Annotated in this window: 196 protein-coding genes, 3 tRNA genes, 3 rRNA genes, 1 other RNA gene, 3 pseudogenes and 1 riboswitch (2 of these 207 only partly in view); of the genes and pseudogenes, 76 read left to right on the forward strand and 130 right to left on the reverse strand. The window is 68.5% G+C overall.

Features of this window, described 5'->3' with window-relative positions; translation table 11 throughout:
* The 4 genes from bcsA to K8940_RS16155 form a co-directional block, all read right to left on the reverse strand.
* Positions 1–3,652, reverse strand: partial view of a UDP-forming cellulose synthase catalytic subunit gene (bcsA, locus tag K8940_RS16140; protein ID WP_223391084.1) — the 5' portion only. Its footprint begins 782 nt before the window's first position; the window shows 3,652 of its 4,434 coding nt (coding positions 1–3,652); its start codon is at positions 3,650–3,652; the stop codon falls past the left edge of the window.
* Positions 3,649–4,410 (reverse strand): cellulose synthase operon protein YhjQ/BcsQ, encoded by a 762-nt coding sequence (locus tag K8940_RS16145; protein ID WP_223391085.1) that lies wholly within the window; start codon positions 4,408–4,410, stop codon positions 3,649–3,651. The genes bcsA and K8940_RS16145 overlap by 4 nt, the downstream gene beginning before the upstream one ends.
* Positions 4,411–4,776, reverse strand: coding sequence for a hypothetical protein (locus K8940_RS16150; RefSeq protein WP_223391087.1), 366 nt, complete (start codon positions 4,774–4,776; stop codon positions 4,411–4,413).
* A 630-nt stretch (positions 4,777–5,406) separates the two neighbouring features.
* Positions 5,407–6,510 (reverse strand): calcium-binding protein, encoded by a 1,104-nt coding sequence (locus K8940_RS16155; RefSeq protein WP_223391089.1) that lies wholly within the window; start codon positions 6,508–6,510, stop codon positions 5,407–5,409.
* A gap of 295 nt (positions 6,511–6,805) precedes the next feature.
* On the opposite strand from K8940_RS16155, the gene K8940_RS16160 reads away from it, so the two are divergent.
* The gene (locus tag K8940_RS16160; protein WP_223391091.1) at positions 6,806–7,729 is read left to right on the forward strand and encodes a DUF1080 domain-containing protein; all 924 of its coding nucleotides are present in this window, start codon (positions 6,806–6,808) and stop codon (positions 7,727–7,729) included.
* Here K8940_RS16160 and K8940_RS16165 read toward each other — a convergent pair whose 3' ends face one another.
* The 7 genes from K8940_RS16165 to cyoA form a co-directional block, all read right to left on the reverse strand.
* The gene (locus K8940_RS16165) at positions 7,730–8,263 is read right to left on the reverse strand and encodes a response regulator transcription factor (protein ID WP_223391092.1); all 534 of its coding nucleotides are present in this window, start codon (positions 8,261–8,263) and stop codon (positions 7,730–7,732) included.
* A complete protein-coding gene (locus tag K8940_RS16170) occupies positions 8,253–9,608 on the reverse strand; it encodes an ATP-binding protein (protein WP_223391093.1) in 1,356 nt (451 codons plus the stop codon). Before K8940_RS16170 ends, K8940_RS16165 begins: the two co-directional genes overlap by 11 nt.
* Complete coding sequence (locus K8940_RS16175; protein WP_411675561.1) at positions 9,605–10,345, reverse strand: SURF1 family protein; 741 nt, start codon at positions 10,343–10,345, stop codon at positions 9,605–9,607. Before K8940_RS16175 ends, K8940_RS16170 begins: the two co-directional genes overlap by 4 nt.
* Entirely contained in the window at positions 10,342–10,737 is a 396-nt protein-coding gene (cyoD, locus tag K8940_RS16180) for a cytochrome o ubiquinol oxidase subunit IV (RefSeq protein WP_223391094.1), read from the reverse strand. Before cyoD ends, K8940_RS16175 begins: the two co-directional genes overlap by 4 nt.
* On the reverse strand, positions 10,737–11,309 hold the full coding sequence (cyoC, locus tag K8940_RS16185; protein ID WP_411675604.1) for a cytochrome o ubiquinol oxidase subunit III: 573 nt from the start codon (positions 11,307–11,309) through the stop codon (positions 10,737–10,739). The genes cyoD and cyoC overlap by 1 nt, the downstream gene beginning before the upstream one ends.
* Before the next feature lie 65 nt (positions 11,310–11,374).
* Positions 11,375–13,372 (reverse strand): cytochrome o ubiquinol oxidase subunit I, encoded by a 1,998-nt coding sequence (cyoB, locus tag K8940_RS16190; RefSeq protein ID WP_223391097.1) that lies wholly within the window; start codon positions 13,370–13,372, stop codon positions 11,375–11,377.
* Between the two features lie 20 nt (positions 13,373–13,392).
* A complete protein-coding gene (cyoA, locus tag K8940_RS16195) occupies positions 13,393–14,454 on the reverse strand; it encodes a ubiquinol oxidase subunit II (RefSeq protein WP_223391098.1) in 1,062 nt (353 codons plus the stop codon).
* Positions 14,455–14,672: 218 nt separating this feature from the next.
* On the opposite strand from cyoA, the gene K8940_RS16200 reads away from it, so the two are divergent.
* Together K8940_RS16200 and K8940_RS23870 are read left to right on the forward strand one after the other, a co-directional pair.
* A complete protein-coding gene (locus tag K8940_RS16200) occupies positions 14,673–16,004 on the forward strand; it encodes an MFS transporter (RefSeq protein ID WP_223391099.1) in 1,332 nt (443 codons plus the stop codon).
* A 138-nt stretch (positions 16,005–16,142) separates the two neighbouring features.
* Positions 16,143–17,189 (forward strand): lipase family protein, encoded by a 1,047-nt coding sequence (locus K8940_RS23870; RefSeq protein ID WP_263285778.1) that lies wholly within the window; start codon positions 16,143–16,145, stop codon positions 17,187–17,189.
* Here K8940_RS23870 and K8940_RS16210 read toward each other — a convergent pair.
* The gene (locus K8940_RS16210) at positions 17,140–17,625 is read right to left on the reverse strand and encodes an SRPBCC domain-containing protein (RefSeq protein ID WP_263285779.1); all 486 of its coding nucleotides are present in this window, start codon (positions 17,623–17,625) and stop codon (positions 17,140–17,142) included. The genes K8940_RS23870 and K8940_RS16210 overlap by 50 nt on opposite strands.
* A 47-nt stretch (positions 17,626–17,672) precedes the next feature.
* On the opposite strand from K8940_RS16210, the gene K8940_RS16215 reads away from it, so the two are divergent.
* Complete coding sequence (locus K8940_RS16215; protein WP_223391100.1) at positions 17,673–19,022, forward strand: FAD-binding oxidoreductase; 1,350 nt, start codon at positions 17,673–17,675, stop codon at positions 19,020–19,022.
* Here the strand turns inward: K8940_RS16215 and K8940_RS16220 are convergent.
* The 13 genes from K8940_RS16220 to K8940_RS16280 all read right to left on the reverse strand — a co-directional run bounded on the left by K8940_RS16220 (position 18,934) and on the right by K8940_RS16280 (position 36,045).
* Positions 18,934–19,635: a CDP-alcohol phosphatidyltransferase family protein gene (locus K8940_RS16220; protein ID WP_223391101.1), complete on the reverse strand. Its 702-nt coding sequence runs from the start codon at positions 19,633–19,635 to the stop codon at positions 18,934–18,936. The genes K8940_RS16215 and K8940_RS16220 overlap by 89 nt on opposite strands.
* Complete coding sequence (locus K8940_RS16225) at positions 19,629–20,921, reverse strand: DegT/DnrJ/EryC1/StrS family aminotransferase (RefSeq protein ID WP_223391102.1); 1,293 nt, start codon at positions 20,919–20,921, stop codon at positions 19,629–19,631. The genes K8940_RS16220 and K8940_RS16225 overlap by 7 nt, the downstream gene beginning before the upstream one ends.
* Positions 20,911–21,777, reverse strand: coding sequence for a sulfotransferase family protein (locus tag K8940_RS16230; protein WP_223391103.1), 867 nt, complete (start codon positions 21,775–21,777; stop codon positions 20,911–20,913). The genes K8940_RS16225 and K8940_RS16230 overlap by 11 nt, the downstream gene beginning before the upstream one ends.
* Position 21,778: 1 nt before the next feature.
* Complete coding sequence (locus tag K8940_RS16235; RefSeq protein WP_223391105.1) at positions 21,779–23,347, reverse strand: B12-binding domain-containing radical SAM protein; 1,569 nt, start codon at positions 23,345–23,347, stop codon at positions 21,779–21,781.
* Complete coding sequence (locus tag K8940_RS16240) at positions 23,344–24,162, reverse strand: metallophosphoesterase family protein (RefSeq protein WP_223391107.1); 819 nt, start codon at positions 24,160–24,162, stop codon at positions 23,344–23,346. Before K8940_RS16240 ends, K8940_RS16235 begins: the two co-directional genes overlap by 4 nt.
* A gap of 9 nt (positions 24,163–24,171) precedes the next feature.
* The gene (locus K8940_RS16245; RefSeq protein ID WP_223391109.1) at positions 24,172–25,272 is read right to left on the reverse strand and encodes an inositol-3-phosphate synthase; all 1,101 of its coding nucleotides are present in this window, start codon (positions 25,270–25,272) and stop codon (positions 24,172–24,174) included.
* Positions 25,273–25,435: 163 nt separating this feature from the next.
* A complete protein-coding gene (locus K8940_RS16250) occupies positions 25,436–28,630 on the reverse strand; it encodes an efflux RND transporter permease subunit (RefSeq protein ID WP_223391112.1) in 3,195 nt (1,064 codons plus the stop codon).
* A gap of 2 nt (positions 28,631–28,632) precedes the next feature.
* Positions 28,633–29,781, reverse strand: coding sequence for an efflux RND transporter periplasmic adaptor subunit (locus K8940_RS16255; RefSeq protein WP_223391114.1), 1,149 nt, complete (start codon positions 29,779–29,781; stop codon positions 28,633–28,635).
* Positions 29,778–31,013: a TolC family protein gene (locus tag K8940_RS16260; protein WP_223391116.1), complete on the reverse strand. Its 1,236-nt coding sequence runs from the start codon at positions 31,011–31,013 to the stop codon at positions 29,778–29,780. The genes K8940_RS16255 and K8940_RS16260 overlap by 4 nt, the downstream gene beginning before the upstream one ends.
* A gap of 51 nt (positions 31,014–31,064) precedes the next feature.
* On the reverse strand, positions 31,065–31,355 hold the full coding sequence (locus tag K8940_RS16265) for a hypothetical protein (RefSeq protein ID WP_223391118.1): 291 nt from the start codon (positions 31,353–31,355) through the stop codon (positions 31,065–31,067).
* A gap of 129 nt (positions 31,356–31,484) precedes the next feature.
* Complete coding sequence (locus K8940_RS16270) at positions 31,485–32,522, reverse strand: esterase-like activity of phytase family protein (RefSeq protein WP_223391119.1); 1,038 nt, start codon at positions 32,520–32,522, stop codon at positions 31,485–31,487.
* Between the two features lie 10 nt (positions 32,523–32,532).
* Positions 32,533–33,546: a LacI family DNA-binding transcriptional regulator gene (locus K8940_RS16275; protein WP_223391120.1), complete on the reverse strand. Its 1,014-nt coding sequence runs from the start codon at positions 33,544–33,546 to the stop codon at positions 32,533–32,535.
* 129 nt (positions 33,547–33,675) lie between these two features.
* Complete coding sequence (locus K8940_RS16280; RefSeq protein WP_223391122.1) at positions 33,676–36,045, reverse strand: TonB-dependent receptor; 2,370 nt, start codon at positions 36,043–36,045, stop codon at positions 33,676–33,678.
* A 277-nt stretch (positions 36,046–36,322) separates the two neighbouring features.
* Here K8940_RS16280 and K8940_RS16285 point away from each other — a divergent pair, with 277 nt between their 5' ends.
* From K8940_RS16285 to K8940_RS16295, 3 genes are read left to right on the forward strand one after another with little or no spacing between them, the layout of a single operon-like run.
* The gene (locus K8940_RS16285; RefSeq protein WP_223391124.1) at positions 36,323–37,579 is read left to right on the forward strand and encodes a NupC/NupG family nucleoside CNT transporter; all 1,257 of its coding nucleotides are present in this window, start codon (positions 36,323–36,325) and stop codon (positions 37,577–37,579) included.
* 55 nt (positions 37,580–37,634) lie between these two features.
* Positions 37,635–38,180, forward strand: coding sequence for an RNA polymerase sigma factor (locus K8940_RS16290; protein ID WP_223391126.1), 546 nt, complete (start codon positions 37,635–37,637; stop codon positions 38,178–38,180).
* Positions 38,170–38,751 carry a hypothetical protein gene (locus K8940_RS16295; RefSeq protein ID WP_223391128.1) on the forward strand — a complete coding sequence of 194 codons (582 nt, stop codon included), beginning with the start codon at positions 38,170–38,172 and terminating at the stop codon, positions 38,749–38,751. The genes K8940_RS16290 and K8940_RS16295 overlap by 11 nt, the downstream gene beginning before the upstream one ends.
* Here K8940_RS16295 and K8940_RS16300 read toward each other — a convergent pair.
* Positions 38,748–39,581: a carbohydrate kinase family protein gene (locus tag K8940_RS16300; RefSeq protein WP_223391130.1), complete on the reverse strand. Its 834-nt coding sequence runs from the start codon at positions 39,579–39,581 to the stop codon at positions 38,748–38,750. The two genes, K8940_RS16295 and K8940_RS16300, sit on opposite strands and share 4 nt — an antisense overlap.
* A gap of 83 nt (positions 39,582–39,664) precedes the next feature.
* On the opposite strand from K8940_RS16300, the gene K8940_RS16305 reads away from it, so the two are divergent.
* Both K8940_RS16305 and K8940_RS16310 read left to right on the forward strand, forming a co-directional pair.
* Entirely contained in the window at positions 39,665–40,315 is a 651-nt protein-coding gene (locus tag K8940_RS16305; RefSeq protein ID WP_223391132.1) for a phosphoribosylanthranilate isomerase, read from the forward strand.
* Entirely contained in the window at positions 40,312–41,238 is a 927-nt protein-coding gene (locus K8940_RS16310) for a nucleoside hydrolase (protein WP_223391133.1), read from the forward strand. Before K8940_RS16305 ends, K8940_RS16310 begins: the two co-directional genes overlap by 4 nt.
* Here the strand turns inward: K8940_RS16310 and K8940_RS16315 are convergent.
* The 4 genes from K8940_RS16315 to K8940_RS16330 form a co-directional block, all read right to left on the reverse strand.
* Positions 41,235–44,402 carry an amidohydrolase family protein gene (locus K8940_RS16315; protein WP_223391134.1) on the reverse strand — a complete coding sequence of 1,056 codons (3,168 nt, stop codon included), beginning with the start codon at positions 44,400–44,402 and terminating at the stop codon, positions 41,235–41,237. The genes K8940_RS16310 and K8940_RS16315 overlap by 4 nt on opposite strands.
* A gap of 54 nt (positions 44,403–44,456) precedes the next feature.
* Positions 44,457–47,228, reverse strand: a complete 2,772-nt coding sequence (locus K8940_RS16320; protein WP_223391135.1) for a TonB-dependent receptor — start codon at positions 47,226–47,228, stop codon at positions 44,457–44,459.
* 417 nt (positions 47,229–47,645) lie between these two features.
* Positions 47,646–48,620 carry a FecR family protein gene (locus K8940_RS16325; protein ID WP_223391136.1) on the reverse strand — a complete coding sequence of 325 codons (975 nt, stop codon included), beginning with the start codon at positions 48,618–48,620 and terminating at the stop codon, positions 47,646–47,648.
* Positions 48,589–49,170 (reverse strand): RNA polymerase sigma factor, encoded by a 582-nt coding sequence (locus K8940_RS16330; RefSeq protein ID WP_223391137.1) that lies wholly within the window; start codon positions 49,168–49,170, stop codon positions 48,589–48,591. Before K8940_RS16330 ends, K8940_RS16325 begins: the two co-directional genes overlap by 32 nt.
* Positions 49,171–49,395: 225 nt before the next feature.
* Between K8940_RS16330 and katG the strand changes: the two genes are divergently transcribed.
* On the forward strand, positions 49,396–51,630 hold the full coding sequence (gene katG / locus K8940_RS16335) for a catalase/peroxidase HPI (protein WP_223391138.1): 2,235 nt from the start codon (positions 49,396–49,398) through the stop codon (positions 51,628–51,630).
* Positions 51,631–51,678: 48 nt separating this feature from the next.
* Here the strand turns inward: katG and K8940_RS16340 are convergent, their stop codons facing one another.
* The 10 genes from K8940_RS16340 to K8940_RS16385 form a co-directional block, all read right to left on the reverse strand.
* On the reverse strand, positions 51,679–53,229 hold the full coding sequence (locus K8940_RS16340) for a GH39 family glycosyl hydrolase (protein ID WP_223391139.1): 1,551 nt from the start codon (positions 53,227–53,229) through the stop codon (positions 51,679–51,681).
* Between the two features lie 80 nt (positions 53,230–53,309).
* Complete coding sequence (locus K8940_RS16345) at positions 53,310–55,289, reverse strand: TonB-dependent receptor (RefSeq protein WP_223391140.1); 1,980 nt, start codon at positions 55,287–55,289, stop codon at positions 53,310–53,312.
* A gap of 55 nt (positions 55,290–55,344) precedes the next feature.
* Complete coding sequence (locus tag K8940_RS16350; protein WP_223391141.1) at positions 55,345–56,775, reverse strand: efflux transporter outer membrane subunit; 1,431 nt, start codon at positions 56,773–56,775, stop codon at positions 55,345–55,347.
* Entirely contained in the window at positions 56,772–57,653 is an 882-nt protein-coding gene (locus K8940_RS16355) for an efflux RND transporter periplasmic adaptor subunit (RefSeq protein ID WP_223391142.1), read from the reverse strand. Before K8940_RS16355 ends, K8940_RS16350 begins: the two co-directional genes overlap by 4 nt.
* Positions 57,654–57,661: 8 nt before the next feature.
* Positions 57,662–57,871, reverse strand: coding sequence for a DUF1656 domain-containing protein (locus K8940_RS16360; protein WP_223391143.1), 210 nt, complete (start codon positions 57,869–57,871; stop codon positions 57,662–57,664).
* Positions 57,868–59,886 (reverse strand): FUSC family protein, encoded by a 2,019-nt coding sequence (locus tag K8940_RS16365; RefSeq protein ID WP_223391144.1) that lies wholly within the window; start codon positions 59,884–59,886, stop codon positions 57,868–57,870. The genes K8940_RS16360 and K8940_RS16365 overlap by 4 nt, the downstream gene beginning before the upstream one ends.
* A 4-nt stretch (positions 59,887–59,890) precedes the next feature.
* Positions 59,891–60,355, reverse strand: a complete 465-nt coding sequence (locus K8940_RS16370; RefSeq protein WP_223391145.1) for a MarR family winged helix-turn-helix transcriptional regulator — start codon at positions 60,353–60,355, stop codon at positions 59,891–59,893.
* Positions 60,356–60,446: 91 nt separating this feature from the next.
* Positions 60,447–61,478 (reverse strand): MerR family transcriptional regulator, encoded by a 1,032-nt coding sequence (locus tag K8940_RS16375; RefSeq protein ID WP_223391146.1) that lies wholly within the window; start codon positions 61,476–61,478, stop codon positions 60,447–60,449.
* 94 nt (positions 61,479–61,572) lie between these two features.
* The gene (locus tag K8940_RS16380; protein WP_223391147.1) at positions 61,573–62,436 is read right to left on the reverse strand and encodes a dienelactone hydrolase family protein; all 864 of its coding nucleotides are present in this window, start codon (positions 62,434–62,436) and stop codon (positions 61,573–61,575) included.
* 65 nt (positions 62,437–62,501) lie between these two features.
* Positions 62,502–63,530, reverse strand: coding sequence for a N(4)-(beta-N-acetylglucosaminyl)-L-asparaginase (locus K8940_RS16385; protein ID WP_223391148.1), 1,029 nt, complete (start codon positions 63,528–63,530; stop codon positions 62,502–62,504).
* 57 nt (positions 63,531–63,587) lie between these two features.
* Between K8940_RS16385 and K8940_RS16390 the strand changes: the two genes are divergently transcribed.
* Positions 63,588–64,325, forward strand: coding sequence for a copper homeostasis protein CutC (locus K8940_RS16390; protein WP_223391149.1), 738 nt, complete (start codon positions 63,588–63,590; stop codon positions 64,323–64,325).
* A 4-nt stretch (positions 64,326–64,329) separates the two neighbouring features.
* Here the strand turns inward: K8940_RS16390 and pelA are convergent, their stop codons facing one another.
* The 4 genes from pelA to K8940_RS16410 all read right to left on the reverse strand — a co-directional run bounded on the left by pelA (position 64,330) and on the right by K8940_RS16410 (position 68,348).
* On the reverse strand, positions 64,330–65,637 hold the full coding sequence (gene pelA / locus K8940_RS16395; protein ID WP_223391150.1) for a pectate lyase: 1,308 nt from the start codon (positions 65,635–65,637) through the stop codon (positions 64,330–64,332).
* Between the two features lie 94 nt (positions 65,638–65,731).
* On the reverse strand, positions 65,732–66,895 hold the full coding sequence (locus K8940_RS16400; protein ID WP_223391151.1) for a glutathionylspermidine synthase family protein: 1,164 nt from the start codon (positions 66,893–66,895) through the stop codon (positions 65,732–65,734).
* Entirely contained in the window at positions 66,895–67,653 is a 759-nt protein-coding gene (locus K8940_RS16405) for a PspA/IM30 family protein (protein WP_223391152.1), read from the reverse strand. Before K8940_RS16405 ends, K8940_RS16400 begins: the two co-directional genes overlap by 1 nt.
* A gap of 23 nt (positions 67,654–67,676) precedes the next feature.
* Entirely contained in the window at positions 67,677–68,348 is a 672-nt protein-coding gene (locus K8940_RS16410; RefSeq protein ID WP_223391153.1) for a YjfI family protein, read from the reverse strand.
* Positions 68,349–68,503: 155 nt separating this feature from the next.
* On the opposite strand from K8940_RS16410, the gene K8940_RS16415 reads away from it, so the two are divergent.
* The 4 genes from K8940_RS16415 to K8940_RS16430 all read left to right on the forward strand — a co-directional run bounded on the left by K8940_RS16415 (position 68,504) and on the right by K8940_RS16430 (position 70,879).
* Positions 68,504–69,148, forward strand: a complete 645-nt coding sequence (locus K8940_RS16415) for a YjfK family protein (protein ID WP_223391154.1) — start codon at positions 68,504–68,506, stop codon at positions 69,146–69,148.
* Between the two features lie 16 nt (positions 69,149–69,164).
* Entirely contained in the window at positions 69,165–69,578 is a 414-nt protein-coding gene (locus tag K8940_RS16420; protein ID WP_223391155.1) for a DUF350 domain-containing protein, read from the forward strand.
* 11 nt (positions 69,579–69,589) lie between these two features.
* The gene (locus K8940_RS16425) at positions 69,590–70,237 is read left to right on the forward strand and encodes a DUF1190 domain-containing protein (RefSeq protein ID WP_223391156.1); all 648 of its coding nucleotides are present in this window, start codon (positions 69,590–69,592) and stop codon (positions 70,235–70,237) included.
* A gap of 144 nt (positions 70,238–70,381) precedes the next feature.
* The gene (locus K8940_RS16430; protein ID WP_223391157.1) at positions 70,382–70,879 is read left to right on the forward strand and encodes a hypothetical protein; all 498 of its coding nucleotides are present in this window, start codon (positions 70,382–70,384) and stop codon (positions 70,877–70,879) included.
* Here K8940_RS16430 and K8940_RS16435 read toward each other — a convergent pair.
* The 5 genes from K8940_RS16435 to K8940_RS16455 form a co-directional block, all read right to left on the reverse strand.
* On the reverse strand, positions 70,876–71,355 hold the full coding sequence (locus K8940_RS16435; RefSeq protein WP_223391158.1) for a low molecular weight protein-tyrosine-phosphatase: 480 nt from the start codon (positions 71,353–71,355) through the stop codon (positions 70,876–70,878). The genes K8940_RS16430 and K8940_RS16435 overlap by 4 nt on opposite strands.
* Positions 71,355–74,936 (reverse strand): hydantoinase B/oxoprolinase family protein, encoded by a 3,582-nt coding sequence (locus K8940_RS16440; protein WP_223391159.1) that lies wholly within the window; start codon positions 74,934–74,936, stop codon positions 71,355–71,357. Before K8940_RS16440 ends, K8940_RS16435 begins: the two co-directional genes overlap by 1 nt.
* A 47-nt stretch (positions 74,937–74,983) precedes the next feature.
* On the reverse strand, positions 74,984–75,559 hold the full coding sequence (locus K8940_RS16445) for a TMEM165/GDT1 family protein (RefSeq protein WP_223391160.1): 576 nt from the start codon (positions 75,557–75,559) through the stop codon (positions 74,984–74,986).
* Between the two features lie 57 nt (positions 75,560–75,616).
* A riboswitch (yybP-ykoY riboswitch) is annotated at positions 75,617–75,754 on the reverse strand.
* Positions 75,755–75,800: 46 nt separating this feature from the next.
* Complete coding sequence (locus tag K8940_RS16450) at positions 75,801–76,541, reverse strand: DUF2793 domain-containing protein (RefSeq protein ID WP_223395883.1); 741 nt, start codon at positions 76,539–76,541, stop codon at positions 75,801–75,803.
* Between the two features lie 109 nt (positions 76,542–76,650).
* A complete protein-coding gene (locus tag K8940_RS16455) occupies positions 76,651–77,658 on the reverse strand; it encodes an NAD(P)H-dependent flavin oxidoreductase (protein WP_223391161.1) in 1,008 nt (335 codons plus the stop codon).
* 255 nt (positions 77,659–77,913) lie between these two features.
* Between K8940_RS16455 and K8940_RS16460 the strand changes: the two genes are divergently transcribed.
* Both K8940_RS16460 and scpA read left to right on the forward strand, forming a co-directional pair.
* Positions 77,914–79,305 (forward strand): methylmalonyl-CoA mutase family protein, encoded by a 1,392-nt coding sequence (locus tag K8940_RS16460; RefSeq protein ID WP_223395884.1) that lies wholly within the window; start codon positions 77,914–77,916, stop codon positions 79,303–79,305.
* Between the two features lie 4 nt (positions 79,306–79,309).
* Positions 79,310–81,460 (forward strand): methylmalonyl-CoA mutase, encoded by a 2,151-nt coding sequence (gene scpA / locus K8940_RS16465; RefSeq protein ID WP_223391162.1) that lies wholly within the window; start codon positions 79,310–79,312, stop codon positions 81,458–81,460.
* Here the strand turns inward: scpA and K8940_RS16470 are convergent.
* Positions 81,457–81,918: a DUF4112 domain-containing protein gene (locus K8940_RS16470; RefSeq protein WP_223391163.1), complete on the reverse strand. Its 462-nt coding sequence runs from the start codon at positions 81,916–81,918 to the stop codon at positions 81,457–81,459. The genes scpA and K8940_RS16470 overlap by 4 nt on opposite strands.
* A gap of 144 nt (positions 81,919–82,062) precedes the next feature.
* On the opposite strand from K8940_RS16470, the gene meaB reads away from it, so the two are divergent.
* Positions 82,063–83,043, forward strand: a complete 981-nt coding sequence (gene meaB, locus K8940_RS16475) for a methylmalonyl Co-A mutase-associated GTPase MeaB (RefSeq protein ID WP_223391164.1) — start codon at positions 82,063–82,065, stop codon at positions 83,041–83,043.
* A 203-nt stretch (positions 83,044–83,246) separates the two neighbouring features.
* A complete protein-coding gene (locus K8940_RS16480) occupies positions 83,247–83,597 on the forward strand; it encodes a hypothetical protein (protein WP_223391165.1) in 351 nt (116 codons plus the stop codon).
* 47 nt (positions 83,598–83,644) lie between these two features.
* Here the strand turns inward: K8940_RS16480 and K8940_RS16485 are convergent, their stop codons facing one another.
* From K8940_RS16485 to K8940_RS16510, 6 genes are all read right to left on the reverse strand, one after another.
* A complete protein-coding gene (locus K8940_RS16485; RefSeq protein ID WP_223391166.1) occupies positions 83,645–84,430 on the reverse strand; it encodes a hypothetical protein in 786 nt (261 codons plus the stop codon).
* 137 nt (positions 84,431–84,567) lie between these two features.
* Complete coding sequence (locus K8940_RS16490) at positions 84,568–87,582, reverse strand: TonB-dependent receptor plug domain-containing protein (RefSeq protein ID WP_223391167.1); 3,015 nt, start codon at positions 87,580–87,582, stop codon at positions 84,568–84,570.
* Positions 87,583–87,885: 303 nt separating this feature from the next.
* Complete coding sequence (gene phaH, locus K8940_RS16495; protein WP_223391168.1) at positions 87,886–88,635, reverse strand: phasin PhaH; 750 nt, start codon at positions 88,633–88,635, stop codon at positions 87,886–87,888.
* A gap of 98 nt (positions 88,636–88,733) precedes the next feature.
* Positions 88,734–90,017, reverse strand: a complete 1,284-nt coding sequence (gene chrA / locus K8940_RS16500) for a chromate efflux transporter (RefSeq protein ID WP_223391169.1) — start codon at positions 90,015–90,017, stop codon at positions 88,734–88,736.
* 1 nt (position 90,018) lies between these two features.
* Positions 90,019–90,840, reverse strand: a complete 822-nt coding sequence (gene rlmJ, locus K8940_RS16505) for a 23S rRNA (adenine(2030)-N(6))-methyltransferase RlmJ (RefSeq protein ID WP_223391170.1) — start codon at positions 90,838–90,840, stop codon at positions 90,019–90,021.
* A gap of 9 nt (positions 90,841–90,849) precedes the next feature.
* Entirely contained in the window at positions 90,850–91,833 is a 984-nt protein-coding gene (locus K8940_RS16510) for a helix-turn-helix transcriptional regulator (protein WP_223391171.1), read from the reverse strand.
* Positions 91,834–91,931: 98 nt separating this feature from the next.
* Here K8940_RS16510 and K8940_RS16515 point away from each other — a divergent pair, with 98 nt between their 5' ends.
* Both K8940_RS16515 and K8940_RS16520 read left to right on the forward strand, forming a co-directional pair.
* A complete protein-coding gene (locus K8940_RS16515; protein ID WP_223391172.1) occupies positions 91,932–92,282 on the forward strand; it encodes a hypothetical protein in 351 nt (116 codons plus the stop codon).
* Between the two features lie 327 nt (positions 92,283–92,609).
* The gene (locus K8940_RS16520; protein ID WP_223391173.1) at positions 92,610–95,090 is read left to right on the forward strand and encodes a TonB-dependent receptor plug domain-containing protein; all 2,481 of its coding nucleotides are present in this window, start codon (positions 92,610–92,612) and stop codon (positions 95,088–95,090) included.
* A gap of 71 nt (positions 95,091–95,161) precedes the next feature.
* Here the strand turns inward: K8940_RS16520 and K8940_RS16525 are convergent, their stop codons facing one another.
* A complete protein-coding gene (locus K8940_RS16525; protein WP_411675562.1) occupies positions 95,162–95,707 on the reverse strand; it encodes a GNAT family N-acetyltransferase in 546 nt (181 codons plus the stop codon).
* Positions 95,708–95,977: 270 nt separating this feature from the next.
* Here K8940_RS16525 and K8940_RS16530 point away from each other — a divergent pair, with 270 nt between their 5' ends.
* From K8940_RS16530 to K8940_RS16540, 3 genes are read left to right on the forward strand one after another with little or no spacing between them, the layout of a single operon-like run.
* Positions 95,978–97,576 carry a flavin monoamine oxidase family protein gene (locus K8940_RS16530; RefSeq protein WP_223391174.1) on the forward strand — a complete coding sequence of 533 codons (1,599 nt, stop codon included), beginning with the start codon at positions 95,978–95,980 and terminating at the stop codon, positions 97,574–97,576.
* Between the two features lie 25 nt (positions 97,577–97,601).
* Positions 97,602–97,994 (forward strand): c-type cytochrome, encoded by a 393-nt coding sequence (locus tag K8940_RS16535; protein ID WP_223391175.1) that lies wholly within the window; start codon positions 97,602–97,604, stop codon positions 97,992–97,994.
* A gap of 28 nt (positions 97,995–98,022) precedes the next feature.
* Positions 98,023–98,514: a RidA family protein gene (locus tag K8940_RS16540; RefSeq protein WP_223391176.1), complete on the forward strand. Its 492-nt coding sequence runs from the start codon at positions 98,023–98,025 to the stop codon at positions 98,512–98,514.
* Between the two features lie 165 nt (positions 98,515–98,679).
* Here K8940_RS16540 and K8940_RS16545 read toward each other — a convergent pair whose 3' ends face one another.
* The 6 genes from K8940_RS16545 to K8940_RS16570 all read right to left on the reverse strand — a co-directional run bounded on the left by K8940_RS16545 (position 98,680) and on the right by K8940_RS16570 (position 104,411).
* Positions 98,680–99,063, reverse strand: coding sequence for a Rieske (2Fe-2S) protein (locus K8940_RS16545; RefSeq protein ID WP_223391177.1), 384 nt, complete (start codon positions 99,061–99,063; stop codon positions 98,680–98,682).
* Positions 99,060–100,067, reverse strand: coding sequence for a fumarylacetoacetate hydrolase family protein (locus tag K8940_RS16550; protein WP_223391178.1), 1,008 nt, complete (start codon positions 100,065–100,067; stop codon positions 99,060–99,062). The genes K8940_RS16545 and K8940_RS16550 overlap by 4 nt, the downstream gene beginning before the upstream one ends.
* Positions 100,068–100,108: 41 nt before the next feature.
* Positions 100,109–101,398, reverse strand: a complete 1,290-nt coding sequence (hmgA, locus tag K8940_RS16555) for a homogentisate 1,2-dioxygenase (RefSeq protein ID WP_223391179.1) — start codon at positions 101,396–101,398, stop codon at positions 100,109–100,111.
* 155 nt (positions 101,399–101,553) lie between these two features.
* On the reverse strand, positions 101,554–102,621 hold the full coding sequence (gene hppD, locus K8940_RS16560) for a 4-hydroxyphenylpyruvate dioxygenase (protein ID WP_223391180.1): 1,068 nt from the start codon (positions 102,619–102,621) through the stop codon (positions 101,554–101,556).
* On the reverse strand, positions 102,618–103,808 hold the full coding sequence (locus K8940_RS16565; RefSeq protein ID WP_223391181.1) for an aromatic amino acid transaminase: 1,191 nt from the start codon (positions 103,806–103,808) through the stop codon (positions 102,618–102,620). Before K8940_RS16565 ends, hppD begins: the two co-directional genes overlap by 4 nt.
* 132 nt (positions 103,809–103,940) lie before the next feature.
* Positions 103,941–104,411 (reverse strand): Lrp/AsnC family transcriptional regulator, encoded by a 471-nt coding sequence (locus K8940_RS16570; RefSeq protein ID WP_223391182.1) that lies wholly within the window; start codon positions 104,409–104,411, stop codon positions 103,941–103,943.
* A gap of 135 nt (positions 104,412–104,546) precedes the next feature.
* Between K8940_RS16570 and K8940_RS16575 the strand changes: the two genes are divergently transcribed.
* Genes K8940_RS16575 through K8940_RS16585 form a run of 3 tightly spaced genes read left to right on the forward strand, consistent with a single transcriptional unit; the run spans position 104,547 to position 107,231 of the window.
* Positions 104,547–105,440, forward strand: a complete 894-nt coding sequence (locus K8940_RS16575) for an SPFH domain-containing protein (RefSeq protein ID WP_223391183.1) — start codon at positions 104,547–104,549, stop codon at positions 105,438–105,440.
* A 52-nt stretch (positions 105,441–105,492) separates the two neighbouring features.
* Positions 105,493–106,695 carry a mannosyltransferase family protein gene (locus K8940_RS16580; RefSeq protein WP_223395886.1) on the forward strand — a complete coding sequence of 401 codons (1,203 nt, stop codon included), beginning with the start codon at positions 105,493–105,495 and terminating at the stop codon, positions 106,693–106,695.
* The gene (locus K8940_RS16585; protein WP_223391184.1) at positions 106,692–107,231 is read left to right on the forward strand and encodes a hypothetical protein; all 540 of its coding nucleotides are present in this window, start codon (positions 106,692–106,694) and stop codon (positions 107,229–107,231) included. Before K8940_RS16580 ends, K8940_RS16585 begins: the two co-directional genes overlap by 4 nt.
* 32 nt (positions 107,232–107,263) lie before the next feature.
* Here the strand turns inward: K8940_RS16585 and K8940_RS16590 are convergent, their stop codons facing one another.
* From K8940_RS16590 to K8940_RS16615, 6 genes are all read right to left on the reverse strand, one after another.
* Positions 107,264–109,129, reverse strand: a complete 1,866-nt coding sequence (locus tag K8940_RS16590) for a M61 family metallopeptidase (protein ID WP_223391185.1) — start codon at positions 109,127–109,129, stop codon at positions 107,264–107,266.
* Positions 109,130–109,292: 163 nt separating this feature from the next.
* Positions 109,293–110,852, reverse strand: a complete 1,560-nt coding sequence (gene ftsZ, locus K8940_RS16595) for a cell division protein FtsZ (protein ID WP_223391186.1) — start codon at positions 110,850–110,852, stop codon at positions 109,293–109,295.
* A 34-nt stretch (positions 110,853–110,886) separates the two neighbouring features.
* Entirely contained in the window at positions 110,887–110,952 is a 66-nt protein-coding gene (locus tag K8940_RS16600; protein WP_024265820.1) for a hypothetical protein, read from the reverse strand.
* Between the two features lie 330 nt (positions 110,953–111,282).
* On the reverse strand, positions 111,283–112,608 hold the full coding sequence (ftsA, locus tag K8940_RS16605) for a cell division protein FtsA (protein WP_223395887.1): 1,326 nt from the start codon (positions 112,606–112,608) through the stop codon (positions 111,283–111,285).
* A 25-nt stretch (positions 112,609–112,633) separates the two neighbouring features.
* Entirely contained in the window at positions 112,634–113,542 is a 909-nt protein-coding gene (gene ftsQ, locus K8940_RS16610) for a cell division protein FtsQ (protein ID WP_223391187.1), read from the reverse strand.
* Complete coding sequence (locus tag K8940_RS16615) at positions 113,511–114,482, reverse strand: D-alanine--D-alanine ligase (RefSeq protein ID WP_223391188.1); 972 nt, start codon at positions 114,480–114,482, stop codon at positions 113,511–113,513. The genes ftsQ and K8940_RS16615 overlap by 32 nt, the downstream gene beginning before the upstream one ends.
* A 58-nt stretch (positions 114,483–114,540) precedes the next feature.
* Between K8940_RS16615 and K8940_RS16620 the strand changes: the two are divergent.
* Positions 114,541–114,682: pseudogene (locus K8940_RS16620) on the forward strand (hypothetical protein).
* A 3-nt stretch (positions 114,683–114,685) separates the two neighbouring features.
* On the opposite strand, the gene K8940_RS16625 reads toward K8940_RS16620, so the two are convergent.
* From K8940_RS16625 to murC, 3 genes are all read right to left on the reverse strand, one after another.
* Positions 114,686–116,083 carry a M20/M25/M40 family metallo-hydrolase gene (locus tag K8940_RS16625; protein ID WP_411675563.1) on the reverse strand — a complete coding sequence of 466 codons (1,398 nt, stop codon included), beginning with the start codon at positions 116,081–116,083 and terminating at the stop codon, positions 114,686–114,688.
* Between the two features lie 89 nt (positions 116,084–116,172).
* Positions 116,173–117,075, reverse strand: a complete 903-nt coding sequence (gene murB, locus K8940_RS16630) for a UDP-N-acetylmuramate dehydrogenase (RefSeq protein ID WP_223391190.1) — start codon at positions 117,073–117,075, stop codon at positions 116,173–116,175.
* Positions 117,072–118,490: a UDP-N-acetylmuramate--L-alanine ligase gene (gene murC, locus K8940_RS16635; protein WP_223391191.1), complete on the reverse strand. Its 1,419-nt coding sequence runs from the start codon at positions 118,488–118,490 to the stop codon at positions 117,072–117,074. The genes murB and murC overlap by 4 nt, the downstream gene beginning before the upstream one ends.
* Here murC and K8940_RS16640 point away from each other — a divergent pair.
* Positions 118,489–118,998, forward strand: a complete 510-nt coding sequence (locus K8940_RS16640) for a hypothetical protein (protein ID WP_223391192.1) — start codon at positions 118,489–118,491, stop codon at positions 118,996–118,998. The genes murC and K8940_RS16640 overlap by 2 nt on opposite strands.
* A gap of 58 nt (positions 118,999–119,056) precedes the next feature.
* Here K8940_RS16640 and murG read toward each other — a convergent pair whose 3' ends face one another.
* The 3 genes from murG to K8940_RS16655 form a co-directional block, all read right to left on the reverse strand.
* Positions 119,057–120,142, reverse strand: a complete 1,086-nt coding sequence (gene murG / locus K8940_RS16645) for an undecaprenyldiphospho-muramoylpentapeptide beta-N-acetylglucosaminyltransferase (protein WP_223391193.1) — start codon at positions 120,140–120,142, stop codon at positions 119,057–119,059.
* Between the two features lies 1 nt (position 120,143).
* Positions 120,144–121,316 carry a putative lipid II flippase FtsW gene (ftsW, locus tag K8940_RS16650; RefSeq protein WP_223391194.1) on the reverse strand — a complete coding sequence of 391 codons (1,173 nt, stop codon included), beginning with the start codon at positions 121,314–121,316 and terminating at the stop codon, positions 120,144–120,146.
* A gap of 85 nt (positions 121,317–121,401) precedes the next feature.
* On the reverse strand, positions 121,402–121,677 hold the full coding sequence (locus K8940_RS16655; RefSeq protein WP_223391195.1) for a hypothetical protein: 276 nt from the start codon (positions 121,675–121,677) through the stop codon (positions 121,402–121,404).
* Between the two features lie 256 nt (positions 121,678–121,933).
* Between K8940_RS16655 and K8940_RS16660 the strand changes: the two genes are divergently transcribed.
* From K8940_RS16660 to K8940_RS23875, 3 genes are all read left to right on the forward strand, one after another.
* Complete coding sequence (locus K8940_RS16660) at positions 121,934–122,143, forward strand: cold-shock protein (RefSeq protein ID WP_223391196.1); 210 nt, start codon at positions 121,934–121,936, stop codon at positions 122,141–122,143.
* Between the two features lie 84 nt (positions 122,144–122,227).
* Positions 122,228–122,587 carry a DUF6481 family protein gene (locus tag K8940_RS16665; RefSeq protein WP_223391197.1) on the forward strand — a complete coding sequence of 120 codons (360 nt, stop codon included), beginning with the start codon at positions 122,228–122,230 and terminating at the stop codon, positions 122,585–122,587.
* Positions 122,588–122,719 (forward strand): hypothetical protein, encoded by a 132-nt coding sequence (locus K8940_RS23875; protein WP_263285780.1) that lies wholly within the window; start codon positions 122,588–122,590, stop codon positions 122,717–122,719.
* Here K8940_RS23875 and K8940_RS16670 read toward each other — a convergent pair.
* Positions 122,716–123,147, reverse strand: coding sequence for a thioredoxin domain-containing protein (locus K8940_RS16670; protein WP_223391198.1), 432 nt, complete (start codon positions 123,145–123,147; stop codon positions 122,716–122,718). The two genes, K8940_RS23875 and K8940_RS16670, sit on opposite strands and share 4 nt — an antisense overlap.
* A 122-nt stretch (positions 123,148–123,269) precedes the next feature.
* Here K8940_RS16670 and K8940_RS16675 point away from each other — a divergent pair, with 122 nt between their 5' ends.
* Complete coding sequence (locus K8940_RS16675; RefSeq protein ID WP_223391199.1) at positions 123,270–124,286, forward strand: sensor histidine kinase; 1,017 nt, start codon at positions 123,270–123,272, stop codon at positions 124,284–124,286.
* A 105-nt stretch (positions 124,287–124,391) separates the two neighbouring features.
* A complete protein-coding gene (locus tag K8940_RS16680; RefSeq protein WP_223391200.1) occupies positions 124,392–127,340 on the forward strand; it encodes a prolyl oligopeptidase family serine peptidase in 2,949 nt (982 codons plus the stop codon).
* A 1-nt stretch (position 127,341) separates the two neighbouring features.
* On the opposite strand, the gene murD is transcribed toward K8940_RS16680, so the two are convergent.
* The 12 genes from murD to K8940_RS16740 all read right to left on the reverse strand — a co-directional run bounded on the left by murD (position 127,342) and on the right by K8940_RS16740 (position 139,407).
* On the reverse strand, positions 127,342–128,757 hold the full coding sequence (gene murD / locus K8940_RS16685; protein WP_223391201.1) for a UDP-N-acetylmuramoyl-L-alanine--D-glutamate ligase: 1,416 nt from the start codon (positions 128,755–128,757) through the stop codon (positions 127,342–127,344).
* A gap of 14 nt (positions 128,758–128,771) precedes the next feature.
* Positions 128,772–129,884 carry a phospho-N-acetylmuramoyl-pentapeptide-transferase gene (mraY, locus tag K8940_RS16690; protein ID WP_223391202.1) on the reverse strand — a complete coding sequence of 371 codons (1,113 nt, stop codon included), beginning with the start codon at positions 129,882–129,884 and terminating at the stop codon, positions 128,772–128,774.
* Positions 129,884–131,269: a UDP-N-acetylmuramoyl-tripeptide--D-alanyl-D-alanine ligase gene (locus K8940_RS16695; protein WP_223391203.1), complete on the reverse strand. Its 1,386-nt coding sequence runs from the start codon at positions 131,267–131,269 to the stop codon at positions 129,884–129,886. Before K8940_RS16695 ends, mraY begins: the two co-directional genes overlap by 1 nt.
* Positions 131,262–132,722 carry a UDP-N-acetylmuramoyl-L-alanyl-D-glutamate--2,6-diaminopimelate ligase gene (locus tag K8940_RS16700; RefSeq protein ID WP_223391204.1) on the reverse strand — a complete coding sequence of 487 codons (1,461 nt, stop codon included), beginning with the start codon at positions 132,720–132,722 and terminating at the stop codon, positions 131,262–131,264. The genes K8940_RS16695 and K8940_RS16700 overlap by 8 nt, the downstream gene beginning before the upstream one ends.
* Positions 132,719–134,488 carry a peptidoglycan D,D-transpeptidase FtsI family protein gene (locus K8940_RS16705; RefSeq protein WP_223391205.1) on the reverse strand — a complete coding sequence of 590 codons (1,770 nt, stop codon included), beginning with the start codon at positions 134,486–134,488 and terminating at the stop codon, positions 132,719–132,721. Before K8940_RS16705 ends, K8940_RS16700 begins: the two co-directional genes overlap by 4 nt.
* Positions 134,485–134,949 carry a cell division protein gene (locus K8940_RS16710; RefSeq protein ID WP_223391206.1) on the reverse strand — a complete coding sequence of 155 codons (465 nt, stop codon included), beginning with the start codon at positions 134,947–134,949 and terminating at the stop codon, positions 134,485–134,487. The genes K8940_RS16705 and K8940_RS16710 overlap by 4 nt, the downstream gene beginning before the upstream one ends.
* Positions 134,946–135,881 carry a 16S rRNA (cytosine(1402)-N(4))-methyltransferase RsmH gene (gene rsmH, locus K8940_RS16715; RefSeq protein ID WP_223391207.1) on the reverse strand — a complete coding sequence of 312 codons (936 nt, stop codon included), beginning with the start codon at positions 135,879–135,881 and terminating at the stop codon, positions 134,946–134,948. Before rsmH ends, K8940_RS16710 begins: the two co-directional genes overlap by 4 nt.
* A complete protein-coding gene (locus tag K8940_RS16720; protein ID WP_223391208.1) occupies positions 135,878–136,345 on the reverse strand; it encodes a division/cell wall cluster transcriptional repressor MraZ in 468 nt (155 codons plus the stop codon). Before K8940_RS16720 ends, rsmH begins: the two co-directional genes overlap by 4 nt.
* 284 nt (positions 136,346–136,629) lie before the next feature.
* An RNA gene (gene rnpB / locus K8940_RS16725) (RNase P RNA component class A) lies at positions 136,630–137,010 on the reverse strand.
* Between the two features lie 176 nt (positions 137,011–137,186).
* Positions 137,187–137,789, reverse strand: coding sequence for an FMN-binding negative transcriptional regulator (locus tag K8940_RS16730; protein ID WP_223391209.1), 603 nt, complete (start codon positions 137,787–137,789; stop codon positions 137,187–137,189).
* Positions 137,789–138,517 (reverse strand): N-acetylmuramoyl-L-alanine amidase, encoded by a 729-nt coding sequence (locus K8940_RS16735; protein WP_223391210.1) that lies wholly within the window; start codon positions 138,515–138,517, stop codon positions 137,789–137,791. Before K8940_RS16735 ends, K8940_RS16730 begins: the two co-directional genes overlap by 1 nt.
* Positions 138,514–139,407, reverse strand: a complete 894-nt coding sequence (locus K8940_RS16740; protein WP_223391211.1) for a DMT family transporter — start codon at positions 139,405–139,407, stop codon at positions 138,514–138,516. The genes K8940_RS16735 and K8940_RS16740 overlap by 4 nt, the downstream gene beginning before the upstream one ends.
* Before the next feature lie 118 nt (positions 139,408–139,525).
* Between K8940_RS16740 and K8940_RS16745 the strand changes: the two genes are divergently transcribed.
* Both K8940_RS16745 and K8940_RS16750 read left to right on the forward strand, forming a co-directional pair.
* Complete coding sequence (locus K8940_RS16745; protein ID WP_223391212.1) at positions 139,526–141,013, forward strand: flavin-containing monooxygenase; 1,488 nt, start codon at positions 139,526–139,528, stop codon at positions 141,011–141,013.
* 70 nt (positions 141,014–141,083) lie between these two features.
* On the forward strand, positions 141,084–142,019 hold the full coding sequence (locus tag K8940_RS16750) for an oxygenase MpaB family protein (RefSeq protein WP_223391213.1): 936 nt from the start codon (positions 141,084–141,086) through the stop codon (positions 142,017–142,019).
* 76 nt (positions 142,020–142,095) lie between these two features.
* Here K8940_RS16750 and K8940_RS16755 read toward each other — a convergent pair whose 3' ends face one another.
* Both K8940_RS16755 and K8940_RS16760 read right to left on the reverse strand, forming a co-directional pair.
* A complete protein-coding gene (locus K8940_RS16755) occupies positions 142,096–142,749 on the reverse strand; it encodes a DUF3052 family protein (RefSeq protein ID WP_223391214.1) in 654 nt (217 codons plus the stop codon).
* Between the two features lie 4 nt (positions 142,750–142,753).
* Positions 142,754–143,557: a crotonase/enoyl-CoA hydratase family protein gene (locus tag K8940_RS16760; protein ID WP_223391215.1), complete on the reverse strand. Its 804-nt coding sequence runs from the start codon at positions 143,555–143,557 to the stop codon at positions 142,754–142,756.
* Between the two features lie 183 nt (positions 143,558–143,740).
* Here K8940_RS16760 and K8940_RS16765 point away from each other — a divergent pair, with 183 nt between their 5' ends.
* The gene (locus K8940_RS16765) at positions 143,741–144,103 is read left to right on the forward strand and encodes a response regulator (RefSeq protein ID WP_223391216.1); all 363 of its coding nucleotides are present in this window, start codon (positions 143,741–143,743) and stop codon (positions 144,101–144,103) included.
* A gap of 50 nt (positions 144,104–144,153) precedes the next feature.
* A pseudogene (locus K8940_RS16770) lies at positions 144,154–144,767 on the forward strand (pyridoxamine 5'-phosphate oxidase family protein).
* Between the two features lie 6 nt (positions 144,768–144,773).
* Here the strand turns inward: K8940_RS16770 and K8940_RS16775 are convergent.
* The 3 genes from K8940_RS16775 to K8940_RS16785 all read right to left on the reverse strand — a co-directional run bounded on the left by K8940_RS16775 (position 144,774) and on the right by K8940_RS16785 (position 147,540).
* Positions 144,774–146,309: a cation:proton antiporter gene (locus tag K8940_RS16775; protein WP_223391217.1), complete on the reverse strand. Its 1,536-nt coding sequence runs from the start codon at positions 146,307–146,309 to the stop codon at positions 144,774–144,776.
* A 155-nt stretch (positions 146,310–146,464) separates the two neighbouring features.
* A complete protein-coding gene (gene dksA, locus K8940_RS16780) occupies positions 146,465–146,893 on the reverse strand; it encodes an RNA polymerase-binding protein DksA (protein WP_223391218.1) in 429 nt (142 codons plus the stop codon).
* Positions 146,894–147,105: 212 nt separating this feature from the next.
* Positions 147,106–147,540, reverse strand: coding sequence for a flagellar assembly protein FliX (locus K8940_RS16785; RefSeq protein ID WP_223391219.1), 435 nt, complete (start codon positions 147,538–147,540; stop codon positions 147,106–147,108).
* Positions 147,541–147,771: 231 nt separating this feature from the next.
* Here K8940_RS16785 and K8940_RS16790 point away from each other — a divergent pair, with 231 nt between their 5' ends.
* Genes K8940_RS16790 through K8940_RS16800 form a run of 3 tightly spaced genes read left to right on the forward strand, consistent with a single transcriptional unit; the run spans position 147,772 to position 149,720 of the window.
* Positions 147,772–148,896: a flagellar basal body P-ring protein FlgI gene (locus K8940_RS16790; protein ID WP_223391220.1), complete on the forward strand. Its 1,125-nt coding sequence runs from the start codon at positions 147,772–147,774 to the stop codon at positions 148,894–148,896.
* Positions 148,896–149,264 (forward strand): rod-binding protein, encoded by a 369-nt coding sequence (locus tag K8940_RS16795; protein ID WP_223391221.1) that lies wholly within the window; start codon positions 148,896–148,898, stop codon positions 149,262–149,264. Before K8940_RS16790 ends, K8940_RS16795 begins: the two co-directional genes overlap by 1 nt.
* A 6-nt stretch (positions 149,265–149,270) precedes the next feature.
* A complete protein-coding gene (locus K8940_RS16800; protein ID WP_223391222.1) occupies positions 149,271–149,720 on the forward strand; it encodes a flagellar basal body protein in 450 nt (149 codons plus the stop codon).
* On the opposite strand, the gene K8940_RS16805 is transcribed toward K8940_RS16800, so the two are convergent.
* The 6 genes from K8940_RS16805 to K8940_RS16830 form a co-directional block, all read right to left on the reverse strand.
* Positions 149,717–150,349, reverse strand: a complete 633-nt coding sequence (locus K8940_RS16805; protein ID WP_223395888.1) for a class I SAM-dependent methyltransferase — start codon at positions 150,347–150,349, stop codon at positions 149,717–149,719. The genes K8940_RS16800 and K8940_RS16805 overlap by 4 nt on opposite strands.
* A gap of 52 nt (positions 150,350–150,401) precedes the next feature.
* A complete protein-coding gene (locus tag K8940_RS16810) occupies positions 150,402–151,658 on the reverse strand; it encodes a DUF3422 domain-containing protein (RefSeq protein ID WP_223391223.1) in 1,257 nt (418 codons plus the stop codon).
* Positions 151,659–151,720: 62 nt separating this feature from the next.
* Entirely contained in the window at positions 151,721–153,328 is a 1,608-nt protein-coding gene (locus K8940_RS16815; protein WP_223391224.1) for an ABC-F family ATP-binding cassette domain-containing protein, read from the reverse strand.
* On the reverse strand, positions 153,285–153,398 hold the full coding sequence (locus tag K8940_RS16820; RefSeq protein ID WP_223391225.1) for a hypothetical protein: 114 nt from the start codon (positions 153,396–153,398) through the stop codon (positions 153,285–153,287). Before K8940_RS16820 ends, K8940_RS16815 begins: the two co-directional genes overlap by 44 nt.
* Before the next feature lie 62 nt (positions 153,399–153,460).
* Positions 153,461–153,622, reverse strand: coding sequence for a hypothetical protein (locus K8940_RS16825; RefSeq protein WP_223391226.1), 162 nt, complete (start codon positions 153,620–153,622; stop codon positions 153,461–153,463).
* Positions 153,623–153,736: 114 nt separating this feature from the next.
* Positions 153,737–154,402, reverse strand: a complete 666-nt coding sequence (locus K8940_RS16830) for a hypothetical protein (RefSeq protein ID WP_223391227.1) — start codon at positions 154,400–154,402, stop codon at positions 153,737–153,739.
* Positions 154,403–154,655: 253 nt separating this feature from the next.
* Here K8940_RS16830 and uvrA point away from each other — a divergent pair, with 253 nt between their 5' ends.
* On the forward strand, positions 154,656–157,565 hold the full coding sequence (gene uvrA, locus K8940_RS16835) for an excinuclease ABC subunit UvrA (RefSeq protein WP_223391228.1): 2,910 nt from the start codon (positions 154,656–154,658) through the stop codon (positions 157,563–157,565).
* An 80-nt stretch (positions 157,566–157,645) separates the two neighbouring features.
* Here uvrA and K8940_RS16840 read toward each other — a convergent pair whose 3' ends face one another.
* Positions 157,646–158,557 (reverse strand): hypothetical protein, encoded by a 912-nt coding sequence (locus K8940_RS16840; protein ID WP_223391229.1) that lies wholly within the window; start codon positions 158,555–158,557, stop codon positions 157,646–157,648.
* Between the two features lie 164 nt (positions 158,558–158,721).
* Here K8940_RS16840 and K8940_RS16845 point away from each other — a divergent pair, with 164 nt between their 5' ends.
* On the forward strand, positions 158,722–159,336 hold the full coding sequence (locus tag K8940_RS16845; protein ID WP_223391230.1) for a glutathione S-transferase family protein: 615 nt from the start codon (positions 158,722–158,724) through the stop codon (positions 159,334–159,336).
* 3 nt (positions 159,337–159,339) lie between these two features.
* Here K8940_RS16845 and K8940_RS16850 read toward each other — a convergent pair whose 3' ends face one another.
* The 3 genes from K8940_RS16850 to K8940_RS16860 form a co-directional block, all read right to left on the reverse strand.
* A complete protein-coding gene (locus K8940_RS16850) occupies positions 159,340–160,227 on the reverse strand; it encodes a hypothetical protein (RefSeq protein WP_223391231.1) in 888 nt (295 codons plus the stop codon).
* Positions 160,228–160,989 carry a hypothetical protein gene (locus K8940_RS16855; protein WP_223391232.1) on the reverse strand — a complete coding sequence of 254 codons (762 nt, stop codon included), beginning with the start codon at positions 160,987–160,989 and terminating at the stop codon, positions 160,228–160,230. It abuts the gene before it with no gap.
* 130 nt (positions 160,990–161,119) lie between these two features.
* Entirely contained in the window at positions 161,120–162,064 is a 945-nt protein-coding gene (locus K8940_RS16860; protein ID WP_223391233.1) for a hypothetical protein, read from the reverse strand.
* A 97-nt stretch (positions 162,065–162,161) separates the two neighbouring features.
* On the opposite strand from K8940_RS16860, the gene trmFO reads away from it, so the two are divergent.
* The 8 genes from trmFO to K8940_RS16900 all read left to right on the forward strand — a co-directional run bounded on the left by trmFO (position 162,162) and on the right by K8940_RS16900 (position 173,478).
* On the forward strand, positions 162,162–163,562 hold the full coding sequence (trmFO, locus tag K8940_RS16865; protein ID WP_223391234.1) for a methylenetetrahydrofolate--tRNA-(uracil(54)-C(5))-methyltransferase (FADH(2)-oxidizing) TrmFO: 1,401 nt from the start codon (positions 162,162–162,164) through the stop codon (positions 163,560–163,562).
* 452 nt (positions 163,563–164,014) lie between these two features.
* A complete protein-coding gene (locus K8940_RS16870; RefSeq protein ID WP_223391235.1) occupies positions 164,015–167,422 on the forward strand; it encodes a TonB-dependent receptor in 3,408 nt (1,135 codons plus the stop codon).
* A gap of 280 nt (positions 167,423–167,702) precedes the next feature.
* Positions 167,703–168,968, forward strand: coding sequence for an allantoate amidohydrolase (locus K8940_RS16875; RefSeq protein ID WP_223391236.1), 1,266 nt, complete (start codon positions 167,703–167,705; stop codon positions 168,966–168,968).
* Positions 168,965–170,185, forward strand: coding sequence for a pyridoxal-phosphate-dependent aminotransferase family protein (locus K8940_RS16880; protein WP_223391237.1), 1,221 nt, complete (start codon positions 168,965–168,967; stop codon positions 170,183–170,185). Before K8940_RS16875 ends, K8940_RS16880 begins: the two co-directional genes overlap by 4 nt.
* Positions 170,182–171,096, forward strand: a complete 915-nt coding sequence (gene puuE, locus K8940_RS16885) for an allantoinase PuuE (protein WP_223391238.1) — start codon at positions 170,182–170,184, stop codon at positions 171,094–171,096. The genes K8940_RS16880 and puuE overlap by 4 nt, the downstream gene beginning before the upstream one ends.
* Positions 171,093–171,617 (forward strand): 2-oxo-4-hydroxy-4-carboxy-5-ureidoimidazoline decarboxylase, encoded by a 525-nt coding sequence (gene uraD, locus K8940_RS16890; protein ID WP_223391239.1) that lies wholly within the window; start codon positions 171,093–171,095, stop codon positions 171,615–171,617. The genes puuE and uraD overlap by 4 nt, the downstream gene beginning before the upstream one ends.
* Positions 171,617–172,804: a urate hydroxylase PuuD gene (locus K8940_RS16895; RefSeq protein WP_223391240.1), complete on the forward strand. Its 1,188-nt coding sequence runs from the start codon at positions 171,617–171,619 to the stop codon at positions 172,802–172,804. Before uraD ends, K8940_RS16895 begins: the two co-directional genes overlap by 1 nt.
* Entirely contained in the window at positions 172,801–173,478 is a 678-nt protein-coding gene (locus K8940_RS16900) for a TetR family transcriptional regulator (protein WP_223391241.1), read from the forward strand. Before K8940_RS16895 ends, K8940_RS16900 begins: the two co-directional genes overlap by 4 nt.
* On the opposite strand, the gene K8940_RS16905 is transcribed toward K8940_RS16900, so the two are convergent.
* The 3 genes from K8940_RS16905 to K8940_RS16915 all read right to left on the reverse strand — a co-directional run bounded on the left by K8940_RS16905 (position 173,475) and on the right by K8940_RS16915 (position 176,579).
* Positions 173,475–174,194, reverse strand: coding sequence for a YceI family protein (locus tag K8940_RS16905; protein WP_223391242.1), 720 nt, complete (start codon positions 174,192–174,194; stop codon positions 173,475–173,477). The genes K8940_RS16900 and K8940_RS16905 overlap by 4 nt on opposite strands.
* Before the next feature lie 127 nt (positions 174,195–174,321).
* The gene (locus K8940_RS16910) at positions 174,322–175,506 is read right to left on the reverse strand and encodes a calcium-binding protein (protein WP_223391243.1); all 1,185 of its coding nucleotides are present in this window, start codon (positions 175,504–175,506) and stop codon (positions 174,322–174,324) included.
* 122 nt (positions 175,507–175,628) lie between these two features.
* Entirely contained in the window at positions 175,629–176,579 is a 951-nt protein-coding gene (locus K8940_RS16915; RefSeq protein ID WP_223391244.1) for an acetamidase/formamidase family protein, read from the reverse strand.
* A gap of 221 nt (positions 176,580–176,800) precedes the next feature.
* Here K8940_RS16915 and K8940_RS16920 point away from each other — a divergent pair, with 221 nt between their 5' ends.
* The 4 genes from K8940_RS16920 to K8940_RS16935 are packed head-to-tail and all read left to right on the forward strand — an operon-like array spanning position 176,801 to position 179,818.
* On the forward strand, positions 176,801–177,019 hold the full coding sequence (locus K8940_RS16920; protein WP_223391245.1) for a hypothetical protein: 219 nt from the start codon (positions 176,801–176,803) through the stop codon (positions 177,017–177,019).
* Positions 177,016–178,410: an AtzE family amidohydrolase gene (locus K8940_RS16925; RefSeq protein WP_223391246.1), complete on the forward strand. Its 1,395-nt coding sequence runs from the start codon at positions 177,016–177,018 to the stop codon at positions 178,408–178,410. Before K8940_RS16920 ends, K8940_RS16925 begins: the two co-directional genes overlap by 4 nt.
* The gene (gene hpxZ / locus K8940_RS16930; RefSeq protein WP_223391247.1) at positions 178,407–178,823 is read left to right on the forward strand and encodes an oxalurate catabolism protein HpxZ; all 417 of its coding nucleotides are present in this window, start codon (positions 178,407–178,409) and stop codon (positions 178,821–178,823) included. The genes K8940_RS16925 and hpxZ overlap by 4 nt, the downstream gene beginning before the upstream one ends.
* Positions 178,824–178,834: 11 nt before the next feature.
* Positions 178,835–179,818: a nucleoside hydrolase gene (locus tag K8940_RS16935; RefSeq protein WP_223391248.1), complete on the forward strand. Its 984-nt coding sequence runs from the start codon at positions 178,835–178,837 to the stop codon at positions 179,816–179,818.
* Between the two features lie 27 nt (positions 179,819–179,845).
* Here the strand turns inward: K8940_RS16935 and guaD are convergent, their stop codons facing one another.
* From guaD to uraH, 5 genes are read right to left on the reverse strand one after another with little or no spacing between them, the layout of a single operon-like run.
* Positions 179,846–181,135: a guanine deaminase gene (gene guaD, locus K8940_RS16940; RefSeq protein ID WP_223391249.1), complete on the reverse strand. Its 1,290-nt coding sequence runs from the start codon at positions 181,133–181,135 to the stop codon at positions 179,846–179,848.
* Positions 181,122–182,135 carry a xanthine dehydrogenase accessory protein XdhC gene (xdhC, locus tag K8940_RS16945; protein WP_223391250.1) on the reverse strand — a complete coding sequence of 338 codons (1,014 nt, stop codon included), beginning with the start codon at positions 182,133–182,135 and terminating at the stop codon, positions 181,122–181,124. Before xdhC ends, guaD begins: the two co-directional genes overlap by 14 nt.
* The gene (gene xdhB / locus K8940_RS16950) at positions 182,128–184,473 is read right to left on the reverse strand and encodes a xanthine dehydrogenase molybdopterin binding subunit (protein WP_223391251.1); all 2,346 of its coding nucleotides are present in this window, start codon (positions 184,471–184,473) and stop codon (positions 182,128–182,130) included. The genes xdhC and xdhB overlap by 8 nt, the downstream gene beginning before the upstream one ends.
* A complete protein-coding gene (gene xdhA, locus K8940_RS16955; RefSeq protein WP_223391252.1) occupies positions 184,466–185,923 on the reverse strand; it encodes a xanthine dehydrogenase small subunit in 1,458 nt (485 codons plus the stop codon). The genes xdhB and xdhA overlap by 8 nt, the downstream gene beginning before the upstream one ends.
* Positions 185,923–186,270, reverse strand: a complete 348-nt coding sequence (gene uraH / locus K8940_RS16960) for a hydroxyisourate hydrolase (protein WP_223391253.1) — start codon at positions 186,268–186,270, stop codon at positions 185,923–185,925. Before uraH ends, xdhA begins: the two co-directional genes overlap by 1 nt.
* Positions 186,271–186,597: 327 nt before the next feature.
* Here uraH and K8940_RS16965 point away from each other — a divergent pair, with 327 nt between their 5' ends.
* The gene (locus K8940_RS16965) at positions 186,598–188,883 is read left to right on the forward strand and encodes an NADP-dependent malic enzyme (protein WP_223391254.1); all 2,286 of its coding nucleotides are present in this window, start codon (positions 186,598–186,600) and stop codon (positions 188,881–188,883) included.
* A 258-nt stretch (positions 188,884–189,141) separates the two neighbouring features.
* On the opposite strand, the gene K8940_RS16970 is transcribed toward K8940_RS16965, so the two are convergent.
* The 8 genes and pseudogenes from K8940_RS16970 to K8940_RS17005 form a co-directional block, all read right to left on the reverse strand.
* Entirely contained in the window at positions 189,142–189,336 is a 195-nt protein-coding gene (locus K8940_RS16970) for a cold-shock protein (RefSeq protein WP_035017693.1), read from the reverse strand.
* A gap of 141 nt (positions 189,337–189,477) precedes the next feature.
* Positions 189,478–189,681: pseudogene (locus K8940_RS16975) on the reverse strand (cold-shock protein); the annotation flags it as partial.
* A 247-nt stretch (positions 189,682–189,928) separates the two neighbouring features.
* Positions 189,929–190,005: transfer RNA gene (locus K8940_RS16980), tRNA-Met, on the reverse strand.
* A gap of 59 nt (positions 190,006–190,064) precedes the next feature.
* Positions 190,065–190,179: ribosomal RNA gene (rrf, locus tag K8940_RS16985) — 5S ribosomal RNA — on the reverse strand.
* Between the two features lie 103 nt (positions 190,180–190,282).
* Positions 190,283–193,071 (reverse strand): 23S ribosomal RNA (locus K8940_RS16990).
* 254 nt (positions 193,072–193,325) lie between these two features.
* Positions 193,326–193,401: transfer RNA gene (locus K8940_RS16995), tRNA-Ala, on the reverse strand.
* A 66-nt stretch (positions 193,402–193,467) separates the two neighbouring features.
* Positions 193,468–193,544: transfer RNA gene (locus K8940_RS17000), tRNA-Ile, on the reverse strand.
* Positions 193,545–193,734: 190 nt separating this feature from the next.
* A 16S ribosomal RNA gene (locus K8940_RS17005) occupies positions 193,735–195,220 on the reverse strand.
* The 16S, 23S and 5S rRNA genes sit together here with 3 tRNA genes alongside, the layout of an rRNA operon.
* Positions 195,221–196,132: 912 nt before the next feature.
* Here K8940_RS17005 and K8940_RS17010 point away from each other — a divergent pair.
* On the forward strand, positions 196,133–196,564 hold the full coding sequence (locus K8940_RS17010) for an RrF2 family transcriptional regulator (RefSeq protein ID WP_223391255.1): 432 nt from the start codon (positions 196,133–196,135) through the stop codon (positions 196,562–196,564).
* A gap of 177 nt (positions 196,565–196,741) precedes the next feature.
* Here the strand turns inward: K8940_RS17010 and K8940_RS17015 are convergent, their stop codons facing one another.
* The 3 genes from K8940_RS17015 to K8940_RS17025 all read right to left on the reverse strand — a co-directional run bounded on the left by K8940_RS17015 (position 196,742) and on the right by K8940_RS17025 (position 199,866).
* On the reverse strand, positions 196,742–197,173 hold the full coding sequence (locus K8940_RS17015) for a CBS domain-containing protein (RefSeq protein WP_223391256.1): 432 nt from the start codon (positions 197,171–197,173) through the stop codon (positions 196,742–196,744).
* 54 nt (positions 197,174–197,227) lie between these two features.
* Positions 197,228–197,878 carry a rhomboid family intramembrane serine protease gene (locus tag K8940_RS17020; RefSeq protein WP_223391257.1) on the reverse strand — a complete coding sequence of 217 codons (651 nt, stop codon included), beginning with the start codon at positions 197,876–197,878 and terminating at the stop codon, positions 197,228–197,230.
* Positions 197,879–197,955: 77 nt separating this feature from the next.
* A complete protein-coding gene (locus K8940_RS17025; RefSeq protein ID WP_223391258.1) occupies positions 197,956–199,866 on the reverse strand; it encodes a PAS domain-containing hybrid sensor histidine kinase/response regulator in 1,911 nt (636 codons plus the stop codon).
* 222 nt (positions 199,867–200,088) lie between these two features.
* Between K8940_RS17025 and K8940_RS17030 the strand changes: the two genes are divergently transcribed.
* From K8940_RS17030 to K8940_RS17065, 8 genes are all read left to right on the forward strand, one after another.
* Positions 200,089–201,909 carry an ABC-F family ATP-binding cassette domain-containing protein gene (locus K8940_RS17030; RefSeq protein ID WP_223391259.1) on the forward strand — a complete coding sequence of 607 codons (1,821 nt, stop codon included), beginning with the start codon at positions 200,089–200,091 and terminating at the stop codon, positions 201,907–201,909.
* A gap of 370 nt (positions 201,910–202,279) precedes the next feature.
* On the forward strand, positions 202,280–204,355 hold the full coding sequence (locus tag K8940_RS17035; RefSeq protein WP_223391260.1) for an MASE1 domain-containing protein: 2,076 nt from the start codon (positions 202,280–202,282) through the stop codon (positions 204,353–204,355).
* Positions 204,356–204,408: 53 nt separating this feature from the next.
* Positions 204,409–205,395 (forward strand): ABC transporter substrate-binding protein, encoded by a 987-nt coding sequence (locus tag K8940_RS17040; RefSeq protein WP_223391261.1) that lies wholly within the window; start codon positions 204,409–204,411, stop codon positions 205,393–205,395.
* The gene (locus K8940_RS17045) at positions 205,392–206,141 is read left to right on the forward strand and encodes an ABC transporter ATP-binding protein (RefSeq protein WP_223391262.1); all 750 of its coding nucleotides are present in this window, start codon (positions 205,392–205,394) and stop codon (positions 206,139–206,141) included. Before K8940_RS17040 ends, K8940_RS17045 begins: the two co-directional genes overlap by 4 nt.
* Entirely contained in the window at positions 206,138–206,896 is a 759-nt protein-coding gene (locus K8940_RS17050; RefSeq protein WP_223391263.1) for an ABC transporter permease, read from the forward strand. The genes K8940_RS17045 and K8940_RS17050 overlap by 4 nt, the downstream gene beginning before the upstream one ends.
* Positions 206,897–207,050: 154 nt before the next feature.
* Positions 207,051–208,142, forward strand: a complete 1,092-nt coding sequence (locus K8940_RS17055) for a DUF2336 domain-containing protein (RefSeq protein ID WP_223391264.1) — start codon at positions 207,051–207,053, stop codon at positions 208,140–208,142.
* A 118-nt stretch (positions 208,143–208,260) separates the two neighbouring features.
* A complete protein-coding gene (locus tag K8940_RS17060; protein ID WP_223391265.1) occupies positions 208,261–211,179 on the forward strand; it encodes a M16 family metallopeptidase in 2,919 nt (972 codons plus the stop codon).
* Between the two features lie 164 nt (positions 211,180–211,343).
* Positions 211,344–211,889, forward strand: a complete 546-nt coding sequence (locus tag K8940_RS17065; protein ID WP_223391266.1) for a PAS domain-containing protein — start codon at positions 211,344–211,346, stop codon at positions 211,887–211,889.
* A 10-nt stretch (positions 211,890–211,899) separates the two neighbouring features.
* Here the strand turns inward: K8940_RS17065 and K8940_RS17070 are convergent, their stop codons facing one another.
* From K8940_RS17070 to K8940_RS17080, 3 genes are all read right to left on the reverse strand, one after another.
* Positions 211,900–212,862: an aldo/keto reductase gene (locus K8940_RS17070; RefSeq protein WP_223391267.1), complete on the reverse strand. Its 963-nt coding sequence runs from the start codon at positions 212,860–212,862 to the stop codon at positions 211,900–211,902.
* Positions 212,863–212,872: 10 nt separating this feature from the next.
* Positions 212,873–214,540 carry a choline dehydrogenase gene (locus K8940_RS17075; protein WP_223391268.1) on the reverse strand — a complete coding sequence of 556 codons (1,668 nt, stop codon included), beginning with the start codon at positions 214,538–214,540 and terminating at the stop codon, positions 212,873–212,875.
* A 324-nt stretch (positions 214,541–214,864) separates the two neighbouring features.
* Positions 214,865–215,398, reverse strand: a complete 534-nt coding sequence (locus tag K8940_RS17080) for a gamma carbonic anhydrase family protein (protein ID WP_223391269.1) — start codon at positions 215,396–215,398, stop codon at positions 214,865–214,867.
* A 182-nt stretch (positions 215,399–215,580) separates the two neighbouring features.
* On the opposite strand from K8940_RS17080, the gene K8940_RS17085 reads away from it, so the two are divergent.
* From K8940_RS17085 to K8940_RS17120, 8 genes are all read left to right on the forward strand, one after another.
* The gene (locus K8940_RS17085; protein WP_223395889.1) at positions 215,581–215,739 is read left to right on the forward strand and encodes a hypothetical protein; all 159 of its coding nucleotides are present in this window, start codon (positions 215,581–215,583) and stop codon (positions 215,737–215,739) included.
* On the forward strand, positions 215,727–216,530 hold the full coding sequence (locus K8940_RS17090; protein ID WP_223391270.1) for a PhoH family protein: 804 nt from the start codon (positions 215,727–215,729) through the stop codon (positions 216,528–216,530). The genes K8940_RS17085 and K8940_RS17090 overlap by 13 nt, the downstream gene beginning before the upstream one ends.
* A 141-nt stretch (positions 216,531–216,671) precedes the next feature.
* Entirely contained in the window at positions 216,672–216,986 is a 315-nt protein-coding gene (locus tag K8940_RS17095) for a hypothetical protein (RefSeq protein ID WP_223391271.1), read from the forward strand.
* 36 nt (positions 216,987–217,022) lie between these two features.
* Positions 217,023–217,463, forward strand: coding sequence for a hypothetical protein (locus tag K8940_RS17100; RefSeq protein ID WP_223391272.1), 441 nt, complete (start codon positions 217,023–217,025; stop codon positions 217,461–217,463).
* 19 nt (positions 217,464–217,482) lie between these two features.
* Positions 217,483–217,983 (forward strand): hypothetical protein, encoded by a 501-nt coding sequence (locus tag K8940_RS17105; protein ID WP_223391273.1) that lies wholly within the window; start codon positions 217,483–217,485, stop codon positions 217,981–217,983.
* A gap of 118 nt (positions 217,984–218,101) precedes the next feature.
* Positions 218,102–218,545 carry a hypothetical protein gene (locus K8940_RS17110; protein WP_223391274.1) on the forward strand — a complete coding sequence of 148 codons (444 nt, stop codon included), beginning with the start codon at positions 218,102–218,104 and terminating at the stop codon, positions 218,543–218,545.
* Between the two features lie 90 nt (positions 218,546–218,635).
* Positions 218,636–220,630 carry an OPT family oligopeptide transporter gene (locus K8940_RS17115; RefSeq protein ID WP_223391275.1) on the forward strand — a complete coding sequence of 665 codons (1,995 nt, stop codon included), beginning with the start codon at positions 218,636–218,638 and terminating at the stop codon, positions 220,628–220,630.
* Positions 220,631–220,637: 7 nt separating this feature from the next.
* Positions 220,638–221,285 (forward strand): glutathione S-transferase family protein, encoded by a 648-nt coding sequence (locus tag K8940_RS17120; RefSeq protein WP_223391276.1) that lies wholly within the window; start codon positions 220,638–220,640, stop codon positions 221,283–221,285.
* Here K8940_RS17120 and K8940_RS17125 read toward each other — a convergent pair.
* Positions 221,279–221,968 (reverse strand): GNAT family N-acetyltransferase, encoded by a 690-nt coding sequence (locus tag K8940_RS17125; RefSeq protein ID WP_223391277.1) that lies wholly within the window; start codon positions 221,966–221,968, stop codon positions 221,279–221,281. The genes K8940_RS17120 and K8940_RS17125 overlap by 7 nt on opposite strands.
* 120 nt (positions 221,969–222,088) lie before the next feature.
* Between K8940_RS17125 and K8940_RS17130 the strand changes: the two genes are divergently transcribed.
* Positions 222,089–222,922 (forward strand): hypothetical protein, encoded by an 834-nt coding sequence (locus tag K8940_RS17130; RefSeq protein WP_223391278.1) that lies wholly within the window; start codon positions 222,089–222,091, stop codon positions 222,920–222,922.
* Between the two features lie 6 nt (positions 222,923–222,928).
* Here the strand turns inward: K8940_RS17130 and K8940_RS17135 are convergent, their stop codons facing one another.
* Positions 222,929–223,537, reverse strand: coding sequence for a TetR/AcrR family transcriptional regulator (locus K8940_RS17135; protein WP_223391279.1), 609 nt, complete (start codon positions 223,535–223,537; stop codon positions 222,929–222,931).
* Positions 223,538–223,623: 86 nt separating this feature from the next.
* On the opposite strand from K8940_RS17135, the gene K8940_RS17140 reads away from it, so the two are divergent.
* Positions 223,624–224,907 (forward strand): MFS transporter, encoded by a 1,284-nt coding sequence (locus K8940_RS17140; protein WP_223391280.1) that lies wholly within the window; start codon positions 223,624–223,626, stop codon positions 224,905–224,907.
* Positions 224,908–224,929: 22 nt separating this feature from the next.
* Here the strand turns inward: K8940_RS17140 and K8940_RS17145 are convergent, their stop codons facing one another.
* Positions 224,930–225,136 (reverse strand): DUF3126 family protein, encoded by a 207-nt coding sequence (locus tag K8940_RS17145; protein WP_223391281.1) that lies wholly within the window; start codon positions 225,134–225,136, stop codon positions 224,930–224,932.
* A gap of 14 nt (positions 225,137–225,150) precedes the next feature.
* Positions 225,151–226,119 carry a LysR substrate-binding domain-containing protein gene (locus K8940_RS17150; RefSeq protein ID WP_223391282.1) on the reverse strand — a complete coding sequence of 323 codons (969 nt, stop codon included), beginning with the start codon at positions 226,117–226,119 and terminating at the stop codon, positions 225,151–225,153.
* A 73-nt stretch (positions 226,120–226,192) separates the two neighbouring features.
* Here K8940_RS17150 and K8940_RS17155 point away from each other — a divergent pair, with 73 nt between their 5' ends.
* On the forward strand, positions 226,193–226,372 hold the full coding sequence (locus tag K8940_RS17155) for a hypothetical protein (protein ID WP_223391283.1): 180 nt from the start codon (positions 226,193–226,195) through the stop codon (positions 226,370–226,372).
* A gap of 125 nt (positions 226,373–226,497) precedes the next feature.
* Here the strand turns inward: K8940_RS17155 and K8940_RS17160 are convergent, their stop codons facing one another.
* On the reverse strand, positions 226,498–226,723 hold the final stretch of the coding sequence (locus tag K8940_RS17160) for a glutaminyl-peptide cyclotransferase (protein WP_223391284.1). It continues 557 nt past the right edge of the window; 226 of the gene's 783 nt are visible here — the last part of the coding sequence; its start codon lies off the right edge, out of view; the stop codon is at positions 226,498–226,500.

Genomic DNA, 226,723 nt, shown 5'->3' on the forward strand with positions numbered 1-226,723 from the left:
GCGAGAAGTGGTGCGCGCCCGACAGGTCCAGCGTCGAGTCAGCGTCGATGCCGACGCGGATGCCCGTCGGCAGCTCGCCCTGGCAGGCGCCCTTACGGTTGCTGTGCAGGTCGTAATAGAACTGCAGCTGGTTCTGACCGAAGATGTTGTAGCCGGGGATGTCGACCGAGGCCTTCTGCTGAATGGCCGAGGCGCCGATGAAGTCCCGCACCTTGTCCGACGCCTTCTCGGGGCGCAGCTGGATCGAGCGGATGTACTTGTCGTTGGCCAGCACATCGAGACGCGAGATCGAATAGTCGAGCCAGGACCCGGCCGGATAGCGATAGCCGAAGGTCAGCTTGGCGCCGGCCCGGGGCCAGAAGAACAGGTCGGGCGCGGTGCGGAACTCGGCCGTCAGCAGGCCCGGACGCATGCCGGCGCCTTCCAGATAGGACTGGCCGACGAGGTCGCCCAGGCGGACCGGGCGGCGCGTGTCGACCCAGCGCGGGGCGTCATACGGCAGGCGGCGCGTGATCCCCTGCGGCGTGATCTGGGCGGTCTGGCCCGAGAGGCTCTTGGGCGAGGTCGCCAGCACGCGCGCGGCGGCCAGGACGTCCTGGTCCGAGCCGCCGGTGATGACGAGCAAGGTGGCGTAGGGGTTGCGCGGGTTGCGGATCAGGCTGATGGCGGGACCGCTGGCCTCGGGAACGACCCAGCCGCCGATCTGGCTGCCGGCCCGCGCCAGGACGACGGCGTCGCCGTTGGGCAGGTCGTTGTAGGCCACGGGGAACGAGAAGCCGCGGAAGCTGGCGTTCATGCCGAAATACGACGCGGCGGCGGCGGCGGCGGTGATCAGGTCGTTGGACGGCGCTCCGGCGAACACGAACGGCAGCCGCAGCGAGCGGCCTTCCGTGGCGTCGAAGAACGGCGCGGGCAGTCGCGACAGCGTGTCGCCGGTCGACAGCTGCTGCAGCGTCAGCACCAGGCGGCTGCGGGTGTTGCTGATGTTCGCCCAGAGGGTCGAGTGCAGCGGGTCCTCGCAGTTGCGGGTGTAGTGGCTGATGAACCGGAAGCCGAGGCGGTTCTCGCCCGTGAAGAGGCCCGGATCGATCGGCAGGGTGACGATCACGCCCCCGGCGCCGTCGGGCGTCAGGGGCACCGTGCCGACGACCTCGTCGTTCAGCAGCACCGTCAGGTGACTGAGGTCCGCGAGCAGTTGCGGCGAATAGGCGAAGTTGAGCGTCAGCTGGGCCTGGGTGACAACCTCGTCCTGGCGCAGATTGACCGGAATGCCGGCCTCGCCCGACGATCCGATGAGCCGCAGCGGCCGGGTGACGTTGAGATCCTCGAGCGTCATCGCCACCGTGCGGACGCCGCCGGTGTTCGTGGGCGCGGCCTTCGCCGGCTCGGCGGTCGCCGTTGCGGCGGCGGCCGCGCGGCCGCGCGCCGGCTGGGCATGGCTCTGGTCGGCGCCCAGGAGGCCGAAGCCGAGCGCCAGGGCGATGATCGCCGCGCCCGTCGACGCGCCGGCCCGCTTGTAGGCCACCGAGGCGCGCGGCGTGTCGCGATAGCGCCACCACAGCAGGATGGAGATACTGGCGCGCATCAGGTCCATGAACGACTGCCAGGCCGACCAGGACACCTGGTCGTCAACCAACGGCCACGCATCCGCGCGCCCCATGACGACCCGCACAAGCTGTCGTCGCGACTCCAGCGTCATGTCCGTGAACATAAACCTCAGCCCGCCCTTCCCGCTCCCCATCATCTTGACCGGGAATCCAAATGCCTTTTCCGCCGCGAAGATCTCGACGTGGGTGACCTCGCGCCCCTCGATGAGGTCGTCTTCCAGGGCCGGAACAGCCATGCCGCCCATGGAAACGTTGATGGTCGTGGTCGACATCACGTGACCATCGTCGAAATACAGTCGCGTCGGCAGTTCCACCAACAGGTGCTCGTGCTTGCGGACCTGGCGCGTCTCGCGCCCGACGGCGATCGCCGTGATCAGGATCAGCAGGCTGAAGCTCGACCAGCCGACATTGAGCATCACGGTCGAGAGCTGGGCGTCGAAATATTGCGGCAGCAGGAGCTTGACGATCCCGGACCCGATACCCCCGAACAGCACGCCGGTGGTGACCAGCAGGGGCAGCAGCACCTTGAAGTCGAAATAGCCTTCCTCGAGCAGGCCGCCCTTGTCGGTGACGTTGAACTTGCCGCGCTTGGGGTCGAGAAGCGGCAGGACGGCGGGCCCCACCAAGTGGAACGAGATCAGCGTCTCGTAGACCTCGCCCCAGAAGGCCCGGCGATAGCGCCCCTGGATCCGCTCGTTGACCAGCACGGCCAGCAGGAGGTGCGGCAGGGCATAGGTGACAATCGTGAAGGCGGCGGCGGCGATGATGTTCTGGCCGAAGATCAGATAGGCGATCGGCGAGGTCAGGAACACGATGCGCGGCAGCGGAAACTGGAAGTGCAGCATCGCATTGAGGTAGCAAAGCCGCTGACCGATGCTCAGGCCGCGCCCGAACAGCGGATTGTCGATGCGGAAGATCTGGGTCATGCCGCGCGCCCAGCGGGCTCGCTGGCCGATGTGCAGGGCCAGGCGTTCGGTGGCCAGGCCGGCCGACAGACGGGTGTTCAGATAGGCTGTGTTCCAGCCCATGCGCTGGAGCTTGAGCGCGGTGTGCGCGTCCTCGGTGACCGTCTCGCCGGCGAAACCGTTGGTGCTCTCCAGCGCCTCGCGCCGGATGACGGCGCACGATCCGCAGAAGAAGGTCGCGTTCCAGAAGTCGTTGCCCTTCTGGACCACGCCGTAGAACAGGTCGCCTTCGCCCGGGATGTCCTTGACGGCGCGGATGTTCCGCTGAACCGGATCCGGCGAATAGAAGTAGTGCGGCGTCTGGAGCAGGGCCAGCCGGGGATCGGCCTGGAACCAGCCGACGGTCAGTTGCAGGAACGCCCGCGTGGCCACGTGGTCGGCGTCGAAGATGCACAGCAGCTCGCCGCTGGTCTGCGGGATGGCGTTGTTCAGGTTGCCGGCCTTGGCGTGCTTGTTGTTGTCGCGGGTGATGTACCCGCAGCCCGCCGCACGCGCGAAAGCCTCGAACTCGGGCCGTCGGCCGTCGTCGAGGATGTAGACCTTGAAGCGATCAGGCGGGTAGTCCTGATCCATCGCCGCGAATACCGTGTCCTGCACGATCTCGAGGCTCTCGTTGTAGGTCGGTATGTAGATGTCGACCGTGGGCCAGGTTTCCGGTGGCCCGCTGATCTCTCGGACCTTGCGGTCCAGCGGCCAGACACACTGCATGTAGCCGAGGACCAGGACCAGCCAGGCGTAGAGCTCGGCCAGGTAGAGGCCCGTCCCGAGGAACCCCGCCAGGGGGTTGTCGAAATGCAGGGTCTGGGTCGTGCGCCACCACATGTAGCGCGTCGACAGCGCCGTGGAGATCACCACCAGGCCGATGGTCATCCGCCGACCCTGGCTGAGTTGACCGATAGCGGCGGAGGCGGCGAAGACGCCCAGGCCGAAGATCAGCTGACCGCTGGTGTCCAGCGGCACCGTCACCGCAAGGAGGACCACGGCGGTCGCGAGTCCGAAAATCACGTAACGCGCAGGCGCGGACGCCACGACGCGGCCGAACAGGCCGTCGTCCAAACCCGGAATCCCGGTGAACTTCATGATAGGACGGTCTCGCGCGACGTAAGGCGGTCCAGACGTCCGGCGATGGCCTCGATGTCCACGGCCGAGAGGGTCTGGGCCCCGACCTCCACGATGGACTCGCCGCGCGCGGCCGCTTCGGCCAGCGCCTCGTCGTAGTGGACGACGCCGATGAACCGGTCGGCGGCGTGGGTGGCGATGAACTCGGAGATGTCGCGGCTGAGCCGGCGTCGCGGGTCCACCTGATTGAGCACGCCGAACGTGGTCGGGCTCTCGGAGATGGGCTTGAGCAGCAGGCCGTCGCGATAGGCGGGCGCTAGGGCCATGGAGCCGGCGTCCGCCAGCAGCACGATCAGCTTCAGATCGGCCAGGGCCTCCAGTCGTTGCTGGAGCCGGCCCTCGCCGGGGGTGGTGTCGGCGATGATGATCTCGTCGTCGGAGCGCATCAGGCTGGACAGCGCTTCCGAGAGCGTATCCTCCTCCAGCAGGTCCTTCATGCGCAGGCGTTCGCTCGTCGTGGCCTCGCCATACGGCGCCACTCGGACGCCGCCTCGACCCGCGACGACCGCCGAGGTCCAGGGCAGGCCACGCGCCGTGCAGCGCGCGACGCCGAAGTCGTCCTCATGCTCCGGAGCGAGCAGGAAACGCAGAGCGTTCTGGGAATCGAAATCGACAGCGGTGACTTGGCGGCCGCGTCGACGCAGGGCCACGGCCAGGTTGGCGACAAGAGTCGTCTTCCCAACCCCGCCCTTCGGCGACGACACAACGACCAAGACCATTTAGCGGGCCTTTCGTCCGATCCGCTCGAAGATGGCCGACAGGGCCTGCGGCGCGTCGTCGGCGGTCTTGGCGCTGGCGTACCGCGCGAAGCGAGCGCCGGTGTGGGCCTCCACTTCGCCGACCTCGATCCGCGGACGCCCTTCGGCGTGCAGTCGATCAAAGAGCGAGCTCTCGGCGGCCTGCGGCGTGGGGGCGGCCGCGACCGAAGGCGTGGCGACCGGCGGCGCGGCGACCGGAAGCGGCGTCTCGGTCGCGGCGAGCGCGCTTTGGGCGCGGGCCATCTTCTCGAGCACGGGCCACGTCTGGCCGTCCGAGCGCGGCGCGTCGAACTGCTTGTAGCTGATGGTGGACTTCAACTTATCCATGAGGGCGCTCACGTCACTCACCGGTCTGTTCCTTACATTCCACACGGCGCGAACGATTGCTAGTTAGCAGTGAATTCGCAGCCACAAACTTAGACCACCGAAGACGTAAAGAAATATTCGCTATTTTGTCGCACGCGACGCAATTTTCTGGATAAAACGCCGAACTCAAAACAGATTTCGCCTAACGCCACTAGTTATGGAAGCTTAATACAACCAAAAGTATATTGATTTTTAGCAGTTCCGCCGAGGATCGACCGAACTTCATTTGGCGTTTCGGCAGCGTCCAACAACGTAAATTGCTGTACACTATCGCATGCCGGGAAGGTCAAGGGCTCAAGACCTCCGAACTCTCCAAAAGAACCCAAAGCGGGGAACCCAACCTCGATCGCCACTGCATACCCACGTTCGCTCGTTGGCGAGCGGCGATTTCAGAACAGGTCCTTTACTTCGGATCGTCCGCGTCGGCGTGAGGCCAAGCCCAACACCGGCTTAGGAAATCGTCTTAATACGGAATCGCGAACACCGATCGCTCAAACCGTCGGACGCGTACTTTTGTCGCACAGGTTGGGACATGCACGCGGGAAGGCCCTGAACTCGCCGTTGCTCACGAAAGAGGCAGCAATCTCTCGCCTAGACGATCCCGGTCAGAGGATCGAACGCCGAAACATCACGCAACACGACCGCCAGACCGACTTCATGCACGGCTAGACTGTCGACGAACACGTAGAAGTCGTCGCCGACCTGGACGCCGACATAGCTGAGCGTCGCCTTCGCGGCGAAGGCGGCGTTCGCCGCGGCCAGGGCGCCGTCATACGTCGCCGCGCCCGTCAGGTGCTGATAGTTCAGGGACGTGGCGGGCCCCAGGCCCGTGAAGTCGAGCGAGTCCTCGTCGTCGAAGTCGAGAATCTGGTCGGGCGCGGAAGGCAGGGAGTCCGAAGCGCCGAAGACGAAGACGTCCGCGCCGGTCCCGCCGGTCAGGGTGTCGGTCCCCGTTCCGCCGGTCAGCGTGTCGTCGCCCGACCCGCCGACCAGGATGTCGGCGCCCGCGCCGCCCTGCAGGGTGTCCGCGCCGTCGCCGCCGTTCAGGGTGTCGTTGCCGCGGCCGCCGATCAGCGTGTCCGCGCCCGCGCCGCCGTTCAGAATGTCGTTGCCCGAACCGCCGTCCAGGGTGTCGGCGCCGGCGCCGCCGTTCAGGATGTCGTGGCCTGAACCACCCAGGAGGGTGTCGGCCCCCGCCCCGCCGGTCAGCGTGTCGTCGCCGTCGCCGCCGCTCAGGGCGTCGTCACCGTCGCCGCCGTCCAGGACGTCGTTGCCGCCGCCGCCGTCGAGGGTGTCGTTCCCGGCGCCGCCGACCAGCCGGTCATTGGCGTCGCCGCCGAACAGCGTGTCGTCGCCCGCGCCGCCAAAGGCCGCGATGACATGGGAGGCCGCGGTGGCCGACGGTTCGTAGAAGTCGTCGCCGGCGCCGCCGATGACCAGGTGCGATCCATCCGAGAAAAGGATCCGATCAGCCGTCGCGGCGGCCGGCAAACCGAAGTTCACGCCGGCCTGCGGGAAGATCACCGTGCGCGTCCCTAGCGTCAGCTGATACGAGCCATAGCCGTTGGACTGCGGATAGAAAGCGATCTCGACGTCGGTCGCCGAGCCCGTGGTGAACACCAGGGTGTCGTAGCTCAGGATGTTGAAGCGCTTGGCCTCGGCGGCGGTGATCTTGGAAAAAGTATACGTCGTCATGATCGCACCGCCGAAATTCAAGAGCTTGGATAAAGCAACGGGACTACGTCCCAAAGCGTCAAGTATCGTTATTACCCTAGGTCATCCTCGTCGAGCCTTGATGCTTAACAACCCTTTACAGGTCTAAGCCCTACCCCCGACGACGCCGGGAAAGTCACCCCAAATTGGGTTTCAGCGCCGGCGCGCGCTGGATGGATAAGGGGATTACCATCCTCTTCGTTCCCGACGCTGTGACAAAGCGTCGCCGCTCGACGAACGCGGTTCGCGTCTGGCGGCCTCGCCATCGGGGCTTGCCATGACAGCGCTGCCTTCTAGGGTGCGGTCAAGCCCGACGCAGGGCGCGGGAGGACACATGCTCAAGACCCTGGCCTTCACCTTGACCCTGGCGCTCACCGCGCCCGCCATCGCCCAGCCGCGCCTGACGTTGACCGACATCCCCAAGCCCGCCGGCCCGGCGGTGTCGCTGTTCAACGGCCAGGACCTGAAGGATTGGGACGCCTGGCTGGGCTATGCCGACCCCGCCCTGACCTACAAGCGTCCGGCCATCGCTCCGATCGGGGCCAGCGCCCGAAGCGCCGAGATCTTCAAGGTGGTGGCCGAGGACGGCCGCCCCGCCCTCTACGTCAACGGGAGGATCTGGGGCAGCCTGGTCCACAAGGGCGACTTCAAGAACTACCACCTGCGCCTGCAGTACAAGTGGGGCAAGGGCCGCTGGACGCCGCGCGAGACCCAGGCGCCCAACAACGGCCTGCTCTATCACTCACACGGCGCGCCGGGCGTGGTCTGGGGCACCTGGAGCCAGGCGGTCGAGTTCGAGATCATGACCGGCTCGATCGGCATGGTCGTGCCCGTCGGCGAGGCGATCTCCGTGGTGACCAACGCCGTCGACGACCCGAGCATCATCAAGCCGAACCTGCGCTTCTCGCCCACCGGCCGCGCCGTCACCGCCAAGGGCGGGACCGCCGATTGGAACGTCGAGGCCTACAGCGACGCCGAGAAGCCGGCCGGCCAGTGGAATATCCTGGACCTCTATGTGCTGGGCGATCGGGCCGTGCATGTGGTCAACGGCGTTCCGGTGATGGAGGTCCGCGACCTGAAGGCCGACGGCCAGCCCCTGACGCATGGCGCGATCCAGCTGCAGTCGGAGGGCGCCGAGACCTTCTTCCGCGACATCGTGCTGGAGCCGATCACCGCCCTGCCGAAGGTCGTGGCCAAGTAGTCAGCTGATCCGCCGCTTCTCCAGCTTCCGGGCCAGGGTGCGGCGGTGCATGCCCAGGCGCCGGGCGGTCTCGGAGATGTTGAAGTCGGTCTCGACCAGGGTCTGGTGGATCCGCTCCCACTCCAGGTTCTTGATCGACGTCGCGCGCTCGCCGATGGCGGCGTCGACATCGCCTTCCTCCTTGTGGAAGGCCGCCTCGATGTCGTCGGTGTTGGACGGCTTGGCCAGGTAGTGGCGCGCGCCCAGCTTGATGGCTTCGACGGCCGTGGCGATGCTGGCGAAGCCGGTCAGCACCACGATCAGCATCGCCGGATGCCGCTCGCTGAGCGCCCGCACGCAAGCCAGGCCCGACTCGCCGGCCAGCTTGAGGTCGACCACGGCGTATTTGGGCGCGAAGGTCTCCAGCGCCGCCATCGCCTCGTCCAGGCCGTGGGCGTGCACCACCTCGTAGTCGCGCCGCTCGAAGGAGCGCTTGAGCGTGGCGGCGAACTTCTCGTCGTCCTCGACGATGATCAGCTTGCGATCAGCCTGCACGAGACCCTCCGATCTCAAGCGAGGAGAGCGGCAGGTCCAGCACCACGCGCGCGCCGGCGTCGGCGACGTTCTCGGCGCTGGCGCGACCGCCCAGCTTGCGCAGGACGTTGACCACCAGGAAGAGGCCCAGCCCGCCGCCAGCCCGCCCCTTGGTCGAGTTGTAGGGCTTGCCGAAGTTCTCCAGCGTTTCGTCGGTGAAGCCGGGGCCGTCGTCCTCGACCTCGATCAGCAGCCGGTCCTCGCGCACGCCGGCCCACAGCCGCACACCGCCGGGCGAGGCGTCCAGGGCGTTGTCGAGGACGTTGTGGATCACCTGCTTCAGGGTGGATTCCGCCACGATCGGGGTCGGGGCGATCAGGTCGGTCTCGTAGGCCAGGACCTCGCCGTTGCGGGTGGCGCGCCAGTCGGCCACGACTTCGTCCAGGAAGGCCCGCAGGGTGCTGGCCCGCACCTCGCCGCCGCGCGCCTCGCCGGCCGACTGCAGCACGCCGGTGACGATCGTCTTGCAGCGCTGGACCTCGCCGCGCATGTCCTCCAGTTCCTGAGCCAGGTCCGGTTGGGAGGCGAAGATCGGCATGCGCCGCCAGTCGCCGAGGATCACGTCCAGCGTCGCCAACGGGGTGCCCAGTTCGTGCGCCGCGCCCGAGGCCAAGAGACCCATGCGGACGATGTGGGTTTCCTCGGCCGCGCGCTGGCGCAGCTCGGCCAGGCGGGCGTCGTGGCGGCGCAGGTTGGCGTTGATGCGGTCGACAAAGGTCACCAGCAGCACCGCGTCCAGCACGATGCCGACCAGCATCCCCATCAGGAACATGTCGAAGAAGGCCTGGTCGCTCAGGCCCGTGGCGACGATCGGCCGGTTGAACGCGACCAGCATGACGAAGCAGAAGCTGGTCAGGGCCACGATCGCCCAGGTCGCCCACGCCTCCAGCAGCACCGCACCCAGGATCACGTGCAGCAGGTAGAGGGTCGTGAACGGGTTGGTGGCGCCGCCGCTGAAATAGAGCTGTGCGGTCAGGGCCAGGGTGTCCAAGGCCAGGGCGAAGAAGAGGTCGTAGCGCCCCAGCGGCGTCGCCCGTTTCAGCCGCAGCAGGCTGAACAGGTTCAGGGCGACCAGGGCCAGCAGCACCAGCATCATCGTCGCCAGCGGCAGGCGGAAGCCCAGGCTGAAATGCACCGCCAGGATGGTGACCACCTGGCCCAGCACCGCGATCCAGCGCAGGTGGATCAGCTGCAGCATGTTTTGGCGCGCGATAGCGTCGGCCGGACCGCTGGCGTTGTCCGCCGCCCGGGCGCCCGACAGCCAGCCCGCCACGCCGGAGAAGACCATGCTGGCGGTCGGCGTCATGAAGCTCCTTCCTCACGGCTGCGCCGCGCGTCGCGCGCGACGTAGAGGCCGGCGCCGCTCGTCAGCAGCGCCAGGCCGAACCAGGTCAGGGCGTAGATAAGATGGCTGTTGGGGAAACGCACGACCGTAAGGCCCCCTAGCGGCCAGCCGCCGGGATTGGGCGCGGCGTCGGCGTCCACGAAGTATGGAGCGACATTGGCTAGGCGATGCGCGGCGCCGATGGCCTGGACATCGCGGGAATACCACCGCCCCTGCCCCGGCTGGTTCTGGCGCAGGAAGCCGCCATGGGGCTCGGTCATGCGCAGCAGGCCGACCACCGTGACGGGGCCGGCGGAATCGCCCGCCCGCCTGGAGGCCGCCGCCTTATGTTCGGTCGGGACGAAGCCGCGGTTGACCAGCACGGTGAAGCCGCGATCGGTCCTCAGCGGCGTGAGGACCCAGAAGCCAGGGCCCCTCTCGGTGACCGCCTGGACCAGGGTCTCGGCGTCATGGTCGAAGACACCGGTCAGGCGGACGCGTCGATAGGCATCCTCACGAGAAATTCGCGGCCAGGCCTCGGGCCCTGGGGCGGGCGTCGGCTCGGCGTGGAGGCGTTGCTCGACCCGGGCGATCAGGTCGAGCTTCCAGGCCCGGCGCTGGACCTGCCAGGCGCCAAGCAGGACGAAGACCACGGTGAAGGCGGCGCACAGCCCGATCAGGGCGACCGACCGCGCCCGCCTTCCCCGCACCGCCGTCACGGCATGGTCTGCATGTCGTGCGCGGTCGCCGGCATCATGTGGGCGTTCAGGTTGTGCATCACCCACAGCGAGCCGCTGAGTGTGATCACCACCAGGATCAGGGTGAACATCAGGGCCAGCAGGGTCCATCCGCCTTCCGAACGCGAGTTCATGTGCAGGAAGTAGATCATGTGGACCAGCACCTGGATCACCGCCAGCCCCATCACCGCCACGGCGGTCATCTGGGGCGTCGGCAGGACGTGGCCCATGACCAGCCAGAACGGGATGGCGGTCAGGATCACCGCCAGCACGAAGCCGATCACATAGTCCTTCAGCGAGCCGTGGCCCGCGTCGTGGCCGTGGCCCTCGTGGGCGCCGGGGGCGTGGTGCGTGTCGTGGCCAGCCGCGGTCATCACAGCACTCCCAGCAGATAGACGAACGAGAAGACGCCGATCCAGACGACGTCCAGGAAGTGCCAGAACATCGACAGGCACATCAGGCGGCGCTGCATCTCTGGGCCCAGGCCCCGCTGGCCGACCTGGACCATCAGGGTGATCAGCCAGATGATGCCGAACGTCACGTGCAGGCCGTGGGTGCCGACCAGGGTGAAGAACGACGACAGGAAAGCGCTGCGCTGCGGGCCCGCGCCCTCGTGGATCAGGTGGGCGAACTCGTAGAGCTCCAGCGACAGGAAGCCGAGACCGAACAGGCCGGTGATGGCCAGCCAGATCAGGGTCGGCTGCTTGCGTCCCGCCTGGGCCGCCAGCATGGCGAAGCCGTAGGTGATCGACGAGAACAGCAGCAGGCCCGTATTCACCGCCACCAGCGGCAGATCGAACAGGTCCGCGCCCGACGGACCGGCCGCGTAACTTCTGCCCAGCACGGCGTAGGTGGCGAACAGCACCGCGAAGATCAGGCAGTCGCTCATCAGGTAGATCCAGAACCCCAGCAGGGTCCCGTTCTCCGGATGGTGCTCCTCGGTCATGTGGAAGCGGCTCTTGTCCGCTTCCGCCAAGACGTGGGCATGGGCATGGGCTTGAGAGGCCATGGTCAGGTCAGGCTCCGCAGGGCTTCGGTGCGCGCGTCCTCGACGCGGACGACCTCCTCGGCCGGGATGTAGTAGTCACGCTTGAAGTTGAAGGTGTGAGTGATCGCCGTGGCCACCAGGGCGACGAACGAGACGACCGCCAACCACCAGATGTGCCAGATCAACGCGAAGCCCAGCACCGTGCTGATCCCGGCCAGCACCACGCCAGCGCCGGTATTGGCGGGCATGTGGATCGGGATGAAGCCGGTGGTCGGGCGCTCGTAGCCCCGCGCCTTCATGTCCCACCAGGCGTCCAGCTGGTGGATGACCGGCGTGAAGGCGAAGTTGTAGGCCGGCGGCGGCGACGAGGTCGACCACTCCAGCGTCCGGCCGCCCCAGGGGTCGCCGGTCTCGTCGCGCAGGGCCTCGCGGTTGCGTATGCTGACGACGATCTGGACGATGAAGGCCAGGATGCCGCACAGGATGATCACCGCGCCCACGGCCGCGATCACGAACCAGATCTGCAGGGACGGGTCCTCGAAGTGGTTCATGCGCCGGGTCACGCCCATCAGGCCCAGCACGTACAGCGGGGTGAAGGCGACCCAGAAGCCGACCAGCCAGCACCAGAACGAGACCTTGCCCCAGAACGGATCCAGCTTGAAGCCGAAGGCCTTGGGGAACCAGTAGGTGATGCCGGCGAACATGCCGAACACCACGCCGCCGATGATCACGTTGTGGAAGTGGGCGATCAGGAACAGGCTGTTGTGCAGCACGAAGTCGGCGGGCGGGACGGCCAGCAGCACGCCGGTCATGCCGCCGATCACGAAAGTGACCATGAATCCGACGGTCCACAGCATCGGCACTTCGAACCGGATGCGGCCGCGGTACATCGTGAACAGCCAGTTGAAGATCTTCGCCCCTGTCGGGATCGAGATGATCATCGTCGTGATCCCGAAGAACGAGTTCACGCTCGCGCCCGAGCCCATCGTGAAGAAGTGGTGCAGCCAGACGATGTACGACAGGATGGTGATGACGACGGTCGCGTAGACCATCGAGCTGTAGCCGAACAGGCGCTTGCCGCAGAAGGTCGAGACCACCTCGGAGAACACGCCGAAGGCCGGCAGGATCAGGATGTAGACCTCGGGGTGGCCCCAGATCCAGATCAGGTTCACGTACATCATCGGGTTGCCCCCGAAGTCGTTCGTGAAGAAGTTCGTGTAGAGGTACCGATCGGCGGTCAGCAGGGCCAGGGTGGCGGTCAGGATCGGGAAGGTCGCCATGATCAGGACGTTGGTGCACAGCGACGTCCAGGTGAAGACCGGCATCTTCATCAGGCTCATGCCCGGGGCGCGCATCTTGATGATGGTCACGACCAGGTTGATGCCTGACAGGGTAGTCCCGACCCCGGCGATCTGCAGGGCCCATATGTAGTAGTCGACCCCGACGTCCGGACTGTAGGCCAGGTTCGACAGCGGCGGATAGGCCAGCCAGCCGGTGCGGGCGAACTCGCCGACGAACAGCGACAGCATCACGGTGATCGCGCCGCCCACCGTCATCCAGAAGCTGAAATTGTTCAGGAATGGGAAGGCCACGTCGCGCGCGCCGATCTGCAGCGGCACGGCCAGGTTCATCAGGCCCGTCACCAGCGGCATGGCCACGAAGAAGATCATGATCACGCCGTGGGCGGTGAAGATCTGGTCGTAGTGGTGCGACGGCAGGTAGCCGGCGTTGTCGCCGAAGGCCATCGCCTGCTGAGCCCGCATCATCAGGGCGTCGGCGAAGCCGCGCAGCAGCATGATGATCGCCAGGATGATGTACATCACCCCGATCTTCTTGTGGTCGACGCTGGTCAGCCACTCACGCCAAAGATAGCCCCACAGCCTGTAGCGGGTCAGCAGGAACAGCGTCGCCAGGCCGCCCAGGGCGACCATGACGAAGGTGCCGAGCAGGATCGGCTCGTGCAGCGGAATGGCGTCCCAGGTGAGACGGCCGAAGATGAATTTGACGAGGTCCGGGGACATTCTGGGTCTCTAATCCTGGCTCAGCGCTGGGCGGACTTCGGAGCGCAGAGCGCGGCGACGAACGCGCGCAGACCGCCTTCCTGGCCGCGCCGGACGCGCTTGTCGTATTCGAGGGTGGTGACGTTGTAGACGCCGGCCATGCCGAGACCGCCCTGAGCGTCGATGCGCATCATGTCGTGCTGGCACATCTTGCCCGGCTCGACGCAGCGGTTGACCGCCTTGTCGAACAGGCCCGCGTCGACCGTGGCGAAGCGTTGGACCGGGGCCTTCTCGCTGGGCTTCTCCAGGACCAGGTAGCGGGGGCCGTCCAAGCGGTCGCCGCCCCTGCGGACCTCGGCGGCCCAGCGGTCGAAGTTCGCCTGGCTCATGCCGTGGAACTTGAAGCGCATGTGCGAGAAGCCGGCGCCGCTGTAGTTGGCCGAGAAGCCGTCGAAGGTCCCAGGCTTGTTGATCACCGCGTGCAGCTGGGTGGTCATGCCGGGCATGGCGTAGATCTGGCCGGCCAGAGCGGGCACGTAGAACGAGTTCATCACCGACGAGCTGGTCAGCTGGAAATCGATCGGCGTGTCGACCGGCGCGGCCAGCTCGTTGACCGTGGCGACGCCCAGCTCGGGATAGATGAACAGCCACTTCCAATCGAGGGCCACGACCTGGACCTTCAGCGGCTTGACGTTCTCGGCCGAGCGGCCGGGCGCCAGGCGGTCCAGCGGGCGGTACGGGTCCAGCAGGTGGGTGCTGGTCCAGGTCACCGCGCCCAGGATGGTGATGATCACCAGCGGCGCGGCCCAGATCACGATCTCCAGGCGGGTCGAGTGGTGCCAGTCGGGATCGTACTTGGCCGCCTCGTTCGAGCGCCGGTACTTCCAGGCGAAGAACAGGGTGAGCGCGATCACCGGCACGATGATCAGCAGCATCAGCACGGTCGCGACGATGATCAGGTCGCGTTGCTGCATGGCGATATCGCCGGACGGATTCATCACCACCCAGTCGCAGCCGCTGAGCAGCGGCAGCAAGGGCAGCAGGGCCAGCTTGCCCAGCAAGCTTGGCGATGGACGGGGTGTGAGCCTGGAGATCGGACGCATGCGGCGCCCGATAGGCCGTTCTGCTGCGGTGCGACATTGGACCGTTTGTCCTAGGTCAAGTCGCGCCTTGCCCTTGATCAAGCCGCCGTGAACGGAGCGCAAGCGCCACGAAGGCGTTTGCCAGACGCCGCCCCTTGGCCCCATGCTCGCCTCAAGACCGCCGAATAGGCGGCGCGGCATCGCAAGTTGGGACGGAAACGAGGAATAGGCGTCAGTACATGGCTCAAGAGTTCACTATCCCCACATCGTCAGGTCTGGAGCGCGACGCGCGCAGGATGCACGCCGACCCGCACGGCGTTCGATCGGGCGAGATCGCCCTCGGCGTGGTGATCGGCCGCACCTCGGAATTCTTCGACTTCTTCGTCTACGCCATCGCTTCGGTGCTGGTGTTCCCACAGCTGTTCTTCCCGTTCGTCGATCGCCTGACCGGCGTGATGTTCTCGTTCGCCGTCTTCGCCCTGGCCTTCGTCGCCCGCCCCTTCGGCTCGGCGATCTTCGGCGCGATCGATCGTCGCTTCGGCCGCGGCGCCAAGCTGACGGTGGCGCTGTTCCTGCTGGGCGGCTCGACGGCCTTCATCAGCTTCCTGCCCGGCTACGCGGTGGTCGGCCCGCTGGCGATCTGGGCCCTGGCGGCCTGCCGCATCGGCCAGGGTCTGGCCTTGGCCGGGGCTTGGGACGGCCTGGCCTCGCTGCTGGCGCTGAACGCGCCCGAGAAGAAGCGCGGCTGGTACGCGATGATCCCGCAGCTGGGCGCGCCGTTCGGCTTCATGCTGGCCAGCGGCCTCTTCGCCTATTTCGTCAGCAGCTTGGGCGGCGCAGACTTCCTGGACTGGGGCTGGCGTTACCCGTTCTTCGCCGCCTTCGCGATCAACGTCGTGGCCCTGTTCGCCCGCCTGCGCATCGTCGCCACCGAGGAATACGGCGCCCTGTTCGAGAAGCGCGAGTTGCGCCCCGCCCCGATCGCCTCGCTGCTGCGGGCCGAGGGCGGCAACGTGCTGATCGGCGCCTTCGCCCCGCTGGCGACCTTCGCCATGTTCCACCTGGTCACCGTCTTCCCGCTGTCGTGGGTGATCCTGCATGACCCCGACCAGGCCCTGACCTTCCTGCGGATCGAGCTCTTCGGCGCCCTGGTCGGCGTCGGTGGCATCCTGGCCTCGGGCTGGATCGCCGACCGCATTAACCGCCAGAACCAGCTGGCCCTGTCGGCGCTGCTGATCGGGGGCTTCAGCCTGCTGGCCCCGCGCCTGCTGGACGGCGGCTCGCTGGGCCAGACCCTGTACGTGGTGCTGGGCTTCGCGATCCTGGGCCTGTCGTTCGGCCAGGCGGCCGGTACGGTCAGCTCGCGCTTCTCCAAGCGCTATCGCTACACCGGCGCGGCCTTGACCTCGGACCTCTCGTGGCTGATCGGCGCGGGCTTCGCCCCGCTGGCGGCCCTGGGCCTGGCCACCCTGTGGGGCCTGCCCGCCATCGGCCTCTATCTGGCCTCCGGCGCGATCGCGACCCTGGTCGCCCTGACCATCGACCGCAATCGCCGGCTGGCGCTGAAATAGCGCCGCCACGGCGCGACGCTCCCCTGGCGGAGCGTCGCGCCCGCCAGCGCGTCCGCGCGCTCAGCCACGCCGTCAGACGAGAATAATTGCAAGATTTACTTATAGGTTGTATTCTCCAAAGAAATGAGGGGGATCGCCATGGCGTTGACGCGACGGGCTTTTTCCGCGAGCGCGGTCGCCCTCGGGGGTGCATCCGGTCTTCTCGCCGCGCCGCCGCAGGATCCCTTCATCCTGCGCTACATGCAGCTGTGCCGCGTCTCTCAAGGCCCGCTCGACCGCATCACCCCCGAGCTCGCCGATCCGCGCTTCGTCGGCGTGGGACAGGGCGGGGCCTGGCGGGTCGAGTGGGGGCCGGCCTGGGACTCGGTGCAGGCCAATCTCGCCCTCGTCGCCAGCTATCGCCTCCCCGGCCAAGCCGCGCCCGAGAAGCTGGTCCTGGTGGTGCGCGGCACCGACGTCACGCATGACGCGTGGGGCGACCTCAAGGAGGCCTTCGAGGACCTGCTGGTCCTGAAGCAGAAGCCCCTGCCCTGGGATCCCGCCTCTCCGGCGCGCGTGGCCGGCGGCGCGCTCTTGGGCCTGCGCGTCGTCGACGGGCTGAGCAGCGACGGCGCGGGTCTGCGCGCCTTCCTACGCCAGCGCCTGACCGATTCCGCCACCCGCCCCAAGGAACTGGTGATCACCGGCCACAGCCTGGGCGGATGCCTGGCCACGGTGATGGCGGTGTGGCTGGCCGACGACTTCGCGCGCAACGGCGTCGACACGCCAATCCGCCTGGTCACCTTCGCCGCCCCCACCGCCGGCAACGCCGCCTTCGCGGACCTGGTGACCCAGCGCTTCGCCGACAGCCAGCAGTACTACAACACCTTGGATGTCGTGCCGAACAGCTGGTCGGACCTCCCAGCGGTCAAGACCATCTACCGCCCCTACGGCCTCCACACCCCGGCCGCGGCCAGCCTGGTCATCGACCTGTTCGCCGGCGCCCTGGGCGCGGCGGGGATGGCCTATGTGCAGCCCCCGGCCAATCGGCTGGCCCTGGCGGGCGCGCACCAAGGCGGCCTGGGCTGGTACCAGCAGGTGGGCGCCCAGCATCACGCCCAGGCCTATCTGCGCCTGCTGGGCGACACCTCGGCGGTCATTCCGCCGCTGCGGATCCGGGGGCGTCACGAAGACGCGACGGCGTAGGAGCCTGATCGTGCACGAGCAGCCGCGCGAGATCGGCGTTCATCGCCTCGAAGCCGCGACGCGTCACCGCCAGCCGCAGACGCTGGTGCAGCGGCGTGATCAGGCCCGAGAACTCCTCGCGGTGGATCAGCCGCGTCCCCTCCGCCGTCGCCTCCAGCTCGAAGATGTGCTCGCCGGCGAAGATGGCCGCCGTCCCGATCACCGCCCGCCAAGCGAACACCTTCTCGGGCGTCAGCCGGGTGACGATCGGGTGAAAGGTGCGCGGCGGGCCGCCGGGCGGAGCGACGCTGACGGCCAGGCGCGCGCCCAGTTCGGCCGCGCCCTCGATGCGCCGCACATAGCGGTTCCACGCGCCATAGGCCGGAAAATCCATCAAAGCTCGCCAGACCGCCGAGGGCGGTGCGGCCAGCCTTTGCTCGGTCAAAAGTTCGATCATCGCCGTCCTCCCACGCCCTTCCGTCCAGGCTCATCCGATTGGCGCCCATGAAACACCCGCGCGAGGCGGGCCTTCGCCGCCGATCCTACGCCAGCTGGTCCAAGGTCCTGCCGGGCGCCAGCCTGTGCGCGCCCGACGGCCAGGGCTGGCTGGAAGGCTGCGCGCGCGGCCTGTCCCTGGCGCCGCGCGGCGCGGGCCGCAGCTTCGGCGATGCGGCCTTTGGCGTGCCCGAGGGCCTGACCTGCCAGGCGCCCCGAGGCGGCGCTTTCGACCTCGACACCGGGACCCACCGGCTCTGGATGGACGCCGGCGACAGCGTCGGTTCGGCGCATCGCCGGCTGGAAGGCACGGCCTTCGAGTTCCCGATCTACGGCGGCACCCAATGGGCCAGCGTCGGCGGCGCGGCGGCCGGCGACATCCACGGCAAGAACCATCCCGACGAGGGCTCGTTCGGCCGCCATGTCGAAGCGCTCGACATCGTGCTGGCCTCGGGCGAGACGCTGCGCTGCTCTCGGTCGCTGCATGACGATCTCTTCCACGCCACCCTGGGCGGCATGGGCCTGACCGGCCTGATCACCCGCGTCGCCCTGAAGGTCCGCCCGCGCGCCAGCCCGACCCTGAGGGTGCGCCGTCGCCAGGTCGCGGACCTGGACGCCCTGTGGCCCCTGCTCTGGCCCGACACGCCGCCCGACTACGCGTTCGCGACCTTCTTCGACCTGGCCCAGGCCCGACCCCGCGGGCTGGTGTTCCAGGCCGATCGCACCGCCGAGGCGACGCCGCCGCCGCGCATCGCCCGGCGGATCGATCTGCCCCGCCTGCCGGTGATCACCCCCGGCGCCGTGCGAACCGTCGGCCGGATCGTGCTGAACGCCACCCGCGAGCCGGCGGAGACCCTCGTTCACCGCCGCGACTTCAACTATTCGGGCCTGCACGAGCACCTCTATGGCTGGAACCAGCTGTACGGTCTTCGCGGCATGATCGAGTACCAGTTCGCCGCCTCGCGCGCGGCCTTCCCCGCGCTGGTCGAGCGTTTCGTGGCCCTGGCGCGGGGTCATGACGCCCCCATGCTGGCGGCGGTGATCAAGCCGATGGGCCCGCTGGCCTCGGGCGGCCTGCTGTCGTTTCCCATGGCCGGCGCGACCATCAACTTCCAGACGCCCTGGTCGCCGCGCGCCCTGGCCTGGCTGGACCAGGGCAGCGAGGCGGTGATCGCCGCCGGCGGCCGGGTCAACCTGACCAAGGACTGCTGCCTGCGGCCCGGCCAGATGGCGCGGATGTACCCCGACCTCGACCGCTGGCGGGAGGCGGTCAGGACCTACGACCCGCAAGGCCGCGTGCTCTCGGCGCTCGCACGCCGGCTGGACCTGAAGCCTTGGGCGAGCGCGCCGGCTTCGTAGGGTCGTCGACCCGCTCCAGCCAGTCGACCGCGCGCAGGACGCGCTGGATCACCGAGGCCCAGATCAGCGCCGCCAGCAGGGCCAGGGCCCAATCCAGGACATCCAGTCCGGCCGCCGACCAGTTGGGAAACAGGGCGTAGGCGAAGGCCGAGATCAGCAGCGCCGCGCAGCGCTCGGTGCGCTCCATCAGGTCGGGCCAGGCCTCGTTGCCGATCGGCGCCTCCATCTCGGCCCGCGCCTTGGCGTAGCTGAAGAGGCCCGCGCCCAGCGCGACCACGAAATAGAGCTTCCAGTGACCGGTGGCCGCCGCCAGAGCCAGGCACAGCGCGCCATCGGACACGCGGTCGCACAGCGCATCCAAATAGGCGCCGGTCTTGCTGACCCTGCCGCTCAGCCGCGCCACCGGTCCGTCCAAGGCGTCCAGCAGCAGCGACAACCCCAGCAGCGGCACGAGGACGAGGACGGCCTTGGTCCAGGCGAGCAGGCCGCACAGCGCCAGCGAAATCGCCAGCGCCCCCAGGGTCACGGCGTTGGGCGTCAGGCCCAGGCGGATGAGGCCGCGAGCCGGCGCCGCCACCAGCGGAGCGAAGCTGGACTTGATCTGGGTCAGCATGGCGCGGTCTCCGTGGCGACGGGCTGGGTGCGTCGCGCGTAGCGCTCCATCGCCCGGATGATCCGGTCCAGCCGGCGACCCGTCAGCTGCGGATAGCTGGGCAGGCGAACCAGATGGTCGCTGGCCAACCGCGCGCGTGGACAGGTCGCGGCGAACGAGGCGAATTGCGGCAGGCTGGCGCAGTCGTAGAACTCGTGCGGCTCGACCTCCACGCCCGCCTTCAGCATGGCGCGCGTGAAGCCCTCGGAGTCGTCGACCAGCACGCCGAAGTACGAACCATTGGCGCGGCCGAAGCGGTCCTCGTCGAGAAACTCATAGGGACCCAGATGCGCGGTGGCGGCCTTGATCCGCGCCACCACCGCTCGTCGCGCCTCGACATTGCCGTCCAGCCGCTGGAGCTGGCGCGCGCAGAGGAACGGCATGAACGGCGCGAAGGGCGGCCGCGAGGCCGGGTCGAAGCGGTAGCCCGCCACGTCCTTGGACGGCGAGGCCAGGTCGCGCAGCCAGGGCAGCCCTCGGGCGGCCAGGAACCGGCCTAGGCTGATCAGCGGCCGCAGCGTCCAGCGATAGAGGCTGGGAGTCATGCAGACCGACAGCAGCGCCTTGGCCGGCGTCGAGGCGGCGACCGTCCAGGCGACCTTGGGCTGCGGCGGCGGCGTCCAACCCTCGGCCAGGGTCTCGTCCAGCGCCAGCATGCCGCCGCCGAAGCAGTTGACCAGCTTCTGGGGTCCGAAGCTGAACAGCGCGCCGTCGCCGCGCGCGCCCAGCTGGCCGTGGCGGTCGCGGCTACCGACCGCGTGGGCGCAGTCCTCGAACACCTTGATCCCGCGAGGGCGGCAGATCGCCAGGATGGCGTCGATGTCGGCCGGCGCGCCGAACATGTGGGTGACCAGCACCAGCCGCGTGGTCTCGTTCACCGCCTTGGCCACCTCGGCCGCGTCCAGGCTCAGCGTGGCCAGGTCGATGTCCACGAAGACCGGCCGCAGTCCCCACTGCGCGAGCAGGCGGACGACCACATAGTAGTTGTAGCCGGCGACGATCACCTCGCCGTCGCGCGGGATCTTGGCCGCGTCCAGGAACGCCCACAGCGCGTGGCGCCCGGCCGGCATGCCGAAGACCCGCTTGCCGGGCAGGCGCTCGCCCCACAGCGCCTGCAAGCGCGCGTCGGGGTCGCGAGCCCGCCGCGCCACCTGCGCGAAATCCAGCGGGCGCATGGCCGGCGAGTGCTTGGGCAACAAGCTCAGGGGCGGCAGGCTCAGGGTCATGGGACGCGGCTCAGCGGTCATAGGCGTAGCCGGCCAGATGCGGGTGTCGGCGCGACCGCTGCTCGATGTCGCGAACCAGGGCGCCGGACCAGGACCGGCTGGCGCGCGACTGGCTGGCGGCCGGATAGACCAGGCCGGCGCAGGCCTCGAGATAGGCCTCGTCGACCGGCAGTCCCAGGAACGCGCCCAGTCGCCGGATCTGCGGGCGCGGCGTCGCTACGAGGTCCTCGTGGCGGATGTCCAGCACCTGCTCCGGATAGCGGGCCTTAACCCGCTCGACCCCGGCGCAGAGCCGGAAATAGGTTTCCATGGCTGGCTCCAGGGCGCTCTGGGTCCGGTTGGCCAGGGTGGCGATGTTGTCGAACGGGTTGCGCACCACGTGGATGAAGGCCAGGCGAGGCGCGTGGCGGAACCGGGCGCGGGCCAGCAATTCGGGATCGCGGCTCAGGCGCAGCGTCGCCCACTTGGCCTCCTGGTCGCCGATCACCGTCGGCCGGCCGCTGCGGCCCTGGTGCTGGCCGGGAACGGGATAGGCGTAGGCGGTCAGCTTGCGACCGTCCCGCGCGAACCGCTCGGCGTTGCGGGCGATCATGTGGAACACCGCCTCGGGCGCGACCCCGGCGCTCAGGCGCCCCAGCGCGTCCAGCCGGTGCGAGAACACCGCCGCGGCGTGCGCGTCGAGGATCGAACTCACCACGCTGTGGCCGCTGCGCGGATAGCCGATGAAGTTGCAGAACACCTTCACCTGCGCATAGCGGTCCGGGTCGCGGGCCAGGGCGGCGCGCGCCTGGCGCGCGTCCCACCAGGCCTGCGCGCCCACGCGTCCCCAGAGCCAGACGTTGTTGTCGACGAAGCCGAGGCGCTCGCGCAGGTCCATGTCAGCTGACCATCGCCGGGGCCCTGGCGGGCTGGGGTTGATAGGGCTCCAGCCAGGACGCCGGCGCGCCCGCCGCGTCGGTCACCAGGATGGGATCGAAGTACAGCGCCCGGTCCTCCGGCGTGATGTCCGGCGGAGCGTGGTCGTAGTGGCCGTCCAGCGGCTGCTCGCCGGCGATGTAGTTGAGGCCCAACCCGCCCTTGCGCCTTTTGGCGAGGTTGAACAGTCGGAAATGGGCCTGGAAGTGAACGACGTGGGCCAGGGGCGAGGCGCGGCGCAGGGTCCAGGCGCGACGCAGGAAGTCGAGCAGGTGCCGCGGTCGATTGACCAAGGTGTCGGGCCGCCGGAAGAGCTGGGTCAGGAAGGCCGTCAGGCGATCGTCCGTGTCCTGACAGTCGCCATAGACCACCGTCTGCCCGTCGATGTCGCGCAGGCGCAGGTTGGGCCGCAGCTCGCCCGCCCGCGCCGCCTGCCAGAACAGCTTGGTGCCCACCAGCGGCGAGACGATGGCGATGAAGCTCGGGAACAGCAGGGCGCGGTGGGACAGGATGGTGTCCAACTGGGCGCGCATGGCCTCGACCGAGGTGATCCTGGGGTCGAACAGATAGCCGTAGATCACCACGATCCCCCGGCTCTGGGCGTAGGCGATGTCGTCGACGAAGTTGGTGCTCTTGGACAGGTTCTGGACCTTGTCGTGACGGTGCAGGAAATCGAGGTCCAGCGACTCCAGGCCGGTGAACAGCACCGCGCAGCCGCTCTGGGCCAGCAGGTCGATGATCTTGCGGTTCTTCAGGATGTCCTGGGTGACCAGCGCGCCCCAGCCCTTCAGCCGGCGGTCCTTGGCCAGTTCAGCGCACAGCTCGCGCAGATAGCGCAGGTCGTTGCCGAAGTTGTTGTCGATGAACCAGACGGTCGGAAGCCAGCGCCGCACGGACCAGAAGGGGCTGGCGGCGACGGCGTCGTTGATCGCCTGTGTCACCCGCTCGACCCCGTACTTGGTGTGCCGCGCGCCCTCGGCAGGGATGACGCAGAAGTCGCACTTGAAATTGCAGCCGCGCGAGGCCTCGACCAGATGCGACGCCGGATGGAGGTCGTTCTCGGCCAGCATCTCGTAGCGGATCCGGTAGTCGGTGAGCCGGGTCTGGGGTGAGCGGTAGATCGACTTCAGCGTCCCGGCCTCGAGATCGGCCATGACATCGACGACGGAGTCGACCCCGCCGGCGCAGACCGCGTCGAAGAACCGCGCGGCGAACTCGGGGAACATTGTGCAGAAATAGCCGCCCGCGATCACCTTGGCGCCGCGCCGGCGATAGACGTACGAGAGCTGGCGCTGACGGTCGAAGTCCTTGGCCAGGCCGCTCAGGAAGACGATGTCGGCCGACGGCAGGCGATCAGGAGTGAGCGAGCCGTGCCACATCTCCTGATAGATGCTGATCTCGTAGCGTTCCGGGTCGATCAGCGAGCCGATCTGCAGGCCGGCCGAGGGCTGCAGCAGCGACAGGTCGCGCTTGAAGCTGCGGTCGCCGTGGAAGTGGGCGCAGATGATCAGCACGCGCGGACGGTCGGTCATGCCACAGCCCTTCGCTTCAGGTCCGGCGGCGAGCGCTCGGCCAGGGTCCAGCGCCCGATGGCCTCCTCAGTGAAGCCCCGTCCGTCCCAGTAGCGGGCGGCGATCTCGACACGGGCGTCGTCCAGCCTGAGCAGGTTGTAGCCGTTTGGCCGGTCGCGCAGATGCGGCGAGACCGCCGTCGGCGCCTGGACGACCAGCAGCGGCCGATCCAGCCCCAGCGCGCCGGCAACATCGATCGCATAGGCGCGGTGGATATGGCCGCCCAGCACCATGTCGACTCCGGCGGCCGACAGGCGTCGCAGCCCCTCCTCCCAGCCGTCGACCAACCGGTAGCGCGCATCGTCCGGCGGCGGCTGGAAGGGATGGTGGGCGATCACGATACGGCGCGCTTCCGGCGGCGCGCCCCCCGCCAAGGCGCAGACCTCTTCCAGCAGGTCCGGCGGGATCCGGCCGTCCTTCCAGGTCTTGCCGTGGGCGGTGCAGAGGCCGGCGACCCAGGCTTCGCCGGCCCGGCGTACGGGGACGCGGTCCGGATCGACGTGATGGGCGAAGCGAGCGGTGGGACGCCCCAGACGTTCGAACAGCGGCAGCAGCGGCACGTCATGATTGCCCGGCGTGGCGATCCACGGTCTCGGCAGGCGGCCCAGGAAACGGCGCGCCCGGCGGAACTGCCAATGGAAAGCCCGCTCGGTCAGGTCGCCGCTGACGACGATCAGGTCCGGCCGCAGCGCACGGAGGTCAGCCAACAGGCCCTCGACGACGACGGCGCGCTCACGTCCGAAATGCAGGTCCGAGAGGTGCGCCACCAGGGTCATCGCGCCGGCTCACACGGTCTCGGCCTGGCGCTGGGCCTGGCGGATGAACTCGACGGTCAGGCTCCTGGCCATCTCGTCGTTCATCTGCTGCGGCGGGTGCTTCATGTAGTAGGCGCACGGCGCCTCGAGCGGACCGCCCAGGCCCTGGTCGCGGGCGATGCGGGCCAGGCGGATCAGGTCGATGACCACGCCGGCGCTGTTGGGCGAGTCCTGGACCGACAGCTTCAGGTCCATCTCCAGCGGCACGTCGCCGAAGCCGCGCCCCTCGATGCGGATGAAGCAGATCTTGTTGTCCTTCTGCCAGGGCACGTAGTCCGACGGTCCGATGTGGACGTTGTCGGCGGCGATGTCCTGGGCGATCTGAGAGGTCACCGCGCGGGTCTTGGAGATCTTCTTGGACCTCAGACGCTCGCGGGCCAGCATGTTGAGGAAGTCGGTGTTGCCGCCGGTGTTCAGCTGGTAGGTCCGGTCGATCACCACGCCCCGCTCGCCGAACAGGCGCGAGAGCATGCGGTGGACGATGGTCGCGCCCAGCTGGCTCTTGATGTCGTCGCCCAGGATCGGCAGCCCCGCCGCCTTGAACCGCGCCGCCCAGGCGGGGTCCGAAGCGATGAACACCGGCGCGCAGTTGATGAACGCCACGCCCGCGTCGAGGCAGGCCTGGGCGTAATGGCGCGCGGCGGCTTCGGAGCCGACCGGCAGATAGCTCAGCAGCACCTGGGCCCCGGAGGCCTTCAGCACCTTGGCCACGTCGACCGGCGGCTCGCCCGAAGGCCGGAAGGCCTGGCTGTCGGGATAGTCGGCCATGTGCTCGGCCACGCCGTCCAACAGCGGCGCCATGCTGACCTTGACCGAGGCGCGCGGCAGGTCGGGGCAGAACACCAGGGCGCAGTTGGGCGGGGCGAACACCGCCTCGCGCAGGGGCCGGCCGACCTTGCGCACGTCGATGTCGAACGCGGCCACGATGTCGATGTCCTGCGGCCGCCAGCCGCCGATGTCGGCGTGCATCAGGCCGGCGCAATCCGGCGCGGCGTCACCGCCGTAATAGTGCAATCCCTGGATCAGCGCGCTGGCGCAATTCCCCACCCCCGCGATGGCGATCTTGATCATCTGCCCCTCCCCGCGTCTGGCGTCGCGGCGTCTCGCCACGCTTCGTCAGGGTAGAGAAGAACAGCCCGATACAACCGTCAATTGGATTTTTATAAAATTCTCTAATAGTTTGTATTGGGCCGATGGGCCGGCGCGATGCGCCGGACCTGATCTTTCGCTGTGGCTATTCAACGCTCCTTCGATCGCTTCCGCCGCCCCGTCGCGCCAGCCAGACGAAGAAGGTCGGCAGCACCAGCAGGGTCAGCACGGTCGAGGTCAGCAGGCCGCCGACCACCACCGTCGCCAGGGGTTTCTGGACCTCGGCGCCGGCGCCGATCGCCAGAGCCATGGGGATGAAGCCCAGGATGGCGACCAGCGCCGTGGTCAGCACGGCCCGCAGGCGGCCGACGGTCCCGTCGATCACGGCGGCGGCCACATCGGTCTCGCCGACGATCCGTGACTTGATGCTCTGCATCAGAACGAGGCCGTTCAGCGTGGCGACGCCCGACACCGCGATGAAGCCGACAGCGGCCGAGATCGAGAACGGCATGCCCCGCAGCAGCAGCGCCAACGCGCCGCCGACCAGGGCCAGGGGCACGCAGGCGAAAACCAGCGCCGCCTCGGTCACCGACCCCAGCGCCATGAACAGCAGGACGGCGATGACCAGGAACACCACCGGCACGATCACCGCCAGCCGCGCGCTGGCCCGTTCCAGGTTCTTGAACTGGCCGCCCCACTCCAGCCACGAGCCCGGCGCCGGCCGGACCTCGCGCGCCACGGCGGCCTGCGCCTCGGCGACGAAGCCGCCGAGGTCGCGGCCCCGGACGTTGGCCTGAACCACGATCCGGCGCTTGCCGTTCTCGCGGCTGACTTGGTTGGGTCCCTCGGCGGTGTCGAAGCGGGCGATGCTGGATAGCGGGATGGCCGCCGAGGCGCCGCCGTCGGCGCTTTCGGAGACCACGGGCAACTGGCCCATGGCGGCCGGATCGGCGCGCAGGGCGTCGTCCAGGCGCACCACCACGTCGAAGCGGCGGTCGCCTTCCAGGATATGGCCGGCCTCGCGGCCGCCCAGGCCGATCTCCAGGGCGTCGGCCGCGTCGCTGGCGTGGACGCCGAGGGCGGCGGCGGCCGTGCGGTCGACGCTGGCGGTGATCGTCGGCTGGCCCGAGATCTGTTCGACCTTGACGTCAGCCGCGCCGGGAACCTTGCGCAGCGCAGCCGCGATCTGGTCGGCGGTCCGGCTCATGACCGCGAAGTCGTCGCCATAGACCTTGACCGCCACGCCCGAGCGCACCCCCGCGATCAGCTCGTTGAAGCGCATCTGGATCGGCTGGGTGAACTCGTAGGCGTTGCCGATCAGCTTGCTGAGATCATCCTCCAGGCGCTCGACCAGCTCGGCCTTCGACAGGTTCGGATCGGGCCAGTCCTTGCGGGGCTTCAGGATCACGAAGGTGTCCGAGGCGCTGGGCGGCATCGGGTCCGAGGCGATCTCGGCCGTGCCGGTGCGGGTGAAGACCAGAGCCACCTCGGGCTGGGCCGAGAGCACCTTCTCGACCTCGAACTGCATGGCCTGGCTTTCCTCCAGCGAGATTGAGGGCACACGGCTGGCCTGGACCAGCAGGTCGCCCTCGTCCAGCGTCGGGGCAAATTCCCGGCCCAAGGCGAAGAAGGCGACGACACCGATCACGAGGGCCAGCCCCGCCCCGGCCGCCACCGCCGCCGGCCGGGCGACGGCGGCCCGCAGCAGCGGCTCGAAGCGTGTCCGCACGGCCTTCATGGCGCGGGTCTCGCCGTGGCCTCCATTGGCGTCTTGGGGCTCGCGCACCACCAGGGCGGTGAAGGCCGGAACCAGGGTCAGGGATAGGACGAACGCCCCGGCCAGGGCGAACATCACCGTAGCGGCCATGGGCGTGAACATCTTGCCCTCGACGCCCTCGAAGGCCAGCAGGGGGGCATAGACCAGCAGGATAATCGCCTGGCCGAAGGCGGCGGGGCGGGCCATCTCCTTGGCGGCCTCGGCGGCGATCGACAGGCGCTCGCCGGCGGTAAGGGCGCGGCCCTCGGCCTCGCGGCGTAACGCCAGGCGGCCCAGGGTGTTTTCGATGACCACCACCGCGCCGTCGACGATCAGGCCGAAGTCCAGCGCTCCCAGGCTCATCAGGTTGCCGCTAATGTCGAACCGGCGCATGGCGATGGCCGCGATCAGGAACGACAGCGGGATGACCAGCGCCGTGATCAAGGCGGCGCGGAAGTTCCCCAGGGCGAGGAACAGCACCACGATGACCAGCAGGGCGCCGACCGTCAGGTTGTGCTCGACGGTGCGGATGGTCGCATCGACCAGGCGGGTGCGGTCCAGCACCGGCTTGACCGTCACGTCGGGCGGCAGGCTGGCCCCGATGGTCTTCAGCCGTTCATCGACGCGGGCGGCGACGGTGCGGCTGTTCTCGCCGACCAGCATCAGGGCCGTGCCGATCACCACCTCGCGGCCGTTCTCGCTGGCCGAGCCCAGGCGCGGGGCGCGGCCGATCGCGACCGTGGCGACGTCCGAGACCTTGACGATCGCGCCGGCCCGCCGGCCGATCGGCGTGTCGGCCAGCTCGGCCAGGCTTTTGACCCGGGCGTCGGTGCGGACGATATAGGCCTCGCCGCCGCGCTGGACATAACCCGCCCCGGCGATCCGGTTGGAATGCTCCAGGGCCTCGACCAGCTGCGGCAGGCTGATGCCCCGCGCAGCCAGCTTGGCCGGGTCCGGATGGACGGCGTACTCCTTGACGTAGCCGCCCAACACGTCGACGCCCGCGACGCCGGCGACCGTCTTCAGCTGCGGGGCGACGATCCAGTCCTGCACCGTTCGCAGATAGGTGGCCTTCTCGATGTCGGTGCGCAGGGTCTCGCCTTCGGGCGTGACATAGACCGCGCCGGGACGCGCGGCCGCGCCCTTGAACTCGACGGTCCAGATATAGACCTCGCCCAGACCGGTGACCGGCGGCCCCATGCTGGGCTCCAGCCCGTCGGGCAGCTTGGCGCGCGCGGCCTGCAGCCGCTCGTTGATCAGGGCGCGGGCGAAGTAGAGATCGGTCTTGTCGGTGAAGACGGCGGTGATCTGCGAGAAGCCGTGCCGCGACAGCGAGCGGGTCTCCACCAGCCCCGGCGCGCCGGCCAGGGCCGTCTCCAGCGGGAAGGTGACCTGTCGCTCGACCTCCTCGGGGCCGAGGGCGGGGGCGATGGTGTTGATCTGCACCTGGCGGTTGGTGATGTCGGGCGTGACGTCGATCGGCAGGCGCGACAGTTGCTGCAGGCCGAACGCCAGCAGCGCCACGGCCAGCAGGACGACGATCCAGCGATGGCGGACCGAGAGGTCGATGAGACGGTTCAGCACGGTCAGTCCTCGTGTCCCGCTTCGCCCTTGCCGAGCTCGGCTTTCAGGCGGAAGGCCCCCTTGCCGGCGAGGGTCTCCCCGCCGTTCAGGCCCTTGAGGATCTCGACGGATCCAGCGGCGGTGCGGCCGGTCACCACGGACGTGGCGCGGAAGCCCTTGGGCTCGGCGACGAACACCACCGAGCGGCCTTCCAGGGTCTGGACGGCTTCGGATGGGACGGTCAGGCCGCCCTCCCCCTTGGCCAGGACCACGCGCGCCGAGACGATCGCGCCGATCTGCGGCGCGGGCCCGGTGGGCTTGGCGCGAACGACCGCCGCGCCGGCGCCGAGAGCGCTGGGAGCGACGGCGATGATGCGCGCGCCGGCTTGTCCACCGTCGGGCCGTTGGACCGCGATGAGGTCGCCGACATGGATCGCGTCGGCCGAGGCCGGCGGCGCGTCGAGGACGTACTCGACCTGCGCCTGGTCGGCGATCTCGGCGACAAGGCCGCCCTGGGTCAGGAAGCCGCCGACGCGGGCGTCCATCCTCGTGACGACCCCGGCGATCGGCGCGCGCAGGACCGCGACGCCACCGGCGCTGGGCGCGCCCTGGGCGGCGACCTGGGCGCGGGCGGCGCGCAGCTCGGCCTGGGCCTTGTCGGCGGCGGCCTGGCTGGCTTCCCAGTCCTGACGGGCGACGACCCCGGCCTCGAACAGGCGGCGGTCGCGGGCGGCGGCCGCCCGGGCGGCGCGCGCGCCGGCCTCGGCGGCGTCGACACTGGCCCTGGCGCCCGCCCCTTCGGCGCTGCGCAGGGTGGCGATCGCGCCGCCGGCCGCCACGCGGTCGCCGGCGGCGACATGCACGCGCTCGACCGTCCCCGACACCGGCGCGCCCAGGGCGGCCGAGGCGTTGGCGGCCAGGGCGACGCGGCCGGGCAGGACGAGTTCCGAACCGCCGCCGCGCCCAACCGGAACGGTCAGCACGCCGGCCTTGGCGGCGTCGGCGGCGCCGAGGGCCACGAAGCCCTCCTCGTGCGGCGGCGCTTCCTTCTCGCCGTGGTCGGGGGCCTGCGCCGGAGCCTTGTCGGTCAAGCGGCCGACGCCGTAGCCTAGGCCCAGAGCGGCCGTCAGCGCGGTCGCCGCGCCAGCCAGAATCCATGTGCGATTGGTCATGGGGCGTCCCCGAAAGCGATCTGTCCGTTGGCCTGGGCGAGATCCGCCGAGGCCTTGGCGCGCGCCAGGCGCGCCTCGATGTTGCGTTGGCGGGCGGCGACCAGGTCTCGCCGCGCGGAAAGGAGCTCGATCAGCGGCAGCTTGCCGGCCTCGTAGCCCAGGCGCGCCAGGCGATAGGCCTCGCGCGCGGCGGCCTCGCCCTCCCGGGCGGCGGACGCGGCGCGATCGGCCGCCTTGGCCTCGCCCTCGGCGCTGCGACGGTCGGCGACCGCATCGGCCTGGGCCATGGCTAGGCGCGCTCGCGCGGCGTCGGCGTCGGCTTGAGCCGACCGCACCGCGCCCCGATTGCGGTCGAACAGCGGCAGAGGCAGCGAGACGCCGGCCACGGCGGCCGTGGCGTCGTCGCCGGCCAGCCGGCGAAGGCCGAAGTTGACGGTCACGTCCGGCGCGGCGCGGCGGCGCTCCAAGTCCAGCTTGCGCGCGGCGACCTGCTGTTCGGCCTCCGCGACGGCGACCGTCGGAGCTTGCGCGACGGATCCCGATGCGCGCCACGCCTGGTCCAGCACGCCGGGCGTCACGGCGGTGAAGGTCCGATCGCCGCCGGTCAAGGCCGCCAGGCGGGCCAGGGCCGCGCCCTGCTCGGCCTCGGCGCGCGCGAGCTCGGCCTGCGCCGCCGAGACCGCCGCCCTGGCCTGCAGGGCGCGCAGCTCGGCCTCCTTGCCATTGTCGACCAGCAGTCGCGCGGCGCGGGCGTCGGCCTCGGCCAGGTCGACGCTGTCCTTGGCGACGCTCAGCCGCTCGCCCGCCGCCTCGGCGGCGGCGTAGGCCTCCACCAGGTCGTGGGCGAAGGCGACACGACCCAGGCCGGCGCGGGATCTGGCGGTGTCGACCTCGGCCCGTGCCGTGGCGACGCGCGCGCCGCGCTTGCCGCCCAGTTCCAGGGTTTGCCCGACCGACAACGTGGTCTCGGCGCTCTGGAAGTCACGATAGGGGCCGTCGCCGCCGACGTTCTCGACCTGCAGGCCCAAGATCGGGTTAGGGCGAGCGCGGGCCTGCTGGGCGCGGCCCTCGGCGGCGCGCGTCTCGGCCTCGCCGACGATCAGGCGCGGGGCGGCGGCCTCGCGCAGCAGGGTTTCTAGCGGCGGCGCGGTCTGGGCCGCGGCCGCGCCATACAGCGCGCCGCAGGCGGCGGACGCCAGGGCCGCGCGCAGCGGCCATCGGGTCGATGACATGAAGATTCCTCGCGATGATGGGACGACGGCGCGCGAAAGGCGCGCGGGTCGTCAGGCGCGAGGCGGTCGGTCGATAGCGGAAAGCGGGCGCGAGGCCAGGGCGCGCCCCGGAGCCGGAGCGACCTTGGCCGCCTTGGGGGCCGGCGCGACGACAGCCCCGATGGGCGCGACGAACAGCGAGCCGGCATGGTGACAGTGACCGCCCACGCAGCAGGCCGCCTTGCATGGCGCGCCGTCTTCTCGCTGGTCGGTGTGGACCGTCTGGACGGCGCTGGCGCTCGCCGGCGCGACCGTGTCCTCGATGCAGAGGCAGGCGGCCAAGCCGGTCGTGGGCGCGATCACGAGCAGCGCCAGGACGCAGGCGGCCAGAAGGCCTCCCAGGTTCCGCCAGCATGTCGTCATCCGTCGCATGGCGGCTGTCATAGCCGCGAGCGATCCAGTTGAGAACGCGTTACATAATCACATCGACCGCTAGCGGACTTCGAAGACCACCACCCGCGCGGGCTCGACGGCGTTGAAATTGTCGTCGGCGAACAGCACCAGCGTGCGTCGCCCGGCCAGGTCGCGGCCCCAGGCCATCGCCTCCAGATTGGCCCCCGCGCCGGGCAGGCGATCGAAATTGACCAGCAGGCGCTTGGACAGGACCCGGGGCGCGGGTCCGTCGATCAGGCTGGCGCGCCCGGCGACGTCCTCGCCCCCGCTAACGTCGACCAGATAGAGCCGGCAGTGGAACGCAAAGCGCCCCTGCCCGTCCTCGACGCCCGAGCGCTCCAGCACCAGCAGCCGGCGGTCGTCGACGGTCAGTATCTCGCTGATTCCGTTGTCGCCCCGCCGCGCGGGCGCGGCCTGGATCGGGTCCAGGCGATAGGCGTACTGCGCCGAGACGCGGCCCTGGCGATCCAGCCGGGTGATCCGCGTCAGGCCGCCCTGGGCGATGGTGCTGACCGGCCCATCCGAAACCAGCGGCGCCTCCATCGCCAGCCACAACCCGCGGCCGTCGGGCGAGAAGCTCAAGGCCTCGAAGGTCAGGTTCGGCCGCGCGCCCGTCGGCGTGAAGCGGAAGGCCGGCGGCGTCGGGATGGTCCCTCTCGCCGCGCCGTCGCGCCCCATCCATCGCACAGCCGGATCGAAGCCGCGCGCGACGTCGCCCTCCGTCGCCCAGACGAGGTCGCCGCTCCGGGGATCGATCCGCAAGGCCTCGGCGTCGGGACGCTCGCCCTCGGCCGCCGAGAAGGTCGCCCTGTCCTGGCGACGCAGCGGGACCTGCCCCGTCAGCCGTAGCCCCTTCACGCCCGTGGCGTCGTAGTCCAGCCGGCCGACGAAGAAGCGCGCGAGCGCCTTGTCCGAACGGTCGTCGGAGATCATCAGCCAGTCGCCGGTCCGGCGGTCGTAGTCGACGCCCGAGACGCCGCCGAACGGCGCGCCGTCGACGCTCATGTCCTTGGGCAGGTCGAGCGTCCCGACCAGCTTCAGGGCCAGCGCCAGGCCGAGGGCGGCAGCCCAATTCACCGAAGGACGCTCACTTCAGGACGCGCACGGACTCGCGCTCGACCAGCTCGACATTGAACACCACCCGGCGACGCGGCTCGGCCCGCGCGCCCATGCGGCGGATCAGGGTCTCGACGGCGGCGGCGGCCATGTCCTCGACAGGCATGTCGATGGTCGTGAGAGCCGGCGTGTGCAGTTGAGCCCAGGGGATGTCATCGAAGCCGACCACCGAGACGTCGCGCGGCACGGACAGGCCCATCGACCGAATGTGGCGCATGGCCCCGATGGCGATCAGGTCGGCGCCGGCGATCACCGCCGTGGCGGCGCGGCGCTCCAGGGCCTCAGTGACGGGGGGCTCCAGGTCCAGCGAGAAGGCGTTGTGGACGTGCCAGGTCAGTTTGGCGCGCTCACGGATTGTGGCGATGGCCCCCTCGGCGCGCTGGCGGGCGCTGGAGGCCGCGTGGGGACCAGAGATCACCCCGATGTTCACATGACCCGCCGCGATCAGGTGCTCGGCGGCCAGGCGCCCGCCCTCGGCGTAGTCGGCCTGGATGACGTCATAGCCCGGCAGGTTGCGGTCCAGCACCACGGTCGGCACGCCTTCGATCAGCTTGCCCACCGGGCCGTCGTCGGCGATCGGGAACCAGATCACCCCGTCGACGCCATGGTCGACCAGCAGGCTGACCGCCCGTTGTTCGGCTTCCGCCGAGCCCTCGGTATCGGTCAGGAAGACGCTGTAGCCGTGGGCCCGCGCGGCCTGGATCACTACCTGGGCCAGGCTGGGGAAGAACGGGTTGGTCAGGTCCGGCAGGATCAGGCCGATGGCCCCGGTTTTGCCGGTCTTCATGGCCTTGGCGCTCTGGTTGGGCCGGTAGCCCAGCTCGGCGGCGACCTTCAGGATGTGCTCGCGCGTGGCCTCGCCCACCGAGCCCGCGCCGTTGATCGCGTAGGAGGCGCTGGCCAGCGACACGCCGGCGGCCTTGGCGACCTCCTTCAGGGTCGCCCTGCGGGGCGGATCGGTCGTCGGCGGGTCGGACTTGGCCATGCGGGATTCCGTTGCTCGCCCTGGACGTGAAAGGTTTCACGACGGGCGTCAAGGAAGGGATCGGGGCGGATCCGGAGACCCGCCCCGCGAGAGGCGCCGAACAAGGGGGGACGACGCCCCGCGTCTGGATCAGAACCGCGCGCGCACCGAGACGGTGTAGGTGCGCGGCATGCCGACGAAGTAGCGGTCCAGGGTGCGGTTGTTCGGCGTCGTGGCCGTGTAGCCGAACTCCGGCTGGGTGGCGGTCGAGCCGCTGACCGCGCCGATGTAGTCCTCGTCGAACAGGTTATCGACGTTGAACTGGAACCGCAGGTCCGGAACGCCGGCGCGTTTCAGGTCGTAGGTCGCGGTCAGCCCCACCAGCGTATAGCCGTCAATCATCTCGACGCCGATCTCCTGGAAGGTGGTCGGGGCCACGATGTGGCCGCCCACGCGGTCGCCGACATAGCGGACATTCGCGTCGATCTTCAGGCCCGAGAGGGGCTTCCAGCCGACCTGGCCGAAGAAACTGTTCTTGGGGATGTCGCGCACGCCCGCCCCGCCGATCACCGCGACCGAGGCCAGAGCCTTGCGGGCGTCGCTGCCGACGGCCGGGTTGTCGTGCTTGGCGTCCTGGCGCGAGTACGAACCGTAGAGGTCGACCGACCCGAAGTCGTAGTAGCCGGTCAGCTCCACGCCCTTGGTCTTGATGCCGGCGATGTTGACGGCCTTGGTCGCGACGTTGCCGCGGACGATCTCTTCCGGATCCAGGACGGCCGTCGGGTCGCGTGTCACGATGCCGACGTTGTTCTTAAGGTCCACGTCATAGGCCTGGATCGAGAAGGCTACGTTCGGCTTCACGTAGCGCAGGCCCAGATCGACGTTCTGGGTCTCGACCGGGGTAAGATCCTTGGGGTTGATCACCGCCGTCGAGCCCAGGAAGGCGTCTTCCGGGATGCCGGCGAAGTTCTTGGCGTAGCCGCCGAACAGCTCCCAGGCGTCGGCCAACTGGTAGGTCGCGCCGATCTTCGGATTGATGTCCGAGTGCTGCGAGAACTTGACGTTGGCCTTGTACTCCAGCGGCGACTTGGCGTCGTACTTCACGTCGTACCAGGTCAGGCCCAGGTCGACCTTCAGCTTGTCGTCCAGCAGCCGGAACTCGTCCTGGGCGTACAGCATGGTGGTCTCGACCGAGGCCGAGCGCTCGTATTCGACATAGTTCAGCTTGGAGCGATCATAGGCGATGCTCTGGGCGGAATTGATGATCGGGTAGAAGTTGCGCTTCTCGGTGGAGTCGCCGCCTTCCCACCAGCCGCCGAAGCGCAGGCTGTGACCACCGAACCGGGCCTTCAGCTCGCCGGTCACGCCGTAGCGATCACGGTCGCGGGGCGTCACCCGCATGTCGGCCGGGCCGCCGACCACATTGCTGTTGCGCAGCGTGGTCAGGGTCGGGCGCACCGCCCCGCCATTGGCGTTGTAGCTGGTCACCGCGCGCGGATCGCCGCCAGTCAGGACGCGCTGGCGGTCCTGGTAGCGGAACGACTCGCCTTTGAGGTTCTGGTAGTACGGATTGACGTCGAGGCTCAGCGTATCGCTGAGCACGAAGTGGCTGTTGGCGTAGGTCAGCCAATCCTTGCGCCAGCCGCCCAAGGCCCCGCCGAAGTCGATGTCCTTGGCCGGGACGCCGGTGATGGCGTCCAGCGCCCGGTCGCTGCGCGGCGACGCCTCGAATTCACCCTTGGTGACGATGTTGAAGTCGTTGTCGGTCTGGTCGTTGTACGAGACGCGGGCCTTCACGAACGAGCCGTTGTCGAAGTCCTTCACGACCTTCAGCTCGTAATGGTCGCGCTCGCTGCCCCGGCTTTTGCGACCGGCCCAGATGTCGTTCTCCTGATGCGAGTAGGTGAAGTAGCCCGAGAGGCCCGGCGCGATCTCGCCGCTGTCGATGCGGCCGTAGAGGCGGCGGAAGTCGAACGAGCCGACGCCGGCCTCGACCGTCGCGCCAAAGTCCTTGCGCGGGGCGTCGGTGACGAAGTCGATGAAGCCGCCCAGGGCGAAGCGCGACGGCGCCCCGATGTCGCCGGCGCTCTGGGAGACGGTGATCTTGCCGATATTGCTGCTCTCGATGAACCGTTGCGGCGGCGAGCCGCCGTTGAAGCGGCTGTCGCCGGTCGGGATGCCGTCCAGGGTCAGGCCGATCTGCTCGTCGCCCAGGCCGCGCATATAGATCTCGAACGAGAAGCTGCCGCCGCGCGCATCGCCGGTCGAGACCTGGACACCCGGCACCTTGACCAGGGCCTGGGTGATCTCCGCGCCCAGCGGACGCTCCTGGATGTCCTCGGCGCCGATCGTGAAGGTCGCGCGAGCCAGGCCAGAGCCGAACCGCTCGGCGGTGACCACCACCTCGTCGATGGTGTCGCTGGTCGTCGCTGCAGCCGGCGCCGCAGCCTGTTGCGCCATGGCCGGCGCGGCCATCACCAGGCACAACGCGCTCGAAGCCAGCCAGATGGACGTCTTCATGTTCAAAGCCCCCTCAAGTCCGCCTCGGCGGATGTCGGTACTATTTAGTGAAACGTTTCATATTCAAGTTCAATGACAATTTCATCACAGGCGGCCACGCTCCTTCCGGCGCCCGATCGTGCGTCACCCTTTGCTATTTGGCGAGTTTTCCAAGCAATCGCCCTGCCGGACATGCGTAGGAGACTCCATAGAATCCGGGCGCTCGCCCTCGGATTGCACGCTATTTCCTTGAAACGTTTCACTCTATAGAGTTGGCAAACTGGTGGTCGGAGGGGACATGCCGGACAACGAAACCGCGCGGGCGCTGCTGGGCGTCGTCGTGTTCCTGGGGATCGGCTGGCTGCTGTCGGAGAACCGGCGCGCCCTGCCCAGGCGGCCCGTTCTGGTCGGCCTCGCCTGCCAGGTCGCCCTGGCCCTGCTGCTAACCCAGATCCCGGCCGTGACCGCCGCCTTCGCCGCCGCCACCCACGCGGTCGACGCCTTGCAGGCCGCGTCGAGAGCCGGCTCCAGCTTCATGTTCGGTTATCTGGGCGGCGGCCGCGCGCCGTTCAGCGTCGAGGACCCCGGCGCGGCCTTCATCTTCGCCTTCCAGGCCCTGCCGGCCATCCTGCTGGTCGGGGCGCTGTCGGCCCTGCTGTGGCACTGGAAGGTGCTGATCTGGATCGTCCGGGCGGCGGCCTGGGCGTTCGGCAAGCTGTTCGGCGTCAGCGGCCCGGTCGGGGTCTCGACCTCGGCCTGCGTGTTCCTGGGGATGGTCGAGGCGCCGCTGCTGGTGAAGCCGTTCCTGCCACGCCTGACGCGCGCCGAGATCTTCATCATCATGGTCGACGGCCTGTCGGTGATCGGCGGCTCGATGATGATCGTGCTGGGCTCGCTGATCTCGGCCAAGGTGCCCAACGCCTTCAGCCACCTGCTGATCGCCTCGCTGATCAGCACCCCGATGGCCATCGGCATGGCGAGGTTGATCATTCCCGGTGATGCGTCCTCCACGGCGCATGAGCCGATCGTCCTGGCCAGCCCCTATCGCAGCAGCCTCGAGGCTCTGACCTTCGGCACACTGGACGCGGTGAAGATGGTGCTGAACATCGCCGGCCTGCTGATCGTCTTCGTCGGCCTGATCGCCCTGATCAACATGGGGCTGGGCGCCATTCCGCATGCTGGAGCGCCGCTGACGCTCGGCGCAATCCTGGGCTGGTTGCTCACCCCGATCGTCTGGCTGACCGGCGCGCCACTCTCGGACATGCAGACCGTCGGCGCGATCCTGGGGACCAAGGTCGCCGCCAACGAGGTGGTGGCCTACAGCGACATGATGGCCCTGCCGCCCGGTGCGCTCAGCGACAAGAGCCTGCTGATCCTGACCTACGCCCTGGGCAGCTTTGGCAATGTCGGCAGCGTGGCGATCCTGATCGGCAGCCTCTCGTCCATGGCCCCGGACAAGGTCGGCGAGGTCGTCGAACTGGGCTTCAAGGCTCTGGCGGCGGCGTTCCTGACCACCTGCCTGACCGCGACGATCATGGGCGTGATCGGGGGCTGACGCCGGTTTTCGCCGACCGTTGTAAGACAGCGCCGCGGTCGGCGACTAACTAGGTATGGGCGTACCGATCCCTCCTTCCTCGAAAGCCTCGCAGGACGAGCGCTACGCCCGCGTCGCGGCCGCCTTCGGCCCGGCGCTGGAACGGCTGGCCCGCGCCAGCGAGGCCAACCCGGAACAGCGGCGAGACCTGCTGCAGGAGATCCACCTGGCGCTCTGGCGCAGCTTCGCGCGCTTCGACGACCGCTGCTCGGAGCGGACCTGGATGTATCGGGTGGCCCACAACGTGGCGGCCTCGCACGCCCGCCGCGCGCGGACCGGCAAGCTGCTGACCCTCGATGAGCTCGAGACCGTGGCCGATCCGGGCCAGCCCGATCCCGAGTTGCAGGTCGCCGAGCGCCACGCCGTGGCCCGGCTGACGGCCCTGGTCCGGACCCTGGCCGCGCCCGACCGGCAGATCGTCCTGCTCTATCTCGAAGGCCTGGAAGCCCGGGCCATCGGCGAGATCTGCGGTCTGTCCGCCGGCGCCGTGGCCACCAAGCTCTCGCGCCTCAAGGCGGTTCTCGTCCAACGCATCAACCAGGGAGGTCCCGATGACCGGTGATCCCTCCGACGAGCTTCAGGCCCTGTGGCGGGCCCAACCCACGGAGCACCAGCCCATGACCCTGGCCGAGATCCACCAGCGTGCGCGGAAGATGGAACGCAAGGTCCATCGTCGCAACCTGACCGAATACGTCGCCGGGGTCCTGGTGATCCTGGCCTTCGCGCCGGTGCTGCTGCGAAACGGAAGCTGGATGATGCAGGGCGGCGCGGCGTTGATCATCGTCGCGACGGTGATGGTGCTGGGCCATCTGCACCGGATGGCCTCGGCGCGGGCGGTGCCGGAAGGCGGCGCGCCGATCGTCGATTTCCATCGCCAGGAGCTGGTCCGCCAGCGCGACGCCCTTCGAACGGTCGGTCGCTGGTACCTGGCCCCGTTCCTCCCCGGCCTGGCTCTGGTGATCGCGGGTCGCTGGTTCCAGTCACATGCGCGTGGGCGTCCGATCGAGACCGACCATCTGATCATCCTCGTGGTGGCCGCCGTCATGGCCGTATTCATGGGCTTCGTCTGGGCGCTGAACCAGTGGGGCGCCAAGCGGCTTCAGAAGCGGATCGACGAGCTGGACGGCCGCTAGGCGCGACCAGCGAGCAACCTCCCCGCCGCCGCGATCCCCGCCTTCGCCGCCGCGCGGGGCGAGCCGCCGCCGGCCAAGACCGCGAGGGTCGCGCCGGCGAAGGTGTCGCCCGCGCCGGTGGCGTCGTCGACGGCCAGGGCGGCGACCGGCAGATCGAAGACCTCCCCCGCGGCCTCGACCCGCACGCCGTCCGCGCCGCGCGTCTCGAACAGCAGCTGTCCGGCCGGGGCCGGACCTTCTCGCCCCGCCTCCAGCCAGGCGCGTTCTCCGGCGTTGCAGAACACCACGTCCGCCCGCCGCGCCAGCCGCGCCGCCAGATCCGGCGGGAAGCAGGCCGGGTCGTCCTTGGCTATCCAGGCCAGCCGGGTCGTGGGCGAGACCCCGTCCAGCAGGCGGCGCAGGATCTCGGGAGGCCCGGCGGCGACCGCCAGCCACCCGGCCCCGGCGGCCAGGCGCTTCTGCCCCTCGGTCAGGGCGGCGGGTCCTGGCCGGAGCAGGCAACCATAGGTTCCGTCGGCGTTGTAGATCAGCAGGCAGCGGGTCGAAGGCGCGCCCGCCGTGGTCGCCACCCCCTGCAGGGAGACCTCGGCCACGCGACAGGCCTCGCGATAGGCCTCGCCATCCGCGTCGTCGCCGATCCAGGTCAGGGGCGCGGCCGCGACACCCGCGCGGGCCAGGGCGGCGCTGGCGAACAGCGCCGCACCGCCGGCGCGCGGCCAGGCGTCCTCCGCCCCCTGGCGCATCAGCAGCGTGCCGCGTCCGGTGAAGTCGCCCTCGACCCGCGCCACGTAGTCGATCGTCGCGAAGCCCGCGACCACCACCGCCACCATGCCGAAAACTCCCTCGTTCGCATCGCTTGACTGAAACGTTTCACTTGTTAGTTTGCAAGGACATTTCGCTATCGGATCGCCCAATGCAGCCGCCTTGTTTCATCGCTTTCACCGGCGTCGATCATCCCGACCTCCTGCCGGGCATGCTGAGGCTGTCGGCGCGCTATCCGATCGAGTGGGGCGTGCTGGTCGACCCGGCCCAGGAGGACAAGGCGCCGTTCCCGGACGCCGAGACCCGCGCCGCGCTGCTGGCCGCGCGCGAGCTGCGCTGGGCCGCCCATGTCTGCGGCGCGGCGGCCCGGGCGATCGTCGCCGATCCGATGTCCGCCCCCCTCGCCCCGGCCGGTGTCCAGCGGGTGCAGGTCAATCACGGCTTCCAGGGCAGCGACGCCGCCCAGGTCGCCGCCGCCCGCGACTACGGCCGCCGCCTGGGCGTGCGGACGGTGCTGCAGAGCCAGGGCGACTTTCCCGCCGAGACTGGGGTCGACTGGCTGTTCGACGTCTCGTTCGGCGCGGGCGTCCGCCCCAATCGCTGGCCCGCCCCGCCGGCCGCCGGCGGTCCCTTCGGCGGCTATTCGGGCGGCATCGGTCCCGACACGGTCGGCGACATCCTGGCCCGCATCGCCGCGCCGCAGGGCGCGCTCTACTGGATCGACATGGAGTCCGGGGTCCGCACCGACGGCGCCTTCGATCTCTCCAAGTGCGAGGCGGTCTGCCGCGCGGTCTACGGATGAGCCCTCCGCCTCGGCTGGTGATCCTCGACACCGATCCCGGCGTCGACGACGCCCTGGCCCTGCTCTATCTGCGCGCCCGCTCCGACCTGACGCTGCTGGCGATCACCACGGTGTTCGGCAACGCCGACGTCGGGACCACCACCCGCAACGCGCTCTGGCTGCGCGCGCGCCTTAGCCTGTCGGCGCCCGTCCATCGCGGCGCCGACAGGCCGCTGAGCCGCCCGCGCGGCCGCGCGCCCGTCCATGTGCACGGCGAGAACGGCCTGGGCGACATCAACCTCTCCGACCACAACCTGCCGCCGCCCGACGCCGGCGCGGCGCACGAGCGGATCGTGGACCTGGTCCGCGCCCATCCCGGCGCCGTGACCCTGGTGGCGATCGGACCGCTGACCAACCTGGCCCAAGCCCTGCGCGCGGCGCCAGACATCGCCAGCCTGGTCGCCGGGGTGACGATCATGGGCGGCGCCTTCGGGCGGGGGAACGTCACCCCCTATGCCGAGGCCAACATCCACAACGATCCCGACGCCGCCGCCGAGGTCCTGGCCGCGCCCTGGCCCGTCACCCTGGTTCCACTGGACGCGACCCTGGCCTGCGTCCTGACCGACGCGGCCGCCCACGACCTGGCGAGGGACGGCGGTGACACGGGGCGCTTCGCCCTGGAGGTCACGCGCGGCTACGCGGCCGCCTACGCCCGCCACGAGGGCCTCGAGGGCTGCGTGCTGCACGACGTCGCGGCGCTGGTCAGCCTGACCGCGCCCGAGCTGTTCTCGCCCAGGTTCGCGCCGGTGACCGTGGCCAAGCAGGGCGAGCGCATCGGCCAGACCGCATGGGCGGCCGAAGGTCCCTCGGTGCGGACCCTGCTAAGCGTCGACGGCCCACGCCTGGCGGAGCACTTCCGCCAGGCGATCGTTTCTCCCGGCTAGGCCAAGGCGCTGAAGGTCGGCGTGAAGCCGCACGCCCCGTCGCAGCACGAGGCGCGGGCATGGGCCAGGAAGTCCGGCTCGTGCCACCAGTATTCGGCCGAAGCCTCGCAGACGAAGCGCCGCTTGCCGCCCAGGGCCGCGTGCTGGGCGTGCTCGGCGAACGGGCCGATCAGGTCGGCGACGCTGTAGACCTCGCCGTGCTTGATCACCGTCACGACCTTGGCGGCGTCCTCGACGCGCGCCAGGGGATCGCCGTCGACCAGCACGAGGTCGGCGTAGTTCCCCGTCGTAATCGACCCCAGCGGCTCGTCCAGATATTCGGCCGAGGCGCTGGTGGCGGTGACCAGGGCCTCGTACGGCGTCATGCCGAACCGGGTCATGGCCCGCAGGTTCATGTGCAGGCTGACGGCGTTGAAGTCGATCGGCGAGTCCGTGCCGGTGGTGATACGACCGCCCGCCCGGACGGTGCGCGCCACCTCGGCGACGTTGCGCGACAGCGTGGCCAGGATGGTGGTGCGGTCCGCGGCGGCCATCTGCTTGGCCCGCTCCAGCAGGCGGGCGTACTCCCACGGCGGATACAGCGCCTTGACCCGGGGATCGTCGACCAGCGAGCGGTCGTCGCCCAAGAGGGCCGTCGAGGTGAACAGGGTCGGGGTGCGCGCGGCCTTGCTGGTCACGAAGGCGGCGTTGACGTCCTGGTAGATGTTGCCCAGGGCGCTGACGGTACGGGAATAGCCGGTGCGGCTGGTCGCGCCCAGGTGCTCCATGCCGTCCATGCCCAGCCCCAAGGCCGGGTAGTGGTAGTGCGAGGTCAGCGGCAGGCCCTTGGCGTGAGCCCAGGCGATGACCTCCTTCTGGCGCTCGCCCGACAGGCGGACATAGGTCTTGATCAGGTCGTAGGACAGCGCCTCGGCCCGCTGCAGCTCCAGCGCCATCTGGCCCGGCTCGGTGACCGGCCGCATGAAGTTGTAGAAGATCCGCGAGCCGTCGATCGCCTCGCCGGTGGCGTAGTAACGCGGGCCGACCCGCTTGCCGGACTCGATCGCCTCCTGGTCCTCGACCGTGTGATAGGCCGGGCCGCCAGGCGAGCGGGTAGTGGTCACGCCCAGTGACAGCCAGAGGCGCCCTTCCCGGTCGCCATAGCCATAGCCCTGCATCTGGCGGTGGGTGTGCATGTCGATCAGGCCGGGCATCACCGTGCCGGTCGGCGCGTCGATGACCTTGACGTCGGCCGCAACCTCGCCGCGCGGGGCGACGCCGGCGATGCGACCGTCGGAGATCAGCACGTCGACGTTCTTGCGCAGCTCCGGCGACTTGCCGTCCCACAGGCTGGCGGCGCGGACCACCAGGCGCCCCTTGGGGCGCACATTGGCCCAGGTCAGGCCGTGCGGCACGGTCCTGGGCTTGCCCCCAGCAGCGGCGATCAGCTTCAGCTGGCCGGCCGAGACGTAGATCAGGCTCTTGCCGTCGCCGCTCCAGCTGACGGCGTCAGTGACCTCGTCGTTCAGCGCCTTGGGCGGGCCCAGCAGCTTGCCGGCCTCGTCCACCGGCGAGAGGTGCAGGCGGCTGGCGAAGACATAGGCCAGGGTCTTGCCGTCCGGCGACCAGGCCGGGCCGTCGTCGCCCCGCGTGCCCAGCGAGCGGTCGGGCAGGATCGGGGCGTAGGTCCCCTTCCCGCTCGCCACGTCCACCGTCAGGATCTCGCTCAGGCCCTCGCGGAACCGCGCCGAGTACGGCTTGAAGGCGGCGTAGGCGATGGTCTTGTCGCCCGGTCCCCAGGTCGGCTTGCCGGGCTCCCAGAGGTCGCCATAGACGCGACGGGTCTCGCCGGTCGCGGCGTCGGCGACGAACAGGCCGCCGTTCTGGCTGAGGAAGGCGATCGACTTGCCGTCGCGCGACCAGGCGCTGGACACCGCCGCGCCGTCGAAGTGGGTGAGCTGCCGGCTGGCGCCGGTGGCCACGTCGCGCAGCCAGATGTCCAGCGTGCCGCCCTTGTCGGTCGAATAGGCCAGGGTCTTGCCGTCCGGCGACCAGGCCGGGTCGACCTTGCTGAAGCCATCCTTGATGAGCGGCTTTGCCGGGCCGCCGCCGATGTCGAGCAGGTAGAGGTCGTTCAGCGCCCGAAACACCACCTGGCGGCCGTCCGGCGACAGGGCCGGGCTGCCGATCCCGACGACGGGCCGGGTCTTGGCCGACAGGAAGTCACGGCTCTTCTTGGTATATTTCGGCGAAAGCACGGGGACGGTCGCCGTGAAGGCCACGACCTTGGCCTCGCCGCCGGGCGAGCGCAGCTTGATCTTGCCGTCGGCCGTGTAGGCGAACCCGCCCGACGGCAGCCACGAGACTCGGAACGGGAAGACGTCCTCGCCCCCGACCACCGCGCCGGCGGCGTTGCGCAGCTCGGCCTTGCCGTTCTCGATGGCGGTGAAGATCACGTCCTTGCCGTCCGGCGCGAAGGCCGGGCTGGCTAGCGAGGCGGCGTTGAAGCGGTCGGCCGAGGCCTTGACCTGGGCCACCGTCCGCCGCGTCCCGTCCACGCCCTGGACCTCGATGCGGACCTTGTCGACGGTGAAGGCGATGCTCTTGCCGTCCGGCGCCCACGAGGGTTCGAACTCGTCGCCGGGGCCCGCGCTGAAGGCGGTGATCCCGCCCGTCGCGACGTCCAGCAGGTGCACGCCATAGCGCCCGCCCCGGTCACTGGAGAAGGCGATCGTCTTGCCGTCCGGCGACCAGCGCGGCTCGCGGCAGTCGAACGATCCCTTGGTCAGCTGCTTCAGCCCCTGCCCGTCCGCGCCGATGGTCCAGACGTGGAAGTTGCCGTCGCGATAGGACTGGAAGGCGATGGTCTTGCCGTCCGGCGACCAGTCTGGCTGGGCGATCTCGAAGATCTCATCCGTCAGCCGCTTGGCTGGGCCACCCTCGATCGGGACCAGCCACAGCATGGCGTAGACGTCGAACGCCACGGTCTTCCCGTCGGGGGAGACCGTGGCGCAGATGTTGGTGCCTTCGCTGGCCGTGACGCTTCGCGTGTCGTTGGCTACGGGCTGGTCGGCCGCCGCCGCGCCGGGCGGAATCAGGGCCGCGACGCCCGAGGCGGCGATCGCCCCGCCGCCGATGGAGAAAAGCCGGCGGCGGCTGACGCCGCGCTTGGAACTCTTGGTCATCGTCAACTCGCAAAAAGGGCCGGTCCGGGGGCTGCCGGACCGGCCAGGCCAACCCTAGAACTTCGCCGCGACGCGAGCGTAGTAGAAGCCGCCGCTGATCCCGTACGGCGAGTACTGATTGTAGTAGGCGAAGGCGGGCGTGCCGCGGTTGGCGGCGCGAACGCTGTCGGGATAGGCGTCCAGCAGGTTGTTGGCGCCGACGCTGACCGTGATGCTGTCCGTCGCGGCGTAGCTGAGGTCGAGGTCGACGATCAGCTTGGGCGAGACGGTCTCGTCGTTGGCCGCCAGCGAGGTGCGCTGGATGACCTCGCCGTAGCGGGTCAGGCGCAGGTTGGTGTCGAACTTCCCGAGAGTCCAGTCAGCGCCCAGGATGTATTTGTCCTTGGGCGTGCCGACGGTCAGGTCGCCGATCTTCACGCGATCGATATAGACGATGCCCGCCGCCGCCAGGGCCGCCGGCGGCTGCACGACGCGGGTGAACTTGTTCTTGGTGTGGTTGGCCGAGAACGTCCACCGCACCGAGCCGAAGTCACCGAAGTCCGTGCGGTAGTCGGCCACGAAGTCGATGCCCTGCGTCTTCGTGTCGGCGAAGTTGCCGTAGTAGAAGGCCGCCTGTTGCGGGTTCAGGCCCTGGCTGGCCAGGGCGGTGCTGACCGCCGCGTTCGGGCCCAGCGTGCCGCTCTGCAGGATGCGGTTGTCGATCTTGATCTGGTAGACGTCCAGCGTGACGTGCAGCCGGGGCAGCGGCTCGGCGACGATGCCGACCGAGTAGTTGACCGACTTCTCCGGACGGAGCGGCTTGGCGCCCAGGGCGATGGCGGCCGGGTTGTCCGGCGGCAGCAACTGCACCGGATAGAGCTGGGTCGTCGTGGCCGGCGGCACGATGACGCCAATGGTGCTGGACGAGGCGTAGTGCTGCTGCTGCAGCGACGGCGCCCGGAAGCCCGTGCTGGCCGTGCCGCGGATCGCTAGGTTGGGCAGGATCGCGTAGCGGCTGGACAGCTTGAAGGTCTTGGCGTCGCCGAAGTCCGAATAGTGCTCGAAGCGGCCGGCGACGGCGACTTCCCAGGCCTGGGTCAGCTTCTGCTCGACGTTCAGATAGGCCGAGATGTTGTCACGCGAGAACGATCCGGCCGAGAACGGCGGGAAGCCGGTCACGCCCTGCGAGCCGCCAGCGAAGACGACGCCGGCCTGCGGGCTGCCGGCCGGGGCGACATAGCCGCCATTGATGTACGAGGCCGGCTCGCCCGCGACGATCTCGAACTTATCGTCGCGATATTCCGCGCCCAGCGCCACGAACAGCGGATCGGCGAAGACGCCGGTCGCGACCTCGCGCGTCAGGTCCAGGTTCGAGGTCCATTCCTGGAACTTCAGCGTGCCCAGGTAGAAGTAGCTGGGGCTGGCCGGGCCCAGCGAGGCGTTCAGCGAGTTCTCGTAGTAGTCGACGTCGTCGCGGCTGAAGCTGCTCGACAGGTCCCAGTCGAAGCCCAGCAGTTCCGTGCCCTTGGCGCCGAACGAGACCTGGAAGTCGCGGTCCTTGAGGAACAGGCGCGGGGTGTAGCCGTCAGGATAGACCGCGATGTTGTTGTTGGCGGCGTTCGGGTTGCGGAAGGTCAGCCAGGCGGCGGTGTTGCGGCTGGAGAAGGTGCCGAACGAATAGAGGTCGATCGTGTCGCTCAGCGGCGAGCCGGCGCTGTAGCCCAGCGAGAACAGCTGGACCTGCGGCGAGCCCGGATGGCTGGTGTGGCGGTTGGCCGTGGCCTCGCGCGGATCCAGGGTCGAACCGGCCGTGCCCACCTTGACCGGCTGGCCGGCGGCGTTCAGCGGGAAGTACATCTGAGTGGTGTTGAGCGTCTTGTCGCCCCGATCGGTCGGGTCGGTGACGCGGACGTCAGCCGTCAGGTTCAGATAGCCGGACTCGCCCAGCTTCATGCCGAGATTGCCGGAGAATTGGCCGGTCTCGCCGTCACCCTCGGCGGTCTTGCCGTAGAGCGCGGTCATCGAGCCGCCCTCGGGGCTCTTCTTGAGGATGACGTTGATGACCCCGGCCAGGGCGTCCGAGCCGTACTGGGCCGAGGCGCCATCACGCAGCACTTCGATCCGCTCGATCGCGCTGGAGGGGATCAGATCGAGGTCGGGCGGCGACTGGCCGTTCTGGGTCGTGCCATTGACGAACAGGATGGCGGTGTTGTGCCGGCGCTTGCCGTTGACCAGCACCAGGGTCTGGTCAGCCGACAGGCCGCGCAGCGACACCGTCTTGATCGCGAAGCTGGCGCCCGCGCCGCTGTTGGAGGTGTTGGCCGACGGCACCAGGGTCGAGATCAAGTCGCGCGTCGACTGCTTGCCGCTCTTGGTCAGCTCGGCCGCCGAGATGACGTCGATCGGCGCCATGCTCTCGGTCACCGTGCGCGAGGTCGAGCGCGTGCCGGTGACGATCACTTCCTCGATGATGCTGATCTCGGGCTCGGGCGGCGGAGCCGGCTCCGGAGCCGGGGCCGAGACCGCGCTGGCCGCGCCGGACCAGCCGGTGCGGATCAGGCCCGTACGCGGCGGGGCCAGGATGATCGTCTTGCCGTCGTTGGAGACCACCGTCAGGCCCGTACCGCTCAGCAGCTGCTGCAGGGCGCGATCGACCGGCAGGGCGCCGCTCACCGGCGCGGTGCGCTTGCCCTCGGCCGCGTCGGACTGCACCAGGATCTGCACGCCCGCCTGGCGCGCGAACTGGCGAATGCCCGCCGCCGCCGGCTGGGCCTCGATCTTGAACGTCGCCTGGGCCAGGGCCGCTCCGGCGCTCAGCGCCCACACGGCCGAGGCGGCCAGCAGCATCCCCCGCCTTGCGGAACGGTTCGTCCACACACGCATCGACAATCCCCCATCGTTCCGAGGCCAGCCACACGCGGCCTCCAGACATGACGAAGGGTGGGCGCCGATTTTCCGGGGGCTGGACGCGTCCTTGATCCGATCACGGCCCAACCCGCCCGCTTTTGCGCCAGCTTCGACATCCGGCGCCCGTTTCGCATGCGCGACGACACGACGACCCAGCCCGACGGAAGTCTTTTCCGCCGAGTTCCAACCTTCCAAAACTTTCATGAACACCCCCGATTTTGAAATCGGAGGACAATAGGACGCGCGTCGCGCCCTATACTGAGTCAATATACATGATCAGGAAGTAAGATTTACTCATATCGTCAGGACGAATGAGTTATATTCAATGCAGTTCTAATCAGCGTTTAAAATATATGCTCAGGAAATATGAGCGCGAGCGATGCGGATGGTGCGCGCATCGTCATCGACCACGGCGCCGAGTGTCGCGGCGACAGCGGCTGCGAAACTTTCGGGCTCGTTCGTCTGGAATAAACCAACAAATCGCTCGCGCGCGAGAGCTGGGTCCTCGATCACGATCTGGCGACTATTGTAGCGATTGAACAGCTTGGCGGCCTGCTCCAGGCTTTCGCCGTCCAGGGCGATCTCGCCATTGCGCCAGGCCAGGCTGCGCTCGATCTCCGACGGCGACTCCGCCACGGTCGGCGCGGCCGTGCTGGCCAGGATCACCCGCTCGCCGGCCGCCAGTCGCCGACGCGAGTTCGGATCGCCCTCGACCCAGGTCTCGACCACGCCCTCGGTGACCATCACATCGACGCCGGCGCCGACCTCGTCGCCGCGCCGGACCGAGAAGGCGGTGCCGACCGCGCGCACGCGCACCGGCCCGGCCGCCACTACGAAGGGCCGCTCGGGATCCTTGGCGACCTGGAACCAGGCCTCGCCCTCCTGCAGCACGATCCGCCGCGACTTGGGCTTCATCGTCACGTCCAGGGCGGTCTTGGTGTTGATCGCCACCAGCGAGCCGTCGGCCAGCGGCACCCGGCGGATCTCGCCCAAGCGGGTGTCCAGGCGCTGGGGCCTGAGGGACCAGGCGCCGAACCCGCCGACCAGCGCCGCGGCCACGGCCCCGCCCGCCCCGGCGAGCAAAGCGCGGCGGTTGGGACGCTTGGCGGAGACGGCGGCGACGGGCGGCGTGGCGTTGGCCAGGGCGCGGCCTCGATCCAGGAAGCTGATCGCGGCCTGGGCGCGAAGGAAGGCCCCCGCCCGGCGCGCGTCGCCCCTCAGCCAGGCCTGCAGATCGGGATCGTGCTCGACATCCAGCCCGTGCGCGTCGACGCGGGCGGCCCAGTCGGCCGCCTCCTCGTCAATCTCGCTTGCGGACGGAATGGAGCTCATGGGCCTCGCCGACTGCCGGATGATCTTGCGTCGTCGCTTCCGATAAGGCCCGCAGGATTAAACGCAAGCCCCGGGCCGATTGCATCTCCACGACATTCTCGGTGACCCCCAGCCGCGCGGCGGTCTCCTTCTGCGACAGGCCGTGGATCCGGCGCAGGGTGAAGATCTGTCGACACCGCTCGGGAAGTCCTTCGATCAGCTGCTGCACCCTCCCCAGCTCGCGGCGGCTGGCGACCACCCGTTCGGGAGAGGGCCCCTCATCTACGACGTTCAGGGCGTCGATTTCCGTGACGCAATCGATACGAACGACGCGCGCGCGTCGAATTTTCTCGATCGCGATGTTTCGCGCCGTCCGGAAGAAGTAGGCGCGCCCGTTGACGATGTGGGCGACGCTCTCCAGCGCGGCCAGCCGGCAATAGGTCTCCTGGACCACGTCGTCGATGTCGGCGGGCGGACTGCCGGAGCGTCGCAGCCAGGCGCGAACGTCGGCTTCATGCGGAAGGATCTGGCCGCCGACGAAGGCGACGATCTCGGCGCGATTCTGCTTCAACGGGCCCTCGCGGATGGCGAATGTTGGCGGAACGACGTTCGGGCCGCTTCGTACGACCGCGCAACCTGGCGACAGGCATTTCCGCTCTCGATAGGGGCCAGGCGCCGCCCCACGGGGCAGTTCATGCCCCTCGGTGCCCTGTGGCGCACCGCCCCGGCAATGGCTCCGTCTATCGGAGCGATAGGAACAATCAATTTTACCAGCGTCCCGTTGGGCGCACTGTGCATGACGTCGGGGGTCGGCGCTGGGTGGAAGCCAAAGCGGAGGAAGACGACGATGGATGCGAAAGTCGAAGACAGCGTTCAGGGCCAATGCCCGATGGGGCGCGGTCGCGGCGGCAGAGGCAACCGGGATTGGTGGCCGGACAATCTGCGTCTCGAGGGACTGAACCAGCACTCGCCACGCTCCAATCCGATGGGCGAAGCGTTCGACTACGCCAAGGCCTTCAAGGGCCTGGACCTGAACGCGGTGATCGCCGATCTGCACGCCCTGATGACGGACTCGCAGGACTGGTGGCCGGCCGACTTCGGGCACTATGGCGGTCTTTTCATCCGCCTGGCCTGGCACAGCGCCGGCACCTATCGCATCACCGACGGCCGCGGCGGCGCGGGCGGCGGGCAGCAACGCTTCGCCCCGCTGAACAGCTGGCCGGACAACGCCAACCTGGACAAGGCGCGCCGGCTGCTCTGGCCGATCAAGCAGAAGTACGGGGCCGCGCTCTCTTGGGCCGACCTCTATGTGCTGGTCGGCAACGTCGCCCTGGAATCGATGGGCTTCAAGACGTTCGGCTTCGGCGGCGGCCGGGTCGACCAGTGGGAGCCCGAGGAGCTCTATTGGGGTCCCGAAGGCTCATGGCTGGGCGACGAGCGCTACAGCGGCGAGCGGCAGTTGCACCCGGCGCTGGGCGCGGTGCAGATGGGCCTGATCTACGTCAATCCGGAGGGGCCGAACGGCAATCCCGATCCGAAGGCGGCCGCGCACGACATCCGCTCCACCTTCGCCCGCATGGCGATGAACGACGAGGAGACCGTCGCCCTGATCGCCGGCGGCCACAGCTTCGGCAAGACCCACGGCGCGGGGGATCCCTCGTTCGTCGGGGCCGAGCCCGAGGGCGGTGCGATCGAGGACCAGGGCTTCGGCTGGAAGAGCAAGCACGGCACGGGCATCGGCCCGGACGCCATCACCGGCGGGCCCGAAGTCATCTGGACCCAGACGCCGACCCGCTGGAGCAACCTCTTCTTCGAGAACCTGTTCAACAACGAGTGGGAGCTGACCAAGAGCCCCGCTGGCGTCCAGCAGTGGGAAGCCAAGGGCGCGCCGGCCGATATCCCGGACGCCTACGACCCGGCCAAGAAGCACCGTCCGAAGATGCTGACGACGGACTTGGCCCTGCGGTTCGACCCCGAATACGAGAAGATCTCGCGCCGGTTCCTCGAGCACCCAGACCAGTTCGCCGACGCCTTCGCCCGCGCCTGGTTCAAGCTGACCCACCGCGACATGGGCCCCAAGCCACGTTACCTGGGCCCGCTGGTGCCGGAGGAGACGCTGATCTGGCAGGATCCGATCCCGGCCGTGGACCATCCGCTGGTCGACGCCGCCGACATCAAGGCGCTGAAGGACAAGATCCTGGCGTCGGGTCTGTCGGTCCCGGAGCTGGTGTCGACGGCCTGGGCCTCGGCCTCGACCTATCGCAAGTCGGACAAGCGCGGCGGCGCCAACGGCGCGCGCGTCCGCCTGGCGCCGCAGAAGGACTGGGCGGTCAATGACCCGCCCGTCCTGGCCAAGGTGCTGTCGACGCTGGAAGGCGTCCAGAAGGACTTCAACGGCTCGGCCTCGGGCGGCAAGAAGATCTCGCTGGCCGACCTGATCGTGCTGGCGGGCTCGGCGGCGGTCGAGAAGGCCGCCAAGGACGCCGGAACGCCGATCGAGGTCCCGTTCTCGCCGGGCCGCATGGACGCCTCGGCAGAACAGACCGACGCGGACTCGTTCGCGCCGCTGGAGCCGCTGTCCGACGGCTTCCGCAACTATCGCCGCGAAGGGACCCAGTTCATGGCCCCCGAGGAGGCGCTGATCGACCGGGCCCAGCTCTTGGGCCTGTCGGCGCCGGAGCTGACGGTGCTGGTCGGCGGCCTGCGGGTGCTGGGCGCGAACACGGGCGGCTCCAAGGCCGGGGTCTTCACCGACCGTCCCGGCGTGCTGACGACCGACTTCTTCGTCAACCTGCTCAGCATGGGCACGACCTGGAGCCCGACGGCGGTCAACGCCTTCGCAGGCCATGACCGCAAGAGCAGCCAGCCCCGCTGGACCGCCTCGCGCGTCGACCTGATCTTCGGCTCCCACGCCGAACTGCGGGCCTTCGCCGAGGTCTATGGCTGCGCCGACTCGCAGGGCAAGTTCGTGAAGGACTTCGTGGCGGCCTGGACCAAGGTGATGAACGCCGACCGTCTGGACCTGCACTGACCTTGAAGGGCGGCCGCCTCGGCGGTCGCCCGCTCGTCCCGGCGTCGGCTAGACCGGCTCCAGCTCGATCAGCACGACGTCGTTGGCCCGCATCGGCAGGTCGACAACAGCCTCGCCGCGCACCTTGATGACCTTCTCGATTTCAGATTGGTCTCGGGTCAGGCCCTGGAGCGTCGCTAGCTGCTCCGGCGTCAGGGCCTTGGGCAGGCCCATGTCGATATAGGCGCTGTAGGCGTCGTTGGCGCGATAGCCGGTGCGGCGCGCGCGCAGCCGGTAGGATCCCGACTTCAGCCCCGCCACCTTCAGCTTCAGGGGCTCGACGTCGAAGGTCGGGTGAAGACGCTGGTAGTAGGGCCGGTTGCTGACCTGCTGGTCGGGCTGGCGCCAGGCGTAGGCGAGCACCGCCACCCGGTCGCCGTCGCGCGCGGCGAACACCTGGCCGTCGTCGCTGGCCAGGGCCTGGCCCTTGATGGCGTTCAGGTACTTGTAAGCGAACCAGGCGGGTTTGCGGATTCCCTGCGGGTTCATCAGGCCGAAGCCGCCCTCGAACGGCTTGGTCGGCGGGCCCGGCTCCTCGAACAGGTCGGTATAGGTCCAGTAGCTCATGCCCTGGACCAGGCCCTGGGTCCGTTTCAGCTTCTCGACGATATAGGCGGCGCTGACATAGCTGTCGTGGACGCTGTCGCGTGGCGTGTAGCTGGTGCTCCACTCGGTGAAGTACAGCGGCAGGCCAGGAAACGCCGAGGCCTCGATCTGCTCGCGCACCCGCCGCACGTCGCCGACGATGGCGTCGGGCGACGGCGACAGCTTGGTGTCCTGCACGCCCTTCTCGTCGAGGAAGCCGCCGTCGACGCCATAGGTGTGGGTGGTGACGAAGTCGACGGGCGAGCCGCTGGCCTTCACATGGGCCAGGAACTCCGGAACCCAGGCCGCGCCGGCCGTGGAGGGACCACCTACCCGCAGGGTCGGATCGATCGCCTTGATGGCCCGGGCGGTAACGTCATAGAGCTCGAAATAGGCGGCTTGGTCGGCCTTCTCCCAGAAGCCGTCCAGGTTAGGCTCGTTCCAGACCTCGAAGAACCAGGTCCGCACCTCGGCCTCGCCATAGCGCTGGCGGACATGGCGCACGAAGGCGTCGATCAGGTCGCGCCAGGGGGCGAGCTTGGGATGGGAGGTGTTGCCCTTCCAGTAGAAGATCGTCAGGTCCGAGGTCTTCATGGCCTCGGGCGTGAAGCCCAGCTCGACGAACGGCTTGATCCCCTTGGCCAGCAGGGCGTCGTACAGCTTGTCCAGCTTCGTCCAGTCGTAGACGATCTTGCCGTCCCGGACCTTCACCGTGCCCAGCACGTCGTGGAACACCGCATGGAAGCGGATGTAGCGGAAGCCCAGCTCGTCGACCGTGCTCTTCAGCTGCGCCTGGCTGTCGTCACGGATCAGGGTGCCGGGGTAGTCCGAGCCGACGGACAGGTCGAAGAAGCGGTCGACCGGTCCAGTCGTCTTCCGCGCGTCGAGAGCGATGACGCGCGGCGCCGTCGCGGCATTGGCGACCAGCGGCAGGCTGGAGATGGCGGCCAGCAGGGCGCGGCGCGACAGGCGCATGGTGTGTCTCCCTCTTCGTTGGAAGCAGGGCTACACGGCCATGATAGCGCTATCAACGCCTATTGTAGGACAATTCCACTTCAGCGCCGCAGGGCGAAGCCGACATAGACTGTGCGCGGCGCCGAGTAGCTGGTGACCCCGTCGGCGGTCTGGCCGACGGCGAGGTCGGCGTCCAGGGCGTTGTCGGCGGCCAGATAGACCTCGGACGTCGGCGACAGCGCCCAGCCGGCGCGCAGGTCGACGCCCGTCCCGGCCTTCAGCACCCGCAGGTTCAAGTCGTCCTCGTAGCGCTTGCTCTCGTAGCGGAGGTCGGCGTCGAGGGTCAGACGCTGGACAGGCCGCCAGCGGACGCCGGCCGTCGCGGTCATCGCCGGGGCCTGGGCCGCACGCTTGCCGTCCAGCTGCGCCGCCGTCCCGCCGCCGTTGACCCGCGCATGAGTCGCCGAGAAGGCCGCCCGCGCGGTCCAGGCCGGCGTCAGGTCGGCGGCGACATCGCCTTCCAGGCCATAGGCGTTGATCTCGCCGGCGTTCTGGCGCTGGCGCAGCACGCCGCCGGCCGGGATGAAGCCGGCGATCGGGAAGGTCCCCGGGCCGATGCCGATGGTCACGTTGGTGATCGGATCCCGCACCTGGTTGTAGAAGGCGCCGAGGCTCCACCGCACGGTCCCCTCGCCGGTCAGGCCCGTCTCGACGCCGTACAGCGTCTCGGGCTTGAGGGCGGCGTTGGCCTCGGTGACGTCGTTGCCGACCCGGAACGGCCGGTGCAGCTCATTCAGCGTCGGCGGGCGGAAGCCGGCATAGGCGGCGGCCCGCACCCAGGTCTCGCCCGACAGGCGCTGGCGCACACCGACGCGGGCGGTCGGGGTCGTCCCGGAGGCGCTGGCCGGCGGAGCGTCCAAGGTCAGGGCGCCGGTCGCCGCATCCCGCTCGCGCCGGACGCCGCCGTAGGAACGCCAGCCATCCAGCCGCGCGCCAGCGGCCAGCGAGAAGTCGGGGCGGCTGTAGGCGGTCTCGGCATAGACCCCGCCGACCAGGGTCCGCCCGCCCGCCGTCCGCTGGCGGGTGAAGGCGCCGCCCATGTAGCGGAAAAGTTCGTGGGTCCGTCCTTCGGTCGCCCGGACGTCGCCGCCCAGCTCCCACGACCAGTCGCCTTGCCGGCCTTGCCAGGCGGCGTTGAGGCCGTAGCCGCTGGCCGGGGTCGAGTACTGGTCGTTGGCCGGGGTCGTGCCGGTGCGCCCGGCCGCGACGGCGGCGGAGGTGTTCTCCAGATCGCTGCTCCGCGCCCAGGCCTGCACGCGCCAGGCCTCGCCGGCCAGGGTCACGGCCAGCGAGCTGCCCGTGGCGTTGGACTTGGCGCCGAACAGGCCCGCGCCGCGCTTCTCCTGGAAGGTCGCCACGCGCGCGGCCCAGCGCACACCGCCGGCCTCGCCCTGGACGCGGGCGGCGATCGAGCCGTCCTCCAGGGTCGTGGGGACATCGGCCGCCCCCGCCGCCGAACCGCGCACGGGCCGGTAACCGTCGGTGCGCGAGCCGCTGGCGGTCAGCAGCAGGTGGTCGGTCCCGAAGGTCCCGGCCGCGCGCCAGCCGTCACGCTGGCGGGCCTCGGCCGTGAAACTGGTCAGCCCGCCGCCGGCCGCGCGCTCGCGCAGGGCCACGACGCCGGTCAGGGCGCCCGCGCCATACGGTCCCGCCCCGGCGCCGCGCACCACGGTCGCGCCGGACAGGCCCTCGCCCGGCAAGGCGGTCCAGATCACCCAGCCGCCGAACGGATCGTTCTGCGGCGCGCCGTCCAGCGTGACCAGCGCCCGGCCCGCGCCGGACGGAGCCACAGCCCTGAGCGAGAGCCCCTGGATGGTCGGATTGGCCGCGTCGCTGCCGGTGCGGCGGAACAGAGAGACGCCTGGCGTGGTCTTCAGGACGTCGTCCAGCCGCGCCTGAGCGCTCAGCTGAGCCTGATCGTACACGGCCGTCGAGAAGGCTTCCTGGCCCGCGAGCGGCGGCAGTCTCGGCGCCTCCACCACGACAGTGGAAACCGGAGGCGACGGGGCGTCGAACAACATTCCGAAACTCTACTACGACCGTTTTGTACGGTTTAGCCCAAAGTTTCGAACAACGCTATCGCTCCCAGCCCCCGCCCAAGGCCAGGAACAGAGTCACCTGGTCGGCCGCGACCTGGCTGTCGGAGGCCGCCAGCGCCGCCTCGGCCCCGGCGAGGGTGCGCTGGGCGTCGAGGCCAGCGAGATAGGGACTGCGGCCCGCGCGGTAGAGACGCTGGGCCTGGCCCTCGGCCAGCACGGCCTGGTCGCGCGCGGCCTTGAGGGCGGCCTGACGTTGGAGGTCGTGGGCGTAGGCGTCCAGGCTGGTCTCGGTCTCGCGCAGGGCCGTCAGCACCACGCCGTCGAACCGGGCCAGGGCCGCGTCGGCGCCGGCCTCGGCCTGGCGGATCCGCGCCCGCTCGCCTTCGCCCGGCAGGGTCCAAGTGATCAGCGAGCTCAGACCCCAGCGGTTGGCCGGCGCCTGGCCGATGTCGGCCAACAGGCCCGTCGAGCCCGCGCCCAGGCCCAGGGTGACGTTCGGATAGAGGGCGGCGGTGGCGACGCCGATCCGCGCCGTGGCGCCGGCCAGGGTCCGTTCGGCCTGGCGCACGTCGGGCCGGCGCTTCAGCAGGGCCGCGCCGTCGCCGACGGGGATCGCCTGGGTCAGGGTCGGCGGATGGACGCAAGCCTCGACCGCCTTGGGAAACTCGGCCGGCGGCTTGCCGGTCAGGGTCGCCAGCCTGTAGAGCGCCGCGCGCCGCCGGCTCTGGTAGGTCGGCAGGCTGGCCCGCGACAGGTCCAGCTGGGCCTGGGCGCGGGTCACGTCGACGGCCGTGCCTCTGCCCGCCTTCACCAGCTTACGGGTGACGTCCAGGCTGCGGCTCTGCAGGTCGACGGTGCGCTGGGCGACGGCCAGTTCGTGGCCGTTGGCGCAGGCCTCGACATAGGCGCGGGCGACGTCGGCGGCGACGCTGACGCGGGCCAGGTCCAGGGCCGCCTGGCTGGCCTCGGCGTCGGCGTGGGCGGCCTCAGCGGCGCGCCGAATCCGGCCAACCAGATCGACCTGGTAGGAGACCTTCACCCCGACATCGGCCAGGTTCTCGACCGGCAGCTGTTCGGACAACAGGTACTGCTCGCCCGACTCCCGGCTATGCATCGCCGCGGCCGAGGCCCCGACCGTGAAGCCGCCGGCGTCGTCGGCCTCGCCGGCCACGGCCCTGGCGCGGGCCAGGTTGGCGGCCGCGACACGCAGGTCGGTATTGGCCTTCAGCGCCTCCTCGACCAGGCCGTTCAGCACGGGGTCGTCATAGAGTTTCCACCAGCCGGCCGGGACCGGGTCCTGGCTGACAGCCTTCGAGGCCGCGCCCATGAACGGTCCCTGCGCGGTGGGGGCGTTGATCTTGGCCGCTTCCGGCAGCTTGTAGTTCGGGCCGACGGCCGCGCAGGCGGTCAGGGCCAGCAGCGAGCCGGCGACCGCCAGGGCTCGCACCAGTCTTCCTTGGGGGCTCATCGACCGGCTCCGACGACGGCGACCGTGGCGGTGCGGCCGGCGATCAGGCGCAGATCGCGCGGCGTCTGATCCAGGGCTACCCGGACTGGCACCCGCTGGGCCAGGCGCACCCAGCTGAAGGTCGGGTTGACGTTGGGCAGCAGGTTGCCGCTGGCGGCGCGGTCGCGGTCCTCGATGCCGGCGGCGATCGACTGGATGTGGCCCTTCAGGGGCCTCTCCTCGCCCATCACCTTGACCGAGACCGGCTGGCCGATGCGCAGGGACGACAGCTTGGTCTCCTCGAAATAGCCCTCGACCCGGAACGAGCGGCTGTCGATCAGGGCCAGCACCGGCTTGCCGGCGGTGACGTAGTCGCCGGTGCGCAGGGTCAGGTCCGACAGGAAGCCGTCGGTCGGCGCGACGACCACCGTACGCTCGAGGTTCAGGGCGGCGACGTCACGGGCGGCCAGGGCCTGGGACAGGGCCGCCTGGCTCAGCTCGACCTTGGACTGGCTCTGCTCGGTGATCTCGCCGGCGACTAGGTCGCCCAGGGCGCGGTTGCGCGACAGCTCCCGGCGGGCCTGGGCCAGGGCGGCGCGCTGGGCCTCGACGGCGGCGTCTGCCTGGCGCAGGGCCAGGGCATAGCGTTCGCGGTCGACATAGAACAGCGGCTGGCCGGCCTTGACCGTCTGGTCGTTGACCGCCTCGACGCGGGTGACCAGGCCCGACACGTCGGGGGCCACCTGCACGACGTCGGCGCGGACGCGGCCGTCGCGGGTCCAGGGATCGACCTGGTAGTGGGTCCACAGCGCCTTGCCGCCGATCAGGGCGGCGATCACGACGGCGCCAGTGACGGCGACGCGAGCGGTGTACATCAGGGTGGTTTTCAACGGGGGCATGGTCAGGTTCAGAATTTGAGGGGCGAAGGGACCGTCACGACGGCGGCCCACAGGATGACGAACAGGGCGGTATCGAAGAGCGCCGGGTGCCAGACGAACCGGTAAGCGCCGACCTTCGACAGCGCGCGGCGCAACAGGAACGAGGCGGCCAGGGCGATCAGGGCCGAGACCAGAACGGACGACAGGAAGACCCCGTCGATGTTCAGCTCACCGGTCATCGGGCGGCCTCCGGAACGAAGGCGGGCGCCTCCGGGAACAGGTTGCGGCGCAGGCCCACCAGGCCCGACACGCCCTGCACCGCCGAGGCGGCGGGGGCGATGGACAGGCCGCGCAGAGCCGCGTCGATGCGGCCCAGCAGGTCCTCGCCGGGCTTGCGACGCTGGCCGGCGGCCAGGGCGGCGAAGTGATCGCCGACACCGTCGAGGGCCGCGTCCAACTGGTCCTTGCCCTCGGGCGGCAGGTCAGGGCGGGCGGCCTGGACGGCGACCAGGTTCATGCCGATCCGCAGGTCGCGCAGGGCGTCAACGCCGACGAAGTCGTGGCGCGGGCCAGCCTGGGCCAGCTTGGGCGTCAGCATGCCCAGGCGATCGACCAGGATGGCGGCGAAGGCGGCGGCCTCCGGCGCCTGGCGGGCGCGGGACAGACGCGCCAGGCCCTTCCAGGTGCGGACCAGCAGGCGCCGGGCGCTGGCGTCGACGCCCATCGAGCGCAGGCCCGCCGTGACCATGATCGCGAACAGCAGGCCGACGAACTGGCCCAGATTGCCGTTCAAGAACCCGGCGAAGTCGGCGCTGAAGGTCTCCTGCAGGGCCAGGGCGTTGCAGAAGCCCATCAGCACGGCCAGGGCCGAGCCCATGGTCGCGGGATTGGGGATGAACAGGCCCAGCAGCAGCAGCGGCGGGGCCATGGCCAGGACCAGCATCGGAAAGCCGTCGATCGCCGGCAGGATGGCGAACATGTAGACCGCCGCCAGCGGCAGCGAGAACAGCGAGTAGAGGCCGAAGTTCTTGATGGCCGGCACGGGGTCGTCCATCGCCGCGAAGAAACAGCAGAACACCGCGGCCATCACCGGCGCGGCCGCCCCGTCGCCCCAGCCGGCCAGGATCCAGGTGGCGCAGGACAGCAGGATGGCGATCGCCGCCGCCCCGCCCGACAGTAGGGCCAGCGGCAGGTCGGCGTGCATCGGCCGCTGGCTCCTGGCGCGGGCGGCGGCGTCCAGTTCGGGCGACAGCGGCGCGTCCGGGTCGGCCAGGCGGGTCATCAGGGCGTGGCCCTCGCCGAGGGCGCGGACCGTCTCGGCCAGACGCGCCAGCAGGCTCTCGATCAGCAGGTTGGACCAGGCCGAGCCGCGACGGCGCGCGGCCAGGTCCTCGAGACGCTCGACCAGGTCCAGGCCCCGCTCGCGCGGCGAGCCGGCCTCGATCCAGGCGATGACGGTGTTGAGAGCAGCGCGGACGCGGTCGTCGCGCACCTCGCGCAGGGCTTCCATGCGATCGGCTAGGCCCGACAGCAGCGGGATCAGCAGCAGCATGCGCTCGTGCAGGGCGCCGACGACGCCGGAGGTCTCGCGCAGGCGCGAGGTGTCGAACGGCAGGTGCGTCGCCAGCATCTGGATCTCGCTGGCGGCGGCGGCCAGGTGGCGGCGGTCGCGGGCGATGGCCTCGCCGTCCTCGCCGCGCAGCACGTCCAGCGCCCAGCGGTCGGCCTCGCCCAGCCAGGTCTTGAGGCGATAGCGCAGCACCGCGCCGACGGGGCGCGGGAAGACCAGGCTATGGACCAGGGTGGCGCACAGGATGCCCAGGCCGATCTCGATCACCCGCGAGACGGCGACGTCGAAGATCGCGCCGGGCTGGCCGACGCTGGGAAAGCCAATGATCGCGGCCGTGTAGCCGGCCAGCATCAGGACGTAGCTGCGCGGCGTGCGGTCCAGCAGCGAGATGGTCAGGCAGCCGCCGACCCACAGCGACAGGGCCAGCGACAGCAGCCACGGCGCGTTGACCAGGTTCGGCACCAGGGCGACGGCGGCCATGGCGCCCAGGATGGTGCCCAGCACGCGATAGACGGCCTTGGACCGCACGGCCCCGGCCAGCGGCTGGCTGACGATATAGGCCGTGGTCATCGCCCAGTACGGGCGCGGCAGGCCCAGGGCGAAACCGATGTAGAGGGCGAGCATCGCCGCCGCGAAGCTGTTCACCGAGAACAGCAACGTGTGCCGATCGAATTTCGGAAACATGGGACTAGCGTTCAGCCCCCTGCCCCGCGGCCGCGTCCAGGGCGGCCTCGAAGGCCGCGAAGGTGCGAACGGCGGCGGCCAGGTCAGCGTCGGCGACCTCGGCCAGCATCTGGGCGCGCACCACCTGCACGGCGTCCTCGACCACGGCGGCCAGCGCCAGGCCGTCGGCCGTCAGGTGCAGAGTCTTGGCCCGCTTGTCGGAAGGATCGTCGCGGCGCTCGACCAGGCCCGCCTGGCTCAGTTGGTCCAGGATGCGGACCAGCGACGGCCCTTCCACCCCGATCTCCTCGGCCAGCATACCTTGGCGCATGCCGCCGCCGGCGCGGGCGATATGCAGCACCGGCAGGGCCTTGGCGTCCGAGATGCCGTGGGCGGCCAGGGCGCGATTGACCTCGCGCCGATAGACCCGCGCCAGGCGCAGCAGGCCTTGGGCGAAGGCGCGTTCATCGAGGGTGCGAGGCTGGGTCATGGAACGACGATATTTATCAATAGGTAGCTTCCTATCTAATTTAGATAGCATCCTACCTATTCCGCCGCAAGAGCGAGGCCGTGGGACGGCCTTAACCTGTCAAGCGAGGCATCATCGCGATCATCCCATCGGTCCTGGCCCGGACCTCGGGCGATCCAAGGCAGCTGACCAGCGCATCGTAACCTGGCGCTCCGGGCGCGATTCGAACCCTGAAGGGCGGCGCGTGGTTCGCCGGGCAGAAGATCACCGCCTCATCCTCCGTGGCCTCCTCCGGATCGAGGATGGCGGAGGAGCGGGTCAGCATGAACAGCGGCGAGCGCTGATGCGCGCGCCGGCGCAGGTCGGCAATCACCGCCCGCTGCGTGGCTTCATCCAGCCCCTGTTCGATCATGTCGATGACGAGGCTGTTCGGGCGCCCCTGCTCCAGGCCGACCACGAGCACGCGCAGGGCGTCGGAGACGGTCGCGCCCTCCTCCACCAGCCACGCGATCGACGCCTCCACGCGCTCGCGCAGCACGGGGTCGGCCTCCATGGCGCGCTCGACCTCGGCGCGGCGGTCGATACGGTCCAGCCCTAGGAAGACGCCGTTGGGCAGATGGCGAGCCAGCGTCCACGCCAGCCTCGTCTTCCCGCTGCCCAGGGGGCCGACGACATAGTTGAGCGCGCGGACGCCGCGCACCTCGAACCACTCGCCGCCCCAGGGCCACGGGAGATCGAAGCCCACGACCAGGGCGTCGGGCGCCGCCAGGCCGGCGAGGTCCGGCACGGTGGGCGGCTGGCCCTGGCCCAGGGCTCGCCTCAAGGTGTCGACCTTCTTCAGTCGTTGGCCGAGTTGGTCGAATTCCAGTTCAAGCCCGGTCTGCAAAGCCGCCAGCGCGGGTTCCAGCCCCTCGGCCGCTCCCCCCATGACCCGCTCCACCTGCCTCAGGCTGAAGCCCAGCGACCGCAGGGCGACAATCTCGGCGGCGCGCCGGAGGTCGTCTGGCCCGTAAGCGCGCCAGCCCGTGGCGGTACGCGCCGGACGAAGAAGACCACGTTCCTCGTAGAGGCGAAGCGCCTTGGCCGAGACGCCAAGGTCGCGGGCCGCTTCGGACGGGCTCAGGGCGTCGACGGAAGCACGCATGTTTCAATCCGCTGTTGCTGACCGCCACCTCTATGGGGCCGGCCCCAGGGGCCGGGTCAAGAGGCGACGGATCAGCTCAGCGCCGCGTCGGCTGTTACCCCAGCGCCTTCTTGTACAGCGCCAGCAGGTTGCTCCAGGCCTTCTCGGCGGCGGGCTCGTTGTAGACTTGGCTGCCCTTGACGGTCCAACCGTGGGCGGCGCCGGCGAAGACCTCGACCTGGGCCGGGCGCTTGGCCTCGGCGAAGGCGGCCTTCAGCTTGTCCTTCACGTCCGGCTCCTTCTGGTCGTCGTTGTCGGCGATTTCGATCAGGTAGTCGGCGTGAGTCTTGGGGATCAGCAGGTGCGGGCTGTCGGCGTCGGCCGTGACCAGGCCGCCGCCGTGGAAGGTGGCCACCGCGCCGATCCGGCCCGGAACCGCGCCGGCGGTGCGGAACGACAGCGGGCCGCCCATGCAGTAACCCTGCACCCCGACCTTCTTGGTCTTGTCGGTCTTGGCCTGAGCATCCAGGAAGGCGACATAGGCCGCCGCATCCTTGAACGTGCCCTCGGGCGTCACCGAGGCGCGCAGCGGCGTCAGCTTGGCGCGGTCGTCGGGATTGGCGAAGTTGAACGCGCCCTCGACCACCGGAGCCTTCTTGACCCGGTAGTAGAGGTTGGGAACCAGCACGACATAGCCGGCCGCGGCCAGGCGGCGGCCCATGTCGCGGAACACCGGGCGCAGGCTCATGACGTCGGGCCACACCAGCACGGCCGGGTACTTGCCCTTCGCCTTGGGATAGAACAGGGCCGCGTCGGCGACGCCGTCGGCGGTCTTGATCTCGACGTCCTTCTCCTCGACCGTCCCGTCGGCGCGGGCGACCGAAGCGACGCCGGTGGCGGCGACGGTCATCAAGCCGAAGGCGCGGCGGGACAGACGGGGGTCATGAACAAGGCCCGGGTGGATGTCGTCATCGCACATGGCGGTCTCCTCCTGAATGTACGGCTTGGTACGCTATAACCGCGTTATCCGTCAGCCCATCCATTTTAAGTGGCGACCTGATAAGTCGCTCTACCAGGCAACAGCAGGTCCTGCTTGCGGCCGTCGCACAGGGCGTAGCTGAAGCCCGACTGGATAGCCCAGGCCCCGACCTCGCCCGCCTTGTTGATGGCCAGGAAGCCGACCTGGATGTCCTTGGCCTGGGGCTTCTTCTTCAGGATCCGCTCGACGGCCTCGCGGCAGGCGGCCTCGGGCGAGCGGCCCTGACGCATCAGTTCGACGACCAGGAAGCTGCCGACATTGCGGATCACTTCTTCCCCAACACCGGTCGAGGTGGCGCCGCCGACCTCGTTGTCGACATAGAGGCCTGCACCGATGATCGGGCTGTCGCCCACCCGGCCGCGCATCTTCCAGGCCATGCCGCTGGTGGTGCAGGCGCCCGCGATGTTCCCCTTGGCGTCGATGGCCAGCATGCCGATGGTGTCGTGATTGTTCGCCCCGCCCGGCGTGCCCAGCTGGCCGGTGGTCTTGCCGTAGTCGCCGACCTCGCTGTTGGCCTTGGGCTGATACCTGGCGTCCTTCTTCCAGGCCTCCCAGGCGGCCTTCGACTCCGGCGTCAGCAGCTCTTCGTACTTGAAGCCCTGCTCCAGCGCGAACTGCAGGGCCCCTGCCCCGACCAGCATCACGTGCGGGGTCTTCTCCATGACCTTGCGAGCCACCGAGATCGGATGGTCGATATGCTCCAGAGCCGCGACCGAGCCGCAGTTGCCCAGCTCGTCCATGATGCAGGCGTCCAGCGAGACATGGCCGTCACGGTCGGGATAGCCGGCCCGACCGACGCTGTGGTTCTTCAGATCCTGCTCGGGCACGCGCGCCCCGGCCTCGACCGCGTCAAGGGCCCGCCCCCCCTTGGACAGCACCGCCCAGGCGGCCTGGTTGGCGGCGACGCCGAAATCCCAGGTGGAGATCACGCAGGGGCCTTGCAGCTTGGTCACGGCCTCCGCCGCCGACGCCTTGGCGCCGATCATCGCCGATCCGGCCAGGGTCGCGCCGATCAGGCCTCTACGATTCATCATTCCCGTGTGCTCCAAGAAGACCGCGCCGATTCCCTAGCACGACCCCGGAGAGACACGATGACCGCCGACCGCGTCCTGCTGGAAGTCTGTGTCGATACGCCCGCCGGATTGGCGGCGGCAATCGCGGGCGGCGCGGATCGGATCGAACTTTGCGCGGCCCTGGGCCTGCAGGGCCTGACTCCCGCCCCCGGCCTGATGGCCCTGGCGGCCGGCGCGCCGATTCCAATCTATCCGATGATCCGGCCGCGCAATGGCGACTTCTGCTTCGACGCCGGCGACCTGGACGCCATGCGGCGGGATATCGACGCCGTGCGCCAGTACGGGCTGGCCGGTGTGACGATCGGCGCGAACCAGCCAGACGGCGAGCTCGATCTGGACGTGCTGGAAAAGCTGGTCGCACACAGCGCAGGCCTGGGTATGACCCTGCACCGCTCGTTCGACTTCGTCACGGATCAGCCGGCGGCGCTGGAGGCGGCGATCGCCCTGGGCTTCGAGCGCGTGCTGACCTCGGGCGGGGCCCTCACCGCTCTGGCGGGGGCCGAGCGCATCGCCGAGCTGGTCGCCCAGGCCAATGGCCGCATCCGCATCCTGGCCGGCGCGGGCGTGCGCGCCTCGAACGTGGCCGAACTGGTCGCACGGACCGGCGTGCGCGAGGTCCACGGCTCGTTCGGCGGCCCGATCCCTGGCTCCGATCCGGCGTCCCGGCTGGTGACGATGGGCTTCGTGCCGGCCGAGATGCGCGACACCGATCAGGCGGCGGTGGCGGCGGTCTCGCGGATCCTGCGCGACCTCTAGCGTCCTACTTCGCCGGGTGGCTCTTCACCCAGGTCTCGTAGACCTTGATCGCCTTGGCCGGCTGGGTCCCGAACCACGCATAGCCGTTGCGGCGCTCCAGCGAGAGTTCGTTGGCGTCGTCGCGCAGGGTCTTGTCGCGCTCGCCGAAAACCGGCTTTCCGGCCGTGCTGTAATAGCGCGACCACAGCGGACCCGCGCCCGCCTGGTCGACCAGGCGGCGGCCCTCGGGGTCGCCCTTCCCGCCGATCCAGGCCTTGCCCAGGATCGCCGAGCCCTGCATCCAGGCCACGCCCGCATGGACGGCGGCGACCTCCGCCGGGGTCGGGTCGGGCAGGCTCATCAGGTACAGCAACAGGTCGGCGCTCTCGCCCGTCGACAGGGCCGGAGGCTCGAAGTTGCGACCGGCGACCGGGGCCAGGGTGAACGGGTCGGCCTGCTGCCCCCAGATGGTCGGCTTGCCGTCGACGCGGATCTGCGAGGCGACGATGACCTCGCGGCCCTTCCTGGCCGCCGCGCCGGCCTTGGCGCGCAGGTCGGCGGGGACGAAGGCGAATTCCGGCTTGGCCTCGGAGACCTCGGTCAGCAGGGCGGCGGCCTCGGAGACGGCGTTGTCGTTGAAGGTGACGGCGTCGTGATAGCCGCCCTCCAGCGGCCAGACCTGCGGCCAGCCGCCGTTCGGGAACTGGGCGGCCAGCAGATAGCGCACGCCCTTCAGGAAGCTCTGGCGATAGACCTCCCCGTCCTTGCCGGGCGCCCGGGCCGCGACCTTAGCCAGGAAGCGCAGCTCGGTGATCGTGGCGTTGTTGTCCAGCGTGCCGACATAGCCCCACCTGGGGTCGCGGGCGGCGTCGAAGTCAGCTTCGCTGAGGTGCTTTGAATTGTTGTCCGAGGCCCAGGGCTGGCCAGGCAGTCGCAGGGGTCCGGTGCGATCCTGGTTCTTGCTCCAGCCGCCGGCCGGGGTCTGGAAGCTGACGATGACGTCGGCGACGTGGCGGGCCTCGGGCGAGGCGTACCAGGCCGCGTCCCTGTCCAACGGCATGCCGCCGTCGCCGTGACCGGTCGGAGGCGGCGGCGGGGCGGCTTCGCCCGGCCTCAGCTCGGCGGCCAGGGCGGCGCGGTCGGCCTTCTCCTGGGCGGTCGAGCGATCGAGATAGGCCTTCCAGGCCGGTTGCTGGGCGGCCGGCAGCTTGGCGATCCGCTCGGCGGTGATCGGCTGGGCCGGGACGTTGGTTCCGATCACGCCGGCGAAGGCGGGCGCAGCCAGGATGCTGGCGGACAGGAACAGGCCGATGGCTGCGGCGCGATAGGTCATCCGGACGTCTCTCCCCGACGGCGTCGTTGTCGTTGGACGCCCTTGTGTCACGGGAATGATACCGGTTTCCTACGGCGATGAAACGGGTCTGAAATCAGCCCTCGATGATGTGCGGAATAAACCGCGAGCGGTCGCGCGTCACCCGCCCCCGATCCTCGCGCACGCCGATCCCAGCCGGCTGATCGCCGATGACCCACGAACCCACCACCGGATAGTTCACGCCGAACTTCGGCGGCGGCTTCAGTTCCTGGCGGATCCAGCCTTCCTCGCCATAGCCCTGGTCCAGCACCCGGCCCTTGCGGCCGTCCTTCCAGAGCTCGACGTTCGCCCCCTCGCGGCTGAACAGCGGCTTGCGGGCGTAGCTGGAGCCCAGGCGCTCGACCCTGGGGTCGTCGTCGAAATAGGTCTCCAGCAGGTTCGGATGACCCGGATGGCGTTCCCAGAGCAAGGGCAGCAGAGCCTTGTTCGACAGCACTGCCTTCCACGGCGGCTCCAGGAACAGGGTCTTGGAGCCGGCGATATTGGCCGCGTACGGCTCGCGCAGCATCTCTTCCCAGGGGTGCAGCTTGAAGATCGCGCCGATCAGGTAGTTGTCCTGGTCGACGAAGCGCCCGTCGGCGTCGAGGCCGATCTGCTGGATCGGCACGAACTTGGGCTCCAGGCCGGCCAGCGTGGCCATGTCCTCGAGGAACCGCACCGTCTGGCGATCCTCGACGAAGTCGGGATCGCTGGCGAAGTGGACGAAGCCGCCGCTTGGGAAGATCGTCTTGAACCGCTCGGCCAACTGGTCGTGCAGGCTGTTGAACTGGTCCGTGCTCTCGGGGAGTTTCCCCTGCTGGATCAGGTCCTCCAGCCACAGCCATTGGAACACCCCCGCCTCGTAGATGCTGGTCGGGGTGTCGGCGTTGTACTCGTAGAGCTTGGGCGGCCCTTCTCCGTCGTAGAAGAAGTCGAAGCGGCCATAGAGCGAGGGATCACGCGCCTTCCACGAGGCGGCGACCACGTCACGCGAGGCTTCCGGGATCTGGAGCCGGGCCATCAGGGCGTCGCTCTGGACGGCGTCCTCAACCAGCTCCAGGCACAGCCTGTGCAGCGCCTCGGTGGCTGGCTCGATATGGCCCTCGATCTGGTCGAGCGTGAAGGCGTAGGCCGCCCGCTCGTCCCAGTAGCGGCGGCCATCGGCGTGATGCCAGGTGAAGCCGACCGCCTCGGCCTTGGACTTCCAGTCCGGTCGAGGCGTCAGGGTGAGGCGGCGCATCAGGCGTCCGAGCCGTCCTTGTTGACCTTCACCTTGTCCTCGATGGCCAGCATCGGGGCGGGCAGAGCCTCGTCCTTCGGGGCCATCAGGCGGGCCAGCACGTCCTCGGCCCCGCCGCCGCCCGGCAGGATGCCGGCGGCCGCGAGCTTGGCGTCGAGATCGGCGCCGGTCTTGCGGTCTTCCGACTCGCTGTGCAGGCGGAACTGCTCCTCGCGGACCGACTGGCGCTCCTTGATGCGCTTGAGGCTGTCGGCGGCCGAGCCGACCACGCCACTGGCCGAGCCCGAGCGCGAGATCACGGCGGCCTGGGCCTTCTGGACGCTCTCGTTGACCTTCACGATCTCGATCTCGCGACGCAGCGCCTCGACCTTGGTGTCGGTCTGGGCGATGATCGTGCGCAGCTTTTCCTCGGCCGCGCGCAGTTCGGTCATCTGGGTCGACTTCTGACCGGCGTCCTTCTCGAGGTCGGCAATGCGCTGGGCCACTTCCAGGGCCAGGGCCTGATCGCCCTTGTTCATCGCCGCGCGAGCCGAGGACTCGTACTTGCGCGACTGGTCGGTCAGCTGGGCGACCTCGGTCTCCAGGCTGCGGCGCCGCGCGACCAGCTTGGCCAGTTCGTCGCGAGCCTTGCCCTGGGCGTTGTCGGCGTCGCGAATCTCCTGGTCCAGGATCCGCAGGGCGTTCGCGTCCACGATGGTCTGCGCACCGTCATGCGCGGTCCCGCGGAACAGGGCCGAGAGCTTGCTCCAGATCGACATCAGTAAGTCTCCGGTCTCTGTCTTTAAGCGGCCGCGACGCGGCTCTTTTCGAAGGAATCGCGCAGGTCGCTGGCGGCGGCGATGGCGTTGTCGGCCAGGGTGCGCAGCTCGATGATCAGCGTCTGCAGGGTGGTCTTGGACGAGATCTCGCCCATCAGCTCGTAATAGTCACGGCCGTCGACCGTGGTGATGCCGAAGTTCGACAACGGCACGATCTTCTGGGCCTTGAGCAGGAACTCGTTGAAGGCCGCGCGGTGGTTCTGCTCGTCGCAAGGCCACAGGAGGGTCGAGACGACCAGCTGCAGCGCGCCGCCGCTGACATAGACCGGCAGGTCGCCGAACTCGTGCATCACGACCTGCAGCACGGGCTCGACGCCCTCGACGACGGTGACGGTCATCTCGTCCTCGCGGACGAGAGCGCTCTCCACCAGCGCGTCGCGCAGCGTGTGGATCGTCCAGGCGGTGTCGATAACGGAATCCATGTGTCTGACGCCCTTGGGGGGATTGGGGTTGGTCTTCAAGGCCGGGCCGCGAACCGACTCCACGACGATCGACTGGACGGCCGAGAGGATGTCGGGCTTGCACGCCGCCGGCGCCCAGACCTCGATCTTCACGAAGCCCGCATTCCGACGGGCCTCGCGCCACGCGCGGGTCCTTTCAGCGGCTTGAGCGCTTCTCGTCGGTTTCACGGCCATGCGTTACATGTACGCATAACATGTACGCTTGACAAGACACCGTTCGGCGTCATCCTGCGACCGACTTAACCTGAGGGCAAGCGCGCCGTCGGGCAATTCGGCGTCGCCTCTTAGATAGGCGCGCCGGCCAGGTATTCGAGGGCTCGCGGACCGCGATGTTCGGAAAGCTTTTCGGCAGGAAGGACGCGTCGCGCCCCGCTCTGCCCGTCATCCGCAACGTGACGATCGGCCGGACGGTGGTGCTGGACCCGCTGGCCTGGCGGCGCTTCGGGGCCGAGACCAAGTTCGCGCTCGACCGCGACACGCTGGAGATCACGGCCCAGGGCCTGATCCAGCTGAACGACGGCGCGTTCGTGCATCGCTTCTACACGGACGACGAGATCCTGTTCCAGGTCGTCTCGGACGATCGCGAGGGCCAGCGCGCCAACGACTTTACCGTCTTCGTCCCGTGGGCCAGCGACTACCCGGCCGACCGCGCCGATCGCGACCTGTGGGCCCAACGTCTGCGCGCCCGGACATTCCAGGTCGAGGGCCTGCCCGAATACCGCCGCCTGTGGTTCGGCGACGAGGCTCCGCAGCAGGATCCGGTGACGCTGTGGGAAGACGTCTTCTACGACCGCGAAGCCCAGACGCCTGACCGGCGGCTGTTCCAGACCACGATGCTGTTCCACCGCGACCTCGCCGGCGGCGACGGCCGCGAATTGCTGCTGGCGCTGACGGCCGAGCCGGAGGAGAGCAGCGACGTCACGCACGAGACGATGATCGGCCTGCCGTTGTCGGTGGGCGAATTCCGGGCCTAAGGGGAGCTACAGCCAGATGTTCGACTTCAGCGCATTCCAGGACGGCGCGACGGCGTTCCTGCTGGCCTTCGTCGTGGCCGGCCTGTTCACCATCGCCTTCAAGTACATCTACCAGTGGGTGACGCCCTACAACGAGAAGGCGCTGATCCGCGCGGGCAACACCGCCGCCGCCATCGCCCTGGCCGGGGCGCTGATCGGCTACGTCCTGCCGCTGGCCTCGGCGCTGAGCCACACGGTCAGCCTGCCGGAGTTCGCCGCCTGGGCCGCCCTCGCCGGCGTGATCCAGATCGCCGCCTTCACCGGCGTGCGCCTGGTCGCCCTGCCCGACGTAAAGGCCCGCATCGAGAACAACGAGGTCTCGATCGGCGTCTACCTGGCCGGCATCTCGATCGCCGTCGGCGTGCTGAACGCCGCCTGCATGACTTCGTGAGGGCCGGAGCAATGACCACGCGCAAGCGCTCCAGTTCACTGAAGCTGACCACCATGCTGGCCGGCGCGACCGCGCTGACCCTGTCGGGCTGCGACGACCCCGGCGCCCAGGCGAGCTGGGATCCCAATCGCGGCGAACAGGTCGAGGCCTTCAGCTACAAGTCCCTGGAAGAGTGCAAGGCGGCCAATGAGGTCTCCGACCAGCAGTGCGAGACCTCGTACGCCACCGCCCAGAAGGACGACCAGAAGAACGCCCCGCGCTATGAGGCTCGCGCCTCGTGCGAGGACGTCTATGGCGTCGGCAACTGCGTGCCGCGCAGCGAGGCCAATGGCGGCGGCAGCTTCTTCACGCCCCTGCTGGCTGGTTTCGTGATCGGCCGGATGTTGGACGGTGGCGGCGGCTACTATCGCGGGACCGGCCTCTATCGCCGGGACGACGCTTATGGCGGCGGTTACTATTCGACCTGGGGCGGACGCCTGGGCCGCGACTACGGCACCGGCCGCACCGTCATCAGCAAGACCAGCATCGACCCGCCGGACGTCATTCGGCAGGCGCCGCCCAAGATCCAGACCCGCACCTCGGTCGTCTCGCGCGGCGGTTTCGGCGGCGGCCGCAGCTACGCCCACAGCGGCGGATACAAGGGCGGTTTCGGCGGCTGATCCGGCGCCTGCATTTTTGCGATTGACTCGCAATTACTAGTCCTATCTAGTTGCGAGGTGTTCGCAAGAGCGCGTCGGGCCGCTCACCGAAGTCGGTTCGCCACGGCGGGTGTCGGCCCCCTGCTTGGCGAGGAGATTTCCGGCGTGCGGCCCGACCATTTCCCCGATCCTTTCGTCGACGCTCAACTCGACCATTGCGGTCCCGTCGGCTTGGCCGAGGGCGAGCGGATTCTTCTCTGGATGCTGCGACAATGGGTGACGGCCCGGGTGCTGGGCGAAGAGCCTGGCGCGCGGCTGTCGAACAAGGCTGGCGGCCTGGTCTCCCCCCGGGTCGCCGCCGCTTTCATCCTGATGATGACCGCCATCGAGGGTCAGGTCCGGCGTCCGCTCTGCATTTCCGCGCCCTGCTGCGGCGGCTATGCGGACGACGAGCAGCGCCTGATCACCGCCTGCGGCGTCTGCCCCGCCTCGCCCGAGATCGCCGGCCGCCTGATCGAGGGCCTGGTGGTCACGCCCGAGACCGTGACTGTGATGGCGCGCTTCCTCAACACCGCCCTGGCCAATGACGGCAAGGCCCTGCCGATGCGCTTCGACGAACCGGAACGACCGGTTCAGCCGATCCGGCGGCCGACCTTCCACTAGCCCCGCCAGCCCTCCCGGGCCAGCCGCCCCGCCAGGGCCTGCGCCGCCATCACCACGTCGCGCCAGGTCGCATCGAAGTCAGAGCCATCGCCATAGTAGGGATCGGACACCGCCCGCCCCTCGTGGCCGGGAACCAGGTCCAGCAGCAGCCCCAGCTCCGCCGTCGCGTCGCGCGGCGCCATGGCCTGCAGGCCCGTGAGGTTGGTGTGGTCCAGGGCGTAGATGTGGGTGAAGGTCTTGAAGTCGTTCTTCGTCACCTTGCGGGCGCGCTGCCGGCTGATGTCGACGCCGTTACGGCGGGCCACGGCGATGGAGCGGGGATCGGGCGGCTCGCCCGTGTGCCAGCCGCCGGTGCCGGCGGAGTCGGCCAAGACGTCCAGACCCAGCATCTTGGCTTCCGCCCGAAAGGCGCCTTCGGCCAAGGGCGAGCGACAGATGTTGCCCAGGCAGACGAAGAGTACCGAAGCCTTGGCCATCACGCTTTTCCCCAACCACCGCCGCCCGGCGTCTCGATGACGATGGCGTCGCCCGCGCCGACCTCGACGAGGTCGGTGGCGGCCATCGGCGAAACGCTACCATCGGCGCGCTCGATATGCGCTGCGCCCAAAGCGCCCGCCCCGCCGCCTTCCAGCCCGAAAGGCGGCACGCGCCGGCGGTTGGAGAGCAGGGTCGCGGTCATCGGCTCGCGGAAGCCGATCTTGCGCACCACCCCGTCGCCACCGCGATGCGCGCCCGTCCCGCCCGATCCACGCCGGATCGAGAAGGCCTCGACCAGCACCGGGAAGCGGGTCTCCAGCACCTCGGGATCGGTCAGGCGGCTGTTGGTCATGTGGGTCTGGACGGCGTCGGTTCCGGCGAAGTCCGGCCCCGCCCCCGAGCCGCCGCAGATGGTCTCGTAGTACTGCCGCCGCTCGTCGCCGAAGGTGAAGTTGTTCATCGTGCCCTGCGCCCCGGCCATCACGCCCAAGGCGCCATAGAGGGCGTCGACCACCACCTGGCTTGTCTCGACATTGCCGGCCACCACCGCCGCCGGATAGCGCGGCCGCAGCATCGAGCCCTCAGGAATGACCAGCTCGACCGGCCGCAGGCAGCCGTCGTTCATCGGGATCTCGTCGTCCACGAGCGTGCGGAAGACGTACAGCGCCGCCGCCCGGCAGATCGAGGCCGGGGCGTTGAAGTTGGTCGGGACCTGGTCACTGGTGCCGGTGAAGTCGACGCGGGCGGTGCGGGCCTGCTGGTCGACCGCGATGGCGACCTTCACCACCGAACCGTCATCCAGCTCGTAGGCGAACGACCCGCTCTCCATCGTCGCCAGCACGCGGCGGACCGCCTCTTCGGCATTGTCCTGGACGTGGGCCATGTAGGCCTCGACGACGTCCTGGCCGAACTCGGCGACCATGCCGGTCAGCGCTTCGGCTCCGCGCGCGCAGGCGGCGATCTGGGCCTTGAGGTCGCCGATGTTCTGGTCGGGATTGCGCGCCGGCCACTTGCCCGAGGCCAGCAAGGTCCGCGTCTCGGCCTCCAGGAACCGGCCACCCTCGACCAGCAGGAAGTTCTCGATGAGGACACCCTCCTCCTCGACCGTCTTGCTGGTCGGCGGCATCGAGCCTGGCGTGATCCCGCCAATGTCGCCCTGGTGCCCTCGCGCGGCGACGTAGAACAGCAGGGCAGCGTTCTTGTCGAACACCGGCATGACCACCGTCACGTCCGGTAGGTGGGTGCCGCCGTTGTAAGGGGCGTTCAGCATGTAGACGTCGCCGGGCTTCATGCCGCGTCCGTCATGCTCGCGCGCGTCACGGATGGCTCGCACGCTGTCGCCCATCGAGCCCAGGTGCACCGGCATGTGCGGGGCGTTGGCGATCAGGTCGCCGTCGCGGCTGAACAGCGCGCAGGAGAAGTCCAGCCGCTCCTTGATGTTGACCGAATAGGCCGTGTTCTGCAGGGCGAAGCCCATCTCCTCGGCCACGGCCATGAAGAGGTTGTTGAACACCTCCAGCATCACCGGATCGGCCTCGGTTCCGATGGCCTTACGGGTAGGCAGGGCGACGACGCGGTCGAGGATCAGGTTCAGATGGGGGTCCACGATCGCGCGCCAGCCGGGCTCGACGATGGTCGTGCCGGTGGCCTCGCGGATGATGGCCGGGCCGAGGATCGCCGTACCGATGGCCAGGGCTTCGCGGTCGAAGACGGGCGTCGTGTGGAGCGCGCCGGCCATGCGGGTTTCGACGGTGGCGAGAGGCTCGATATCACCTGACGTAGCGGATTTGCAGCCCGCTGCGTCACCCGCGTCCGAATGTCCGATCGCCTCGACCGACAGCGTCTCGACCACCAGCGGCGTCGCCGGCGAGGTGAAGCCGAAGCGGCGCTGGTGCAGGTCTTCAAACGCCTCGCGAACCGTGTCGCCGAACGGCACGACCAGCGGCGTGTCCGTGCCAGCGTACTTCACCCGTAGGCTGGCGATCGTCTCGACCGAGGCCATCGGCACCTCCTGGGCGCGCAAGGCCGCCTCGGCCTCGGCCGCCAGCACCTTCGCGCGTTCGGCCAGGTCACCCACGGCGTCCAGCGGCCGCTCGACCGTCTCCTCGCGGATCAGCCGCAGGTCGGCCAGACCCATGCCGTAGGCTGAGAGGACACCCGCGAACGGGTAGATCATCACCTTGGTCATGCCCAGGGCGTCGGCCACCAGGCAGGCATGTTGCCCACCCGCTCCGCCGAAACAGGCCAGCACATAGCGCGTGACGTCGTAGCCGCGCTGGATCGAGATCTGCCGCACGGCCTTGGCCATGTTCTCGACGGCGATGGTGACGAAGCCCTCGGCGATGTCGTGCGGGGTCATGGCCTTGCCGGTCGCCGCCGCGATCTCGACGGCGACGATCTCGAAGCCGCGCGCCACGGCCTCGGCGTCCAGCGGCAGGTCGGCGTTGGGCCCGAACACCTTGGGGAAGAACTCCGGCCGCAGCTTGCCCAGCATGACGTTGCAGTCGGTGACCGTCAGCGGCCCGCCCCGGCGATAGGCCGCCGGCCCCGGGACCGCGCCGGCCGAGGCTGGCCCCACCCGCAGCCGCGCGCCGTCGAACGAACAGATCGAGCCGCCGCCAGCCGCGACGGTGTGGATGTTCATCATCGGCGCGCGCATCCGCACCCCGGCCACCACGGTCTCGAAGGCCCGCTCGTACTGGCCGGCATAGTGGCAGACGTCGGTCGAGGTGCCGCCCATGTCGAAGCCGATCACCCGCTCGAAGCCGGCCTCGCCCGCCGTCCGCGCCATGCCCACCACGCCGCCGGCCGGACCGGACAGGATGGCGTCCTTGCCCCGGAAGGCCCGCGCGTCGGTCAGGCCGCCGTTCGACTGCATGAACAGCAGCCGGGAGTCGTGACCCAGCGCTCCCGCGACCTGGTCGACGTAGCGCCGCAGGATCGGCGACAGGTAGGCGTCGACCACCGTCGTGTCGCCCCGCCCGACCAGCTTCATCAGCGGGCTGACCTCGTGGCTGACCGAAACCTGCGTGAAGCCGATCTCGCTGGCGATCTTGGCGACCCGCGCCTCGTGATCCGTGAAGCGGAAGCCATGCAGCAGCACGATGGCGATGGCGCGGAAGCCCGCGTCATAAGCGCTTTGCAAACCCACCCGCGCGGCGGCCTCGTCCAGCGGCCGCAGCACCTGGCCCTCGACGCTCACCCGCTCGTCGATCTCGACGACGCGGTCATAGAGGGCTTCCGGCTTGACGATGTGGCGTTCGAACAGCTTGGGCCGCGCCTGGTAACCGATCCGCAGGGCGTCGGCGTGACCTCTGGTGATCGCCAGCACCGTCGGCTCGCCCTTGCGCTCCAGCAGCGCGTTGGTGGCCACGGTGGTGCCCATCTTCACCGCGTCGATGGCCGCGCCCTCGGGCAGCAGCGCCCGCACGCCCGCCACGGCGGCGTCGGCATAGTGCTCGGGATTTTCCGACAGCAGCTTGTGGGTGATCAGCGACCCGTCCGGCCGCCGCGCGACGATGTCGGTGAACGTGCCGCCCCGGTCGATCCAGAATTCCCAGCCGCGCGGGTGCTCAGTCATGAGGGGCGGAACTCCTTGCTCCGCCCCTCATAGCCAGCGCGAGGCGCCTACTTCAACAACCCAGTCAGCTCGGCCACCTGCCACAGGCCCAGCAACAGGAAGATCAGCGCCGCGCCGATGCGGACATACTTCAGCGGCACGACCTTGGTCGCCACCTCGCCCAGATACACGGCCGGGACATTGGCCAGCATCATGCCCAGGGTAGTGCCGGCGGCGACCCAGAAGATCGAGTGGAACTTGGCGCCCAGCGCCACGGTGGCGATCTGGGTCTTGTCGCCCATCTCGACCAGGAAGAAGGCGATGGCCGTGGTCACGAACACGCCGTAGCGGCCGGCGCTGGTCCCTTCCTCGTTATCGGCCTTGTCGGGGATCAGGGCCCAGGCGGCCATGGCGATGAACGAGACGGCGATCGCCCACTTGAACCAGGCGCCGCTCAGGAAGTCCGCGACCCAGTAGCCGGCGGTCGCGGCCAGGGCGTGGTTGGCCAGGGTGGCGACCAGGATGCCCAGGATGATCGGCACGGGCTTCTTGAACCGCGTGGCCAGGATGATGGCCAGCAGCTGGGTCTTGTCACCGATCTCGGCGATAGCCACGACCAGGGTCGAGACGAGCAGGGATTCCACTGAAAAAGTCCTCCGGGCCGGGCGCATGCCAATAGCGTCGACGCCCACCCGGCCCGGATGGAAATCGGCGCCATTGGTCTCGCCAAGGAAGCTGCAAGTCCGCTTCCCTTCCCCGCGCCATGATCCGGAGATCAAGTATGTTGACGGCGGGGCCCGCTGATAGGCGCGGGCGGCTACTCCCCAAAGGTGAGGCGGCGTTTAGCCGAGGGAGCCCGCGCCGTCAACGCGCCAAGTCAGCGCATCAGGCGACCGCGGCCGGCGCGTCGAACCTTAGAACGTGGATCGCCACCCGCACCTTGCCGGCCGTGAAATTCGCGCCCACGGCCGTCAGCAGCACGGGCGTGTCGGCATAGTAGGCCGTCGGCCCGATCACCCCGATATTGCTGGCGTTCTTCGCAACGCCCAGCGAGCCGCCGAACTTGCCGACCTCGCCCGCGACCCCACAGTTGTAAGCGGTCGCCCCCGTCACCGCGACCGTGGTGCGGGTCGAGACCGCCAGCACGATGGCGCGATTGGGAATGACGATCGTCGTCGCGGTCGAGGAGCCCGTCAGCGTCACCTCCTGCTCGACAATCTCCAGCCGGGTGTTGGCCAGGTTCGGCGAGGCGGCGGCCGTCGTGCTGCGGAAGGTGGCCGACAGCGGGATCCAGGCCACGCCGTCGAAGGCGACCATCTGGTTCTCGTCCTTGACCCAGGCCAGCACGCCCTCGGCGGGGGCCATGGCCTCCCAAGCGCCCGCCTCGAAGCGCATCAGGGTTCCAGCCGCTTGCCCCGCCCAGGCCGCGCCCGTCGCGCCGGCCGGCAGGATCCAGACGCCTCCAGCGGCGGGACTGCCCGGCTGGACCACGACCGCGCGGCTCTCGACAGCCAGTTGCACCAGGCCGTCCAGCCGAGCGAGGCTTTCGTTGATCGGGATGTGCTTCTGCGCCTGGGCGGCGACCACATAGGGCAGGCCGAGGCGAGGCGTGACGTCATCGAAGATCGGGTCGGGCATTTGGGTGCGGCTCCGGGAGCGGATTGAGATCGCTCCCAGCATCACGTCGCCGCGAGGACCGGGGACGAAGCGTGCTCCACCCCCGTGCTTCACCCGTCTACTCGGCGGCGAAAGCCAAGTGATTTCCGGAGGTAAGCGCCGTCTTGGCCGCCAGTTCGGCCTTGGCTTGCTCGTACTCCGCCGCGAACTTGGCGATGAGTTCGGCGGCCGGCAGCACTTCCTTGATCGCGCCGATGCCCTGGCCCGAACCCCAGATGTCGCGCCAAGCCTTGGCTTCCTGGTTGCCGCCCGAGCCGAAGCTCATCTTCGACGGATCGCTCTGCGGCAGGTTGTCGGGATCGAGACCCGCGTTGACGATCGACGCGCGCAGGTAGTTGCCGTGCACGCCGGTGAACAGGTTCGAATAGACGATGCCGTCGGCTTGGCCCTCGACGATCGCCCGCTTGTAGCCCTCGATGGCGTTGGCCTCCTCGGTGGCGATGAAGGCCGAGCCGATATAGGCCAGGTCCGCGCCCATGGCCTGGGCGGCCAGGATCGAGCGGCCCGAAGCGATCGAGCCCGACAGCGCCACCGGCCCGTCAAACCACTGGCGGATCTCCTGGATCAGGGCGAACGGCGACAGGGTGCCGGCGTGACCGCCGGCGCCGGCCGCGACCGGGATCAGACCGTCCGCGCCCTTCTCGATGGCCTTGCGGGCGAAGCGGTCGGTGATGACGTCGTGCAGGGTGATGCCGCCGTACGAGTGGATCGCCTGGTTCAGGTCCTCGCGCGCGCCCAGCGAGGTGATGACCACCGGCACCTTGTATTTGACGCACATCGCGATGTCGTCTTCGAGGCGGTTGTTTGTCTTGTGGACGATCTGGTTGACCGCGAACGGCGCCGACGGCGCTTCGGGGTGGGCCTTGTCATAGGCCGCCAGCTCCTCGGTGATCCGAGCCAGCCACTCGTCCAGTTGCGACAGGGGCCGGGCGTTCAGCGACGGGAACGAACCGACGATCCCGGCCTTGCACTGGGCGATCACCAGGTCGGGATTGCTGATGATGAACAGCGGCGAGGCGATGACCGGCAGGCGCAGACGGTCACGCAGGATGGGCGGCAAGGCCATGAAGAGGCTCCCCTTTGGAGGTCGGCTTGAGACGCCGAATATGTGATCACCGATCAGATTAAACGCGCGTTTGGCCCAGATGCAAGGTGAAGAGAAGACTTGGCGCAAGGCTTGACGGCCCTAACGGCAGGGGCGCATCACGAACGAAAAGCAAAAAATGCTGCACCGCAGGAGAGAGACGCTTTGACCGTGGCGACGACGCCCCTGGCCGAGGATTTTGGCGCTCAAGGCGACGACGCCACCCGCGCGCGCTGGATGACGCTGGTCGAAAAGACCTTGAAAGGCCAGAGCTTCGACGAGGCCCTCACCGTCACCACCCCCGACGGCCTGACGATCCAGCCGCTGTACACCGCGCGAGACGGCGTGGCCGTCGCCCGGGACCTGCGGGCCCGTGATCCCGAGCGTCCCTGGGACCTGCGCGTCCGCGCCGCCCATCCCGATCCGGCCCATGCGGGCAAGGACATCCTGATCGATCTGGAGAACGGCGCGGCCTCGGCGCTCCTGCAGCTGGACCCGACTGGCGCGAACGGCGTCGCGATCGGGTCGGTCGATGATCTGGCCAAGGCGCTGTCGGGCGTGCTGCTGGACCTGGCCCCCGTCGCCTTGGACGCGGGCTTTCTGGGCCCCAAGGCCGCCGACTGGCTGGGAACCCTGGCCAAGGCCGCGCCGAACGCGCCGCTGGCCTTCCACCTGGACCCCCTCACCGCCTTCGCCCAGACCGGCGCGAGCCCTGGTCCGATCGAGGGCCATGTCTTCAACGCCGCCACGGTCGCCGCGCGCCTGGCCGGGACCTACGCCAAGGCCAGCCTGTTCCTGGCCACGGGCCGCGCCGCCCACGAGGCCGGCGGCTCGAACACCGAGGAGCTAGCCGTGATGACCGCCAGCGCCCTGGCCTACGCCAAGGCCCTGGTGCGCTCGGGTCTGTCCATGGAGGACGCCTTCGGCCGCATCGTGTTGGGCGTCAGCCTGGACGGCGAATACTTCACGGGCGTCGCCAAGGTTCGGGCCGCCAAGGCGATGTGGGCGCGACTGACGGAAGCCTGCGGCGTCAGCGTCGCGACCCGGATCGAAGCCCGCTCCTCGCGCCGGATGCTGGCCAAGGCCGACGCCTGGACGAACCTGCTGCGCCTGACCTCGGCCGGGTTCGCCGGCGCGGTCGGCGGGGCGGACGCCATCGTGCTGGACGCCTTCACCGACGCCATCGGCCTGCCCACCGCCTTCGCCCGCCGCCAGGCCCGCAACACCCAGCTGGTGCTGATGGAAGAGAGCAACCTGGGCCGCGTCGCCGATCCGGCCGGCGGGGCCTGGTACCTGGACAGCCTGACCGACCAACTGGCCCGCGCCGCCTGGGGCGGCTTCCAGGCCATCGAGGCCGCCGGTGGGGTCGTCAAGGCGCTGGAGAGCGGTGTTGTCGCCAACGCCGTCGCCAAGACCCGCGGCGTCCAGGAAGCCGCCTTCGCCGACAAGAGCCGCAAGATCCTGGGCGTCACCGTCTTCCCCAACGCCGACGACAAGACGCCGGAGGTCGAGACCCCCGACGCGGCCGCCTTCGCCGTCGCCGGTCCCGACGTCCGCCTGCCCGGCCCCGACAGCAAGTGCCCGGCCCTGACGCCGGTGCGCTTCGCCGCCGCCTTCGAAGGAGCTTGAGGTTATGAGCAAGTTCCCCGACTTCACCAAGATTGACTTCGCCGAGGTCCCTTCGGCGCCCGCGCCGGAAGGTGAGGCCTGGAACACGCCCGAGGGCGTCGCGGTCGCCCCGGCCTATGACGCGGACGACGCGGCGGGCCTGGACTTCACCGGCGGCTTCCCGGGCGTCGCGCCGTTCGTGCGCGGCCCCTACCCGACCATGTACGTGACCAACCCGTGGACGGTGCGCCAGTACGCGGGCTTCTCGACGGCCGAGGACAGCAACGCCTTCTACCGCCGAAATCTGGCGGCCGGTCAGATGGGCCTGTCGGTGGCCTTCGATCTGGCCACCCACCGGGGCTATGACTCAGACCACGAACGGGTGAAGGGCGACGTCGGCATGGCGGGCGTGGCCATCGACTCGATCCTGGACATGCGCACGCTGTTCAGCGGCATCCCGCTCGACAAGATGAGCGTCTCGATGACCATGAACGGCGCGGTGCTGCCGATCTTGGCGCTCTACATCGTCGCGGCCGAGGAACAGGGCGTCACGCCCGACAAGCTTTCGGGGACGATCCAGAACGACATCCTCAAAGAGTTCATGGTGCGGAACACCTACATCTATCCGCCCGCGCCCTCGATGCGGATCATTTCGGACATCTTCGCCTTCACCTCGGCGAACATGCCCAAGTTCAACTCGATCTCGATCAGCGGCTACCACATGCAGGAAGCCGGAGCGACGGCCGACCTGGAGCTCGCCTACACCCTGGCCGACGGCGTCGAATACGCCCGCGCCGGCGTCGCGGCGGGCATGAGCATCGACACCTTCGCCCCGCGCCTGTCGTTCTTCTGGGCGATCGGCATGAACTACTTCATGGAGGTCGCCAAGATGCGCGCGGCCCGCCTGCTGTGGGCCCGCCTGATGAAGCGCGAGTTCGAGCCCAAGGACGACCGCTCGCTCAGCTTGCGCACTCACAGCCAGACCAGCGGCTGGTCGCTGGCGGCCCAGGACGTGTTCAACAACGTCTCGCGGACTTGCGTCGAGGCCATGGCCGCCGTGAACGGCCAGACCCAGAGCCTGCACACCAACGCTCTGGACGAGGCCCTGGCCCTGCCGACCGACTTCTCGGCCCGCATCGCCCGCAACACCCAGCTGTTCCTGCAGATGGAGAGCGGCACGACCCGCGTCGCCGACCCCTGGGGCGGCAGCTACTATGTCGAGCGCCTGACCTACGAGCTGGCCCAGAAGGCGCTGGCCCACATCGAGGAGGTCGAGGCCGCCGGCGGCATGGCCAAGGCCATCGAGCAGGGCATCCCCAAGCTGCGCATCGAGGAAGCCGCCGCCAAGACCCAGGCCCGCATCGACGCCAATCGCCAGAGCGTGGTCGGCGTCAATCGCTACAAGCCCGCGGTCGCCGACGACATCCCGATGCTGAAGGTCGACAACGGTTCGGTGCGGGCTCAACAACTCGAGAAGCTGGCCCGCCTGAAGGCCGAGCGCGACCCGGCCGAGACCGAACGCGCCCTGAAGGCGCTGGAGGATGGCGCGCGCGGGACCGGCAACCTGCTGGCCTTGGCCGTCGACGCCGCCCGCGCCAAGGCCACGGTCGGCGAGATCAGCCTGGCCATGGAGAAGGTCTTCGGCCGCCACCGGGCCGAGATCAAGTCGATCCAGGGGGTCTATATGAAGGAGGCCGGCAGCGATCCGACGACCGCCCGCGCCAAGGCCATGGTCGAGGCCTTCGAACAGGCCGACGGCCGGCGCCCGCGCATCCTGATCGCCAAGATGGGCCAGGACGGCCACGATCGGGGCCAGAAGGTGATCGCCACCGCCTTCGCCGACCTGGGTTTCGACGTCGATATCGGCCCGCTGTTCCAGACCCCGGCCGAGGCCGCCCGCCAGGCGGTGGAGAACGATGTCCACGTGGTGGGGGCCAGCTCGCTGGCCGCCGGCCACTTGACCCTGGCCCCGGAATTGAAGGCGGAGTTGGCCAAGCAGGGCCGCGACGACATCCTGATGGTCGTGGGCGGCGTCATCCCGCCCCAGGACTTCCAGGCCCTGCGCGACGCCGGCGCCGTGGCGATCTTCCCGCCCGGCACGGTCATCGCCGAGGCGGCGATCGAACTGCTGGACCAGTTGAACCGCCAGTTGGGCTACACGCAAGAAGCGGCCTAGCCGCCCTTCCTGCGGAACAGCCCGCGCCGCTTCTTCCCGCGCTCCAGGGCCACGTCCTCGGGCAGGCCGTGACGGGCCTCGATGTCCTTCTGCAGGGCCTTGGCGGCCATCAGGTGGCCGGGGAACAGGGTGTCGACGGCCCAGCCCAGGACCGGCACGGTGTCGGAGAGGTTGTCGGCGGCGAGATAGGCGGCCATCCGCGCCAGGGTCGAGGGGCTGGCCTTGGCGTGAAAGGCGTGAACCAGCAGCAGCCCGCCGGCGCCTAGACCGTAGGCGAGACCGACGCCCGGCACCCAGGCCAGCACGCCGTCGAGCCCGATCCCCACCGGTCCGACGCCGATCAGCCGGTCGGACAGGCGCTTGATCGTTTCGGCCGCGCGCCAGGCCCGGTGGGCCTTGGCGCTCGGATCGGCCTGCGGATCGGCATAGGCCGAAGAGAGGGAGATGTCGTCGCTCATGGTCTCAGAACGTTTCTCCCGCCGCGCCGTTGCGCTCACGCCTAAGATCGTGGCCCGGGTGAGCGCTTCAAGCGCCGCCGGCTTTCCGCGCTGTCTTGACCCTTTTGGTTTCCGGAGCCGCGGCCGTCCTTTAAGCGAGGTCTCGTGAGCCCCGCCCTCGACATCGACACCCTGGAGCAGCGCCTAGTCGCCGGCGACCGCGCCGCCCTGGCGCGCGCCATCACCCTGGTCGAGAGCCGACGGGCCGACCATCAGGCCGCGGCGCGGACCCTGCTGTCGCACCTGATGCCGCTGACCGGCCGCGCCCAACGGATCGGGATCACCGGCGTGCCTGGCGCGGGCAAGTCGACGACGATCGAGCGCTTTGGCTGTGACCTGGTCGAGGCGGGCCACAAGGTGGCGGTGCTGGCCGTGGATCCCTCCTCAGGCCGGCACGGCGGTTCGATCCTGGGCGACAAGACCCGGATGGAAAGGCTAAGCGTCCAGCCCAACGCCTATATCCGCCCCTCGCCGTCGGGCGGCGCCCTGGGCGGGGTGGCGCGCAAGACCCGCGAGGCCATGCTGCTGTGCGAGGCGGCCGGCTTCGACGTGGTGATCGTCGAGACCGTCGGCGTCGGCCAGTCCGAGACCGTGGTCGCCGACATGGTCGACATCTTCCTGGCCGTGCTGATCCCCGGCGGCGGGGACGAGCTGCAGGGCATCAAGAAGGGCCTGATCGAGCTGGCCGACCTCCTGGTCATCAACAAGGCCGACGCCGACCCGGCCAAGGCCGAGCGCTCGGCGCGCGACTATCGCAACGCCCTGCACATCCTCACGCCCGCCAGTCCGGACTGGACGCCGCCGGTGCTGACCGCCTCGGGCCTGACGGGCCAGGGTCTCGACGTCATCTGGACCCAGATCCAGCGCCACCGCGAGGTGATGACCGCCAACGGCGCCCGCGCCGCCCGCCGCGCCGACCAGGACGCCCGCTGGATGTGGGCCATGGTCCGCGATCGGCTGGAGGACGCCTTCAAGACCGCGCCCGCCGTGGCGGCCCTCGCGCCAGAACTGGAGACGGCGGTGCGGCAGGGCGAACTGCCGGCCTCGTTGGCGGCGGACCGGTTGCTGACGGCGTTCGGGCTCTAGCTCCCACCGCCGCCGCGGCCAGCGCCCGGATCCGGACGTTCTAAGCATCCGGCGCTCAGAAAAAGGGCAGCTCCACGAACGACGCGCGCGGGTGAAACCGCGCAGCTTGGCGAAGCGCGGAGCGTCGGGATTCATCAAGCCACGGAGCGCCTAGATCGACGCTATCCAAGCGGGTCGCGGCGCCAATTCTTGAGAGAGACCCCATGCCTACCATTCGTCCCGTCGTGGTCGCCGCGATCCTGACCCTCGTCGGCGGAAACGCCGCCCTGGCGCAGTCCGAACCGGTCCCGCCGCCCCCGGCCGAAGCCGCGCCAGCACCCAGCCCGGCCTTGAGCATCGACACGCCGATCGAGACCCTCGTCGCGGCGCCGGCAGCCAAGGCGGCGCTCGACGCCGACATTCCGGGCCTGACCACCCATCCAGCGTACGACAAGTTCAAACGCGAGAGCCTTCGCACGCTGGCGCCGAAGTTCGGCGGCGCCATCACGGACAAGGATCTGGCTAAGGTGCAAGCCGACCTCGCCGCCCTGCCCCAGTCGCTGGCGTCACGCTAGACCGCAGCCCGTGGCGTCCGCCGTCGAGGCGGGCGCCACGGCCTATCCTATTGATACCCCAGAAGCGCCCGCAGGCCCGGCGCATGGAAGTCCACCACCCGCTTGTGGGTCTCCGACAGCACCTTGGGCACCTCGACGGTGACCTGTAGGTTCTCGCGGGCAGTGCGGCTCTCGCGGGGATCGGCGCCGGCCTCGACCCGCTCGCGCCAGTCGGCGGGCAGCTCGAGGCCGCAATCGGCCAGCAGCCGGCCGAAGAAGGCCTCGGCCCGCTTGGAGCCGAGGTCCTTGAGGTTGGCGACGATGTCCTCGTAGCGGACGATCACGGCGTGAGAGCCCATCCACGCCACGGCGTTCATGGCGAAGATGTCGCGCAGATCGGGCACGCGGCCATGCGCGCCCAGGATCATCATCATGATGACGTCCTCGACCGAGGCGCCGCCGTCCTTGATGTGGTTCAGGTTCCCCTGGAATTCGTCGGACAGGTAGAAGCGCGCCCGCGCCAGCACCCAATCGTAGGGATCACGCACCAGCACCATGTGGCGCACGTCACGCAGGGCCACCGCCGACTCGTCCGAGAACAGCATGTGCCCCCAGCTGATCATCGGCTTCTTGGGATCGAAGGCGTCGCGGCTGCGCGATAATAGGGCGTGCTGGATATACTCGCGCGGCCAATGCTGATCGTGCGCGACGAACATCCGCAGGATGTTGCGGATCAGGTGGGTGCCGGCCTTGGGCACGCTGTTCAGGAAGACGGGTTGAGCCAGGCGGGCCCGGTCGAAGCGCTCGCCGATGGTGTCGAGATTGTCGGGCTTGCCCCGGATGATGGCGTTCACGAAAGCGGCTTCCCATCAGGCGACGCGGCGGCCGCGGCTGAAAAACAAAGGGCGGCGGATCGCTCCGCCGCCCCTCTAGAGTAGACCGAGGCGACAGGACGCGAAACGCCTCTCGGCGATCGCGCCCCGCCCGCCCCTTAGAACTTCGCCTGGAAGCTGACGAACAGGCGACGACCGATGTAGTCGTACTGCGACGAGAGCACCGAGCGGCCGACCATGTTGTAGTTGCCGGCGTTTTGGCTGACTTGGGGAGGCGCCTCATCGAACAGGTTGGCCACGCCGCCCAGCAGAGTGAAGTCCTCGAACTTCTTCTGCAGGGAGATGCTGTGATAGGCCGTGAATTCGGTGTGGACCTTGTAGAACGTGGTCTTGGTCGTGTTGCTGTCGGCATAGTCTTCGGCGTCGGACGCCTTGCCGACCATGTCGATACCCCACAGAGCCGCCCAGTCGCCCTTGGTGAAGCGGAAGTTCAACTGGCCGGTCCAGTCCGGATCGCCCACGAAGCCGTTGCTGTCGACGACGGTGTCAGCGAACAGGGCCGTGGTGTCCTTGAACTGCCAGGTCGACTGCAGCTCCATGTCCAGACGGACATCCCAGGGCAGATCCTGGCCGTAGTTGACGGTCAGGTCCAGACCCTTGTTCAGCTGCGAGGCGATGTTCAGGTAATTGTCGGTCACCGCCGTGACGAGGCCCGACGGGCCGCGCTTGAACAGCGAGCACAGCGGATCAGTCGGGAAGCTCAGCGAGCGGTAGCAACCCGTGACGATTCGGGCCGCGCCCAGTTGGGTGATCTCGTCGTTTACCTCGATGTCGAAGTAGTCGACCGCCACCTTCAGGTCGGCGAACTTCGGCGTCCAGATCACGCCGTAGGTCGTAGCCTTCGAGGTTTCGGCCTGCAGAGCACCGGCGCCGCCACCGGAAGTCACGGTCGCCTGGGCGCCCGCGCCGGTGTAGGTTCCCGGGATGCCGGCGGCCTTGCAGTTGTCGGCGACGTACTGCGGCAGGGTGCCCGCCGTCAGCGCCGCCTGCCAGCGGATGCAGGGGTCGAGGTTACGTTGCGAGACAAACGAGGTTTCGGCGTTCTTGTACAGCTCGAACAGCGCCGGGGCGCGGAACGAGGTGCCCCGCGTGGCGCGCAGACGGATCGACGGGATGACCTGCCAGTTCAGGCCGATCTTGTAGGTTTCGTCGCTGCCGTAGCTGTCGACGTCGGTGTAGCGGCCCGACAGCGACAGATCGACCGATTGGGCGAACGGAAGATCCTTGAAGATCGGCACGCTCAGTTCGCCGTAAATCTCCTTGGTCTTGTCCTTGCCCGCGGTGATGCCCGCGGTCGACGAACCCCAGATGTTGCCGGCCCGAGTGATCGGACCGGGGGTGTCATTGATCTCGTCGCGGCGGTAGGCCGCGCCGAAGGCGGCGCCGACCATGCCGGCCGGCAGCTTGAACAGGTCGCCCGAGACCGAACCTTCGATGGCCAGCTGCTTGTAGATGGTCTTGCCGGTTTCGGTGTCGAACAGGAAGGCCTGCTCTTCGGGCGTGTACTTGCCGGCCAGGAAGTCGGCCGACATCCAGTTCACGTCCACGCACTTACGCTTGCTGACCGGCGTAGTGTAGCCGACGCACGAGGCGGTGGCGCGCGGGATCGAGTTGGCCTGGCCCAGGCCGAAAGAGCCGAAGTCGCTGCGGCCGTCGGCGCTGTTGACGGCGTCGGCCAGGATGACGTCCTGCGAATACAGGCCCTTGTTGTGGCTGTACTGCGCGAAGATGTCCCAGTCCCAGCTCTTCAGGAAGCCCGTCTTGCCGAAGTCGCCCCGCAGGCCGCCGACATAGCGCTGGTAATCGACCTTCTGGCCGGCGCGGTTCAGCGGCGTGACCGGGGTCGGGCTGAGGACAAAGTCCCCCGTGAAGCCGGTGCTGAAGGGGTCGCCAAGGTCCTCGGTGTAGAGGTAGGTCCAGAACTGGCGATAGCCGTTGGTCTTGGTGGCGCGGCGGTTCAGCAGCACTTCGCCATAGGCCTCGACGTGGTCGTTCACGTCGAACGAGGCCTGGGCGAAGACCGTGTTGCGCTCGGTGCGCGGGGTCAGGGACGAGGCCAGGTTATACGGGCTGTTGTAGTCCAGCACGCCCATGTCGGGGTTGGCCGGGTCGAGGCTGTCGCCGACCACGAACCAGTTGGCCGGCAGGCCCGGATAGTTGGCCGCGCCGCCCGCCGGATACTGCGGGATGTATTGGCCCAGGTTGTTGCCGTAGTTGTACTGCAGCTTACCGTTCGGGGCGTCGAAGTCCGGGAAGGTGTACAGCCAGACCTGATCGTACAGCAGGTCGCGGCACTGGGTCTTGCCGGTGCGCGGGTCGATCGTGTCCTTGCGCTTGCCGCTGGCGTCGAAGATGTATTGCTGACCGCAGTTGGTGTAGCCGCGCTGGCCGTTCGTCTGCTCAGTCTTCTTGGCGTAATCGTACGTGATGTTGAAGAAGCCGCGCGAGAAGGTCTTGCCCCAGCCGACGCTGCTGCGGAACTCGGCGCCGCCGTGCTTTTGCGGTTGGCTGGCGAAGGCGTCGACGGTGAAGCCATCCTGGCCGCGCTTGGTGATGATGTTGACCACCCCGGCCACAGCGTCCGAACCGTAGATCGACGAGGCGCCGTCCTTCAGGATCTCGACGCGGTCGATGGCCGCCACCGGCAGCACGTTCAGGTCGAAGGCCGACACGCCGCCGCGCACGCCGGCCGGGCCGGCGCGACGACCGTTCAGCAGGACCAGGGTGCGGTTGGCGCCGAGGCCGCGCAGCGAGATGGTTTCCGAGCCCGGGCCGCCGTCGGTGACGAAGGCGCTCGAGACAGCCGCGGTGATCTGCGGCGAGCCCGAGGCGATGGTCGACGACTGCAGCAGCTGAGCCGTGTTGCCGATCCCCTTCAGTCGGCCTTGGTCAGCCGTGATCACTTGCACGGGATCGGGGCTGTTGAATTCGTTGCGCTTGATGCGCGAGCCGGTGACCACGACGGCTTCGACCTCGGCGTTGTCCGAGGTCTTGGCGGCGTCTTCGGTGGTCTGCAGCGGCGCGGCCGTCTGGGCCATGGCCGGCAGGGCCACGCCGACCGCCAGCCCTGCGATGATCGTCGAGGCCAGAAGATGTCTACGATGGGTGAGCATTGGAGGATTTTCGCCTTGAATTGCGGATGCGCGGCACGCCTCCCCACCAAGCCCCCTTGGCACGCGACGAATTACCGCAGACGCCAACCAATCTGCTTCGTCGCTCCACTGCAATCTCGGCGTCGTTTATTTGTCGCATTTTGGGCGAAGTGTGGCATCCGGCACGCACTTGCCGCATTCTCGTACGTATTCCGAAGCCTTCTGAAAGCATTACGCGCGCGGAAGGACATCGACGAGCGCCATCGGCGCGCGCGAAAAAGGCCGCCGGGGCGAGCGGCGGCCTCTAGGTGTTTGCGAGAGTTTTCAGACTTCGGCGGGCGTGGCGGTCAGACGCTTGGCCTGGGCGATCCAGGCGTCGCGCTCGGCGCGGCCCTTCAGGTTCAGCAGCTGGTCGAACGAGGCCAGTTCGTCAGGCGTCCAGGCGGCGATCTGGCCGAAGGTGGTGACGCCCAGTTCCGCCAGCGAAGCGGCCAGCTTGGGACCGACACCGACCAGGCGGGTCAGGTCGTCGGCGGCGCCCTGCGCGGTCTCGGCGACGGCCTCGACCACCGGCGCGGCGGCTTCGGCGACCTCGACCGGCGCCTCGGCGACCGCCTCAACGGTCTCCGTGACGATGGGCTCGGCCTCAATCACGGGCGCGACCACCGCCTCGGCGACATCCTCGTTGGCGGCGACCACGGCCTCGACCACGGATTCGGCGGCCGTCTCGACTATGTCCTGGGCCTCGTCCAGCACCGCCTCGGTCGTCTCGGCGACCAGGGCGACGGCCTCGATGATCGGCTCGGCCTCGATGATCGGCTCGGGCGCGGCTTCCAGCACCGCGACGCTCTCGACCGGCGGAGCCACGGGCTCGGGCGTCAAGGCCATCAGCGCTTCGAGGTTCACCGCCTCGCGCCAGCGGTTGGCCCACCACCAGTAGGTGGCCCCCGCGGCGGCCGCGCCGCCGAACATCAGCCAGAGCGGCGAGACCGCCCCGACCACCACGCGCGGCGCGGTCTCGGGCTCGACCTTGTCGGCCTGGAACTCGGGAAGAAAAGTGAAGATCGAAACCATGGGGAGTTGCTCCCAGAGCCAGAGGGGCGTCAGCGATCTATTGCGGTGCAACATAACACGGAAAACGCGTTCGCAACCGCAAAAATGCTCCCCTTAGGTCAACTCAGTCCCGTCGCCTTCAGCAGCACGCCCGCGACCACCAGGACGGCGATCATCGCCAGCATCGGCAGGCGCGTGGCGAAGGTCAGCATCAGCGCCAGGACGGTCAGGCCCAGAGCCGCGTAGTCCAGACTGGCGAGGTCGGGCAGCATCACCCGCAGCACGCCCGCGACCTCCATCGTCTGGCCGCTGCGGAAGAAGAGATGGATGGCGAACCACAGGGCCAGCTGGCCGATCACCCCGACCGAGGCGGCCGAGATCAGGGACAGCGCGCGCGACGGGCGCGGTCGCCGCCCCCAGCGCTCGAACAGGGGCCCGCCGGCGAAGATCCACAGGAACGAGGGGGCGAAGGTCACCCACGCCGCCATCAGCCCGCCCAGCACGGCCAGGACCCAGGCCCACTCGGCCGGCGCGGCCTGGAAGGCCCCGACGAAGCCCACGAAGACGAAGACCAGGATCAGCGGGCCCGGCGTGGTCTCGGCCAAGCCCAGGCCGTCCAGCATCTGAGTCGCCGACAGCCAGCCGAACGCCGAGGCCGCCTGGCCGATATAGGCCAGGGCCGCGTAGGCGCCGCCAAAGCTGATCGCCGCCAGCCCCCCGAACGACAGCCCCATCCAGGCCAGGGTCGAGCCCGGCGCGACGATCCAGGCCAGGGCGATCGGCGCCAGCCACAGCGCCAGGCACGCCAGCGCGGTCTTGCCCTGCCCCTTCAGCGGCTTGCCGGCCAGGACCGGCTGGCCCGTGTCCTTGGCCGTCGCCCAGCCCAGGACGCCGGCCGCCAGGATCACCAGCGGGAAAGGCACGGTGGTGAAGGCCAGCAGGGCGAAGGCCGCGCCGCAGACGAAGGCGGCCAGGCGATCCTTGATCGCCCGCTTGCCGATCTTCAGCAGGGCCTGCAGCACCAGGGCCACCACCGCGGCCTTCAGCCCCAGCAGCACCGGACCGGCCCAGTCCGAGCGACCATGGGCGACATAAAGCGCGGAGAGGCCCAGCATCACCGCCAGGCCCGGCAGCACGAACAGCAGGCCCGCCGCGACACCGCCGCGGATCCCGTGCAGTCGCCACCCCAGCCAGGTCGCCAACTGCTGAGCCTCGGGCCCGGGCAGCAGCATGCAGAAGCTCAAGGCGCGCGCGAACTCGTCGTCGTCGACCCAGTCGCGCCGCTCGACCACCTCGCGATGCAGCAGCGCGATCTGCCCGGCCGGACCGCCGAAGCCCAGCAGACCGATCTTCAGCCAGACCGGCAGGGCCTGCGCGAAGCTGGGGGCGGCCTTGAGCTTCAAGTCACGTCCGCCAGACGCGCGAGCGGCCGCCGGCCTCGCCCAGGCGCGCGGCGATCCAGTCGCCGGCCTGGGTCGCCGCGTCGTCGACGCCGGCCGGCGCCCCGATCATCACCATCGCGCAGCCGTTCATCTTCATGGGGTCCGTCAGGGGGCGGAGGCGGAGCTCGGCGACTAGCAGGCGGTCCGTGACGGTTTCCATCGCGCGCAGGAAGGCGTCGAAGGTCTCCAGGTCCTTGATCGGCAGCCAGATGGCCAACGCGGCGTCCTGGGCGCGCGCCAGCACGGCCTTCGTGGTTTCGGCGATGCGTTGGTAGTCGTCCGGCCGCTCGAACGGCGGATCGATGACCACGAAGGCCCGGCCGCCCTTGCCCGCCCGCTGGACGGCGGTGGCGAAGCCGTCCGCCTCCAGCGCCTGGGCGTTGGCGTAGGGCGCCAGGGTCTCGCGCAGCAGTTGGGCGTCGTCAGGCCGCAGCTCGCAGCCCGCGTAGCGGTCGGCCTTGCGCAGGCCTCGCGCCATCAGCACCGGCGAGCCAGGATAGAGATCCCCCGCCCCTCCCCCGTTCATCTCGGCCACGGCCTTCAGCAACGGGCCGAACACCGGCGGCGCATCGGTGGCGGCCCTCAGCCGGAAGATCCCCGCCTGCGCCTCGCCCGAGCGGCGGGCCATCTCGCCGGAAAGATCATAGCCGCCTGCCCCCGCGTGGGTGTCGATCACCGACAGGGCCTCGCTTTCGCCCTGCAGGGCCGACAGCATGCTCAGCAGGATCGCGTGCTTGTGCAGGTCGGCGAAGTTGCCGGCGTGAAAGGCGTGGCGGTAGTTCATGCGTCCGCTCTACCACGCCCCGTGGGCGCGACCAGCCTCGCGAAGTTCCTGGACCATCATGTCCTTCAGCACCTGGGGCGCGACGATCTCGACGGCGTCGCCCCAGGTGAAGAGGTGCCAGGACAGCTCCCGCAGGCCGCCGGCGCGGAAGGTGACCGTCACCGAGCCGTCCGCCTCCTGGACCACCTTCTGAGTCGCGTGGAAGCGCCAGCGCAGGGCGTCCTCGGCGCGACTGGGCTTGATCCGCAGGACCACGTCCTGGATCTCGTCGTGATAGATGCCGAAGCTCTCGTCGGCGAAGGCCTGCAGCGAGAAGTCCTCGGGAGGCGGCGCCGGTTTTTCGAGCACCTTCAGGTCGCTCATCCGATCCAGGCGCCAGGAACGCGGCTTGCCGCCCTTGCCCTCCAGCGCCACCAGATAGTTGCTGCGGCCGAAGAGGACGCCCAGCGGCGTCACCTCCCGCGTCCGCCCCGGCGTGCTGCCGCCCTCGTAGCGGAACGACAGGGCCGATAGTCCCTTGATGGCCGTGCGGATGGCGGTCAGCAGCGCCTGGTCCTCGAACGGACGCGGGCCGGCGTGGACGGCGATGGTCTCGGCCTGGACCAGGGCCTCGACGTCGGGGGCCACGCGCCGGCGGGCCGCGCCGCGCAAGGCCGACAACAGCTTGCCCTCCAAAGCGTAGAGCGAGGCCGCCCGGGCCTCGGCGCCCGACGCCTTATAGGAGTCCGCCGCCGTGCGCAGCGCCGCCAACTCCTCGGCGGTCGGGGTCTGGAAGACGCCGTCCAGGCCCGACGGGATGCGGAAGCGCTTGGTCGGCGGGTCGTCGATCGCTTCCATCTGCGGGAACGCGGTCCAGACAGCGTCGCGCATCCGCTCGGCGGTGCGGCGGCCGACGTCCAGGTTCCGGGCCATCTCGTCCAAGGTCAGCCCTTCGGCCGAACCAGCCAGCATCCGGGCCAGGTCCAGGAGGCGTGTAGCTTTCTCGTGTCTCATGCGTTTTCCAGGTGGAAGGACAGCTTACGACCGTTTCTGTCGCAATGCCCGCACATTCTGCGGATGTCGAGACTGGAGAACCCCCAAAGGAGTCCTGGATGTCGCGCTTTACCTGCTCCCCCTGGGCCGTCGCCCCCGTCAACCAAGCCCTGATCTCGGCCGTGCTGGATTTTGCCGACATCCATCGGGACCTGGGCGGCGGACGCACCCTGCGCCGGATCAGCCACGAGCGCGCGGCCAAGGCCGACATGTTCCTGCTGCTGGGCCGCGACGTGGAGCGCGTGACTGACATCGGCCTGGTCTGGAACGACCGCGAGGACCAGATCGTCCGCGTCACCGATGACGCCGAATTGCGCGATTCCCGGCTCGAGATCTGGGAGGAGGCGTTCGAACTGTTCGAGACCGAAGACACCGACGAAATGGCCCCGCCGATGCGCCTCTGTGCGTGAAATCTGGCCCCGCGCGCGACCCTCGCGTGCGCTAGCGCCGTACCCAACTGCCTAAAATCCGAGATCGTCCGCCGCGCAAAACGGCGCCCGCCGGGCGCCGGCGCGGTTGTGGCGTTTTCCCGACAGCCTCCCATTGCCGAACGCCGAAACCTGCCTCCCCATGAATTCATCGGGAGAGTATCCGATAGCTTTTAGTACCCGCGTCCAAAAATATAATCGTGGGGAGAAAAACGTCGTGGAGAAGGGAATCGTCACGCGTCAATAAATACAATGAGGGGGTTACTAATGACTCGACGTTTTAAACCCGCCCTACTGGCGGGTATTTCCGTGCTATCCGTTACTTTTGGTTACTCTGCACAAGCCTTCGCCGCCGCGCCCGATGCGCCGGCGGACCAAACCGAAGTTGATGTCGTCATCGTCACGGGCACGCGCCAGACCGGCCTGCGTGTCATCGACAGCCCAGCCCCCGTCCAAGTGGTCGACACCAGCACCCTGGAACGCACCGGCGCGGTCGATCTGCGCCTCGGCCTGGCGAATCTGGTGCCGTCGTTCAACGCCCAGGCCTTCGGCGGCGACACCGCCAACCTGACCCTGTCGGCCCGCCTGCGCGGCCTGTCGCCCAACCAAGCCCTGGTGCTGGTCAACGGCAAGCGCCGCCACACCACCGGCAACCTGGCCGTGCTCTCCGGCGTGTACCAAGGCGCCGCCGCCGCCGACCTCGGCTTCATCCCGATGGCCGGCATCGGCCGCATCGAAGTGCTGACCGACGGCGCCGCCGCCCAGTACGGCACCGACGCTATCGCTGGCGTCGTCAACATCATCCTGAAGAAGAACCCGTCGGGCGGCTCGATCTCGGCCACGGGCGGCGAATATTTCGACGGCGGCGGCAAGACGGCCGGCGGCTCGGTCAACATCGGCATGGCCCCGACCGAGAACAGCTACCTGAACGTCACGGTCGAGGCCAAGTACCACGGCTTCTCTAACCGCGGCCTGGCCGACCAGCGCGTCGCCAACCCGGCCAGCCCCAGCTACTCGGCCGCCAACAACGCCGTCGAGAGCAAGATTCCAGGCTATCCGAACCTGAACCTGATCTCGGGCGACGCCGAGTATCGCCTGCAGAACCTGGCGTTCAACGCCGGTGTCGAGCTGCCCGCCGACTTCGAGGTCTATTCGTTCGGCACCGTGGGCCACAAGGACGCCTCGGCCTATGAAAACTACCGCCGCTACAACCGCATCCAGGGCAAGATGGGCGCGGCCGACCGGCCCTTCCCGCTGGGCTTCTCGCCCCGCGAGCGCATCATCGAGGACGACTACGGCCTGACCCTGGGCGTCTCCGGCAAGCTGGCCGGCTGGGACATGGACCTGTCGTCGACCTACGGCAAGGACGACATCGAGGTCCGCGTCGAGGACTCGGCCAACGCCAGCCTCTACACCGACACCTCGACCACCACGACCAAGGGCTTCACCCCCACTTCGTTCCACGCCGGCAGCTGGCGCACGACCCAGTGGACCAACAACCTGGACCTGCGTCGCGGCTTCGACGTCGGCCTGGCCAACCCGCTGGACGTCGCCGTCGGCTACGAGCAGCGTCGTGACACCTATCGTATCGGCGCGGGCGACGCGGCCTCGACCTACAAGGAAGGCTCGCAGTCGTATCCGGGCTTCCAGAAGACCGACGCCGGCGGCCACTCGCGCACCAGCTGGGCCCTGTACGGCGATGTCGCCGCCAGCCCGGTCGAGGCCTGGAAGATCGACGCGGCCGTCCGCTACGAGAAGTTCAGCGACTTTGGCGACACGACCGTCGCCAAGCTGACCAGCCGCTATGACTTCAATGAGATGTTCGCCATCCGCGGCACGGTCTCGACGGGCTTCCGCGCCCCGACCCTGGCGGAATCGTTCTACTCGGCCACCAACGTCTCGCCGACCAGCGCCTTCGTGCAGCTGGCGCCGAACTCGCCGGCGGCTCGCCTGCTTGGCATCGACGCCCTGAAGCCCGAGAAGTCTAAGAACTACAGCCTCGGCATCGTGGCGCACCCGATCCCGAAGATGACGGCCACGATCGACGTCTATCAGATCAATCTGAAGGACCGGATCTTCGGCTCCAGCTCGGTCTACGGCCTGCGTAACGGCGTCGTGGTCAACAGCAACGTCAACGCCGCGATCGCCGCCAACGGCAACGTGCTGGACAGCACGGTGGCCAGCACCGGCATCAACATCTTCTCGAACGGCCTGGACACCCGCACCCGCGGCCTGGACTTCGTGGTCTCGTACCCGACGGATCTGGGTGATCTCGGCCGCATCGACTGGACGCTGAGCGGCAACTTCAACAAGACCAAGATCACCAAGGTCAAGGCCGCCCCGGCCGCCCTGGCGACCACCAGCACCGCCTTCCCGAGCGGTCAGGTCCTGTTCGCCGGCAACGCCGCCTCGCTGCTGGAAAAGGCCGCGCCGAAGTACAAGATCGGCCTCAACGGCCTCTACAGCTTCGGCAAGATCACGCTGAGCCTGACCGAGACCTTCTACGGCAAGGCTTCGGCCCTGTCGGATCCCGGCACCGGCCCGCTGCTGAACACCGTGGCCAGCGCCGCGGCGATCACCGACGCCGAACTGTCCTACAAGTTCCCGAAGGGCGTCACCGCCGCGATCGGGGCCAACAACCTGTTCAACAAGTATCCGGACAAGTTCTCGGCCGCCTATCAGACCGCCTGTATCGCTTCGGGCGGCGGCTGCGTGACCCAGTACCCCTCGTTCTCGCCCTACGGCATCAACGGCGGCTACTACTACGGCCGTCTGACCTACGCTTTCTAAGCCAAGGTCACGGACTGAAATGCGAAGGGGCGGACCGCGAGGTCCGCCCCTTTTGCTTTGGGCGAGCGCCCCTAGAGCGCCTTGCCCATCCGGATCAGGGGCACGCGATAACCGGTCGAAGTCACCGCCTCGAACGGCTCGATGTCGTGATAGCCGCAGGCTCGGTACAGCGGCACGCCGCCCATGGTCGCGGCCATCTCGACGCGCGTGAACCCCTCGGACCGCGCGGCGGCCTCGCAGGCGTCCAGGATGATCCGGCCGACGCCTTTTCGGGTGTGATCGGGGTGCGTGTACATGGCCCGCACCCGCGCGGCGTCCGTCTTCGGATCCAGCAACGCCGCGTCGCGCCCGGCCGAGTGGTCGCCGCCGAACAGGGTGGCGCGCCGGCTCCAGCCGCCGCAGCCGGCGATGGCCTCTCCGTCTTCCACCACGAAATAGGTGGCGTCGGCGATCAACTGGGTGTCCAGCCCCATGATCTCGAACGAAGCCTTCACCCCCTCGGGCGGCAGGAACGCCCTCAGTAGCTCGCCGATCGCACGATCCATCAGGACCGACAGGACGGGCATGTCGTCGGGGCGCGCCAGGCGCAGGCGGAGGGCGGGGGCGGACGCGTTCATCAGGCTTCCATGACGGGATGGCTGGGCGGTGAAAAAACAAGGATTCGGCGAGTCCGCAGCGATCTTTCGACCTCGCCCACCGATCGCTCAAAGACGTCGCCAGGCGCCCAATGGTCAGGCGTCGGACAGGTCGGCCACGATCTTGACCGAAAGTGGATTGCGCGGCGAAGGTCCGAATTTCGAGATGTCCCCGTTCCGGCGCGGCGTCGCCGTCCGGGGCGGAGCCGGTCGTCCGATCGACGCCGGCCAACAACAACGGGCGGGGATGTTATGAGTGGATTGGACGCTGTAACGGCGGGTGGCGTACTCACACGTCGACGTTTCTTCGAAAGCCTGGCCGCTGTCGGCGGCATGTCGCTGGTCTTGTCGGGCATGGAAGCCCTGGGCTTCAGCCAAGCCTCGGCCACCGAGCTGCCGCCGGACCTGAGCGGCGGGGCCAAGAACACCAAGGTCGTCATCCTGGGCGCGGGCCTGGCGGGCATGACCGCCGCCTACGAACTCAGCAAGGCCGGCTATCAGGTGCAGGTGCTGGAGGCGCGGTCCTTCGCCGGCGGACGCTGCCAGACGGCGCGCAAGGGCTTCAAGCACACCGACCTGATCGGCAACACCCAGACCTGCGAGTTCGACGAGGGCCACTACATCAATCACGGCCCGTGGCGGATCCCGTATCACCACCGCTCGACCCTTCACTACACCAAGCTGTTCAGCGTGCCGCTGGAGAGCTTCGTCAACGACAACGACGCGTCGTACGTCTATTACGAGAAGGGCGCGGGCGCTCTGGCCGGCAAGCCGATCCGCAAGGGCGAGATCGCCGCCGACATTCGTGGCTACACCGCCGAACTGGTCGCCAAGGCCGCCAGCCAGGGCCAGTTGGACGCGCCCCTGTCGGGTCTCGACCGCGAGAAGTTCATCGCCTACGTCGTCAACGAAGGCCGCCTCACCAAGGACCTGGCCTATAACGGCACCGAGGGGCGCGGCTTCTCGATCCACCCCGGCGCGGGCGTCGATCCCGGTCCCGGCAAGGAGCTGCCGCCGTTCGCCTTCAAGGACGTGCTGGACAGCAACGCCTGGCGCGTCCTGAGCTCGGTCACCGGCTACGAGCAGCAGCGCACCATGCTGCAGCCGATCGGCGGCATGGACCAGATCGCCAAGGGCTTTGAAAAGCAGGTCGGCTCGATGATCCGCTACTCGACGGTCGTCGAGAAGATCAAGCAGTCGCCCAGCGGCGTGACGGTGTCGTTCAAGGGCGCCGACGGCAAGCCCGGCGAGGTCACCGCCGACTACTGCCTGTGCACCATCCCGCTCAGCGTGCTGAAGCAGATCGACGTCGACGCCTCGGCCCCGTTCAAGGCGGCGATGGAGGGCGTCGCCTACGCGCCGGTCAACAAGATCGGCCTGCAGATGAAGACGCGCTTCTGGGAAGAGAAGCACCACATCTACGGCGGCCACGTCTATACCGACACGCCCATCAACTCGATCACCCTGCCCTCCTACGGCTGGCAGGGTCAGAAGGGCGTGCTGCTGGGCTACTACATGTTCGGGGGCGAGGCCGCCCGGATCAGCGCCAAGAGCCCGGCCGACCGCGCGGCCTACGCCGTCGCCGCCGGCCAGAAGGTCTTCCCGGAATACGCCGAGAACTACGAGAGCGCCTTCTCGTTCTGCTGGCACCTGGCCGAGCACAATCTGGGCGGCTGGGCCGAGTGGGGCGAGGCGGGCCGCAAGGAGGCCTATCCGGTCCTCTGCCAGCCCGACGGCCGCCTCTATCTCGCCGGAGAGCACCTCAGCTACCTTGGCGGCTGGCAGGCCGGCGCCATCGAGTCGGCCTGGCAGCAGATCGCCAGGATCCACGCCCGCGTGCAGCAGGCCTGAGACAACCAGGATTCAGAGGAAACGAATGACTTTCGCCTATCGTCTCGCCGCCCTGACCCTCGCGGCGGGCCTCGCCGCTCCGGCGATCGCGCTCGCCGACGGCAAGTCGCTGTTCAACGACAACTGCTCGGCCTGCCACCAGGTCACCGGCAAGGGCGTCAAGGGCGCCTTCCCGGCCCTGGCCGGCTCGCCGCTCGTGCAGGGCGATCCGCAGCTGGTGACCACCACGGTGCTGAACGGCCGCGCCGGCATGCCGGCCTTCAAGGACGACCTTTCCGACGCCGACCTCTCGGCCATCCTGACCTATGTCCGCTCGTCCTGGGGCAACAAAGGCGCGGCCATCAAGCCCGCCGACGTCGCCAAGGCCCGCGTCGCCGCCAAGGCCGGGGCCAAGGCTCGCGGCCTCCAGGCCCACTAGTCTTTCGAACCACCCAAGGGAGAAGATCATGAAACGCCTCGTCGCCCTCGCCGCCGGTATCGCCGCCCTCGCTGGCGCCGCCTCGGCCACACAAGCTCAGGAGATCGTCCGCGGCGGCGATCCCAAGGCCGCCATCGCCAGCGTCGTCACCGTGCCGGCCGGCTACGACACCATCTATGTCAGCGGCATGACCCCGCCGGTGATCGACGAGAAGGCCACGGGCGTGGCCAAGTTCGGCGACACCAAGACCCAGACCCTGGGCGTGCTGGGGCGCATCGAAGCCGCGCTGAAGAGCCAGGGCGCGACCATGGCCGACGTCGTCATGATGCGCGTGTTGCTGGTCGGCGACCCGGCCAAGGAAGGCAAGATGGACTTCATGGGCATGATGGAAGGCTACAAGACCTACTTCGGCACGGCCGCCCAGCCGAACAAGCCGTCGCGCATCACCAGCCAGGTCACCTCGCTGGTCGCTGACGGCATGCTGGTCGAGATCGAGGTCCAGGCCGCCAAGAAGAAGTAAGGCCTTACGGCGTAAGGGATTTCATCGCTTCGCGAAATTATTTTCGTGACAACGTTGTCAGACCGATTTCAAACGGCTATATGGAATTCAGCCCTTTCGGGCGTTTCCTCCCAATGACTCGGCCGCCTTCTTCTCCTGGAAGGCGGCCGTTCTTTTGTCTGGAGGTCAGGCGGTGAAGATCCGCCCCTCCCGCATCTCGACCGGCCACGGCGTCAGCCGCGCGCCCGCGCAGGGCCCGCCGACGCAGGCCCCCTCCTCCACCGTGAACACCGCGCCGTGCCATGAGCAGGCGATCATGCCACCATCCGGGGTCAGGTATTGATCCAGTTGCTGGGCCAACGGCAGGCCCTGGTGCGGGCAGCGGTCGACATAGCCGAACACCGCCTCACCCCGCCGCACCACGAAGCCGTGGAAGCGCGCACCGCCGATCTGGAGGACGTAGTTTCGGGCCGCGCCATCGGCGATCAGGTCGATGGGACCGAGATTGACCTCGGCCGGCGTCGACCAGACCCGCCCCGAGGAGATCGCGGCGGCGGCCTCGTCGCTCAAACCCGCTCGACCGTCTGTTCGATGGCGCCGAAGATCGAGTGGCCCTTGGCGTCCTTCATCTCGATGCGGATCGTATCGTCGCCCAGCAGGAACGGTGTCCTGGCCGCGCCGTGCAGGATGGTCTCGACCGTGCGCAGTTCGGCCAGGCACGAATAGCCGACGCCGCCCTCGCTGATCGGCTTGCCGGGGCCGCCGTCGGCGCCGCGATTGCTGACCGTGCCCGAGCCGACGATGGTGCCGGCGCTCAAGGACCGAGTTTTGGCCGCGTGTGCGACCAGGGTCCCGAAGTCGAAGGTCATGTCGACGCCGGCGTCGGCGCGGCCGAAGTCCTTGCCGTCCAGCTCGACCAGCAGGGCGCCGTGCAGCTTGCCGTCCTTCCAGGCGTCGCCCAGGGCGTCGAGCGACACCGCCACCGGCGAGAAGGCGCTGGCGGGCTTGGACTGGACGAAGCCGAAGCCCTTGGCCAGTTCGCCCGGGATCAGGTTGCGCAAGCTGACGTCGTTGCAGAGCATGACCAGGCGGATAGCGGCCAGAGCCTCCTCGCGGCTGGCGCCCAGGGGCACATCGTCAACGATCACCGCGACCTCGCCCTCCAGGTCGCAGCCCCAGGCGGCGTCGGCCAGCGGGATCGGATCACGCGGGGCCAGGAAGCCGTCCGACGCGCCCTGGTACATCAGCGGGTCGGTCCAGAAGCTCTCGGGCATCTCGGCGCCGCGCGCCTGGCGCACCAGCTGCACGTGGTTGACGTAGGCCGAGCCGTCGACCCACTGGAAGGCGCGTGGGAGCGGGCTCAGGGCGTCGTGCTCGTGGAAGCGCTCGCGCGGCACCGCGCCGTGCTCGAGGCTCTCGGCCAAGCCCGCCAGCATCGGCCCACAGCGCTGCCAGTCATCCAACGCGGCCTGCAAGGTGGGCGCGATCGTCCCGGCGTCGGTGAACCAGGCCAGGTCGTTGGAGACCACCACCAGCCGGCCGTCGCGGCCGCCCTTGAGAGACGCGAGCTTCATCGGCGCTTCCTTTTTCCCAGTTCCAGGCTTGTTTCGTTCACTTAGGGCAGACGCGCCTTGGGGAAGCCCGTCCAGCAGGCGTCATAGTCACCCTGAAGCGCGGAAGTCTCCAGAGCGAACTTGGTCGGCCGGATCACCCAGCGGCTTTCGAACATGAAGGCCATGGTTCCGTCGATCTTGTGGGGCCCCAGCTCGGCCTCCGTCGCCTTATGGTGGCTGGCGACGTCGGGGCCGTGGTCGCTCATGCAGTTGTGCAAGCTGGCGCCGCCGGGCACGAAGCCGCCTTCCTTGGCGTCGTAGGCGCCGTGGATCAGGCCCATGAACTCGCTCATCACGTTGCGGTGGAACCACGGCGGGCGAAACGTGTGCTCGGCCACCATCCAGCGCGGCGGGAAGATCACGAAGTCGCAGTTGGCCGTGCCCGGCGTGTCGCTGGGCGAGGTCAAGACCGTGAAGATAGACGGATCGGGGTGGTCGAAGCTGACCGTGTTGATCGTGTTGAACCGCGAGAGGTCGTAGCGGCAGGGCGCGAGATTGCCGTGCCAGGCGACCACGTCCAGCGGGCTGTGGTCCCACTCGGCGGCCCAAAGCGATCCCTGGAACTTCTGGATCACCAGGGTCGGTTCATCCACGTCCTCGAACGTCGCCACGGGGGTCTCGAAGTCGCGCGGATTGGCCAGGCCGTTGGAGCCGATCGGTCCCAGCTCCGGCAGGCGGAAGGCCGCGCCGTAGTTCTCGCACACATAGCCGCGCGAGGGGCCGTCGATCTCGACCCGGAAGCGAACCCCGCGCGGGATGACCGCGATGTGGCCGGGGCCGGCCTTCAGCACGCCCAGCTCGGTGACCAGGGTCAGCACGCCCTGCTGCGGGACGATCAGGAGCTCGCCGTCAGCGTCGTAGAACACGCGATTCTTCATCGAGGCGTTGGCCAGATAGACGTGCACGCCGATGCCCGACAGCATCGACGCTTCGGCGTTGCCCGCCAGGGTGACGAGGCCGTCGACGAAGTCGGTCGTGGCGGCGGGGATGTCCAGCGGATCCCAGCGCAGGCGGTTGGGCGTCACCGGTCCCTCGAACCGCGAGATCAGGGAGGGCTGGGCGTAGGGTCGGTAGGGTCCGTGCCCGGCGCTGGGCCGCAGGCGGTAGAGCCAGCTTCTGCGGTTCTCGTGACGCGGGGCGGTGAAGGCCGTTCCCGACAGCTGCTCGGCATAGAGCCCGAACGGAACCCGCTGCGGCGAGTTCTGGCCCACCGGCAGGGCGCCGGGGACGGCCTCGGTGGCGAAGTGGGCGAGGAAGCCAGCCTGGTATTTGAGAGCGTCGGTGTTGGTCAATTGCGTCCTCCCCCACCCCGCTCTTCCCGGCGAAAGCCGGGACCCAGGTTCAGCCTGGACGGTTGGTGGGTTTCACCTGGACCCCGGCTTTCGCCGGGGAGAGCGTGATAGTGGGACGGAGCACGAACGCCGTCCATCGACTTGGCGCCCCGGCCTCAGACCGTGATCACGCCCCGCCGGATCTGGTCCAGCTCGATGCTCTCGAACAGGGCCTGGAAGTTGCCGTTGCCGAAACCTTCGTTGCCCTTGCGCTGGATGATCTCGAAGAAGATCGGACCGAACAGGTTCTCGGTGAAGATCTGCAGCAGCAGGCCTTCCTCGCCGACATTGCCGTCGATCAGGATGCGGTTCTTGCGCAGGCGCTCGAGGTCCTCCCCGTGGCCGGGCACGCGCTTGTCGACTAGTTCGTAGTAGGTCTCGATCGTGTCCTGCAGCTTCACGCCCCGGGCGCGCAGCTTCTCGACGGTCTCGTAGATGTTCTCCGTCGTCAGGGCCAAATGCTGGATGCCCTCGCCATTGTACTGGCGGATGAACTCCTCGATCTGGCTCTTGTCGTCCTGGCTCTCGTTCAGCGGGATGCGGATGGCCTTGTCCGGCGCGATCATCGCCTGACTGAACAGGCCGGTCGCCTGGCCCTTGATGTCGAAGTACTTCTGCTCCTCGAAGCCGAAGACCTGATTGTAGAAGGTCGACCACGTGCGCATCTGGCCGCGCTTCACGTTGTGGGTCAGGTGGTCCAGCAGGTCGAGGCCGACATTGTTCTTGGCCTCGGCCAGGGCCGCACCCGGAACCTGCTCCCAGCTGTCATAGATCGTGCCGGCGTCGCCGTAGCGGTCGACGAGATAGAGCAGAGAACCGCCGATGCCTTCCAGCACCTTGGCGCCCTCGCCCAGTAATGAACGCGAGGCGTCGGCCGCCTTGGCGCCGCGCTTGAGAGCCTCGGCGAAGGCGGCCTCGGCGTCCTCGACGCGGAAAGCCATGCCGTTGGCGGACGGCCCATGGTCTTCGCGGAAATCGGCGACCTGACCGGCCGTCTCCTCGTTGACGATCAGGTTGATGCGACCCTGCTTGTAGCGGGTCGCGGCCTTGGTCGGGTGCTTGCTGGCCGGCGTGAAGCCCAGTTGCTCGATCAGGGCCTTCATCGCCGCGGGATCGGGGCTGGTGAACTCGACGAACTCGAAGCCGTCGAGGCCCAATGGGTTCTGTTCCGTCACGAGAGTCATGCGGGTTCTCCCTGCAGGCAGGCGTCGAGCGCCCGCGCGAACGTGTCGATGTTGGTAACGGTCAGACCGGCCAGATTGATGCGGCCCGAGCCCGCCATGTAGATCCCATGGTCTTCGCGCAGCTTGGCGACCTCTCCCGGCGACAGCGGCAGCAGGGCGAACAGGCCATGCTGCCCGGCCAGCGGCGCCAGGGCCGGAACCGCCTTGGCCAGGCGCTGGCGCAGGTCGGCCACACGGACGCGCATGGCCTCCAGTTCCGCCCGCCAGAGCGCGGTCAGGGCCTCGGATTCCAGGATGACGCGGACGACGGCCGCGCCGTGGTCCGGCGGCATCGACCAATTGGTGCGCGCTAGGGCCCGGATATTGCTGGCGGCCAGGTCCAGGGTCTCGGCGTCGCGCGACAGGGTGTAGAGCGCGCCCACCCGCTCGCGATAGAGGCCGAAGTTCTTGTCGCAGGAATAGGCCAGCAGGCCGTCATCGGCCGCCGCCAGCACGAGGCGCATGCCCGCCGCGTCGTCCTCGAGCCCAAGGCCCAGCCCCTGATAGGCCAGGTCGATCACCGGTACGAGGCCCTTGCGCGTCACCAGCTCGGCGATCGCGGCCCATTGCTCCAGGCTGTAGTCGGCGCCCGACGGGTTGTGGCAGCAGCCGTGCAGCAAGACCGCGTCGCCGACTCGCGCCGTCTCCAGCGTCGCCATCATCTCGTCGAAGCCCAGGCGCTGGGCGCGCTGGTCGTAGTGGCGGAAGGTGACGGTCTCAATGCCCTGTTGGTCCAGGATCTGAGTGTGGTTGGGCCAGGTCGGCGCGCCGACGAACATGCGGATGTCGGGCTTGGCGGCCTTGAGCAACTCGCAGGCCAGTCGGATCGCGCCGGTGCCGCCCGGCGTCTGCACGCCGAACACCTCGTGGTCGACCGCGTCGCCGAAGATGATCGGCTTCAAGAGGTCCAGGAAGCCGATGTCGCCTTCCGGACCCAGATAGGCCTTGGTCGACTGGCCGGTCAGCAGCGTCTGCTCGGCCGCCTTGACGCATTCCAGCACCGGCGTCGCACCGTCGTCGTCGCGGAACACGCCGACGCCCAGGTCGATCTTCCCGGGCCGAGGATCACGGCGATAGGCGCCGATCAGCGACAGCAGGGAATCCGGAGCCTGGGGCGCCAGGCCGGCGAATACGGAGGGTGGGGTCATGGCGCTTTCCGGAAACTCGACGGAAGGCAGCCTATCGCGGATCCTAAGTCAGAACGTGGCGATGATGGCCGATCGGGACGGCATGTCGGTCATATCATGCCAATGATACGGATCAATTCCGGCGATATGTGATCAGTCCAGATAGTCCAGCGGCAGGGCCGTGGAATCCTTGACCGTCTCCAGCACGAAAGACGAGCGCACGTCCTTGACCGCCGGCATCTTCAGCAGCCGCTTCATGGTGAAATCCGCATAGGCGTCGAGGCTGGGCACCACCACCCGCAGCAGATAGTCGTAGCCACCGGTCATGACGTAGCAGCCGACCACCTCGGGCTCGCGGATCACGGCCTGCTTGAACGCTTCGGCCGCCGCCTCGGTATGCCGGTCGACCTGGACCTCGACATAGGCCAGCACGTCTAGCCTGGCCTTGCGCCGGTCCAGCAGGGCGACATAGCCGCTGATCAGGCCGGCCGCCTCCAGCTGCTTGACCCGCCGCAGGCACGGGCTGGGCGACAGGCCCACGCGTTCGGCCAAGTCGACGTTCGAGATCTTGCCGTCCTCCTGCAGGATCTGGAGGATCTTCCGATCGGCGCGGGTGAGCTTCATCGTGACCGGTTTTGGCTAAGGATTGGCAGGAAATGACGGCATAGCGCGTTTCGCGGTTCGAGAGGAGACGAGCCTTGCGCACGGCGCCGCTTGACGCTCTACCATGGGACGAGACGCGCAACGCCAGGATCCAGAATGCCCGAAAGCCCCTTCGCCTCGCCCAAGTCGCTGAAGACGCCGTTCCAGCAGCAGGGCCGGAAAGTCCTGATCGGAACGACCGTCGTGCTGCTGCTCCTCCTGGGCTCGTGCGGCGTGCTCTCGCACAGCACGACGGTCGAGCCGGGCAATGTCGGGGTGAAGATCCGCACCCTGGGCGCCTCGGCCGGCGTCGCGCCCGAGCCCCTGCCCGCCCGCTGGTACTTCCGGGGCGTCGGCGAGCGGATCATCCAATATCCGGTGATCCAGCGCACCTACAGCTACACCCGCGAGAAGGACGAGCGCGGCAACGAGAACGAGGAAATCACCTTCTCGGACAACACCGGCCTGCCGATGACGGCCGACATCTCGGTGACTCTGCAGGTCAATCCGGCCTCGGCCCCGAACCTCTATCAGACCTACCGCCTGTCGTTCGACCAACTGCTGGATGGGCCGATCCGCAACGACGTCCGATCGGCCGTCGCCGCCGAGGCCGAGAAGGTCGGGGTCGAGACCCTGTACAGCGGCGGTCGCCAGCAGGTGATCCAGCGCGCCTATGCACGGGTGTCGAACAAGTGGGCCCGCCATGGCGTGACGGTCTCTCAGCTCGACTGGATCGGCTCGATCCGCTACCCGGCGGCGATCATCCAGCAGATGCAGGCCAAGACCCAGCTGGAGCAGGAAGCCCTGGCCGCCAAGGCCCTGGAGGCCAAGGAAACCGCCCTGGCCAACGCCGCCATCGCCAAGGCCCGTGGCGAGGCCGAGTCCATCCGCATCAAGGGCGAGGCCCTGCGGGCCAATCCCCAGGTCCTGCAGCAGCTGGCCATCGAGAAGTGGAACGGCGAACTGCCCAAGGTCACCGGCGGCTCGACGCCGTTCGTGAAGATCGACTAGAGGCGTCGGTCGCTACCTGGCGGACTTGTACGTGGCGGAGGACTCCTTGAGCGTGGACAAAGCGGAGCAGACGACGGTCTTCGCGCACCCGGCGGCGCGCGCCTGCGTCGAAGCCGTGAAGGCCCACGCCGTCGTCATCTGGAGCTTCCTGGCGAGCCGCTTGATGCTGCTGGCGATCGGCTTGCTGACCCAGATCCATATCCGTCCGTTCACCACCGTCGGCAACACGTTGCGCCTCAGCCAGGAGCAGGCCCTGAACATCTGGGGCGCGGCGGACACCGGTTGGTACCTGGACATCGTCCTGAACGGATACCAGCGCGCCCCCGGCGCGGACGGCCAGGCCAACTGGGCGTTTTTCCCGGCTCTGCCGACCCTGGCCGCGTGGCTGGTCCAGGCGACGGGCCTGACGCCGCTGCAGGCCATGCTGGCGATCTCGAACGTCAGCTTCTTCATCGCCCTGATCCTGACCCACCGCCTGGCGCGGGCCGAGTTCGACAGGAAGACCGCCGACCTCTGCGTCGTGCTGCTTTGCGTGGCGCCGGGCAGCTACATCTTCTCGTCGGCCTATACCGAGGCCCTGTTCCTGGTCTGCGTGACCGGCGGCCTGCTGCTGCTGCGCAGCCGCAGGTGGCTGCTGGTCGGCCTGGCCGCGGCGGCCGCCACCCTGACGCGGAACCTGGGCGTGGGCCTGCTGCTGCCTTACGGCCTGACGGCCCTGGAGCGCCTGATCAGCGGCTTCGGGACGAAATCGGAAGCGCGGCCGAGCCTGGCCGAACTTCTGCGCATCGGTCTGGGCGGCCTTGCCCCCATCGCCGCGCTGGTAGGCTTCATGGCCTATCTGCACGCCAGAACCGGCGACGCCCTGGCCTTCTTCCATGTCCAGAGCGCCTGGAGCCGCAGCCTGGACGCCCCGTTCGCGGGCCTGCTGCGGGGTCTGGCGAAACCCGCGAGCATCCTTGACGGCGATCTCGTGAGTTTCACCGTCGCTTGGCTGGCGATCGGCCTGCTGATCGTACTGGCGACCATGCGCCGCTGGACGCTGCTGTCGCTGGCCCTGTTCTTGACCCTGGTCCCGCTGGCGACCGGCCTGACGTCGTTCGCCCGCTATGCGCTCGTCATCCTGCCCTTATGGATGGCGCTGGCCAAAGTCCTGGCCGACAGGCCTCGCGCGGCGATGATCTGTGTGCCAGTCCTGGCCATGTTGAACGGCTTCATGATGGTACCCTGGACGCTGGGCCTGGGGTTCGCCTCGTGAGCCCGCGCGACATCGCGACCGCCACGCTGGCCGGCCTCGCAGCCCTGGTGTCCTTGACCCTACTGGTCCAGCTCGCTCACCGCGCCAATGTCGCCGCCGATACCGTCACGGCCGTCCGCCGCGATGGCCGCGAGATTGACGTGCTGCTGGACCGCGCCGCCAATGCGGGCGTGCTGGGCGCAGGCTGGGATCGTCCGGTCCTGAATCAGGGCGCGCGTTCGATCGCTCAGACGGCCTATCTCGCCCTCCCCACCTCCACGGCCGCCGGCGATGTGGAACTGACCCTGGTCGTCGCCGGGGAAACGCCCCCTGCGCATGATCGCCGCGTGGCGGTGGCCGTCGGTTCCGTCCCTATCGGGACCTTCAGACCCAGGGCGGGCGCCGAGGAAACCATCCGCCTCCGTGTTCCCGCCGCAGCGCGGAGCCAGAGCTATCAGATCATCGTCGCGTTCGACCTGACAGGCGGCCACGCCGGCCCCACGCCGCCGCCACTTCGAGTACTGAAGGCCAGGACGCGCGTCGCGCCTCCGGTCTGAGGCCCGCCCTCAGCGAGCGGCGCGTGGCGACATCACTTCGTCGCCTCCGTATCCGCCCCCAACCAGGCCTTGCGGAAAGCCAGTTGGGCGTCGGTCGGCTTCAGGTCGGCCTTTTCGAAGCGGACAACCTCCAGGGTCGGATCGGCGGTGATCTTCAGCGACGCCTCGCGGGTCTGGCCGCGCTGGACGAACTTCACCGTCGTGGCCTCGTCGGGTTTGAGGCGGTCCAGGGCGTCGGTCCAGTCGGCCTCATTGGCGAATTCGAAGCGGCCGATCGAGATGATCCGGTCGCCGACCTCGACGCCGGCCGCGTAGAGCGGGCTGTTGGGCGCCGGCGGCTGGTCCAGGATCAGTTCGGCGCCGTTCACCTTCACGCGGGCTGCGCCCAGCCAGGCCTTCTTGGGCGACTTCTGGCGCAGCTTCAGCCCGGCCCGCTCCAGCAACGGACCGAAGTCCGGCAGCGCCGAGCCCTCGATGCTGGCCTTGAAGAAGCCGTCGGCGAAGGCGGCGTCGCCGGTCGTCTTGGCCAGGGCCGCGCGCGCGTCGGCGGGCTTGTAGGGCTTCTCGGGCGCCCCGTGCGCGCGCCACATCTGACGCATGAAGTCGTCCAGGCTCAGCGGCTTGTCACGCCCGCGCAGCTGCAGGTCCAGCGCCAGACCGATGATCGCGCCGTACGGATAGTACGAGGTGAAGATGTTCGGATTGGTCGGATCCAGGGCCGCCGCGGCGTCGACGAACGGGGCGCGCAGGCTCATCTCCTGCGGCGATCCGTATTGGCGGCCCGGACCGTTGACGACGCCGTTCAATGTGCCCGACAGGCCGGTCAGGAACTCGTCCACCGTCGACTGGCCCGCGCGGCGGATCAGCAGGGGGCCGTAGTATTGGGTGAAGCCCTCGGCCAGCCACAGCGACGGAGTCGGGTTGGCCTTGGTGAAGTCGAACGGCTCCAGTTCGGCCGGGCGGATGCGCTCGACGTTCCAGGCGTGGAAGAACTCGTGGCTGGCCGTGTTCAACTGCACGAAATTGGCCCGGAACAGCGAGCGCGGCTGGCTGATGAAGGTCGAGTTGCGGTGCTCCATGCCGTCGCCGGTGATCTGCGGCATGTAGTCGGCGATGAACGTGTATTCGCCGTGGTCAAATTTTGGCAGCTCGCCGAACACCTTGATGTGCTCGGGCACGATCGCCTTCAGTTTCGCCGCGAACTTGTCGGCGTCCTCGTCCGTGCCGGGGTTATGCAGGGCCAGGCGAAATGTGTATGCGCGGCCGTTGTCGGTGACCTGCCACTCGCGCACGGTGAAGGCGCTGATCTCGGTCGGGCTGTCCATGAAGTACTGCAGGTTCGGCGCCCAGTAGGTGTGGGCCTCGCCTTTGGCGGGCGGCAGTTGGGTAGCGATCCGCCAGTTGGGATCGGCCGGCTTGAACGCCACCCGGATCGGCTTGTCGTCATAGCCGGCGGCCCACAGGAAGGTCGCGGGCATGTTCAGGTGGGCGTGAGTGGCGTCGACCTGCGAATAGGTGCCGTCGCCCCGGTCGGCATAGAGGGTATAGGTCACCTTCACCGTGCCGTCGTGGCCGCTGACCGTCCAGCCGTAGGGATCGGTCCGCTCGACCTTCAGCGGCTTGCCCGCGCCGTCGACGGCGCTGACCCGATAGACGTTCTTGGCGAATTCGTGGATCGCGTAGCGGCCGGGCGACGAGCGCGACATGTTCAGCCGCAGCGGGCCCTTGGGCGCGTTGCGATAGGTCGCGACGACCTGGGCCTCGTGGTGGGCGGCGTTGTCGAACGAGACCTCGTACTGGACCGGGGCGGGCTTGCCGGGATCCTGGGTCGGCGGGGCGGCCATTGCCGTGGTCGCGAACAAGGCCAAGCCCGCCAGACCATACAGAGACTTCCGCATCAACACTCCCCCGAGAAACCCGAACGAAGCGCGCCCCGGCGCGATCGAAGGCGGCACTCTGGCCAAGCGGGCGGGAGTCGCCAACGAAAAACGCCCCGGAGTTTCCTCCGGGGCGCTTCAATCACTTGGATCTCTTGGGCGGCCCCTTGCCGGGGTCGCCCTTTCAGTTGGCCAGGCGGCGCAGGAACGACGGGATTTCCAGGTCCTCGCCGTCGTCGGTCTGCGGCGTCTCGATCGGCTGCAGTTGCGGACGCACGCTCTGGGTCGAGCGGGCCTGCGGCTGCGGGGCCGACGACTGCTGCTCGTAGCGCTGACGGCCACCGCCGAACATCGAGAAGAAGCCACCGCCCTGCTTCTGGGGCCGACGCTCTTCGTAATAGTTGTTCTCGGGGAACAGGGGCTCTTCCGAGACCGCACCGTCATCGACCAGCGGGTCGACGATGCGGGTCACCTGCCGGGCGGCCGGTTGGGCGATACGCGGTTCTTCAGCGACGGCCGGCTCGTCGTAGTAGAGCTCGGCTTCCGGCTCCGGCTGGGGCGCGGACATGACGATCTCGGGCTCCGGCGCCGGCTCGGGAGCCGGGGCGAAGGCCGACGAGAACGCCGAAGAGGGACGCTCGGCCGGACGCGCGGCTTCGTAGCGGGCGGTCGGACGGGCCGGTTCCGGCTGCGGGGCCGGAGCGCGCGCGGTGTCGGCGATCAGCGGCTGGGTCGTGGTGTTGCGGGTGACCGGCTTGGGCTCGATCTGGGCGATCGAGGCGCCGTCCATGCCGGTGGCGACCACCGACACGCGGATCACGCCTTCCAGCGACGGATCGAAGGCCGCGCCGAAGATGATGTTGGCTTCCGGATCGACCTGGTCCGAGATGGCGTTGGCGGCCTCGTCGACTTCCAGCAGGGTCATGTCCATGCCGCCGGTCACGTTGACCAGCACGGCCTTGGCGCCCTTCAGCGAGACTTCGTCCAGCAGCGGGTTGGCGATGGCGTTCTGGGCGGCCATCAGGGCGCGGTCTTCGCCAGCGCCTTCGCCGGTGCCCATCATCGCCTTGCCCATCTCGGTCATGACCGTGCGGACGTCGGCGAAGTCGAGGTTGATCAGGCCCGGCAGGACCATCAGGTCGGTGATCGAACGGACGCCCGAGTGCAGGACCTGGTCGGCCATGCCGAACGCTTCGGCGAAGGTCGTGCGTTCGTTGGCGACGCGGAACAGGTTCTGGTTCGGAATGACGATCAGGGTGTCGACGTAGCGCTGCAGTTCCTGAATGCCGCTATCGGCGAGGCGCATGCGGTGACGGCCTTCGAAGTGGAAGGGCTTGGTCACGACGCCGACGGTCAGGATGCCGCGCTCGCGGGCGCACTTGGCAATGATCGGGGCCGCGCCGGTGCCGGTGCCGCCGCCCATGCCGGCGGTGATGAAGACCATGTGCGCGCCGTCGAGGTGCTCGCCGATCTCCGGGAAGGACTCTTCAGCCGCGCTCATGCCCACTTCCGGGTGCGCGCCGGCGCCCAGGCCCTGCGTGATCTGCACGCCGAGCTGGATGCGACGATCCGTTTTCGCGAACTGGAGTTGCTGCGCGTCGGTGTTGGCCACCACGAACTCAACACCCTCGAGGCCAGCCTCGATCATGTTGTTCACGGCGTTGCCGCCAGCGCCGCCGACACCGAACACCACGATACGCGGCTTCAGCTCGGTCGTACGCGGCGCGGAAAGAGAAATAGCCATGGGACCCTCGCGTCCTTACGCCGAAATCGTCAAACTAGACCTCGGCGACACCCAATCGCCGGGGATGCCTCGACGATCGTGTTAACAGAACAACCACCATCGTTAATCGGCAGTTAACTGCATAATCTGAGTCGTGGTCCGGTCGAGCGCGGCCGTGGGATAAATTGTGGTCTATCAACAGAAACTCCAGGCGAACCAAGGGCTCTGGCGCTATCCACAGGCGCGTGCGACCGAACGACGCTAACCTCGAATTCTGACGAATATCGGCTGTTTCGAGCAGCAAAAAGGCCCGGCGAGAAGCTCGGCCGGGCCTTCAAGGTTAAACAGTAGAGTTAATCACGCTTAAGTCTTGGAGCGTTGGTTAACCCGAAAACCGGTCCCCACTTTTCGGACCAACGCTTAAGTCTGGGAGCTTGGCCGAACGCCCAAGCTAGAGGTTGTCGCGCAGCCATGCGGCCGCCTTGGCCATCGGGCTGGCGTTGGGATCGAGCGGACGCTTGCGGACCGGGCCGCCGGCCAGGGCTTTCGACGAGACGGCCTCGCGCGGGCCGAAGGCCGTGCGGTGAAGGGTGCCGGCGGCGGCGCAGAAGGCCGGGCCCGAGGCGGCGTCGGCCAGGTGCGGCACCCGGCGCGGACGCCCCAGGCGGACCGGACGATCGAAGACACGCACGGCCACTTCGCGCACGCCGGCCAGCTGGCTGGCGCCGCCCGTCAGGACGATGCCCGCGCCCGGCTCGACCGGCGCGCCCGAGGCCCGCAGGCGCTCGCGCAGCAGTTCCAGGGTCTCCTCGACGCGCGGCTGGATGATGCCCTTGAGCAAGGACCGGGGCGCGATCACCGGACCCGCGCCCGGATCGTCGCCGCGGGGCGGCGCCTCGATCATCTCGCGGTCCTCGTTGGCCGAGGCGATGGCGCTGCCGTGCAGGGTCTTGATGCGCTCGGCGCCGACCACCGAGGTCTGCAGGCCGCGCGCGATGTCCTGCGTCACGTGACCGCCGCCGACCGACAGGCTGTCGACGTGACACAGGGCGCCGTTGTTGAACACGGCCACCGAGGTCGAGCCGCCGCCCATGTCGATGCAGACCGCGCCGAGATCCATCTCGTCCTCTTCCAGGGCCGCGAGGGCCGAGGCGAAGGGGGCGGCGACGATGCCCTCGAACGATAGGTGAGCGCGTTCGACGCAGTGGGCCAGGGTGTGGAAGATGTTCTCGTTGACCGAGACCACCAGCAGCTCCAGGCCCAGCGAGCGGCCGAACATGGCGCGCGGATCACGGATGCCGCGCTGGCCGTCGACCGACCAGGCGATCGGCAGCAGATGGATCGGCTTGCGGCCCGGAATGCGGACCTGGGCCAGGGCCGAAGCGATGGCGCGCGACAGGTCGCCGTCGCCGATCGGGCGCGCGCCCAGCGAGACCTGAGTATGGACGCGGTTGCTGGCCAGCTGGCCGCCGGCCGTGCAGACGCTGACGCCCTGGACGTTGACGCCGGCCACGGTCTCGGCGCGCTCGACGGCCTGGGCGATAGCCTGGGCCGCTTCGTCCAGGTTGACGATCGCCCCGCCGCGCACGCCGCGCGACTGGACATAGCCCACGCCGGCCGTCGTCAGGGTGCGGTTGTCCCGGTGCACGCCGTCGGGCTTCATGATGAAGCAAGTCACCTTGGACGCGCCCAGGTCGACGGCCGCGATGGCGGGCTGGCGCACGAGCGTGGCCTTCAGGCCCTCGCGAGCTTGCTTCCGTTCCTCCATTCGCGACATCGCTATCGTCACCTCATCACGTCCATTACGCCCCGCCAGCGGCCGGCTGCCCAGGCAGCGCCGCGTCGCGAGGTCTGACAGCCACCATTTCGGGGTCGCGCAGATCGATCCGCGCAAAACCCATGTCGAGGATTCGCTGCCGTTGGTCGAGCTGATCCAATTGAATCAGCGCGGATTCTTCGTCAATGGCCGGCAGCTGAATCAGCGAGCCGTCCTTCAGTCTCAAGTCCCAGCGGCGATCGTCGACCCGCACCAGCGCTTCCAGACGGTCGCGCAGACGCGGACGCGAGGCCACGGCCGGCAGGATCAGGCCCGCGGCCTGGTCCGCCCCCTGCCCCACCACCAGCGGAAGCTGGGGGAAACGGGCCGGGTCGGCCTCGCTGATCACCCGGCCTTCGCCGTCGATCACCTTCATGCGGCCCTGGTTCTGCCAGACCGCCAGCGCCGGCCGCTCTTCCACCGCGATCAGCACGGTGTCGGGCAGCATGCGCACCACCTTGGCGTCCTTCACCCAACCCACGCCCTGCACCTTCGCGCGGACGTCGTTCAGGTCCATGCCCAGGGTGGGCTGGTCCAGATACAGGCCCGAGGCCTTCAGGATGTCGGCCTGGGCGGTCGAGGACGCGCCCCGGATGTGAACCGTCTTCAGCTTGAAGCCGGCCGAGGCGAAGCTGTTGTCGACGCCATGGACCATGGACATGCCGATGCGCTCGGCCCGATGGCCGGTCGCCAGCATCACCACGAGACCGAGCCCCAGGGCCGCGCCCGCCACGGTCAGGGCGACGGCGGGCGACAGGCCCACGCCCTTGGCGGCGTGCAGCTTCGCGGCCGGACGCGCCCCCCGCGGCGCCGGCCTTCCCTTGCTCGGACTTGCGGGCGCTTCGGCCCGGGGTCGCCTAGGCTTAGGCGGTCCCCCCCGCGTTACGGCGGGCATGAACGTCCTCCACGATCCACAAAACTAACTGGTCAAACGGGATCCCGACATGGGCGGCCTGCTCGGGTGCGAGCGAGGTCGGCGTCATGCCGGGCTGCGTGTTGACCTCTAGAAGGACCAGAATGTCGTTAATGTCGTCATAACGGAGATCGGATCGGGTCACACCTTGGCAACCAAGAGCGGAGTGCGCCAACTCGGCCATCCGCATGGCGCGATCCCTTACGCTATCAGGGATTGGGGCCGGTAGGACGTGGATCGAACCGCCCTCGGAGTACTTGGCCTCGTAATCATAGAAACCTGTGGATGCACGAATATCGGTTACCGCCAGGGCCCTGGGACCATTTGGCTCACCCATCACCGCGACGGCCAGTTCCAGCCCCCGGATGTACGGTTCGACCATCACATCCTCGCCGAAAGTCCAGGCTGGAGAGGCCAATTCCTCGGGCGGACGGTTGGCGCCTTCCTTGACGATGAACACGCCGACCGAGGATCCCTCGGCGTTGGGCTTCACGACATAGGGGGGCTGCAGCACATGGTCGCGCGCGACATCGTGTCGATTGTAGAGGCCGCCGCCCGGAACGATCACGCCGGCGGCCGCGAGCACGGCCTTGGCCTTGGCCTTGTCCATGGCGAGCGCGGAGGCCAGCACGCCCGAATGCGTATACGGCAGCTTCAGGGTTTCCAGCACGCCCTGGACGCAGCCGTCCTCGCCCCATTCACCGTGCAGGGCGTTGAACACCAGGTCCGGCTTGGTCGCCGTCAGGACCTGGGCGATGTCCTTGCCCGGATCGATCCGCGAGACCTTGGCCCCCAGCCGCTCCAGGGCGTCGGCGCAGGCGCCGCCCGAGACCAGGCTGACCTCGCGTTCCGACGAAGGGCCGCCGAGCAGGACGGCGATATGGCGGCCGGCCAAGGGGGCGTTCTGGGGGTGGTCGGTCATGGAGCGCGGACTCTTGGAGGGGCGAATTGTCAGCCACTCCTAGTCAGCGTCGAGGACCCTGCCAACTCTCCAATCACCAAACAAAGCGTGTCATCCCGGCCGCAGCGAAGCGGAGAGCCGGGACCCAGGGGCCGCCACATTGCGCTTGGCCCCAGGGTCCCGGATCGCGCAAGCGCGTCCGGGATGACATGGTGTTTTGAAGGTTAGTGCCCAGCCGCCGGCGCCGCGGCCTTCAGCGCGCGGAAGTCGATGTCGCTATCGGCCACCAGGTAGATGAAGCTGGCCCAGGCGGCGACGTTCTGCGCCAGTTCGTCCGGGCGCACCTTGTTCAGGGTGTCGTCGGCGGTGTGGTGGTAGTCGAAGTAGCGCGACGCGTCCTGGTCCAGCTCGACCGACGGCACGCCGGCTTCCTCCAGGCCCTCGATGTCCGCGCCGCCGTGGGTGGCCGGCGCACGGCTGACATAGATCTTCAGCGGCGCCAGCACGTTGGCGGCTGTGGTGGCCAGCGGGTGCGCGGCCGCGCCGGTGGGCAGCTTCAACGCGAAGACGCGGTCGGCGCCGGTGTCGCTCTCGCCCGCCAGGACGATCTTCGGAACCTCGTCCCTGTGAGCGGCGATATAGGCCTCCGACGAGCCGCCGCTCTCCTCCGAGCCCCACATCACGACGCGGATGGTGCGCTTGGGATGCTTGGGCAGGTCGCCGATCAGCTTGGCGGCCGAGGTGGTGATGGCGATGCCCGTGGCGTCGTCCAGGGCGCCGGTGCCAACGTCCCAGCTGTCCAGGTGGCCGCCGATGACGATCACCTCGTCCGGCTTTTCCGAGCCCTTGATCTCGCCCGAGATGTTCCAGGCGACATCGTTCGGGTCGACGGTCGAGGCCAGCTTCAGCTTGATGCGCAGCGGCCCCTTCTTGGCCAGGCGCTCCAGCTGCTCGGCCTCCGGCACGCCGATCGCGGCGGCGGGGATGGAGACGACGCCCTCGCCGAAAGCGGTGACTCCGGTGTGCGGCACGGTCGAGTCGGAGGTCGAGATCGAGCGGATCAGGACGGCCACGGCGCCGCGCTTGGCGGCCTCGACCGGACCCGAACGGCGCGATATGCCCGCGACGCCATAGCCCGAGCCGTCCTGCGCCTTGACCATCGGCTGGGTGATGACGACGATCTTGCCTTTCAGCGAGCCTTCCGGCGCGGCGATCAGCTCGGCATAGGTGTGGAACAGCGCCACGTCGGCCTCGATGCCGCCGACCGGCGTCGGGATCGTGCGGCCCAGGCCGACGATGCCCAGCTTCATCGGATAGGGACCGACCAGCTCGGCGCTCTCCTCGCCGCGCGTCCACGACGGCTTGGCGAACTGCTCGATCTTGATGTTGGTGAAGCCCAGGGCCTTGAACTTGGCCGCGCCCCAGTCCTTGGCGCGCTCCATGGCTGGCGAGCCGACCAGGCGCGGGCCGATGGTGGTGGTGAGATCCTCGGTGATGTCCCAGGCGGTGCGGTCCAGCAGCGCCTTGTCGCGCAGGGCCTCGGCGGTCTTGACGTCTTGGGCGTGCGCCACGCCGGAAAGCAGAGCGACGGTGGCGGAAGCGGCCAGCAAACTACGGAACATGAGCAAGGATTCTCCCCAATGGCGCGGGAGTCATAGCACCGGTTCCTGCCATGGGGAGTCAGCAATGGGCTGAAGTGTGGCGGGCGCCTCTAAGCCGGGCGCCCGATCCGCTTGATCTCCCAGTCCAGCTGGACGCCGGTCTTTTCCTTGACGTCGGCGCGGACGGCTTCGCCCAGGCCTTCCAGGTCGGCGGCGGTCGCCTCGCCCGTATTGATCAGGAAATTGCTGTGCAGCGGCGAGAACATCGCCCCGCCGAACGGTTTCCCGCGCCAGCCGGCCTCGTCGACCAGCTTCCAGGACGAGTGTCCCGGCGGGTTCTTGAAGGTCGAGCCGCCGGTCTTCTCGCGGATCGGCTGGGTGGTCTCGCGACGGCTGGTGATCTCGGCCATGCGAGCCTTGATCGCCTCGGGTTCGTCGGCGGTCCCTTCGTAGATCGCGTCCAGCACGATCAGGTCCGCGCCCATCAGATCGCTGTGGCGATAGGTATAGCCAAAGCCCTCGCCCGAGATTTCCGACACCTCGCCGGCGCGGTTCATCACCCGCGCGGACTTTAAGACATTGACGGTCTCGGAACCGTAGCAGCCGGCGTTCATGATCACCGCGCCGCCGACCGTGCCGGGGATGCCGGCATAGAACTCCAGCCCGGCGATACCGGCTTCCGCCGCCTTGCGCGCCAAGATGGCGTCCGGAACGGCCGAGCCGGCCTTGATACGGTTGTCGCCCAGGGCCTCGACGGTATTGAAACCCTTGCCCAGCCGGACGATCACGCCGTCGACGCCGCCGTCGCGGACCAGGAGGTTCGAGCCGACGCCGATGGCCAGCACCGGCACGCTCGGGTCCAAAGCCTTCAGAAAGTCGGACAGGTCCTGCTCGTCGGCCGGCAGGAACACCACGTCGGCCGGACCGCCGACCCGGAACCAGGTGAACGGCGCCAGGGCCTCGTCGATCAGCAACTTGCCCCGGACGGCGGGGAGATCGGTCTTCCAGCTCATTTGGCCAGGGCTTCCAGCTGGCCAGGCAGGGCATAGGACCACTGGGTGATGTCGCCCGCGCCCAGCAGGACGACCAGGTCGCCGCTCTTGGCCTCCTCGGCGATCAGGGCCGGCAGGGCCGCGGGGCTCTCCAGGGCCAGGGCGCGACGGTGGCCGAACTTCTTGAGGCCCTCGACCAGGTGGTCGCGGTCGACGCCCTCGATCGGCTGCTCGCCAGCCGTGTAGACGTCGGCGACGATCACCGTGTCGGCGTCGTTGAAGCAGCTGGAGAACTCGGTCATCAGGTCGCGCAGGCGCGTGTAGCGGTGCGGCTGGACCACCGCGATGACCTTGCCTTGGGTGACCGCGCGAGCGGCCTTCAGCACGGCGGCGATCTCGACCGGGTGGTGGCCGTAGTCGTCGATGACGCGGATCCCGTTGGCCACGCCGGTGGTGGTGAAGCGGCGCTTGACCCCGCCGAAGCCGGCCAGACCCTTGGCGATCGACGCGGCGTCGACGCCCAGCTCGCGGGCCACGGCCACGGCGGCGGTGGCGTTCAGCACGTTGTGATGGCCGGCCATCGGCATCTTCAGGCCGTCGTAGCGGACCTGCTCGCCATCACGCGGCGAGACGACGATGTCGAACTTGGCGCCCTCTGGCCCCATCTCGATGTTTGAGACGCGAACCTCGGCCTGCGGGTTGGTTCCGTAGGTCACCAGGCGGCGGTTCTGGATTCGCGAGGTCAGGGCCTGGACCTCCGGGTGGTCGGTGCAGACCGCCGCGAAGCCGTAGAACGGGATGTTCTCGATGAAGTCCTGGAAGCCCTTCTTCACCGCGTCGAAGTCGCCCCAGTGGTCCAGGTGCTCGGCGTCGATGTTGGTGACGATGGCCACGGTGGATTTCAGCTTCAGGAACGAACCGTCGCTCTCGTCGGCCTCGACGACGATCCAGTCGCCCTCGCCGACCTTGGCGTTGGTGCCGTAGGCGTTGATGATACCGCCGTTGACCACCGTCGGGTCCAGGGCGCCGGCGTCCAGCAGGGCCGCGACCATCGAGGTCGTCGTCGTCTTGCCGTGCGTGCCGCCGACGGCCACCGAGAACTGCAAGCGCATCAGCTCGGCCAGCATCTCGGCGCGGCGCACCAGCGGCAGGCGCTTGTCGCGGCCGGCGACCATCTCCGGATTGTCGGCCTTCACGGCCGTGGAATAGACGATGGCCGAGGCGCCCTCGACGTGGGCGGCGTCGTGGCCGATGAAGATGCGCGCGCCCAGCTTTTCCAGCCGGTCGGTATTGGCGCTGGCCTTGGCGTCGCTGCCTTGGACGGTGTAGCCGATACGCAGCATGATCTCGGCGATGCCGGACATGCCAATGCCGCCGATGCCGATGAAGTGCACGGGGCCGAGTTCGAAGGGGACGGGGCGTCGACGCTGGATCATGAAGAGCCGATTAGACCAATTCCGCGCGCCGCGAAACGCCCTCCTGGCGGTCGTTTTGTGGACGACGCCCGCCCTCGCCCAAGCCCAGCTTCAGGCGCCGCTTGAATTGCGCCTCGCCGACGTCGGGCGCTTCGCCGTGTTCGTCGACATGGGCGGCGTCCAGTGGACCGGTCGCAGCGCCAGGCTCCGCGTTCTCCAGGTGACCGAAGGCGGCTTCAAGGCCGGCGCGGAAGAGTTCTGGGGCGGCTGGCGTCACGAGGTCATCGACTGCGACGCCCGCACGATCGCCCACGCGGGCTTTGGCAGCATCCGCGCCGGCGGCCGCGAGGGCCCAGTGACGGGCGACCTCCGTCCCGCAGCGCCGTTGCCGGCGGGCAGCGCCGACGAGGCGGTGGCGAAGGTGGTGTGTGACGGCTGGCGGCCGTTCAAGACGGTCCCGCTCGCCTCCGGTATCGAGGACGCGGTCAGGATCGGCCGGCCGCTGATCGAGACGGGCGCGGAACCGTAGGACGGTTCAGGCCCGCGCCGTAGTGCCCGACGGTGGCTGGCCGATCCTAAGGTCAGGCTTACCGCGCGGTCCGCTCCACCAGGTCCGCCAGCGCCTCGGCCGCGTCGGGCGTCGCCACCGACCGTGCGCCGGCCGCCATCCGACCCAGACGTTCGGGATCCTTCAGCAGGGCGTTCAGCGCTCCGGCCATGGCGTCGACCGTCAGCTCGTCCTCGAGGCACACAGCCGCGCCGCCGGCCTCTTCCAGGAGCTTGGCGTTGAAGCGCTGGTGGTCGTCGGCGGCGATCTTCAGCGGCACCAGGATCGAGGGTCGGCCAGCCACGGCCAGTTCGGTGCAGGTCGAAGCGCCCGAGCGGCCGATCACCAGGTGCGACTGGCGCAGATAGCCGGCCATGTCGCGGAAGAACGGCGCGACCTCGCAATCGACCATGGCGTTGCGATAGGTCTTGCGGGCCTGCTCCATGCTCTCGGCGCGGGCCTGCTGGAACACCTTCAGGCGCGAGCGGATGTCCTCGGGCAGCTTGGCCACCGCCTCGGGGATCAGTTCCGATAGCAGGCGCGCGCCTTGGCTGCCGCCGGTGACCAGCACCCGCAGTTGCACGTCCGGCGGAAGGTAGGGCGTGTCGTAGAGCGCGCGCACCGGCGGGCGCACGGGATTGCCGACCACGTGAGCCCGGGCCTGTACGGCGGGCTTGGCCATCTGCAGGGTCGGGAAGGCGCAGGCGACCTCGTCGACGCGCGGGGCCAGGAAGCGGTTCACGCGGCCCAGGACCGCGTTCTGCTCGTGAATCACGGTCGGGCGCTTCTGGCTGAGCGCGCCTAGCAAGGCCGGGAGGGCCGGATAGCCGCCGAAGCCCACGACCACGGCCGGGTCCAGACGTTTGAAGGCCGCGCGGGCCTCCAGCACGCCCTGCATGACCACGAAGCCGGCCTTGATCATGCCCAGCGGGTCATTGGCCTTGGCGGTGGCGGCCGACAGGGCCAGGCGTTCCTCGGCGGGGAACTTGTCGGCGTAAAGCGCGCCGCGGTCGTCCGTGGCCAGCACGACGCGCCAGCCACGCTGGGCCAGAGCCTCGGCGAGGGCCTGGGCGGGGAACATGTGGCCGCCGGTGCCCCCGGCGGCGACGATAGCCAGCTTGCTCATCTTACGCGAAAGCGCCGTCGAGACCGAACTCGCCCGTCGCCCCGTAGGCGCCGGGGCGCTTGCGCACCAAGGCCAGGGCCATGCCCAGCGTCAAACCCATCGCGAGCATCGAGGAGCCCCCGTAACTGATGAACGGTAGCGTCATGCCCTTGGTCGGGATCATGTTCAAGTTTACCGCGATGTTGATGATAGCTTGTTGGCCCACGAGGACGAACAGGCCAGCCGCCGCCACCTGCTCGAACGGGTCGTTCAGCTTCATGGCCTTGTACAGCCCGCGCACCACCACGAAGGCGAACAGCGCGATCAGGGCCCACGAGAAGATCAGGCCGTATTCCTCGGCGGCCACCGAATAGATGAAGTCGGTGTGCAGGTCGGGCACGTGGCGCTTCATGACGCCCTCGCCCGGGCCGCGCCCGAACAGGCCGCCGGCGCGGATGGCCTCGGCGGCGCGGGTGATCTGGTGAGTGTCGGCCTGGTCGGGGCTGAGGAACTTCTGCACCCGGGCATGGACGTGGTCGAACAGGAAATAGGTCGAACCCAGGCCCGCCAGGGCGACCGCGCCCAGGCCCATGATCCACGAGATCGGCACGCCGGCCATCCAGAAGGCGGCCCCGAAGGCGATGGTGATCAGCACCGTCTGGCCGACGTCCGGCTGGATCAGCAGCAGGGCCACGGCGATGAAATAGAGTAGGAAGGCGATCGACACGCCCGGCACGCCCTCGCCCTTCTGGCCCTCGGCGAACATCCACGAGACCAGCACGATCAGGGCCGGCTTCATGAACTCGGACGGTTGCAGGGTGAACCCGCCGAACTGCAGCCAGCGCGTGGCGCCCTTGGCGTTGTGGCCGATGAACGGCAGGGCGATCATCACCGCGATCGCCGCGATATAGATGAAGAAGGCCGCCCGCCGGATGCCCTGAGGCGACAGCATCGACACGGCCAGCATCAGCACCGTCGAGGCGCTGGCGAAGAAGCACATGCGGATGGCGAAGTGGAACTGGTCGTCGATGCCGATCCGCTGGGCCGCCGCCGGGCTGGAGGCGAACGACAGCAGCATGCCCAGGGTCACCAGCAGCGCGGTGGCGCCCAAGAGCCAGCGATCCGTCGTCCACCACCACAGGCCGATCGCGGTGCGGTCGGTGCGGGCGAAGGCATGGGTCGGGTTGGAGGCCATGGCGGGCAGATTCGGACCGCAGGGTTAATCAAATCTTGCTGCGCCGTTCTACGCCGGTGGACAGGCGTCGAAAAGCGCGGACGGCTCACCGCAGTTCGAAGTAAGCCACGTCGCCACCCTCGGTGTGGGCGATGACGGCGATACCCAGCGCCGCGCCGTCATCCAGGGTCAGACGGCAGTCCCCTGCCCGGAAGGCTTGCCGCAGAATATCCGGATCGCCCGTCAGGCTGCCCTTGCCGCCCTTGCGCCCCGCCACCCCGTTGGTGATCACCAGCGAGAAGGTCACCGCCCTCTCCTCGCGCCCGATCGTCAGCGCGCCGACGCCGCTGCGCGCGCCCTTCTGAACCTTGACTATCGACATGATATACGTGCTGAAAAACTGAAATTCATGCTCCTTAACTACAGGATCGAACGGCTTTCAGCTGAATAATATTGAAAAATTTCTTGCATTATTTCACGCTATGACGCAGGATATATTTCATCGAATATGGAACCGGTTCGGCCGCTCTCCAAGCTTGCTCTTCGGGTCGAGCCCCGAGCCTCCCCAATCCTCTCCGAAAATTTGATCACGTGGCTCGCCGAGCCGCGCGTCTTCTCGCATCCAAGGAATACATCCCATGGCGACCGGCACCGTGAAGTGGTTCAACTCCACCAAGGGCTTTGGCTTCATTCAACCCAACGACGGCGGCGCTGACGTCTTCGTGCACATCACGGCCGTCGAACGGTCGGGCCTCGGCTCGCTCGACGAAGGCCAGAAGGTGTCGTTCGAACTCGAACGCGACCAGCGCAGCGGCAAGATGTCCGCTAGCCAGCTGCAAGCCGCCTAAAGGACTGGCCGGTCCGACGAATCGTCCGGACCGGCCGCTCTTCCCTTCCCCGGCCCGCCCCAGCGGCCGGAAACGAAAGCGACCATGAACGCATCTCAAGACATCGGCCACGCGCAACGGCAGAAGACGGCCGCCGACGCGAAGGCCGCGCTGCTGGCCAAGTTCAAGCCGCGCGCGACCAGCACCGATCCCCTGTTCGCCGACCGCGCCGCGCTGCGCGCCGCCGAACTGAAGGCCGTCCGCGAGGCCCGATCCGTGGCCAAGGCCGCGGTCCGGCAGGCCGCCGCCGACAGCGCCCAGGCGATCGTCGACGCCGAAACCGCCCTCGCCGCGGAAGCCCTGAGCGCCAAGCGCGGCGAACGCAAGGAGCGCAAGGCGCTCTCGAACGCCGAGGCCAAGGCCAAGCGCGACGCCCGCTACGCCGCCCGCAAGGCCCGCGCCTAGATGGCCCGCAAGCCCAACTACGATTTCGAGCGCAAGGAACGCGAACGCCAGAAGGCGGCCAAGGCCGCCGAGAAGGCCGCCGCCAAGCGTCCCACGTCTCAGGATGAACAGTCTTCCGGCGACGGCGCCTAGGCCAGAGCGCGCCGCGTCCAGTCGACGATCTGGGCCGCGCTCATCGCGCCGGCCTGGCGCGCGATCGGCTGGCCGTCGCGGAACAGGATCAGGGTCGGGATGCTGCTGACGTTCAGCGCCCCGGCGGCGACCGGCTCGGCCTCGGAGTCCAGCTTGAGAAGGCGCGCGGCCGGTTCCAGCTGGCGAGCGGCGGCCTCGAAGTTCGGCGCCATGGTCCGGCATGGTCCGCACCACGGCGCCCAGACGTCCAGCAGCAGGGCCACGCCCGTCGTGAGCCGGCGATGGCGATCGAGGTCGGCGCCCGTCACGGCCGTGGGCGCGCCGGTGAACAGCGACGCCTTGCAGCGCCCGCACTTGGCCGACAACGGATCGCGATCCCGCGGCAGGCGATTGCCGGCGCCGCACGCGACGCACACGACCTGAGACATCGACCACCCTCCTTCTTCGTCCCAACACCCGTCAGAGAACGCCGTTCCCGCATAAGCTGAACGGCGACGCTTGTAATCGCCCGTCAGGCAGTGATCATGGCCCCGGGCGGCAGGGGCGTATGGTGTCCGGCGAAGGATCTGACAAGGCCGTTCTGGAAGGCGCCGGGGTCTATTTCCTCAGCGTGGTCGAGGCCAGCCAGGACTGCATCCGCGTCATCAGCCCCGACGGCGCGGTCGAATACATGAACGCCCAGGGCAAGTCGCTGTTCGAGATCGAGGACTTCGACGGCCGGAACCGCAGCCGCTACTGGCCCGACATGTGGCCGCCCGAGAGCCGCGAGACGGTCGAACAGGCCCTGCGCGCGGCCCAGGCCGGCCACGCCGTCGCCTTCCGCGCCTACTGCCCCACCGCCAAGGGCGCGCCGCGCTGGTGGGACACCACCGTCTCGCCGATTCTGGAAGACGGCCGCGTCACCCGCGTCCTGGCCACCTCGCGTGACGTGACGGGCGAGCGCACCGCCGAGGCGCACCGGCAGCTGCTGGTCAACGAGCTGAACCACCGCGTGAAGAACACCCTGGCCACGGTGCAGTCGATCGCCAACCAGTCCCTGCGCAACGCCGGCGTCGAGCCGTCGGTGCGCGACGCCCTGGAGGGCCGGCTGATGGCCATCGCCACCACCCACAACGTGCTGACGGACCAGAACTGGTCCGCGGCCAGCTTGCGCCAGATCATCGACGGCTCGGTGACGCCCTACAGCTCGAACGCCGGCCAGCTGACCATCAGCGGTCAGGACCTGCGGGTTTCGCCCAAGCCTGCCGTGGTCATGGCCCTGGCCTTCCACGAGCTGGCCATCAACGCCCTGAAATACGGCGCCCTCTCCGCCCCCGGCGGCCACGTGGACATCCGCTGGTCCATCGAGCCCGGAGACCAGCTCTATATCGAATGGGCCGAGCGCGGCGGCCCGGCCGTGCGCCCGCCCGAACGTCGCGGCTTCGGCTCGCGGATCGTCGAGACCGCCCTGCCCACCGAGCTGGGCGGCGCTGTGGCGGTGGACTACCGCGCCGAAGGCCTGCGCTGCTCGATCCGCTCCCCCCTGTCGTCGCTCGACAAGATCGACGCATTCATGCCGCTGGGGTGACAGCGCCGGCAAAGCGCCCCCTGCACAACCTCAGATAACCATGTTAGCGCTATCCCAAACAGGGAGGCGTGGGGCGTGACGAGCTTTCGGCTGATGGCGTCGACGATGGCGCTTGTCTTGGCGGCGACCCTGGCGAACGCCCAGACCGCGCCCGCCCCGCCCGGCGCGGTGAAACCCGAGGCGGTCCGCGAGGCCGAACGCGCCCTCTGGTCGCCGGGCGAGGCGCTCTACCTGCGGCGTTGGATGGTGAAGGGCCTGGCCGCGCCCCCGGCCGACGAAGCCAAGCTTCTGGCCACCCCCGACTGGAAGCCGCTTGTCGCCTGGGACGATCTGACGGACCTGACGGCCGCCGGCGCCGAAGGGCGCTGGCTCTATGCCTCAGCGCTGGTGCGGCGCGACGCCGAAGGTCCGGCGGAGCTTTCGCTGGGCGCCGGCGGGCCGCTGTCGGCCTGGGTCAACGGCGAGCCCGTCGCGCTTCCCACGCAGCCCACGGGCCTCCGCGACGCGGTCAGGGTCCCCGTGCGGCTGCGCGCCGGCGACAACGTCCTGCTGCTGCGGGCCGAGCGTGACTCCGGGGCGACTCTGCTTTCGGCGCGGATCCTGTCTCCCGGCCAACCCTTGGCCGATGTCCGGCTCGAGCCTGGCGCCTGGGACCAGGACGGCCAGTTGCAGGTGCGTACGGACTCCCTGCCTCGCCAGGGAACCGTCGAGGTAGTGATCACCGCGCCGGGCGGGCGCGTGGTCGGCCGCGTCAGCGCGCCGCGTGGATCGATCGCCGCGTTGCCGACCGAGGGTTGGCCGGACGGCCCCTATGAGGTCGCTGTCCGCGCGACCAACGCCGCCGGCGAACCCCTGCTGGCCTTCGCCCCCTGGTTCAAGGGCGACATGGCGCCGGCGGCCAGGGCCCTGCTCGACCAGGCCGCCGGCGCGACCGGGGCCGACGCCGAATCCGGCCACTGGCGCATGCTGGGCGCCCTGGTCGCCGACCGCGCCGGCGCCGATCTGTCGCGCCTGAAGAGCGCCTACGCGCCGGTCCACTCGGCGCTGATGGAGGCGGCGGAGATGCGGATGGGGCCGAAAGCCGCGATCCGCGCCTCCGGCTTCGTGCGTCTGGCCTGGATCGATCCGCTGGACGGGTCCACTCAGTTCTGCCGCGCCTATCTTCCCGCCGGCTACGACCAGGGGCGGGCCTGGCCGGCGGTATTGTACCTGCACGGCGCCAACGGCGCGGCGCCGCCCTATGTCCGCTACTGGAACGTCGACGTCCGTCATGGCGGCGTCGCCGAGCGGTGGCCGATGATCTGGATCGAGCCGCACGGGCGCGGCACGAACGGCTATCTCGGCCCGGGCGAGCTGGATGTGATCAACTGCCTGGAAGCCGCGCGCGCCCGGTTGAACGTGGACGACACGCGCACCTATCTCACCGGCGGCTCAATGGGCGGCAAGGGAACCTGGCAGCTCGGCGCACGCCATGCCGGCCGGTTCGCGGCCCTGGCCCCGGTGTTCGGCGGCGCCGATCCGCGCCTCGATTCCAAGTCCGGCCGCGACGACCCCGCCGCCGACCGGCCGATGGAGCGCTGGCTGCGCGAGGCCGAGAGCGACTTCGCCGGACTGGAGGCGTTGAACAACACGCCGGTCTTCATCCACCAGGGCGATGAAGACGTCGCCGCCGACGTCCGCCAAGCCCGACACGCGACCACTCTGTTGCAGCGCTGGGGCTATGACGTCCGCTATCGCGAATATCCGGGGCGCGGCCACGAAGCCCTGGGCGAACTGGACGACATCGTCGGCTGGTTCCTGCAACATCGCCAGGCCGAGGCGCCGACCAAGGTCCGCCTTCGCGCCGCCGATCTGCGCGCCGCCCGGGCCCACTGGTTGACCGTCGATCGCGCGATGGCCCCGCTGTCGATGATCCAGGTCGACGCCGAGATGACCGAGCCCGGCGTGCTACGTCTCGACACTCGAAACGTCGCCCGCCTGAACCTCGCGCCGCCCCCGAGCCTCTTGCGGCGCGACGCTGCGCTAAAGGTCGTCTGGAACGGCCGCCCCCTCGAGATCGCGCCCGGATCCGACGGCCGCTTCGTCCTGGCCGCCCCCGACGCGCCCAGGGGAGCCACGTTCAAGACGCCCGCCTTGCCGGGCGGGGTCCTCGACATCCTGTCGACGCCGTTCGTCATCGTCGTCGGCACGACGGCGCACGATCCGGACATGCGGGCGTCGATCCGCGACAAGGCCCAGGTCCTGGCGGGCCTCTGGCGCTCGGTCTACGGCGGCGAGCCGCGCATCGTCGACGACAGGGCTCTGACGGCGGAGCAGGCGAAAAGCCTTTCCCTGATTCTGCTCGGCGGACCCGACGCCAACGCCGTTTCGGCCCGGCTGCGCCGCGACCTGCCATTAGCCGTGGCCGCGGACTCGATCACGATCGATGGCCGGCGGTTTGAGGCCAAGGACGCCTACGCCGTCATGCTGCGCCCCAGCCCTCGAGCGGCGGACCGATACGTGCTCTCGGTGGCCGCCACCTCGGCGGCGGGCCTGTTCGCGTGGGAGCCGTTCTCGCTGGTCGCGGTCATGGGCGACTCCATCGCCAATCCCTACGACTGGTGGGTCGGCGACGGCCGCCGGCCGGCTCAGCCTCGAGGAAGAGCGCCCGATCGCGGCTGGATCGCCTCCGGCGTCTTCGACCAGGCCTGGCGGCGCGACGATCGCTGGACCTTCCTGGGCGACCCGGCCCTGCGGGCCGCCACGCCGCTGCTGGCGCGCCCTAAGGCCACCGTCATCCTGCCGTCGACCGTCCTGGACCGCTATGTCGGGCGTTACGCCTTGGCGGATCGTCCCGGGGTCACGCTGGTGGTGCGGCGCGATGGCGACGTCCTGATGGTCGATCCACCAGCCGGGCTGCCGCGCGACAAGCTGCTGGCCGAAAGTCCGACCCGCTTCCGCTTCGCCTCGGACGGTTCGTTGGCCGAGGCCGTGCTGGATCCCGCCGGCAAAGTCGTTGAGCTGCGTTTTGGCGAGGGCGGCGGCGCTTCGACCTGGCGGCCCGCGCCGCAATGATCTAGGCCACGGCCGACTTGCTGGCCCCGCCGACCAGGCCGTTGACCGCCACGCGGAACGCCTCGCCGCGGGCCTCGAAATCGCTGAACTGGTCGAACGAGGCGCAGGCGGGCGAGAGCAGGACGATGGCGTCCTCGCCGCTGGCGGCCGCGTCGGCATAGGCCTGCTGGACAGCCTTCTCCAGCGTGCCGCTCATGATCACCTCGGCCTTGCCGGCCAGGGTCCAGGAGAACGGCTGGGCGGCCTCGCCGATCAGGTAGGCCTTGGCGATGCGCGGGAAGAGGTCCTTCAGGTCCTCGATGCCGCCAGCCTTGGCGACGCCGCCGGCGATCCAGTAGAACTTGGGATAGGACGACATCGCCTGGCGGGCGGCGTCGGCGTTGGTGGCCTTGCTGTCGTTGACGAAGCGGACCTTGCCGATCTTGCCGACCGTCTCCATCCGGTGGGCTAGGCCCGGGAAGCTCATCAGGCCGTCGACCGCGTCGTGCATCGGGATGCCGATGGCCCGCGCGGCGGCGTAGGCGGCCGCGGCATTCTGCCAGTTGTGGCGGCCCGGCAGGCTGCGGGCCCGCAGCAGGTCGGCGACCTCCACGACCCGCTCGCCGGTGGCGTCGTAGAGTACGCCCTGCAGGGCGTAGACGCCCCGGCCCATGGCCTTGCCGGCGCTGATGGGCCAGATGGTCCGGCGGTTAGCGGCGGTGATCTCGGTGCAGATCTGCTGGCACCAGGGATCGTCCACCCCGATGATCGCCGTGTCGCCCTTGCCCTGGTTCAGGAAGATCCGACGCTTGGCGGCGATGTAGCCGTCCATGCCGCCGTGGCGGTCCAGGTGGTCGGGCGAGATGTTCAACAGCACCACCGCGTCGGGGTGCAGGCTGGAGGTCAGGTCCAGTTGGTATGAAGACAGCTCCAGCACGTAGACCGCGCCGCCGTGCATGTCCTCCAGGCCCAGCACGCCCAGGCCGATATTGCCGCCGATGCGGGTGTCGCGGCCCGCCGAGGCGCACAGGTGGCCGATCAGGGCCGTGGTCGTCGACTTGCCGTTGGTGCCGGTGATGGCGATGATCTTCGGGCGCTTGTGGACCGGCGCGGCGTTGACCGTGCGGGCGAAGAGCTCGACGTCGCCCAGGATCTCGACGCCGGCGGCCTTGGCCTTCTCGACGGTCCAGTGGGGCTTGGGATGGGTCAGCGGCACGCCCGGCGACAGCATCAGGGCGGCGAACTGGCTCCAGTCTGCGGCCTCCAGGTCGACGACCGGGAAGCCCTCGGCGGCGGCCGCCTCGCGGCTGGCCGGCTTTTCGTCCCACAGAGCCACCTTCGCCCCACCCGCGATCAAGGCGCGCGCCGCCGTAAGCCCGGTGCGGCCCAGGCCGAACACCGCGACGGTCTTGTCCTCGAAACCGCGGACGGGGATCATGTGTACGCCTCTCCCTAACGCAGCTTGAGCGTGGCGAGGCCGACGAAGGACAGCATCATCGCCACGATCCAGAAGCGGATCACGACGGTGGATTCAGCCCAGCCCAGCTTCTCGAAATGGTGGTGGATCGGCGCCATCAGGAAGACCCGCTTGCCGGTCTTCTTGAAGTAGGCGACCTGGATCATGACGCTCAGCGCCTCGGCCACGAACAGGCCGCCGACGATGCCCAGGACCAGCTCGTGCTTGGCGCAGACGGCGATCGCGCCCAGCGCGCCGCCCAGGGCCAGCGAACCGGTGTCGCCCATGAAGATCTTGGCCGGCGGGGCGTTGTACCACAGGAAGCCCATGCCCCCGCCGATGATCGCGCCGCACAGCACCGCCAGCTCCCCGACGCCGGGCGCGAAGTGCAGGTTGAGATAGTCCGCGAACTTGTAGTTGCCCACCAGATAGGCGATCAGGCCGAAGGTCGAGGCGGCGAACATCACCGGCACGATGGCCAGGCCGTCCAGGCCGTCGGTCAGGTTCACAGCGTTAGAGAAACCGGCGATCGTGACCGCCGCGAAGACCACGTAGAACCAGCCCAGATTGATCACCAGCGCCTTGAAGATCGGGAAGACCACGCTGGTCTCCATCCCCGGCGTCATCGGTGACTTGGGCGCGAACAGGATCAGAATGACGGCCGCGACGATGGCCACCGCGAACTGGGCGACCAGCTTCTGGACGCTGGAGAGGCCGGCGGTGGTCTGCTTGGTGACCTTGGCGTAGTCGTCCATGAAGCCCAGCACGCCGTAGCTGCCGGTGATCAGCAGCACGACCCAGACATGGATGTTGCGCAGGTCGGCCCACAGCAGGGCGCCGACGAACAGGCCCGCCAGGATCATGAAGCCGCCCATGGTGGGCGTGCCGGCCTTCTCGGTGACATGGCGGGCGATGCCGTCCGTGCGGATCGGCTGGCCCTTGCCCTGCTTGGCCTTCATCCAGCGGATGAAGCGTGAGCCCATCGCCACCGCGACCACATAGGCCGTCAGCATGGCCATGCCCGACCGGAAGGTCAGGTATTTCAACAGGTTCAGCGCCGGGACGTGCTCTTGCGTGCGCGCCAGCCATTCGTACAGGAAGTACAGCATCAGCCCTGTTCCCCAAGGTCGAGCGCGGCCAGGGCCCCGGCGAGAACGCCGGCCCTGGAGCCATTCGACCCCTTCACCATCACCACGTCGCCCGGCCGGATCGCCCCCGCCAGCTGCGCCGTTAACTTTTCAGTAACTTCCGCGTAGCCGCCTCGCCGAGTCGGCGGAAGCGCCTCCCACAGCGATTTCATGTGGACGCCCGCGAGAAAAACGACGTCAACGTTTGCACGCGCGATCGGGTCCGCAAGCTCGGCGTGAAACCGGCCGCTGCTCTCGCCAAGCTCGAGCATGTCGGTCAGCACTGCGACCCGACGGCCGGCGACCTCGCGCGCCCCCAGGGTCTTCAGCGCGGCCTGCATCGAGACCGGGTTGGCGTTGTAGCTCTCGTCCACCAGGGTGAAGGCGCCGCCGTCGATGCGGACGGTCTTTTCGGCCCCGCGCCCCTCGATCGGCGCGAACGCCGCCAGAGCCGCCAGCGCGGTCTCGCGCGGTACGTCCAGGGCTTCCAGCATCAAGAGGACGCACAGGCTGTTGGGCCCCCAGTGCACCCCGGTCTGGCGGATCGGGAAGGTCAGGGCCTCGCCACGCAGCGTGACGGAGACCTTGGCCCCCTCACCTTGCACGGCGAAGCCGGTCAGGCGCGCGGTGGCGTCGGCGGCCCCGCCGAAGCTCCAGACGGTCGCGCCAGCCTTCTCGGCCTCGGCCTTCAGCAGGTCGAACCACTTGTTGTCGGCGTTCAGCACGGCGATCCCGCCGGGCTCCAGCCCCGCGAAGATCTCGGCCTTGGCGCGGGCCACGCCTTCTTCGTTCGGGAAGTTCTCCAGGTGGACCGGACCGACCGTGGTGATGGCCACCGCGTGCGGCCGGACGAACTGGCTAAGGGGGGTGATCTCGTCGGCGTGGTTCATGCCGACCTCGAACACGGCGCGCTGCGTGTCGCGCGGCATCCGGGCCAGGGTCAGGGGCACGCCGATATGGTTGTTGTAGCTCTTGACCGAAGCGTGGGCCTTGCCGGCCAGTCGCAGGCCCGCCTCAACGGCGCGCGTGACGCTGGTCTTGCCGACCGAGCCCGTCACCGCCCCGCGCTTGCATTGCGGCGCGCGCTCGCGGGCGGCGACGCCCAGGGCTTCCAGGGCCTTGAAGGTGTCCTCGACCATCACCGCCGGGAAGCCGACGGGCTTGGCGGCCAGCACGCCGGCCGCGCCATTGGCCACGGCCTGCAGGACGAAGTCATGGCCGTCGCGCGCACCGACCAGGGGTACGAACAGGTCGCCCGGCTCGACCGTGCGGGTGTCGATCGAGACGCCGGTCACGGTGAAGTCGCCGGCGACCTCGCCGCCGGTGGCTTCAGCGATTTCCTGGGCGGTCCAGAGCGCTTCAGGCATGCACGCCCTCCAGCGCTTCCAGCGTCTCGGCCACGTCGTCGAACGGGTGGACGACGCCGGCGACGATCTGGCCCTGTTCGTGACCCTTGCCGGCGACGACCAGCACATCGCCCTCGCCCAGCAGCGCCACGGCAGCGCGGATCGCGGCGCGGCGGTCGCCGATCTCGCGAGCGCCCGGAGCGGCCTCCAGGATGGCGGCGCGGATCGAGGAAGGTTCCTCGGAACGAGGATTGTCGTCGGTGACGATGGCGATGTCGGCCAGGCGCGCGGCGATCGCGCCCATCAGCGGACGCTTGCCGCGATCACGGTCGCCGCCGGCCCCGAACACGGCGATCAGCTTGCCTCGCGTGTGCGGGCGCAAGGCTTCCAGGACCGTCTCCAGACCGTCCGGCGTGTGGGCGTAGTCGACATAGGCCTCGCCGCCCTTGGGGCCGCGACCGACGCGTTGCAGGCGCCCGGCCGCGCCTTCCAGCGTTTCCAGGGCCTTCAGCACCTTGGCGGGGCTCTCGCCAGCGGCGATGCACAGGCCGGCCGCGACCAGCACGTTCGAGGCCTGGAAGGCGCCGGCCAGCGGCAGGCGGATGTGATGCGTGGCGTCGTCGATCTCGACGACCAGGTCCTGGCCGGCCGGCGTCGGCGTGCGCGAGATGAGGCGCAGCCCCTGGCCGTCCTCGCCGACCGAGAACACGCTCTGGCCCGAGGTGACGGCGGCGGCGGCGAAGTTCGGGAAGGCCTCGCTGTCGGCGTTCAGCACCGCCGTCGCGCCGTTCGGCGTCAGGGTGTCGAACAAGCGCAGCTTGGCGGCCCGGTATTCCTCCATCGAGCCGTGATAGTCGAGGTGGTCCTGGGTGAAGTTGGTGAAGCCGGCGGCGCGCAGCTTGACGCCGTCGACACGACGCTGGTCGACGCCGTGCGAGCTGGCTTCCAGCGCCAGGTGGGTGACGCCCATCTCGGCCAGGCGCGCGACCATCTCGGCCACGTCGCCGGCGTCCGGCGTCGTCAGGCCCGGCGGGGTCAGCTGCTGATCGGGCTTGCCGGCCTCGCTGACCACCACGCCCAGGGTGCCCATGCTGGCGGCCTTGTGGCCCAGCTTAGCGAAGATCTGGCGGCAGAAGCCGGCGACCGAGGTCTTGCCGTTGGTGCCGGTGACGGCGACGCACATGGCCGGCTGCTTGCCCCAGAAGGCGGCCGAGGCCAGGGCGTAGGCGCGGCGGGCGTCCTCTGATCGGACCACCGGCACGCCCAGGCCTTCGAGGCCGCCCTCGGGGGCCAGCACGGCGGCGGCGCCCTTGGACACCGCGCCCGGCGCGAAGTCGCGACCGTCGACCTTGGTCCCCGGCAGGGCGGCGAACAGCCAGCCGGCGGTGACCTTGCGGCTGTCGGCCGTGACGCCGGCGATCACTGGATCGTTGGCGAAGGGGCGGTTGAACAGTTCCGACAGGTGTCTGGTCATAGTCCCGCCTCCGGTCCGGCGCTCTTCGGTTGGCTGGCGATCGTCACCAGCTCGGTCTTGCGTTGCACGCCCAGGAACGGCGCGATGCGTTCGATCACCTTGCCGGCCGGCGGCGCCCCGACCCAGCCGCCGGTCGAGAAACCGAACGACTTGGCCGTGCCGTGCGGCTCGTCCATCAGGATCAGAACGAAGTAGCGGTCGGCCTCCAGCGGGCCGTCGGTCGGGAACACCGCCGCGAACGACGACACCTGGCGCTGGTGATTATACCCCCGGATCGACGGATCGTATTTCTCGCCTGTGCCGGTCTTGCCGCCGACCGACAGGCCGGGCACGTCGGCCTTGCCGCCGCTGCCGCCCTGGCCCGGAATGACGTTGGCGCGCATGATCTTCAGCATCTCGGCCGAGGTGTTCTCGGAGACCACCCGCACGCCTTCCGGACGCACGCCCGCCGGCATTTTGCGGATGGTCAGGGGCCGCATCTCGCCGCCGTTCAGCAGGGCGTTCATCGCCTGCGCCAGGGCCAGCGGGCTGACGTTGATGCCGTGACCGAACGAGGTCGAGGCCACCGCGTCCATGTCCCACTTGCGCGGCGTCAGCGGCCGCGCCGACTCCATCAGCTCGACCTTGGCCGGCTTGGTCAGGCCCAGGGCCGTGAAGTACTTGGACAGGCGCTCGCCGCCGACCCGCTCGGCCAGCATGGCCGTGCCGATGTTCGACGAGTGCTGGAAGACCTCGACCAGGTTCAGGATGGCCTTGGCGGCGTGATAGTCGTGGATCGTGCGGTAGCCGAGCTTGTAGGGCTCGCGCGCGTCGAAGGTCGAGGCCGGCGTCGCCACGCCCGTGTCCAGGCCGATCGCCACCGTGAAGGTCTTGAAGGTCGAGCCCATCTCGTAGACCGAGGCGGCGGCGCGGTTCAGGCGCTGGTCGTCGGTGGCCTCGCCGGCCTTGTTGGCGTCGTAGTCGGGCAGACTGGCCAGGGCCAGGATCTCGCCGGTGTGGACATTGGTGACCAGGCCGACCGCGCCCTTGGGCGTGAACTCGGCGGCGGCCTTTCGCAGCTCGTCTTCGAGCGCGGCCTGTATGCGCACGTCGATCGACAGCTGGGTCGGGCCGCCGTCGCCGCCCGCGGCCTTCCGGATCGGATCGTCCAAGGCGCGCTCGGCGCCGGCCAAACCCTTGCCGCCGCTGTCGACGAAGCCGATCAGGTGCGCGGCCGTCGGCCCCAGCGGGTACATCCGCCGCTCCTGCTCCTCGAACGAGACGCCGGGCAGGCCGAGATTGAAGATCGCGTCCTTCTCGTCGGGCGTCAGGCCGCCCAGGACGAAAGCGCGGTGATCGCCGAACACGGCCTTGTCCAGGCGCTTGGCCGGCACTTGCGGCAAGGCCTTGCCCAGTGCGCGGCGCGTTTCCTTGGCGTCCCAGACCTCGCGCGGGTCGATGTAGAGCGCGTAGTGGGCCAGGTCGACGGCCAGCAGCTTGCCGTTACGGTCGACCACGTCGCCGCGCGCGCCCTCCGCGCCCTGGGCGTAGCCGTTGCCGCGCCCGGCGTTCGAGAACAGCGCCGCCCAGCCCGCGCCCACGCCCACGCCCACGAAGCACAGGCTGAAGAAGGCCATGACCAGGAAGATGCGGATGCGCGTGTCGTCTTCGGGCTTGGCCGCCGCGCGCGAGCGCTCGAAGGCGTGCTCCAGGCGCCAGACCCGTTCTATCAGCCACCGCCAGGCGGCGGGCTGGAAACCGTTGGGCCCGAGGTTCGAGAGGCTCATCGCGGCGCCCTCGGCGCTTGGGCCTGCGGCGGAGGCGGCGAGGGCGGTGGAACCGACGCGTCATCCGGCAGGGCCTCGGGCGCGTCGGCGGCTAGGGCCTCGGGCGAGACCGGTGCGGCGATGATCGGCGCGCGCGGCAGTTCGCGACGACGCGCCACGTCGATCAGGGCGTCCTCGGTGATCTCATGGTCCGGCGCGATCGGCTGCAGTTGCATCATCTGCGCCAGTTGCTCGATGCGACGGGGCTGTTCCAGGTGGGCGACCTCCGCTTCCAGAAGACGCTTGCGCACGCCCTCTTCCTGGATCTGTTGCTCGATGCGGGCGATCTGCTGTCGCTCGCTGCCGGCGAAGGTCTTGGCCAGATAGACGCTGGTGACCAGAGTCAGCAGGATGCCCCCGCCCACGACCTCGACGACCCGGAATCCACGGACGCGGCGATTGAAGACGCCGGCGACGGTCATGCCGCGCCCTCCCAGACCGGCGCGGACGTGCGCACGGCGGCGCGCAGCTTCGACGAGCGCGCGCGGGGATTGACGGCCAGTTCGGCCTCGCCGGGGGCGATGGCCTTGTTGGAGATCAGCTGGAAGCTTGGCGCAGCGCCCGCCGCAACCGGCGGGGCATGGCGTGAGCCGCCGGGCGTCCGGCCCGCTCGTTCGGCCAGGAACGCCTTGACGATGCGGTCTTCCAGCGAATGGAAGGTGACGACCACCAGGCGGCCGCCCGGCTTCAGCACGCGCTCGGCCGCGGCCAGACCAGCCTCCAGCTCGCCCAGCTCGTCATTGACCGCGATGCGCAGGCCCTGGAACGAGCGGGTGGCCGGATGGACCTTGGCGCCCTTGCGGCCGCCGACGGCGCGCTCGATCACCTCGGCCAGGTCCAGCGTGCGCTCGAACGGACGCTCCTCGCGGCGACGGACGATGAAGCTGGCGATGCGGCGCGAGGCGTGCTCCTCGCCGTAGACATAGAGGATGCGGGCGAGCTCGACCTGCTCCAGCGTGTTGACGAAGTCGGCGGCGGTCGGCCCCGTATCGCCCATCCGCATATCCAGCGGACCGTCGCGCATGAAGGAGAAGCCGCGCTCGGCCTGGTCCAGCTGCATCGACGAGACGCCCAGGTCCAGCATCACGCCATCGACGCTGGAAGGCCCCAGCTCGTCGAGCATCTCGGAGAAGCGGGCCTGGACCAGGCGAAAACGGTCGGCCGGCAGGCCCTCGGCGAACGCCTGAACGGTGGGGTCGCGGTCGAAGGCCACGATGCTGGCGCCGGTCGGCAGGACCGCGCGGGTGTAGCCGCCCGCCCCGAAGGTGCCGTCGACCACGACGTCGCCCGGCTTGGCGTCCAGCGCCTCGACCACTTCGTCGAGAAGAACCGAGATGTGCGGGGCGTCGCTCACGAGGCAGCCCCCAGCTTGGCCGCGCGCTGCTGGGCGCGCAGAGCCGCCAGCCCTTCCCGGGCCAGATCGCGCTGGGCCGCGCGATGGGCCTGGAAGGCCTCGCGGGACCAGATCTGAAAACGCTCACCCATACCGACGACGGTCACCCAATCCGTGAGACCGCACATTTCGCACAGGTGGTCGGGAAGCGTAATGCGACCAGCTGTATCAAACGACAGCTTGGCCATGCCGCCCAGAACGCTGGTTTCCAGGGCCGAGCGGATCGGATCCCCGAACTCCAGTTCCTCGATCACGCCCAGGTAGCGGTCGAACAGGGCCTTTCCACCCGCTTCCAGGCAATCGGCCTCGATGGAGGGGAAGCAGAAGATCCCGTCGAACATGCCCGAGACGGCCGCGCGGAATTCCTGCGGCACGACGATGCGCCGCTTGCTGTCGAGCTGTTTCTCGAACGTCGAGAGAAACACTGAAGCCGAACCCCACCAAACCCACGTCGGTCGGCGACCCAAACGCATCGCCCCGACGCGAATTGGGTTAACATGGGATGAATTGGGAAACAATGACACCAAACCCGTTTCATCGAGATTTCAAAGGTGTCTCACCTGTTGTTCACGAGGTGAGATCATTAATCCACAGAACATACACAGAACTGATTGAGTAGACGTTCCGCGCGGTGTCATCGGATCCCATCGAAGGTGGTTTTGGGGATCGACGCGCGCCGGCGCCGCCCTCCCCCCGCCAGGGGAGGATTGGAACCAGATGATCTGTAAGCCGGGTTCTGTTCCGTTCCCGAAAGAACGGCGACGATCATTCCTCTAGGCCGGCCATTGCTGGACGGCTCTCGCGACCTACCCGGATCCTCTCGGCCAGTGACGGCCTATCCGACGCGAGGCCGGAGCGGGATCCCTATTCGGTCTTGCTCCAGGCGGGGCTTGCCATGCCGTCCCTGTCGCCAGGTCCGCGGTGGGCTCTTACCCCACCCTTTCACCCTTCCCGCCCCGTAGGGAGGAGGTTTGCTTTCTGTGGCGCTATCCCTGGGATCGCTCCCGGTGGGCGTTACCCACCGCCTTGTCACCGTGGAGCCCGGACTTTCCTCGGCGTCCGAAGACGACGCGACCGCCCGACCATCTGGTCCGGCACGGTGTTTGACGGGGCGACATGGAAACGTCAACAAACATTCGATCTCCCCGGCGAAAGCCGGGGCCCAGATCGAACCCACGCGCGCATCAGCATGAAGCACGGCCTTAGGCGCGCGCACTCAAACCGCTCAGGATGAATCTGGGCCCCGGCTTTCGCTGGGGAAGCGGACTAGGGGACGTCTCTCATGAGCTGCGCGATCGGATGATCGCCCAGCCCCTTGGCCGCGCCCAGCCGATCGGCGTCGGCCTTGTTCTGCGAGAGCTTGAACGTGCCCTGCAGCCGCTCGACGAACAACCGCCCGCCCTGGATGCCGCGCAGCATGCTCTCGAACTTGCCGGCCTTCATCTTGTCGCGGGTCCAGGGCTTCTTGGGGAGCAGACGCCCCTCCTCCTGGGCCGAGAGGTCGTCCAGCAGGGCGACCAGCTCCGCCTCGTCCAGCGGCGCGACGGAACCCTCGGCCTCGACCGACTGATAGTTCCAGGTCGGCACCTGGTCGGCGCTCTCGTACCAGTCGGGGCTGACATAGGCGTCGAGGCCCGTGGCCAGCGCCACCGCCCGGAAGCCCTGCGTAAGATGCGGCGTCAGCAGGTTGCCGCGCGATAGATGGAAGTCGAGGGCGACCTCGCCGTCCAGGTCGCGGATCACGACCGGCGACTGGGCCACGAACAGCCGGCCACCGACGCTGGCGACGAAGGTCACGAACGGATGCGCTCGGATGAAGTCGAGCAGGACCGCCCGGTCCTCGACGCGGAAGGCCGGCGCCGGGTGCATTACTCGGCCGCCGCGCGCAGCAATCCCACCAGCCGCGCCCGGGTCTCGCCGTCGGCGATGCCGTCGAAGCGGTTCTGCAGCCAGTGACGCTGGAAGGCCGAGACCACGGTCGTGGTCCACTCGTCGTACTTGCCCGTCGGGGCGCAGTCGAAGCCCAGGCGGGTCAGGCCGGCCTGCAGCGCGAAGACGCCGGTCCCCTCCTCGCCTTGGCCCAGCGGCGCGCCGGGCGACGGCGCGGGCTCGATCCACAAGCCGTGGCCGCTTTGCGCCAGGCGCTTCCACGGGAACAGCTCGCCCGGATCGATCTTGCGGGCGGGGGCGATGTCGGAATGCCCCAGGATCCGGCTGTCGGGGATCATCCAGCGCGAGCGCACGTCGGCCAGCAGGTTGATCACCGAGGCGATCTGCGCCTCCGGAAACGGGCGATAGCCGAACTCGTGGCCGGGATTGACGATCTCGATGCCGATCGAGGCCGAGTTGATGTCCTTGACGCCCTTCCAGAAGGCCGCGCCGGCGTGCCAGGCGCGACGCTCCTCGGGCACGAGGCGGAAGATGCGGCCGTCCTCCTCCACGCAATAGTGGGCCGAGACCTTGGCCTCGGGGTCGCGCAAGCGCTCGATCGCGGCCTCGCCCGTCTCCATGCCGGTATAGTGGAGCACCACCATGTCCGGCACCGCCTTGCGGGCGTCGAAGTTCGGCGACGGGGCCTCGATGATGGACAGACTCATAGGGCGCGGTTCCGGATCGACATCAGCAAGGGCATGACCTGATTCCGCCGAAGCGCGATGATCAGAACGCCCAGCAGCGCCAGGGCCGCGCCGATCCCCATCCGCAGATCGAAGTGATCGTGGGTGACCACGACGCCCATGCCGATGGTGAACAGCGGCGTCATCAGGGTAAGCGGAGCGATCAGGTTGGCCTCGTAGCGCTGGATCAGCCCGTAATAGGCCGTATGGGCCACGACCGAAACCACCAGGGCCGAGAACGCCACCGCGCCGACGAACGGCCAGCCGGCGTGGAAGCCCGCCGCGACCTGCCCGGGCTCCATAACGGCGCTCATCGCCGCCAGCGGCCAGAAGGACGAAAAGCCGACCCAGGCCTGGAATTGCAACGGCTTCACGCCCTCGACCTGTTTCATCATCACCGCCCCCAGCGAGCCGGTGAAGGCGGCCGCGACGATCAGCCAGAGCCCGGCCGACAGCTCCAGGCCGTGCGGGCTCCACATGACGACCACCGCGCCCAGCAGCGTCAGAGCGATGCCCACGCCACGCCGCCAGCGGATCTTCTCGCCCAGGATCAGCACCGACAGCAGGGTCGTGAACGGCACGCCGACCTGGATCACCACCGAGGCCGCTGACGGCGAAGCGGTCTTGAAGCCCATGAACAGCAGGGCGAAGTTGCCGCCGCCCATCAAGAGGCCCACCAGCACCATCCGCCAGGTCGGCCGCGGCGCCGGCAGCAGCCAAGGCAGGGTCAGGATCGCGACCACCGCGAAGCGCACAGCGGCGTAGTAAAGCGGCGGCACGCCCCAATGGGCGACCACCAGCTTGGAAATGATGTTGCTGCTGGCCCAGACCAGGCAGACGAGGATCAGGACGCCGAAGTCGCGAAGGGACATGAAGTGATCCGATAAGCCCCGGTTGACGTTCGGTCAAAACGGTCGTTTGTTGGTGAACACTGTTCACATACGGTCACGGCGGGTCAACCACCGGACTTGGAGACAGGGGCGGAAACGGATGGCCATGGAACATGTCGACGTACTGATCGTGGGCGCGGGGCTTTCGGGGATCGGCGCGGCCTATCACCTGAGGAAGCATTGCCCGGGCAAGACCTACGCGATCCTGGAAGGGCGCGAGGCGATCGGCGGCACCTGGGACCTGTTCCGCTATCCGGGCATCCGCTCCGACAGCGACATGTACACCCTGGGTTACTCGTTCAAGCCGTGGAAGGCCGCCAAGGCCATCGCCGACGGCCCGTCGATCCTGAGCTACGTACGCGAGACGGCCCGCGAGAACGACGTCGACCGCCACATCCGCTTCCGCCACCTGGTCAAGCGCGCCAGTTGGTCCACCGAGACCGCGACGTGGACGGTCGAGGCCGAGCACGACGGCCTGACCGTCAAGTTCACCTGCGGCTTCCTCTACATGTGCTCCGGCTACTATCGCTATTCAGCCGGCTACACGCCCGACTTCTCGGGGGCCGAGCGCTTCCAGGGTCGCGTCGTCCACCCGCAGCACTGGCCCGAGGACTTGGACTACGCCGGCAAGAAGGTCGTGGTGATCGGCAGCGGCGCCACCGCCGTGACCCTGGTACCGGAGATGGCCAAGACGGCCGCCCACGTGACCATGCTGCAGCGCTCGCCGACCTATGTGGTCTCGCGTCCAGCCGAGGATGGCGTCGCCAACTGGCTGCGCTCAAAGCTGCCAGCCATGACCGCCTACGGCATCACCCGCTGGAAGAACGTTCTCTTCCAGATGCTGTTCTTCAACCTGGCGCGGAAGAAGCCGGAGAAGACCAAGGAGCGGCTGCTGGGCCTGGTGCGCGAGCACCTGGGGCCGGACTACGACGTCGCCACCCACTTCACGCCCCGCTACAATCCGTGGGACCAGCGCCTGTGCCTGGTGCCTGACGCGGATCTCTTCGACTCGATCAAGGCCGGGACGAGCTCGGTGGTCACCGATCACATCGAGACCTTCACCGAGACCGGGATCCAGCTGAAGTCCGGCAAGGCCCTGGACGCCGACATCATCGTCACCGCCACCGGCCTGCAGATGCAGCTGTTGAGCGGCATGGAGGTCGTGGTCGACGGGAAGGTCGCCAACCTGGCCCAGTCGATGAGCTACAAGGGCATGATGTTCAGCGACGTGCCGAACCTGGCTTCCGCCTTCGGCTACACCAACGCCAGCTGGACCCTGAAGGCGGACCTGACCAGCGAATATGTCTGCCGCCTGCTGAACCACATGAACCGCACGGGCGTCGACTACTGCGTGGCGCACGCCGACAGCGCGGTCGAGGCCGCGCCGTGGCTGGACTTCACCTCGGGCTACGTCACCCGCGCCATGGACCAGTTCCCGAAGCAGGGCCTGCGCAAACCCTGGAAGGTGCACCAGAACTACGCCCTCGACCTGGTGGCCCTGCGCTTCGGCAAGGTCGACGACGGGGTGATGACGTTCGGGCGCAAGACGGGGGCGAAGGCGCCGCCGGTCACCGCCAAGGCCGCCTAGCTTCCCTATCGGATTCGATAGGTTGCGACCGGCGGTCCAGCCTCCGACCTTTCAGGGGAAGGAGACCCGCATGGCCGAACCGTCCTCGTACCTGGGCTGGAAGATCGACTACGCCAGCCCGCCCGGCGAGCCCGCCTATCTGGATCCGGGCTCGGTTCACTGGCGGATCTACAAGAACCCGATCGCCCTGGCGGTCGGCGGCGTCGCGGCCGTGCTGCTGGAGTTCGCCGACGCGCGGATCCGTTCGGGCGTCTGGGACCACTCGACCTACAAGGCGGACCCGATCGGGCGCTCCAAGCGCACGGGCATCGCGGCCATGGTCGGGGTCTACGGCCCGCAAGCCGCCGCGCGGCGGGTGATCCAGGGCGTCACCAACATGCATACGCGGGTGGTCGGAAACACCCCCAAGGGCGAGGCCTACAAGGCGCTGGATCCCGAGCTGCTGGACTGGGTCAGCGCCACCGCCGGCTACGGCTTCCTCAACGCCTATGACCGCTTCGTCGCGCCGTTGAGCGAGGCCGAGAAGACTCGGTTTTACGGCGAGGCCGGGCCGATCGCGCGACTGTACGGCGTGAAGTCCTCGCCCGGCTCCCAGGCGGACTTCATGGCGATGATGGACAGGCTGGCGCCGCGCTTCGAGCCGCACCCGATCGTCGAGGAGTTCCTGGCCATCATCCAGTCGGGAAAGGCCGCGCCGAATGCGCCCAAGTTCCTGCACAAGGCCCTGGCCCGCGCGGCGGTGTCGCTGCTGCCGCCGATCGTGCGCCAGAAGCTGGCGCTGGGCCGCGAATACGACCTGACGCTCGTCGACACCCTGGCTCTGAAGGCGGCCGGCAAGCTGGCCGACCGGATCCCGGTGAAGGGCTCCCCGCCTTGCCAGGCCAGCGCGCGATTGGGCCTGCCATACGACTTCCTCTACAGGAGTCGGGCCGAGCAGAAACGGCTGCTGGAGGCTCACCACAATCCGCTCATCCCCGCGAAAGCGGGGACCCAAGCCGAGGCCTGAAGACCACCACCGCTCCTATGTCGAACGCCGTATGGGTCCCCGCTTTCCCGGGGATGAGCGGCGTTGGGTATCGCGCCTATTCTTCGTCGAACACCTCTTCCGCATCGACGGCCGGCGCCGGCGCGGCCTTGGGCGTCTTGCGCTTCACGAACCGCAGGGCGGTGTGGGTCTTGGAGAAGGCGCAGACCTTGGTGTCGGACAGGCCGAAACCCCGCGCGGCGGTCAGCACGTCGGTGTCCTTCAGCGGCGCGCCCTTGCCTTTCTGGGTGACGATCCAGATCGCGCCCTTGTCAGCCAGGGTCCACATCAGGTCCTCCAGCCGGTCGAGATCAGCCAGGTCCTCGGCGGCCAGGAACAGGATGTCGACCCCATCGGCCTCGTCGGCCTCGACCGGTTCGACACGGGTCGACAGCTCGGCCAGGAACTCATCGTCCTCGACGCCGTCGACCACCACAGTCATGCCGGGCTTCACGCCCAGCTTGTCCAGGCGCGAGGGCGGATTGAGGATCGCGTGGAGCCACTTCTCGGCCTGGCCAGGCTCGAGGGTGAAGCGGGTGCCGTCGCTCAGGACGAGGTCGTCGCCTTCCGTGCGAAGGTTCCGCAGGGCATGCCCCTGGTAGATGCCGCGCACCGCGCCGCGGAAGATCAGCTTGGGCGGCTCCCACAGAAGCTTGCCCTCGCTTTCGCCGTCCGACAGCTGGCCCCAGACGCCACTCGCTTCCTTGCCCATGTCTCTATGCGCCCTTGAATGTCGGCGTGCGCTTTTCGAGGATCGCGTCGACGCCTTCCATGTGGTCCTCGGTGTGGTGGGCGATGGCCTGGGCGGCCGCGCTCATCTCCATCAGGGTGTCGTAGCTGGCGGTCTGGCCGTGCTTGAGCAGGCTCTTGGCCATGCGCAGGGCGTGCGGCGGCTGGGCCGCGATCCTGGTCGCCAGCGCCATGGCCTCGTCCATCAGCGTCTCGGCGGGCACGGCCTTGCTGATCAGGCCCCACTCGGCGGCCTTGGCCGCGTCGATGACGTCGCCGGTGAACAGCAGCTCGGCGGCGCGGCTCATGCCGATCGTGCGGGGCATCAGCCAGGCCCCGCCGTCGCCGGGGATCAGGCCCAGCTTCAGGAAGGTGACGCCAAACCTCGCCGTATCGGCGGCGATGCGGATGTCGGTCATGCAGGCCACGTCGCAGCCCAGGCCGATCGCCGCCCCGTTCACCGCCGCGATCGAGGGGACCTCCAGACCGTAGATGGCCCGGACGATGCGGTGGATGTTCTTGCGATAGCCGTCGCGCACCGCCACGCCGTTGCCGCCGAACGCCCCCTCGCGGGCCTTCATCGCCTTGACGTCGCCGCCGGCCGAGAAGGCCTTGCCCGCACCGGTCAGGATCACGCAGCGGATGTCCTGGTCGTCGTTGATCGCCTCGCAGGCGGCCGCCACCTGGTCGCCATCACCCGGCGCGCCCAAGGCGTTCATCGCCTCCGGCCGGTTCAGGGTGAGGATGGCGACGTGGCCGCGTTTCTCGGTGAGGATCAGGGACTGAGACATGGGATTTAAGGACGCTCCTGCCGTTTCTTTGGTTTTGTCCCTCCATAGCCTGCTTTCCCGCGTCGTGCAGCCGAGCTGGCCGATGCAACCGGTGCGGTCGCACCGATCACGAAAACGCGACTGGCGCGCGAGCGCGGCGCGCCGTTGAAATAAGTCCTGGGACGACACAGAAAGCTACGGCGAATGACCGAGCACGCGAAGGCCCGACACGTGTTGATTATCGAGGATGAAATCCTCGTCGCGTTCGAGGTCGAGGCTCTTCTGGCGGAGATGGGCTTCACGAGTTTCGATATCGCCGACAGCGCGGCCGATGCGCTGACCCTGGCCATCGCCAATCCCCCGGATCTGATCACCGCCGACTATCGCATCGTGGGCGGCACCGGCGTCGAGGCCGTCGAGGCCATCCAGCGCCGACTGGGCCGCATCCCCGTCGTCTACGTCACCGGCAACGCCGACCAGCTGCAGGGCCGCCTGACCCCGATCGTCGACAAGCCGATCTCGGCCCGCATCCTGGCGGAAGCCTGCGCGCGGGCGTCAACGACCTGACGTTGTTCTCCCCGCCGCCCGCCGCTACAAGCCACGGACGGGAGGACGCGATGCACGAGATCACCACCCTCGAGGCCCTGGAGGCGCTGTATCAGCCCGCCCCTGTCGCCGCCTCGACCGTCAAGGTCGCCGACCACATCACCCCGCACTACGCCGCGCTGATCCAGGCCTCGCCGTTCGTGGCCCTGGCCACGGTCGGCCCCGAGGGCCTGGACTGCAGCCCGCGCGGCGACCTGCCCGGCTTCGTCCGCATCGCCGATCCCAGGACCCTGATGCTGCCCGACCGGCGCGGCAACAATCGCACCGACAGCCTGCGCAACATCGTCCGCGACCCGCGCGTGGCCCTGCTGTTCCTGATCCCGGTTCGGGCACCACCTTCCGGGTCAACGGCCGCGCCGTGCTGAGCGCCGATCCCGCGCTGCTCGAGAGCTTCGCCGTCGACGGCAAGCCGCCGCGCACGGTGACGGTCGTGACCGTCGAGGAAGCCTATTTCCAGTGCGCCCGCGCCATCGTCCGCTCGGGACTCTGGAAGGCCGAAAGCCATGTCGATCCCAGGTCCATACCGTCGCCCGGCGCCATGCTGGCGGCGGTCACGGCCGGCGAGGTCGGCGGCGAGACCTACGACCGAGACTGGCCCGAGCGCGCGGCCAAGACGATGTGGTGAGAGCGCTCAGCTCTCCTCGATCTGGCGCTGGTCCTCGCGGCTGATCGAGACCTCCTCGAAATCCAGCTCCTCCTGTAGGATCAGGAAGGCGTCGGCGCTGACGGTCCCGTCGCCGCGCAGCTCCTCCAGGCGCAGCCGCTGGCGGTGCAGGGCCTTGAGGCCGATGGTCCGGCGCGCTTCCAGCGGGCCGGTGGCGGGCGGCGAACCGCTGGGCACGGCGGCGAAACGATAGCGCCAGTGCTCGACCGCCTCGCCCGTCTTGCCGTCCAGCGCCGCCAGGGCCGCGCCCGCCAGGTCCGCGCGCAGGCGGATCAACTCTTCGCCGAGCCCGTCCTCGCGGTCCAGGCCCAGGAGACGGACCAGCGGCGCCAGGGTCATGCCCTGGACCACCAGGGTGGCCAGCACCACCGCGAAGGCCGTCAGCACCAGCAGGTCGCGCTGTGGGAAGTTGCCCGGCAGGGCGAAGGCCGTGGCCAGGGTGACCAGGCCCCGCATGCCGCACCAGCCGACCAGCACGCCATTGCGCAGGCTGATCGCCGGATAGCCGCCGCGCAGGCTGGGGAACCGCCGGGCCAGGACGAGATAGAGCTGCACCCAGGCCATGCGCACCACGATCAGGCAGACGACCACGGCCGAGGCGAAGCCGACCGCCACCATCAGCCGGTCGCGGTCCATGCCGGCGACGATGGTGCGGGCCTGCAACCCCATCAGCAGGAAGGCCACGACGTTCAGCAGGAACACCGCCGAGGTCCAGACGGCGAAGCTGTGGATCCGCACGCGCGGCGGCGTACGCAAGGCCGCCGTGCGGGCGAATGTCATGGCGAAGGCCACCAGACACAGCACCGGCGACACACCCAGCCGCTCGGCGATCATCCAGGACCCGAAGGCGGTGACGAACTCGAACAGGTTGCCGCCCAGGGTGCCGCTGGTCAGCGGGCTGACGAAGCGCAGCACGCGGGCGATGACGATGCCCAGGATGATCCCGCCCGGCGCCGCCAGGCCCAGCTGGACGGCCAGCCCCTGGTCGATGCCGCCCTGGGCCTGGAAGGCCAGCGCCGCCGAGAACAGCAGCAGGGCCGAGGCGTCGTTCAGCAGGCTCTCGCCCTTCAGCACCGCGATCGAGCCGCGCGGCATGCGCACGCTGCTGAGCACGGCCGTGGCGGCGGCCGCGTCGGGCGGGGCGACGATGGCGCCCAGCGCCAGGGCGGCGGCGATCGGCAGGCCGGCCATGGTCACGCCCAGCCAGGCGACCGCGCCGGCGCTCAGCAGCACCGCCACCACCACCAGGGCGAACAACGGCCGCCACAGGCGGCGCACCTCGGCGACCGGGAAATCGAAGGCTGCGTCGACCAGGGCCGGAGCCAGGAACAGGGCCAGGGCCGTGTGGGGCTCGATCGAGATCTTCGGCGCGCCGGGGACCAGGGCCAGACAGACGCCGGCGGCCGCCAGCATCGTCGGATACGGCGCCTTGATGCGGCGCGACACCTGCAGCAGCAGCACCGCGGCCGCCACGAGGACGAGAAGACTTTCGAAGAAGCTCACGGGTCCTCCCTGGCGATGCGCGAGCTTAGGGCGCAACGGCTCGGATGACAAAGTTCGCCCAGCGGGTTCCGGTTCGCCGGCGCCCGCAACAAAAACGGCCCCAGGGTCACCCCCGAGGCCGCTTGAAACACATCAGTCCCCCTGTGGAGGCCGCATCAGTCGTCGCGATGGACGCGTTCGCGGCGCTCGTGCCGTTCCTGGGCTTCCAGGCTGAGCGTCGCCGTGGGGCGAGCGTCCAACCGGGCCAGGCCGATCGGCTCGCCCGTCTCCTCGCAGTAGCCGTAGGAGCCGTCCTCGACGCGGCGCAGGGCCTGGTCGATCTTGGAAATCAGCTTCCGCTGGCGGTCGCGAGTGCGAAGCTCGAGAGCACGGTCGGTTTCCGAGGACGCGCGATCGGCGAGATCGGCGTGGTTCTCGGTTTCTTTCTGGAGATGGGAAACCGTCTCGCGAGATTCGCGGAGGATCTCTTCTTTCCATGCCAGCAGCTTCTGCTTGAAGTACTCAAGCTGCCGCTCGTTCATAAAAGGCTCGTCCTCGGAAGGACGGTAATCGGATTTCTCTACTAGAACAGTGGCCGTTTGCATTAACGCCTCACGCCCCAATGAACTCAGCCCTCGAAGGCTGCGTGCTTATATCAAAAGGTGAGCCGCGTTCAATGAACCTCGCGTGAGTGGCGCGCTCAGGTCGCGCCCTTCGCTCGAAAGGGCCATTTCCACGGCGTGGACAGGTGTAAAACGCGCGAACGGGCCAAGCGTGGCAGGGCTGAACGATGTTCTTGCTCCCCGCCTTCGCCATGTCAGCCGCCTCGCGCCTGCAGCTTGGCCAGCTCGACGGCGGCCCGCGTCTCGATCTCGTTGAGGACCCCTTCCAGTTTGGGGTCGTCGGTATTCTCGCGTTGCTCGCGAATGGCGCGCGTCAGGCGGTCCAGCGTGCCGTGCGAAATGTCGCCGTCAATCAGCGCGATCCGCACCTCGCCCAGGATGTCCAGGATGTGGTCGGCGCGACGCACCGCGCGCTTGCGGCGCTCCAGGGGGCTGCCGACGGCGCCCGTCTCCTGCAGGGCGAGCAGCGCATCGACCGAGCCGACGCCGGTCAGGCCGCCGACAGAGGCCGTGCTGGCCGCGCCGCTGGCGGCGTTCACCGACGGCAGGCTGAAGCTCGACGAACCGCCGGCCGGCCTGGCCCGCGATGCGCCAGTCGCCCCTACGCCCCCCGTGCTGGAAACCTTCATCCGGCAGCTCCAAAAAGCTTACGCGTGCGAGTCACTTATCTCACAGCCTCATCATAATCAGATCGCGCGCTTGAAGTATGGTTAATGCCGGGCAGATTCTGCCGCGAGGCGCCCGGCGGACCACCGCCAAATGCAGAATCCCTTGAGTCACAAGGCCCTAGGCGGGGCCGGAAAACTGGCCCGCTTCTGGCATGGGGCGGGCCGGGGACGTTTCCCCGCCACGGGACTGCCATGCCGCGTTCATTCTTTCGCACCGTTCTGACCGCCCTCGCCGCCGCTTCGGCCTTGGCCTGCCTGGGCCTTGGCGCGCCAGCGTTCGCCAAGTCGCGGATCAAGGACATCGTCGCCTTCGAGGGCGTTCGTGAGAACCAGCTGATCGGCTACGGCGTTGTCGTCGGCCTGAACGGCACGGGCGACAGCCTGCGCAACGCCCCGATGACCAAGCAGAGCCTGGAGGCGATGCTGGAGCGCCAGGGCGTCAACGTCCGTGACGCCAACCTCAACACCAAGAACACCGCCACGGTCATGGTCACGGCCAATCTGCCGCCGTTCTCGGCCGCGGGCTCGAAGCTGGACGTGACCGTCTCGGCGCTGGGCGACGCCAAGAGCCTGCTGGGCGGCACCCTGCTGGTCACCAGCCTGCAGGGCGCGGACGGCCAGACCTACGCCGTCGCCCAGGGCACTGTGCAGACCGGTTCGGTCTCGGCCGGCGGCGCCTCGGGCAGCTCGGTCACCAAGGGCGTGCCGACCGCCGGTCGGATCGCCTCGGGCGGCATCATCGAGCGCGAGACCGGCTTCCAGATGGTCAATATGGACATCCTGCGCATGACCCTGCGCAATCCGGACTTCACGACCTCGCGCCGCATCGCCGACGCCATCAACGGCAAGTTCCCCAACTGCGCCCAGGCGCAGAACCCGACCATCGTCGCTGTCCGCGCCCCGGCCGGCATGGACATGATCAGCTTCGTCACCAGCATCGAGAACCTGGAGGTCGAGCCCGACAGCCCGGCCAAGGTGGTGATCGACGAGGTGGCCGGCGTCATCGTCATGGGCGACGACGTCCGCATCAGCCAGGTGGCGATCGCCCAGGGCAACCTGACGATCACGGTCCAGGAAACCCCGGCCGTCAGCCAGCCGGGCCCGTTCAGCCAAGGCCAGACCGCCGTCGTCCCGCAGTCGACCGTCAATGTCGAAGAGGAAAAGGGCAAGAAGCTGATCACCCTGGGCGGCTCGCCCTCGCTGAAGAGCCTGGTCGGCGGCCTGAACGCTCTGGGCGTCACGCCCCGCGACATGATCTCGATCCTGCAGGCCGTGAAGGCCTCCGGCGCCCTGCAAGCCGACATCGAGGTGATGTGATGAGCTTCGCGTCGCAGCTTTCCACCCTGGTCCCGCAGCTCGGCGCGACCACCGCCACGGTGAAGTCGGCGGCTCAGGCGGTGAAGTCCGCCGCGGCCTCGATCGAGGACACCGCCAAGGACGCGGCCAAGCGCGCCAAGATCGGCGAGACGGCCAAGACTTTCGAAGCCTCGTTCCTGTCGGTGATGATGCAGCAGATGTTCGAGGGCGTGAAAACCTCGGAACCGTTCGGCGGCGGCAACGGCGAGGAAATGTTCAAGTCGATGCTGACGGACGCGATGTCCAAGCAGGTGACCAAGGCCGGCGGGATCGGCCTGGCGCCGACCATCCAGCGCGAAATGCTGAAGATGCAAGGTCTGAAGGAGTAACAAGCCATGGCTATCGCCGCCGTCGACGCCGACGATCGCGTCCATCAGCTGACCCTGCTGACCGAACGCCTGACCGACCTGATCGCCAAGGAGGCCCAGGCCTTCGAGACCCACCGCCCGCACGAGGCGGCGCAGTATGTCGAGGAGACGGCCAAGCTGGCCAATGTCTACCGGCATGAGTCGATGCGGGTGCGCGCCAATGTCGCCCTGGTCGAGGCGGCCCGGCCCGAACTGCGCCAGCGCCTGCTGCGCGCCACCGAGGCCTTCGACGCGGTCCTGGCCCGCCAGGCGCGCGCCGTGAACGCCGCCAAGACCGTGACCGAGGGCCTGGTCCACGCCGTCGCCCAGGAGATCGCCAACCAGCGCGCCGCCCCGGCCACCACCTACGGCGCCGGCGGCATGGTCAACGACCGCCCCTCGATGGGCGCGGCCATCACCCTGAACCGCAAGGCCTAGGATTCGAGGGAGAAGACGGCGGCGGCCCTGGCCGCCCCGTTCGGATCCCCGAAATCGGCGACCATATACTCCGCCACGACGCGCAGCCGGTCGGCCGGTAGCGGCGCGCGCCAGGGATCGCCGATCAGCACCGCGATCTCGGCCGCCAGGCATCGCCGCAGATACGTCTCGACCCGCGCCGCCAGGTCGGGGTCGTAGAACAGATCCCCCACCAGCATCAGGTCGACCTCCGGCGGCGCGCCCGACGTCAGGTCGCCGTGGATCGTCTCGACCCTCACCCCATTGGCGGCGGCGTTCAGGCGCGTGGCCGTGACCGCGTAGGGATCGACATCGGCCGCCTTCACCTCGGCCGCCCCCGCCAGGGCGGCGGCGATGGCGACGAGGCCCGAGCCCGCGCCAAGATCCAGCACGCGCTTGCCGACGACGGTCTCGGGATGGTCGAGGACGTGGCGCGCCAGGGCCAGCCCACCGCCCCAGGTCCGCGCCCAGTACGGCGAACCGAAGTCCGGATCGGCGTCCGCCAGGCGCATCAGCCCGCTGCGCGGCCCCGCGCGGTGCAGGCGAATCTCGGGAACGCCGGGAACGGGGTCCAGCGGCAGGCGCTCGCGGATGAAGGCTTCGAGGTCCAGGGGCGTGTCCTTCGCGGTCAGCCGCCGACTTAAGACCTCGGCCGCGATCGCGCTACTCTCCGTCGATCAACCGCTTCTTGCGCCGGTGCAGGCTGGCGGCCACGGCGATCAGCACCAGCGGGACCAGGGCCGACAGCAGGTGTTCGCCCAGACCCGGCCAGCCGTGCAACCAGGGCTTCAACAGATAGCCCAGCAGGCCCAGCACGTAGTAGCCGACCGCGAAGATCGACAGACCCTCGACCAGTCCCTGCAGCTTGGTCTGGAGCTGCAGGCTGGCGTCCATGCCGCGCAGGGTCTCCTGGTTCTGGCGGTCTTGGGCCAGGCCCAGCTTGGTGCGCAGCAGGTCGCCGCTGCGGGCGATGCGCAGGGACAGGTCGTCCAGCCGCCGGTCGGCCGCCTGGCGCGTGCGCATGGCCGGCAGGAGGCGGCGGGCGATGAACTCGCTCATGGTCGAGTGGCCCGCGATCCGCCGCTCGCGCAGGGCCTCCAGCCGGTCCAGGGTCAGGCGGTGATAGGACTCGGTCGCCCCGCGCCGGAAGCGGCTCCTAGCGGCGCGCAGTTCGACCTCGGCCGAGAGGGCCAGCAGGCGGTCCAGCACCGCCTGGCTATCCTCGCCGGCCGCCAGTCCGCTGGTGATCGCCGCCAGCCGCGCCTCGGCCCCGTCCAGCCAGGCCAGGAGCTCGCGGGCCGGCGGGAAGCCGATCAGCGCCAGCTTCCGATAGTTGCCGATCTCCAGCAGGGTCTGGACCAGTCGCGAAACCTCGTCGTTGGCCAGGGACAGGTTCTGGACGTGGATGCGGCCCGCCCCACCCTCGCGCAGACGGAAGTCGGTCCAGATCCGCGCCGCCCCGTCGAACGCCTCGCACGAGACGCAATGCTGCAGGTCGATGTGACGGCCCAGATCCGTGTCGGTGGGCGGCGCGACGCCAGGGGCCGAGACCGAGATCTCGACGCCCCGGAACACCTGGCCCGGCGCGCCATCCAGCCAGAAGAAGCTCGCCTCCGGTTGCGGCTGGAAACCGAGGTCGCGTCCCAGGGGGCCGTGGGCGAACCAGGTCCAGGTCGAGAACTCCTGGTGCCGCTCCCACAACCAGCCGCCGTCCTCGTCAGCGACGACGACCCGGCCCAGGGTGGGATCCTGTCCCGGCGCGAACAGGGACACGAAGGCCGCCTCCGCCGTTCGCGCATCGGGATCGACCAGGAACACCCATTGGCGCAGGCGGAGCGGCGCGCGGTCCAGCGGCAACGCCCTCAGGTGCATCAGTTCGCTCAACGTCACCCGAAGCGGGTGGTCCCGACCGCCGTCCATCTCGTCCTCGCCCTGCGACGCCGGGTCATGGGGTCACGCCCAATGTTACCGGTCACATAGACTTAGCGAACATCGTCCGGCGCGTCACCTGATTTGAGCCGGATCCAGCGCTCGACACCGATCGCCGCGAGGAAATCGGCGTCGTGACTGACCACCAGCAGCGCCCCGTCATAGCCCGACAGCGCCGCCTCGACGGCCTCGATCGAAGCCAGGTCCAGATGATTGGTCGGCTCGTCCAGGATCAGCAGCTGAGGCGGCGCGGCCGCGCTCAGCACGCAGGCCAGGGCCGCGCGCAGACGCTCGCCGCCGCTCAGCGTCCCGGCCAGTTGGTGGGCGGCGGTGTTGCGAAACAGGAACCGCGCTAGAGCCGCGTGGGCGTCGTTCTGGCTAGCGGCCGGGTTCAGGCGGCGGAAGTTCTGCAGGATCGTCTCGTCGTCGTTCAGCAGCGCCGCCCGCTGGTCCAGCAGGGCGACGGGAACCGAGAGCTTAACCGCGCCCGCCGTTGGCGAGAGATCGCCGGTCGCGAGGCGGATCAGCGTTGTCTTGCCCGTCCCGTTCGGACCCGAGACCGCCACGCGCTCGGGCCCGGCGATGCGAAACGACAGGCCCTGGACCACCTGCGCTCCGTCCGGCCAGGCGAAGGCCACGTCGTCGAAGGTCAACACCGTCCGCCCCTCCGGCAGGCCGCTGGACGGCAGGTCGAAGCCCAGGGTCCGGGCGCGCTCGACGCGGGCCTCGGCGGAAGCCTTGGCCTCCGCCGCCTGGGTCGCCAGCTTGTCGGCCAGCCGGCCCTCGCGCGCGCCGCTGGTCTCGGCCCGCTCGGCCATCATGCCCAGCACGATCTTCGGCGTCCCGCCCCGGTCGGCGAACTTGCGGCCGGCGGCGTCGCGACGGTCCTTGCGTTCGCGGGCCACTTGAGTCTCGCGGGCGACACGGCGGACCTCCTTCTCGGCGTGATCGAGGTCGCGCTGGGCGGCCTCGGCCTCGGCCGCCCGACGTTCGGCATAGAGGTCCCAGCCGCCGCCGTAGGACTTCGCGCCCAGGGACGACAGCTCGACGATGCGGTCCATGCCGCGCAACAGGCTCCGGTCGTGGCTGACCACCACCGCCCCGCCGCGCCAGCGGGCCAGCACCCTGGCCACGATCCCGCGCGCCTCGGCGTCGAGGTTGTTGGTCGGCTCGTCCAGCAGCAACACGTCGGGCCGGGCGATCAGGAGGCGTGCGAGGCCCGCTCGCGTCGCCTGGCCGCCCGACAGCGCCGCCGTCAGCCGCTCGGGATCGAGGCCCGCCAGGCCGAGATCGGCCAAGGCCTGGTCCAGGCGTCCGGGCAGATCCCAATCGGCTTCGGAGAGATCGGTCTCGTCGGCTTCCCCGCGCTCGATGCGCGACAGGCGATCCCAGTCCGGGCCGACGCCGAGCAGGTCGACCAGCCGCGCGCCCTCGGAGACGTCGGGCGTCTGGTCCAGGGTCGCGACCGTCCCCGCGCGGGCGACGGTCCCGGCCAGCGGCGCACGCGCGCCCGCGATCAGCGCCAGCAAGGTCGACTTGCCAGCACCGTTGCGGCCCACCAGGCCGATGCGCTCGGTCCCGATGGAAAGGTTCAGGTTTTCGAAAAGAAGCCGGCCGTCAGGCGTGGCGGCGGAAACGGAATCCAGGGTGACGAAGAACATGCGAACCCACGGTCAGGAAAACGGGAAGGACGAAGCGGTCTTCCGTCTTGCTGATCATGAGAGCCTCCATCGGATGGGAAGGCGGGTTTTTACGCGCCCGCGCCCGAGGCGACAAGCGTGGCCGTCGCCAGCCTAGGTAGGAGCCATCGCGTGCAGCACCCAGACCAGCGAACCGATCCCGCCGCAGAACACCATCATGTCGATGATCACCGAGCGCGGCTTGCCGACCTTCAGCGCGTCGAACGCCTGCTGCTTGGCGTCCTGCTTTCCGCTGCCGCCGTCCTTCTTGGCCACGACCGTTCTTCCTCGGTATCAAGGTCGAGCTTCTGCCCGATCGTGGCGCTTAGATCATGCGTGGACTGAAGAACCCGCTTCCAAACAGGGTTTAGGAAATCCGAACGGCGACGCTCAGAAACAGCCGCCTTCGCGAAGACTGGGCGGGGGACTGCCGGTGGAGGCCAGGTTCCGTTCGCTGAAGCCGGGCGTCCGCCCCCGGCGGTAGTCGCGGCAGCGCTGCTTGCGCGGTCCTTCCTTCTCATAGCGCGAGGGAAGCTCCGGCTGGGGGCTTTCCCACTGCGTTTCGTCGATCGGGCCGATGAATCCTGGCGATGGGCGTCTGTCGCGCTTGCCGCCCCAGCCGGCATAGCAGCGCTCCTTCTCGTCCGGCGTCATGTGCTCGCTGCTGAGACCCTTGCACGCCCGATAGTATCGGCCCCATCCCCACTCGGGCACGCCCTCCGTGATGCGCCAGCGGTCGATCGTCTTCCGGTCCATGCGCCAGGCCGGATCGATGGCGGGCGGCGTGGCGGCGGCCTCGTTCGAGACGGCCAGGCCGTCCACGATCGGCGCCGACGAAGGGGCTTTCGGCGCCTGAGTCGTCGCCGACACGGCGGGTGAACGGGCGGCGGCCCGCGATGTCGGCGACTTCTGTCGGTCGGGCCGCTCCAGGTCCAGCAGGAGCACTGGAGCGTCCTCGACATGCGGCGGCGGCTCCTCGATCAGCACCAATGCGCCCAGGATCAGACCGTTGACCAGGACGCCGCCCGAGATGGCGAGCCATCGTCTGGTCCACACGCCCCGCGCCATCCCCGCCACCTCTGGTTAAGCTGGACGGCAGGACGCGCGCCGATGGCGCCGCTTTCGAGGCCTTCGCGTGACCAAGCGGCGCCTTGTGCGGGGCGCCGCTGCTGACATCCGCTGTCAGCAGGAACGACGCCGCGCGTGCGCGACATTTGTTCGCATCTTGTTCTTGTGTTAATTCGCGCCTTGAGCCCTACATATAGCCGCTGCGCCGCCACCAATCGTGCGGCCCAACGTTCCGGAAAACATGGCTGAGCAACTGAACTTCATCCGCGTTCGCGGCGCCCGTGAGCACAATCTGAAGGACGTCAGCGTCGACATCCCGCGTGGCGAGCTGGTCGTGCTGACCGGCCTGTCGGGCTCGGGCAAGTCGTCCCTGGCCTTCGACACGATCTATGCCGAGGGCCAGCGTCGTTACGTGGAAAGCCTGTCGGCCTATGCCCGTCAGTTCCTGGAACTGATGAGCAAGCCCGACGTCGACTTGATCGAGGGCCTGTCGCCGGCGATCTCGATCGAGCAGAAGACCACCAGCCGCAACCCGCGCTCGACCGTGGGCACGGTGACCGAGATCCACGACTACATGCGCCTGCTGTGGGCGCGGGTCGGGATCCCCTACTCGCCCGCCACCGGCCTGCCGATCGAGAGCCAGACCATCAGCCAGATGGTCGACAAGATCACCGCCCTGCCCGAAGGCACGCGTCTCTACCTGCTGGCCCCGGTCGTTCGCGACCGCAAGGGCGAGTACAAGAAGGAGATCGCCGAGTGGCAGAAGGCCGGCTTCCAGCGGCTGAAGATCGACGGCGAGTTCTATCCGATCGAGGACGCCCCGGTCCTCGACAAGAAGTTCAAGCACGACATCGACGTGGTCGTCGACCGCGTGGTGACCAAGCCCGACATGGAGCAGCGTCTGGCCGACTCCATCGAGCAGGCGCTCCGCCTCGCCGACGGGCTCGCGGTCGCCGAGTTCGCCAACATCGAGGAAGGCGAGAAGGAGCCGCGGCGCATCCTGTTCTCGGAACGCTTCGCCTGCCCGGTCAGCGGCTTCACGATCGCCGAGATCGAGCCGCGCCTGTTCTCGTTCAACAATCCGGCGGGCGCCTGTCCGGTCTGTGACGGCCTGGGCGCGAAGCTGGCCTTCGACGCCGACCTCGTGATCCCGGACAAGGACAAGAGCCTGCACAAGGGCGCGGTCGCGCCCTGGGCGAAGGGTCCGTCGCCGCTCTACACCCAGACCCTGCAGGCCCTGGCGCGGCACTACGGCTTCTCGATGGACGAGCCGTGGCACAAGCTGTCGCTGGACGCCCGCGACGTGGTGCTGAACGGGTCCAAGGGGACCAAGATCAAGTTCACCTACGACGACAACGCGCGGAAGTACGAGGTCGAGAAGCCCTTCGAGGGCGTGCTGCCGAACCTGGAGCGCCGCTGGCGCGAGACCGACAGCAGCTGGGTGCGCGAGGAACTGGGCCGCTACCAGTCCGACACCCCGTGCGAGACCTGCCATGGCAAGCGCCTGAAGCCCGAGGCCCTGGCCGTCAAGATCGACGCCATGGACATCGCCGAGGTCTCGATGCTGGCCATCCGTCCGGCCCGCGACTGGTTCGCCAGCCTGGAAGGCAAGCTGACCGACAAGCAGATGGAGATCGCCCGGCGGATCCTGAAGGAGATCAACGACCGCCTGCGGTTCCTGGTCGACGTCGGCCTCGACTATCTCAACCTCTCGCGCGGCTCGGGCACCCTGTCGGGCGGCGAGAGCCAGCGTATCCGTCTGGCCAGCCAGATCGGTTCGGGCCTGACCGGCGTGCTCTACGTGCTGGACGAGCCGTCGATCGGCCTGCACCAGCGCGACAACACCCGCCTGCTGACCTCGCTGCAGGGCCTGCGGGACCTGGGCAATTCGGTGCTGGTGGTCGAGCATGACGAGGAGGCCATCCTCACCGCCGACTATGTGATCGACATGGGCCCGGCCGCGGGCGTCCACGGCGGCGAGATCGTCGCCCAGGGCAAGCCGGCCGAGATCATGGCCAACCCCAAGAGCCTGACCGGCGCCTATCTGACCGGGGCGCGCGAGATCGAGGTGCCCGAGGAGCGCCGGCCGATCAGCAAGAAGAAGGTGCTGCGCGTCGTCGGCGCGACCGGCAACAACCTCAAGAACGTCACGGCCGAGATCCCGGTCGGGACCTTCACCTGCATCACGGGCGTGTCGGGCGGCGGCAAGTCGACCTTCACGATCGAGACCCTGTACAAGGCCGCCGCGCGCCGCCTGAACAACGCCAGCGACGCCCCCGCGCCGCACGAGCGGATCGAGGGGCTGGAGCAGTTCGACAAGGTCATCGACATCGATCAATCGCCCATCGGCCGCACCCCGCGCTCGAACCCGGCGACCTATACCGGCGCCTTCGGCCCGATCCGCGACTGGTTCGCGGGCCTGCCGGAGAGCAAGGCGCGCGGCTACGGCCCGGGCCGGTTCTCGTTCAACGTCAAGGGCGGCCGCTGCGAGGCCTGCCAGGGCGACGGCGTCATCAAGATCGAGATGCACTTCCTGCCCGACGTCTACGTCACCTGCGATATCTGCAAGGGCAAGCGCTACAACCGCGAGACCCTGGACGTGCTGTTCAAGGGCAAGACGATCGCCGACGTCCTGGACATGACCGTCGAGGAGGCCGCCGACTTCTTCAAGGCCGTGCCGCCGATCCGCGACAAGATGGAGACCCTCAAGCGCGTGGGCCTCAGCTACATCAAGGTCGGCCAGCAGGCCACGACCCTGTCGGGCGGCGAGGCGCAGCGGGTGAAGCTGTCCAAGGAGCTGTCGCGCCGGGCCACCGGGCGGACCCTGTACATCCTGGACGAACCGACCACCGGCCTGCACTTCGAGGACACCAAGAAGCTGCTGGAGGTGCTGCACGAGCTGGCCGACCAGGGCAACACCGTGGTGGTCATCGAGCATAACCTGGACGTGGTGAAGACCGCCGACTGGCTGATCGACTTCGGCCCCGAGGGCGGCGACGGCGGCGGCCAGATCGTCGCCACCGGCTCGCCCCAGGACGTGGCCAAGGTCGAGGCCAGCTGGACCGGCCGCTACCTCAAGGAGCTGCTGGACCGCCACGAGGAACGCCGCAAGGCGCGGGTGGCCGAGCTGAAGAAGGCCAAGCGGGCCTGAGCTTCACGCCATCCCTGAAATGAACAACGCCCCGGAGAGCGATCTCCGGGGCGTTCGTCTTCTGGACGAGGCCTCCGAGCCTACCAGCCGCCGTTGCCCTCGGCGGCGGCCTGGCCCTCGCGCAGCGCCTTGTAGATGGTCGGGGCCGGCGCGAAGATGATCAGCGTCGTCAGCACCGACATCAGGCCCGAGAACATCGTCTGGGCGATACCCATCGGCGTGAAGAACGCCTTCAGCGAGCTGCTGTCGGCCTGCATCAACCGCCCCGCGGCGCCGATATCGCCGGAAATGATCGTGGCGACGGCCGAGATGATCGTGAACAGCAGCAGGAACACGATCACGCACATGACGACGGCCAGGAAGTAGGCCCCCATCAGGGGCCAGAACTGGCCCTTGGTCAGCGGCATGGAGCGGAAGAACACCACCTTGCCGGCGTCGAAGGTCGCCGCCGAGGACAGGGACAGCCGAATGGCCAGGTAGACGACGCCGCCCAGCGTGCCGACGAAGGCCAGCAGCGCCAGCAGCGCCCCGATCGCGTCCTTCATCACGGCGAAGAATTCGGTCAGCACGCTGCCGATCAGGAACGCGCCGAACAGGGTCACGTTGAACAGCACCCAGATGGCGGCTTGGCGCAGCTCGTCGCCGCCCAGCCGCAGTCGCAGCAGCCCGCCCTCGTGGGGGCGCAGGATCAGGCGGTTCACCCCGGCGAACATCACCGCGTTGACCAGCACCAGATACGGCACGGACAGCAGGGTGACCGGCACGACCTTGGCGAACGCGGCCGCCAGCTCGTTCGGGTCCGGCTCGCTCCCGGCCGATTGCATGTAGGTCGAGAGCCCGTTCAGCTCGTCGCCGAAGAAGTGGATCATCACCACGCTGTAGGCGATGGACACCACCGTCATGATCAGCGCCCACAGGGCCACCGTCTTCAGGTTTTCCCGCACCAGTCGGAAACCGGAGAAGGCCGCGTCGGAGGGCGAGAACTTGGACATGGCGGGCTCATCCAGCTGGCGAACAGGCCGTAGCCCTAACAAGGTTCGCGTCGCTTCGACAGTGTCGAACGCGGCTTTTTCGTCCGGGGTTGCGGCGAGCACGAGTGCGTCTAACATCCGTTTGAAAGGTGGCCATCAGCGCCGCCGTGAACCGGGAGGATGCGATGAAGCTCTATGGCGAGGCCATGCCCGCGCCCAATCCGCGCCGGGTGCGGATCTTCCTGGCCGAGAAGGGCCTGGAGGTTCCCGAGATCCCGATCGGCCTGCGCCAGGGCGGCCACCGGTCGCCCGAGCATCTGGCGCGCAACAGCCTGGGCCAGGTGCCGGTGCTGGAGCTGGACGACGGGACCACCATCAGCGAGACCGTCGCCATCTGCCGCTATTTCGAGGCGCTGCACCCCGACCCGCCGCTGTTCGGCGTCTCAGCGCTGGAACAGGCCCAGGTCGAGATGTGGACGCGCCGGATCGAGTTCCGGGTGATGGTCCCGGTCGGCATGTACTGGCGTCACGCCCATCCGCTGACCGCGCGGCTGCTGAAGCAGAATGTCGAATTCGGGGAATCCAACCGCGAGGTGGTCGACAAGGCCCAGGCGTGGCTGGACCGCGAGCTGTCCGATGGCCGCCCCTATCTCACGGGCGAGACCTATACGATCGCCGACATCGTCGCCCAGACCACCCTGGACTTCGCCGACTTCGTGGGCCTGGCGACCCCGGCCGAGGCCAGGAACGTGCTGGCCTGGCGCGAACGGATGGCGGCCAGGCCCAGCGCGGGCGCCTAGCCCCTAGTCGTGCAGGCCCGCGTCGATCTCGTCCTGGTTCAGGTGGGCGAAGGCGCGGGCCGGGGCGGCGACCAGGATCACGGTCTGCAGGGTCAGGAAGATCGGGGCCAGCAACAGGTTGGCCAGCAGCACCAGGATCAGGCGCGGATGGCTGGCCACCACGTCGCCGCCGCTCGTCGGGTCGACGCCGCCGCCGACCACATTGCCGATGATGCTCGAGACCGTCGCGCCGATGATCGAGACCAGGAAGCTCAGGGCGATGGCCAGGATGTACATCCCCAGCAGGCGGAAGAACTGGCCGTGGGTCTGGACCCAGGCCTCGCGGAGGTCGATGTGATGATGCGAGAAGGCGTGCGGCCCCAGCAACGACAGGCGCACGGCCACCCATAGCGACAGGCCGATCACCGCCAGGGCGCCCAGGGTGGCGAACCAGCCGGCCGCCGCGCCCGACAGCAGGGAGGCCCCCAGCACCACCGCGCCGGACGGGATCACCGTCACGCCCAGGGCCGCGGCCCAGGTGATCAGAGAGACGATCAGCAGTTGAAGCTCTTCCTTGCCCAGGCGCAGATAGGCGAAGCGGTCGTTCTTGGGCTCGATCACCGAACGGATGATCGCCGCCTGCAGCACCGAGCCCAGGAACAGGGCCAGGGCGATCAGCAGCACCATGACCCCGCCCAGATGGGTGACGAGGTCGAGGATTTCTCGGGGATCGGCCGATCCGGCGCGTCCGGCCAGGGCGGCGCGGCCCTCGTCGCCCAGCACGATCTTGGCGAACAGGCCCAGGATCGGCAGCATGACCAGCGAGAAGGTCGCCCAGGCCAGCACCGGCAACGGCTTGCGCCGCATGATCCGCAGGCCTTGGAGAGCGGCGTCGACGGGGCGAACTGACATCTAGGCGTCCTGAGAGACCGCGCTTTGGCGGTAGATATGGGTCAGCGCTCCAGCCCAGGCCGGCGCCAGATAGAGATAGACGATCGTGGCGGCGCCCGCCGTAAAGCCGACGCCCTGGGGCGGGGCCAGGCCGAAGAGGACCCCGACCAGCGCCACCGGCAGGCCCAGGATCACGCCGATCGCCAGGAGGGCCGGCACGCGCCCCTTGGTCAGCGGAAAGGCGCTCAGCACCCGCACGCCGGACTGCTCGACCGTGGCCGGAGCGGTGAAGGACAGGCGCAGGCCCAGCCAGACCAGAATGGCCAGGCCGGCCAGCGGAGCCAGGCCCGCGACGACGCCGCCCGGACCGGCGTTGGCCAGGGCGGCCTTCCAGGCCTGGGCGGAACCGACGTCGAGGTTGGGCGCGCTGGCGCGGGCGACGCCCAGCGCGACGGCGCCGATCGCCACCAGCAGGATCGAGCCGATCAGCAGGAAGAGGCCCAGCACCAGAAAATGCCCGCCCAGCAGCCGCCACTCGTCGCGTCCCCAGCGCAGGCCCTTCAGGCCCGAAGCGCGTCCGAACGCGCGGCGGAATAGCGCGCCCTGGGCGATGACGCCGGCGGCCAGGACAGCCAGCAGGCGCGCGCCCGGCGGCAGATAGCCGGCGACCACGGTCAGGACGATCGCGACCAGCAGCGCCGCCCAGCACGCGTTGATCGACGCGCCCAGGTCGGACACGCCCGCGCGCAACGCGCCGCCGACGCTGGCCGATCCGTCCGTCATCCGATCCGTTCCTCTCGCAAGAGGCTCGCCGACGAGTCGTCGCGAGCCCGCGCAATCTATGGCCTCGCCACGGTTCTGACGATGGCGCCGCGCGGATGCAATCGGATTTCGAGCGGTCGTAGCGCCGCCGCTACGCCCGCGCCGGATCTTCGTTCAGCAGCGCCCGATAGGACGCCGCCCAGGGCGCGCAGAACACGGTGGTGACGACGGTGGAGAACACCACCAGCAGCACGCCGGCGATGGCGATGGCCGGGCCCAGCTTGCGGACGATCTCCAATGGCGGCTCGCGCACCAGCGCCTGCACCGCGCCGGGCTCGAGCAGCCAGGTCATCGTCCCGCCCAGCGCGAAGACGCCGCCCATCATCAACCCGCCAAACAGAACCTCGATGCCGATCAGCAGCACCACCAGGAGCACGCTCATGCCCAGCAGCTTGCCGAGGCGTCCCTTGGTGAAGCTCCAGGACTCAAAGAGCCGGAACTGCCGGTCGACGAAGGTCATCGGCGCGGCCATCGACAGTTTCAGCGCCAGCCACAGGAACAGGACCAGCGCGACGAGCCCGATGACCACGGCCGTCGAGACCGCCGCTACATGGGCCTGCGGGCCGCCGCCCATCGCGACGATCGCCACCACGACCACGGCCAGCAGCGCCAGGACGAAGCAGGCGATGTAGGCGAGCACGTACTCGACCAGGAACAGCAGGGTCAGCCAGCCCTCGCGCGCGCCCAGCCGCAGATAGGCGAAACGCGACTCCTGGGGCTCCAGCACGGCCCGGAACACGGCCGAGCAGATCACCGCCTTCACGCCGGTGGCCCACAGCCAGAACAGCAGCTGGAACAGCATCACGCCCGACTGCAGGCGCATGAACCGCCCGATCATCTGGGGATCGTTGGCCGGCCCCGGCTGCCCCACCTGCATGAGCATCGCGAAGTCCGGGCGCATCGCCCAGAGCAGCAGGTACATCGGCGCCGCTGTCGCGACGAAGATCACCAATCCCCAGGCCAGGACGGCCAGCGGCCTGCGTCCGATCACGCCAAGACCGGCGGTCGCCGCCTCGGCCACGGAAAATCTCGCCATGTCCCCTCCCATGCCCGCCACGCGCGCAGGACCTGATCCTTGCGTGAGCCTACACGCAGGTTTCGCCAAGCGACAGCCGGGGGTATAGGGCGCGACCATGACCACGAATTCGACCTACTCGCCCGTCCACGTCATTGGCGGAGGCCTGGCCGGCTCCGAAGCCGCTTGGCAAATCGCCCAGAGCGGCGTGCCCGTCATCCTGCACGAGATGCGTAGAGAGGGCGTGACCACCGACGCCCACCAGACCGACGGCCTGGCCGAGATGGTGTGCTCCAACTCGTTCCGGTCGGACGACTGGCAGTTCAACGCCGTGGGCCTGCTGCACGCCGAGATGCGCAAGCTGGACAGCCTGATCATGGCCTGCGCCGACCAGCACCAGGTGCCGGCGGGCGGCGCCCTGGCCGTCGACCGCGACGGCTTCTCGGCCGAAGTCACCAAGCGCCTCTCCGAGCATCCGCTGGTCACCATTGTGCGCGAGGAGATCGCCGGCCTTCCCCCCCAGGAATGGGACAACGTCATCGTCGCCACCGGCCCCCTCACCTCGCCCGCCCTGGCGCAGGCGGTGCTGGACATGACCGGCGAGGGGCAGCTGTCGTTCTTCGACGCCATCGCCCCGATCATCCATTTCGAGTCCATCGACATGGACAAGGCCTGGCGCCAGTCGCGCTACGACAAGGAGGGTCCCGGCGGCGACGCGGCCGCCTACATCAACTGCCCCATGAACAAGGAGCAGTACGAGGCCTTCATCGACGCCCTGCTGACCGGCCCCAAGTCCGAGTTCAAGGAGTGGGAGAACGTCCCCTATTTCGACGGTTGCCTGCCGATCGAGGTGATGGCCGAGCGCGGCCGCGAGACCCTGCGCCACGGCCCGATGAAGCCGGTCGGCCTGACCAACCCGCGCGATCCGACCGTGAAGTCGTACGCCATCGTCCAGCTGCGCCAGGACAACGCCCTAGGCACGCTGTGGAACATGGTCGGCTTCCAGACCAAGCTGAAGCACGGCGTCCAGGCCGAGACCTTCCGCATGATCCCGGGCCTGGAGAACGCCCAGTTCGCCCGCCTGGGCGGCCTGCACCGCAACACCTTCATCAACTCGCCCAAGCTGCTGGACCGGTCGCTGCGCATGAAGGTCCTGCCGCGCCTGCGCTTCGCCGGCCAGGTCACGGGCGTCGAGGGCTATGTCGAGAGCGCGGCCATGGGCCTCTTGACCGGCCGCTTCGCCGCCGCCGACCGCAAGGGCGCGCCGATCGACGCCCCGCCGCCGACCACCGCCCTGGGCGCGCTGGTCGAACACATCACCGGCGGCCATCTGGAGGCCGGCAACGGTCCGGGCAGCTTCCAGCCGATGAACATCAACTACGGCCTGCTGCCCCCTCTCGAGGCGCCGAAGGTCGACGAGGACGGCAAGAAGATCCCGCTGAAGGAGCGCGGCCGGGCCAAGAAACGCCTGATGAGCCTGCGGGCGCTGAAGGACCTCGAGGCCTGGGCGGGGCTCTAGAACCTCCGCTTCTACTCGTCATCCCTGAAGCCTCACGGAGGCTATCCGGGACCCAGGGGCCAAGCGCGATGAGGCCGCTCCTGGGTCTCGGCTATCCGCTGCGCCACGGCCGGGATGACACCTCTCTTGCCCGACATTCAAAGGCCCCGAGCCCTTAAGGATCGCGCCCGCGCCTAGCTTGCGACGGGTCCGTTTCGAACGGCGGGTATCCCGAACCGCCGCAACCTTCCCTTAGAATTTTCAACCCCTTGATCGGTATATAACCGATTATTTCCGCCATCCCGAACGCGGCCGGATTGCGGCGTTATTTTTTCAGCGAAAACGACAAAATTTCAAATGACACCGGTTTCTCTTGCGAATGACACCGGTTGCAGTTAGCGCTACCACCGTTTTCGGGGACCGGCCGCTCATAACAAGAGCCGGGCCCTTTTCAACTTTTCCGGGAGGGAACCGTGCAAATTCGTTCTACGCATCGCCGCGCCTGTGCGCTTCTGGCTCAGACCTCGCTAGGGGCTCTGACCGTGGCCGCCGCCCTGTCGCTGACGACGGGCGCCGCCCTCGCTCAGGAGCAAGCCGCCCCCGCGCCGGCCGCCGATCCCGCCGCCGCGCCCGCGCCCGCAGAGGCCGCTCCCGAGGAAAGCACCGTCGACGCCATCGTCGTCACCGGATACCGCGCCGCGGTGCAGAGCGCGCTGAACCTGAAGCGCAACTCGAACACGATGGTCGACGCGATCAACGCCGACGACATCGCCGACTTCCCGGACGCCAACCTGGCGGAATCGCTGCAGCGCCTGCCGGGCGTCTCGATCGACCGCGAGAACGGCGAAGGCCGCACCATCACCGTGCGCGGCCTGGGCAGCGACTTCACCCGCGTCCGCCTGAACGGCCTGGAAGCCCTGTCGACGGCCGGTCCGTCGAACTCGGGCGACAGCGCCAACCGCTCGCGCGGCTTCGACTTCAACACCTTCGCCTCGGAGCTGTTCAGCGCCCTGAAGGTCCAGAAGACCGCCTCGGCCGAGACCGACGAAGGCTCGCTGGGCGCCACGGTCGACCTGGAGACCGGCAAGCCGCTGAACTTCAAGGGCCGTCGCCTGGCCCTGTCGGTGCAGGACGCCTACTACAAGAACGGCGGCACCCACTCGCCGCGTTTCGCCGGCCTCTATTCGGACCGCTGGGAAACCAATTGGGGCGACTTCGGCGCCCTGTTCTCGGTCGCTTACAATAAGCGCAACCAGATCATTGACAGCTACCAGCGCCAGGCTGGCCAGTCGGACTACACCTACCGCCAGGCCACGTTCCTGGGCACGGGCTCGACCACCGCGACGCCGCGTCGCCAGGGCTTCGCCGCCCCGACCGGAACCTCGTGCAACAACGGCGTGATCCCGGGCGTCAACATCACTAACGCCGCTGTCTGCTCGGCCCTGACCGGCTCGAACCCGACCGCCTACAACCTGGTCAACAACCCCTCCAGCGCCACGGTCGTCGGCTCGGGCATCACCGCCCCCGGCGCCCTGACCCGCATCCCGGCCCTGGCCACGCTGAACCAGCAGGACCTGGACCAGAAGCGCACGGGCCTGACCGGCGCCGTGCAATGGCGCCCGACCAGCCGCACCACCATCTCGCTGGACTGGGTCTATTCGGAACTGGAGCAATCGTCGGTCAACTACCAGGTCCAGACCGTCGGCCTGAATCGCAACAACACCAACGCCGCCCTGAACACCATCACCGCCGGCGACACCGCCGCGGCCAAGCGCGCCCTCTACGCCAGCTGCACGGCCCGCGCCGCCAGCGCGATCCAGGACGCCATCGACTGCGGCCAGTCGATGAACGGCGGCGCGCTCGTCTCGGGCATGAGCAACAGCTACAACCCGTACAACCTCGACCCGTACGACTACTACAACAACCCGGGCTCGGTCGGTTACGTGGCCGACCCGACCGGCACGGCGATGCTGACCCAGTTCATTGGCCGCCCGTCGGTCAAGTTGATCGACGCCGCGTTGTCGCCCACCGGCGCCAACGCCGACTACCTGAAGCTGGGTAATGTCGACCTGCGCTCGGCCGCCGACGCCTCGTTCTTCACGACCTATTTCCGCCAGTCGTCGCTGAAGCTGGACCACGAGTTCAACGACAACCTGTCGATGACCGCCGTCTACGGTAAGTCCTCGTCGAACAACAAGACCCAGGGCCTGCTGGCGGACTTCATCCGCCTAGACAGCGGCCAGGGCGTGGCCGGCAACGACTACGTCACCTATGACGCGCGCGGCGGCGGCGACATGCCGGTCCTGAACCTGGGCTTCGACGCCACCCAAGCCAGCGCCTGGGACTTCGTGAAGGGCTACTCGGCCCTGCGGAACTACCAGCGCTATACGCGCAACGACTACGAGACCATGCGCGTCGACTTCAAGTACCACCTGGACAACAGCACGGACGTCAAGTTCGGCATCAGCCAGCGCAAGTACGGCTTCGGCACCTCGGAATATCGCCGCCTGACCGGCGAGACCCTGAACCCCAGCCTGAAGGAAGCCGGCTCGAACGTCGCGGCCGTCAGCAAGGTCATCAACTGGGGCACGGGCCTGAACGTCCCGGCCGGCACCACGACCGCCTTCCTGGCGCCCGACCTGAAGAAGATGACCGAGCTGTTCGGCTTCGACTGCAACTGCATCAACAAGTACGGCGACTGGCGCCTGTCGTATCTGGCCAGCGCGGCCAACCGCTATTCGGTCGACGAGAAGGACACCAGCGCCTACGTCCAGTTCGACTTCGACACCGAATTCCTGGGTCGCGAACTGCGCGGCAACGTTGGCACGCGCTACGCCCTGACCGAGGTCGACTCGGACGGCCTGACCAACACCTCGCGCCCGATCTCGGGCTCGAATAAGTACCACGACATCCTGCCGTCGATGAACGTGTCGTACGAGGTCTATGACAACCTGCTGCTGCGCTTCGGCGCGGCCAAGGTCATGGCCCGTCCGCTGCTGTCGAACCTGGCGCCGAACGTGACCTCGATCAGCGTGCCGTCCAACGGCGCCACGGTCGGTGGCTCGCTGACGGTCGGCAATCCGAAGCTGGATCCGTTCCGCGCGACCAACCTGGACCTGTCGCTGGAATGGTACTTCGCGCCGGGCGCCCTGGTCTCGGTGGCCGTGTTCAACAAGGACATCTCGAGCTTCCCGCAGACCCTGGTGTCGTCGGCCAGCCTGAGCTCGTTCATGGACGCCGACGCCATCGCGGCCCTGCGCGCGGCCCAGACCAACCCGCAGGCGATCGCCTATATCGACAACAACAACCCGTTCGACGTCCGCCAGTTCGGCAACGCGCCGGGCGGCTACATCCGCGGCATCGAGTTCAACTACCAGCAGAACCTGACGTTCCTGCCCTGGTACTTCAAGAACCTGGGCGTCCAGTTCAACGCCACCCACCTGGAGTCGGAACTCGAGTACATCGTCACCCCCGCCAACGCCCGCCTGAACCAGGCGGCGGTCACCGCCAAGGGTCCGTTCACGGGCGCCTCGCCGGACGCCTTCAACTTCACGGTCTTCTACGAGGTCGAGAAGTTCAGCGTGCGCCTGTCGTCGGCCTACCGCGCCAAGTACCGGACGCAGTACCCGATCGCGACCGGCACCTGCGAGCCGGGCTTCTGCGACTCGCCGCTGGTCAACGACTTCCTGGGCAACAGCAGCACGTTCAACCTGGACGGCTCGATGACCTACAAGTTCAACAAGTACATGACCCTGTCGGTCGACGCCCTGAACCTGACGAACCAGGCCGAGAACCGCTGGGCCTACCAGAACGACCCGGTCGCCACGCGCTACGCCGCCGTGGGCCGCTCGATCTTCGCCGGCATCCGATTCGTCTACTGACCGATCTAAGCGTTACTTCCTCCCAACGCTTGAACTGGGGCCGCGTCATCGACGCGGCCCTTTCTTTTTGCCGCCGGCCCGCCGCCAAGGCCGCGCCCTCTCGCCGCACATAAGTAAGTAGTTTATGACTTAACTACAGGCGCCGCCGCTCGTGGATGGCGCGTGTCGAGGCGCCCGCGCGGGAATGACGGCGCGGGGGCGGTTGCCGGCGGGGGCTTTCGAGTCTCTCCTGCTATCCCTGGTGTCTCGGCGATCAGAACGTACGGGGGTCGAATCGAAGGTGGCGGACGCGGTCGACATCGGAGGCTTGCTCGGTATTCGGGCCAAGGCGCGCTGCGACCTGCTGGGCGCCCCGCCCTACAGCGAGGCCGAGGGCCAGCTGACCAGGCGGTTCCTCACCTCCGCGCACGAAGCCGCCCTCGAGACCCTGTCCAGCTGGATGGCCGACGCCGGCATGAGCGTCCGCCGCGACGCCGCCGCCAACCTGATCGGTCGCTACGAGGGCGAGCGCCCGGGCGCCAAGGCGCTGATCATCGGCTCTCATATCGACAGCGTGCGCAACGGCGGGCGCTATGACGGCCCGCTCGGGATCATGCTGGGCGTCGACGTGGTCGAGGCGCTGCGCGCCGCCGGCCGCCGCCTGCCCTTCGCGATCGAGGTCGTGGCGTTCGGCGACGAGGAAGGCTCACGCTTTCCCGCCTCGATGAGCTGCAGCCGCGCCATCGCCGGGACGCTGGACGCCATGGCCCTGGAGATGAAGGACGCCGAGGGCGTGTCGGTGGCGCAAGCGTTGACGGCGTTCGGCGGCGATCCGGCCGGCATCGCCTCGGCCGCCCGCAAGCCCGAGGACGTGCTGGCCTTCCTGGAGGCGCATATCGAGCAGGGCCCAGTGCTGGAAGCCGAGGGCCTGGCCCTGGGCGTCGTCACCGCCATCGCCGCCCAGAAGCGGCTGATGGTCAGGATCATCGGGACCGCCGGCCATGCCGGCACCACGCCGATGAACCTGCGCAAGGACCCCGGCCCCGCCGCCGCCGAGTGCATGTTGGCCCTGGAGCGGATCTGCCGCGCGGGGACCGGCGGTCTGGTGGGCACGGTCGGCCGCATGACCGCCTTGCCCGGCGCGTTCAACGTCATCCCCGGCGCGGTCGAGTTCTCGATGGACATCCGCGCCGAGACCTCGGCGACACGTGACGAGGCCGTGATCACCGTCAGCGCCGAGATCCACGCCATCGCCGCCAAGCGCGGCCTCAAGGCCGAGATCCAGCTGATGCAGGCCCTGGCCGAAAGCCCCTGCGATCCGTCGCTGATGGGTCTACTGGAAGAGGCCCTCGCCGACCTCTCCCTTTCGCCTCGGCGCCTCCCCTCGGGCGCGGGTCACGACGCCATGGTGATGGCCGACCTCTGCCCCGTCGCCATGCTGTTCATCCGCTGCGAGGGCGGGATCAGCCATAACCCGGCCGAGGCCGTCACCGAGGCCGACTGCGCCCTGGCGGCCCAGGCCATGCTCCATTTCATCGACAAGCTAGAACGACGCGAACGCGCATGACCGATACATTTAAAGAGCTCGACCACCCCGCCCGCCTGCTGATGGGTCCAGGCCCCATCAATGTGCACCCACGCGTGCTGCGGGCGATGTCGGTGCAGTTGCTGGGCCAGTTCGACCCCGAGTTCACCGGCTATATGAACGAGGTCATGGCGCTGTATCGCGGCGTCTTCCAGACCACGAACCGCTGGACCTTCCTGGTCGACGGCACCTCGCGCGCGGGCATCGAGGCGGCGCTGGTCTCGACCCTGTCGCCGGGCGACGATGTCGTGGTGGTCAATGCCGGGCGCTTTGGCCTGCTGCTGGCCGAGATCGCCGAGCGCTGCGACGCCAAGGTCACCTTCGTCGAGGGCGAATGGGGCAAGGCCGTCGATCCGCAGGCCATCGAGGACGCCGTTACCCGTGTGAAGCCGCGCCTGGTGGCCTGCGTCCACGGCGACACCTCGACCACCATCGCCCAGCCGATCGAGGCGATCGGCGAGATCTGCCGCCGCCACGACGCCCTGCTCTATGTCGACGCCACCGCCACCCTGGGCGGCATGAGCGTGCCTGTGGATAACTGGCAAGCCGACATCGTCACCGCCGGGCTGCAGAAGTGCATGGGCGGTCCTTCGGGCTCGGCCCCGATCACCATCAGCGACCGCGCCGCCGACCACATCTTCGGCCGACGCCACGTCGAGAAAGGCCTGGCGGCGGCGGGCGCGACCGGCAACGGCCGGCGCATCGCCTCCAACTATTTCGACCTGGCGATGATCATGGACTACTGGTCCGACAAGCGTCTGAACCACCACACCGAAGCGGCCAGCATGCTGTTCGCCTCGCGCGAATGCGCGCGGATCGTTCTGGAGGAAGGTCTCGACGCCCGCTTCGCGCGACACACTCAAGCGGGCGCGGCGATGGTCGCCGGCATCGAGGCGCTGGGCCTGACGGTCTATGGCGACCAAGCCCACAAGATGACCAACGTCACCGGCGTGATCGCTCCGGCCGGCGTCGACTACGACCGGGTGAAGGCCCGGATGCGCACCGAGTTCGAGATCGAGATCGGCGCGGCCTTCGGTCCCCTGGCCGGCAAGATCTGGCGTATCGGGACCATGGGCGTGAACGCCCGCAAGCACGCCGTCCTGCAGACCCTGGCGGCGCTGGAGGCGGTGCTGCGCTGGGAAGGCTTCCAGGCCCCCCCCGGCGCGGGCGTCGACGCGGCGGCCAAGGTGTTCGCATGAGCGCCTATCCCCGCGACCTGATCGGCTACGGCGAGCATCCGCCTCAGGCCCGATGGCCGAACGACGCGCGCGTGGCCGTGCAGTTCGTGCTGAACTACGAGGAAGGCGCCGAGCGGTCGATCCTGCATGGCGACCCGGTCAGCGAGTTCTTCCTGTCGGAGATGGTCGGCGCCCAGCCCATCCAGGGCATGCGCAACATGTCCATGGAGAGCCTGTACGAATACGGCTCGCGCGCCGGCTTCTGGCGCATTCGTCGCCTCTTCGAGGACTTCGGCCTGCCGCTGACCGTGTTCGGCGTCGCCCAGGCGATGGAGCGCCATCCGGACGCCGTCGAGGCGATGATGAAGTCGGGCTGGGAGATCGCCAGCCACGGCTATCGCTGGATCGACTACCAGCACTTCACGCCCGAGCAGGAGTTGGAGCACATCCAGCAGGCCATCGACATCCAGCAGCGTCTGACCGGGGAACGGCCGCTGGGCTGGTACCAGGGCCGCACCAGCCCCAACACCGCTCGCCTGGTCGCCGAGGAAGGCGGCTTCGTCTACGACGCCGACAGCTATGCCGACGACCTGCCCTACTGGGATGACCAGCACGGGCGCGCCCAGCTGATCGTGCCCTATACGCTGGAAGCCAACGACATGCGCTTCACCGCGGCGCAGGGCTTCAACACCGGCGAGCAGTTCTTCACCTATCTGCGCGACGCCTTCGACGCCCTCTATCTGGAAGGCGAGACCGCGCCGAAGATGATGAGCGTGGGCCTGCACTGCCGCGTAGTCGGCAAGCCCGGCCGCATCGGCGCGCTGCGGCGGTTCCTCGAGCACATCACGCGCCACGACAAGGTCTGGGTGGCCAAGCGCATCGACATCGCCCGCCACTGGATCGCGACCCACCCTTACGAGGCCAAAGCATGAGCGGCGCTCCGCCCCTGACCCTGGCTCGGCTGAACAGCATGAACCAGACGGGCTTCACCACCGCCTTGGGCTTCGCCTTCGAGCTGTCGCCCTGGGTCGTCGAGCGCGCCTGGGACGAGCGGCCCTTCACGAGCATCGATGGCCTGCACGCGGCGATGATGGCCGTGCTGGACGCGGCCTCGACCGAGGACAAGCTGGCCCTGATCCGCGCCCACCCTGAGTTGGCCGGCAAGGCGGCGATCGCCAGGTCGCTGACCGCCGAGAGCACGGCTGAACAGGCCAGCGCGGGGCTCGACAGGCTGACACCGGAGGAGTTCGCCCGCTTCCATGAGCTGAACGCGGCCTACAACGCGCGCTTCGGCTTTCCCTTCATCATCTGTGTGCGCCTGAACGACAAGGCCTCGATCCTCCGGGCCATGGAGGCGCGCGCGGCCAACGACGAGGCGGCCGAGATCGCCGAGGCGATTCTGCAGATCGGCCTGATCTCCAAGCTTCGACTGCTCGACGCGGTGACCGCTTGATGGACTACGACTTCGCTTCCTGGGCCGGCATGGCGCTGCGCTGGCTGCACGTGATCGCGGGCGTGGCCTGGATCGGCGCGTCCTTCTATTTCGTCTGGCTGGACAACAATCTGCGCGATCCGGATCCGCCCAAGGAGGGCGTGAAGGGCGAACTGTGGGCCGTGCACGGCGGCGGCTTCTACCATTCGCAGAAGTACATGGTGGCCCCGGCGCACATGCCCGACCACCTGCACTGGTTCAAGTGGGAGGCCTACACCACCTGGCTTTCGGGCTTCGCCCTGCTGACCGTGCTCTACTATGTCGGCGCGCCGGTCTATCTGATCGACCCGGCCAAGCACGCCTTCACGCAGGGCCAGGCCATCGGCGTCGGCCTGGCCTTCATCTTCGGCGGCCTCTTGGTCTATGAGGCCGTGTGCCGCTCGCCGCTGGGCAAGAACGGCAAGCTGTTCGGCCTGGTCTGGTTCGCCACCCTGACGGCGGCGACCTGGGCCCTCACCCAACTGTTCTCCGACCGCGGGGCCTTCATCCACGTGGGCGCGATCATCGGCACCTGCATGGTTGGGAATGTCTTCCTGATCATCATCCCCAACCAGCGCAAGATCGTCGCCGACATGCTGGCCGGCCGGCCCGTCGATCCACGCCTGGGTCTGATGGGCAAGCAGCGCTCGGTCCACAACACCCACATGACGCTGCCGGTCATCTTCATCATGATCAGCAACCACTATCCGGCCGTCTCGGGCCACCCGAAGGCTTGGCTGCTGCTGGCCATGATCAGCGCCGGGGCCATCTCGATCCGCTACTTCTTCATCCAGCGCCACTTCGGCAAGATCCGGCACGAGTTCCTGTTCTACGGCGCCATGCTGATCTTCGGCGCGACGGCCATCGCCTCCATGAAGCCTAAGGACAGGGTCGAGGTCTCCAGCCAGGTCCCCTTCACCACCGCCCAGGCGATCATCCAGAAGCACTGCGTGATGTGCCACAGCGCCGCGCCGACCCATCCCGGCTTCTCGGCCCCACCGCTTGGCGCGACCTTCGACACGCCTGAGCACATCCAGACCTACGCGCCGAAAATCCACGAGCGCGCGGTGGCTTCGACCAGCATGCCCCTTGGCAACGAGACCGGCATGACCGATGAGGAGCGGGCCCAGCTGGGCGCCTGGATCAAACAGGGAGCCAAGATCCCGTGACCGACGCCGTCCTGGACGCGACCATCAAGACCGAGACAGACAGCGCGCCGCGTAAGCGCAACGCCGAACGCACCCGCAAGGCGATCCTCGCCGCGGCCCTGAAGGAGTTCGCCCAGGCCGGCTTCGCCGGGGCCCGGATCGAGAAGATCGTCAAGGCCGCCAAGTGCAACATCCGGATGCTGTACCACTACTTCGGGGACAAGAAGGGCCTGTACATGGCCGTCCTCGAAAGCGCCTACATGGACCTGCGGGCGCGCGAGGCCGAGCTGAAGATCGACTTCGACAAGCCGCTGGAAGGCTTCCTCGAGCTGCAGCGCTTCACCTTCGACTATTTCGAGAAGAACCCGCGCTTCGAGGGTCTGCTGCGCAACGAGAACCTGCAGCACGGCAAGTTCGCCTCGCAGTCGCGGGTGGTGACCGAGACCGCCTTTCCACTGCGTCGGACGATCGAGCGGCTGATCGAGAGCGGCCAGGCCAAGGGCATCTTCGGCCCGAACCTCGACCCGGTGCAGATCTACGTGACCATCGCGGCCATGAGCCGCTTCCACCTGGCCAACGGCTACTCGCTGTCGGCGACCCTGGACACCGACATGAGCGCGCCCGAGTGGCGCAAGGCGCGGCTGGACCACGCCCTGGCGCTGCTCGAAGGCTATCTCACGCGCGGCGCGCGCTAGGGATTGCTGGCCGGCGCGGCCGGCGAGGGCGTGGCGGCCAGCGGCGGACCGCTGAACTCGGCCTCGATCGCCACCTGGACCTCGTCGCTGACGCCCATGGTCGAGCCCGGCGCGGGCACGCCATAGGCGATGCCAAAGTCCGACCGCTTGAACGCGCCCTTGGCCGAGAAGCCGATGCGGGCGTGCGGATCCATCGGATGGCCCGTGTAGCCGCCGTTGTAGGTCACATCCAGGGTCACCGGCTTGGTGACGCCGTGTAGGGTCAGGTCGCCCGTGACCTTGCCGGTGTCGGGGCCGGTGGTCTCGACCTTGGTCGACTTGAAGGTGATGGCCGGATAGGTGGCCGTGTTCAGCCACTGCGGGCCGGTCAGCTCGGCCAGGAAGCCCTCTGGCGGGGCCGGGATGGTCAGCGACGTCGGATTGACCGTCGCCTCCAGCGTGCTGACGGCGGCGTTGTTCTGGTCGAAATGAAGCTTGGCGTCGAAGTCGGCGAAGGCGCCTGTGTAGTTCGAGAAGCCCAGGTGGCTGACCCGGAACACCAGCGTCGCGTGGTGCTTGTCCAGGGTGTAGTCGCCGGCCGGGATGTCGGCCTTGGGCGGCTTTGGCGCGGTCGTCGTCGGCGCCGCGGCGGCGGGCGCCTCGGCGGTCTTGTCGGCCGGCTGCGGCGAACAGGCGGCCAGCGCCAGCAGGGCGACGACAGGCAGGATCGATCTCATACGCTTCCCTCCGATGGTTCCGGGTTCGCCTCGTTGAACGGACGCCGGAAGTCTGGCGGAAGCGATGCGCCCCTACGCCGACTCAACGTCAACGTGGGGACGCGATGGAGGTTGCGGAAGGGTGGCGCTAGAGCCCGAGGATCGAACCGGCGTCGATCGCCGACAGGTTGGTTCCGGCCAGGACGATGATGTTGTCGTAGCTCGCGCCCTCCTCGCCGAGATCGGTGAAGAGTGTCACGTTGCTCCCCATCTGAACGGCCACGTAGCGCACGCCGTCCCCGGCGAAGAGCGCTTCGATCGCCGAGAAGTCCAGCATAGGCATTTCGACATAGTTGGCGCTGGAGCCGGCCGGACCGTCGGTGAACACGATGTGGTCGTCCAGGGTCATGTCGTTGATCGTGTCGACGCCATAGTAAGGCGCGTCCCCGTTCGCGAAGACGAAGGTGTCCGCGCCGGCGCCGCCGGTCAGGGTATCTGCGCCGAGCCCGCCGACGAGGGTGTCGTCGCCCGCCCCGCCGTTCAGGACATTGGCGTTCGCATCGCCGATCAGGACGTCGGCGGCGCTGGAGCCCGTGACGTTCTCGACGTTCGACGCCGTCACGACCATGCCAGGCGCAACTGTTTGGGCCGTCGTTACGCCCAGATCGAAGACCACACCGCTCGAATAGGCGATGGGACCGCCGGTGAACGTCACGGTGTCGACGCCCTCGCCGCCATCAACGATGCGGGTTGCCGCATAGTTCTGGATCTGGAAGGTGTCGTTCCCGGCGTCGCCGTGCATGGTGTCGTTGGAGTTGCCGCTACGGAAGCTGTCGTCACCGTCGCCGCCCAACATCAGGGAACCGGGTTGCAGGCTTGTCACGCCAATGTCCGTCCCAAAGGAGTCGTTGCCTTCTCCGCCCTCCAACACGTCTGCGCCGCCTCCGCCATTCAACACATCGCCCCCAGCGCCGCCGTAGAGGTGGTTGTTTCCGGCGCCGCCAATCAGCCAGTCCGCGCCTGAAGACCCGACGGCGTTCTCGATGGAGACCAGGGTGTCCAGCAACGTCCCCACCGGTCCGATGATCGAGGCAGACTGGCTCGCGAGGTTGATCATGAGGAAGCTGAACATGGGCACGACGACATGGTCGTCCGCGTAGCTGACCGTGTCGCTGCCGGCGCCGCCATCCAGCGTGTTGTTGCCCGCCCCGCCGATCAGCAGGTCGTCGCCGTCGCCGCCTTGCAGGGTGTCGTCGCCGCCCAGACCCACCAGGGTGTCGGCGTCGGCGCCGCCGGCCAGGATGTCGTCGCCCTCGGTTCCCGTCAGATACATGCTTGGACCTCCAGCCCCTGGATCGGGGCGGAGGTCATTGACGATCAACCTAAGATCGATCTCAAGTGAATTTTTCTCGCATTAGACGATAATCATAAAAAGCAACCTTGAGTTAATCGCACTCAGAACAGCAGCCCCTTTTGCACCAGGGCATGGACGCCCTTCTCGCCGTTGACGGTCTGGGTCACCCGGAAGTCCACGGCCAGGGAGCAGAACTGATAGGCTTGGACGCGGGTCAGGCTGGAGCGGGCGACGATGAAGTCGATCGTCTGGCGCAGGGCCTGCTTCATGGCCAGGTCCAGGTCCTCGTTGAAGCCCATCAGGATGTGGTGGGTCGGCGTCTCGGCGCGGGGCCAGGTGAAGGGCGCGTCCGCGGCCTTGTGCAGCACGAAGGTGAAGGTCCCGGTCAGGCCCATTTCCAGCGCGTTGACGCAGACCTCGCCGTCACCCTGCCGACCGTGGCCGTCACCGACCGAGAAGTTCGCGCCCGGGACCCAGACCGGCAGATAGAGGGTCGAGCCGGCGACCAGCTCCTTGTTGTCCATGTTGCCGCCATGCTCGCGCGGCTCGCGGCTGGAGAGGCGGCCGTACCGGGCCGGCGGCGCAACGCCCATGGTGCCGAAGAACGGGGCCAGAGGCAGCTCCGGACCCCATTCGGGCTTGCAGACGTCGCGCGCCGCGTCGACGGCGATGTGGCTGACATAACGGTCGGGGAAGTCTTCCGGGATCGTCCCCGCCAAGGGCCGCACGGCGCAATAGCCCCAGTCGTTGTTCGGCTCGATCGCCTCGATCCGCACCTCCAGCCTATCGCCCGGTTCGGCGCCGGCGATGGCCACGGGGCCGGTCAGGATGTGCGGCCCGATGCGCTCGGGCTTGCTGTCGTGGATCGCTTGCAGCGCCGGCGGAATGGCGTAGGGCGAACCGGCCGCCGGCATCACCTCGACGCCGCCTGACACACACTCGAAGGTGACGCTGTCGCCCGGGTTCACCGTCAACACGGGATCAAAGGCCGCGTCGAACATGCCGAAGCGGACGGTGTCGGGGGCCGAAGCCAGTCGGTGATGCGCCATCAAGTAAGCCTTCTATTACCTGTGCATCTGGCGCGCGTTCCCGCCCTGGCCCAAGATCGGCCACGGCCGGCGACGCACGATCGCCCGGGACTGCTCCCTGGGCGGGCGATAAACAGTGGAAGTGGCGCGGGCTTGAGCGCTTCGCGCTTCATGGCCAAGCGGGGCTGGCGCGTCCGGCGAACCCGGGTGTATGAAGTTTTTTCTTACTTATGGAGCCTGGCCGCATGGCGCTCGACGCGGAGACCAAAGCCTTTCTCGACCTGGCGGACGCCGAGATCGGTCCCTGGACCGCCGCCCGCGCCGCCGAACGGGACCTGGTCCTTCCGCACGCCATCCTGCCCGGCGTGATCGACAACGTCGCCCTGCTCCGCGCCCAGACCGCCCTGTTCGTCGGCGTGCTCGGTGAAGCGACCGGCGAAACGCCGGAGACGTTCCAGCCGTGAGCTTCTGCAGCGTCGTCGAAATCGCCGGCGAGGTCAGCGCCGGCCGCGTCACCGCCCGCGCCGTGACCGAGGCCACCCTATCGCGCATCCGCCGCCTGGACGGCGGGATCAACGCCTTCACCGCCGTGACCGCCGATCGAGCCCTGGCGGCGGCCGATGCGGTCGACGCCGACCTCGCCGCCGGCCGCCCCGTCGGGCCGTTGGCCGGCGCTCCGGTGGCGGTGAAGAACCTGTTCGACATCGACGGTCTGCCGACCCTTGCCGGCTCGAAGATCCGTCGCGACGCCGCTCCGCCGACACGCGACGCCACGTTGGTCAAGCGCCTGACCGCCGCTGGGGCCATCCTGGTGGGCGCGCTGAACATGGACGAGTTCGCCTATGGCTTCGTAACCGAGAACGCCCACGACGGACCGGTCCGCAACCCGCACGACCCGACGCGGATCGCCGGCGGCTCGTCGGGCGGTTCGGCGGCCGCCGTGGCCGCGGGTCTCGTGCCGCTGACTTTGGGTTCGGACACCAACGGCTCGATCCGCATCCCGGCCGGCCTGTGCGGCGTCTTTGGCCTCAAGCCCACCTACGGCCGCCTGTCGCGCCAGGGCGTCTTCCCGTTCGTCGAGAGCCTGGACCATGTCGGCCCGTTCGCGCGATCGGTCGAGGACCTGGCCTTGGCCTACGACGTCCTGCAAGGCCCCGATCCCGAGGGTGACGCGATCTGCGTGCGGGAGGCCGAGCCGCTCAGCGAACGCCTCGCGCAACTGGCCGAGCGGCCCCTGCGCGTCGGCGTGCTGGGCGGCTGGTTCCAGCAAGGCGCCTTCCCCGAGGTGCTGGAGGCCCTGGGCCGTGTCGGCGCGGCGCTGAAGGCCGACGACCTTGTCACCCTGCCCGGCGCCCAGGCCGCCCGCGCGGCGGCCTTCTGTCTGACCGCCTTCGAGGGCGGAGAACTGCATCACGACGACCTGGCCAAGCGGGCCATGGACTACGACTCGGCGGTGCGCGACCGCCTGCTGGCCGGCGCCCTGCTGCCCGAGGGCGTCCACCAGGCGGCCCAGCGCTTCCGCACGATCTTCCGCGACGAGGTGCGGGAGGCCTTCCAGCGCTACGACGTGCTGCTGGCCCCCGCCTCGGTCTGCCCCGCCCCGCCGATCGGTCAGGCGACCATGGACATGGACGGGGTTCCGGTCTCGGTGCGCAAGAACCTGGGCGCCTTCACCCAGCCGATCAGCTATGTCGGCCTGCCGGTGGTGGCCGCGCCGGTGAATCGTCCCGGACAGCTGCCGATCGGCGTGCAGATCATCGCCCCGGCCTGGCGCGAGGACTTGGCCTTCGCCGCGGCCTTGCGCCTGCAGCGCGACGGCGTCGTGGCCGCCCATGCCCCGAAAGGCGCCCTATGATCATCAATGATCCCGCCGTGCTGGCCGAGGTCACCGCCCTTGTCGACGCCTACGAGGCGGCGCTGATGACCAACGACGTCGCGTCCCTGGACGGCGCGTTCTGGAACTCAGCCCACACGGTGCGCCTGGGCGTGGCCGAGAACCTGTGGAGCTTCGACGAGATCGCCGCCTTTCGCGTCGGCCGGGCCGGCGGCTCGCCGCCGCGCACGCGGCTGCGCACCGAGATCACCACCTTCGGCGCGGACTTCGCCGTCGCCAATGTCGCGTTCCGCCGCGACGACACCGGCAAGATCGGCCGCCAGAGCCAGACCTGGATCCGCACCGCCGACGGCTGGAAGGTCGCCTCGGCCCACGTGTCCCTGATGCAGTCGGGCGGGGACCAGCGCCTCGCCTCGAACGAAGAAAAGCGCTAGAGCCTCCGCCAATGAACGCCCAGACTTCGACCCCGACCAAGATCATCTTCGACACCGATCCCGGCATCGACGACGCGATGGCCCTGCTGTTCATCGAGGCGAGCCCCGCCCTCGACCTGATCGCGGTGACGACCATCTTCGGCAATTCCGACATCGACACCACGACGCGCAACGCCCTGTACCTGAAGCGCCGCTTTGGCCTGACGGCGCCGATCTACAAGGGGACCGGCAAGCCGCTGACCCGGCCGCGCAATCCCTCGCCAACCTTCGTGCACGGCGAGAACGGTCTGGGCGACGTCGAGCTGACCGGCCACGTCCCGGACCAGCCGGAAGCCAAGCCCGCCCACCAGGCGATCATCGATCTGGCCCGCCAGTATCCGGGCGAGGTGGTGCTATGCGCCGTCGGCCCGCTGACCAACCTGGCCTTGGCGCTGAAGGCGGATCCGGAAGTCGCCACCTTGCTGAAGTCCGTGGTCATCATGGGCGGCGCGTTCGGCGTGGCCGGCAAGCCGGGCAACGTCACGCCCGTCGCCGAGGCCAACATCTGGAACGATCCGGAGGCCGCCGACCAGGTCTTCACCGCGCCCTGGAACCTGACCGCCGTCAGCCTGGACGTGACCACCCAGGTGGTGATGTCCCCGGCCTACATGGAAGCCCTGGCGGCCGGCGGCAGCGACGCCGGCGGGTTCCTCAACGAAATCTCCAAGCCCTACGCCGCCTTCTACGGCGGCCGCGACGGCATCGTCGGCTGCTGCGTCCACGACGCCGCTGCAGTGGCCTTCGTGATCGATCCGACGCTGTTCACCGTGCGTCGCGGTTCGGTGCGCGTGGTGACCGAGGGTGTGGCGCTGGGCCAGACCTGCCAGAAGGCCGAGGGCGAACTGTTCGGGCCGTCAGCCTGGGATGACCAGCCGATCCAGGCGGCGACCGTGGCGGTGGATGGCGATCGCCTGCTCAAGCTTTACGCGGAGACGATGAAGGCGGCGCACGGGTAGTTAAGATCCTCCCCGTTGGGGGAGGATTTAGTGTTTCCGCCACCGCTCCACGCCCGCCAGATACGTCCGGGCCACCACCCGGTCATCGCCCAGCACCGTCAGCGCGAAGAGCTTGTTCTCCAGGCTCCGCGTCTCGGCCAGGCGGCGCGCCAGCAGTGGCGTCGCGGCCAGGTCCAGGACCACGAAGTCGGCTTCCTTGCCGGGCGCCAGGTTGCCGATCTTGTCGTCCAGATCCAGCGCCCGCGCCCCACCCAGGGTGGCCAGGTACAGCGCGTGGAACGGGTCCAGCGCGTCGCCGCGCAGCTGGCCGACCTTGTAGGCCTCGCCCAGGGTGTGGAGGATCGAGAAGGTCGTGCCAGCCCCGACGTCGGTGCCGATGCCCACCTTCACGCCGTGCGAGCAAGCCTCCTCCAGCGGGAACAGACCCGAGCCCAAAAAGAGGTTCGACGTCGGGCAGAACGCCACCGCCCCGCCCTTGGCCGCCATTCTCTGGAAGGCCTCGCCCTTCAGGTGGACGCAGTGGGCGAAGACCGAGCGCTGACGCAACAGGCCGAAGCGGTCATAGACGTCCAGATAGTCCCTGGCGTCCGGGAACAGCTTGGCCGTTTCCTTGATCTCGTGAAGGTTCTCCGAGAGGTGGGTCTGCATCCAGACGCCCGGATGCTTCTCCAGCAGCTCGCCGGCCATGGCCAGTTGCGCGTCGCTGCAGCTGATCGCGAAGCGCGGCGTGACGGCGTAGCCCAGCCGTCCCTTGCCGTGCCAGTCGGCGATCAGGGCTTCCATGTCGGCGCGGCTGCTTTCCACCGTGTCCGTCAGCCCGTCCGGCGCGTTGCGGTCCATCAGCGATTTGCCGGCGATCAGCCGCATGTTCCGTTCGAAGGCCTCGGCGAACAGGGCGTCGACCGAGACCTTGTGCACCGAGCCGAACACCAGGGCCGTCGTCGTGCCGTTGCGCAGCAGCTCGTCGAGGAAGAACGCCGCCGTCTCGGCCGCATGCCCGGGATCGGCGAAGGCCGCCTCGGCCGGGAAGGTGTGCTGCTCCAGCCAGTCCAGCAACTGCTTGCCGTGGGCGGCGATGACGTCGACCTGCGGGAAGTGGATGTGGGTGTCGATAAAGCCGGGCGTGATCAGATATCCGGTCAGGTCTTCAGGCTCGACGCCGTCCAGGCGCGGCGCGAGGTCCGCGTAGTCGCCGCAGCCGACCACACAGCCGTCCTCGACCAGCAGCAGGCCGTCCTGGTGGAAGGCGACCGCGCCCTCCGCGTTCTTGGTCGGATCATCCAGAAGGTGGAGGATCGACGCCCTATAAGCTTGCACTGTGGCTCTCGTCGTTGCGGACTCGCGTCGCTTCCTGGCGCATCAGGAGGTCGGCCGCCACCGAAACCGCGATCACCTCCGGCGCCTTGCTCTTCAGATGCGGCAGGCCGATGGGACAGGTCAGACGGGTCAGCACGGCCTCCGAGAAGCCATCGTCGCGCAACCGGCTCATGAACCGGGCGCGCTTGGTCTTCGAACCGATCACCCCAAAGTAGCTGAACCCACCGCCGGCCAGGCCGGCCGAGACCAGGGCGTAGTCCAGGGCGTGGTCGTGGGTCAGCACCAGGCCGTAGGCGTCGGCGCTGGCGCCCATCGCCTTGGCGGCCAGCTCGGCGGGCGCCAGGACGGTGACGCCGGGGATCTCGGCCGTCTCGGGACGGCTGTCGAACCAGGAGAGGCGAAACGGCAGCGGTTGGAAGGCCCGGGCGATCGCCTGGCCGACATGGCCGGCGCCGAACAGCAGCAGCGGCGGACGCGGCGCGTCGGCGCGCTCGACCATCACATCGCCCAGCTCGGGCCGAGCTCCGCGCGCGGTGGCGGGCGCCTCACCGAACGAGACGACCGGCCCTTCGGCCTCGGTGGACAGGATCGGCGCAACGGACTTGGTCAGCAGGCCCGGATCGAAACGGGTGCGCACCTCGAACGGCTGGGCCGCGTCCATGCGCTTGGCGGCTTCGGTCAGCCAGTCGCGGCTGTTGTCGTTCAGGCGCTCCAGGAACAGGCGCACGCGGCCACCGCAGCACTGGGCCAGCAGTGGGCCCAGCGGATAGTCCTGGATCGCGAAGTGGGCCTGGCCGCCGTCCAGCATCCGGCGCGCCTGGTCGGCGGCGCGGTGCTCCAGATTGCCGCCGCCGATGGTGCCGGACTGGCCCTCGCGCCAGACGACCATCTTGGTCCCGGCCTCGCGCGGAGCCGAGCCCTCGGTGGCCAGCACCGTGACCAGGGCGGCCTCGTCGTGGGCGTCGAGACGGGCCAGGGCGGCGCGAGCCCAGTTACGCATGGCGCGCCCTCGCTCGCACGTCCTCGCACGCCATCAGGATCGCCTCCGGCGTCGCCGGCGCGTCGAGCTTCGGCAGGAGCTTGTAATCGCCGACGCTGGCCACGGCGTGGTTGATCGCGCTGTAGACCGAGATCGCCAGCATCAGCGGCGGCTCGCCCACGGCCTTGGACCGGTGGACCGTGGCCTCGACATTCCGGCCGGCCTTCCACAGACGGACATCCAGATGCGCCGGCCGATCGCCGCAGGTCGGGATCTTGTAAGTCGAGGGCGCATGGGTCCGCAGGCGGCCTTGGGCGTCGTAGACCAGTTCCTCGGTCGTCAGCCAGCCCATGCCCTGAACGAAGCCGCCCTCGATCTGACCCAGGTCGATGGCCGGGTTCAGCGACTTGCCGACGTCGTGCAGGATGTCGGCGCGGGTGACCTTCATCTCGCCGGTCAGGGTGTCGATCAGCACCTCGCTGCAGGCCGCGCCATAGGCGAAGTAGTAGAACGGCCGGCCCGTGTGGGTGGCGCGGTCGTAGTGGATCTTGGGCGTGGCGTAGAAGCCGGTCGCCGACAGCGAGATTCGCGCCAGATAGGCCTGACGGATGAACCAGCCGAACTCGAAGGTTTCGGCCCCGACGCGGACACCGGCTGGCGTGAAGGCGACGTCGTTCGGCTCGACGTCCCACTTGCCGGCGGCGAACTCGACGAGGCGGCCCTTGATGGTCTCGGCCGCGTTCAGGGCCGCCATGCCGTTCAGGTCCGCGCCCGAAGAGGCGGCGGTGGCCGACGTGTTGGGCACCTTGTCGGTGACGGTCGAGGTCACCTTGATCCGCGCCATGTCGACCTGGAAGGCCTGGGCCACCACCTGGGCGACCTTCACATGCAGCCCCTGCCCCATCTCGGTGCCGCCGTGGTTCAGCATGATCGAGCCGTCGGCATAGAGATGGATCAGGGCGCCGGCCTGGTTCAGGAAGGTGGTCGTGAACGAGATGCCGAACTTCACCGGCGTCAGGGCGATGCCCTTCTTCAGCACGGGGCTGGTCCTGTTGAACGCCTCGATCTCGCGCCGGCGGGTCTCGTAGGCGCACGAGGCGGCCAGTTCGTCGATCAGCTGCGGCGCGACATTGTCTTCCACCACCTGGCCGTAGGGCGTCAGGTCGCGGCCCTCGCCGCCATAGAGGTTGCGGCGACGCACCTCCAGCGGGTCGATGCCGAGCTCGGCCGCCACGGCGTCCATGACGCGTTCGATGGCCAGCATGCCCTGCGGCCCGCCAAAACCCCGGAAGGCGGTGTTCGACACGGTGTGGGTCTTGAAGCGATGCGACAGGATCTCGACCGCCGGCAGGAAATAGGTGTTGTCGGCGTGGAACATCGCCCGGTCGTTAATGGCCATCGACAGGTCGGTCGTCGCCCCGCAGCGCGAGGCCAGCTCCAGCGACAGCCCCGTCAGCCGTCCCTTGTCATCGAAACCGACGTCGTAGGCGGCCTCGAAGTCATGCCGCTTGCCGGTCATGACCATGTCCTCGTCGCGATCTGGACGGGCCTTGGCCGGCCGGCCCGTCTTCACGGCCACCAGGGCGGCGGCGGCGGCGAACAGCGAGGCCTGCGTCTCCTTACCGCCGAAGCCGCCGCCCATGCGGCGCACCTCGACGGTGACGCAGTGGTCGGGCTTGCCCAGCACGCGGGCGATCAGGTGCTGCACCTCGGTGGGATGCTGGGTCGACGACCAGACGTGGACGTCGCCGTCCTCGCGCGGGGTCGCCAGGGCGATCTGGCCTTCCAGATAGAAGTGGTCCTGGCCGCCGATCGCGAACTTTCCCTGGACGCGACGTGGCGAAGCCGCCAGCGCGGCCTGGGCGTCGCCGCGCGCCATGCGCTGGCTGGCCTCGATGGTCAGGTCCATCGCGCGGGCGGCGGCGATGTCTATGGCGGCCGGCAGGTCCTCGTATTCGACCACGGCCTTGGCGGCGGCGGCGCGCGCGGCGGCGATCGAGGTGGCGGCCACGACGAACAGGCTCTGGCCGACGCAATAGACCTCGCCGGCGGCGAACAGCCTGTCGTCGTGGATGACCGGGCTGACGTCGTTCTCGCCGGGAATGTCTTCGGCCGACAGGACCAGCACCACGCCGGGCGAGGTTCGCACGGCCGACAGATCCATTTTCGTGATCTTCGCATGAGCTTTCGCGCTCATGCCGAAGGCCAGGTGCAGCAGGCCGGCCGGCTCGGGCATGTCATCGATATAGACCGCCGAGCCCGCCACGTGGCGCGAAGCGCTGTCATGCGGCAGGGCCGCGTGCACGCCCTGAAACGGCGCGGCCTCGATCACGGGGCTAGTGGCCGCGGAGTCAGCCATGGGCGCTCTCCGGCATGACGCGCGTTTCCGCGCTGGGGTCCTGGCTCTCCAGGAACACCTTGCGCAGCATATTCCTCGCCGTCAGCGACCGGTAGGCTGACGAGGCGCGCATGTCGCTCATCGGCTTGTAGTCGCTGTCGAGCGCGATCATCGCCGCCTCGACCGTGGCCTCGGTCCAAGGTCGGCCGACCAGCGCCGCCTCGCAGGCCTTGGCCCGCTTGGGTGTGCCGGCCATGCCGCCGAACGCGATGCGGGCGTCGGTGACAACGCCGCCCTCCACCGCCAACGAGAACGCCCCGCACACCGCCGAGATGTCCTGGTCGAAGCGCTTGGACAGCTTGAAGACCTTGAAGATCCGGCCATCGGGAAGTTTCGGCGCGAACACCGCCTCGACGAACTCGCCCGGCCGGCGGTCCTGCTTGCCGTAGTCGAGGAAGAAATCCTCCAGCGCCATCTCGCGCCGCTGGTCGCCCCGGCGCAGGACCAGGGTCGCGCCCGCCGCGATCAGGGCCGGCGGCATGTCGCCGATCGGCGAGCCGTTGGCGATGTTGCCACCGATCGTGCCGCTGTTGCGCACCTGGGTGGACCCCAGCCGCCGCATCATCGCGCCCAGATCCGGATAGAGCTTCGCCATCGCCTCGATGGCGTCGACATAACGGACGCCCGCGCCGATGCGCAGGCCTTCGGCGGTCTCGTCCAGCGCCTTCAGCTCGGCGACCTCGGACACGCTGATCAGAGTCGGCAGCGGCTTGCGCAGCTTGGTGACCCACAACCCGACATCGGTCGCCCCGGCCACGATCGTCGCATCCGGATGCGCCAGATAGGCCCGCGCCAGCTCGTCCATCGTGCGTGGCGACAGCCAGGTGCGGGTGACGCCATGGACTTCGTCGTCGAAGCTCAGCGCCAGCATCGTCTCGTCGCGCACGCGTGACAGGTCGACCGTCGGCGCGGCCTCGGCCTCGACGCCCTTGGCCACCTCAATGATCGGGCCATAGCCGGTACAACGGCACAGATTCCCGGCCAGCACCTCGCCGACCGGCGCGCTCGCGCCCTTGGCGGCGATCGCGCGGCTGTACAGCGACATGACGATGCCCGGCGTGCAGAAGCCGCACTGCGAGCCGTGCTTGTCGACCATGGCCTGCTGGACGGGATGCAGCGCGCCCGCCTTCGCCAGGCTCTCGACCGTCAGCAGCGCCTTGCCGTGCAGCATCGGCAGGAACTGGATGCAGGCGTTGACCGCCCGCCAAGCCACCGCGTCGCCCCCCTCTTTAGTTTTGGCACCCTCGCCCACCAGCACGGTGCACGAACCGCAATCGCCCTCGGCGCAGCCCTCCTTGGTCCCCGTGCGGCGCATCGGGCCACGCAGGTGCTCCAGCAGGGTGGTCGTCGGGTTCGCGCCCCGGACCTCCTGGACCTCGCCATCGAGCAGGAAGCGGATCGTCTCGCCCATCAGCTGCCCCGGTAGGTCGAATAGCCATACGGCGAGACCAGCAGCGGCACGTGCCAGTGCTGCTCGACATTCGAGACGGCGAAGTCGATGACCACCACGTCCAGGAACGGCGGCTCGGTGACCGACAGGCCGGACGCCTTGAAGTGCTCGCCGATCGCGAACTCCAGGCGATAGGCGCCGACCGCCAGGTCCTCGCCGGCGACAAGCCGCGCACGCCCATCGGCGTCCGTGCGGAATTCCGCCATCGGCGTGACGTCGGAGCCCTCGCGCCGCGACACCCGCACCACGACGCCAGCCGCGGGCTTTCCAGCCGCCTGGTCGAGGATATGTGTCGTCAGTCCGCCCATGCGCCGCCCTCTGATGGCCTGTTCGTTTCGATCTCGGTCGCTCCGGGCGCCTTTGTCCAGCGCCTTGCCCCATACGGGTCGCGCCGGAAGGAGGAGCGCTAAACAAGGGGGCGTCAGGCGCCCGAAGCACAGGCATTATATAATAGATTTATTACTTGTGAGAGCCCATATCGCCGGTCGTCGATGTTACCGCTATCAGACATCGCGCCCTTCGCGCGGCGCATAGGGTTGGAAAACCCGCCCATCCCCGTTAGCTAGACCCCTGAACGGCCCGCGCGCGAGACGGGCCGCGCGACGATGCGCGCAGAGGCTTCAAGAGGAACACCGATGGACGAGGATTTCCGCAAGGCGGCGCTGGACTACCACCGTCTCCCGCGGCCCGGGAAACTGGCGATCGAAGCCACCAAGCGGATGGCCACCCAGCGCGACCTCGGCCTGGCTTACTCTCCCGGCGTCGCCGCGCCCTGTGAAGCCATCGCCGCCGATCCCGACACCGCCCGCGACTACACCGCGCGCGGCAATCTGGTGGCCGTGATCTCGAACGGGACCGCCGTCCTGGGCCTGGGCAATATCGGTCCGCTGGCCAGCAAGCCGGTGATGGAGGGCAAGGCCGTCCTCTTCAAGAAGTTCGCCGGCATCGACGTGTTCGACATCGAGGTCGACGCCGAGGATCCCGATCGCTTCATCGAGGTGGTCGCGGCCCTGGAACCCACCTTCGGCGGCATCAATCTCGAGGACATCAAGGCCCCCGAGTGCTTCATCATCGAGCGCACCCTGCGCGAACGGATGAACATCCCGGTCTTCCACGACGACCAGCACGGCACCGCCATCGTCTGCGCCGCCGCCGTCCGCAATGCCCTGCTCGTCCAAGGCAAACAGCTGAAGGACGTCAAGCTGGTCACCTCGGGCGCCGGCGCGGCCGCCCTGGCCTGCGTCGACCTGCTGGTCTCGATGGGCCTGCCCGTCGAGAACGTCACCCTGACCGACATCAAGGGCGTCGTGTACGCCGGTCGCGACGACGACATGCTCGACAACATGGCCCGCTACGCGCGCCAGACCGACGCCCGCACCCTGTCCGAGGTGATCGCCGGCGCCGACATCTTCCTGGGCCTTTCTGCCCCGCGCGTGTTCAAGGCCGAGTGGCTGCCGATGCTGGCGCCCAATCCGCTGATCCTGGCCATGGCCAATCCCGAGCCGGAGATCCTGCCCGAACTGGTCCAGGCCGCCCGGCCCGACGCCATCATGGCCACCGGCCGCAGCGACTACGCCAACCAGGTCAACAACGTCCTCTGCTTCCCTTTCATCTTCCGCGGCGCGCTGGACGTCGGCGCGTCCGAGATCAACGAGGCGATGAAGGTCGCGGCCGTCGAGGCCATCGCCGAACTGGCCCGCGCCGAGGCCTCGGAAGTCGTCGCTTCGGCCTATGGCGGCGTCGCGCCGATGTTCGGCGCGCAGTACATCATCCCCAAGCCGTTCGACCCGCGCCTGATCCTGCAGATCGCCCCGGCCGTGGCCAAGGCGGCCATGGACAGCGGCGTGGCCACCCGCCCGATCGCCGACTTCGACGCCTATCGCCAGGAACTGGAGCTCTTCGTCTATCGTTCGGGCCAACTGATGCGCCCGGTGTTCGAACGGGCCCGCAAGGCGCCGGTCAAGGTCGCCTATGCCGAGGCCGAGGACGAGCGCGTGCTGCGCGCCGTGCAGACCGTGGTCGACGAGGGTCTGGCCCATCCGGTGCTGGTCGGCCGCCGCGCGGTGATCAAGGCCAAGATCGAGGAGTTGGGCCTGCGCCTGGACATCGGCAAGGTCGAGATCGTCGATCCCCAGGCCGACAAGGCGTTGTTCGCGCCGCTTGTGGCCGACTATCAGCGCCTGGTCGGCCGGCGCGGCGTGCCGCCGACGGCCGCCGAGCGTCGCGTCGAGGGGCGCCGCACGGTAGCCGCCTCGATGCTGCTGGCCTCGGGTTATGTCGAGGCCGCCCTGGTCGGCGGCAGCGGCGATTGGTGGCAGCACATGACCTATGTCCTGCCGATCATTCCGCGTCGCGAGAACGTCAGCCGCGTCTATGCCATGTCGTCGCTGATCCTGGACAACGGCACGCTGTTCTTCTGCGACACCCACGTGAACGTGGACCCGACCGCCGAGCAGATCGCCGAATGCACCCAGCTGGCCGCCGAGGCCGTCCGGCGCTTTGGCCTGACGCCCAAGGCCGCCCTGCTCTCGCACTCCTCGTTCGGGGCCAGCAACTCGCCAACCGCCCGCAAGATGCGCGAGGCCCTGGCCATCCTGCGCGAGCAGGCGCCGGATCTCGAGGTCGACGGCGAGATGCACGCCGACGCCGCCCTCAGCCAGCACCTGCGCGAGCGCATGGTCGCCGACAGCCCGCTGAAGGGCTCGGCCAACCTCTTGGTCATGCCGACCCTGGACGCGGCCAATATCGGCCTGACCCTGCTCAGCGCCGCCACCGAGAGCCTGCTGGTCGGTCCGCTGCTGCTGGGCATGAGCAAGCCCGTGCACGCCCTGGTGCCCAGCGTCACGGCGCGCGGCATCGTCAACCTGACGGCGCTCGCGGTGAACCAGGCCGCCTCGGAGCGCGCCCGCGCCGAGAGCTGAGACGATCCCGAACCTGATCGCGAAAAGCCCCGCCGGCGCGTGCGCTGGCGGGGCTTTTTCTTGCGGCGGTCGGCGTCTTGGAGGCGCCAATCTGGGAGCGTTAGCGGTGAAATTGGCGCTGTCGGCGCGGGTTCGCCTATCGCTCGGAGCCCTTGCCCGAAACGCCAAAAGACCCCGTCCGACACCTCAGCGTCGGCGGGGCCTTCCGAAAGTCTCTGAAAAGGCCGTCCCTCCGGGGCGGCCCCTTCGCCGGACAGCTTAGAGGATGCGCAGGTTGCCGGCCGAGGTCTTGCCCGAGCGACGGTCCTGTTCAAGCTCGTAACCGACTTGCTGGCCTTCGTTCAGGCCGCGCAGACCGGCGCGTTCCACGGCCGAGATGTGCACGAACACATCGCCGCCGCCGTTGTCGGGCTGGATGAAACCGAAGCCCTTGGTGGTGTTGAACCACTTCACGACGCCGGTGCCTTGCTCGCCGGTGCCCGACGAGAAGCCGCCGCCACCGCCGCCGCCGCGCGGACCGTCGAAGCTGCGCGGGGGACGAGCGCCGCCACGAGCGCCACCGCCGCCGCCAGCCGGCACGGCGCCGTGGCCCGTGACGCGCAGTTGACCCGCCGAGGTCTTGCCCGAGCGACGGTCTTCTTCCAGCTCGTAGTTGACTTGATCACCTTCGTTCAGGCCCGCCAGGCCCGAGCGTTCAACCGCGGCGATGTGGACGAACACGTCCTGGCCGCCGTCCTCGGGCTGAATGAAGCCAAAGCCCTTGGCCGGGTTGAACCACTTAACGACACCGTTCGCCATATTATCCTCAAACACCTCAATCGACGGGCTGATAGTCGGCCCGCGTCCTTCCAACGGAAGTCATGACGCAAAACCGCGCCACGCGCTATGGGCTTTGAACGGAGAAAGTCGACGGGAACGCGGCCAAAGCCAGAAAATTTCACGCTTCAGGCAGAGAGCGTTGCCAAAATGCCGCTATAGGTTGCACGTCAGAATATCAAAAAACCCCGGCCGCAATCGGACGGGGTGGCATTCGGCATAGGGACCTTGGGTGCGGGGACAGGATTTGAACCTGTGACCTTCAGGTTATGAGCCTGACGAGCTACCGGGCTGCTCCACCCCGCGTCAGGGTGTTTGATTGTGATGGCAGGGCTTGGACTTAATCGGAGATATCCTTTTGGCGGACCTGGCGGCGACCTACTCTCCCGCGCCTTGAGACGAAGTACCATTGGCCCAGGGGGACTTAACGACCGAGTTCGGAATGGGATCGGGTGGGGAACCCCCGGCAAAGCCACCAGGTCAGCGAAAAGGATATCAGTCGCTCTCTTGCGAGAGCGAAGATTGTGAAGAAGACATCAGTGTCTGAAGTAGAGCCATGCGTTTGCATGGGTTTGACTGAAGAACGATCAAGCCTATCGAGCTATTAGTACCGGTAAGCTCCATGCGTCGCCGCACTTCCACACCCGGCCTATCAACGTGGTGGTCTTCCACGGCTCTCAGCGAGACCTTGTTTTGAGGTTAGTTTCCCGCTTAGATGCTTTCAGCGGTTATCTATTCCACACTTAGCTACCCTGCTGCACAGCTGGCGCCATGACAGGTCCACCAGAGGTGTGTCCATCCCGGTCCTCTCGTACTAGGGACAGATCCTCTCAAGTCTCGTACACCCACGGCAGATAGGGACCAAACTGTCTCACGACGTTCTGAACCCAGCTCACGTACCACTTTAATCGGCGAACAGCCGAACCCTTGGGACCTGCTCCAGCCCCAGGATGTGATGAGCCGACATCGAGGTGCCAAACTTTGCCGTCGATATGGACTCTTGGGCAAAATCAGCCTGTTATCCCTAGAGTACCTTTTATTCGTTGAGCGATGGCCCTTCCACGCAGGACCACCGGATCACTATGGCCGACTTTCGTCTCTGCTCGACTTGTCAGTCTCGCAGTCAGGCGGGCTTATGCCATTGCACTCGACGACCGATTTCCGACCGGTCTGAGCCCACCATCGCGCGCCTCCGTTACACTTTGGGAGGCGACCGCCCCAGTCAAACTGCCCGCCACGCCATGTCCCGGACCCGGATAACGGGCCGCGGTTAGACGTCAGCAACAATAAGGGTGGTATTTCAAGGATGGCTCCACCGGAACTGGCGCCCCGGTTTCATAGCCTCCCACCTATCCTACACATGTTGCTGCTAACGCCAAGGCGAAGCTGCAGTAAAGGTTCATAGGGTCTTTCCGTCTGACCGCGGGAACCCCGCATCTTCACGGGGAATTCAATTTCGCTGAGCCTATGCTGGAGACAGTGGGGAAGTCGTTACGCCATTCGTGCAGGTCGGAACTTACCCGACAAGGAATTTCGCTACCTTAGGACCGTTATAGTTACGGCCGCCGTTTACCTGGGCTTCAATTCAGAGCTTGCACCCCTCCTTTTAACCTTCAGGCACCGGGCAGGCGTCAGACCCTATACGTCGCCTTGCGGCTTCGCAGAGCCCTGTGTTTTTGATAAACAGTCGCTACCCCCTGGCTTGTGCCACTCTCATCTGGTTGCCCAAAAGAGAGTCACGCTTATCCCGAAGTTACGCGTGCAATTTGCCGAGTTCCTTCAGCATAGTTCTCTCAAGCGCCTTGGTATACTCTACCTGCCCACCTGTGTCGGTTTCGGGTACGGTCTCCGTTGGAGTTATTTCCAGGGACCTGTTCACTGCCGGGAGCAATCCAATAAGCCCCGACAATTTACCAGATCCGTCACTTCCAACTGGTTCAGGAATATTCACCTGATTCCCATCGACTACGCCTTTCGGCCTCGCCTTAGGGGCCGACTAACCCTGCGCAGATTAGCTTTACGCAGGAACCCTTGGGCTTTCGGCGAGAGGGTCTCTCACCCTCTTTATCGCTACTCATGTCAGCATTCTCACTTCCGATACCTCCAGCAAGGCTCACGCCTCACCTTCATCGGCTTACGGAACGCTCCGCTACCGCGTACACAGAGTGCACACCCATACCTTCGGCGACTGGCTTGAGCCCCGTTACATTTTCCGCGCAGGTTCGCTTGACCAGTGAGCTGTTACGCTTTCTTTAAATGATGGCTGCTTCTAAGCCAACATCCTGGTTGTCAAAGCAAACCCACATCGTTTCCCACTTAGCCAGTACTTGGGGGCCTTAGATGATGGTTAGGGTTGTTTCCCTTTTCACGACGGACGTTAGCACCCGCCGTGTGTCTCCCGGATAGTTCTCTTGGGTATTCGGAGTTTGATTAGAATTGGTACAGCTCGCGCCGCCCGCATCCATTCAGTGCTCTACCCCCCAAGGAATACGTCCGAGGCACTACCTAAATAGTTTTCGCGGAGAACCAGCTATGTCCAGGTTTGATTGGCCTTTCACCCCTATCCACAAGTCATCCGAGAATTTTTCAACATTCACCGGTTCGGTCCTCCAGTAAGTGTTACCTTACCTTCAACCTGCTCATGGATAGATCACCTGGTTTCGGGTCGTCATGCGACGTACTTATTCGCCCTATTCAGACTCGCTTTCGCTGCGCCTACACCTAACGGCTTAAGCTTGCACGGCACATGAAGTCGCTGACCCATTATACAAAAGGTACGCCGTCACCACGCGCGGTGGCTCCGACTGCTTGTAGGCTTCCGATTTCAGGTTCTGTTTCACTCCCCTTGTCGGGGTGCTTTTCACCTTTCCCTCACGGTACTTGTTCGCTATCGGTCATTGAGGAGTACTTAGGCTTGGAGGGTGGTCCCCCCATGTTCAGACAGGATTTCACGTGTCCCGCCCTACTCGAGTCTGTCGCTATTTGACGCTTACGGGGCTATCACCCACTATGGCTGTGTTTCCCAACACATTCAGCTTTATGTCACGACAGCACTGGCCTGGTCCCGGTTCGCTCGCCACTACTACGGGAGTCTCGGTTGATGTCCTTTCCTCCGGGTACTGAGATGTTTCAGTTCCCCGGGTTTGCTTAATGAACCCTATGTATTCAGGTCATTATACCTTTTCTGATCAACCGATCGCCGCTCCAGCCGAAGCTGAAGCAAAGTCGGGTGACCATAAAGGTGGGTTTCCCCATTCGGAGATAGCCGGATCAAAGGGTGCTCGCGCCTCCCCGGCTCTTATCGCAGCGTGCCACGTCCTTCATCGCCTCTCAATGCCAAGGCATCCGTCAGAAGCCCTTATGCGCTTGATCGTTCTCAGCAAAACCCATGCATAATCGACCCTAGCCGCATCTCGCGGGAAGGGATCGAGCATGAGCTCTACCTTTAGTCAGACAATGATGTCTTCTTAAGTCCATCCTTAAACCAGGTCCGTATCCCAGGGGTGAGCTACGGTTGGCGGAGGAACCCTGCCTTCACAATGTCATTTCGCAGCTGGCTCGAAAGCCAGTGCAAACTTGATCATTCCTCGATCGCGATCTCTTCGACTGTCCGATGACAGGAGAGATGGTGGAGCCAGACGGATTCGAACCGACGACATCCTGCTTGCAAAGCAGGCGCTCTACCAACTGAGCTATGGCCCCTCACACTCGGTGTGAGTTGCTTGCCCAGCGGGAGCTGGTCGGTTGCGGTTCCGTAGGATGGAAGAGTGGTAGGCCCGATAAGACTTGAACTTATGACCTCACGCTTATCAAGCGTGCGCTCTAACCAACTGAGCTACGGGCCCATAGGCCGCTCAGATCAAACCCGACCCTCAGGCCAGGCCCGCTCCAGGGCTCGCGATCGCCTCGACCGCCTAACGGCGACCAAGGAGTGGAAAGAGAAACGAAGACGGCGGCGATCCGCTCATTTGTGCGCATCTAGTGCGCTGTCTGGAGCTTCAATAGTCTCGTGAGAGACTGGAGAAGCATCCTTAGAAAGGAGGTGATCCAGCCGCAGGTTCCCCTACGGCTACCTTGTTACGACTTCACCCCAGTCGCTGACCCTACCGTGGTCGCCTGCCTCTCTTGCGAGTTAGCGCAGCGCCTTCGGGTAAAGCCAACTCCCATGGTGTGACGGGCGGTGTGTACAAGGCCCGGGAACGTATTCACCGCGGCATGCTGATCCGCGATTACTAGCGATTCCAACTTCATGCTCTCGAGTTGCAGAGAACAATCCGAACTGAGACGACTTTTAGGGATTGGCTCCCCCTCGCGGGATTGCAGCCCTCTGTAGTCGCCATTGTAGCACGTGTGTAGCCCACCTTGTAAGGGCCATGAGGACTTGACGTCATCCCCGCCTTCCTCCGGATTAACTCCGGCAGTACGATTAGAGTGCCCAGCCAAACCTGATGGCAACTAATCGCGAGGGTTGCGCTCGTTGCGGGACTTAACCCAACATCTCACGACACGAGCTGACGACAGCCATGCAGCACCTGTGTCCCAGTCCCCGAAGGGAAAACCACATCTCTGTGGCGGTCCAGGCATGTCAAAAGGTGGTAAGGTTCTGCGCGTTGCTTCGAATTAAACCACATGCTCCACCGCTTGTGCGGGCCCCCGTCAATTCCTTTGAGTTTTAATCTTGCGACCGTACTCCCCAGGCGGAGTGCTTAATGCGTTAGCTGCGTCACCGACATGCATGCATGCCGACAACTAGCACTCATCGTTTACGGCGTGGACTACCAGGGTATCTAATCCTGTTTGCTCCCCACGCTTTCGAGCCTCAGCGTCAGTAACGGACCAGTATGTCGCCTTCGCCACTGGTGTTCTTCCGAATATCTACGAATTTCACCTCTACACTCGGAGTTCCACATACCTCTTCCGTACTCAAGACTGCCAGTATCAAAGGCAATTCCAAGGTTGAGCCCTGGGCTTTCACCTCTAACTTAACAGTCCGCCTACGCTCCCTTTACGCCCAGTAATTCCGAGCAACGCTAGCCCCCTTCGTATTACCGCGGCTGCTGGCACGAAGTTAGCCGGGGCTTCTTCTCCGGGTACCGTCATTATCGTCCCCGGTGAAAGAATTTTACAATCCTAAGACCTTCATCATTCACGCGGCATGGCTGCGTCAGGCTTTCGCCCATTGCGCAAGATTCCCCACTGCTGCCTCCCGTAGGAGTTTGGGCCGTGTCTCAGTCCCAATGTGGCTGATCATCCTCTCAGACCAGCTACTGATCGTCGCCTTGGTGAGCCTTTACCTCACCAACTAGCTAATCAGACGCGGGCCGCTCCAATGGCGATAAATCTTTCCCCCGAAGGGCACATCCGGTATTAGCTCAAGTTTCCCTGAGTTGTTCCGAACCAAAGGGCACGTTCCCACGTGTTACTCACCCGTCCGCCACTAATCCCGAAGGATCCGTTCGACTTGCATGTGTTAGGCCTGCCGCCAGCGTTCGCTCTGAGCCAGGATCAAACTCTCAGGTTGAGTTGACATTGACTCCAGCTATTTGACCGAGGGGAAAACCTCAGTCGCGTATCTGGTTTGCATAGTTTCTTGACGAGTTCCCATCACACAATGACCAACACCAAAGCGTCAGCCACCGTATTAATGGTGTCTTCAAGAGACCGCATTTGTCAGCGTCGAAGGTAGACCTAAAGTCTACCGCCAGAGCGCCGCCGCCTGCGTTTCTCTTTCCAAATCAACAATGTCAAAGACCCGAACCGCCGAAGCGGCCCCACCGTTTAGCGCCCAGTGTCGGCGGAGGCGGCTATCTATCCAACCTCGTATCTCGTGTCAAATCGTTTCTTGAAGAAACTCTCCGACTTTCTCCGCCGGTCCAGCCCGAAGGCTTTTTGCGGAGCCGGCAGCTTCTAAAGAAGTCACCGGAGCCAGTCAAGCATCTTTTTCAAAGAAAAGAGAAGCTCTTCTGGAGCGAAATACTTGGAAGCTCTTGCGAACCTCTTTGTATTTCTGGGAGGGCGGCTTCTAACGAAGCAGAACTCCCGGGTCAACCAGCCTTTTCATTTTTGTTTCCTTGGCGACCGAGGTCGCTTCAGAGCGCAAAAACCACCCGAGGCGCGCCATGACGGAGCGCCGCAAGCCCGAAAGGATTCGATTGAGGCTGCGGAACTTAGCGATCCACTTTCCGAAACGCAAGCCCCGAAGGCCAAGGTTTCGTCCGGCGGGCCGTGGCCCCGAAGCGAGGGGCGGCTTCTAGAGGTCGATTTCCCACCTCGCAAGCGGGGAATCTCGATTCCATCCCCAGGACGGCCATTCCCCTGTGCATGAACGCCGTCACACGGGACTTGCGTCCGGGCCGAGCGTACCTCAGAAGGCTGAGCACTCCGAAGCGTCGCCGTCTCTCGCGACGACGCTTATATAAGGTAGCCGGCGTCCATGTTGTCCCAGAAGGCGCGCTACGCCCTGCGCGCGATGATCGAGCTGGCCCGCGAAGACGGGCAGGTGACGGCCGGCGAACTGGCCGAACGCGCCGACGCTCCGCGCAAGTTCCTGGAAGCCATCCTGCTGTCGCTGTCGCGCGAAGGCCTCGTGGTCAGCCGGCGCGGCAAGTTCGGCGGCTACGTCCTGGGCCGTCCGGCCGAGGAGATCAGCTTCGCCGAGATCATCCGCCTGGTCGACGGCCCCCTGGCCCTGACCCCCTGCGTCAGCCGCACGGCCTTCCGCCGATGCGAGGACTGCCGCGACCTGGCGACCTGCGCCCTACGCGAGGCGCTGCTGCGCGCGCGCGACGCGACCGCCGCGGTGCTGGAAGGCTACAGCGTCGCCGACGCCGCCCAGGGCGCCGGCGCCGAGCTCATAGAAGGCTGAGCGCTCTCTATATAGCGCGGGACCGATATAGGCGCGGGGCTGGCTACGGCTTCGCTGCTTGAGCGATCCGCGCGCCTAGCAGCGTATGAGAAGCGCCCTCTCTCTATATATAGACACGCTCCACCCGTGATCCTCGCTCAAGCGGCGAAGCGGTAGCGAGGATCACGCCGGCGGGCCTCAGCCCGCCGCGATATAGGCCTTGAGGCCGTCGGCCTCGGCCTGGGTCTCGCTGATCTTGTACTTCACCAGGTCGCCGATCGAGATGATCCCGGCCAGGCGCTCGCCCTTCACCACCGGCAGGTGGCGGATGCGACGGTCGGTCATGCGCTCGAGCAGCACGTCGATCGACTCGTCCGGCTGGGCGAAGACGACGCTGGACGTCATGCAGCCGGAGATCGGCTTGGACAGGGCCGAGGCCCCCTCCTTGGCGATCACGCGGACGATGTCGCGCTCGGACAGAATCCCGACCACGGCCTCCTTGTCGTCGACCACCACCATGGCCCCGACACGCCTTGTATGAAGCAACGCCGCCGCGGCGCCGACGGTCTCCTGCGGGGAGGCCGTGAACACGAGATCGCCCTTATCTTTCAGGATCTGAGAAACCAGCACTGCGCTTCTCCCTTGTTCTTTAGGGAACGAGGGTCTCGCAAAGCGGCTGCTTGATCAATGGGGATCGATCGTCCCGGCCGGCGGACCGGTCCAGCGCGCGAACGGTCCGATCAACAGGACGCCGACGACGAAGCCCACCAGATGCGCCTCCCAGGCCACCGCGCCGGTCCCCATGGTCAGCAGGCCGCCGGCCACGGCCATGACCAGATTGACCACCAGCCAGCCCAGGCCCAGCGAGATCACGCGCGGCCCCAGGATCGGTCCGACCTGTCCCGGAGAGTCCATGGTCCGGGCCGCCGCGCCCATCAGGCCCGAAACCGCGCCCGAGGCGCCGATCACCGCGCCGGCCGAGTCCGGGTGGATCATCGCGTAGCCGACACCCGACAGCGCGCCGCAGGCCAGATAGAACAGGCAGAAGATCGCCCCTCCCCGGCCGTCCAGCCCCAGCAGCCGCGCCACCGGCGCTCCAAAGGCCAGGGCGAAGGCCGCGTTCATCAAGGCGTGGACCCAGCCCCCGTGCACGAACATCATGGTGATCGCGCCGGTCCAGCGGCCGGCCCAGAACTCCCGCGGGATCAGGGCCAGGGACTCGATCGTCGCGTCGCCGGCCTTCAGCAGAAGGGCATGCGGGACGATCACGGCCGCCACCGCCAGCAGCGCCGGCCAGGGCGCGTTGAAGATAGGCTCGGGGCGCTGGTCGGTCATGGCCCCTATCTAAGGTCTTCCGCGACGATTCGAAGCGCGGTCGCCTCCTAGGGTCCAATTTCTTGGCGGCTGGCGCTCTAAGCCCGCTCGGCGGGCGCGGACCGGCCGTCGACGCGGCCTTCGCTCCACAGCGCGACCTTCAGCAGCAGTTCGCGCGGACTGATCGGCTTGCCGACGTGGTCGTCCATGCCGCTGGCGCGATAGAAGGCGACCTGGTCGGGCAGGACGTTGGCGGTCAGGGCGATGATCGGCGTCGCCGCCGCCTCGCCCTGCAGGCTCCGGATCGCACGGGTGGCGGCCAGACCATCCATGCGCGGCATCCGCACGTCCATCAGGACGAGGTCGTAGCCGCCCGAGGCCACCGCCTCGACAGCGGCGTAGCCGTCGGCCACGACGTCGACCTCGTGGCCCATGGCGCGGATCAGGGTTCCGATCAGCTCGCGATTGGCCTCGTTGTCGTCGGCGACCAGCAGCTTCAGCGGCCGGGCGAGCGCCTGCGCCGTCTCGGCCTCGGCCCGTTCGGGGGCGACGGCCAGCGGCAGGTCCAGCACGCACCAGAAGCGCGCGCCCTGCCCGGCGATGCTGTCGACGCCGATCTCGCCGCCCATCAGTTCGACGATCTCCTTGCTGATCGCCAGTCCAAGCCCGGTCCCGCCGAACTTGCGCGCCACCTCGGGTCCCGCCTGGGCGAAGCGGTCGAAGACCGTGTCCAGCATGGCCGCCGGCACGCCGACACCGGTGTCGGACACGGCCAGCTCGAGACGCGCGAAACCGGGCGCGGCGCCCTCGCGATGCTTGACGCCAAGGGTAACCGAACCCGTCCCGGTGAACTTGACCGCGTTGCCCAGGAAATTGACCAGCACCTGACGCAGGCGATCGCCATCGCCTTCCAGCCATTCGGGACAGCTCGGGTCGACGCGCAGGCTGAGGTCGAGCCCCTTGGCCAGGGCCTGCGCCTCGAACATGCCGGCCACCTTGTTCAGCAGCGTCCGCAGCGCGAACGGCCGGCGGTCCAGGTCGACGCCGCCGGCCTCCAGCTTGGCGAAGTCGAGGACGTCGTTCAGCGTCTCCAGCAGCACCGTGCCCGCGTCGTGGATCCGCCCCAGGCGTCGCTGCTGCTCGCCGTTCAGCGGCGAGGCCGCCAGCAAGTCGGTGAAGCCCAGGATGCTGGTCAGCGGCGTGCGCAGCTCGTGGGACATGTTGGCCAGGAAATCCTGGCGCGCGGCCATGGCCGCCTCGGCCCGCTCGCGCGCCTCTGCCAGGGCCGACTGGGCCTCGACCTCCTCGGTGATGTCGGTCTCGTTGACCAGCACGCACAGCTCGCCGGTGACGGGGTCGGGGGTGCGGCGGGCGGTCAGGCCGTGCCAGCGCTCGCCCTGCAGGGTGATCACCCGATAGGCGCCCTCGACCGCCTCGCCAGCCAGGGCCGAGCTCCATAGCGCGCCGGCCGCGTCACCATTGGCGAAGATGTCGGAGAACCGCACGGTCTCGCCCGGATAGGCGGCCACGGACGCGGGGTTGCCGAACACGCGAAAGCCGTCGGCGTCATATAGAGAGACGAGCGCGCTGGTGTGCCGAAGCGCCTCGATGGCCCGCTGCTGCTCGGCCTCGGTCTCGACCCGCGCGCCTTCGAACAGCATGGCGTGACCACCGCCAGGCAGGGCGATCCGCGAAATGGTGGTCTGCACGACGACGGGGACGCCGTTCGGATAGAAGGTCCAGCGCTCCTCGACCGACGCCCCGCCCTCGATGCGGGCGGAGATGTCGTCCATGCGCGTACGCACGGCGGCCGACTGGTCGGCGAAGTCCCGCGCCAGCAGTTCGTCCAGCGTCGCCGCGCCCCACAGGTCCAGCGCCGCGCGGTTCGCGTAGACCTTGCGCTTGCGGGTGTCGTCGAACACCCAGATCGGCCGGCGCAGCTGATCGAAACCCAGACCCAGCAGGCCGGGAACATCAGAAGCAGCAATCTTCTCCGGGTTCGACGTCAAGGCGAGTACTTGTGCTCCGTCAGGTCAAGTTTGTAGCAAGCTCACGCTTGGCGAGCCGTTAACAAGCCAAATTGTCGCGGTCGCGGACCAACGTTCCCCGACCGAAGTCCCCGTCAATCTGGACCTTGATTTTGACGTTTCCTCGGCGCGCGGCCTGCTATACGCCCCTCACCTCCGCGACATTCCGCCGCCGTAAGCTTCGAAGACCTCATCTAGATCGACATGGCATCCCCAACTCGCGCGCCCGTTCTCGCCCTCAAGGACGTCCGTCTTGCCGACGGCGCCAAGCCGCTGTTCGACGGCGTCGACCTAGCCCTGGAGCCGCGCGTGCGCGCCTGCCTGGTCGGTCGCAACGGCGCGGGCAAGAGCACCCTGCTGAAGATCCTGGCCGGCCAGGGCGCCGAGGCCGACAGCGGCGAGCGCTCGGTCCAGCCCGGCGCCAGGATCGTCTATGTCAGCCAGGAGCCCGAGATCACCGGCGAGACGCTGCTGGACTACTGCACCGCCGGCGGCGCCCAGGACTACGAGGCCCAGGCCGCTCTGGCCGACTTCGGCCTGGATCCCGAAAAGAGCGCCAAGGGCCTGTCCGGCGGCGAGACCCGCCGCGCCGCCCTCGCCCGCGCCTTCGCCGAGCAGCCCGACGTGCTGCTGCTGGACGAGCCGACCAACCACCTGGACATCTTCGCCATCCAGACGCTGGAAGACGAGCTGGCCGCCTCCAAGTGCGCCGCCCTGATCGTCAGCCACGATCGCGCCTTCCTGAACCGGGTCACCGAGCGCTGCTTCTGGCTGGAGCACCGCAAGATCCGCCGCCTGGACAAGGGCTTCGCCGAATTCGAGGCCTGGGCGGATCAGGTCGTGGCCGCCGACGCCGAGGAGGCGCGCCGCCTGGACAAGGTGCTGGAACGCGAGAACGCCTGGCTGGCGCGCGGCGTCCAGGGCCGCCGCGCCCGCAACGAGGGCCGCCGCCGCGCCCTCCTGGCCCTGCGCGCCGAGAAGAAGGACCGCCAGAGCGAGCTGCGCGGGACCATGACCATGGCGGTCGAGTCCTCGGGGACCTCGGGCAAGCGCGTGGTCGAGGCCAAGGGCGTGACCAAGCGTTTCGGCGAGCGGACCATCGTCGAGAACTTCTCGACCCGGATCATCCGCGGCGATCGCGTGGCCCTGGTCGGTCCGAACGGCGCGGGCAAGACCACCCTGGTCAAGCTGCTGCTGGGCGAACTGCCGCTCGACGCCGGTACGGTGCAGCTGGGCACCAACCTCGAGGTCTCGTACATCGACCAGGCCCGCATGGCCCTGTCGGACAAGATCACCGTCTGGGACTTCCTGACCCCCGGCGGGGGCGACTCGATCATCGTGCGCGGCCAGGCCAAGCACGTGGCCGGCTACGCCAAGGAGTTCCTGTTCACCGAGGCCCAGTTGCGCCAGCCGGTCACCAGCCTGTCGGGCGGCGAACGCAACCGTCTGCTGCTGGCCCGGGCCCTGGCCAATCCCACCAACCTGATGGTGCTGGACGAGCCGACCAACGACCTGGACATGGACACGCTGGACTTGCTGGAGGACCTGCTGGCCGACTTCGACGGCACGCTGATCCTGGTCAGCCACGACCGCGACTTCATCGACCGGCTGGCCAGCTCGACCATCGCCCTGGACGGCAAGGGCAAGATCGTCGAGACGCCCGGCGGCTGGACCGACCTGATGGACCAGAACCCGGACTTCTTCAAAGCCACCAAGAGCGGCGCGTCGTTCGCCCCGGTGTCGAAGTCGGCCCCCGCCGCGCCAGCGCCGCCCCCGAAGAAGACCGTCAAGCTCTCCTACAAGGACCAGCGGCGGCTGGAGGAGTGCGAGGCCCTGATCGCCAAGAGCCCGGCGATCATCGCCAAGTTCGAGCAGACCCTGGCCGATCCCAACCTCTACAGCCGCGATCCGGCGGCCTTCGACAAGACCATGAAGGCCCTGGACAAGGCGCGCGCCGACCTGGAGCAGGCCGAGCTGGAATGGCTGGAGCTGGAGGAGAAGAAGGAAAGCCTGGCCAACGGCTAAGCCTGCGACAGAACGCCGCATAGCGGGCTCGCGAGCCGGTTTTGGCCCTTCTTTCTGGCCGTTTAGCGGCGCATCGCGCCGCGCGGGCATACCCTTGAATTGTGAACGTGGCCATGCATTGTCAGCGCGGCACAACGTAAGCGCGATGAAAATACAATCGCTTAGGTGTCGGCGCGCGTCGGAGGCGTCCTGCGGCGAAACGACACAGAAGACGATAACCCGGCAACCGGGTCGGGCGCGGACGTATTGATGATGGCGTCGTTCCGGCGATCAAGGCGCGCGGGCGGCGCAAGTCGAGACGGGGTCGTTCGGCGCTTCCGCGCCTGATCGCCGCGTAAGCGCGCACTGCGTTTTGGGGGACGGAAACGGTATGCCGCACAGGCTGGCCGCGCAGGAACGGAGACGGCAGGCAGCCTTGCTGCTGGGCCTGTCCGCCGCCGTCGTCATCAGCCTGGCCTTCAGCGAATACCTGACCCGCACCGCCCTGGGCGTCGCCGCCTTCTGGCCCGCCAACGCCTTGCTGGCCGCCGGCCTGATCACCCTGACGGGCTCGCGCGGCCTGTCCCTGACCATCGTCTTCGTGGTCTTCCACCTGGCCATCGACCTGCTGGTCGGCGACAGCCCCATGCGCGCCCTGCTCTACACGGCGGTCGACACGGGCGAGGCTCTGGCCGTCTGGGGTCTGTGCCAGAGGCTTTGGCGCGGCGCGCCGCGGATCCGCTCGATGCGCTCGCTGGCGCTGCTGCCCGCCGTCACCACGCCGGTCGCGGCGATCGTCGCCCTGCTGGTCGCCTGGATCCTGCACCTGGTCGACGGCGAGCCGTTGGTGCGCGGCCTGACGGACTGGTTCCTGCGCTGCGCCCTGGGCATGGCCGTGGCCCTGCCCGCGACCCTGGTGCTGATCGACGCCGAGCACCGCCGCTCATTCCACCGTCCCTGGCCCGAACAGCTGATGCTGCTGTTCGCGGTGTTCGCCGTGACCTTGCTGTGCGCTCACCCCGCGTCGGGCGCGCCGCCGTTCCTGATCTTCCCGATCGCCCTGGCCACCGCCTATCGGCTGGGCGCGCGCGGCGCGGCCATGGCCTCGGTGATCGTGGCCGTGGTCACCCTGCCGATCGCCATGTCCGGGGCCTCGCCGCGCTTCAACGCCATCCTGGGCCCCGTCGCCCAGGCGCGAACGATCCAGGTGTTCATCACGGTGCTGTTCTACACCAGCCTGGCCGCCGGCCTGGCCCTGGCGCAGCAGGATCGCCTCAAGCGCCTGCTGCTGCGCCGCGAACAGCTGACCCGCGCCGCCCGCAGCCGGGCCCTGGCCGCCACCGAGGCCAAGACCGAGTTCCTGGCCACCATGAGCCACGAGATCCGCACCCCGCTGAACAGCGTGCTGGGCTTCGCCCAGCTGCTGGCGACGCGTCAGGACCTGCCGCCGGACGTGCGCCGCCAGGTCAATCTGATCGACAGCGCGGGCGCGGCCCTGCTGACCGTGGTCAACGACATCCTGGACTTCTCGCGGGTCGAGACCGGCCAGATCGAGCTCCTGCCCCAGCCGACCTCGGCCGCGGGCCTGCTGCGCGACACCGTGGCGATCATGGCCCCCGAGGCGCGCGCCAAGGGCCTGTCGATGGATCTGGAGATCATCGATCCGGTCGGCGGCCTGCACGATCTGGACGCCGACCGCCTGCGCCAGGTGCTGATCAACCTGCTGAACAACGCCGTGAAGTTCACCGAGGAAGGCCGCATCGACGCGCGCCTGATCATCGAGCCCGGCGACATCGAGGATCGCCTGCGTTTCGAGATCATCGACACCGGCGTCGGCATCGACCTGGACAAGCAGTCCCTGCTGTTCCAGCGCTTCTCGCAGGCCGACAGCTCGGTGAGCCGGTTGCATGGCGGCGCGGGCCTGGGCCTGGCCATCTGCCGGGCCCTGGTCGAGGTGATGGGCGGCAAGATCGGCGCCGACAGCGTGCCGGGCCGCGGCTCGTGCTTCTGGGTCGAGCTGTCGGCCCCGACCGCCGAACCGATCGTCCTTCCCGAGCGCCCCAAGACCTCGGCGCCCGGCGCGGCCAAGGTGCTGATCGTCGACGACCACCCGGTCAATCTGGAGATCGGCGAGGCCCTGCTGACCCTGGTCGGCTGCGAGGTCGACGTGGCCGAGAACGGCAAGCAGGCCGTCGAGAAGGCCACCGGCGGCCGCTACGACGTGATCCTGATGGACATCCACATGCCGCAGATGGACGGCCTGCAGGCGACCCGGGCGATCAAGGCCCTGCGCGGCGAGGCCGGCAAGGTCCCGATCATCGCCATGAGCGCCGACGCCCTGCCCCGCCAGGTCGAGCGCTGCTATGCCGCCGGCATGGTCGACCACATCGCCAAGCCGATCCAGCGCGAGGTGCTGTACGCCAAGATCGAGCGCTGGATGCACCATCGCGGCGGCGAAGCGCACTAGCGGCGCGCGCCGCTCCCCCCTAACTTGACCGCGATCAACGGGGAGCCTTTCCGATGCAGCGCCGCGCTTTTGTCGCCCTGGCCGTCACGGCCCTGCTCGCCGCCTGTTCGCCCGCCAAGCAGGAGGCCGCCCCCGCCGGTCAGACCAAGCTGAAGCTGGCCACCGACTGGCGGGCCGAGGCCGAGCTGGGCGGCTACTACCAGGCGCTGGCGACCGGCGAGTACAAGAAGCGCGGCCTGGACGTGACCCTGATCCAGGGCGGCCCGGCGGTGAACGTGCCCCAGTTGCTGGCTACCGGCGCGGTCGATGTCGGCGTCGGCTCCAACAGCTTCATCGTCATGAACCTGGCCAAGGAGAACGCCCCGGTGAAGGCCGTGGCGGCCTTCATGCAGAAGGACCCGCAGGTCCTGATCGCCCACCCGGACCAGGGCATCAACGGCATCGCCGACATGAAGGGCCGGCCGATCCTGCTGTCGGACGCCTCGATCACCGCCTTCTGGGTCTGGCTGAAGGCCAAGTACCAGTTCACCGACGACCAGGTGCGCAAGTACAACTACTCGTCCGCGCCCTTCCTGGCCGACAAGCGGGTGATCCAGCAGGGCTACGCCACCAGCGAGCCGTACCTCATCGAGAAGGAGGGCAAGATCAAGCCGGCGGTCTTCCTGCTGGCCGATAGCGGCTATCCGGCCTACGGCTCGATGGCCCTGGTCCCCGACAGCCTGATCGCCAAGAACCCGGCGGCCGTGCAGGCCTTCGTCGAGGCGACGGCGGCGGGCTGGAAGTCCTATCTCTACGGTGATCCCAAGCCCGGCGACGCGGCGATCCTGAAGGACAATCCGGAGATGACCCAGGACGTCCTCGACCAGGCCCGCGAGAAGATGCGGTCCTACGGGATCGTCGGGAAGGACGGCGAGATCGGCCAGATGAGCGACGCCCGCTGGGCCGAATTCTTCAAGGTGGCCTCGGAACAGGGCGTCTATCCCAAGGCCATGGATTTCAAGAAGGCCTACACCCTGCAGTTCCTGCCCAAGGGCCAATGAACTCGGTGATCGCCAGCCTGTCAGGCGTCGAGGTCGACTACGCCCGGGGTCGCGCCCTAGGGCCGGTCGACCTGGTCCTCGCGCCTGGCGAGATCGTCGCCCTGGTCGGTCCGTCCGGCTGCGGCAAGTCCACGGCCCTGCGGCTGCTGGCGGGCCTGGAGGCGCCGACGCGGGGGACCGTGACGCGCGCCGCCGGCAAGGGCGAGACGTCGGTGGTCTTCCAGTCGCATACCCTGGCCCCGTGGCTGTCGGCGCGTGACAACGTCGCCCTGCCGCTGGAGCTGGCCGGAACGTACAAGCGCGAGGCGCGGGCGGCGGCCGACGAGGCCCTGCGCAAGGTCGGCCTCGGCGCGGCCCTGACCGCCCGCCCCACCCAGCTGTCGGGCGGCATGGCCATGCGGGCCTCGCTGGCCCGGGCGCTGGTCACCCGCCCGCGACTGCTGTTGCTGGACGAGCCCTTCGCGGCCCTGGACGAGATCACTCGCCGCGCCCTGGCCGACGACGTCCTGACCCTGGCCGATGATCTGTCGCCCGCCGTCGTCTTCGTGACCCACAATGTCGAGGAGGCCGTCTACATGGCCCGCCGCGTCGTGGTCATGACCCCCGGCCCCGGCCGCATCGCCGGCGAGGTCGCCATCGATGGCCCGCTGGTCCGCCCGCCGGGCTTCCGCGCGACGGAGCCGTTCCGCGCCGCCGTTGAAGGGGTGTCCGGCCTGCTGGCTCAAGCGACGGAGCGGGCGGCGTGAAGCGCGTCCTGGCGCCCCTGATCCTGATCACCGTCCTGCTGGGCGGCTGGGAGATCGCCTGCCGCGTCCTGGCGGTTCCGCCCTATCTGCTGCCCACGCCCAGCGCGATCGGGTCGGCGTTCCTCGCCAACTGGCCGCTGCTGCTGGGTTCAGCCTGGGCGACACTGTCGACGGCGCTGCTGGCCCTGGTCATCGCCAGCCTGATCGCCTGCGCCCTGGCCCTGACCGTGAGCCTGAGCAGCCTGCTGGAGGACGCCGTCCGCCCCATCGCCGTGACCCTGCAGGTCACCCCCCTGGTGGCCATCGCGCCGCTGGTCACCATCTGGGCCGGTATCGAGCACCCAGAACGGGCGGTGATCGGCCTGGCCGCCGTCGTCGCCTTCTTCCCGATCTTCTCGGGCGCGCTGACGGGTCTGAAGGCGGTCGATCCCGATCTTTCGCGACTGTTCGATCTTTACGGCGCGACGCCTTGGCAGCGCCTGGTCCGCCTGCGCCTGCCCTCGGCCGTGCCCGCCCTGCTGGAGGGTCACAAGGTCGCGGCGGGCCTGGCCGTCATCGGCGCCGTGGTGGCCGAGTTCGTGGCCGGTTCGGGCGGGGCTCAAGGCCTGGCGTGGCGGATCCTCGAGGCCTACAACCGATTGCAGACAGCCAAGGTGTTCGCCGCCCTGCTGACCCTGGCCGTCCTGGGGGTCGTCCTGCACGCCGTCATGGAGTGGATCGAGCGTCGGCTTCTGGACTCTTGGCGCGGCCGTTAGCCCAAGATTAAGCCGCCGTGGCTAGGACAGGAGCCAGAAGACTCCGTCCGGACCGCCCCATGCGCCGCGTCGCCCTCATCGCCGTCCTCGCTTGCGCCAAGGCCGCGCCAGGGTCGCGCGACGTCTGGTCCGCCAAACCCGACAGGGACGGTCCGTGAGCCAATCGCGTCTGCATGACCTGATCGCGCTCGCCAACGAGCCGTCCAGCGCCAAGCGCCGCGAACTGCTGCGCGGCGTCACCGACATGCTGTTCGCCGCCGACAGCGGCAACGCCGTCGAGATGGCCCTGTTCGACCAGATCCTGAGCCAACTGGCCGACGACATGGAAGAGGCCGTGCAGGTCGAGTTGGCCCAGCGCCTGGGCGCGGCGCCCGCCGCTCCGCGCGGCGTCTCCCGCACCCTGGCCTTCGGCTCGATCGCCGTGGCCGAACCGATCCTGCGCGGCTCCACGGCCCTGACCGACGAGGACCTGCTGCAGGTGGCCCGCACCCAGGGCCAGGATCACCTGCGCGCCATCTCGCAACGCTCCAGCGTGTCCAGCGTCGTGTCCGACGCCATCGTGGCGCGCGGCGACGACGACACCCTGGGCGTCCTGCTGCGCAACGAAGGCGCGGTGCTGTCGCGTGCGGCGCACGAGACCGTCGTCGATCGCGCCGCCGCCAACCCGGCGCTGCACGAGGCAGTGATCGATCGTCACAGCCTGCCTGTCGACTTGCTGAACGAGATGTATTTCGTGGTCGAGGCGCGCCTGCGCGAACGGATCATGGAGAAGAACACCGGCCTCGATCCCGCCACCCTGGAGGCCGCCCTGGCCGCCGGCCGCAAGCGCGTGGCCACCCAGGACGGCGCCCTGCCGCCCGATCACGCCGAGGCCGAGGCCGAGTTCCGCGCCCTGCGCGCCAAGTCGCAGGTCTCGCCGCAGATGCTGGCCAACATGCTGCGCGGCAAGAAGACCACCCTGTTCCTGGTGGCCCTGGCCGACATGGCCGGGGTCGACTTCCACACCGCCCGCCGCATCCTGGAGCGGCGCGAGATGGACGCCCTGTCGGTGATCTGCAAGGCGGCCAACTTCGACCGCTCGCTGTTCCTGACCTTCGCCCTGCTGATCCTCGAGCCGACCGACGACGTCATGCTCAAGGCCAAGACCTATGGCGAACTCTACGCGGTCCTGCCCCGCGAGTCGGCCATGCGCACTATCCGCTTCTGGCGCCTGCGCCGCCAGACCGGCGACGTCGCCGCCGCCTAGAGCACGCCAGGTTCCACTCTCGCGGGAATAAGGCGCAAACCCGCCTCTCTCGCGCCTTGCGTGCGCCATGCGGGACGGCCAAGGTGCCGCCTCCTAATTCTCCTGCCCTGGATTCTCGATGATCAGCGCTTCGCGCTTGGCGCTCGTCGCCGCCGCCGGCCTCTCGCTCGCCGCCTGCTCGCACCTTCCCAAGACTCCGCCCCTGCCGCTGCTGAACAAGGAAGCGTCCGCGCCGAGGATTCCGGAGGCGCCGCCGCTGGCCGGCCCGAAGACCGCCGACCTGAAGCCGGGCCAGTGGGCGCAGGAGATCTCGGACATCGCGCCCGATCCGGCCTGGCGCTTCGGCGTGCTGCCCAACGGCATGCGCTACGCCATCCGCAAGAACGCCACCCCGCCCGGCCAGGCGTCCTTGCGCCTGTGGTTCGACGCCGGCTCGCTGATGGAGGCCGATGACCAGCAGGGCCTGGCCCACTTCCTGGAGCACATGGCCTTCAACGGCTCCAAGAACGTGCCCGAAGGCGAGATGATCAAGATCCTGGAGCGCCACGGCCTGGCGTTCGGGGCCGACACCAACGCCCAGACCAGCTTCGACGAGACCTCTTATCAGCTGGACCTGCCCAAGACCGACGATCCCACGGTCGACGACTCCCTGATGCTGCTGCGCGAGGCCGCCGGCGAGCTGACCATCGCCCCCGAGGCCGTCGATCGCGAGCGCGGCGTGGTGCTGTCGGAAGAGCGCGCGCGGGACACGCCCGGCTATCGCGTCGCCATCGCCACCCTGTCGGCCCAGATGGAAGGCCAGCTGCCGCCCAAGCGGATCCCGATCGGCAAGACCGACGTGCTGAAGACCGCCCCCGCCCAGCGCATCCGCGACTTCTACGAGGCCTATTACCGTCCGGAGCGGGCGGTGCTGGTGGCCGTCGGCGACTTCGACGTCGACGCCATGGAAGCCAAGATCAAGGGCAAGTTCGGCAATTGGGCCGGCAAGGGCGCCAACGGTAAAAACCCCGACGTCGGCCCGGTGGCCAAGCGCGGCCCGACCGCCAAGCTGATCGTCGAGGCCGGCGCCCCCTGGTCGGTGCAGATGACCTGGACCCGCAAGCCCGACGGCCTGTTGGAGACCAAGGCCGTCGACGAGCGCGACACGCTGGAGAACCTGGCCTTCGCCGTCGTGAACCGCCGCCTGCAGGCCATCGGCCGCTCGGCCGAGCCGCCGTTCATCGCCGGCGGCGCCTTCAAGGGCGATCAGTATAGCGCGGTGCGGATCGCCACTTTCGCCGCCACCGCCCAGCCCACCCGCTGGCGCGAGGCCCTGGCCGCGCTGGACGCCGAGCAGCGTCGCGCCGTCCAGTTCGGCGTGCGCCAGGACGAGCTGGACCGCGAGATCGCCAGCATGCGCGCCGGTCTGGTCGCCGCGGCGGCCGGCGAGGCCACCCAGCGCACGCCGCAGCTGGCCAACCAGCTGGTCGACACCCTGGGCGACGGCGAGGTGATCACTTCGCCCAGCCAGAACCTGGCCTTCTTCGACCAGCTGGTGAAGGGCCTGACCGCCGATCGGGTCAACGCCGTGCTGAAGACCTCCTTCGCCGGCTCGGGCCCGCTGGTGGTCATCGCCGCGCCCACCGCCGTCGAGGGCGGCGAGCCGGCGATCCTGAAGGCCTATGACGAGATCAAGAGCCAGCCCGTCACCCCGCCGGCCGCGCCGGGCGTGACCGTCTGGCCGTATTCCAGCTTCGGCCCGAGCGGCAAGGTCGCCGAGCAGAAGGACGTCTCGGATCTGGACGCCGTCTTCATCCGCTTCGAGAACGGCGTGAAGCTGACGGTCAAGCCGACCAAGTTCCGGGACGACCAGGTGCTGGTGAAGGTCCGCGCCGGTCACGGCCTGCTGGACCTGCCTTCGGACAAGCAAAGCCCGCTGTGGTCGGGCTCGGCCTTCGTCGAGGGCGGTCTCAAGCAGATCTCGTCCCAGGACATGGAGCGCGTGCTGACCGGTAAGATCTGGAACGCCAACCTGGGCGTCGAGGACGACGCCTTCGTCCTGAGCGGCCGCACGCGTCCCGAGGACCTGTCGACCGAGCTGCAGGTGCTGGCCGCCTTCGCCACGGAGCCGGGCTGGCGTCCCGAGGCGTTCACCCGCATCAAGACCGCCTACGGCACGGTGCACGACCAGCTGCAGAGCACGACCGGCGGCGTCCTGAACCGCGACCTGGGCGGGCTGATGCACAACGGCGACCAACGCTGGACCTTCCCTTCGCGCGAACAGATCGCCGGCGCGTCGCTGGACGAGCTGAAGACCGCCGTCGCCAACCCGCTGGCCAAGGGCGACCTGGAGGTCGTCATCGTCGGCGACACCACGGTCGATAAGGCCATCGCCGCCGTCGCCGACACCTTCGGCGCCCTGCCCGCCCGCCCGGGCGACCCGGCCCTGCCCGGCGCCGAGAAGGCGCCGTTCCCGGCCCCGGCGGCCCAGCCCGTGCTGCGCACCCACAAGGGTCGCGCCGACCAGGCGGCCCTGTTCATGGTCTGGCGCACCGACGACCTGTTCTCGAACCTGCAGCGCTCGCGCGATGTCTCGATCCTGGGCCAGGTCGTGCAGCTGAGGCTGATCGACGAATTGCGCGAAAAGCAGGGCGCGACCTATTCGCCGAACGCCTCGTCGACCGCCAGCGTCACCTTCAAGAACTGGGGCTACCTCGGCGTCAGCATGGAAGTGCCGCCCGAGAAGCTGGACGGCGTGGTCGCCTCGATCCGCAAGATCGCCGCCGACCTGCGCGACAAGCCGATCACCGACGACGAGCTGGAGCGGGCCAAAAAGCCGCGCATCGACCAGATCGAGAAGGCCCGCGTGACCAATGAATACTGGCTGGGCGCGCTGTCGGGCGCCCAGACCGATCCGCGTCTGCTGGACGCCACCCGCTCGGTGCTGGCAGGCCTGTCCCGCGTCACCCCCGCCGATGTCCAGAAGGCCGCCAGGACCTATCTGGGCGACGACCAGTCGTGGCTCCTGCTGGTGAAACCAGAAGCGGCGGCCAAGTAGGACGATAAAAGAAAGGCCCTCCCGATCGGGAGGGCCTTTTAAGTTTCCAGGCCGCCCCATTCCCCCGTGTGTCGGAATGGGACAGCCCAGCCTCTGGCCCGCTTCTCCCAGCAAGCTTCGTGCGGTCGAAAAAGCGGTCGCGAAAAGCCCGCCAGGGGACGACGATGTTCCATCCCAGCACGGAACGGCTGATAGACTATTGGCGAGACAAGCGGGGCGCGTCCGCCCTGCCTCGCCGCGCGGACGTCGATCCCGGCGACTTCCTGGAGCTCCTGCCCCAGGTGTTCATCCTGGGCCGCGACGCCGGCAAGCTGCCGTTCCGTCTGGCCGGCGGTTTCGTCACCGACCTGCATGCGCGTGACCTGCGCGGCCACGACGCCCTGTCGCTGTGGTCCCTGGCCCACCGGCTGGAGCTGAAGAGCGCCCTGGACGTGGCCCGCAAGCGCCGCACCCCGGTGGTGGTCGCCGCCGACATCCGCGCCCACGGTGTGCCCTCGGTGGGAATGGAGGTGCTGTTCGCGCCGCTGCAGGGCGCCTCGGGCGAAACCGACCGCTTCCTCGGCCTTTACCAGCCGACCGCCATGATCAACCGCCTGATGGGCCGACCGGCCTACGAGCTGGGCGTCCGCGAGATCAAGCCGCTGGGCGAAGGCAACGAGGACCAGCCGCGCCTGCGCCTGGCCACCCTGGACGGTCGGCGGATCGCCTGAGGCTTGAAGGCTAGACGCGCCCCGCGGCGTCCAGCGCCTTCCAGACCTCGGCGGGCAGCTCCAACCGGGCCGCGCCCATCAGCTCGTCCAACTGGGCCACCGAGGTCGCGCTGGCCAGCGGCGCGGTGATGGCCGGATGGGCCATGATCCAGGCCAGGGCGACCTGGGCCTGCGACGCGCCGACAGCCTCGGCCGCCTCGTCCAGCGCCGCCAGCACCGCCAGACCCCTGTCGTTCCAATAGTCGCGCAGGATGGTCCGCGCCCGCGCCTTGCCCTCGAAGTCGGCCTCGGTGCGGTATTTGCCGGACAGGAAACCTGCGGCCAGGCCGTAGAACGGGATGATCCCCAGCCCCTCGGCTTGGGTAAGATCCGCCAGCGCGCCCTCGACCTGCTCGCGATCGATCAGGTTGAACTTCGGCTGGATCGTCTCGTAGCGCGCCGAATCCTTGACCTTCGACATCTCCAGGCTGGCCCTCAGCCGCTCGGGCGAGAAGTTCGACGCCCCGATCGCCCGCACCTTGCCAGCCTTCACCAGGCGGTCGAACGCCGTCAGCGTCTCGTCGATCGGCGTGTCGGCGTCGTCCTGGTGCGACTGGTAGAGGTCGATGTAGTCGGTCCGCAGCCGCTTCAGCGAGCCCTCGACCGCCGCCTCGATATTGGCCGCCGACAGGCCCGGCTGCCTGGGCCACATGGCGACCTTGGTCAGGATCAGCACCTTGTCGCGCTTGCCGCCATTTCGTCCACCGGGCGCCTTGAGCCAGCGGCCGATCACGCTCTCCGACTCGCCGCCTTCGTGCCCCGGAACCCAGGCCGAATAGACGTCGGCCGTGTCGACGGCGTTGAAGCCGCCGTCGACGAAGGCGTCCAGCAGCCTGTGGGAGGTCGCCTCGTCCGCCGTCCAGCCGAACACGTTGCCGCCGAAGATCAGCGGCGCGGTCGAGAGGCCGGAACGGCCAAGCGGGCGAGACTTCATGCGGCTTCCTCTATTCGGCGGCCACCGCGCGTCCGTCCTCGAACACCGGGACATCCAGCGCCGGCAGCGTCGCCCTGCCCCTTATCAGGTCCGAGGCCCGCTCGGCGATCATGATCGTGGGGGCGTTGGTGTTGCCGCCGACCAGGGTCGGCATGACCGAGGCGTCGACGACGCGCAGGCCCTGCAGGCCTTGCACCTTTAGTTGGTCGTCGACCACCGCCAGCGGATCGCCGGCCACGCCCATGCGGCAGGTGCCGACCGGGTGGTAGATGGTCTCGGCCTTGGCGCGGATCCAGGCGTCCAGCTCGGCGTCGGTGCGAACGTCCGCCCCCGGCGCGTACTCGGCGTCGCGATAGGGATCGAAGGCGGCCTGGGCCACGGTCTCGCGGGCGATGCGCACGCCTTCGCGGATGGCGCGGCGGTCCTCGTCCGTGGCCAGATAGTTGGCCAGGATGGTCGGATCCGCGAACGGGTCGGCCGAACGAAGCCCGACCTTGCCCCGGCTCTCGGGACGCAGCTGACAGACGTGCAGGGTGAAGCCGTCCTTCTCGACCACGACCTTGCCGTGGTCCTGCATGATGGCCAGCACGCCGTGGATCTGCAGGTCGGGCCGGTCGAGGTCGGGCCGCGACTTGAGGAACGCCCCGCTCTCCAGGAACTGCTGCCGGCCCAGCCCCTTGCCGAAGAGCATGTAGTTGAGGCCGACGCCCAGCTTGTTCAGGCCCTTATTGGCCGAATAGGCGGTCTTGAGGTTCTTGGCTGTCCACGAAACGCAGACGTCCAGGTGGTCCTGCAGGTTGGCGCCGACGCCCTTGGCCTCGTGGACGACAGCGATGCCGGCGGCCTTCAGGTCGTCCGGCGCGCCGATGCCCGAGAGCTGGAGAATGTGCGGCGACTGCACCGCGCCGGCGCTCAGCAGCACCTCGGCGTCCACATGGGCGATCTTGCGCTCGCCGCCCTTGCCGACGACGTACTCGACCCCGATGGCCCGGCGCTTCTCGACCAGGATCCGCGTCGTGCGCGCCTCGGTCACGCAGGTCAGGTTCGGGCGCGAGAGGGCCTGGGACAGATAGGCCATGGCCGCGCTCCAACGCTGACCATCACGAATGGTCAGGTCGTAGGGCCCGAAGCCCTCCTGCTGGAAGCCGTTGAAGTCCTTGGTGGTCTTGTGGCCCGCCTGACGGCCGGCCTCGACCAGGGCGCCGTAGAAGGGGCTGTCGCTCTCGCCCTTCGACACGTGCAGCGGACCCTTGTCGCCATGATAGGCGTCGCCGCCGGCGTGGTGATGCTCCGAGCGCTTGAAGTACGGCAGCACCTCGGCATAGGACCAGCCGGTCAGGCCCATCTGCCGCCACTGGTCGTAGTCACGCGCGTGGCCGCGGATGTAGATCATGCCGTTGATCGCCGAGGACCCGCCCAGGCCCTTGCCGCGCGGCCACCACAGCTTGCGATTGTCGAGATTGGGTTCGGCCTCGGTCCAGAAGCCCCAGTTCTGGTCGCCCTTGTCCTTGATCAGCTGGCCGACGCCCGCCGGCATCTTGACCAGCACCGAGGTGTTCTTGCCGCCGGCCTCCAGCAGCAGGACCTTGATGTTGGGATCCTCGGTCAGACGCGCGGCCAGCACGCAGCCGGCGGATCCCGCGCCAATGACGACGTAATCATAGCGTTCGCTGGCCATGGCCCCGACGCCCTCCCTCGAAGGTTATCGTTGTTAAGGAGAACAGTGATCCGGCTTCGAGCCCCGCGCAAGGCTCGCGCGACGTCACGCCGGAAAACGCGAGTTCTACGTTCCAACTCAACTCGAAACGGGATACATACTACCTATGGACGAAATTGAATGCGGCCAGGCCGCATCGTCTCGCCGCGGACAGGACGCCTCCTCCCGGCGAGTCCTTCTCGTGCATGTGCCCCGCGCGAGGAGCGGGAGCGCCGCCTCGCATCCCCCCAAGCAGCGGGCGGCGCTCCCGAGAGGGGGCGCCCGACCGCCCAGCGCGTCGGACGCTCAGCCCTCGATCACCTTCAGGTCGCGGACGTAGCGCTTCCAGTTCTCGACATAGTGCAGGGCAGAGCCTTGCAGGATCATCGTGTGGTGCTCGGACACCTCGCGCACCACCTTGCCCGGCGCGCCCATGACCATCGCGTTGTCGGGGATCTCCTTGCCCTCGGTGATCAGGGCCCCGGCGCCGATCAGGCAGTTCTTCCCGATCTTCGCGCCATTCAGCACCACTGCCCCAATACCGATCAGCGAGCCGTCGCCGATCGTGCAGCCGTGCAGCATCACCATGTGACCGATGGTCACGTTTGCGCCGATCGTCAGGGGAACGCCAAGATCAGTGTGGAGCACCGAGCCGTCCTGGACGTTGCTATTCTCGCCGATGGTGATCGGATCGTTGTCTCCGCGCGCCACCGCGCCCCACCAAATACTGGCATTCTTCTTGAGAATCACATTGCCTATCACGTTCGCCGTGGGCGCTATCCAGTATTCATCTTGCGCGGGAAGCGTGGGCGCCACGGCGCCCAGGGAATAGACAGTCATCCGTATGCCTCGTTTTCTTGGGCGCGATTTTCCGATTAACGACCCGGAAACCATGTTCACCCATTGTAGTCAGGCGATTCGAGAGGGAACATTCCTCAAGCGGGAATCATTTTTCTCTCGTGATCGGGTCGGGGGCGACCACCGCCATCGACCTGCCCGCTGATGAAGACGAGGTGTCGCTCTTGGCGTTTCGGCGTACAGCACCGCCTTCTGGAACTTCCCTCGGCGGAAGCTCTCCCGAACCGCCTCGCCGCGCACGCGGCTTCGTTGCAATCCAGCTCACCGCCAAGGACGACGCCTCACGGCCTCGTCCTTTTTTCATGCCTGTATGGAGGCTTTGATGACTAAGCGAGCCCTGAAGCGGATGGCGCGCGAAGGCGCGTACGAGACCGGCCAATACGGTGATGACGCCAAGGTGCGTCGCCTGCCGATCGATGTTCGCGACCGGGGAAACAGCTGGAACCCGCTGGGGCATGACGGGGCGCCGAACAATCCAGAGCGCGATCAGAGCTACCTCAAAACGATAAAACCCAAATCGCCAGGCCAGGCGCAGTTGATGGAAGCCATCGACGAGAAGAACCTGGTCATGGCCTTGGGTCCGGCCGGCACCGGCAAGACCTACATCGCCATCTCCAAGGCCGTGGAGGCGCTCGAGGCCGGGCGCGTCAGCCGCATCGTCCTCTCGCGCCCCGCCGTCGAGGCCGGGGAGTCGATCGGCTACCTGCCGGGCGACATGGAGGACAAGCTGGCCCCCTATCTGCGCCCGCTCTACGACGCCCTGACCGACCGCCTGTCGGTCAAGCGCATGCGGGCCCTGATGGCCGAGGGCGCCATCGAGATCGCCCCGGTCGGCTTCATGCGCGGCCGCACCCTCAACAACGCCTTCGTGGTGATCGACGAGGCCCAGAACTGCACTTACATGCAGTTGAAGATGCTGCTGACCCGCCTGGGCTGGCACTCGACCATGGTCGTCACCGGCGATCCGAACCAGTCGGACCTGCTGCCGGGCATCTCGGGCCTGGCCGACGTCGCCGCCCGGTTCGAGGAGGTCGCCAACATCGCCGTCGTCCGCCTGGCCGACCGCGACATTGTCCGCCACCCGCTGGTCGCCGAGATGCTGGGCGTCCTCTAGGCGCCGCTTTCTAGACGCGCTTCCGGCGGCCCGTCGCGCGTTCGCGCGGCGGGCCGCTTCTTTGCGGGTTCGGATGATTGACCGCGCCCTGAGGTTGTGCGCCTAATCAACCCAACCTCTAGACAGAGTTGGAGGAACTTCATGCGTGCGCTGACCTTGTCCCTCACCGTCACTCTGGGGATCGCGGCCTTGGCGACGTCCGTCCAGGCGCAGTCCATCGCGCCGTCCCCAAGCCAGCGCGACGCCGACATGATCGGCCAGCCGGCCGACCGCTTCGGCATGATCGTGGCCGCTCAGGTCAGCCGTAACGCGGAACGAACGCAGTTAGCCCGCAAGGCCGCCAAGCTAATCAACGCAGGTCGCTGCCGTGAGGCGACCTCACTCGTGCGTGCGCGCAACGACAGCGCCATGGCCCAGCGGGTTTCCGAGGTCTGCGCATCGCCCGCCGAAAGTTGATCCGTCCAGGCCCCCTCCGGATAAGGAGCGCGTTCGATGTCCCTTCTGATCGCTTTGTTGCTGCAAGCAGCCGCCACGGGTGGGCAGCCGGCGCCTGCGCCGACGCAGGATCCCGCAGCGGTCTCGGGCGTCGTGGTGGAAAGCCCTCAGACCCAGAAGAAGCCCAAGACCGTCTACACCGCACCCTACAAGGCCGCGCCGCACCTGTCCTCGGGATCGGTGGTCTCGGCGCCCAACGGCGCGGACGCCCTGTTCGCCAATCCCAGATTCCAGACCTCCTTGATGGGGCCGTACATGGTCTCGTCGCTCGCGGCCCAGCGCTACCGCGCCAAGAAGGCGGCGGAACTGATCAACGCCGGGCGCTGTCCGGACGCGCTCCAGGCCGTCTTCAACGAGGGCGACCAGTACCTCGCCTACCGCATCGCCCAGGTCTGCGACCTGCCGGCGCCAGTCGCCCATCGCACCACACCGTTCTGATCCTCTCGGAGACGCCGTCATGGCGTTAGCTGTCGTCGTGATGACCCTGGCCATGGCGCAGGCCATGGCGCCAGAGACTCCACTCACCGTCACGGAGTCGGCCGCGACCTCGGCGCCGCCCGCCAACGACTCGACCGTCTCGGGCGTCGTCGTCACGCCCAAGGCCAAGGAGCCGCCCAAGACGGTCTACACGCCCTCCTACAAAGCCGCGCCGCACCTGGCGCCCGGCGCGACATCGATCGGCGGGTCCACGACCATCGACCAGATGTTCTCGCCGGAGCACGGCCCCCGCTACCACAGCAGCCACTGGGCGACCTATTCGCTGACCGCCGCCGCCACCTCGCAGATCACGGCCCAGCGCTACCGGGCCAAGAAAGCGGCGGATCTGATCAACGCGGGCCGTTGTCCGGATGCGTTGCAGGCGGCCTTCAACGAAGGTGATGGATACCTGGCCGTCCGGATCGCCCAGGTGTGCGAGCTGCCCGTGCCGATGGAACGCGCCAAGGGCCCGCCGTTCTAACTGACAGCCAGCCCCGCCGTGGCGGGAGCGGCTTTCGGCGAAAGAACGGTGACCCGACGCGCTGGATGGTCCAGCATCGTGACTTCGGCGCGCGAATTCACGCGATCGGGAGGAAATCATGAGTTTCGTCGTCTCCTTGCTGTCCGCCCTGGCCCTGGGCCAGGCCGCGCCAGCCGAAGCCAGCCCTCAGCCACAAGCAGCCGCCCCCGCGACGAACGCCGCGACGGGTGGCGGATCCACCGGCGGCGCGCCAGCGAAGCCATCGAAAGCCACGCATTCTCCGACGACGCCAAAGGGCGTCATCGCCCCCAACTCGACCGACCAGATGTTCTCCAGCGGCCCGCTCGACAAGGCCGGCGCCACGGCGATGCGCGGCGACTCGATGGCGACGATGTCGATGAACCGGCTGGCCGACCAACGCGCCCTGGCCAAAAAGGCGGCGGTCCTGATCAATGGCGGCCACTGCCCGGAAGCGTTGCAGCTGGTGGTCGACAAAGGCGACGGCCTGCTGGCCGAAAACGTGGCCAAGGCCTGCGGCCTGCCCGCCCCAACCTTCCGCTAGTCGCGGCCGGCGAGCGGCGTTTTCGAAAACCTGCTTGAGTTGGGGGCGGTCGGACGTGCAAGGTCCGGCCGCCTTTATAGTTTTTTGGACATGTTCATGGCCGACCTATCCGCGCCGCGCACGGAATTGACCCTCAGAGGGGTTCTCCTAGGCGTCGCCATCACCCTCGTCTTCACCGCCGCCCAGGTCTATCTGGGCCTCAAGGTCGGCCTGACCTTCGCCACCTCGATCCCCGCCGCCGTCATCTCGATGGCCCTGTTGCGGGCGTTCAAGACCTCGACCATCCAGGAAAACAACATCGTCCAGACGATCGCCTCGGCGGCCGGGACGCTGTCGTCGGTTATCTTCGTGCTGCCGGGCCTGTTGATGATCGGCTGGTGGTCGAACGTGCCGTTCCTGCCCACCTTCGGCGCCTGCGCCGTCGGCGGCATCCTGGGCGTCATGTACACTATCCCACTGCGCCGAGCCCTGGTGACCAACTCGAACCTCCCCTACCCCGAAGGCGTCGCCGCCGCCGAGGTGCTGAAGGTCGGCACCGGCTCGCGCGAAGGCGCCGCCGAGGGCAAGGCCGGCCTGGCCGCCGTCAGCATGGGCGCGATCGCCTCGGCGCTGTTCGGCGCCCTGGCCGCCGCCAAGCTGTTCGCCGCCGAGGTCGCGGGCTACTTCAAGTTCAAGGCCGGCGCGGGCGCCTCGGGTCTGGGCGCCTCCAGTTCGCTGGCCCTGATGGGCGCGGGCCATCTGATGGGCATCACGGTCGGCGTCGCCATGTTCGCCGGCCTGTTCATCGCCTGGGCCATCCTGGTGCCGATCCTCACCCTCGCCACCCCGATGCCGGACGCCGACGCGGCCACCCACGCCCTGACCGTCTGGAAGACCCAGGTGCGCTTCCTGGGCGCGGGCGTCATCGGCGCCGCCGCCATCTGGACCCTGGCCAAGCTGGTCGGCCCGATCACCGCCGGCCTGAAGTCGGCCCTGGAAGCCGCCAAGGCCCGCAAGAGCGGCAGTGGCGATATCCCGCGCGTCGAGCAGGACATCCCGATCGGCATCGTCGGCATCGTCTCGCTGATCCTGATGGCCCCGGCCGGCTGGTTCCTCGCCCACTTTCTGGCCGGCGGCCCGATCGTCAGCCTGACCGCGCCGCTGGTCGCCATCGGCATCGGCTACCTGATCGTCGCCGGCCTGCTGGCCGCCGCCGTCTGCGGTTACATGGCGGGCCTGATCGGCTCGTCGAACAGCCCGGTCTCTGGCATCGCCATCCTGACCGTGCTGGGCGCCTCGCTGATGGTCGGCATGGTCGGCCGCGGCGTGGTCGGACCGGACGTCACCAAGGCCCTGGTCGCCTACGCCCTCTACGCCACCACCTGCGTCCTGGCCGTGGCCGTGGTCGCCAACGACAACCTGCAGGACCTCAAGACCGGCCAGCTGGTCGACGCCACCCCGTGGAAGCAGCAGGTCGGCCTGGTGATCGGCGTCCTCTCGGGCGCCGTGGTCATCCCGTTCGTGCTGGAACTCTTGAACCGCTCGAACGGCTTCGCCGGCGCGCCGAACCTGCAGGCCATCTCGGACCAGCCCCTGGCCGCGCCGCAAGCCACGCTGATCTCGACCCTGGCCAAGGGCGTGCTGGGCGGCGACCTGAACTGGACCCTGTTGGGCGTCGGCGCCCTGATCGGCCTGGCCCTGGTCGCGGTCGACACCATCCTGCGCAAGACCAGCAACGACCGCTACAGCCTGCCGCCGCTGGGCGTGGGCCTGGCCATCTACCTGCCCAGCTCGGTCACGGCCCCGGTCGTGGTCGGCGCCGTGGCCGGCTGGCTGTTCGAGAAGATCGTCGCCAAGGACCGCGCGGCCGAGCCGGCCAAGCGCCTGGGCGTGCTGATCGCCTCGGGCTTCATCGTCGGCGAGAGCCTGTTCAACGTGGCCCTGGCCCTGCTGATCGTCACGACCAACAAGGGCGAGCCCCTGGCCCTGCCCTTCGCGCCGCCTGAGCACGTCGGCATGATCCTGTCGCTGATCGCCGCGGCGGTCGTCGTCGTCGGCCTCTACCGCTGGGCCCGCAAGGCCGGCGCGAAGGCGCTGGAGGCGTAAGCCCCCGATGTTGAAGGTCTGGGGTCGCCGCTCCTCCTTCAACGTCCAGAAGGTGCTGTGGCTGGTGGGAGAGCTCGGGCTTTCCCACCAGCACATTCCCGCCGGCGGCGACCATGGCGGACTGGACGATCCCGACTTCCTGGCCATGAACCCGCACGGGCGGGTCCCGGTCATCGACGACGACGGCGTGGTCGTCTGGGAATCCCACGCCATCCTCCGCTATCTGGCCGCCCGCCACGGCGGCCCTGCCTGGTGGCCATCATCACCCGCCGATCGCGCTCGGGCCGACGGCTGGATGGACTGGGCCCAGACCGCTCTCCAACGCGACTTCCTGACTGGCGTCTTCTGGGGCTGGTACCGCACGCCGCTCGAGCGGCGCGACACGCCGGCCATCCAGGCCGCCCTCGCCGCCTGCGCCCGGCATTTCACCCTGCTGGACAAGATACTGGCCGACCGGCCGTTCCTGGGCGGCGACGCGCCGAGCCTGGCCGACATTCCCGCCGGAACGCACCTCTATCGCTACTTCGCGCTGGAGATCGACCGGCCCACGACGCCAAACGTCGAGGCTTGGTACGCGCGCCTCCAGGACCGTCCAGCCTATCGCGAGGCGGTCATGATCCCGTTCGGCGAGATGAAGGGCCGGCTGGCCTACTGATCGGCCGGCTTCAGGATCGTGAAGCGCACGTCCGCCCGCCCCCGATAGCCCAGCGACTCGTAGAGACCGATGGCCGTGGCGTTGTCGGCGTAGCTGTGCAGGAAGGCCCGCTCGCCGCGCGCCAGGATCCTGGCCGTCACCTCGCGCAGCAGGCGGGCGGCGTAGCCCTTGCCGCGATGGTCGGGATGGACGCAGACGCCGCTGGCCTCGGTGAAGCCGTCGGGGCGCATCCGCTCGCCGGCCATGGCGACCAGCTGGCCGCCGACCCGCACGCCGATGAATTCGCCCAACTGGTGGGTGCGGGCGAAAAACGGGCCGGGCTTGGTCAGGGTCGCCAGGGCCAGCATCTCGGCCGCGTCGGCGTCATCCAGCGGCAGCATGTCGAAGGCGACGTCCCAAGCCGGGGCGACAGTCTCGGCGACCATCTGCAGGCACAGGGCGCTGGACACGATCTCGGTTCCGGCCGGGGCAGGCGGCGTGGCCAGCTCGACCAGACCCACGGTCCCGAGCTCTCGCACCAGATCGCCCAAGGCGGCCAGGCTCTCGGGGCGCTCGTCCACGGTCGCGGCGAACAGGCCGTAGTCCGGATGCATCCGCACCGCCCCGCCCCGGCGCACGGCCAGATGGCCCTGGCGGCCGTTCAGGGTGGCGAAGACGGGGCGGTCGAGGATGTGGGCGCTCATGGGCCGATCTTTCACGTTTGGATCGCAACGGCCAAGCCCGCGCTACTCAACCAGAAGCGTTGGTATTCACCAACGCGCGGACTAGGGTCATGGCGATTACCACCGCGCCGGGAAGACTTCGTGAAAGCCAGGATCCTGCTGATCATTATGGTCCTGTGTGTCGGGACCAGCGTCAGCGCCGCGCCGCCTGAGCCCCCGGTTCCGACGCCACCGGAACTTGATCAGCTCTACGACGGCTATGACCTGCGGGGACTCTATCAGATCTGGCGATATTGGATCGAAGGCCAGAAGGGAGCGATCACCGACGCCATGCTGGCCGAGCCCGACATCTTTCCGGGCGAGACCCGCATCGGCGCACCTTTGCTGAAATACAGCGGCGCGGGCGACCTGGGCCGGTTCGCCAGCGGCGACCTGAGGGCCTATTGCCCGCCCACAAGACCCTATGGTTTCGACCAGGCGGCCTGCCACTTCGTGCTGCGCGAGGCCCGCGTACCGGTCCCGGCTGGCTTCGGCGACAATCCACTAACGACCTGGATGCGCCAAGCCTTCGCCCCCGCCAGCACCGCCGCCTATCTGAAGGCTCAGGGCCTGCCACCCACCAGCGATTGGTGGATGGTCGATCAGGCTCGTGTCTTCGCCAATCATCCCTCGGCCGCGAAGGCGCTGCGCGCCCAGGGCCGGATCGAACGGATCGATTCCCGCAACTGTCCCGCTCTCGCCAAGGCGATCCTGAACATGGAGACCAGGCGCCTCGACGCGCCGGTTAACTTCTGGACCGTGGGGGAGCCGACCGAACTGATCCCGCCGACGCCACATGGCGCCAACTGGTGGTACGAACTGGACCTACTGGTCGACGGCGAAGGCGCGACGATCAAGAGCACCGGCAGGTGGATGACCGACATCGTCGGCCCCGTCTTCGACGCCGCGCGGTCCTGCGGTTTTGGGCACGGGTAGCAGGCGCTAGCAGTACGCCGCGATCAACGCCTTCACCGCGCCGACCGCCGCCTTGGCCGGCTTGTCGTCGCCGTCGAACATCTGGCTGGAGGTGAAGATCCCCTCGATCAGCAGCATCATGGCGTCTCCCATGGCCTTGGGGTCGCTCGCGCCCATCTCCGCCGCCTTGGCGTGCAGGCGCTCACGAAGTTGCTGCTTGTGCGCCTGGGACACCTGGCGGCCGGCATGCTGGCGGTCGGGATATTCGACCACCGCGTTGGAGAGGTTGCAGCCGCGATAGTCGTCACCGTCCGAACGGTCGGCCAGCCCTTGGAAATAGGCGACCATCTGGGCCTTGGGATCATTCGGATGCAGGGCTTCGGCCGCCTCGTAACGATCCCAGAAGCCGACCTCGACCTCGCGCAGCACCGCCGCGACCAACTCGTCCTTGGACTTGTAGCTGCGATAGAGGCTGGGCTTGGTCACGCCCGCCTTGGTGACGATCTCGTCGACGCCCACCGCGCGGATGCCCTCGCGATAGAACAGCTCGCGCGCCGTATCGAAGATGCGTTCGGCGGCGCGAGGACCCGGGCCGTAGGGCCCCTTGAGAATTTCTTCCGGCGTTCGTTCGGACATTTTCAGACTTTACGCTTGACGATGTTACTTACCGGTACGTATGTAGCCAATCAACCCCGTACCGATCGGTTACATAGAGAGGCCGCATGACGACCGCCAGCCGCCAGACGAGCCGCCGCCCGTTCGGGCAGAACTACGCCTTCGTGGTCGCTGGCGCGATCTTCCTGGCCCTGCTGGCCGCCGCGGCCCTGCGCGCCGCGCCGGGCGTGCTGATCCTGCCGCTGGAGAAGGCCTTCGGCTGGGACCGCGCCTCGATCTCGCTGGCCGCCGCCATCGGCATCTTCCTGTACGGCCTGACCGGTCCCTTCGCGGCGGCGTTGATGAATTCGTTCGGCCTGCGCCGGACCGTGACCCTGGCCCTGCTGCTGATGTCGGTCTCTACCGGTCTGTCGGCCTTCATGACGCAGTCCTGGCAGTACGCGGCGACCTGGGGCGTGCTGGCCGGGTTCGGCAGCGGCGCGGTGGCGATGGTGCTGGGCGCGACGGTGGTGAACCGCTGGTTCGTCGCCCGGCGCGGCCTGATGCTGGGCCTGCTGACCGCCTCGACCGCCACCGGCTCGCTGATCTTCCTGCCCGGCATGGCCCTGATCGCCGACCATGGCGGCTGGAAGCCGGTGGTGGTCACCGTCTCGATCGTCTGCCTGGCGTTGGCGCCGCTGGTGTGGCTACTGATCCCCGAGCGCCCCTCGGACATCGGCCTCAAGCCGTTCGGCGCGCCGGACGACTACGAAGCCCCCGCCCCGATCAACGCCGGCAACGCCCTGGCCTACGCCTTCGGGGCGCTGGGACGGGCCGCGAAGACCCGGACCTTCTGGCTGCTGTTCCTGGGCTTCTTCATCTGCGGCCTGACCACCAACGGCCTCGTGGGCGTGCACATGATCGCCTTCTGCGGCGACCGGGGCATGCCCGAGGTCAAGGCCGCCGGCCTGCTGGCGCTGATGGGCCTGTTCGACCTTTTCGGCACCACGGCCTCGGGCTGGCTGACCGACCGCTACGACAGCCGCAAGCTCTTGTTCGTCTACTACGTGCTGCGTGGGCTCTCGCTGATCTACCTGCCCTTCTCGGACTTCTCGGTGATCAGCCTGTCGGCGTTCGCGGTGTTCTATGGGCTGGACTGGATCGCCACCGTGCCGCCGACCGTGCGCCTGGCGACGGAAGCCTTCGGGGATCGCGACGGCCCCATCGTGTTCGGCTGGATCGCGGCCGGCCACCAGCTGGGCGCGGCCACGGCGGCCATCGGGGCGGGGGTCATCCGCGCCACGCAAGGCCAGTACGTCGAGGCTTTCATCATCGCGGGCTCGGCGGGTCTGATCGCCGGCGTCGCCTCGCTGATGATCCGCCGCGCGGTCCCCAGGCCGGCGATGGCCTAGGACCGCGCGGGATCAGGAGACCTTAGTCCAGGTCTTCGCCCAGGATGGCCATCTCGAACATGAACGAGCCGTCCTCGTCCTCGTCCTGGAAGACCACGCCGATGAATTCGCCGGCCACTTCGACCTCGGCCGAGTCCTTCTGCTTGGGACGCGGCTTCACGGCGATGTGCGGGTTGCCGAAGGTGCGCTTCAGGTGCTTTTCGAGCTTGGCGACGGTCGTGGCGTCCACGGGGAGCCTCTTTCTCAGCTGAGCGCCCGGGAGCGCGTTATCGGGGCGAAACTAGCGTCCGGGGCGGGAGGCGCAAGCGCTTCTGGCGGAAGAGGTGTGGACGCTCCTTCTTCCAGCAGCCAGTCGCGGAACAGGGCAGCCTCCGGCGAGGCTCCCTCGCGCGGCGTCAGGGCGACGATCCAGGTCTGGCCCAGCGCAAAACCGAGCGGCGCGACGAGGCGTCCGCTGGCCAGATCGCGCTGGGCGAAGGCCCACGGCGCGACCGCCACGCCCAGCCCCGCGGCGGCGGCTTCCAGCATGTAGAAGAAGTGGTCGAACTCCTGCTCGCGAGCGGCCGGCGGTAGACTCTCCGCGTCGGTGTCCCGGATCCAGTCGCTCCAGCTCTGCGGATAGGTCCGGGTCTGAAGACGCGGCGCCGCGCAGACGCTCTCGAAGTCCATGACGCCCGTCGCCGCCAGCTCCGGCGCCATCACCGGACCGTGGTAGTGGCGAAGGAAGGGTTCGGCCGCGGAATCCGGGTAGTCTCCCTCGCCCGGACGCCGCATCCGGATCGCCAGGTCGATCTGGTCATCGCGAAAGTCGAAGGGGCCGTTCGACTCGGCCACTCGCACGGGGATGTCCGGATGCGCCGCCAGGAAGCGCGGCAGGCGGGGGATCAGCCATTTCATGGCGAAGGTTGGCAGGCAGGAGACCACCAGGGGCCGTGGCCCCGCTTCCGCCGGGCGCGGCACGGCCGCTTCGATCTGATCGAAAGCCGGCGAGAGCGCCTGGGCCAGCTTCAGCCCCGCCTCGGTCATCCGCAGGCGCGTGCGCGGTCCCTCGGTCAAGGCGACGCCGAGATGCTCTTCCAGTTGCCGAATCTGGCGGCTGACCGCGCCGTGGGTCACGCACAGCTCGTCGGCGGCCAGGGTCATGCGCCCATGCCGGCCGAACGCCTCGAAGGCGCGCAGGGCGTTCAGGGAGGGCAGCTGCCGGCGGGCCATGTGAAGAAACCTCACAGAAGGCCGACCGATAAGTCGTTATCCAGGCGAGCGCAACCAGGGGATAGTCGCGCGCATGTCGCCACCCGCTCCTCGCCCCGATGTCCAGAGGATCACCTTGCCCCAGGTGCTGGCCCTGATGGCGATCTGGACCGCCGTCATCTACGGGCTCACGGCTCGGCGACCGCCGGATGTGGAGCAGATCTCACTGAAGGCCAAGACCCCGGTCCCCGCCTGCGCCCCGAACGAAGGCTAGGCTCCAGACAAGGTTTGGGCCCCGGCGGCGTCTCACGGCCGGGGCCCAGGTCCGCCCACTAGGTCGGGGGGGCGTAGAGGGGCGGACGCAAGGTAAACGCCAGCCCCCGAACGCGGTTCCGCCAGCTACCTCGGCGGCAGCAACTTTATTTCGAACAGCTTGGGCCACAGCTTGCCGGTGACGAACAGCCGGTCCTTGGCCGCGTCGTAGGCGATGCCGTTCAGGACGTCGTCGCGCTGGCCGGTGACCCCAGCTTCCTTGAGGAGCCCCGCCAACTCGATCCAAGCCGTGACCTCGCCCGTGGCCAGGTTGATCCTGGCGATGCGGGTGGTCTGCCAGACATTGGCCAGC

Source organism: Caulobacter segnis, from assembly GCF_019931575.1.
In the GTDB taxonomy this organism is placed as follows: Bacteria; Pseudomonadota; Alphaproteobacteria; order Caulobacterales; family Caulobacteraceae; genus Caulobacter; species Caulobacter segnis_C.

Excerpts from the sequence above, each read along its gene's own strand:
- K8940_RS16145 (WP_223391085.1), bottom strand. The coding sequence starts at position 4,410 with ATGGTCTTGGTCGTTGTGTCGTCGCCGAAGGGCGGGGTTGGGAAGACG.
- K8940_RS16150 (WP_223391087.1), bottom strand. The coding sequence starts at position 4,776 with ATGGATAAGTTGAAGTCCACCATCAGCTACAAGCAGTTCGACGCGCCG.
- K8940_RS16155 (WP_223391089.1), bottom strand. The coding sequence starts at position 6,510 with ATGACGACGTATACTTTTTCCAAGATCACCGCCGCCGAGGCCAAGCGC.
- K8940_RS16160 (WP_223391091.1), top strand. The coding sequence starts at position 6,806 with ATGACAGCGCTGCCTTCTAGGGTGCGGTCAAGCCCGACGCAGGGCGCG.
- K8940_RS16170 (WP_223391093.1), bottom strand. The coding sequence starts at position 9,608 with ATGACGCCGACCGCCAGCATGGTCTTCTCCGGCGTGGCGGGCTGGCTG.
- cyoD (WP_223391094.1), bottom strand. The coding sequence starts at position 10,737 with ATGACCGCGGCTGGCCACGACACGCACCACGCCCCCGGCGCCCACGAG.
- cyoC (WP_411675604.1), bottom strand. The coding sequence starts at position 11,309 with ATGACCGAGGAGCACCATCCGGAGAACGGGACCCTGCTGGGGTTCTGG.
- cyoB (WP_223391097.1), bottom strand. The coding sequence starts at position 13,372 with ATGTCCCCGGACCTCGTCAAATTCATCTTCGGCCGTCTCACCTGGGAC.
- cyoA (WP_223391098.1), bottom strand. The coding sequence starts at position 14,454 with ATGCGTCCGATCTCCAGGCTCACACCCCGTCCATCGCCAAGCTTGCTG.
- K8940_RS16200 (WP_223391099.1), top strand. The coding sequence starts at position 14,673 with ATGGCTCAAGAGTTCACTATCCCCACATCGTCAGGTCTGGAGCGCGAC.
- K8940_RS23870 (WP_263285778.1), top strand. The coding sequence starts at position 16,143 with ATGGCGTTGACGCGACGGGCTTTTTCCGCGAGCGCGGTCGCCCTCGGG.
- K8940_RS16210 (WP_263285779.1), bottom strand. The coding sequence starts at position 17,625 with ATGATCGAACTTTTGACCGAGCAAAGGCTGGCCGCACCGCCCTCGGCG.
- K8940_RS16215 (WP_223391100.1), top strand. The coding sequence starts at position 17,673 with ATGAAACACCCGCGCGAGGCGGGCCTTCGCCGCCGATCCTACGCCAGC.
- K8940_RS16220 (WP_223391101.1), bottom strand. The coding sequence starts at position 19,635 with ATGCTGACCCAGATCAAGTCCAGCTTCGCTCCGCTGGTGGCGGCGCCG.
- K8940_RS16225 (WP_223391102.1), bottom strand. The coding sequence starts at position 20,921 with ATGACCGCTGAGCCGCGTCCCATGACCCTGAGCCTGCCGCCCCTGAGC.
- K8940_RS16230 (WP_223391103.1), bottom strand. The coding sequence starts at position 21,777 with ATGGACCTGCGCGAGCGCCTCGGCTTCGTCGACAACAACGTCTGGCTC.
- K8940_RS16235 (WP_223391105.1), bottom strand. The coding sequence starts at position 23,347 with ATGACCGACCGTCCGCGCGTGCTGATCATCTGCGCCCACTTCCACGGC.
- K8940_RS16240 (WP_223391107.1), bottom strand. The coding sequence starts at position 24,162 with ATGACCCTGGTGGCGCACCTCTCGGACCTGCATTTCGGACGTGAGCGC.
- K8940_RS16245 (WP_223391109.1), bottom strand. The coding sequence starts at position 25,272 with ATGATCAAGATCGCCATCGCGGGGGTGGGGAATTGCGCCAGCGCGCTG.
- K8940_RS16255 (WP_223391114.1), bottom strand. The coding sequence starts at position 29,781 with ATGACCAATCGCACATGGATTCTGGCTGGCGCGGCGACCGCGCTGACG.
- K8940_RS16260 (WP_223391116.1), bottom strand. The coding sequence starts at position 31,013 with ATGTCATCGACCCGATGGCCGCTGCGCGCGGCCCTGGCGTCCGCCGCC.
- K8940_RS16275 (WP_223391120.1), bottom strand. The coding sequence starts at position 33,546 with ATGGCCAAGTCCGACCCGCCGACGACCGATCCGCCCCGCAGGGCGACC.
- K8940_RS16280 (WP_223391122.1), bottom strand. The coding sequence starts at position 36,045 with ATGAAGACGTCCATCTGGCTGGCTTCGAGCGCGTTGTGCCTGGTGATG.
- K8940_RS16285 (WP_223391124.1), top strand. The coding sequence starts at position 36,323 with ATGCCGGACAACGAAACCGCGCGGGCGCTGCTGGGCGTCGTCGTGTTC.
- K8940_RS16290 (WP_223391126.1), top strand. The coding sequence starts at position 37,635 with ATGGGCGTACCGATCCCTCCTTCCTCGAAAGCCTCGCAGGACGAGCGC.
- K8940_RS16295 (WP_223391128.1), top strand. The coding sequence starts at position 38,170 with ATGACCGGTGATCCCTCCGACGAGCTTCAGGCCCTGTGGCGGGCCCAA.
- K8940_RS16300 (WP_223391130.1), bottom strand. The coding sequence starts at position 39,581 with ATGGTGGCGGTGGTGGTCGCGGGCTTCGCGACGATCGACTACGTGGCG.
- K8940_RS16305 (WP_223391132.1), top strand. The coding sequence starts at position 39,665 with ATGCAGCCGCCTTGTTTCATCGCTTTCACCGGCGTCGATCATCCCGAC.
- K8940_RS16310 (WP_223391133.1), top strand. The coding sequence starts at position 40,312 with ATGAGCCCTCCGCCTCGGCTGGTGATCCTCGACACCGATCCCGGCGTC.
- K8940_RS16315 (WP_223391134.1), bottom strand. The coding sequence starts at position 44,402 with ATGACCAAGAGTTCCAAGCGCGGCGTCAGCCGCCGCCGGCTTTTCTCC.
- K8940_RS16320 (WP_223391135.1), bottom strand. The coding sequence starts at position 47,228 with ATGCTGCTGGCCGCCTCGGCCGTGTGGGCGCTGAGCGCCGGAGCGGCC.
- K8940_RS16325 (WP_223391136.1), bottom strand. The coding sequence starts at position 48,620 with ATGAGCTCCATTCCGTCCGCAAGCGAGATTGACGAGGAGGCGGCCGAC.
- katG (WP_223391138.1), top strand. The coding sequence starts at position 49,396 with ATGACGTCGGGGGTCGGCGCTGGGTGGAAGCCAAAGCGGAGGAAGACG.
- K8940_RS16340 (WP_223391139.1), bottom strand. The coding sequence starts at position 53,229 with ATGCGCCTGTCGCGCCGCGCCCTGCTGGCCGCCATCTCCAGCCTGCCG.
- K8940_RS16345 (WP_223391140.1), bottom strand. The coding sequence starts at position 55,289 with ATGTTGTTCGACGCCCCGTCGCCTCCGGTTTCCACTGTCGTGGTGGAG.
- K8940_RS16350 (WP_223391141.1), bottom strand. The coding sequence starts at position 56,775 with ATGAGCCCCCAAGGAAGACTGGTGCGAGCCCTGGCGGTCGCCGGCTCG.
- K8940_RS16355 (WP_223391142.1), bottom strand. The coding sequence starts at position 57,653 with ATGCCCCCGTTGAAAACCACCCTGATGTACACCGCTCGCGTCGCCGTC.
- K8940_RS16360 (WP_223391143.1), bottom strand. The coding sequence starts at position 57,871 with ATGACCGGTGAGCTGAACATCGACGGGGTCTTCCTGTCGTCCGTTCTG.
- K8940_RS16365 (WP_223391144.1), bottom strand. The coding sequence starts at position 59,886 with ATGTTTCCGAAATTCGATCGGCACACGTTGCTGTTCTCGGTGAACAGC.
- K8940_RS16370 (WP_223391145.1), bottom strand. The coding sequence starts at position 60,355 with ATGACCCAGCCTCGCACCCTCGATGAACGCGCCTTCGCCCAAGGCCTG.
- K8940_RS16375 (WP_223391146.1), bottom strand. The coding sequence starts at position 61,478 with ATGCGTGCTTCCGTCGACGCCCTGAGCCCGTCCGAAGCGGCCCGCGAC.
- K8940_RS16380 (WP_223391147.1), bottom strand. The coding sequence starts at position 62,436 with ATGTGCGATGACGACATCCACCCGGGCCTTGTTCATGACCCCCGTCTG.
- K8940_RS16385 (WP_223391148.1), bottom strand. The coding sequence starts at position 63,530 with ATGATGAATCGTAGAGGCCTGATCGGCGCGACCCTGGCCGGATCGGCG.
- K8940_RS16390 (WP_223391149.1), top strand. The coding sequence starts at position 63,588 with ATGACCGCCGACCGCGTCCTGCTGGAAGTCTGTGTCGATACGCCCGCC.
- pelA (WP_223391150.1), bottom strand. The coding sequence starts at position 65,637 with ATGACCTATCGCGCCGCAGCCATCGGCCTGTTCCTGTCCGCCAGCATC.
- K8940_RS16400 (WP_223391151.1), bottom strand. The coding sequence starts at position 66,895 with ATGCGCCGCCTCACCCTGACGCCTCGACCGGACTGGAAGTCCAAGGCC.
- K8940_RS16405 (WP_223391152.1), bottom strand. The coding sequence starts at position 67,653 with ATGTCGATCTGGAGCAAGCTCTCGGCCCTGTTCCGCGGGACCGCGCAT.
- K8940_RS16410 (WP_223391153.1), bottom strand. The coding sequence starts at position 68,348 with ATGGCCGTGAAACCGACGAGAAGCGCTCAAGCCGCTGAAAGGACCCGC.
- K8940_RS16415 (WP_223391154.1), top strand. The coding sequence starts at position 68,504 with ATGTTCGGAAAGCTTTTCGGCAGGAAGGACGCGTCGCGCCCCGCTCTG.
- K8940_RS16420 (WP_223391155.1), top strand. The coding sequence starts at position 69,165 with ATGTTCGACTTCAGCGCATTCCAGGACGGCGCGACGGCGTTCCTGCTG.
- K8940_RS16425 (WP_223391156.1), top strand. The coding sequence starts at position 69,590 with ATGACCACGCGCAAGCGCTCCAGTTCACTGAAGCTGACCACCATGCTG.
- K8940_RS16435 (WP_223391158.1), bottom strand. The coding sequence starts at position 71,355 with ATGGCCAAGGCTTCGGTACTCTTCGTCTGCCTGGGCAACATCTGTCGC.
- K8940_RS16440 (WP_223391159.1), bottom strand. The coding sequence starts at position 74,936 with ATGACTGAGCACCCGCGCGGCTGGGAATTCTGGATCGACCGGGGCGGC.
- K8940_RS16455 (WP_223391161.1), bottom strand. The coding sequence starts at position 77,658 with ATGGCCTTGCCGCCCATCCTGCGTGACCGTCTGCGCCTGCCGGTCATC.
- K8940_RS16460 (WP_223395884.1), top strand. The coding sequence starts at position 77,914 with ATGACGCTGGTCGAAAAGACCTTGAAAGGCCAGAGCTTCGACGAGGCC.
- scpA (WP_223391162.1), top strand. The coding sequence starts at position 79,310 with ATGAGCAAGTTCCCCGACTTCACCAAGATTGACTTCGCCGAGGTCCCT.
- K8940_RS16470 (WP_223391163.1), bottom strand. The coding sequence starts at position 81,918 with ATGAGCGACGACATCTCCCTCTCTTCGGCCTATGCCGATCCGCAGGCC.
- K8940_RS16480 (WP_223391165.1), top strand. The coding sequence starts at position 83,247 with ATGCCTACCATTCGTCCCGTCGTGGTCGCCGCGATCCTGACCCTCGTC.
- K8940_RS16490 (WP_223391167.1), bottom strand. The coding sequence starts at position 87,582 with ATGCTCACCCATCGTAGACATCTTCTGGCCTCGACGATCATCGCAGGG.
- phaH (WP_223391168.1), bottom strand. The coding sequence starts at position 88,635 with ATGGTTTCGATCTTCACTTTTCTTCCCGAGTTCCAGGCCGACAAGGTC.
- rlmJ (WP_223391170.1), bottom strand. The coding sequence starts at position 90,840 with ATGAACTACCGCCACGCCTTTCACGCCGGCAACTTCGCCGACCTGCAC.
- K8940_RS16510 (WP_223391171.1), bottom strand. The coding sequence starts at position 91,833 with ATGAGACACGAGAAAGCTACACGCCTCCTGGACCTGGCCCGGATGCTG.
- K8940_RS16515 (WP_223391172.1), top strand. The coding sequence starts at position 91,932 with ATGTCGCGCTTTACCTGCTCCCCCTGGGCCGTCGCCCCCGTCAACCAA.
- K8940_RS16525 (WP_411675562.1), bottom strand. The coding sequence starts at position 95,707 with ATGAACGCGTCCGCCCCCGCCCTCCGCCTGCGCCTGGCGCGCCCCGAC.
- K8940_RS16530 (WP_223391174.1), top strand. The coding sequence starts at position 95,978 with ATGAGTGGATTGGACGCTGTAACGGCGGGTGGCGTACTCACACGTCGA.
- K8940_RS16535 (WP_223391175.1), top strand. The coding sequence starts at position 97,602 with ATGACTTTCGCCTATCGTCTCGCCGCCCTGACCCTCGCGGCGGGCCTC.
- K8940_RS16540 (WP_223391176.1), top strand. The coding sequence starts at position 98,023 with ATGAAACGCCTCGTCGCCCTCGCCGCCGGTATCGCCGCCCTCGCTGGC.
- K8940_RS16550 (WP_223391178.1), bottom strand. The coding sequence starts at position 100,067 with ATGAAGCTCGCGTCTCTCAAGGGCGGCCGCGACGGCCGGCTGGTGGTG.
- hppD (WP_223391180.1), bottom strand. The coding sequence starts at position 102,621 with ATGACTCTCGTGACGGAACAGAACCCATTGGGCCTCGACGGCTTCGAG.
- K8940_RS16565 (WP_223391181.1), bottom strand. The coding sequence starts at position 103,808 with ATGACCCCACCCTCCGTATTCGCCGGCCTGGCGCCCCAGGCTCCGGAT.
- K8940_RS16570 (WP_223391182.1), bottom strand. The coding sequence starts at position 104,411 with ATGAAGCTCACCCGCGCCGATCGGAAGATCCTCCAGATCCTGCAGGAG.
- K8940_RS16575 (WP_223391183.1), top strand. The coding sequence starts at position 104,547 with ATGCCCGAAAGCCCCTTCGCCTCGCCCAAGTCGCTGAAGACGCCGTTC.
- K8940_RS16590 (WP_223391185.1), bottom strand. The coding sequence starts at position 109,129 with ATGCGGAAGTCTCTGTATGGTCTGGCGGGCTTGGCCTTGTTCGCGACC.
- ftsZ (WP_223391186.1), bottom strand. The coding sequence starts at position 110,852 with ATGGCTATTTCTCTTTCCGCGCCGCGTACGACCGAGCTGAAGCCGCGT.
- ftsA (WP_223395887.1), bottom strand. The coding sequence starts at position 112,608 with ATGTCGCGAATGGAGGAACGGAAGCAAGCTCGCGAGGGCCTGAAGGCC.
- ftsQ (WP_223391187.1), bottom strand. The coding sequence starts at position 113,542 with ATGCCCGCCGTAACGCGGGGGGGACCGCCTAAGCCTAGGCGACCCCGG.
- K8940_RS16615 (WP_223391188.1), bottom strand. The coding sequence starts at position 114,482 with ATGACCGACCACCCCCAGAACGCCCCCTTGGCCGGCCGCCATATCGCC.
- K8940_RS16625 (WP_411675563.1), bottom strand. The coding sequence starts at position 116,083 with ATGTTCCGTAGTTTGCTGGCCGCTTCCGCCACCGTCGCTCTGCTTTCC.
- murB (WP_223391190.1), bottom strand. The coding sequence starts at position 117,075 with ATGAGCTGGAAGACCGATCTCCCCGCCGTCCGGGGCAAGTTGCTGATC.
- K8940_RS16640 (WP_223391192.1), top strand. The coding sequence starts at position 118,489 with ATGAAGAGCCGATTAGACCAATTCCGCGCGCCGCGAAACGCCCTCCTG.
- murC (WP_223391191.1), bottom strand. The coding sequence starts at position 118,490 with ATGATCCAGCGTCGACGCCCCGTCCCCTTCGAACTCGGCCCCGTGCAC.
- murG (WP_223391193.1), bottom strand. The coding sequence starts at position 120,142 with ATGAGCAAGCTGGCTATCGTCGCCGCCGGGGGCACCGGCGGCCACATG.
- ftsW (WP_223391194.1), bottom strand. The coding sequence starts at position 121,316 with ATGGCCTCCAACCCGACCCATGCCTTCGCCCGCACCGACCGCACCGCG.
- K8940_RS16655 (WP_223391195.1), bottom strand. The coding sequence starts at position 121,677 with ATGTCGATAGTCAAGGTTCAGAAGGGCGCGCGCAGCGGCGTCGGCGCG.
- K8940_RS16660 (WP_223391196.1), top strand. The coding sequence starts at position 121,934 with ATGGCGACCGGCACCGTGAAGTGGTTCAACTCCACCAAGGGCTTTGGC.
- K8940_RS16665 (WP_223391197.1), top strand. The coding sequence starts at position 122,228 with ATGAACGCATCTCAAGACATCGGCCACGCGCAACGGCAGAAGACGGCC.
- K8940_RS23875 (WP_263285780.1), top strand. The coding sequence starts at position 122,588 with ATGGCCCGCAAGCCCAACTACGATTTCGAGCGCAAGGAACGCGAACGC.
- K8940_RS16670 (WP_223391198.1), bottom strand. The coding sequence starts at position 123,147 with ATGTCTCAGGTCGTGTGCGTCGCGTGCGGCGCCGGCAATCGCCTGCCG.
- K8940_RS16680 (WP_223391200.1), top strand. The coding sequence starts at position 124,392 with ATGGCGCTTGTCTTGGCGGCGACCCTGGCGAACGCCCAGACCGCGCCC.
- murD (WP_223391201.1), bottom strand. The coding sequence starts at position 128,757 with ATGATCCCCGTCCGCGGTTTCGAGGACAAGACCGTCGCGGTGTTCGGC.
- mraY (WP_223391202.1), bottom strand. The coding sequence starts at position 129,884 with ATGCTGTACTTCCTGTACGAATGGCTGGCGCGCACGCAAGAGCACGTC.
- K8940_RS16695 (WP_223391203.1), bottom strand. The coding sequence starts at position 131,269 with ATGCCTGAAGCGCTCTGGACCGCCCAGGAAATCGCTGAAGCCACCGGC.
- K8940_RS16700 (WP_223391204.1), bottom strand. The coding sequence starts at position 132,722 with ATGACCAGACACCTGTCGGAACTGTTCAACCGCCCCTTCGCCAACGAT.
- K8940_RS16705 (WP_223391205.1), bottom strand. The coding sequence starts at position 134,488 with ATGAGCCTCTCGAACCTCGGGCCCAACGGTTTCCAGCCCGCCGCCTGG.
- K8940_RS16710 (WP_223391206.1), bottom strand. The coding sequence starts at position 134,949 with ATGACCGTCGCCGGCGTCTTCAATCGCCGCGTCCGTGGATTCCGGGTC.
- K8940_RS16730 (WP_223391209.1), bottom strand. The coding sequence starts at position 137,789 with ATGCACCCGGCGCCGGCCTTCCGCGTCGAGGACCGGGCGGTCCTGCTC.
- K8940_RS16735 (WP_223391210.1), bottom strand. The coding sequence starts at position 138,517 with ATGAGTCTGTCCATCATCGAGGCCCCGTCGCCGAACTTCGACGCCCGC.
- K8940_RS16740 (WP_223391211.1), bottom strand. The coding sequence starts at position 139,407 with ATGTCCCTTCGCGACTTCGGCGTCCTGATCCTCGTCTGCCTGGTCTGG.
- K8940_RS16745 (WP_223391212.1), top strand. The coding sequence starts at position 139,526 with ATGGCCATGGAACATGTCGACGTACTGATCGTGGGCGCGGGGCTTTCG.
- K8940_RS16750 (WP_223391213.1), top strand. The coding sequence starts at position 141,084 with ATGGCCGAACCGTCCTCGTACCTGGGCTGGAAGATCGACTACGCCAGC.
- K8940_RS16755 (WP_223391214.1), bottom strand. The coding sequence starts at position 142,749 with ATGGGCAAGGAAGCGAGTGGCGTCTGGGGCCAGCTGTCGGACGGCGAA.
- K8940_RS16760 (WP_223391215.1), bottom strand. The coding sequence starts at position 143,557 with ATGTCTCAGTCCCTGATCCTCACCGAGAAACGCGGCCACGTCGCCATC.
- K8940_RS16765 (WP_223391216.1), top strand. The coding sequence starts at position 143,741 with ATGACCGAGCACGCGAAGGCCCGACACGTGTTGATTATCGAGGATGAA.
- dksA (WP_223391218.1), bottom strand. The coding sequence starts at position 146,893 with ATGCAAACGGCCACTGTTCTAGTAGAGAAATCCGATTACCGTCCTTCC.
- K8940_RS16785 (WP_223391219.1), bottom strand. The coding sequence starts at position 147,540 with ATGAAGGTTTCCAGCACGGGGGGCGTAGGGGCGACTGGCGCATCGCGG.
- K8940_RS16790 (WP_223391220.1), top strand. The coding sequence starts at position 147,772 with ATGCCGCGTTCATTCTTTCGCACCGTTCTGACCGCCCTCGCCGCCGCT.
- K8940_RS16795 (WP_223391221.1), top strand. The coding sequence starts at position 148,896 with ATGAGCTTCGCGTCGCAGCTTTCCACCCTGGTCCCGCAGCTCGGCGCG.
- K8940_RS16800 (WP_223391222.1), top strand. The coding sequence starts at position 149,271 with ATGGCTATCGCCGCCGTCGACGCCGACGATCGCGTCCATCAGCTGACC.
- K8940_RS16810 (WP_223391223.1), bottom strand. The coding sequence starts at position 151,658 with ATGGACGGCGGTCGGGACCACCCGCTTCGGGTGACGTTGAGCGAACTG.
- K8940_RS16815 (WP_223391224.1), bottom strand. The coding sequence starts at position 153,328 with ATGTTCTTCGTCACCCTGGATTCCGTTTCCGCCGCCACGCCTGACGGC.
- K8940_RS16820 (WP_223391225.1), bottom strand. The coding sequence starts at position 153,398 with ATGGAGGCTCTCATGATCAGCAAGACGGAAGACCGCTTCGTCCTTCCC.
- uvrA (WP_223391228.1), top strand. The coding sequence starts at position 154,656 with ATGGCTGAGCAACTGAACTTCATCCGCGTTCGCGGCGCCCGTGAGCAC.
- K8940_RS16840 (WP_223391229.1), bottom strand. The coding sequence starts at position 158,557 with ATGTCCAAGTTCTCGCCCTCCGACGCGGCCTTCTCCGGTTTCCGACTG.
- K8940_RS16845 (WP_223391230.1), top strand. The coding sequence starts at position 158,722 with ATGAAGCTCTATGGCGAGGCCATGCCCGCGCCCAATCCGCGCCGGGTG.
- K8940_RS16850 (WP_223391231.1), bottom strand. The coding sequence starts at position 160,227 with ATGTCAGTTCGCCCCGTCGACGCCGCTCTCCAAGGCCTGCGGATCATG.
- K8940_RS16855 (WP_223391232.1), bottom strand. The coding sequence starts at position 160,989 with ATGACGGACGGATCGGCCAGCGTCGGCGGCGCGTTGCGCGCGGGCGTG.
- K8940_RS16860 (WP_223391233.1), bottom strand. The coding sequence starts at position 162,064 with ATGGCGAGATTTTCCGTGGCCGAGGCGGCGACCGCCGGTCTTGGCGTG.
- trmFO (WP_223391234.1), top strand. The coding sequence starts at position 162,162 with ATGACCACGAATTCGACCTACTCGCCCGTCCACGTCATTGGCGGAGGC.
- K8940_RS16880 (WP_223391237.1), top strand. The coding sequence starts at position 168,965 with ATGACCGATACATTTAAAGAGCTCGACCACCCCGCCCGCCTGCTGATG.
- puuE (WP_223391238.1), top strand. The coding sequence starts at position 170,182 with ATGAGCGCCTATCCCCGCGACCTGATCGGCTACGGCGAGCATCCGCCT.
- uraD (WP_223391239.1), top strand. The coding sequence starts at position 171,093 with ATGAGCGGCGCTCCGCCCCTGACCCTGGCTCGGCTGAACAGCATGAAC.
- K8940_RS16895 (WP_223391240.1), top strand. The coding sequence starts at position 171,617 with ATGGACTACGACTTCGCTTCCTGGGCCGGCATGGCGCTGCGCTGGCTG.
- K8940_RS16905 (WP_223391242.1), bottom strand. The coding sequence starts at position 174,194 with ATGAGATCGATCCTGCCTGTCGTCGCCCTGCTGGCGCTGGCCGCCTGT.
- K8940_RS16910 (WP_223391243.1), bottom strand. The coding sequence starts at position 175,506 with ATGTATCTGACGGGAACCGAGGGCGACGACATCCTGGCCGGCGGCGCC.
- K8940_RS16920 (WP_223391245.1), top strand. The coding sequence starts at position 176,801 with ATGGCGCTCGACGCGGAGACCAAAGCCTTTCTCGACCTGGCGGACGCC.
- hpxZ (WP_223391247.1), top strand. The coding sequence starts at position 178,407 with ATGATCATCAATGATCCCGCCGTGCTGGCCGAGGTCACCGCCCTTGTC.
- K8940_RS16935 (WP_223391248.1), top strand. The coding sequence starts at position 178,835 with ATGAACGCCCAGACTTCGACCCCGACCAAGATCATCTTCGACACCGAT.
- xdhC (WP_223391250.1), bottom strand. The coding sequence starts at position 182,135 with ATGCGTAACTGGGCTCGCGCCGCCCTGGCCCGTCTCGACGCCCACGAC.
- xdhB (WP_223391251.1), bottom strand. The coding sequence starts at position 184,473 with ATGGCTGACTCCGCGGCCACTAGCCCCGTGATCGAGGCCGCGCCGTTT.
- xdhA (WP_223391252.1), bottom strand. The coding sequence starts at position 185,923 with ATGGGCGAGACGATCCGCTTCCTGCTCGATGGCGAGGTCCAGGAGGTC.
- uraH (WP_223391253.1), bottom strand. The coding sequence starts at position 186,270 with ATGGGCGGACTGACGACACATATCCTCGACCAGGCGGCTGGAAAGCCC.
- K8940_RS16965 (WP_223391254.1), top strand. The coding sequence starts at position 186,598 with ATGGACGAGGATTTCCGCAAGGCGGCGCTGGACTACCACCGTCTCCCG.
- K8940_RS17010 (WP_223391255.1), top strand. The coding sequence starts at position 196,133 with ATGTTGTCCCAGAAGGCGCGCTACGCCCTGCGCGCGATGATCGAGCTG.
- K8940_RS17020 (WP_223391257.1), bottom strand. The coding sequence starts at position 197,878 with ATGACCGACCAGCGCCCCGAGCCTATCTTCAACGCGCCCTGGCCGGCG.
- K8940_RS17030 (WP_223391259.1), top strand. The coding sequence starts at position 200,089 with ATGGCATCCCCAACTCGCGCGCCCGTTCTCGCCCTCAAGGACGTCCGT.
- K8940_RS17035 (WP_223391260.1), top strand. The coding sequence starts at position 202,280 with ATGCCGCACAGGCTGGCCGCGCAGGAACGGAGACGGCAGGCAGCCTTG.
- K8940_RS17040 (WP_223391261.1), top strand. The coding sequence starts at position 204,409 with ATGCAGCGCCGCGCTTTTGTCGCCCTGGCCGTCACGGCCCTGCTCGCC.
- K8940_RS17045 (WP_223391262.1), top strand. The coding sequence starts at position 205,392 with ATGAACTCGGTGATCGCCAGCCTGTCAGGCGTCGAGGTCGACTACGCC.
- K8940_RS17060 (WP_223391265.1), top strand. The coding sequence starts at position 208,261 with ATGATCAGCGCTTCGCGCTTGGCGCTCGTCGCCGCCGCCGGCCTCTCG.
- K8940_RS17065 (WP_223391266.1), top strand. The coding sequence starts at position 211,344 with ATGTTCCATCCCAGCACGGAACGGCTGATAGACTATTGGCGAGACAAG.
- K8940_RS17070 (WP_223391267.1), bottom strand. The coding sequence starts at position 212,862 with ATGAAGTCTCGCCCGCTTGGCCGTTCCGGCCTCTCGACCGCGCCGCTG.
- K8940_RS17075 (WP_223391268.1), bottom strand. The coding sequence starts at position 214,540 with ATGGCCAGCGAACGCTATGATTACGTCGTCATTGGCGCGGGATCCGCC.
- K8940_RS17080 (WP_223391269.1), bottom strand. The coding sequence starts at position 215,398 with ATGACTGTCTATTCCCTGGGCGCCGTGGCGCCCACGCTTCCCGCGCAA.
- K8940_RS17090 (WP_223391270.1), top strand. The coding sequence starts at position 215,727 with ATGGAGGCTTTGATGACTAAGCGAGCCCTGAAGCGGATGGCGCGCGAA.
- K8940_RS17095 (WP_223391271.1), top strand. The coding sequence starts at position 216,672 with ATGCGTGCGCTGACCTTGTCCCTCACCGTCACTCTGGGGATCGCGGCC.
- K8940_RS17100 (WP_223391272.1), top strand. The coding sequence starts at position 217,023 with ATGTCCCTTCTGATCGCTTTGTTGCTGCAAGCAGCCGCCACGGGTGGG.
- K8940_RS17105 (WP_223391273.1), top strand. The coding sequence starts at position 217,483 with ATGGCGTTAGCTGTCGTCGTGATGACCCTGGCCATGGCGCAGGCCATG.
- K8940_RS17110 (WP_223391274.1), top strand. The coding sequence starts at position 218,102 with ATGAGTTTCGTCGTCTCCTTGCTGTCCGCCCTGGCCCTGGGCCAGGCC.
- K8940_RS17115 (WP_223391275.1), top strand. The coding sequence starts at position 218,636 with ATGTTCATGGCCGACCTATCCGCGCCGCGCACGGAATTGACCCTCAGA.
- K8940_RS17120 (WP_223391276.1), top strand. The coding sequence starts at position 220,638 with ATGTTGAAGGTCTGGGGTCGCCGCTCCTCCTTCAACGTCCAGAAGGTG.
- K8940_RS17125 (WP_223391277.1), bottom strand. The coding sequence starts at position 221,968 with ATGAGCGCCCACATCCTCGACCGCCCCGTCTTCGCCACCCTGAACGGC.
- K8940_RS17135 (WP_223391279.1), bottom strand. The coding sequence starts at position 223,537 with ATGTCCGAACGAACGCCGGAAGAAATTCTCAAGGGGCCCTACGGCCCG.
- K8940_RS17140 (WP_223391280.1), top strand. The coding sequence starts at position 223,624 with ATGACGACCGCCAGCCGCCAGACGAGCCGCCGCCCGTTCGGGCAGAAC.
- K8940_RS17150 (WP_223391282.1), bottom strand. The coding sequence starts at position 226,119 with ATGGCCCGCCGGCAGCTGCCCTCCCTGAACGCCCTGCGCGCCTTCGAG.
- K8940_RS17155 (WP_223391283.1), top strand. The coding sequence starts at position 226,193 with ATGTCGCCACCCGCTCCTCGCCCCGATGTCCAGAGGATCACCTTGCCC.